Here is a 224,385-nt window from a genome sequence, read left to right as displayed (position 1 = left end):
GTGTTCGTAACGACAACGCCGTACACGGCAAAGCAGGCGACCGCGATGCTCCTCGACGCCGAGGAGCCTGCGCGCTTTGATTGGGTGATTAAAGGCAGCTCGTTCTGGTCTTTCCACGATCCACGCACTTCGTCGTGCGATCAGATAGTCGATCTGGATCAGGTCGAAGCAATCGAGGTCGAGCACTTGGCCTTCCATGAAGACCTCGACGAGCGGAACAACTTTGCCTTTCTTCTCAATCAGACGCTTCGTTATCAGGTACGAAGCGACCTGGGATGGGACAAGGAAGGACGGCTTCTCTATTTCAGGGCACGAGCCGAAAACGAGTCCCGCGCGTTCCACTATCAATCAGCGAAGAAGAAGGCTGAAGCAGACGTCGTCAACGTCGTTCGCAAAAAGACAGATCCGACCCGCGTTGAGTTCGTGCGGCACCACGCCTTCGTGCCGAGATTCGAACTCCTGTACGATCAGTGGTTTTTGATGATCAACCCGACTTACTACTTCACCACCAATGGGTTCATTCCTCACTCATATCCGAGCGCGTTGTTGGCCGGAAAGAAGCGGTTGGACAAAAGTGCATCACTTCGCGGTCAGGTAATCATGTGGCATCGCTTCCTCACAGAGGAAGAGCGCAAGGCGGATGATTTGTTCGCCGTTACCACCGCTGACCCGCGCCTCACATTCGGCGAGCCTCCATCCGTTGAACTCCCCAAAAAGGTGCCCGAGGACGTGTGGGGGACGCCGAAGAGGACGACCGAGGACGCCGATCCCAACCAAGAGCTGCTGAGGTTCGCATGAAGTTCGAGACCAAGATCTTCGATGAACCGCTTCTCGAGTTTGGCGACCAACATTACCATCCCGATCCGCGCCTCGGTTTATTCCAGGCTGGGCCGCTACAGACGCCTCTTGGTGATGTGATCAAGGTCGCCGTCGTAGGTAGTGCGAAGACCGTCGAGGACTCTCGCGACTACCTTCAAGCCGCTGCGGTAGGATTCGCAGGAAAATCGGACAAGCATCCAAACCTGCATCCGCCGTTTCCGGGCCTCGGGAATCAGAACCCTTTCCGCTGCCGGTTCGAGATTCCGGATGGAGCGGTTGCCCCGATCCCGCAGGCGCGCATTGAACGCATCAGGAAAGAACCCCATCACGGCAAGGCAGTCGAGATGGCAGTCAATGAAATCATTGAGCAGCTACAGGCGATCGATGAGGGCAGTTCACGACCGGATGTCGCCATCATTGCGCTGCCGGTTGCGTTGATCGAGCGCGTCTGGAACGCCAAGGTCGATTCTGACGCGACGGTGGAGGAGGAAGATAGCTCGGGCTCGGATGCCCCCAATTTTCGCGGCATGCTCAAAGCCAAGGCGATGCACTTTCGCTTTCCCATTCAGATCGTCTGGGAAGACGTGCTCGACGAGCGTGCTGTCATCCCTCTGAAGATCAAGGAGAGCAGCGCCCGACAAATTCAGGATCAAGCAGGCCGTACATGGAATCTCCTGGCCACCCTTTACTACAAGGGGTCCGGGCGCGTGCCGTGGCGGCGGGCGCCTCAAGAGGGAGAGTTTTCGGCCTGCTACATCGGAGTGAGCTTTTATCGCGAGGCCGGTGGACAACAACTCTTCACGAGTGCAGCTCAGATGTTTGATGAGCGCGGAAGAGGCTTCATCCTCAAAGGTAAAGGTGCGCAGACGGAAAGTCGTGGCAGGCATCCCTATCTGGCGCAGGACGATGCGAAGACTCTGATTGCCGATGCTCTCGCCGCCTACAAAAAGCATCACATGAATTATCCGGCGCGAGTCATAGTGCTGAAAACATCACGCTTCCGCGACGAAGAAGCCGACGGGATTTTTGAAGCGCTCGATGAGGTCGGCACCGAACTGCGCGATCTCGTGTGGGTGCAGGAATCGTCGTTCGTGAAGGTGTTCAGGGACGGCAATTATCCCGTCATGCGCGGCACGTTCGTGGAACTTGACGGGAAAGGCTTGCTCTACACCAACGGCAGCATTCCCTATTATGGGACATACCCCGGCATGTATGATCCGAAGCCTCTGTTGATCTGCCCCTACAAAACTAGCGATAGCACGGTCGCGCAGATCGCGAACGAGATATTCGGTCTCACGAAAATCAATTGGAACTCTACACAGATGAACCAGAAGCTGCCGATCCCCATTCGTGCAGCACGGAAAGTAGGCGAGGTCCTTAAGTACATCACCGATGAGAAGGTGAGTTCCGACTACCGCAGATACATTTGAGCGCGACCTGCCATTGCCCGCCGCTCTGGTGGGCGCAAGCTGGGTCTATCTCGACTGTAAGCCGCCGGTCGGTATTCAGGAAGCTGTTGCGCGAAACTCAACGACCGACTTGGGGCGCAAAGCAGTCGCGCCCGCTTAGCCCGCAGGACTCTGGGGCATTTCCTTCCCGTTCATCTAATCCACCGTGCTCTCCACAGTGCTCCGGTCCGTGCGGGCTCAAAGATTCGTGTCAATCACGAGCGCTGGATCGAACTCGCTGTTCTCATCCTCATAGCCCCTCGGATTGCACACAACGCGAGCATTACCGATCCGGTAGTCGCAGCTTTCGTGCGTATGCCCATGCACCCATAGGGCTGGACGTCCCGCATCGATCATCTCGGACAGGTCGGACGCGTAGGCCGCATTGAGGAGGTCGCCCTTGAACCTTGAAGGAATCGAGCGAGCGTGCGGCAGGTGGTGGGTGACCACTACGGTGGTGATCGGGTCGCCTTTCAATGCGGTCTCGATGAAACGCCGGGAGACCATATGCATGCGGTAGGCGGTCTCGGGCACGAAGCGCTGCCAGGGGTTCCGCTGCTTGGCGATCTTCCGGTGGTCGTTCATCCTTTCTCGAGCATGCAGCATGGCAAGCTCGTGGTGTCCGTCGATGCGGTAGTCGGTCCAAAGGGTCGCGCCAACGAACCGGATGCTGTCGATGACGACAAAATCGTTCTCCAGGAAGTGCACGTCCGCCAACCGCGCGGCTGCGGCGCGCCCGTCCTCCAGGCCCTCCTTGATCGAACCTCTGTAGAATTCGTGGTTGCCGGCGACGTAGACGCACGGCATGGCATGGGCGATGTTCTCGGCCAGCCAGTGCATACCCTTGGCAGGCGCACGGCAGAGGTCGCCGGCGACCACGCAGACGTCAGCATCGGGAATTGCCAGCGGCTGCCGCAGCGGGGCGATCTCAAGATGCAGGTCGGAAAACAACCAGATTTTCATAGTAGGCGAATCCTTGTTCTCCGTCCGGCCCAAGGATTCGCGTCCTGGAGCCCACCCTCGACCACCGGACCTGCGTCCGGTCTTTCGCCGAATCCTTCCCGGACCGGCTGGCGTCTCGGGGTTCAGCACGTCTTCCCATTGAGCCGCTCGGGCATGGCGTTGGGCAGGCTCAGCTTGGCCGTCTCTCGCCAAACCGATACCGGTGACCGATGGCGGAGACGATCAAGTAGGCTGCAGAACGCGTTTGGGACCTTCATGGCAAATCCTCCGTGTCGATCACGAAGCTCCCGCGGAAGCCGTTGCGCCATTCGCTCCGGACCCGCAGATAGCCGTGCGGATTGCAGACGATCCGCGTCCGGCCAATCCTGACATCGCTTGCGTGATGCGTATGCCCGCAGACCCACAGCGCCGGGGCCGCCTTTGAATGCAGGATGTCCTCGAAGGCCTCCCTGCCGCAGGCGAACAGATGATTGGTTTCCCAACCTCGGTAGGCGGCAGGCGTGCAGTCCGGATGCGGCAAGTGATGGGTGACGACCACCGTCTTGCCCGCGAACGGCACTGCCAGTTGCCGCTCGATGAAGCCACGGGTCAGGTAGTGAAACCCGAGCATGACCTGCGGCGTCAGCCGCGTGCCGTCGCCGAGCCGGATCACGGAAAAATCCGCCAGTTGCGAAGGTGCCGAAAGCATCCGTCGCGGAAGGTCGGCCTCGTCCTTCAGGTCCATCCTGAAGTCGGTCCACAGCGTGCCGCCGATGAAGCGGACGCCGCCGAGCTCGATGACATCGTCGTCGAGGAGGTAAAGCCGATGCCGCCACGACCGCGATGCTTCCGCCGCCTGCTTCATGAGAAGGTGGTCGGATGGCTTGGTGCGCGGGAACTTCCCTGGGCTGTAGAACTCGTGGTTGCCGGGCACGAAGATCAGCGGCAGCCCGTACCGCTCGATGAGCTCTTGCGCATGGTCGCCGAGTGCGTCGGCAAGGCAGAGATCGCCCGCGCAGACGATGGCATCGGCTTCCGGAGCACGCTCTGGGAAGTCGATATTCTGCAGCTCCAGATGGATGTCGGACCAGATCCAGAGCTTCATTGGCTGATCGCCTCCCTGACCTGCGCGACGAGCCCGTCGAGCCTCGGTCCTTCGAGCGTCCCATGGGCGAGCAGTTCGGCAGCGAGGAACTCGACGGCGTTCCGGTGGAGGCTCACCAGCTTCCTTGCCGCGGCGTGCGCCGTTTCCAGGCGTGCGTCGACGCTCTCCTTGAGGTCGGCATCGAGCGCCAGGAGAAGCGCCGGCTCGGAGGTCGCGCGGTAAAGCAGCGGCCGCGTCCGGCCGAATCCAAGCGTCGCCTCCATTTGGAAGGCGATGTCGGTCGCCTGCGCCAGGTCGCTGAACTCCGGGCCGCCGCCCGACGATGCGGCGACCGAGCCGATGAATTCTTCCTCGGCGGCGCGTCCGGCGAGCGTCGCGACAAGCACGGCCGTCAGCAATTCTTCGGTCTGGTCGTCCAGCCGGTCGAAGCGCCAGCTGATCGCGCCGCCCTCGGCCGCTTCGATGGTCATCATCTCCAACGTCCCGAGCCCCAGGCAAAGCCGCGCGACCGCGTGGCCCGCCTCGTGGACCGCCATCCGGCAGAGAAGCTGCGGCGAGCGCGACGGGGTTCGGGGGCCGCCTGGATTCGCCTTCGTCTGACTTGGTGACGCGATCTTGTTTCTCGTGCGCCCCCGCGGGCGGACAGTCGGTTTTCCAGCCGCTGTGGGCCCTTCCGGTCGTGCAGGATTCATCATTGCCGAGACCTTTCTCGTTCGCGCCCCTCGACCAGCACCTCAACCAGCCGCTCGAGCTTGCGGATCGACCCGCCGCGCCAGGCTGCGGAAAGCGCCGCGAGCTCGAATGCTTCGAGCGGCGTCGCCCAGCGGGGATCGTGCCCCGCGTCCACATAGAGCCGCTCGAGGATCCGCGGTGCGAGGACCGCAACCTGTTCCGGCCCGGGTTCGGGAACGCGCAGGACCCGGCAGCGGTCGAGCAGGACGCCCGGCACGGGATTAAGCGCGTTCGCGGTCATCAGCCAGGAGACGTGCGAAAGATCGCAGCTCGCCTCGACATAGGGATCGTGCCAGCGGCGCGACGTCTCCGCCTCGAGCAGCCCGACCAGCACGTCATGGGCACTGCCATTGTGCCGGCTCGTGGCGATCTTTTCGATCTCGTCGAGGATGATGATCGGCCCGGCGCATTCATGGCGGCGGATCGCCATCATTGCCAGGCTTGGTTCGCCGGTCGACCAGCGCCGGGCGGCCCCGCCGATGGCGCTGTCGCTCATCCCGCCGCAAGAGACCAGCTCGTAGGGCGTGCGCAGCTCTTCGGTCAGCCGCCGTGCAAAACGGGTCTTGCCGCAGCCCGGCGGCCCGAGCAGGATGGTCGGGCGCAGCCAGACATGGCGCCGTCCCACGAATCCTTTCAGCACCTCTTCCACGACGGACGCCGCATACGGGAATTCCCCCAACAGCCGGTCGCGGACCTTGACCAGGTCCGGGACCGCCCTGAGCGTCAGCTGCTGCTTGATCAGGGCCGCGAATTCCCTGGCCACCCGCTTGCCGTCCGCAGTGGCATCGTTGCCGATCGACTGCACCACGACGACGCCGGCGTGCGGTGCTACCTTCGCGCCAGTTTCTTCCCTGTCCGACTCCTGTAGATCGCCGGTGACCGTATCCTTCGGCTCCGGCTTCCGATTGGCCGCATTTTCTTCGCCAAGATCTCTGATCGCCCGCTTGAACTGCCATTCGAAGGCGTAGGGTTGGTTTTCCGCGCGGATGCCGGAGCCGCCCGCGGCAATGCCGGCGCGCTTCCAATCATCAAGATGGGTTGAATAGACCGCCCAGCTGAGCGACCGCCAGATCAGCGTTGGCGGCTTCTTCTGACCAATCTCTTGGAAGGCAAGCCGCGCCATCTCGCAAGCGACCAGCGCCGCAGCCCCTGGGTCGCCGTAGCTCGCGCGGTAGAAACGGCAGCGCAGCCGACAGCCATGTACCGGAAAGCGCTTCGAATCCTCGATGCCGTCCAGAAGCGCCTCGAGCATTGCGAGGCCGTCCTCGCTCGGATCGCCCGCCAGCTTGTCGAGGACCTCGACCAGTGGCAGCAGGACCGGCCGCTTGCGCTTGCTCAAGCGGCGCGACAGCCGGCTGGCATATTCGCGGATGTCTTCGCCGCGCGCCTCGCGAAAAAACGGCATGCCGCGCAGCAGCTCCTCTTCGCTCGGCAGATGGAGCCCCGCCTTCGCTGCCTTGAATCGGCGCAGGTAGCGCCGATCGCTGGGTGTCGCTTCGTCCACCACGGGCGGAGCCTCAGGAGTGAAGATCATCGTGGCCGGCCGGGCGCCCAAGCCGATACCAGCGCGACAGCGTGCGCGCCCAGCTGCGCTCCTCCGAGATCAGCCACAGGTCAGAGGTACCGATCATCCGGTTCTCGCCCGGCAGCCGCGGATGCCCGGTCGACAGGCCGACAAGACAGGGGATCGGGCGGCGGCCAAGGATCCACCGATCGAGAAGCGGCGCCTCTCCCTCGACGAGGTCTTCCGGAGCCAGGCCGCGGCCGATGGCCTCCATGTCTGCGACAAGCGCTGAAAGCCGCGCGAGCTCGAGCGCGAAGGTGGGACCTTGTTCCTTGCGGATGCTGAATGCCACCATGCTCTGCCTCCGGGCTCCGGCCAAGGTGTCGGGGGAAACCGAGTCCTTGGCGATTCGTCGAAATGGAGCCCTTCCATGCGGCGTCGGAGGGGCCGGCGTCAACCGGCCTATTCAGGCGCCCAACCGGCTGTCGCGGCGTCGCGACGCCTGGACGCACAGGATTCGCCCACTGGCGAAGTCAGTTGCTGCCCGCTAGAAGCCGATTATGCAGGCTTCCTACGACCTCCTCCGCGCCGCACGAGTGGCGCTCGACATGAGCACTGACGATCTCACCAGGAAGGCGGGCATCAGCAAGCGCTCCCTCGTGCGCATCGAGGCCTGCGAGCCCGTCGGCCTCGAGATCAGCATGCGCGTCCAAAAGGCTCTGGAACAGGCTGGGGTGGAGTTCCTGCCCGAGACGGAGACGGAAGGACCGGGGATCAGGGTCCGGAAAGGTATCGTGAGAAAGGTCGGGTTTCAGATCGACGGGCAGTAGGGGCTTAGGAATTGCTCATGCGGCTTCCCAGACCTGGTTTAGGATTCGGGCGGCGAGCGCTGCTTTGTCCTGCGGCAGGAACCGTCCATAATGCTTGGCGACCATTTCCGGCGTGTTCTGGATCGCGTAGCTCGCCTGCAAGCACGTCACGGATGTTGTGCGGCCCGTGAGGCAAACGTCCCTTGATGACCCCACGCCCGGTGTAGGAAATGCTGGTGACCTTTACGGTTTTGACGAAGAAGGTTCCCGGATCAGGAACTCCCTTGAGAAGCCAGCCGTCTCTACCTAGGCGTCGATATATCGGTAGAGGTAGCCGATATCCGGCAGCACCAGCCGAAACAGTTCGCGTTCTTGAAGGCGACGACGGTATGAATACCTCCCATCCATGATCTCTCGTTCGCTCCAGCGCAGTTCCCCGACCTTCATGCCAGCCAATTGTCGTTGGGAGTTTGGCAGCTTTCCCTTCGTAACGAGCAAAGATCAAACGCGCCCATCCCGACCAGAAAAGCGCAACCACGTAAGCACGGCGCCCTTAACCGAATGAAGCGTTTCTCGGACTGTTCTCAAAGCGCCTGCGGCGGGCTCGGGAGATCTGCATGAACTATCGCGACACACTACCCGCGACCTGCCACCAAGGTGCGCGGATGGGGGCGGCTACGGCACAATTTGGGTAGTGCGCCGCCCCCACCCGCTTGTGTCGCAGTTAAAGCTAGCCACTTCCGCTCAAACGGATTTCGGTAGCTATCGGTAGCTATCCAGTCACCCTTAAAAGAGCGGCAGATTCCTAATCTGCAGGTCACAGGTTCGATTCCTGTCGGGATCACCAATTTTTTCAACCACTTAGGGGGACTGTCGCCGTACTTTTCCGAGGATTGTTAGACAATATTGGTACGGCAAATTCCGCATACGCTGTGGTTTGGGCGCCCAGAAAGCAACGGCTTGCTGCTGTGTGAGGCACAGGTGCCAAATTGAGTCGGGAATGCCGACATACCCATACAGTCCACTCCTGGGTCCACGGAGACCCGGAAAGTCAACCTCGCAGGTGCAGGTTGGCGGGTCAGTAGCGGTCGACTTCGATGACAGCATCGGCAAACTCCCGCGGAGCTTCCTGCGGCAGATTGTGTCCTATGCCGCCGCTGATGAGCCTGTGCGAATATCTGCCGGAGAACTTTTTGGCGTAGGAACTGGCGTCCGGATGTGGCGCGCCATTGGCATCGCCTTCAAGGGTGATGGCGGGCACGGTAATGACCGGGCCTTGGGCGAGCCGCTTTTCCAGATCGTCGTATTTCGGCTCGCCTTCGGCAAGCCCGAGCCGCCAGCGGTAGTTGTGGATGACGATGCTGACATGATCCGGATTGTCGAAGGCCACGGCACTGCGCTCGAAGGTGGCATCGTCGAAATTCCACTGCGGCGAAGCGAGCTGCCAGATGAGCTTGGCGAAGTCGCGCGTGTATTTCTCGTAGCCGGCACGGCCGCGGTCCGTAGCGAAATAATATTGATACCACCATTGCAGCTCCGCCTTCGGCGGCAGCGGCAGTGTGCCGACTTGCTGGTTGCCAATGAGATAGCCGCTCACCGAGACTATCGCCTTGCAGCGTTCAGGCCAGAGCGCGGCGACCACGTTCGCCGTCCGGGCGCCCCAGTCGCAGCCGGCGATCGTGGCCCTTTCGATTCCTAGCGCGTCCATCAGAGCGATCGCATCCCCTGCGAGCGCCGACTGCTGGCCGTTGCGCATCGCCTCGTCCGATAGGAAGCGCGTGGCGCCGTAGCCGCGCAGGTACGGCACAATCACGCGGTGCCCCTTTGCGGCAAGCAGGGGCGCCACGTCGACGTAGGTGTGAATGTCGTAAGGCCAGCCATGGAGCAGGATGACGGGTGCGCCGTCGGCGGGCCCTAGCTCCGCATATCCGACGCTCAATGCTCCGGCATTGACCTGCCTGAGCGAGCCGAATGATCTCTGCGCCGCTTGTATCGCAGACGCCGTCGCCTGGTTCGTCCAACTGGCTGCCGCCTTTGCCGGCGCGTTCAAGCCCAACTCGGTGGCGGCTGCGAACGTCATTGCCGCAGCACCAACAATGCGTCGGCGACTATGGTCGATCATCTCGGGAGCCTTGCTCTTATGCATGATGAAGCCTCTGTGATTGCGATGACCGACAGGCGACTACCCGCTGCATCGGCCGACAAGAAAGCGTTGCCTATTTCGACGGCGGCTTCGTCGACGCAAGTATTGAAATCGCGCGATTACGTGGCAGTGCTTCGACTTCAGATTGAATATGCGGGAAGGTCAGGGTGAGCGCTTCCTCGGCGTCCATCCTCAGAAATTCGGGACGTAACCCATCGCCGCGTTTGACAGCGATTGGATGCAGTGCCTGCAGAAGCGGCCGCATGGAACAGACTCCTTCGTTGTGTTCTGGCTCGGGCGTGTTGTGGCTGGCATGATGCGGCGCCAACCTCGCGATTAGACGAGGCCCTCGCGTTCCATCGCGACGCGCACAGCCGGACGGGCAGCCATTCGGGCGCGCAGGGATTCCAACGGTGCAGGGATCGGGATGTGGAACCGCACGACCCAGAGCAGCATCACGAAAAGATAGAAATCCGCGACGCTCGGTTTGTCGCCGAACATATAGTCGGTCTTCATGCCGTCGACGAACAAGTCGAATTGCATTGCAATCGCTGCGCTCGCCTTGGCCTTTTCCGCATCGCTGCCCTGGTGCCACATGGGCTTGAAGCTTCGGTGTATTTCGGTTGAAACGTAGGTCAGCGCCTCCAGAACGCGGGTACGACCCAGCGGCCCTTCCACGCCCAGCTCTGGATATTGCGACGCGATCCAGTCGAGTACCGCGACATTTTCTGTCAGCGTCTCCCCGTTATCCAGCACGAGGGCGGGAACATATCCCTTGCGCGTGATGACGGTGAAATCATCCCCGGATGCCGTTCGTTTCGTCTTGAGGTTCACCGTTTCGCGTTCGAAGGAAGCGCCAGCCTCTTGTAGTGCGATGTGGTCGGCCAGGCTGCAGGCGAGAGGGCTATAGTAGAGCTCCACCGTCTTTCCTTTTCTGAACCCGATTGCGTTCCGTTGTTTGGCCGCTGGGCGGGAACCTCCCAACGCCGTGCGCTGGACGTCATCCTGACCGGCGGCCTCGAGAAGAAAGCCGCTCCAGAAAGTTCGCACTTCGCGGAAGGCACGGCCACGACACCGACAGGTAGGTGCGCCTATGCCGAGGTATGAACAGGCTGAAACAATTGTTCTGAGGCCGCCGTGCGCACCGAGCCGCATGTTCGATCCCAGATCCGGGTTAGGGACCGCAAAATGGGTCGTCGCACCCGTTGGAACGAAAAGCGGGCGTTGGTCGACAGCTGTTCTAGGGGGCTGGAAATTGAAACGAGGATCCTGCCACCGTGCATGGCGTCCCTCGATAGTCCGGCCAATCCTTCGCTCAGGAAGCCATAAACAAAAGTATTGGAAGCACGTGCCTTTGGCACGATGGCTCACATCCCGCCGCGGCCGGCATATTTCAACCCGACATGAGGAAACTCAAATGGCAAGCCGACACGCTGACCTTGCTTGCTCGCTCTCCGCCGACGCGATGAAGCGGCTTTTTTCCAATCACAGGAGCAGCCGTTATGGCCGACCTTTCCAAATCCGAAACCCGCACCACCGAGGCGGTCGAGGTCGATGTCTCTTCGCTGACGCCGGGCATGTCGCTCTTCGTCAGCTGGCACGGCCAGCCGGTGGTCGTGCGCAACCGCACCGAAAAGGAAATGATGGATAGCCAGGCGGTCAACCTGGCCGATCTCAATGACCCGATCGCCCGCAACGCCAACCTTCCCGCCGCCGCGCCGGCGACGGACGCCAACCGCGCCACCCCCGGCAAGGAAGCCTGGATGGTGATGGTCCAGGTCTGCACCCATTCCGGCTGCATCCCGCTCGGTCAGCAAGGCGATTTCGGCGGCTGGCTCTGCCCGTGCCACGGCTCGCAATACGACACCGCCGGCCGAATCCGCAAAGGCCCGGCGCCCGAGAACATGGCGATCCCGGTCTACCAGTTCGTTTCCGACACCAAGATCCGTATCGGCTGAGGCAGGGGGATATTTCGATGAGCGAGGGACACTCCACCTACACGCCGAAGTCCGGCATCGAGCGCTGGTTCGACGCCCGCCTGCCGCTGCCGCGGCTGGTGCACGATTCCTTCATCGTCTATCCCGTCCCGCGCAACCTGAACTACGCCTATACCTTTGGCGGCATTCTCACGATCATGCTGGCTTCGCAGATCATCACCGGCATCGTGCTGGCCATGCACTACGCGGCCGACACTGGTCTCGCCTTCGATTCGGTCGAGAAGATCATGCGCGACGTGAATTCGGGATGGCTCTTGCGCTATCTGCATTCGAACGGCGCGTCGTTCTTCTTCATCGCCGTCTATATCCACATCTGCCGAGGGCTCTATTACGGCTCCTACAAGGCGCCGCGTGAGCTTCTGTGGGTGCTTGGCTGCACCAACTTTCTGCTGATGATGGCGACAGCCTTCATGGGCTACGTGCTGCCTTGGGGGCAGATGTCGTTTTGGGGCGCTACAGTCATCACCAACTTCTTCACCGCCATCCCGTTGGTCGGCGACTGGATCCAGCAGTTGCTGCTTGGCGGCTTCGCGGTCGACAATCCGACCCTCAATCGCTTCTTTGCACTCCACTACTTGCTGCCATTCATGCTTGCCGGGGTGGTGACATTGCATATCTGGGCGCTTCACGTAGTCGGCCAGAACAATCCGACCGGCATTGATGTAAAATCGACGGCCGATGTCGTGGACTTCACGCCCCACGCCACCGTCAAGGACGCGTTCGGCATGACCGTGTTTCTTTTTGTCTTCGCCTACTTCGTCTTCTACCTGCCGAACTATCTTGGTCATCCGGACAACCAGACAGTCGCTAACCCACTGAAGACGCCCGCCCATATCGTGCCCGAATGGTACTTCCTGCCGTTCTACGCGATCCTGCGCGCGATAACCTTCAATGTCGGGCCGATCGATTCAAAACTCGGCGGCGTGCTAGCGATGTTCGGCTCAATCGCGGTGCTGTTCCTGGTGCCGTGGCTCGACACCTCGAAGGTCCGCTCGGCGGTCTACCGGCCCTGGTACCGGGCATTCTTCTGGCTGTTCGTGGCCAACGCCCTCTTTCTTGGCTGGCTCGGCTCACGGCCGGCGGAAGGAGCCTACGTGGTCATGTCCCAGTTGGCGACGCTTTACTATTTTGCGTTCTTCGTCGTCGTCATGCCGCTGCTCGGCCTGATCGAGACGCCGCGGCGGCTGCCGAATTCGATCACCGAAGCGGTTCTCGAAAAGAACAAGGCCAGTGGCACAGGCGAGATCGCCGGGCCGGAGACCAAACGCTGATTGGTGGGGCATCAACGCGCATTCTCCCCACCCACATGATCAGGCGCCAATAGAAAAACACCTGGACGCGTCCCAGCCACTCCATGTCGTACCGAACGGCAAGCGGCCCTTGAGTGCGCGACAGGCATTTGCCGCTGTCCGAGGCAGAAAAATAGAGACCACTGTTATGATCGACCTGGGCTCGGTGGTGAACTGGTGGAACTCTCCCCTGCTCTACATCGTGTTGGTCGGCCTCGCCGGTATCGCCGTTTGGGCAATCATTCCGAGACGCTCCGCCAATGCGAGGCTGATCGCACAGATCGCCTTTTTCCTCGCGATGTCGGTTATGATTCTCGACCTCGGCGTCGTTCCGTACGAAACCGCAAGGGGTGATCAGACAACCGGCGGAGCGATCCTCGTCGGATTGGTCAAGCTGCTCTGGTGGGTTCACCTTGCCTGGGCGCTGATCGGCTTTGTCCGCATCTATCTCGTCGTCGAGCGAAAGCCGCGCGAGGCGCGTCTCCTGCAAGACCTCGTCGTCGGCATCGTTTACGTTGGAATGCTCCTGTCGATCCTGGCATTCGTCTTTGCCGTGCCGGTCGGAACGCTCATCACGACGTCGGGCGTTTTTGCCATCATCCTGGGATTGGCGCTCCAGAACACGCTCGGTGACTTGTTTTCGGGGATCGCGCTTAACGTCGGGCGCCCCTATGTGCTTGGAAACTGGATCATTCTGAGCGACGGAACCGAAGGCCGCGTTGTCGAGACCAATTGGCAGTCGACGCATCTGCTTACCCCGGCCCATGACGTTGTAGCGGTGCCGAACAGCCTTCTCGCTAAAATCAGTGTTACGAATGTCAGCAACCCAGACGAGAGCCACGGACTTGCCGTGACCGTCAGGATGGCGCCAACCAAGACGCCGGCGATCGTCGTAGACCTCATGCGTACCGTCCTTCTGAGCTGCAACTCAATTCTCAAGGAGCCTCCGCCTACGGTTGCGATCGCAAGCCTGGATGCGGCGGCAATCGAGGTCCAGCTCTTTTTTCGCGTCAAAAATCTCGACCAACAAGGTGCGGCCAGGAACGAGATCTTCGATCTGATCTATCGCCATTCGAAGTCGGCCGGCATGCTGCTGGCGATGCCGATTTCCGCTTCGGTTGCCGTGACCAACCTGCCGAGCGACGAGGCGGCACCCCCGGGCTTCACCCCGATCGAACTTATCAAGGCCGTACCGATATTCTCGGTGTTGACGGATGCCGAACAGGAGTCGCTCGCCGCAACGGTCTCTGTTCGCATTTACCGCAGGGGCGACATCATCGTCCGGCAAGGGGAGATCCTGCCGTCCCTGATGATCGTTCGGACAGGCGTTATCGTCCGGCAACGTGTCGAAGGCGATTCCAGCCCGCAGGAAATCGGGCGCCTCTCGCCCGGCGAGTTCTTCGGCGAGACCGGTCTGCTCGCCGGCTTTGGCGAGATGTCGACGTTGCGGGCAATGACCCACGTCGTCGTTTACGAAATAGACCAGAAAAGCTTCGCACCCTTGCTGCTCGAGAGGTCTGAGATGGCCGAAGATCTTGCGGCGATCCTGTCGACGGGAACGTCGACTTCCGGCGAAAGGGGCATCCACGCACAGCAGCACGCGAGTTCGAAACTGGCGCTGCTCCAAGCCATTCAGACGGTCTTTCGCGCCGTTCCATTCAAGCGCGTTCGAGCACCTCGCCGACAGAGCATGCAAAAGGATAGAGACCCATGACCGGCCACTAAGCGGCATCGTTGGCATCGACAAGGTCATCCTGCCAGGGATCCATGACCTTGCAGATGGATTGAAGCGCAGTGTGCAAGGATATGCCGAATATGGTCTGGAGACGCGCGACGGCAGGCGCAGGGCAACAGCTAAGATATCAGGTTGAGTTCATTCATCGTATCTTCGTCGAGCAGACCGTCGAACCAGACATCAAAGATCGTCTCGAGCAGGAATTCGTTGCTTGCTTCGGAAAACAGCGTCAGAGACGCGTGCAATTTCTTGGCATCGTCATCACCGAAGACGGCATGAGCGCTCAAGTCGGAGAGCCTTTGCAAGGTGCCAACGCATTCCCGATAACGACCTCCCAGTATTGGAGATGAGAGATAGGCGCCCGCTTCGTCGAGTGACGTGATTGCATACGGCTCAGGCGCAGCGTCGCCTCGTCTTGTAGCCAACCTCGGGAAGATGAACTCCATATACGGCGTGCACATCATCCCTCGACGTAGGATGCCCAGCGCATCCTCATAAACGCTATCCTGTGCGCTGACGAACCGCTGCAGATTGTATTCGTCATTCATTTCGGATGAGACCTTTCTTCGCGAACAGCCTCTGCTTATCCGTCGACGACATCGGCATATTCTGGGTGCTTGGCGAAGAACCGGCTCATGAAGGGGCATTTCAAGATCGCTTTGCGGCCGGTCTTGCGGAGCAGCTCAAACGTGCCCTGCGCCAGGCGCGACGCGATTCCTTGTCCGGAGAACTCCGACGGGACTTCGGTGTGGATCAGCGCAACCTTTCCGCTCTCGATCCGATAGTAGGCCGAAGCAAGAATTTCGCCGTCGATCGGCAGCTCGAAGCGATGCTGTTGAGCGTTTTCAACGACTTTTGCATCCATCTTCCGATTCTCGATTGTGCGTCCGTTCATCCGTGCGTAGAGGTCGCCTAAGGCAGGTTGACTGATCGTGTCGCGTCGATATCCGATCGCATGGCAGGCAACCGCAATATCACGGTTGTGCCTGACCCCAGCGTGCTCTCGATCTCGACACTTCCGCCTGACTGCTCGGCGAAACGCTTCACCATCGGCAAGCCGACACCGCCCAGGCCCTCGCCTTTTGTCGTGAAGAAGGGATCGAAGGCGCAGGCGATCGTCTCGCGGCTCATTCCAATGCCGTTGTCCGTGACTCGAAGATCGATCCGTGTGGCTTTGGAGCCCGCAACGATTGCGGCCGCGTCAATCGAGATCAAACCGCCGTTCGGCATTGCATCGCGCGCGTTGAACACGAGGTTTAGAACCGCGTTTTGCAGATCCATGCGATCGCATTTTGCCAAGGGCAGATCGGACCTGGCTCGAACCTCAAGACCGATGTTGGGGTCCCATGTGGTTCGGATGAAGGTTTCGATCTCAGCCAGACACACTGCTACGTTCGTATGTTCAATTTCAGCGTGTCCGTCTCGCGCCAGGCTGATGGTATGCCGGACAAGCCCGCCAGCTCGTTCCAGGGCCGTCCTGGCGCTGGCGATTGCGAGCACAAGCGCCGGGGTCGCTGAGACGCCCGGGTCGCGAGCCAGCCGGTTCAATGCAGATGAAGCGACCTGAATCAGATTGCCCAGGTCATGAACGATGCCAGCTGTCGATAGCTGCATGGGCGCACCGTCCGGAACAACATTGGCGGGGCGGTCGAAGACATCTATTTTTACTTCTGCGCGTGACATTCCATTCCCCGTTTGCTCGGTCGACATTTAGTCGTGTGATGGGTATCTGCGGTCGGTGGTATCCTGTCGCCTAGTATGGAGGTCGCGAGGCGGTGTCCTGCTGATGCGCTATTGGTAGCCGATACCGCCAATGTAGTTGGCGAGCAGCCGCTCCTGGAGCTCCTCTTGTTCGAAGAGCGCCTTCATCGCATCGCGGATGTCGAGAATGCCAAGCGGTTTCGAACCAGCGCCGAGAACCGGAATGTTCTGAAGTCGTTGCGCGACCATGGTCTGCCAGACTGAATGGACGTCGTCTTCGGGACCGCAGGAGACGATGGACCGGCTCATCAATGTCGATACGGTGGCTTCCGCCGATCCTGAATTCGCCAGATGACGCACGAGGTCGGACTTGCTCAACACACCTGCCGCCTCCCCGCTGCCGTGGCACACGACGACCAGGCCTATGGCTGGGTTGGAAAATGAGAGCGCAGCATTCCTCAGCGTGGCGTCGACGTCGACGACCATGAGGCGGGCCGATATCACTGGATGCAGACTGTCAATGCGCATGACGTCCTCCATGGAGCGCCTCGCGGCCGCAGCCGGAGGATAGGTGTTTTATTGGATAGCTCACTCGCCACGTTCGAAACTCCGCCGGTCGCGGGAGATTGCGCCAGTCTCAAAACCTGCCGCGACTTGGCTGCCGAATTTGTCAGAATGGCGCGCCAACAGAGCGCCACTCTGACCCGTTCCAATAAGGTTAGCTGAGCGCAGCCTTGCTCAGGCCGAACTTCACATCCACCGAGCCGGGTACGGGTTTGAAGGCGATGTTCAGACGGTTCCAGGAATTGACCGCTATGACGACGAAGGTCAGATCGGAAATTTCCTTCTCGGAAAGCTGTGTCCTGACCCGCTCATAGATCTCGTCCGCAACACCCTGCTCGGGCAGCTTGGTCAGGATTTCCGTCCATGCCAGGGCTGCGCGCTCACGCGGCACGAACAATGTCGAATCCCGCCACGCCGCGAGGTGGTAAAGGCGCAGCTCGCGCTCGCCATGAATCTTCGCCTGCTTGACATGCATATCAAGGCAGAAGGTGCACCCATTGATCTGAGCAGCTCGGATGGCGACAAGGTCGCGGATTGGTTCTTCGATCGACCCCTCGCGTGTCGCACCGAGTAACTCGATGAACTTCTTGAGAAGTTCAGGCGACTGCTCCGCATAGTCCGCGCGCGGGGCCACGGCCTTCCCTTTCGGAGCATTTCGGGCTGCTGGTACTGCAATGTTCATTACTTGTCTCCTTGCCGGATCTTGCATCAATGTGCATCCGAATGATGCCCGACCACGGGAAATGTTGCTACGATTCCGACGATAAGTGTTGCCGTTCGATTGGTTGAGGTGAATAAACCGAAGTATAGGTGTCGACGGAAATTGGCGCTCCAGGCGCCAGGAGTGACTTCGCCGGCCTTGCGCGGCCGTACGCGCGACGCATGGCGTTGGTCGAGAAACCTATCCGAACGAGCAAAGTGCCGCGAAACTGCGTCTACTCTTCGAAGGCCGTCTTCATCACAAAATCAACTGCCGAAGGGGCCTTGTAGCCGGAAACAAAGCGCTCGCCGAAATCCCGGGCAAAGTTATCGTACGTCGTTTCCGGCCTGGTCTTGGCTATATGGCAAAAGCACCGCGACATCCGTTGCTTCATTCCGAGACGCGGGAATTCGCCGACGATCTTTGCAATCTCGGCGGAGGAAATGAGGCTGTATTGCAAGCCGACGACGTCGAGGCAGGTGCCAGCGGTGCACAGAGCCACCTCAGCCTCCTTGTAGAGGCCGATTGATGGCGTCGAATTGAGGGCGACGCTGTCCCAGATCAATTGAGCGCGCCGCTCGTCGAAGCCGCCTTCCCGAACGAAAGTCCGGGCTAGATCGGCGCCTTCCACCTCGAAACGACGCGGCCCGGCGAAGTTCTCATTGAGCGTGATGTCGTGCAACAGGGTTCCGACGGCAACGACTTCCGCATCATGCTCGACGTTCTGAATCTGTCCGATCCGTGTCGCGAAAAGCCAGGATCGGACCACGTGGTTGAACAAATAGGGTTCACATTTCTGGCGGGCGTATTCGATCGCCTGATCGATGAGTGGTGTATCGGCGACCGCGACCCCCGCGAGTATCCGACCAGTGAACGCGTTCATGTCAGTGACCCTTTTCTTCCCGCACGTGGTGCGCCCCGATTTTCCGGGGCGCTCCGATTTCACTTCCCGTATATCGTCAGGTCCTTCTCGCTGGTATCGACGACGAAGATCGCAAGCAGGCGAGCGCGTTCCGTCTTGCTCGCGTTTTCGCTGACGGAATGATGGTCGCCCGGAAATTCAGAGAAACTTTCGCCGGCGCGATATGTCGTTACGGGTCCATCGTTGACCTGACTTCGGATCGCCCCCTCCAGGACTGTCGCGTAAATGAACGCGGAATTCGGATGGGTGTGGGCCGGCGATGTACCGCCCGGCTCGTACTCGACAAGCACGGCTTTCATGCTCTTGCCAGGCACGTTCGGAAGAGCCTGGTCGTAGACCAGCTTCACGCTTGCATCATCACCGGCCGTCGCTGCGGTGACAGAAGCGGTGGCGAGCGCCGCCACGCAGAGGAGTGTCTTGATCATGTCGGTGTCCTGTTTGTAAAAAGTGAATGGGAGAGACAGCCAATCTAGTGGAGATGAGCTCGGCGTTCCCTCTTCTGGCTGCTTATTTCTGGGATGCTGACCGGCTGAGCCAATCATCGAAGTGTATGGCGCCTATGCGAGCGTTCTCGCCTGGGAGAAGCGTTCCTTCGTCGATTTCCACTGCGCCGTAGTAGAGCGCGTGAGGATCCACGACCAGTTTGCGAGGGTCCTTGGTAGCCTTCAGGAATCGCGCAACAAGTTCGCTGAGACGCACGCGCTCAGGACCGGCAATCTCGATCATGCCATTGAGTGGCTCGGCAAGCGCGGCGTCCGCCATCGCCTCAGCGACATCGTCGGCTGCCATCGGTTGGAAATACGCCGGGGACATATGGATGGTATCCCCAACCGCGCCTGTGTTTGCGATTGCGGACGTGAATTCGAAAAACTGCGTCGCGTGAACGATCGTGTAGGGAATTCCGGACTCCTTGATCAGTTTTTCCTGGAGCATCTTGCCGCGGAAATAGCCCATGCCCTGCAGTCGGTCTGTGCCGACGACGGACAGCGCAACGTGATGGCGAACGCCGGCGCTCGTTTCGGCTGCAAAAAGATTGCGCCCGGACGCCTCGAAGAACTCCATGGCGGCCTTTTCCTCGAACGACGGCGAATTTGCGAGGTCGACGACGACCTGCGCACCTGCAAGCGCGGCGGCGAGACCCTCTCCCGTGACGGTGTTCACTCCCGAGTTCGGCGACGCCGGAAGCACGTCGTGTCCTTTGTTTCGCAGTCTCTCCACAGTCTTTGAGCCGATCAGCCCTGTTCCGCCGATGACGACGATTTTCATGTCTAATCTCCTGGTCTTGCGGGTTGGAATTGGATTGCTTGATCGAACAGCGACGTGTCCGGCCATCTGCTCACTGTGCCGATGCTGCGTCCTCGATCAGCGAGGCGACCTCGCCGGGATGCGAGACCATCACAGCGTGGGATGCACCCTCGATGACGACGGTTTTCACGGCGTGCGCGCGCTTCGCCATGAAGCTCATGACGGCTGGCGGGATGTTGCGGTCATCCGAGCCGTAGATCATGTAGGACGGCACTGACTTCCATGCGGCGACGCCCGCGGCCTCAGCCAAAGCTGCCTGCGCAACAGGGCGTTGCGTGGCTGCCATGAGCAAAGCCTGCTCTTCCGGGACGTCGGCGGCGAACTGGGCGCGGAACTTGTCCGGCTGGATGAACAGATCCTGCCCGCCATCCGGCAGCGCGACTGGGACAATTGCGCTCCCCAAAGTACTGCCGGGAAACATGCCGGAAAGCGTGAAGGCCGATTCGCCGGTATCCGGAGCGAATCCTGCCACGTAGACAAGGGCCTTGACATTGGCGTTGCCATTGGCGGCCTCGGTGATGACAGGTCCGCCGTAGGAATGGCCAACCAGCACGACCGGCCCGGAAACCGACCGAACGATGGCTGACACCGCTGCGGCATCGCCGGCGACGCTGCGAAGCGGATTGGCTGCAGCTATCGCGACGTAACCGTCCGCACTGAGTTTGGTGATGACTGCGTCCCAGCTCGACGACTCGGCGAAGGCGCCGTGCACCAGCACGATCGTCGCCTTGGGCTGAGGACCCGCGGCCTGCGCCATCGCGCTGCCCGACACAGCAAGCGCAGCGGTGAGCGCCAGGACTCCAGTGATATTTGGCATTGCTTTCTCCTTCGTGGCTGTCGTGACCGGTGGGAGGAGAATGCGCCGACGCCGCGTGCGAGCCTATTCTACGGAAGGGTCTGTCATCCGATGCCAAGGTACAGGGTAGGTCATCACGGGATCGGGGAAGTGTGGGAGGAGGCCCCGATTTCCATGCTTCGGTGTGAGGTATCTATCGTTGGTGTGGAAAGCCAGCAGACGCCGGCACAGGAACCGCGGCCGCCGGCCAGCGGATGGCTGCGCTAACTCTTCACAGTCCGGCGCGAAGGTCTCTGGCGAAGAGAATTCACACTTACGGCGGGCCGGCACCCTAGTCTTGGACGGTATCCGATCGACGGATTCCTAGCCATCGTCGCAGAATTTCTACGGACCGACGATCGAAATCACGCACGCCCGCATTTACCGAATTCACGCTATTGCCCGGCGATCTTGGGCTTCCTGCCTAGACTACTCTGGGCCGTGTGCTCATGAAATCCCCGCCCCGCTTCGCTCCGAAAAGCAAAACGGCGTGGGGACACTCTACATACCGCCCGCCGCACCTGCATGCTGCCGGAGCACAAGCCGGTGCGGCGGGGGCGCGAGATGATCGACCTGCTCGCGATAGAGGAGCCGCCGGCGAAAGTTCGGGCGGTGTCGTATGAGGCAGAGATCGATCAGTTGTTCAAACGCATGCGGTCGTCTGGTTCGGCCCTAACCGAACAAGCGGTCAGTAGTCCCAGACGGCCGGTATGCAACGAAAGGCGTCGCCGTCGACCGCCACATGGCAGACGGACGGGAACGACAGGTGTGTGGCCACCAGCGGCTCGCGGGTCGCCGCCAGCTCCCGCAAAAGACTGACTCGGACGCGGGCCGCCTCTTCGGGGTCGTGTTCGAAGCCGTTGTGCCAGTCGGGGCGGTCGAACCCGACCTGGAATACGGCGTCGCCGGCGAACGTCAGCCGGTCGCCGCCGGACGCGAGGCGGACCACGCTGTGTCCCGGGGTGTGGCCGCCGGTGCGACGGACGACTACCCCCGGCGCCACCTCGTACTCATCCTCGAACGGCCGCAACTGGTTGTGGTACTCGTTCACGAACCGCTTGGCCGTCCGCCGAAGCGCGTCCGGGAACCCCTGCGGCATTGAGGCCCGAGAGAAATCGGGCGACTCCCAGAATTTGAGCTCGGCGGCCGCCACGTGGATCCGCAGATCCGGACGCAGTTGGTCTTTCACCCCCTCGACGAGCAGCCCACCAATGTGGTCCATATGCATGTGGGTAAGCACCACGTCGGTCACGGATGCGAGATCGATGCCGGCGGCCTCCAGTCGCTGGCCCAACCGGCCGGCCTGCGGCAAGTGCAAGTCCGGGTCCATCCCCAGCCCAGCGTCGACGAGTATGGTCCGGCCGCCGCTACGCACCACGATCACGTTCAGCGGCCACTCGAGTATTTCCGGCGGCAGGAACATGTCCTCCAGCCAGGCCGCCCGGATGGCCGGGTCGACGTTGTGTGCCATAACCGGGGCTGGTATCGGTAGCACTCCATCACTGACCACCATTACGTCAATGTCGCCGACCCGCAGCGCGTAACGCGACGGAACCAGCTCTTCGGACCCCGGTCTACCGGGCTGTGAGGTGTTGTCCAAGCTCATGTTTGTCTCCTGCTGATCGCCTTATCCACGGCCGTATCGGCCACCTCCGCCGCTGGCTCCCATGGGTTGGCACGCGCCTCCATGGCCAGCCACTGGCGTCGGTGGAGGAAGTTGCACCGCATCGGCCCGCGCGGCCATCGAACAGAAGCGTCGGTCTCGCCATGCGAAGGTCTATAGCGGACCCGTTGCGAGCATGGGTGACCTCCCGCAAACGGCTATGATGCAGTCGACGCGCGCCCTCAACATAGCGTTTTACGCATCTCTTTGGTCGGTACGCTGGTCGAAACGAGCAAGGCCTGCGCAGCCGAAAATCCTGCACTCGCAACGACATTGTTCCCTGAACTTTGGCCTACACTCCCCGATTCCTTTGTGCTGCCTAGACAGTCAGATCGTCTGATCGTCTGGCATCGGAGCGGCGATTATTTTGTTGTAGCACTGATAGTCAAAAATCAACAAAGGAATTGTCAAATGAAAACGAGCGCCCTTACTGCCGCTGCTCTTCTTATTTCAGCAGGAGTCGCTTTCGCCGGAAGCGACCACTATGGATCGAACGGGGATCAGCAGCCTGCAGCTGCCACTGACTACATGCATACTTTATCGACCAAGAAGGCTGCCAATGATGCTGGCGTTCCGAAAACCGTACGCAAGCCGATGGTTCCCAACGACGAATACGGCCAGGGCATTTGGGGCCGCTGACCCTGACAGTCAGAAATGGAAGGACCGGGACGCGACCTCGGTCCTTCCGCCTGTTTCAACGATACTTGTTGGACTTGTGAATCCGAATTCCCTGGCTGATCCAGCGCCGAGATGGCACGTGCAAACGGCTACCTACGATCGAGAAACTCCTGGCGCTTGGCCGGCCCGACAGCGCTTTGGCCTCACAGGCGCCCAGTGACGACGACCGGCAACTCGACGTAGTGTCGAGCGCCCGCGGCCGCCTCCGCAGCGAGCGGAGCGCGGCCAGAGATCTCCACAACCTCCAACGTTGCCCCTCCCTCAAATGATGACCAGTTCGCTAGGTCGCGGACGAGCTGCGTGTAAGCACAGCCCGTCTGCTCGGCAAAAGTTTCGTGCCTTGGCGGCCGTGGCTCTGGTGGCCGTCCGTACGCCATTTCCGCCTCAGCGTGCTTCCCGTGGCTGCGCCAGCGATCGAGTTCGATGGCGCAGTGGTTCGTTTCTACCGTCCGGGACATGAGCCGACAAAACCAGCAATCGGGCCATCGTTCGGCAACGCGCGCGCACAACGTTTGGCCTCGCGGGCCGCCCGACATGCGATTCAATGTGCGCGAAACGTTGCCAAAAATGGTCATTGTCGCCTCCAGGGAGTCACCGACGACCCGAGTTCGTGATTGAAAGAACGCTATCCCTTGATGAAAGCGAGCAGGTCAGCGTTGACTTGGTCCTGATGGGTGGCTGTGATGCCGTGCGGCGCCCCGGGGTAGTAGATGTCCTTGGCACCTTTGATCAGCCGCGCCGACTTGACTGCAGAGTCCTTGACGGGAACGATCTGGTCGTCCTCGCCGTGCAGGACCAGGGTCGGCACGTCGAACTTCTTGAGATCCTCGGTGAAGTCGGTCTCGGAGAATGCCTTGACGCTTTCATAGGCGTTCAGGAGACCGGCCTGCATGCTCCACAGCCAGAACTGATCGAGCGTCCCCTGCGAAACCTTGGCACCCGGCCTGTTTGCGCCATAAAACAGCGGTGCCAGGTCCCGGTAGTACTGCGAGCGGTCCTTGACGAGGCCAGCCCGTATGCCGTCGAACGCCTCGATCGGCAAACCTTCTGGGTTCGCCGGCGTCTTCACCATGATCGGCGGAACAGCGGCGATAAGAACGGCCTTGGCGACCCGCTTGGTCCCGTGCCGTCCAATATAGCGAGCGACCTCGCCTCCCCCAGTGGAGTGTCCAACCAGCGTGGCGTCCCGAATATCCAGCGCCTCGATCACCGCTGCCAGATCGTCGGCATAGCCATTCATGTCATTGCCAGACGAGGCTTGGCTGGACCGGCCATGGCCGCGGCGGTCGTGCGCAATCACACGGAAACCGTTCTGCGCCAGGAAGAGCATCTGGCCGTCCCAGGCGTCGGAGTTCAGCGGCCAGCCGTGCGAGAACGTTACAACCGGGCCCTTGCCCCAGTCCTTGTAGTAGATTTCGGTGCCGTCCTTGGTCGTGATGGTGCTCATCGTCTTGGTTCCTTTGCTTGGTTGAGAGGTGGAAAGATTTTGCTTTCGGGCAGTTCGGGCCAAAGCAGGGGCAGGCAATCCAGCCGCGACCGTGGCAATCAAGCCGGCCAGCAAGACATCGCGGCGGGATCCGCCAACGGAGAAAAGTCCATCCTTATTCATCGAATCCATCCATGATGTGTGGCTTTGAACATCCGGCACACCATCACGACCATCGAATCGACCTGCACGATCGCGTTCGGGGAGGGGCGGGCGAAGAGCGGTCGAAGCTCGACGGTCGTGATGGTTGTGGAGAGGATGCGCCGATCCGGGCCGCGAACCTATTCTACGGAAGGGTCTGTGATACGATGCCAAGGTGCAGGATGGGCACGCCAAGGCATGAGGATCTTGCTGAGGCAGGCCCAGTTCCTACAGACATACGTCAAGTCGGCTCGGATTGGGACAGGACCGAACGCGGCATGGAGGCGCCGGCTGCTGGTGCATACCAGTATCGTGATTTCGAAGCTTGCTCGATTTGGGCGGAATCAAAAAAAGAGAATAGAAATCGACGCGTCCTGCGGATTCTGAAATTCGCACTGCTCTCGATATGGAACTCATGCGAATTTCAACGTCGGAACATTAGCGGACCTCTACCTGAATCCGCTCTTGCAGAACGATTTAGTCAAGCTGAAGACCCTAGGCCGCGCCGGCCTCGCGCATCGGCGCGGGCAGCGTTTCCCATGCCCGGATCAGCTCGCCGATGGAAGCAGCCTCCATCTTACGCATGACGTTGCCGCGGTGCAGCTTGACCGTCACTTCACTGATGCCGAGGTCGAAGGCGATCTGCTTGTTGAGGCGTCCGCGCGCCACTTCACGCAGAACCTCGCGCTCACGTGGCGTCAGCGTCTCGACGCGCTCGATGTTGCGCTTGACGACCACGGCTAGCGCCCGCCGCTCGGCATCCATCGCAATGCCCGCGATCACGGCGTCAAGCAGCGTTTGGTCCCGCACCGGCTTGGTGAGAAAGTCCACGGCGCCCGCCTTCATCGCCTGGACGGTCATCGGAATGTCGCCATGCCCGGTCAGGAAGATGATGGGCTTGGGGTTTCCGTTTTTCGCCAGATGATGCTGCAGGTCGAGACCGCTTGTCCCCGGCATGCGCACGTCGAGGATCAGGCAGCCGGGGCTGTCCAATATGTCGGCATCAAGCAATTCGCGGGTCGAGGTAAAGCAGACCGGCAGGAAACCCGCCGACAGGATCAATTCGGACAGCGCCTCTCGAACAGACGCATCGTCATCGACAATGATGACAAGCGGCTGCTCCGTTTCACGCCTCTGCTGCTGCGATAACGGCGCCGATTTCCGTAAGAGCGGCTGGTCAACTCTCATGTCTATCCTCGGTTTCTTGGTTGCGTAAAGCGTCGCCGACGGCAGCAAGCAGGGCCTGGCCATCAAAAGGCTTGCGGAAAAACCCGCTGATGCCCTTGGCGCGGTATTGATCGGCTATCTCGTGGCGGCCGGTGATCAGGAACACCGGCAGTTCCGGACACACCTTCTTCACCAGGTCACGAAGTTCAAAGCCGTCCGTGCCGGGCATCCCGATGTCGGTGATGAGCACGTCCACGCCCGACAGCCCGTCGATGAGCAGCGATCCCGCCGACGGGAAGCTGCGGGCCACATAGCCCGCGGACTCCAGAAGGTCCTCGAGCGACTCAAGCAGCCTTGGATCGTCATCTACAACCGCCACGACAGGTCTTCGCTTGGTCACGTTCAGCTCCCTCCCGCTCGGCGCGAGTGAGTGACCGGTATCTCCAGTCTCTCCGCGATACGCACGAGATCGGCGAGCGATGCCGCCGCCATTTTCTGCATCACATTTCTTCTATGGATTTGTAGCGTGACCTCGCTGATCCCCAGTTCGGCAGCTGCCTGCTTGTTGAGAAGACCGCTCACCACCAGCGGCAGCACCTCACGTTCGCGCGGCGTCAGGTCAAGATAGCGTTGCCGCAAGACACCAAGTTCGGCGCGCCCTGATCGCTTTTCCAGATCCTGCGTGATCGCCGCTTGGATTGCGGCCATAAGGTCCGCATCACTAAAGGGCTTGGTCAGGAAATCCACGGCGCCGTGCTTGATCGCACGCACCGAGGATGGGATGTCGCCATGTCCTGTTATGAAAACGATCGGCGGATGATCGCCCTCCGCGATCTGCCTCTGCAGATCAAGGCCGTTAATATCCGGCAACTCTACATCGAGGATGAGGCATGCCGGGGCGTCCGGCTTGTCAGCGCTGACATAGTCGCCGGCCGATCCAAATGCGATGGCGCGCATGCCGTGCGACGCCAGAAGTTCGGTGAGAGCTTCCCGAATGCGTTCATCGTCATCCACAATGAACACAATATGATCATCCATCGTCATGGCGCAGCTTTCGCTTCGACGGGCAATGTGAAGATGAACGTCGCTCCATGCGGCTCGTTCTTCTCCATCCATAATCGCCCGCCGTGAGACTCGATGATCGAACGGCAGATCGCCAACCCCATCCCCATGCCCTGCTCTTTCGTCGTGAAGAACGGCTCGAATATCTTGTCCGGAAACTCGACGCCCGAGCCGTGGTCGCTGATCTCCGTCTGGACCACATCCCCCATTCGGCGCACTCGTATCCTGAGAACCCTGTCGCCCGCTGCAGAGTCCATCGCCTCCATGCCGTTGCGGATGAGGTTGACCAGAACCTGCTGGACCTGGACACGATCGAGCGCGACAAGCGGAAGATTGCTATCGACATCAATGTCCACACGAACGCGACGCCGCGTGGCTTCCTCGGCCATAAGGTTACGCGCCTCCGCCATGACGCTGCCGAGCGTCGTAGAAATCCTGGTGTCCATGGATTGCTTGAACAGTGCGCGGATGCGGCTCACGACGTCGGCGGCGGCGTTGGCGTCGCGGATGATGCGCTCGGCCGTGATCTTGGCACGCTCGAGATTCGGAGGTTCCGCGGACAGCCAACGGTGGCAGGCGTGCGAGTTCGCCACCACGGCGGCCAGCGGCTGGTTCACCTCGTGCGCGATAGAGGCCGAAAGCTCGGCAAGGCTCGCCGCCTGGCTCGCACGTGCAAGTCTTTCTCGCGCCAGACGCAGTTCTTCCTGCATCCGAACCTCACCATCGATGTCCAGGCAGATGACATTCCACTGCACAATGGCGCCTTCGGCGTTGCGCATAGCCGCGGCCCGCGTCTCGACCCAGCGATACTCGCCATCGAAGCGCCGCAGACGGTGCTTCCGCGCATAGGGCTCGCCGGTGGACAACGAATGGGCGTACTGCTCTTTGACACCCGCGACGTCGTCAGGATGAACGCCGGCGTCGAGCGTACCGTTCAGCCGGGACTTTCCCGCACCGTCCAATTCTTCAAGCTCGTATCCGAGGAATTCGCGGAGCTGCTGGCTGCGATATATCGGCTCGCCATCCGGAGCGGCGCAATCGATCAATGCCGGCAGCGTTTCAACCAGCTGCCAGACAAAACGTTCTCTCTCGCGCAGCGCGTCTTGCGTGGCCACGAGATCGTGGATGTCTACGCACACACCATACCACTGGAGAATGGCGCCGTCCTCGCCGCGCAACGGCTCCGCGCGTGTCTCGGTCCAGCGATAGCTCCCGTCCGCCCGCAACTGGCGATACCTTTGAACGTAGGGATCGCCCGTCGCGAATGAATGGCCAATTGCCCGTCTTGCCGCCCCGACGTCCTCCGGATGGATAACGCTCAGGGACGGCGAGCCGTCCGCGTCGGTGATGTCCTTAAGGGTGGCGCCGGTTACGTCGATGAAGCGTTTGTTGACATAAGTCGGCGTTCCTTGGGGTGTCGTGGTCCAGATCAGGGCGGGGACGGTATCAATCAACTGCTGAAGCTGCCGCTCCCGACCGCGCAGCGCCGCCACGGTTTTCTTATAAACGTCGATGTCAAGCGCGATGCCGAACCATCCTGTGATATGACCTTGGCTGTCGCGCGTTGGTCGTGCGGCGGTTCGAGCCCAGACATAGATGCCGGTCGCGCGCCGAAAGCGAAACTCGACATTGAAATGATCGCCGGTCGCCAGGCAGTGACGCCATGCGGCTGCGATCTGGTCATAGTCGTCCGGATGAAGCAGCCGTTTCCAGGCGGTATGACCCTCCTTCAAGGAAGCGTTCAAATCCTCCGGCGTCACCCCGAGGGAATTCTGGGCAAACGGATGCAGGTAGATCCATCTACCGGCCGCATCGAATGCCCATCCGTTGCCGAATATGCTCTCGATGACCTTCGCCGACCGGATTGGTTCGGCTTCGTGTTCACCCAGCGGGTCTAATCCTGTCGTAGTTAGCGGCTCCCTGTCTGTCACCAGATCGTCGATGTCGACACTTACACTGTACCCCGGCTCTGATCGGGTCTCGGTCCAACGATAGTTGCCGTCGGCCTGGAGTTGCCGATGTCTCGTGACTTGGGGGACGCCCGTCCAGAAGGCGCGGGCGGCCGCATGAGCCGTCGCAGTCCGGTCATTCGGATGAACAAGGCTCAGCGAATGCGGTGCGTCGGGCGCGGCTTTTTCCTCGAGCGCCGCACTGGCGACGTCCGCGAATCGCTCACTGACGACGAGCGGAACATCGCCGTCAATAATTGTGCCGTACCATGCAAGGACATGACCTTGGCTGTCACGCAATGGCTGTCCCGAGCTTCTACTCCAACCGTAAGCACCACTCGCGCGTAACATGCGATGTTCGACATTGTAGAGCTCACCTGTTTGCAGGCAGCGACGCCATGTGGCGACAGCGCCCTCATAGTCGTCTGGATGGATTATCCGCCTCCAACCGGAAGGACCCCCTTCCGAAGGCGAATTGAATTCCTCCAGCGTCATGCCGAGAACCGACAACGTCGACGGTGTCACATAGGTGAACCTGCCAGCAGCATCGGTCGCCCATGCGTTGCCGACTACGCTCTCGATGACCTGCGCCGCCCACACTTCATCGGCACTGCGTGACGCCGAGAGACTTTTGGCAATGACTGCCGCAATACAAAGCGCCACGGCAAAGAAGGCCGCCCATAACAATGCGAGATCGCGCATGCCGCCAACGTCGGACCAGGCTGCCAATGCCGAGCCGGCAAGCGCGATCCCGAATATTGCATAGAGGAGTTGAACCGTGCGACCACGCGCATATAGGTTGAGGGCAGCAATCGGGGACAGCAGGCCAAACGGCGTCGCGGTCAGCCAGGAAGCAGCGATCCCGACGACGGATACTCCGATCACAAGGGCCAGGCGTTGTTGGGGAAGCACTGCTGTCATGATCGACGGCTCCTCCAGACAAAAAAGGTCTGGGGATCATCAGGGCTTCGTGTAGCACTTGTTCTCAATATCTGAACCTAACTGGCGAAGTCGCACCCCACACCCTAGTGCCATCACGCCAGCGCCGCATCTTATGGAAATCCATGTATCGGATGGGAGAGTGAGCACGGGGATCGGCCATCTGTCGGCGCCGGGGCCAGAGGCGCCACCGAGCGCGTTCGGCGACACGGTTGTTCGCTGCGCCGACTTTGCCGACAGGCATTTCCCGCGCGTGGCCGCCTGAACCTCGGCTTGGGTCGCCCGGGGCAAGTATCAAGTGGTCGACGCCGTCTCGCTCGCCGCCAACGGAAGCGTAAAGGCGACTGTCGCCCCGTGCCTCTCGTTGTTAGTCGTCCAGAGGCGGCCCCCATGCGACTCGACGATCGAACGGCAGATGGCGAGCCCCATGCCCATCCCGTGCTCTTTCGTCGTGAAGAAGGGCTCGAAGGCACGCTCGGCGTCCATGAAACCGGTTCCGGCGTCGCGTACCTCGATGCGGATCGCGTCGCGGCCGTCACGGCATGAGCGTATGTGGAGCGCACGCGCACCGTCGACCACGGCATCCATCGCCTCGATCCCATTCCGGATCAGGTTCACGAACACTTGCTGCACCTGGACATGATCGAGCGCGACCTGCGGCAGGTCCGGCTCGAGATCCGTGTTGAAGCGTATGTCCTTCGCCGCGATCTCGTTCGCCATTAGTCGGCAGACTTCATTGATCAGGCGGTTTACGTCTTCAGACGATCTCGCGTGCGGCGCACGCTGGAAGAGGGCTCGGATGCGGCTGACGACATCCGCTGCCGAGTTGGCGTCGCGGATGATGCGTTCGGCCGTGGTCTTCGCGCGCTCGATGTTCGGAGGCTGGGCGGACAGCCAACGGTGGCATGTGTGGGAATTAGCGACGATCGCCGCCAGAGGCTGGTTCACCTCATGCGCGATCGAAGCTGAGAGTTCCGCCAGACTTGCAGCCTGAGTTGCCTGGGCGAGCTTGTCGGAAGCGCGCCGCAGCGCGTCCTCGGCCTGCACCTGATCGTCTATGTCATGAGCGAGGCCGTACCACTGGACGATGCGCCCGTCCCGATCCCGCATCGGGTCCGCAAGGCCCGAAAACCAGCGATACACGCCGTCCGCACGACGCAGGCGATATCTCATAGAGAAGCGCTCACCGGTGACCAGGCTGTGGTTAAGCACTTCCCCTACGCCGGCCTTATCATCGGGATGGACAAGGGTCGCCATAGCAGCCGCCAGTCGGCTCATGCCCGGAATCTCGTAGTCCGCTACGCCCATGCCGTAAAAATCTGTCAAGCGCTTGCTGAAAAAAACCGGCTCGCCGTCCGGAGCCAGTCGCCAAAGAAGGCTCGGAACCATGTCCACGAGCTGCGAAAGCTCCTGCTCCCGGTCGCGCAACGCCTCCTGCGTGCGCACCTCATCGTCGATGTCGACATTCGCGCCGTACCACTGGAGGATGACGCCGGAGTCATCACGCAACGGCTCGGCGCGGGACTGAAGCCAGCGATACACGCCATCCGCACGAAGCAGGCGATATCTCGCGGAGAAATCCTCGCCGGTCGCGATGGAGCGGCTAAGCGTTTCCGTCACGTTGGCTCTATCATCGGGATGGACGAGGCCTGTTATGAAGGCCGCCAGGCGGGTCATGCCCGGCTTGCCCACGTCCACGACATCCAGCCCGAGAAAGTCTATCAGACGCTTGTTGTAGAAGGTCGGCTCGCCGTCGGGCGCGAGACGCCAAACGTGGCTCGGAACCATGTCGACGAGCAGCGACTGCTCCCGCTCCCGGGCGCGTAACGCCTCCTCGGCCTGCATCTGATCATCTATGTCATGAGCGAGGCCGTACCACTGGAGAATGCGTCCGTCCTCAGCGCGCATCGGTTCCGCGCGGCCATCCATCCAGCGATACACGCCGTCCCCACGACGCAGGCGATACCTCATGGAAAAGCGATCGCCAGTGACCAAGCTGCGGTTGAGCGCTGCCCCTAAGCTTGCCGCATCATCGGGGTGGACAAGGGCCGCTATGGCGGCCGCCAGTCGACTCATGCCCGGCTTTTCGTAATCCGCTATGTCCAGGCCGAAAAACTCTATCAAGCGCTTGTTGAAGAAGGTCGGCTCGCCGTCCGGAGTCAGCCGCCAGAGGAGAATCGGAACCATGTCCACGAACTGCGAGAACTCCCGCTCCCGGTAACGTAGCGCTTCCTGTGCGCGCATCTCGTCGTCGATGTCGAGAGAAACTCCGTACCATTGCGCAATCGCTCCGTCCGGATCCCGCCGGGGCTCCACCCTGCACTCTGCCCAGCGATAAGCGCCATCTTTCTCAAGCCAACGAAACCGCATCGCCGAGCCGCCGCCGGTTTCGAAAGAATTCCGTAAGGTTCGCTGCACCTCGGGTGCATCTTCGGCATGAATCAGCTCTTGCAGCAGTGTTTCGATGCGCGGCTCCTCGAGAGATTCGAAATTCGGGATGACGGAACGGAAATGGTCCTGGTATCGCTTGTTGAAGTAGACCGGCCCGCCCGCAGGGGTTGCGCTCCAGACGCGGACCGGCACGGCGTCGATCATTTCCTGAAGTTGCCGCTCGCTGCGCCGCAGCGCCTCTTCGGCGTGCATCTGATCGTCTATGTCGTGGCAGAGGCCGTACCACTGGACGATGCGTCCGCCCTCATCCCGCATCGGCTCCGCGCGGCTCGACATCCAGCGATAGACGCCGTCGGCGCGTCGCAGGCGGTATCGCATCGCGAAACTCTCGCCGGTAGCGAGACAGCGATGGAGCGCGCCGCCGAACCCTGCTGCATCGTCCGGATGGACGGTGTCTATGACCGCCTCCAGCCGGCTCGTGCCCGGCCTGCCCGTATCCCCCACATCGAAACCGAGATAATCCACCATGCGCTTGTTGAAGAAGGTCGGCTCGCCGTCCGGCGTGAGACGCCAAACGTGGCTCGGAACCGTGTCGACAAGGTGCGAGAGCTCCCCTTCCCGGTCGCGCAATGCCTCTACGCTTTGGCGCAATGTGAGCAACGCTAGCTGATGCTGCCGGGATATGGCGGCCACGATGAGCGCCGAAAATGCCGAGATGGCCAGAAAAAGCTGCAGCATCACCTGGTTATGCCTCTGGGACTCGGGATCGCCGGCAAATTGGCTGGCGCCGGATATTGTGAACACCGCCGTAACCAGAGCGAGGAGGGTCAAGGCAACGGCGGCGCCTTTGAACTCAAAGCGCACCGCGGCCCAAAGAAGAGGCGGCATGATGATGTAGGCGAACGGCAGGTAACCGCTCAAGGAAAGGGCGGCGACACCAAGAAAGATCAGCCCCAGGACGCAGGCCTCCACCCACAGTGCGGCCGAGAGCTGGGCCTTACCGCGCCAGTTCTGGAACACGGCCAGTGCCAATGGCGCTACGATCAAGACCCCGGTGGCGTCTCCGATCCACCATAGAGGCCAAGCCGCCGCGAAGGTTTGCGATTGCATGCCAAACCACGCAAGTGTCGCACTCCCGACCGTCGCGCTTATGACTGGCGCAATTCCAGCGCCCAGCACGACGAATGCGAGAACTTCCTGCAAGGTTTCCAGCCGAACCGGCCGCTTCAAGGTCCGGTTCACGAGCCATGCGCCGGCCACCGCTTCAAGAGCGTTGCCGATATAGATCAGGAAGGCCGCAGGCAACGGACTGTGGAACCACAAGAAATTGCTGAACATTTCAGCCAGACAGCCCCCCAGCACCCACCACGGCCAGCTCTGCCTGGAGGCGAGGACAAGCGTAGCGATGAAAAGCCCGCTCGGAGGCCAAATGGAAATACCTGTTCCAGGTACGATTGCGAGCGACTGAGCGAATCCGCAGCCCAAGACATAGGCCGCAATAAAAAACCCCAGGTGCAAGAATCGGGGGCGGTACGACCAGACGCGCATCATGGGCTGCTCCTGACGGACGAAAAAACCTTGGGACCGTCGGCGCCTGATATAGCAGTATTCCTGTGCATCTGGGCCGGCAAAAATCCGGCTTAAGGTCTGTGCTGGCGAACTCAAGTCCTTCAATCTAACTCCGCCATGCTCAGCCCACGTCATGGAATTCCATGCATGCCGCGCAGAAGTGGCCGCCGCGCCCCTTCGCGGAAAGCTGGAACAAGGCCGGGACGCTCCTGCGCGCGAGACGATCGCCTCGTAGGAGCGCATGGAGCGATGTGCGCATCAACGAGGCGGCGCGACTTACCGCCGAAAAATGATTGCCAGACAGGTAGGACTCGCCTGAGGCAGGACTACGGATGGATTTTGCAGACGTTCGACATACTCCAGTGGAGGAAGCTAACGCTACAGGAGCGTCATTCCCCCATCGACGCGCAGGTTGACGCCCGTAATGAAGCTGCTCGCGTCCGACGCCAGAAACAGCGCAGCCTGTGCCAGCTCCTCCGGAAGGCCCATTCGGCCGAGGGGTATCGCGTCCGCCATTGCTTTTTCGAAGACGCCACGCTGCTCACCGGGTATCCCCAGCTTGGCGAGGATTTCCGTATCTACAGGCCCAGGGCTAAGCACGTTGACGCGGACGCGGCGAGATTTCAGCTCAATTGCCCAGCTTCGCGCGAAGGCAGTAAGGGCCGCCTTGGAACCGGCATAGACGGCATGCCCGTCGAGTACCTTTTCACTGGCAATCGACCCCGTGAGAATGATCGTGCCGCCATCCCGGATGATCGGGGCGAGCTTCTGGACGCCGAAGAACGTACCGCGCGTGTTGACGGCGAATTGTGCATCATACTCCGCTTCGGAAACTTCGGCCGAATGCGTGATGGTGTTGATCCCAGCGTTCGCCATGTAGATGTCGAGCCCCCCGAACCTGCGAAGGACTTCCTTTACGACGAGATCATGATGGGCGAGATCGGCGATGTCTCCCTGTATACCCAGAGCCCCTGACCCGATCTGCTCCACTGCCCGATCGATCGCCTGCTGACGACGGCCGGTGATGACGACCTGTGCGCCTTCAGTGGCGAATGTCTTCGCGGCGGACAGTCCGATTCCGCTGTTTCCGCCGGTGACCAAGGCGATCTTGCCCGTGAGAGTACCCATGTTGTTTTCATGCTCCTGTTTCGGAAAGGGGATGTCGGCTGAGGCCGTCACTTGCCGGCAGCCTTCACTATGGAGACGGCGGACGTGGTGGATTTACCTGGCGAAGTCCGGCGGTCATGGCTACGTCCCCCGCGAGCGGTTTGGTTGCCCGGAGCGGCTCGGCGGCCGAGCAACTGCTTTGCGAGAATGAGGCAGGGCGCTGCGATCGCGAACAGCAGGACAAGGGCGAAGAAAGCTTCGTCGTATGAGATCGTGGCGACCTGCTTATCGAGGGCGCGCTGCAGCACCGAGAGCGCGGCCTTCGTCGCCGCGGCGCTGTCGATGCCGTTCGAAGCGAGAACGTTCGCAGTGGCCCGCAAGCGCTGATCCACGGCCGGATCGCCACCGACGAGATGGCCAGACAGCATCGTCCGGTTATGGACATTCTGATGATCAATGTAGGTTTGCAGGAGAGCCGTGCCGACCAGACCGCCCGTCTGCTTGCCGAAGTTGAAAAGCCCGATGCCGAACGGCAGCGCGTCGGCGGCAAGTCCCTGCAGCGTGACCAGCGTCAAGGCAACGAACAGAAGACCCAGGCCGCCCCCGCGCAGAAGCAGAGGAAGCGTCAGGTCCGGTGATCCGCTGCCGCTCGTCGAACCGGACAGGAGCCACATCGCTCCGGCGAAGAGCAGAATGCCAAACGGAACGAGCGTGATCGGGCGAATCCCGGTCTTTTCGAGGACGAAGCCGGACAGCAGAAGCGCCAGCGCCAGCACGACTCCGCTGGGCAGCAGAAGCACTCCTGCGCCCGTCGCGGTAAAATCGAGGACATTGAGGGCGAAGGCCGGAATGAGATAGGCGCTGCCCGAAAGGGCAAAGCCCGCGACGAGGCTGACGAGAAGGCCAAAACAGAAGTCCGGGTTGCCAAGTGGCGAGATCGCCAGCAGTGAGCTTTCTGAACGGAACCAGCTTTCCCAGATAACCAGAAGACCGGCTGCCGCCATTCCGATCGTTGCAAGGACGGTGATGTCCGGGTCGTCGAGCCAGTTGAACCTGCTGCCCTGCAGCAGGACGTAGGTCAAAAGCGCGGCACCGATGCCGAGCAACGTCATCTCGAGGACAGGAAGCCTGATTCCCCGCCAGTAGGTCCGATCGCCGTCCGCCGCCACAAGGGCAAGGGAGGTGATGCCGAGCGGAATGTTGCTCAGAAATATCCAGTCCCAAGAGAGATGGTCGACCAGCCAGCCCTGCAGGGCCGGCGTGATGGCAGCCGGAGCCATGACAGCGCCTAGCGCAAAAACGGCTTGAACGACAGGCTGGTGGCGATGCGGGAAGCGGAAGAACAACAGCGTCTGACCGGCGACGAGGATTGTGCCGCCGGCCAGCCCCTGGATAACGCGGCAGATGCAAATCCAGGTGAGGTCCACCGAGAAAGTCATTGCCGCGGATGCCAGCAGAAGGGTGACAGCCCCTGCGCGCAGGCAGGCGGTCGGCCTGGCTGCCCTGACAAAAAGCGGAGCGACAAGGAAGGCAGTCAGCTTCGCCGCGATGAAGACAATGTCGACCATCGCCAGTTCGTCCGGCGTTGCATAGGTATCGCCGAGCATGTCGATCCGGCCGATGGACAGGGCAGTGCTTGCGACCGCGTCCATGAGGGCAGCCATTACGACGCCGGTAGCCATCAGCCAAGCGCGCAGCGGCGCGTCGAGATGGTGCTGCACGGCCCCCTTTTCAGCGAGGTATGTCACCGTACCGAGCGTCCATTCGCGGTTCCGCCAGTCTGCGCTTCCAGCGCCACGACCTCGGCGCCGACGGCAATGGCAACGCGGGCCGAAAGCCCTGGAACCAGGCGGCCGGGCAACGGATTGCGCGTCATCCTGATCTTGACCGGCACGCGCTGGACAACGCGGATGAAGTTTCCGGTGGCATTGTCCGGCGGCAGCAGGCTGAACGCCGCGCCGCTGCCGGGGGCGAAGCTGTCGACAATACCGTCGATTTTGAGGTCTGGATATTGATCGACCGTGACGCGGACCCGTTGGCCGACCGTCACCTGCCTCAGTTGCGTTTCCTTGAAGTTGGCGACGATCCAGACGCCGTTGACGGGAACAATGTCCAACGCTGCCGTCCCCGGAGTCATATAGCGCCCGACACGGACCTGGCGATTGCCGACGATCCCGTCGACCGGGGCCTTCACCACCGTATTGGCCAGGTCGAGCACAGCAAGGTCGAGCGCAGCCTGCGCCTGTGACAGCGCTGCTTGTGCGCCGGACAACTGTGCATCCAGGACGTCGAGCTTCAGTCTTTGAGCCAACAGATTGGCCTCTGCCCCGTCCAGGGATGCCCGCGCCTTGTCATGGGCGTTCTGCGTATCCTGCAGCTTCTGGTCGCTTGCGGTCCCGTTCTTCTGCAGCGCGACGTAGCGGTCCAGGTTGGCGCGCGCGAATTGCAAGTCGGCTGCGGCGGACTGCTTCTGCGCCTCGGCCTGCGCGATCAAAGCGTCCTGCAGTTTCCGGGTTGCCTCGATGTTGGCGATTTCCGCCTGCCGGGCGGCGACGTTGGCTTTCGCCTGCTCCACCTTGGCCTTGTAGTCGCTGTCGTCGATGCGAAACAGGACAGCGCCTTTCGAAACGCCGGCGTTGTCGTCTACGCCGACCTCGACGACATAGCCCGCGAGCTTGGGAGCGATGCTGGTAATGTCCCCGCGGAGATAGGCGTTGTCCGTCGTTTCCTCGAAACGCCCCCTCACGAACCATTGCCAGCCCCATGTAGCCGCCAACCCCATAACCACAAGGGCAACGATGCCAATCGCGATCTTGCGAGCTCGGCTCATGGTTGCCTCGACTTTAAGTCGACGCGCTCGCTATTGACGAGAATTCCCGCGATATGACCGCCGGGGCTGTGAGCGTTCGGAGGTTGATGCGGCGTCACCATGGTGTCTCCGTCGAACTGGGATCCGCCAGAAGCAGAACTGCCGAATGATGACGGTTGTTTGGATCTCGCCGCCATCACGCGGACTGGTATCCCAGCGCGCACTGATCGGTAGGTCGTGCCAAACCTTGGCATAGGTTGGTTAGTCAGAGGGAAAATGCCCATAGGGACTTCGATATGGTCACCGCCCAAATCTTAAAGAAAACCGTTTGGTTCAGCCCCGGCCAACAGATTCGATCGAAACCTGATGCACCTGAATGAGGCGGACGTCTTTAAGGACGAGCCGCGCTTCGGTCATCACCGAAATATCCGGAAAACTCGGCCACCGGGTGCACGTGGAATCGTTGTATGCCAAGACAGATGGCACCCCATGTTCTCAATCAACCGCGGGGCGCAATCCTTCGAAACAGAAGTCCCGCATCTGCGAACCTGAAGGCCATCTGCCGCGCCGAGCTTAATCCGAGTAAGAACGCCTCACCCTGAAATCGCCAAGTCTGCCACGCCCGGCACGTCGGTGGCGCCACATTTCACGCATGACTGCCACGATATTCAGGAGACAAAGTCTGAGAGCTTGGCCCGAGTACCCAGCGTCGAAATAATCTGTGTTAGCGATATCAACGCCGATCTTCGTGGACACAGCCTCAACTTCGTGACCCTCTCGTCGCAGCTTCTTGACCGTCCTCGACCTGATATGACGGGTGCCACCAATGACCACAATTTTCATATTGAGCTCCTCGTGACTTTTCGAGTTTGAGTCTTGTCGTACGTCTCGTGCGGCCCCTCGGATATTCATTTTAAGTGGGTCCGCTGCTGGAGAAGTCCGTAATGAAACCGTCCCAGCTCAACAATTCCGCTATGGCTTCCTCCACGGCCCGAACTTCAGTGTCGTCCGACGGCGTGCGTTGACAAGATTCCGGCGAGAGTAAGAGACGCGCCGAGCATCATGGTCCCGCGAGAATTTCGCATTGTCTTTTCCATGTGGGTGCCGTTGACGGCCACCGAAAATACGACGGCATGGCGGCCGAAAACTATTGAACCGAAGTATCTCCAAGGTGATGCGAAGGTGTAAGGCCCAAAACCGGTCATCTTGCGGAAAGATCGGCATCGGGCGCCTTCTCTGCCACAGGTTCATCATGTCGTCAGCTATTGGTGATATGCGGAAACCCGGCTAGCTCCAGCGTGTCGGCGCATTCGCGAGAGGCTCGTCACCGGCCGCAGAAGGTGCATCTTGTGCATCCATACGGCCAATACGGCGATCACAACGCAGCTGCTTCAATGCGGACCGGGACCATGGAGTGCGGTCACCTGGCCAACATTCCGGCCTGAGCAGCAATGGCGGAAGTCACGCCGAGCGCTGGATCAGCAGGAGGAACGCTGCGTTGACCAGACGATAACCCACTCAAAAGGATGGATTTATTGAAACCGCACGAGCATACTATGGGTCGGGCGCGCAGTGGTTGAAAATGAATGCGCCGCGCTATGTTATTTGCGGCTGCGCCCGTTCCTTTCGCTCTTGTTTGTGGCGTTGGCAATTCGGCCAGAAACGATTGCGAAAAAGGAGGCAGCTCTGATCCTAGGAGAAAGGGACATCTCTTGTGTCATTGATTTTGCGATTTTGAGACCGGCGGCGGGCCTATCATTTGTCCGCTCGCCGAACAGGGAGGAAGACAATGGACGGAGAATCGCGTTCCCAATCAAGACGAAGATTTCTGAAGACGAGTGGACTTGTCGCTGGGCTAACGGCGACGGCTGTTACCGTTCCCTGGGTTCGAAGGGCCGGGGCCGCTGACACAATCACCTGGAAAATCCAAACCTCGTGGCCGGCGGGTGTCGGACTTGAAACTTTCCAGAAATGGTGTGGGACCATCAAGGAAAAGACCGGCGGCCAACTCGAATTTCAGCCGTTCAAGGCAAAGGACATCGTTGGTGACTTCGAGCTCCTCGACGGGGTGAAGAACGGCGTCCTGGAAGCGATGAACTCGTTTTCACTTTACTGGGCCGGCAAGCTTCCCGCTGCAGCGTTCCTGTCCTCGTACACGATGGGGCTACGCTATCCGCACGAATGGGACATCTTCTTCTATTCGAAAGGTGGCCTGCAGGCTGCGCGCGACCTTTATGCCAAACAAGGTCTTTACTACGTCAACCGCATTCATCACGGCCCGAACATCATCCACTCCAAGACACCGATCCGCTCGATCGAGGATTTCAGGGATCTGAAGCTGCGCGTACCGGGCGGGATGATCGCCGAGACATTCGCGAAAGCCGGCGCCAAGACCACGCTGCTGCCGGGCGGCGAGGTGTTCTCCGCGCTGGAAAAAGGCACGATCGATGCGGCCGACTACACGGGCCCGGCGGTAAACTGGGCGCTCGGCTTCCAGCAAGTGACCAAATACATTTCCATGGGGCCGCCTGGGCTGATGTCGGTGTATCAGCCCGTCGACCTGATGGATTTCGCCGTCAACATGACTGTCTGGAACCAACTCCCGGACAATCTCAAGAAGTTCGTGGAAGACGAGATCCAGGTCTATTCGAACACCCATTTCGGCGCCATCCAGAAGGCCGACATGGAGGCTTGGCACAAATTCACCGACGCGGGCATCGAAATCAACCGGCTTGGCGCGGAAGATCTCCAAAAGTTCCAGGAAATCGCGGTGCCGATCTGGTTCGAGTGGGCCAACAAGGACAAGGACGCGGCGCGCATCTTCAAGCTGCAGCTTGAGGTGATGGAGAACCCGACCGTCGGCTACGTCACGCCCGACATGTATCAGGGATTGTCGATCAACCTCTGAGGCTCTCCGCGCCCGTCCTGTCCGGGCGGGCGCCCTCTCCTTCAAGAGGCAGTCGCCGATGCCCTCACTTACATTTGTGCTGCCGCACTGGCTCTACTGGTCGAGCCTTGTGCTTTTTCCGCTTGCCGCGGTCTTTTTTGTCTATCGCGAGCGGGCTCGACGCGATGCCGGCCGAGCCAACCTGTTCCTCGCCTATTTCTTCCTGGTCACTGCCGGTTTTCTCGGCATGCACCGTTTCTACCTGAAGAGCCGCTGGGGTTTCTTGTTCATCCCGTTCTTCGTCGCTGTGCTCTGGACCAGTGCCCAGGTGCGGGATGGACGCGAAGCGTTGTCTCTGGCTCGTTCCCAAGCCGAGCATGCCGAAAGGGTCCTGACGCGAACCAGGGCGGATGTCACATCCGGCAAGAGCGGTGCCGCCAATCGCCTTGCGAAGGCCGAGGCGGATGCGGTGACGGCTCACGGCAATGACACTGCTGCCATTGCTGGACTCGCCCGCTCGAACACCCTTGCCCGAATTGCCGGAATTCTCCTCGGCCTCGTTCTCGCGGGCGACGTCTTTCTGATGCCGCGCCTGGTTCGCCGCGCTCGCGAACGTGAGGTCCAACCGGCCCCAACCGACACCCATCCGCTGGTGACCGACGTACCCGCCACGCCGGTCAAAGCCCCGCTCGCTGTCTTCCGGCCCGTTGATCGGCTGGTAAGAGTGACGGGCGAGTTGGTCGCCTACTGGTCAGTCCTCGCGGTCATCGCCTATTATTACGAGGTCGTGGCCCGTTACGTCTTCAACTCGCCGACGAACTGGGTGCATGAGAGCATGTTTCTCATGTTCGGCATGCAGTACATGCTGGCAGGAGCCTATGCCTATCGCGACGAGACCCATGTCAGGGTAGACATCGTCTACAGCCACCTCTCCGAACGCGGTCGGGCTATCTGCGACATCATCACATCGGCCTTCTTCTTCCTGTTCACCGGTACCATGCTGGTCACAGGATGGCGATTTGCGAGCGATGCCATGGCGGTTGGCGAACGCTCGTTCACCGAATGGGGCATTCAATACTGGCCGGTAAAGCTCGCGATCCCCGTCGGGGCAGCGCTGCTGCTGCTTCAGGGCTTGTCCCGGCTGATGCGGGACATAGCTACTGCAACCGGAAGGATCGGCTGAGCGATGGGTCTCGAGCTTCCGATCCTGTGGCTCAGCATATTGATGTTCGGGGGGCTGGGCGTCCTTTTGCTGCTCGGATTGCCGATGGCGTTCTGCACCGGCAGCCTTGCAGTGCTTTTCCTCTTCCTGTTCGGCAATTCGGCCATGCTGAACATGCTGCCGTCTCGGGTCTTCCCGTTCATGACGGATTACCAGCTCTCGGCGGTGCCGCTTTTCATCTTCATGGCCGCAATTCTGGAGAAGGCGGGCATCATCGAGGAATTGTTCGATGTCGTTTACAAATGGCTGGGCGGACTGAAAGGCGGGCTCGCTTCGGCCACGGTGATCTCCTGCACGCTGCTGGCCGCGATGGTCGGCGTGGTCGGGGCGACGGAAGTCACGATGGGGATGATCGCGCTGCCCGCCATGCTGCGCCGCAATTATGACGCCAAGCTCGCCTGCGGCTCGCTTCTTGCAGGCGGGACCCTTGGCATTCTCATACCCCCTTCCGTCATGGCGATCGTCTATGCCGTCGTGGCGCAGCAGTCGCTGGGCGAGCTTTTGATCGGGTCGGTGTTTCCCGGGCTGCTGCTGTCCGGGATGTACGTCGCTTACGTGACGGCGCGCTGTTACATCAACCCCAAGCTCGGCCCGGCGTTGCCGCCGAACGAGCGCATCGCTTTCGCCCAAAAACTCAAGCTTTTGCGTCGCACGTTCATGCCGATACTGCTGATCCTGCTTGTGCTCGGGGTCATCTTCATGGGTATCGCCACGCCGGTCGAAGCCGCTGGCATCGGTACGTTCGGTGCTTTCATCGTCTGCGCCGCACATCGGCGCCTGACCTGGGACACGATCCGGGAAGCCAGCGTCGCGACGCTCAAGGCCACGGCGATGGTCATGTGGATATTCTTCGGCGCCACCATGTTCGTCGGCTTCTTCATCCTTAAGGGCGGGCAGAACTTCGTCGCCGAAACCATACTTGGAACTGGCTTGGCGCCTTACGGCGTTCTTGTCCTGATGATGATTATCCTGTTCGTCCTGGGCATGTTTCTGGACTGGGTGGGCATTCTCCTTCTCACCGTACCGATATTCCTGCCCATCCTTAAGTCACTCGAATTCGGCGGCACGTTCGGGTTGGCCGGTGTGGCTCCTGAAGACGTGCCGCTGTGGTATGGCGTCATTTTCATGGTCAACATGCAGATGGCGTTCCTGAGCCCACCGTTCGGCTATTCGCTGTTCTATCTGAAGAGTGTTGCGCCGCCGGAGATATCAATGGCGACGATCTTCCGATCCGCGGTCCCCTTCTTGTGCCTGCAGGCGATAGGAGTGGGACTGTGCATCGTCTTCCCCTCGATCGTCCTGTGGCTGCCAAAGGTCATGTACGGAGGCAACTGACCGCATTTGCGGCTTTCGTCATCCGACGCCGCGGATCAATCGAATTTGACAGCTTTTCTGTTGAACGGCGTCACCTTGTTTGCCTTCCTTTGCGCGCGTGATGAGATCGCTTCTTGAAACAATCCTGGCTGCGAATGCGGGTGTATTGCTCTCGACCCGTCTCGGTTATCTCGCCTACGCCGTGCCGGGCGACGCGGTGCTTATCCGGACTGGCTTGCCAGTCCACTCCATTTCGAGGCGGTTGACCACGGGGGTCCGTGACCTAGCTTAAAGCTCACGATGGACCGTCCAGACTCCGAAATGGCGGAATGGCACGCACCGTGGGGAACTCTCGGGACGTTGAGAACGGAGAGATGCGAATGAGGCTTTTCGGAGCCCTGCGCGCCGTTCGCGGAGGACAGCCGGCGACTGGCGCTCCGCCATGCAACAACAAATTCGCGCGGCACTGGAGGGACCCCGAAGCAGTGACCGCTTCGAGAGCAGTCGGAGGCTTTAGACCGCACCAAGGCGAGAGGCCGAACACCGCGTCACGAGCTTAAAAAACACACCCAAGACGGAACAGGCACGGCGATGCCAGATCATCTTGCCGGAATTTACGCAAACGACGCAGATTTCGTCGTCCTAGGCGGGGTAGTGATACTTTTGGGCGTCTATCTTGTGCTCCGGCGTATCCTTGCCGCGCTGCAACGGCGCCGCCCGAAACCACCTGCCTATCTGGGCGAATACGGGTCTTCTCCCCTCGATTTGCCTTCTTGGGTATGGGAGCGCCCGGCCGACCTTGCAACCGAGCCTTCTCGGTCTGCCGTGCCTTCAGACCCCGATGTTCGGCCCCAGGATGTCGGCCGTCAGCTTGGGGTGCGAATTGAGTATTTCGACGCGAACCCTGAAGCCTGCGAGAGTTCGCCAGGGGCCCCGCCCAATGCTTTCGCTGCCGAGACGACCCCCGCGACGGACCCACCTCCTGCCGCTAGCAGGCCGATCGGTCTCGTGTCCCGCCTGGGCGTCGCCACAATCTGCCTGGCCGTGCCGCTTGGTTATGCGATGACGAGACAGAGCTGGATCGAAAGCGCCCCCGCCATTTCGCAGGCCCAAGGCCACTCCGAGCTTTCGGGCCCGCCAGAGCTTCCGGCGAGTGCCGCATTGGATATCCGTGGACCGGCCCGGACAGACGAGCGCACGAATGCCGGATTGCTCAGCCCGGATGTCACCGCCGCCAAGGCGCAAGCCGAGGCGGCCCGCGCTCAGGCAGCCGCGGCGAGGGAATTGGCGGGCCAGGAACACCGAGCTGTGGAAGCCGAGCGCGCCAGGAGCGCGGCCCTGCAGAGTGCGCTCTTCGAGTCGCGCAAGCAGATCGACTCGCTAAGGGCAAGCATGACGGAAGCCGACAAGACGAGCGAGGAGCGATTGCGCAACGAACTCGCGGCAGCCCGCGCGCTCGACGCATTGCGGCGCTTTGCGGGAGACGCACGCACACTGCTGGTCAGGGCCATCGACAATGTCGTTACGGCGATGCCCGCTGCTCATCTGCAGCGACAGCGAACCGAACGAATGGCGCGCGATCTGTCGCAAGCGCGGGCGCAAATTGAACAGCTTGAGGCCAAGACCGCCGAGGATCGCGCCAAGGCCGAGGCTTCGCTGGCGCAAGCGAGCGGAGTGCTTAACGACGAGCGCCGGAAGTCGGCGGGCCTTCGCGGCGACGTTGCCGAAATGGCACGGTCCAATACCGCGCTCGTGAAGCGCGCGGATGCAGGCGAGCGCGAACGGACCGGTGCAGCCGCGGCGACAGAACGGGTGGAGCGGACCGCAGCCGAGACGGCGCAAGCTCTGGCAAAAGAACGCGCCGCAGCAGCGTCGGTTCGTGAGGAACTGACAAAAGCTCGCCTCGGGCGCGATATGGCCGAACAGGAACGAACCACGGCAGTCTCAGCCAGAGAGCGTGCCGAGCAGACTGCAACCGAGGCGACGCAGGCTTTGGCACGAGAACGCGCTTCAGCAGTCTCGACCAATGAGGATCTCAATAGAGTCCGTCTCGAGCGCGACGCCGCCCGAGCACTTCTGGTACCAGTCGCCAGGTTGAACGACGCTCTGGACGAGCAACGTGAGGCCACTGTTTCGCTGGCCCGCGACCTGGCCGCCGCGCGCGCGGACAATGACAGGCTCAGGGCTGAGCGTCGCAGCGCGCAGACCGAGGCGCCGCTGAAGCCGCGTTCTGGCCGCACATCAGCCGGCACAGGCCAGGTTAACGCTGTCAGCCAGAAGGCTGCGCGCAGCAAGGTCCGCACCACGTCGCGGGTGACCCGCATACGCTCTGTCACGCTTCCCTATTCGCTCTGGCCAAGACACTTGGTGTTGGAGTGAGCCCCAAGTTGGAGTGAGCCCCAAGACGACTGGGCGGTCCATGTTTGAAGGCTTGAGACTATAGCCCGGCAGGACGCAACGACGTAGCCACTAGGGGGAGAAGCTGGAGACCGGTAAGAATTACCCGTTCGAATTCATCCTGTTGTCGTCGGCGAGGCGTTCCGCGCCATGCGCTATGACAGCCCGATCACGCTGCCTTTCGCGTTCAACTCGCACTCGACCGGCGCCTGACGCGTCTCCACGCTGCCTTGATGTACATAGTCGATGCTGACTTGAACGGGGGCCGAGATCGTGTTTGAGCTCAATCGATGTACGGAACCTGCGCTACCGACGCGCACACTAACCGCGCCGAAGGGGGCAGCGGCCGATTTGATTGCATCATAACAGGCGCGAACGACATTATCCGGGACGCCCGGCACTTCGATTGGATTGATCGTTGATGGAATGGTGCTATCGCCGGGAGGCTGCAGGGTGAGTGGAAGGTCGAGCGACCGTCCGCCGTCTGCGGAGGGGACGACACTGGCGGCTGTGGCGGCCCTCGTCGACTCCGTTGTAAAGGTGCTGGTCCCGTCGTCCGGCGGTGGATCACCGCTGGAGCCGTCAGGATCGTCTCCAGGTCCTTTGTGCGCGCCGCTGTTGTGGCCTTGGTCGTGCTGGCTGCCAGCGCCATGGCTTCCATCATTGCCATGATGGCCGCCGGCGCCACGCCCGCCGCCGCGCTCGCCGCCGGCTGCGGCTCCGACGCAAGCTACCGCGATCGCGCAAGCGAATGCGAAACATGCCAAGCTGGATCCAGGGGATTGACGCACGGCGACCTCCAAAGGTGCGTCGGCCAGCCGTCTTTCCGCGGCATATAGACAAACCGGCACCAACCGCTGCCGCCCCCAGGCAAAATTCGCGACTACGGCCCTTCCTAAATAGCTAGCGGATGAATCGGGTGTATCAAGGACGCGGGTAGCTGCTGCAGCGCCATGAGCCGGGGCGTGCTCCTGAACGGGGCCTTGATCCGGCGCACAGGCGTCAGCATTGGCAGCATGATATCGAGACGCCCCATTGCGAGTTCCGCAGCCGTCGCCCGCCTTTGAAAAAATGCGGGCCGGCGGTGCCGCGCCGGTCCCGCACCCGGCGCATCGGTCTGGAGGGGCCAATACGCGGCAATGGGCTGTTGTCCTCAGGCAACCTTGCGGTCGGGCTGACGCGCGAAGATCTCCTGGACCTTCGCGGCTATCGCCTTGCCGAGATCGCAGTTGTTCTCGGCGGTAAAGTGGATGCCGTCGCAGCCGTCGGTGGTGATGAAGTCCCCGGCGTTGAGGAAATCGACCTTCGCGAAGTCGGCCATGGCGCGATACTCGGCCGCGAGCGCGGCCGTCTTTTCATGGCCGCCGGCGAACATGCCCTGGAAGAAGGGATGCGGCATCGGGGTCAGCGGCGGCGGCGCGACCACCAGCGCTTGCGGGGCGGGATAGGGCGTGCCGACACCGCCGGCGCTGGTCAGGATCTGGCCGACGAGCTTGGCCATGCCATTGGCGATCTCATAAGGCGTGCGGCGGAAGAACGACTTGGTGTCGTTGGTGCCGAGCATGACGATGACGAGGTCGAGCGGCAGGTGGCTGGCGATGGCCGACGGCAGATAGGCGCTGCCGTTGAGGCGCGGATCGTTGGGATCGTCGAGGCTGGTGGTGCGCGCGCTCAAGCCCTCCTCGATCACGTGATAGCCGTCGCCCAGATGCGAGGCCATCGCGCCAGTCCAGCGGTCCTGATAGGGATAGCGGTGGGTCGGCGAACCCTCCATGACGGGAATCCAGCCCCAGGTCAGCGAGTCCCCAAAACACAAAATCGATCTCTTGGTCATGTCTCCAATCCATTTTCCCATATGCGATTGATCATTGGCCGTTCCGGCCTCGTCCCCTAAAAAATGCCGTCACGTCGACCTGCTCCTGATCCCGTAGAGGATCGCCGCGAGCAGGATGATGAGGCCCTGCGCGATCAGCTTGCCGGGCTCGTCGACGCCGAAGGTGGTCATCACGACGAACAGCAGCGCAAACGACAGCACGCCGAAGAAGGGACCCCAGACGCCGCCTTCCCCGCGGCCGAAGACGACGCCGCCAAGGATGGTGGCGGCGACCGCCAGGATCGGCAGGTCGAGACCGACCCTGACGCTGCCGACGGCGATCGAGGCCGTCTGGACCAGGGCGGCAATGCCGGCGAACAGGCCGGCGAGCGTATGCGCGAGCACCACCGTGCGGGCGACCGGAACGCCGGAGAAATGCGCCGCCTGAACGCTTTCGCCGACCGAGGTCACGTAGCGGCCGAAGACCGTGCGCGACAGGAAAAGCGACAGCGCGGCCGAAACCACCACCCAGAAGATCACAGGCGTCGGCAGCGAGCCGAGCTTTGTATTGTAGATGTCGCCGAACATGCCGGGCACGTCGCCCGGCGGCTTGCCGCTGGACAGGTACTGCACAATCCCGACGAGGACGATGCCGACCGCCAGCGTGACGATGACAGCGGAGGCGCGCCTGACCCCGACCATCAGGCCGTTGAAGAGGCCGACGGCAAGGCCGATGGCCAGCGCCAGGGCGACGAAGAACGTCATCGAGGCGCCGGGAAAGACGCCGGACGAGATCGTGTAGTTGATGAGCAGGATGACCCCGCCGCCCGACAGGTCGATGCTTCGCACCCGCATTACCAGAAGCTGGCCGAGCACCAATATGCCGAGCGGCACCATCTGGCGCACGAATATGCCCATGACGTTGAGATTGAGCATGTTCGGCCGCGCGATCCACAGAACCAGAAGCAGCACGGCAAAGACATAGTATGCCGGGGGGATGCGCAGCAGGCGGCGCATGACGGGATTGGCGAGCGCGGCAGCCACCTACAGCCCCATCTTCTTGCGCGATTGCAGGGCGACCACCAGAAGCAGGATCGCGCCTTTGATGGTGGTCTGGATGAAGGGCGACACGTTCGTCAGGTTCATGCCGTTGGCGAGCAGCGCCATGACGAGCGCGCCGATCACCGTGCCGTGCAGGCTGCCGATGCCGCCGGAAAGCTGGGTGCCGCCGATGGCGACGGCCGTGATCGCGTCGAGCTCGAAGAGCAGCCCGACATTAGGGTCGCCCGAGACGATGCGCCCGGCGAGGAAGACGCCGGCAAGGGCCGAAGCAGGCGCAGATCACATAGGCCAGCACGATGTTGCGTCTGTCGGCAATGCCGAAATTGTGCGCCGCATCCTCCACGCCGGACGACACGCCGCCGCCGATCGCGAAAAGGTGCAGTCCGAAACGCGAGCCGTAGAGCAGCTTCCAGGCGACCAGGAGGGTGAATATCCCCCAGAATATCGGCAAGGGCACCCCGAGGAAGGAGCCGGCCACGGCGCTGATGACGATATCCGGCACCGTGCCGCCCGAGACCGGCCGCAGCACCCGCGTGATGCCGAGCAAAATGTACTGCATCGACAGCGTCGCGATGATCGGATGCACGTTGAAGCGCGTGATGATGAAGCCGTTGGCGCAGCCGACCAGCGCGGCCAGCACGAACACGGCCGGGATCAGCACCCAACCGGGTCCGCCAAGCGCAAGCACTGCCGTCGTGAAGCTGATCATCGATCCGACCGAAAGGTCGAGCCCGCCTAGCAGGATGACGAACATCTGGCCGACCGCCGTGATGACGAGCGGCATCGCCTGCGGCACCAGATTGAGCAGATTCTCCCCGTTGAGGAACTGCGCGGTCTCGAGGCTCAGCCAGAGCGCGATCGCCAGCGCGATCAGCAAGGGCAGCACCCACATGCCCTGCCGCGATCCCCTCGCGCCCGTCAGGCGTCTGCTGATGGCTGTCATCGGCGCTCACCTCTCGCCCCACTGGCCTCCCCATTGGCGCTGAGCGCCGCGTCGAGGATGTTGTGCTCCGTGGCGTCGGCCGCCGGCATTTCCGTCACGATGGTGTCGTTGTGGACGACGCAGACGCGGTCGCAGAGCCCGATCAGCTCGACGGTCTCGCGCGACAGCACCAGCACCGCGCCGCCCTTCTGCGCAAAGTCGCGCAGCAGCCGGTAGATCTCGGACTTCGCGCCGATGTCGACGCCGCGCGTCGGCTCCTCGACGAGCAGGATGTCGATATCGGCGCAGAGGTAGCGGCCGAGCAGCACCTTCTGCTGGTTGCCGCCGGACAGCGTGCCGACGGCGGCGGCCGGACCGCTGGCCTTCACCGCAAGGCTCGACATCGTGTCGGCGATCAGTCGCTGATAGCCTGCGGCAAAAGCCAATTCCGGCCGTTTCGAATGGAGCGCGGCGGCAATGTTGTGCGCCACGAAGAGGCCGAGGAACAGCCCGTCCTCCTTGCGATCCTCGGGCACGAAGCCGACGCCCATCGCCTGCAGCCGGCGCACCCCGCGGCCAGGCGATACAGGCAGCGGCAGCAGCTTGTCCTTGATCCTCACACGGCCGGCGAAAGGATGGTATTGACCGACCAGCGAGCGCAGCAGGCGCTGCTGGCCCTGCCCTTCCAGGCCGGCCAGCGCGACGATCTCGCCGCGGCTGAGCGACAGCGAGAACGGTCTGGAGCGGTCGGTGATGCGGAAATCCTCGACCGCAAGCACGATGGATCCCGGGGAATCACCGCGTTGCGGAAAGAGGTCGGCGAGCTCGCGGCCGACCATCATCGCGATCAGCGACGCCGGCGTCATCTCGGCGAGCGGCCTCGTGCCGACGAGTTCGCCATCCTTGAGGACAGTGACGGTGTCACAGATGGCGAAGATCTCGTCCATGCGGTGCGAAATGTAGACGACCGCCTTGCCCTCATCCTTCAGCCTGCGGATGTGGCGGTTCAACACTTCGACATCGGCGGCATTCAGCGCCGCTGTCGGCTCGTCGAGGATGAACACGCTGGCCTCGGTCATGATGCCGTGCGCGATCTCGACGAATTGCCGCTCCGCAATGCTCAGCCTTGAGACGAGCGTGCCTGGATCGAGGGTGAGGCCAAGCTCGGCAAGCGCCTTGCCCGCCTCGCGCCGCATGCGCCGGTGGTCGACGCCGCCAAAGGCCGTGACCGGCTCGCGGCCGAGAAACATGTTCTCGGCGATCGTCAGGTTGGGCAGCAGCGACAATTCCTGGAAGACGGTCGAGATGCCGGCCTCCAGCGCATCCTTCGGTTTGTGGAAGACGACCTGGCGCCCCTCGCGAAGGATGGCTCCGCTGTCCGGCTGGTGGACGCCGGCAAGGATCTTCATCAGCGTCGATTTGCCGGCTCCGTTCTCGCCCATCAGCGCATGCACGGAGCCGGACTGTAGCGCGATCGAGACGCCCTTCAGCGCCGCCGTACCGGCGAACGCCTTCCGGATTTCGGACATTTCGACAAGGGTTTTCGCGACAGGGGTTTTCACGACCAAAGCACCGCTGCGTCCAGGAGAATTTTCCGTGGCGCGGGCAGCCTCAGCGCCGCCCGCGCCACGATGGCGCCACCCTTACTTCTTGGCGTAGAACTCCTTGAGCTTGTCTTCCGGCAGCTCCGACGGCCACCAGACATTGGCCGAGAGATCGTCGCGATAGTATTTCTTGACCTTGTCGAGATCCCAGCCCGGCGGGTTGTAGTCGTAGTGCTTCTTCAGCTCCTTGCCCTCGAGCAGGGCCACGGCGGCGCGGATGCCGGCGGCGCCCTGGGCGGGGCTGTATTCGGCCGAGATCGACTTGAAGCCGTCGGCGATCCACTGGCCGAAGAAGCCGTTGTTGCCCTCGCCGGTGATCGGCGGGATCTTGGCGCCGAATTGCTTGAAGACGTCCACGCAGGCGCGCGTCATATCGGCGCCGGAAGACCAGATGCCATCGACCTCGGGATTGTTCAGATAGAGCGTCTCGCAGAGCTTCTTGGCCTTGTCGTACTGCCAGTCGCCATGCTCCTCGGCGATGATCTTGACGTCGGTCTCCTTCAGCGCCTGCAGCAGGCCGTTGTAGCGGTTGGTGTCTTCCGGATGGCCGGCGAGCCCGCGCAGCACCCAGATGTTGCCCTTGCCGCCGAGGTCCTCGACCAGGAAGTCGCCCATCACCTTGCCGAAATGCTCGGCGCCGCCCTGGATCTCGGTGGTGAAGGCGTCGCTCTCGATGCGGCCGGTGTGCACGATGACCGGGATGCCCGCGGCGACCGCCTTGGCGATGCTGGCGTCCGCCGACGTGGATGTGACCGGCTGGACGATAATGGCGTCGACCTTCTGGGCGATCAGGTCCTCGATGTCGGCGACCTGCTTCTTCTGGTCGAAGCCGGCATCGAGCAGGATGAACTTGGCAATGCGCTTGTCCTTGGCGGCGGCCGCCTCGGCTTCATGCGCGACCTGCACGGTCCAAGTGTTGGCATTGACGCCGAAATGGCTCATGCCGATGACCCACGGCGCGTCTTTCTTGAATTTCCCTGCTTCGACCGACGGGTTGTCGCCCGCACGGGCGGTGACCCCATCGAGCAGCGATACGTCCTCGGCGAACGAGGGCGCGCACCACATCGTGGTCGCGATCACCGCCGCTGCGATTGATTGGATAATCCGTCTCACTGAGCCATCCTCCTTCTCAAGCTCCACGGACCCTGGCGACCAGGGTCACGACTTCCCCATCGGCGCCCGGCCATGGCCAAACGCCGCACCTGCCGAGGCGAGCCCGGCACTGCTTCTGCTCATTGCTCAACCCGCGCGCTAAGGCCGCCGGAGACATGGACCAGCGTTGCCGCCATGGGTCATGGCAGCCGGTCGGCGCAAAAGGTTCGAGGCATTCCTCCCAGGCTCACTTTCAACCATCGATCCGACGGGCTGTCAATAATTATTCAGAGTGATGGATTATTTTCGCCGCTTGCGCTACCTTTGCGCCAAATGGCAGGGTCGCGGTGTGGTGGACGATCGACTCTCGTCCGATAATCTCCGCAAATCAGAACTTTGGCGAGATCGGAGAGGAGCATGCGATCGGTCTTGTGCTATGGCGACTCCAACACGCACGGGCAGGTACCCGGCGGCACGCCGCTGGACCGCTACGGTCCAGCTGAACGCTGGCCGGGCATCATGGGAAGGGAACTGGGCGCGGGCTGGCATATCATCGAGGAAGGCCTGAGCGGCCGCACGACGGTGCGCGACGATCCGATCGAGGGAGCCCACAAGAACGGGCGCACATATCTGAGGCCCTGCCTGCAGAGCCACGCCGTTCTCGATCTCGTCATCATCATGCTGGGCACCAACGATCTCAAGGCACGCTTCAACCAGCCGGCTTCGGAAGTCGCGATGGCCATGGGCTGCCTAGTCTACGACATCAAGGAGCTGAAGCCCGGCCCGGGCGGCAGCGTGCCCGAGATCATGATCGTCTCGCCGCCGCCGATGCTGGACGACATCAAGGAATGGCGGTCGATCTTTGCCGGCGCGCCGGAGAAATCGCGAAAGCTGGCGCTCGAATTCGAGATCATTGCCGATTCGCTCGAAGTGCATTTCTTCGATGCGGGCTCGGTCGCCACCTGCGACCCTCTCGACGGGTTCCACATCAACAGGCAGGCGCATGCGCTGCTGGGCAGCGCGCTGGCCCGCGAAGTCGAAGCAATCGGGTGGCCGGATGAAAAGTGACGGCGGCATATTGGACACGACCGATTGCGAGAGGGCACACCATGCCTGACATGCGCTTTGCGCCGCCCAATCCGCTCCGCATCGCGGACCGCGCCAGCGGCCTCAACGCCGTCAGCGTGCGCGGCTACAACGAGCGCCTCGTGCTGTCGCTGCTGCTCCAGAGCAAGGACATTACCCGGCTGGAGATAAGCGAGCGGACCGGCCTGTCGGCGCAGACGGTGTCCGTCATCGTGCGTTCGCTCGAGCAGGAAGGGCTGATTGCCAAGGGAGAGGCCCAACGCGGCCGTGTCGGGCCGCCGACGGTGCCGATCTCGCTCAACCCCGAGGGTGCCTATTCCGTGGGCATCAGCGTCGGCCACCGGCAGGTCGAGGTCGTGCTTGTCGACTTCGTCGGCTCGATCCGCTCGCGCACGGTGCTGCCGTTCTCGGCGGCCAGGCAGGACACCAACCATCCGCAATTCATGAGCGCTATCGCCAAGGCCATTGCCGATCTGCCGCAGCACCTCCACTCGCGCATCGCCGGCATCGGCCTCGCCTTGCCCGGCGACCAGGCGGAACTCGAGCTGACCCCCATGGCGGCCCGTGAACGGTTCGACGCTTTGCAGGAGGAAGTCGAAAGGGAAATCGGCTACTCCGTCTACGTCCAGAACGACATCACCGCTGCCGCCGGCGGCGAGAGCATGTTCGGCGTGGCGAAGCACCTTTCGGACTATCTGTTCTTCTATCTCGGCGCGCGGCTGCACAGCCGACTGATCCTCAACCATCAGATCTACAACACCGCCGCCGCGGTCAGCTTCGACGTCGGCATCCTGCGCCTGGAGGAGGAGATCAGGAGGAAGGGCAGCTCGCCCTCCGAGCTATGGGAACGAGGCGCGGACTGGCCGTCATTTGGCGACGCCGAGACCGCGTGGCAGCGCGACCTGATGGAGCAGATGAAGTCGTCGATAGGGGCGCTGAAGCAGTTCGTTCCGCTGACTTCGGTCGTCCTGTCCTCTTACGCGCCGCAGTCGGTGTGCAAGGCGATCTGCCGGGAGTTGGAGCAGGCTATGCCCGGCATAACCGCCATGGCCGGCAACATCGAGCGTTCCCCCAAGGCAGTGGGAGCGGCGAGCCTGCCCTTCAGCTCGCTGTTCATGGTGGAATAGACGGGTTGGAATAGCGCTAACCCGGGCTACCCGCAGCCGGATTGGCGATGATCGCCTCCCGGAAGCGGGCGACGAAATCGTCGAGCGCCGGCCGCTCGGCATCCGAGATCGCCCAGTAGGAGAAGGCGCCGTCGGTCCAATGGACCAGCAGGAACCCGCCCGCCGAGAGATCGTCCGCCACCGGTACCGACTTGGCTTCGTTCTGCCGCGGCGCCGCCACCAGGGTGATCAGATGCTCGTGGTGGCGGTAGACCAGCGCCGGCATCGGCCTGTCGCCGATGACCTCGACGCGGCCGCCGAGCAGCGCGTAGCCGTCCTTGGCCATGTCGGGCGCCGGCGGCGACACGCCGATCCGGCCGTCGAGCCACGGCTTCACCGTATGCCGGTCGGAAGACACGATGTCGACCGGCGTTGCCGCAAGCAGGCTGCGGCGATGGCTGTTGGCGACGTCGACCGCGAAACTGTCGGGCGCATTCTCCACCATCAGCCACTGCGTCGCGCCGCTGGCGAGAAACGCCGTGAGCACGATCGAGGCCGCCATCTGGCGCCAATCGAAGGAGTTGAACCAGCGTGCCGTAGCGCGCGGCTGCATCGCGATGACTTTGCCCTGCTGCTGTTGCGGCCGCGACTCTGCCTTCACGGCTTCACCCCGCGCGGCCTCGGCTTCATCGGAAGCCTTCACCTCGGCGATGGCCGCGATACGCGCCAGGAAATCGTCGCTGACGGCAGGGCGCGGCACGTTCGCAACAGCTCCGCGCAGCGAGAGGATGCGCGCATGCTCGGCGGCAAGGTCCGGATCGGCGGCGATGCGTCGCTCGACGGCAAGGGCGGCCGCGGCATCGAGCTCGCCATCGACAAGAGCGTGGATCATCAGCTTCATATCCTGCGGGTCTTGCGGCAATCCATCCTCACGCGGGCGATTTTCATGCGGGCTCATGGTGGCGCCCTCCAATGTCCGTCATCAGCAGGCTGCGGGCCCGCGCCAGCCGCGACATCACCGTGCCTTGCGGCACCCCTAACATCGCCGCGATCTCGCGGTAGCTGAGCCCGTTTATGTCGCGCAGCACCAGTGTTTCGCGAAACACGTCCGGCAGCCTTGCGATCGCCGCTTCCACTGCCGCCGAGTTCGCCTTCGCGATCAGCGCCGCCTCCGGACTGTCGGAGTCGCTATCCGGCCTCGGCGACACGTCGTCGAGATCGGCGAGATCGCCGACGGCGACCACCGCGCGCGGCCGGTTGCGCGCCATCCAGGTGTAGGAGGCGTTGCGCACGATGGTGAGCAGCCAGGCGCGCGGGTTGCCGCCGGCAAAGCCGGCCATGCCGGCATGCGCCTTGAGGCAGGCTTCCTGCACGACATCCTCGGCGTCCGCTGCGTTGCCGGTCAGCCAGCGGGCGAGCGACAGCGCATCGCCGAGATGCGGCAGCACCACCTCGGCAAAACGCGCGGCCAGCATTCTTTCGCTCAACACCGTTCCACCGTCAGGCGCTCCCGCCAGGGCTCCGCGGCCACCTTCAGCGGGTGACGCCGATCTGTCCCTGCCCGAGCGGGTGAAGATCGCGATTGCAGGCGAAGGCGCCTGCTTTGGTGGAGGTGAAGGCATTGGGGTCACCTGAGTCAAGCGCCTCGGAAGAGAACGGCGCCTCGGAAAGGAAAGGCGCATCGCTGGCCGCGACGAGATGCGTCGTCGTCATTGTCGTGGATCTCTTTTGCTGCGGTTCGCACGGGATCAGCGCCGGCGGCGGGACGGTGGTGTCCGAAAGACGCTTGCCCAGCTCATTCGTTCCAGCCAATGGCAGCGGCTGACCTCATCCACGCCGGTCTCGTTGCGATGCCTATCCATGTCGATCTCCTGCGGCACACAGCCTGGTACATGCCCGGAAGACCGGCGGGGCCGGTGGTTTATTCCCGAAATGATCATATTTTTCGATCACGCCAACGTGATCGGTCGGGCTGCAAGGCATACATGCCGGCGCCGATCCCGTCAGCGTCGGCAGCATGCCGATTTCAGCTCGAGCATGGCGAGTCGCCGCCGCGAAGAGCTGCGCCCCGCGCCGGTCAGCCGAGGAGACGACCGGACGTCCTCTCTACAATTGAGCGCAGACGGCAGCGATCAGATGCGCCGGCCGGTCTTGGCGTCGAACAGATGCGCCGAGGCGCGGTCAACCTCGATCCGCACGCTCTCGCCTTGCTTCAACGCAAGCCGCTCGCGGAAGAGGCAGGAGATCGCCTCCCCGCCGCAGTCGACCGTGGCGAAGATCTCCGAGCCGGTCGCCTCCACAAGCGTGACCGTGCCGGAGAGACCTTGGCTAGTCGCCCGGATGTGTTCGGGGCGAATGCCGTAGACCAATTCCCTTCCCGCGGCCTCGGTCGGCTGGATACCTTCCGGCAGCGGCAGCGTCAGTCCGCCGGCGCTGCGGAAGATACCCTCCTCGATGTGGCCATGGATGAAGTTCATGGCGGGCGAGCCGATGAAGCCGGCAACGAACAGATTGGCCGGGCGGTCGTAGAGATCGAGCGGCGCGCCGATCTGCTCGACAAGGCCGTCATGCAGCACGACGATCTTGTCAGCCATGGTCATGGCCTCGATCTGGTCGTGGGTGACATAGATGGTTGTGGTGCCGAGCCGCTGATGCAGCGCCTTGATCTCGCCGCGCATCTGGACGCGCAATTTGGCGTCGAGATTGGAGAGCGGCTCGTCGAACAGGAAGACCTGCGGATCGCGCACGATGGCGCGGCCCATGGCGACGCGCTGGCGTTGGCCGCCGGAGAGCTGGCGCGGATAGCGGTCGAGCAGCTTTTCCAAACCAAGGATGCTCGCTGCCCGCTTGACCCGGCTCGCGGTGTCGGCCGGATCGGATTTCTTGATCCTGAGCGCGAAGCCCATATTGTCGGCCACCGTCATATGCGGGTAGAGCGCGTAGTTCTGGAACACCATGGCGATGTTACGATCGCGCGCCCTGAGATTGTTCACGGTGCGCTCGCCGATCGCGATCTTGCCGGCCGAGATCGTTTCCAGCCCCGCGATCATGCGCAGCAGCGTCGACTTCCCGCAGCCCGACGGGCCGACCAGGATGACGAACTCGCCATCGGCGATGTCGACGCTGACATCGTGGATGATCTTGGCGTTGCCGAAGGCCTTCTGCACATTGTTGATGGTTACCGATGCCATTGCGTGTCTCCAAAAAAGTGACGGCGGATCGGGCGCTCAACCGCCCTTGACCGCGCCCGCGGTCAGTCCGGCGACGATCTGCCGTTGCGCGAACATGGTCAGAACCAGCACCGGCAGCGTCACCACAAGTGCCGCGGCGGCGAGCGGTCCCCAACTCACCTGCTCGTAGGACAGCATGTTGTAGACCGCGACCGGCAAGGTCCGCGTCTCGCGGCTGGCGAGCACCACGCCGAAGACGAAATTGTTCCATGAGAAGATGACCGACAGGATGAAGGCGACGACAATGCCCGGCTTGGCGATCGGCAGCGCCACCAGCCGGAACACCTGCCAGGAGTTGGCGCCGTCGATATTGGCCGCCTCCTCCAGCTCCATCGGCGTCGTCTCGAAATAGCCGATCATCACCCAGACCACGATCGGCACCGTCACCACCAGATGGATGATGATCTGCGGCCAGAGCGTGCCGAGGATGCCCAGCCACTGGAACAAGAGGAAGAGCGGGATGAGGTAGGAAAGCCCCGGCGTCATTCGGGCGATCATGATGACGATCGCCGAGCGTTCCGCCTTGAGCCTGGCGATGCCGTAGCCGGCCGGCACGCCGATCAGCAACGCCAAGAGCGTCGCCGTGCCGGTCACCAGCACCGAGTTCCAGAGATAGAGCAGGAAGTTGTTCTCCTCGAACACCTTCGCATAGTTCGACCAGGCGAAGCGCTCGGGGATCAGGATCGGCGGATAGGCGCCATTGTCGATCTCGAACTTCAGCGACAGCGAGATCATCCAGAGGAAGAACAGGATCGCCGGCGAGACCAGGACCAGCGCCGCGAAGAAGAGGCCCAGCTTGTTGAGCAGCCGCGAGCTCATCTATTTGCCCTCCGCGTCGACCCACTGCGAGCGCTGGCGCAGCATCAAGAGGATGAAGGACAGGGCCACGATGACGATGAAGAAGACCACGGCCATGGCCGAGCCATAGCCCATGTCGTAGTAGGAGAAGGCGGTGTTGTAGAGGTAGATGTTGATCGTTTCCGACGCCGTGCCCGGCCCGCCCTGGGTCATGGCGTAGATGATGTCGAAGCTCTTCAGCGCATCGATGGTGCGGATGATGACCGCGATCATCAGGAACGGCGCGATCATCGGCAAGGTGAGATAACGGAACTGCTGCCAGGCGTTGGCGCCGTCGATCTCGGCGCTCTCGAAGGGCTCGCGCGGCACCGATGCCAGCCCGCCCAGCACGATCAGCATCACCAGCGGCGTCCATTGCCAGGTCTCGACCGCGACCAGCGACGGGATGACCGTGTTGGCGTTGAAGATCCATTCCTGCGCCGGAATGCCGACAAGCGACAACAGGTAGTTGAGCACGCCGAGCTGCGGATGAAACATCATCGTCCAGACCAATGCCACGGCGACGGGTGTGGCCATCATCGGCATCACGAAGAGGCCGCGCAGCAGGCCCCGCAATGGGAACCGGGCGTCAAAGATCAGGGCGGCGACGGTGCCGAAAAACATCGGCGCGACCACCGACAGGAACGTATAGGTCAAGGTGTGCCACAGCGATTCCCAGAAACGCGGATCGCTCGCCAGGCGCAGATAGTTTTCCATCCCGGCAAAGCTTCGCGACTGGCCGAGCGTCCAGCTGTTGACGCTCATCCACAGCGTGAAGGCCCAGGGAAAGACGATCACGGCGCCGACGACGACCAGCGCCGGGACGACGAAAGGCCAATAGTTGGGAGCCAGCCGGACCGGCTGGCTCTCTTCGATGGCTTGCGTCGTCACCCCTGCGCGTTCCGGGGCGATGGCGGACATCAGCCTTGCTCGCTCCTGTCGAGCACCGGCTGGAACTGCTCGGTGGCCTTCTTCAGCTCGTCGGCGGGATCGGCACCGGCGATCATGTTGGTCAGTGCCACGCCATAGATGTCGCGGAACTCGGTGACCGGGATGATGACCGGCAGCGCCAGCCGGCTGATATTGCCGGATCCGACCACTGCATCAAGCCAGCTCGGCGGCATGGTAACACCTTCGCGCACCTTGGGGTCTTCCAGCACGGATTTGCGGAACGGTACGCCGGCTCCGGCCTGCAGCAGGCGCGCGCCCATGGCCGGCGATACCGCCCACTGGCAGAAGAGGTAGGCCGCTTCCTTCTTCGTGCTGGCCGACGTCACGCCGATGCCGTCGCCGAACGTGCCCGCGGCATGCGCCTTGGGGCCTTTTGGTATGACGCCGTAGCCGACCTTGCCGACCACCCGCGACTTCTCCGGATTTTCCATCGGCGGCGCAAAGCCCACGCCGTCGAACCACATGCCGATCTTGCCCTGCAGGAAAGCGGATTGCGCCTCGGCCCAATTGAAGCCGGTGACGCCGGGAGGCGCCGCCTTGGTCATCAGCCGCTGATAGAGGCTAGCGGCTTCGATTGCGTCCGCAGACGTGGTGCGCAGCTTGCCGTCGCTGTCGAGCGGCGTCGTGTCGTAGCCGAGCATCAGCGACGTCCACACCGGCGTGTTGGCGTTCTTGAGGCCGCGGGCGACGAAGCCGAACGTGTTGCTCGAAGGGTCCGTCAGCGCTTCGGCGGCGGCCACCAGCTGCTCGAAACTCTCGGGATATTTCAGCCCCTTGGCGTCGAACAGCTCCTTGTTCCAGTAAAGGATCCAATAGTCGACCGAGAACGGCAGCGAGCGCAGCACGCCCTGGCCGTCCTTGGCGAACTGCATGCCGGCCTCGGCGAAATCGCTTTCGACCAGCCCGGGATCCGTGAGGCCCGGATCGGCAAGGTAGCCGGAAATGTCGGCCAGCCAGCCGCCCTTCTCGAACTGCCGCTTCTGCACATGGTAGCTCAGATGCACGACATCGAAGCTCGGTTTGCCGGAGCTGAGCTCGATCACCGTCTTCTGGCGCTGCTGCTGTTCGGGCGTCGCCTCCGCATTGACCTTGATGCCGGTCAGTTCCTCGAACTCGGCGAGATTCTTCAGGATGGTGTCACTGCGCGGGCTCTTTACCAGATTGACGTCGAGCGTTGTGCCGGCAAAGCGCTTCCAGTCGACACCCGCGGCAAAGCCCGGACGAAGACCGGCAAGGCCGGCGGCCGCGAGCGCGGCGGTTCCCTGGAGAAGCTGCCTCCTGGTTGGATTGAACGGATTGGACGACATTTCTTCCTCCCGGTTGCTGTCGTTGTCGATTGCGCAGCGTCGATTGCGGCGCGGTCCTGCTTCCTCAAATCTGGAGCGCCAGGCGGCGCGCATTGTCGATGTGCTGGCTGATCGCCTCGACCGCCTTTTGCGGATCGCGTTTCTCCAGCGCGTCGATCACCGCCAGATGCTCGCGCATGACCGGCACGACGCGGCCGTCGATGCGGAAACGCTCCTGGTGGATGAGCCTGATCTTCACCGAATTGACTAGGTAGGCTTTGGCGATGATCTCGTTGTCCAGCGCGCTGATGAAGGTGTCATGCATCGCCCAGTCGATATTCTGCGCCTTGGCTTCCATTTCCGGCGTCGCCGTCTGCGCCAGCGCCTGGGCGAGCATCTCCTCATGCTCGCGCCGCAGACGGGAAATCTCGGCGTCGGAAGCGTTGACGGCAAACAGCGCGACCGCCTCGCGCTCCATGAACAGGCGGAACTGGAAGGCCTCGCGGATCAGGCTGATGTCGATATGCGCGATCTGCATGCCGCGTTGCGGAATCGTGGACAGCAGTCCCTCCGCCTCGAGCCGCGGCACGATCTCGCGGATGGCGCCAAGCGGCAGGCCGGTGAAGGCAACCAGTTCGCGCTGCGACACGAACTGGCCCGGCCTGAGGTCGCGGGCCAGCAGGTGCCGCGTGAAGCTGGCATAGGCCTTTTCCCTCAGAGTTGCCGGTTCGCTCGTGTCGTCCATGCCAATCAGCGCCCTCCGTCGCTCACGCCGCTTGCGTCGAGAACAGCCGGTCGTAAGCGGCACCAAGCTGCTGCCGCTCCGGTGGCGCGACCGGCTCGAGCGGCGGCCGCACCGTCAGCCAGCGTTCGTCGCCGGTCTGGCGCGCCACCATCGCCTTCACCGCCGGGATGACGGGATGCCTGAGCAATTCGAGGACGAAGCCCTCCACACGGGAGTCGTCGCGTCCGCTTTCGATCATGGCGCGAAGCTCGCCGGCGGCGAAATTTGCCATGCCGGAAATCGCGCCCTGGCCGCCGATCCGCACCGCCGGCGCCAGATGCCGTTCGTCGCCGATCAGGATTATCAGGTCGCCATGCGCCTTGAGCAGCGCTTCGCTGTAGGCCCAGTCTCCGCCCGAATCCTTGACCCCGGCGACCGCGCCTGGATACGCCTTGCGCAGCCGACCGATCAGGTCGAGCGAGAGCTGGACCGTCGTGACCGAGGGGATGTTGTAGAGCAGCATGCCACGGGCGAGTGGGCCGAGCGCAGCAAACACGGCCGCAAACCAGCCGAACAGCCCATCGTCGCCGACATTCTTGAAGTAGCTCGGCGGCGCGAGCAGGATGTTGCGGGCGCCACGCTGCAGGGCCTGGCGGCACTGCTCCGCGGCATCCTCTGCCGCATCGACGAGCACACCGGCGACAAGCTGATCGGCCGAAATACCCGCCGCGAGCATGGCATCGATGACCGCCTGCCGTTCCGTAGTGCCAACGGACGCGCCTTCGCCGGTGGTGCCGAACAAAGTCACGCTGCTGCAGCCGGCATCGAGACAGGCCCGAGCATGCGCGGTCATCAGCGGGACGGCAATCCGCCCGGCTGCATCAAAGGGCGTTGTGAGCGCAACCGACAGACCAAAGCGCGAAGCCACCTGCAAAGTCTCCAATTCATCAATCGGCAGGCAGCCGTATCATGCTAACATGTTAGTTGTAAATAGAGCTCTCGATCACGCTCGACTGCGGCCGGAAACAATTCACAATGCCTGCAGGACCAGTCCCGCCAATGCCGATCCTGCGAGCGTCGGCAGCATGCCGGCTTTCAGCCGCAGCATCGCGACCATCGCAGCCGCCGACAGCAACGCCGCGCGCCAGTCGAGCGAGGAGAAGACCGGAACCTCCACGCCCCAGCCGACGCTGTCGATTTGGGTGAAGACGACATGCAGCGCGAACCAGAGCGCAAGGTTCATCACCACGCCGACGACGGCCGCAGTGATCGCACCGAGCGCCGCCGACAGCGCCTTGTTCTGCCGCAGCTGCTCGATGTAGGGCGCGCCGAGGAATATCCAGAAGAAGCAGGGCACGAAGGTGGCCCAGAGCGTCAGCGCCGACCCGAGCGATCCCGCAAGCAGCGGGCTGATCGCGCCGGCATGGCGATAGGCGGCAGCGAAGCCGACGAATTGCAGCACCAGGATCAGCGGCCCGGGCGTCGTTTCGGCAAGCCCCAGCCCGTCGACCATTTCGCCGGGGGAAAGCCAGCCAAACGAGGTCACCGCGGCTTGCGCGACATAGGCGAGAACCGCATAGGCGCCGCCGAAGGTGACCACGGCCATCAGGCTGAAGAAGCCGCCGATCTGCGCCCACACGCTCCCCGGTCCCGCCAGCGCGGCGATCAGCGCCACCGGTCCGAGCCAGAGCGGCAGCCAGATGGCGATGGTGCGGGCGGCATGCCATCTGGTCGGCACGGTGTGGCCGAGTTCCCCGCGCTCGAACATCAGGTCGACGACGCCGCTTCTGTCGGCAGCGGCGCCGCCTTTGCCATGCGCCGAAGCGGAAAACAGCCCCGGCGCGAAGCGATTGCCGATCCAGCCGATGAGGCCCGCCGCAAGCACGATCAGCGGGAACGGCAGCTTGCCGACATAGATGGCCAGGAAGGCCGCCACCGCGATCACGACCATGGCCCGGTTCTTCAACGCCCGCTTGCCGATGCGGATCACGGCTTCGACGACGACGGCAAGCACCGCCGCCTTGACGCCGAAGAACAGCGCCGCGATGAACGGCGCGTCGTTGTAGAGCATGTAGAAGCTGCTCAGACCCAGCATGACCAGCGCGCCCGGCAGCACGAACAATGTGCCGGCGACCAGGCCGCCGGCCGTCCGGTGCAGCAGCCAGCCGACATAGATGGCAAGCTGCTGTGCCTCCGGGCCCGGCAGGAGCATGCAGTAGTTGAGCGCATGCAGGAAGCGCTCCTCGCCGATCCAGCGGCGCTCCTCGACTAGCTCCTTGTGCATCAGCGCGATCTGCCCGGCCGGCCCGCCGAAGGAGAGCAGCCCGATCTTCGCCCACAGCCGCGTCGCCTCGCGAAAAGTCGGCACGGCCGGAACCTCGGCCGGCTGTGCGGCACCGTCCTTGGCGAGCATGGTCATTGTGCCTTGCCTCCGACCGGCCAGTTATGCGTCTCGTCGGTGGCGTCGCGGCACCAGCGGAAGAAGGCGTCGTAGAAGAGCATGCCGGCTTCGAGCTGCTCGAGGTCGTCGCGGAACATGCGCGACAGGCCGAGCGAGGCGGCGAGGAACCCGGCCGCCTGCGGAACGAGGTCGAGGCGCGCCGTGTCTGCCCCCCGCACGATGAGCGCGAGACGATCTAGCACCTCGGTGCGCAGGCCGAATTCCTCGATCATCGTGTCGAAGGTGCAGCGATCGCCACGATGGCTCCAGAACACGCCTTCGATGTCGAAGGGAACCGCTGCGAAGCGATCGGCCACCAGAGGCACCTCGGCCGGGTCGACGAACAGGAAAACCGCGTCGGGATCGACGAAGCGGCGGATCAGCCAGGGGCAGGCAATGCGATCGACCTTCGGTCGGGAACGGGTGACCCATACGGTGCGGCCCTTCTCGTCGCGGGGCGGGATCGCGCTGGCGGTGACTAGCGGCGCCTTGGCGTCGGCCCAGGTCTCGAACCCGCCTTCCAGCGATTCCGCCGGAATGCCTTCGTGGCGCAGCCACGCGGCGACGCCTTGCGAAAGCTTCTGCCCTCTCTGGCAGATGACGACGACTTTTGATCCGGAGAATTCGGCCGCCCAGGTCGAGACGGTTCTGAAGTCGCGCCGGCGGGAGGCCGGCAGCAGGCGCGGATCGGCTTGATAGTCGTCATCGATGCGTACGTCGATGAGAACAGGCGCATCCGGCAGTCCGATGAGACGGGAAAGCTGCGGAACGGTGATTGCGGTTGTTGATGGCATGGCGTCCACCTCCTGAACAAAGAGAGCTTGGACGCGATCGTTGGGCTGACGCCTCACGGGGTCGTCGCGGGGAACCCCTTACCGGAATGCTGGATCGATCCCCGCCGATTGTCAAGGAAGAGCTTCTACGCTCGTCCCGTCAGAGCGATGCCGTGATGCCGCCGTCGACATAAAGGACGTGGCCGTTGACAAAGGTTGATGCATCGGATGCCAGGAAGACCGCCGCCCCGATCAGTTCCTCGACCTCTGCCCAGCGGCCGGCAGGCGTGCGTTTCTCCAGCCAGGCGGTGAAGTTGGCGTCGGCGACCAGGGCGGCATTGAGTTCGGTGTTGAAATAGCCTGGACCGATCGCATTGACCTGCAGGCCATATCGCGCCCAGTCGGTCGCCATGCCCTTGGTCAGCATCTTCACGGCACCCTTGGTCGCCGTATAGGGCGCGATGCTCGTGCGTGCCAGCTCGCTCTGCACGGAGGCGATGTTGACGATTTTGCCGTGTCCGCGCGGGATCATGCGGCGTGCCACAGCCTGGCCGACATGGAACACGCTGTCGATATTGGTCGCCTTGAGCCTTTCCCAGGCATCCAGCGGAAATTCCTCGAGCGGCGCGCGAAACTGCGTGCCGGCATTGTTGAAGAGGATCTCGATCGGACCGATTTCGCTCTCGATGGCATCGACCGCTGCCGCCACGGCGGCCGCGTCGGTCACGTCGAAGGCGCGAGCGTGAACCTTATGGCCTTCGGCGGCGAGCCTTGCCCGGGCCTCCTCCAGCACGCTTTCGTTGCGCGCGTTGAGCACCAGCTCCGCGCCTGCTTCGGCCAGGCCGCGGGCCATCGCGAAGCCTATCCCCTTCGAGGATCCGGTTACCAGCGCGAGCCGGCCGGAAAGGTCGAAGCGCTTGATGGCAGTTTCCCTCATCGTCACGTGCATCACCCCGGAAAGATCGTGAAGCCGCCGTCCACGCGGATCACCTGGCCGTTGATGAAGCGGGCGCGCGATCCAGCGAGAAAGGCGACAGCCTCGGCAATCTCTTCAGGCTCGGCATAGCGGTTCAGGGAACGCTTCGACGAATCCATCCTTGCCGGATCGACGACGCGTGTCGCCTGGAACCGGGCGGTTTTCGTCGCCCCGGGGCTGACTGCATTGATCCGCACGCCCTCGTCGATCAGTTCCTTGGCGAGGCAACGGGTATAGTGGACGACAGCAGCCTTGAGCGTCGAATAGACGACCTCCGGCGAGCAGCCGAGGTGAGCGGCCGCCGAGGCGATATTGATCACCGACCCTGATCCGCGCTTCACCATCGGCGGCACGAAGGCCTGGCAAACCAGCATGGTGCCGATCAGGTTGTTTTCGGTGAGCACCTTTATGTCCTCGTAATCGATGTCGAGGGCATTGTTGGGGTTGGGCTTGGTTCCCTTGGCGCCGATGTCGCCGCCCGCGCAGTTGACGAGCACATGCACATCGCCGAGTTCCGCCTCGATCTTGCGCTTCATCTCGGCTACGGCGGCACGGTCGCCGATATTGCCGGTGACCGCGGTCACCCGGGTGCCGTGTCGTCCCAGGTGCCTTGCCGATTCACCGAGGTCTGCGAACTCGCCGTACTTCGCCGGTTGGGTCCAGTCCAGGTCGTGGATTGCAACGTCCGCCCCGAGTTCCGCCAGCCGGTCCGCCATGACGTGGCCGAGGCCGCGTCCGGAACCGGTGACGAAGGCGGTGATGCCGCTGAGTTCGCGAGTTGTCATGAGGGGTTCTCCAAGGTCATGAGGCCGAGCTCCTTCATGTTGGCGGCGCTGCGCCGGATCATGTCGAGCTCGTAGGAAACCAGGGCGCCGTCGTCCCCGCGCTCCCAGGGAGTGCGGAAATCGGCATCGTCGGGCAGGCGATTCTTTTGCGCGGCGGCAAGGCAGGCGGCGAATTCGCGCGCGGTTTGCGGCGGATAGCCGTTCCACCAGTCGTCGAGAAGAAAGCGCACATGGCGCGCCTCGAGCGCGCCCGGCTCGAGCACCGCGGTGAGTTCGTCGTGCAGGTCGCCGAGCAGGGCCGCGAGGTCGCGGAAGGGCACGGCGCCGTCGCCGATGGCGCAGCGCACGAGCCGGTATCCTTCGCCCGTGAACTGGACGCGGTAGTCCTTCAGGTGGACATGTCGCACATAGGGCGCGATGCGGCGGGTGAAGTCGAGCGGCGCCTCGGCGACGGGAAACGTATTGCCGGTGTCGAACGTGATGCCGACCCCTCGCCCGCCGGTCTCGCAGAACGCCACCAGCTCGGCGCTGCCGAAATCCTGATGGTTCTCGATCGCGAGCACGCGGCCTTCGGCTTCGGCCCGCGGCCCCCATTGCTGAAGCGCCGACCTGATCGAGGCGTTGAGCTCGCCCCATTTGTCGCCCCAGGCATTGCGGTCACCGCACAGAACCGGTGTCAGGCCGAGCCGGATGGTCTTCGCGCCGAGCGAGCGGGCGGAACGGAACGCGCTCTCCAGCGGCCCCATCATGTTGAGCCCGGCGCTGACGACGGGCGTCATCCCAAGCCCATCGAGCCGCTCCTTCAGTGCGGCCAGCCCGGAATCGGACATTTCCGCCAGCCACGGATCGTAGATCTCCAGCGTGCGTGCGCCGAGCTCCTCGGCCAGGGCGATGAAGCCTTCGAGCCCCGCGCCCTTGGGGTTGGCGCGCGGCGTGCCGCGGCCCTGCAGCCCAAGATGATAGGTAAGCCCATAGGGGTTCAAACCAACGCGCAGCATCAGGCCAGCCGATCGAACGAGGGGAGACGGAGAACCTGCATCAGCGCAGGCCCGCATCGACGATGATGGATTGCTTGGTGATCATGCGGCTGTCGTCGGCGGCGAGAAAAAGCGCCGTGCGGGCGATCTCGTCGGCCAGCAGAACCCGCCTGATCAACTGGCGCCCGACCATCTGATCGACGGACTCCTGCGTCGCGTACCAGAGACGGCGCTGCCGCTCGGTGATCACGGCGCCCGGCTCGATGGCGTTGACGCGGATATTGTCGGGACCGAAGGCGCGGGCCAACGACCGCGTCATGCCGATGATCGCGGCCTTGGCCGTGGCATAGGCGGTCATCTGGTCGGCGCCGAAGCGCCAGGAGGTCGAGGAAAGGTTGATGATGGAGCCAAAGCCCAGCGACTTCATCTGCGGATGGACGGCCTGGGCGGCGAAGAACTGATGCTTCAGATTGACGTTCTGGGCATGATCCCAGTAGTCCGGCGTCACTTCAGCGACTGCGTGGCGGTCATCATTGGCGGCGTTGTTCACCAGGACAGCAACCGGCCCGACCTTTTCCCGCACATTCTCGATCGCTGCGCGCAGGGCCGCGATGTCGGTCACATCGCATGGCAGGAACAGAGGCGCGTGGCGCGTGGCGCCCGCAAGCTCCGCCTTCAGTTCCCGGCCGACCGCTTCCTGAATGTCGAGAAAGGCCACTCGCGCCGCGTTGGCCGCGAAGGCGCGAACCATTTCGGCGCCGATCCCGGAGGCTCCTCCGGTGATCAGCACGACACGGTCTGCGAGGCTTGGATAGGTGGCGAATGTCAAAGGCTGAGCTTTCAAAGAAGGGATTGGGTCGTCGGATCGAAGAGGCAAGCCCGCGCCATGTCGATGCCGAGGGTCATTGTCTCGCCCATGCGTGGCGCACTGTCCGGGTCGAAACGGCCGGTGACTTCGAGATCGCCGAAGCGAAGCACCGCCAGGGTCTCGGCACCCGTGGGCTCGACCAGCTCGACCGGGGCCTTCACCGCCGCAATGGCGCGCTTGCGGTGCTTCAAGTCGTCCGAAAAGCGGTAGATATGTTCCGGCCGCACGCCAAGCACGACGTTCCTCGGCGCGCTGGCCGGCACCGGCTGGGCAAGTTCCAACGCTGCCGTGCCGCCATCCACGGTCCGAACCGTGACGCAGGGCCGGCCCGCCCCGTCGCCGAGCTCGGCGGGAATGAAATTCATCGCCGGAGAGCCCATGAAGCCCGCGACGAACATGTTGGCGGGGCGGCTGTAGATCATCTGCGCGGCGTCGAACTGCTGCACCGACCCCTGATGCATGACGGCAATGCGCGAAGCGAGCGTCATCGCCTCCACCTGGTCGTGGGTGACATAGACCGTGGTCTTGCCGACACGGTTGTGCAGCTTCTTGATCTCGGTGCGCATGTCGACGCGCAGCTTGGCATCGAGGTTGGAAAGCGGCTCGTCGAACAGGAAAAGCTTCGGGTCGCGCACCAGCGCCCGGCCCATGGCGACCCGCTGGCGTTGACCGCCGGAGAGTTGCCCGGGCTTGCGGCCAAGCAGCGCCTCGATCTGCAGCAGCGCCGCGACGTGCTTGACGGCTTCGGCCTGATCGGCCTTCGGTACGCCGCGGCTCTCCATGCCGAAGGTGATATTCTGGCGCACGGTCATGGTCGGGTAGAGCGCATAGGACTGGAACACCATGGCGATGTCGCGGTCCTTTGGCGGCACGGAATTGACCAGCCGGTTGCCGATGCGGATTTCACCCGATGTCACGCTTTCAAGTCCGGCGATCATGGCAAGCAGGGTGGACTTGCCGCAACCCGAAGGTCCGACGAGAGCGATGAACTCTCCCGGCTGCGCTTCGAGGTTGATGCCCTTCAAGACGTCCACGGCGCCGTAGCTCTTGTAGAGATTGCGAATGGTCAGGGCGGATAGGGATTGGCTCGTCATTTGATGGCGCCCTGTGTCAGACCGCGAACGAAGTATTTGCCGCCAAAGAGATAGATCAGGAGCGGCGGCAGCGCGCCGATCAGCACGGCGGCGCTCATCACGTCGTAGCTGCGGGCGGTCGTGCCGCTCGCCGTCAGCGCGACAAGCGCGGCGGTGATCGGCTGCGCCTGGCCGGACGTGAAGACCACGCCGAACAGATACTCGTTCCAGATGCCGGTGAACTGCCAGATGACGGTCACGATCAGGATGGGCGGCGACAGCGGTATTATGATCTTCCAGAAGATCCGCCAGAAGCCGGCGCCGTCGATGCGCGCCGCTTTGATCAGGTCGTCGGGGATGCCGACATAGTAGTTGCGGCAGAACAGGGTGGTGAAGGAAATGCCCTGGACGACATGCACCAGGATCAGGCCGTAGGTCGAGTTGGTCAGGCCGAGCTTTCCAAGCACGAATGCCCAGGGCATCAGCGCGATCTGCCCTGGCATGAACACACCGAGCAGCATTGAGGTGAACAGGATTTCCGAGCCCTTGAAGCGCCACTTGGACAGCACATAGCCATTTACGGCGCCGAGCAGCGTGGAGATGATCGTCGCCGGAATGGTCATCCACAGCGAGTTCAGGAAATTCCGTTGCATCCCCTGGCAGGTGCCGGCGATGCAATACGTGCTCCAGGCCTGCGCCCATGCCTCCAGCCGGAAGGTCTTTGGCAGCGAGATGAGCCCGTCGCGCGCGATCTCCGCCTGCTCGCGGAAGGAATTGAAGACGACCACGAGCAGCGGGATCAGATAGATTGCGGCGAAGACCGTGAGCAGGCCATAGATCGCGAACCGGCTCCAGAAGTGCCTGCGGCTCGCGGCAGCCGCTTCCAGGTCGATGGCGGCGGCCAGTTCAGCCATTTCCTGCCTCCGCCCGGCGGCGCCACACCACCCACAGCGAATAGGGCACCAGCACCACGGCAAGCGCGGCCAGCATCATGACCGCGGCGGCCGCGCCCTCGCCGATCTCGCCACGCTGGAACATCAGATCGTAGACGTAGATGGCGGGGAACGTGGTCGAGATGCCCGGCCCGCCGCGGGTCAGGGCGGCGACGAGGTCGAACGTCTTGATGGCGAACTGGATCTGGATGACGGCGACCGCGAGGAAGATCGGCGCGATGGTTGGCAGAATGACCTTCCTGTAGGTGCGCACGACCGATGCGCCGTCGATCTGCGCCGCCTTCACCAGATCCGGATCGACCGAGCGCAGGCCGGCCAGAAAGAGCGCCATGGCGAAACCGGAAGACTGCCAGACGCCGGTGATGATCACCGCGTAGATCGCGTGGTTGCGATCGCTGGTGAGCGCGAAGCTGAATTCGCTCCAGCCCAGCCCGCGCACCAGCGCCTGGATGCCGTCGACCGGATTGTAGAGCCAGCTCCAGACGGTGCCGGTGACGATGAAGGAAACCGCCAGCGGGTAGAGGAAGATCGTCCGCCACACCGCCTCGCCGCGCACGCGCTGGTCGATCAGGATGGCCAGCAGCAGCCCGACCGCCATGGAGCCCACGATGTAGAAGCCGCTGAAGAGGAAAAGGTTGGTGTAGGCGATGTTCCAGCGCCGGTTGGACCAGAGCGATACGTAGTTGTCGAGGCCCGCAAAGCCGTAGCTCGGCAAAAGTGTCGAGTCTGACAGCGACAGATAGAGCGTCCAGCCCGTGAACACGAAGACATAGACGAAGCTCGCCGCGAGCGAGGGGGCGAGCACGAGGATCGGCACGATCGATCCCAGACGATCCCGCCACGAGCGGGCCGGCACGGCTATCGGAACGGAAAGGTCGTGGATGGACATTGGGCTTCCTGCCGGCCGGGCGCCGGCGCGATGTCGCGCCGGCGCCCTCCGCACGTCATTCCTGCGCTTCGGCGGCGTCGGCCATGGCGTTGGCCGCATCCTTGGCGGACATGTCCGGCGTCGCGACGAATTCTGTGATCGTATCCATGATGGCGCCGCGGACCTTTTGCGGGATGGTCATGTTGTGGGCCATTGAGCGGACCAGCGTGCCCGCCTCGATCGAGGCCTGCAGGTCCTTCTGGGACTTCTGCTGGCAGGGATTGAAGCCCTTCGACAGATCGACGTCGAGGCGCGCCGGGATCGAGCCCTTGGCCTGGTTGAAGACGGTCTGGAACTCCGGCGACAGGATGGTGCTGGCGAGCAGCTTCTGGCCCTCCACATAGTCGGGATCCTTCTGCTGGAAGAACACGACGGAATCGGAGTTCAGGATGAAGCCGGGCTTGCCCCAGTCGGTCGGCGCCTGGGCGCAGACATAATCCGTGCCCTCCTTGAAGCCGGCGGCGGTAAGCAGGCCGATCGTCCAGTCGCCCATGATGTGGAACGCCGCCTCGCCACGGCCGACCAGAGCCGACATCGAATCCCAGTCGCGGCCGTTCATGCCGGGGTCCATGTACTTGGACGTCATGATGCGGAATTGCTCGAAGGCCTTGACCATGCCGTCGCTGCGCATGGCGTCTACGTTGCCTTCGACGAAGGCTTTGCGATAGAGGTCGAGGTCCTGGCCGTAGACGACGACTTCGAAGACGGTGGAATCGGTCCAGTCGGCGGTCGAGTGCGCGATGCAGATCTTGCCGGTGGCCACGATCTTGTCGCAGGCTGCATTGAATTCCGCCCAGGTCTTCGGAACCTCGGTCACGCCGGCGGCCTGCATGACTTTTGGCGATGCCCATATCCAGTTGATGCGGTGGATGTTCATGGGTGCCGCCACCCACTTGCCGCTCGGCTTCATCACCGGCAGCAATTCCGGCGCCACCACCTTCTCCCAGTTCTCCGTCTTCGCGAGATCATCCAGATCGGCGGTCATGCCGGTCTTGTTCCATTCAGCGATCTCGGGACCCTTGAGCTGAACCGCCGGCGGAGCATTGCCTGCGATCACGTCGGCGCGCAGCTTGGCAAGCGTGTTGGCGGTATGGCCGGCGATCGAGGTCTGCTGCCATTTTCCGCCCTTTGCCTCGAACATCTCGCCAAGCTTGGCGATAGCCTGCGCGTCCGATCCTGTGGCCCATTGGTGGAGCAGATTGGTCTTCGGCTCGGCGAGTGCTGTGTTTGCAAGAAAGGCAAATGCCGCCGTAGCGACAAGGCTCGCCCTCAGATATCTCATCGTCTCACTCCCATTTGATTTCAGCACGGTTCATCACGACCGTTTCGTCAAGACCGTCCGCGCATCGCAGAAGGTCTCTAGTTTTTTCTAGAATGATCAAATACGATCGGCAGTCAAGGAGTTTTAAGACGAAAATGACAAAAAGCCTCCTCAGATCGCTGCTGGACGGTCAACCTCCGGGCACGCCTGAAAGTCTGATTGTCCGCTGTCTCAGCCAGCGCGGCGCCATTTCCGCCGCGCAGATCGCCCGGCTCACCGGCTTGGCCCGCTCGACCGTCTCGACGGCTTTGACTGGTCTGAAGAAGTCAGGGGTCGTGGTGGAACTGGCGGCGGCTGACGAAACGGCCAAAGGCGTCGGCCGGCCGCCGGCGACGCTGATGCTCAATCCTGAAGCCGGCACCTGCGTTGGCGTTCATCTTAGTCTCGACGAGATTCGGGTCGCTGTGGCCGACGTCTCGCATTCATTCATTTCTGAAAAAACTATCCCCCTCGGCCTGGATTATCCTCCGGACCGGGCGGCAAAGCTCACCAAGGCGGCGATCGCACAATGCTACGAGGAGAACAGCTTGTCTGCGTCCGGCCTCCTGGGTGTCGGGGTTTCTGTGTCGGGACCGGTCAGCCCCGAAGGCTTCGTCCAGCGGGCCAGCATCGTTCCCACTTGGGCTGGCGTCAACATCCGACATGTCTTTGGGCCGGTGCTGGAGCAGCCGATCTTCGCAGCCAATGAAAGCAACTGCGCCGCCATTGCCGAGATGATGTGGGGCGCCGCCGTCGGTTACGAGGACTTTGTCCTGTTCAAGATCGACCTCGGGGTCGGCGGCGCGATCGTCCAGCACGGACGCGTCGTGACCGGAATTGCCGGCGGCGCGGGCGAATTCGGTCACATGAGCATCGATCCATCGGGCGATCTTTGCCGCTGCGGCAATCGAGGCTGCCTGGAACTCTACGCCAGCTTCAACCGGCCGTTGGAGCAGATCGCGCGCGTGACGGGCCGGCGCGTCACGATGGACGACGTGATCCGCATGGCCGAGCAGGGGGATGTCGGAGCATTGCGCATGATCGAGGATACGGCCGAAATGGCGGGCCGCGGCCTGGGCATGATCGGATCCGTTCTGAACCCGCCCCTCATCATCATCGGAGGACGCATGGCGCTCGCCGGCGACATCCTGCTTACGCCACTCATTGCAGCCTATGAACGGCACACCCTAATCAAGGCGCGGGACGTCGCCCCCGACAGGCGCACGCGAATAATCATCGGCAAGCACACCGAAAACGATGTGCTGCTTGGAGCCGTCGGCCTCGTCCTGAGCCATTACGGGCGACTTCAATAGCCATGGGGACCGGCAAGGACTGCGCCAGGGGAAGGATAGTACGAAGCACCGCGAGTTAAGCCTTACGCTGCGACAGCGCCCCCTTTAGAGCAATTCCAGGAAAAGTGTGTAACGGTTTTCCGTCCGGAATTGCGTAAAAAATAGATAGTTAGAGCAGTTCAGCGTTTCCGTGAAACGATGAACTGCTCAGGGAAGCGCGCCTACTGCGCCGTCCAGCCGCCATCCATCGGCAAAGTCGTGCCGGTCATCTGCTTGGCGGCATCCGAGCATAGGAACAAGGTTAGCGCCGCAAGCTCTTCGACAGTGACGAACTCCTTGGTCGGCTGCGCGGCAAGCAGCACGTCGTGCTTGACCTGCTCCTCGGTCATGGCGCGCGCCTTCATCGTATCGGGGATCTGCTTCTCGACCAGCGGCGTCCAGACATAGCCGGGGGCGATCGCGTTGACGGTGATGCCGTCTTGCGCGACTTCCAGCGCCACCGTCTTGGTCAGGCCGGCAATGCCGTGCTTGGCCGCGACATAGGCCGACTTGAACGGCGAGGCGACCAGCGCGTGCGCCGAGGCCGTGTTGATGATGCGGCCCCATTTGCGCCGCTTCATGCCCGGCAGCGCCGCCTTGATGGCATAGAAGGCGGCAAGCAGGTTGATGCGGATGATCGCTTCCCACTTGTCGTCGGGAAATTCGTCGATCGGCGCGACATGCTGGATGCCGGCATTGTTGACCAGTATGTCGAGGCTGCCGAACGCCTCTTCGGCCTCATGGATCATGGCGGCGACCGCGGGGCCGTCCATCATGTTGGCGCCCGAATAGCGGCATTTTACGCCGAAATCCTTCTCGATGCGGGCACGCTCCTGCTCGATCGCCGCGGCGTCGCCCAGGCCGTTGATGGTGACGTTGGCTCCCTCGGCGGCAAAGGCGCGGGCGATTGCAAGGCCGATGCCGCTGGTCGAGCCGGTGACGAGCGCATTCTTCGAAGACAGGGAACCCATGGGAGATCTCGCAAGAGGAGGGAGGAACTATGAGGCTGATAGTTTGTGCGACGCAACATGACAATGCCATGGCCATGTGTCGGCTCGATTACAGCACGACAGCGCTGTTTGCCGGCTCGATGACGCGCCGAGTGCGGCTGACACGGCACTGTCATGCTGCCGTGCAACATATTTGCCAGCGCATTCGCGCGGGGACATTCTTCAAAAGCACTGGGGCAGCAGCATGGAAATCGCCGATGTCGTGAAGCACGCCTATGCGATGCCGCTCACCAACCCGTCCTTCCCGCCCGGCCCCTATCGCTTCTTCGACCGCGAATACATCATCATCACCTATCGCACGACGCGCGAGGCGCTGGAGGCGATAGTGCCGAAGCCGCTGGAGATCGATGAGCCGCTGGTCAAGTATGAGTTCATCCGCATGCCGGATTCGACCGGCTTCGGCGACTATACCGAGACCGGCCAGGTCATCCCCGTGCGCTTCGGCGGCCAGCATGGTGGCTATGTCCATTCCATGTATCTCGACGACGACGCGCCGATCGCCGGCGGCCGCGAGCTCTGGGGTTTCCCCAAGAAGCTCGCCAGCCCCAAGATCGTGCATGAGGGCGAAGTTGTGGTGGGGACGCTGCACTATGGCAGCGTTCTGTGCGCCACCGGCACGATGGGCTACAAGCACCGCGAAGCCGACCACGATTCCGTGCTCGCCTCGCTCGCCGCGCCCAATTTCCTGATCAAGATCATCCCGCATGTCGACGGCAGCCCGCGCATTTGCGAGCTGGTGCGCCACTACCTGACCGATGTGACGCTGAAGGAAGCCTGGACGGCGCCGGCCGCGCTCGACCTTCGGCCCCATGTCATGGCCGATGTGGCGAAACTGCCGGTGCTCGAGGTCGTGTCGGCCGTCCACTTCACCGCCGATCTGACGCTTGGGCTTGGCGAGGTCGTGCACGACTATCTCGCCGGCCGGTCCGCAGCGAACGCAATACAGCCGGAGAAGGCCCGTGCTTGAACGCACCCGCAACAACGTGGCCGCCGCCACCATTCATGAAATCTCCGCGCAATACGACCGCATCGCCCTTGTGTTCCAGGGCGGCGGCGCGCTGGGCGCCTATCAGGCAGGTGTCTATCAGGCGCTTTCCGACGCCGGCTGCGAGCCGACCTGGCTCTCCGGCGTTTCGATCGGCGCGATCAACGCCTCGATCATCGCCGGCAACGAGCCGAGCCGGCGCCTGCAGCGGCTGGAGCAGTTCTGGCAGACGATTTCCGGCCGCAAGATCTGGGCCTATACGCCCGAAGGCGACATCTATCGCGACATCCGCAACCGCACCTCGTCGTGGATGACGATGACCATGGGCCAGCCCGGCTTCTTCAAGCCGCGCAACCCGAGCCCGTGGTTCCAGCCGCCCGGCGCGGAAGGCGCCAACAGCTTCTACGACACCGCCGAGCTGAAGGACACGCTGGAGAGCCTGATCGACTTCGACGTGCTCAACGACGGCAAGAAGCGGCTCAGCGTCGGCGCGGTCAATGTCAGGACCGGCAACTTCGTCTATTTCGACACCGACAAGGTGCGCATCGGGCCGGAGCACATCATGGCGAGCGGCGCGCTGCCGCCGGCCTTCCCCTCGATCCGCATCGAGGGCGAGTATTACTGGGACGGCGGCATCGTCTCCAACACACCGCTGCAATACCTGCTCGACCAGGAGGAAGACCGTTCGTCGCTGGTGTTCCAGGTCGATCTGTTCAGCGCCCGCGGCGTGCTGCCGCGTGGCATGGCCGACGTGCTGTCGCGCCACAAGGACATCATGTATTCGAGCCGCACGCGTCAGAACACCGACAATTTCCAGCGCATCCATGCGCTCAAGATGAAGCTGCTCGATGCGCTGAAACGCGTTCCGCCGGAGCAGCTCAAGGACGGCGAGAGGGAGCTGATCGCCGACTATTCCGACGCCGGCATGGTCAACATCGTCCACCTGATCTACCAGCACAAAGGCTATGAGGGCCACGCTAAGGACTATGAATTCTCGGGCACCTCGATGCGCGAGCACTGGGAGATGGGCCTCGAGGACACCGAGCGCACGCTGCGCCACAAAAAGTGGCTGATGCTGCCGACCAATGCCGAGGGCGTCGCCATCCACGACCTGCATCGGGAAGACCCGACCTGATACTTGCGTCCCCCACCAGCGGAGCAATCTCGGGACAAGGACGCTGCGCATCGTGCGCATCACGAACGCCGCATCGGCGCGTCCCTCGTGAAGTCACCCTGTTTTCCGCGGCAAACTCGGCGAAAACTGTGTTACAGGGCGCCTAGAAACACCCCCACGGCATCAAGCACACTCTGTGGACTGTGAAGCTCTTCTTCATAGCCCATAAACATTATCGCGGATAGCCGCTCGCGGAGAGCGGGCCTACTTCTGAGCCAGCAAAATGCGCTGGGCTCAATGGAGTGCCCCGATGACCGTCGAAGCTGCTTCCTCCGCTATCGTTCCGTCGCGCGACGCCTGGCGCGGCCTGCTCTGGTTTGCGCCGCTCACAGCGCTGTGGCTACTCTTGATCTATCGTTGGCCGACGATCCCGGCCAGCGGCGTTCCGACCACGGCCCACCAGCTCGCCGCCCACGGCCTCATCGCGCTCGGATTGTGGCTCGGCCTCGAACATACGAGCCTGACGCCAGGTCAACGCCGCGCGACCTGGTTGGCGATCATGATCCCGGACACGCTGTGGTTCACCGTCGCCTGGAGCGCCGCGATCAATGGCGTCTTCCACCCGGACACCACGTCTTTACCGGTGTTGCCATCGGCGATCTTCCTGCCGGTGATCATCGGCGCGCCGCTGTTGCTGTTCTCTAAGCGGATCGGGCAGGTGCTCGATGCGATGCCGGCGAGCTGGCTCGTCGCGGTTCAGCTCTACCGCGTATTCGGCAGCTGGGCTCTCGCGGCGTGGCTGCATGGTGCGCTGCCCGGCGTGTTCGCAGTGCCGGCAGGCATCGGCGACATGCTGACAGGACTGTTCGCGTTGCCGGCGGCGATCGCTGTGGCGACCGGCACAGACGAGGGCCGGAGGACGGCAACTCTCTGGAACATCCTCGGCCTTGCCGACTTCGCTGTCGCGATCACCATGGGCATGATTACCTCGCCCGGCCCGTGGCAGTTGATCGTTCCGGATGTGCAGAGCATCGGCGCTGGCGATTATCCGGGTGTGCTGACCCCTGCTTTCGTGGTGCCAAGCTCAATCCTGCTGCACGTGTTGTCGCTGCGCCAGCTGCGCCACCGACTGACGGCGACGACGATCCGGGCCGCGTCGCGGCACCTGGAGCCTTCGAGCTCAAAGACCCTAGTCTAGAATTTGAGATCGGCGCCGGCTCTCAACAGCAGCCAGTAGAACAGGCCGGTCGCCGCTACCACGAGCAGCAGCGCCAGCAGGAAGCCGCCATGCGTATGCGTCAGCGGCAGCTCGGCGGTGTTCATGCCAAAAATGCCGACGATCAGCGTTCCCGGCAGAAGCAGCGCGCTCATCACCGCCAGCGCTTTCAGGCTACGGTTCGATTCATCCGCGAGCTCGGCCGCGACCTCTTCCTGCAGCAGCCTCGCGCGGTCGTTGACCATGACGACTTCGCGGTCGAGCCTTTTGAGGCGCGCCGACAGGCTACCCAGTATCTCATGCGCGCCTGCCGACAGCTCCCAGCCGGCACGGTTCTCGTCCTGAAACAGCGCCGCCTGCGCCGAGATCGGCCGGTGCAGCGAGACCGTGAGCCGGCGTACGTCCTTGATCCGCCGCCGTTCGTCGGCAAGCCGCTCGGTGACGAGATGATCCTCGACATCGTCCAGTTGCTTGGTCGCCGCGGCCAGCCGCTCGCTTGCGCTCTTGCAAAAGGCGAGCACGATCGCGCTGAACAGCTCGAATGCCGTTGCCGGCGCAAAACCCTCCGACAGTGTGTTGTGCACTTCCTCGACGGCAGCCAGCGAATGGCGGCGGCCGGTCACCAGCAGCCGGTCGGTCACGGCGAAATGCAGCCTGCCGATGGTGGTTGATCGGCGTCCGATCTCGCCGTGCAGATCGGCGGCGATGCCGTGCACGACGCCCTTCTCATGCGCCAGCGCCATGCTGTCTTCATGGCCTTCGAGGATTGCATGCGCCGATTGCGGCAGCGCGCAGGCATGGCTGATCCAGGAATGCGCGCGCTGGTCGATGAGGTCGACATGCAGCCACACCCAACCATCCGGCTCGGCGAGCGCGGCCTCGATGTCTTTCGGAGCGATCGGCTGTGGCGCTGCGTCGGCGGTGCCGCGATAGGCCCAGACCAGCCCGGGCGCATGATGCCGGCTATCGTCCCAGGCAAGCAGTGTCAGATGCGATGCGTCATTCATGGCCGCCACTCATGGACATGCCCGAAACTGTGACGGCGCCGAAGCCGGCGCCGCCGCTATTGTTGTCAATGCACGACCTGCCGCTCAGAACACCTGGCGGAGGATCACGAAGAGCACGAAGGCCAGCGCGATCGAGCAGGGCAGCGTCAGCACCCAGGCCAGCAAAAGGTTGCGCACGGTCGCCCACTGCAGGCCGGAGCCGTTCGCAGCCATCGTGCCGGCAACGCCGGACGACAGAACGTGGGTGGTCGACACCGGCAGGCCGAGACGGTCGGCCATGCCGATCGTGATCATCGCGACCAGCTCCGCGGCGGCGCCCTGGCCGTAGGTCAGGTGGCTCTTGCCGATCTTCTCGCCAACCGTGACGACGATGCGTTTCCAGCCGACCATGGTGCCGAGGCCGAGCGCCAGCGCCACGGCGATCTTCACCCACAGCGGGATGAACTTGGTCGCGTTGTCGACCGCCTTATGATAGTCGGTGACCGCCTTCAGGTCGGCGTCCTGCATCGGCAGCAGCTTCTTCTTGTCGATCAGCTTCAGTGCTTCGCCGATCAGATAGATGTCGTTGCGGGCGTTGCTGACCAGGTCGGTCGGTACCTTTTCGACGGTAGCGTAGGGCTGCAGCCCGGCGGTCGTGTTGTGGATGTAGGTCTGCAGCGCCACAGTCGTCTGATCGTTCCACGACTTACTGCGCACAGCCTCTTGGACCGTGGCCTTGGGGTCGGCGACGGTGACGCCCGGCTTTGCGTATTTGCCCAGCGCCTGCTCGACGGAAACCGAGGCGGACTTATAGGCCTCGAGATAGTTGATGTCCGGCGTGCGGTTGAGCGCATAAGCGGTCGGCACCACGCCGATCAGGATCAGCATGATCAAGCCCATCCCCTTCTGTCCGTCGTTCGAGCCGTGCGCGAAGCTGACGCCAGTGCAGGTGAAGATCAGCAGCGCGCGGATCCACCACGGCGGCGGCGTGTTGCCCTTCGGCGCCTCATAGAGCGCCGGATTGCGCACCAGAAGCTTCATCGCATAGAGCAGGATGGCAGCGGCGAAGAAGCCGACGAGTGGCGAAACAAGCAGCGACATGCCGACATTCGTCGCCTGTCCCCACTCGACGCCGCTGGTGGCGCTTCCGGCCGGCGCCATGAACTGGTTGGCGAGGCCGACGCCGATGATCGAGCCGACCATCGTATGCGAGCTGGACGCCGGCAGGCCGAGGAACCAGGTGCCCAGGTTCCACAGGATCGCCGCGACCAGCAGGGCGAACACCATGGCAAAGCCGGAGGACGAGCCGACCTGCAGGATGAGCTCGACCGGCAGGAGCGACAGGATGCCGAACGCCACCGCGCCGCTCGAGGTCAACACGCCGAGGAAGTTGAAGACGCCCGACCACATGACGGCGAATTCGGCCGGCAGGGAGCGGGTGTAGATGACGGTGGCCACCGCGTTGGCGGTGTCGTGGAAACCGTTGACGAATTCGAAGCCGAGCGCGATCAGAAGTGCGATGCCGAGCAGGATCCACGGCACCGTCTTGGCGATCGCCAGGTCCTGGCTCAGCGCATAGCCGACATAGATGAGGCCGGCCAGAACCAACACGCCGAAGGCCGGCAGGAACCACTTGGCGCCGCCCGATTGCTCTAGGGGATGATCCGGTCTCGGGATCCCCGCCTCACTGGAAACTACGTCCACCATTGTCCCACTCCTTTTGCATTGCAGCAAAGAACCGAGCGGAACGCTACGTCCCCAGGATGAAGCTGGTGTGACGCCCTACAACCTATCCGGCTATCTTTAGAAGCGAGGAAACCAGGAGCTTGCGCTCCTCCTGCGAGAGCACGTCGGAATCGAAGAGATTCATGCTGCGCAGTCCTTCGATGGCGAGGAAACAGACCAGCAGCGAGCCGAGGTCGTCCGTCTCCCCTTTCAGCCGTTCGAAGAGCTGCCGCTTGAACGCTGTTATCGGCGTCAGGAAGTCCGGATCCTCGGCGATCGCCGAGAAGATCCACGATGCCGAAGGCTGCGGCTCCTCGCAATCGTCGGCCGAGAGCCGGATATAGGCCGAAAGCGCGTTCTCATGACCGGTTTCGGCAACGCGCGCTTCGAGGTCCTGCTCAAACTCGTTGAGGTAGTTTTCGACCAGCCCCTGCATCAGCTTGGCCTTGGTCGGGAAATTGTAGAGCAGGCCGCCCTTCGACACGCCTGCCCGGTTGGCGACGGCGTCGAGCGACAGGCTTCCCGGACCCGCCTCGCGCGCCACGTCGGCGGCCGCGGCTAGTATCCTGTCGCGCGAATTTGCCCTGCGAGCTTTCATCACGCCTCCCTTACATTAGCTTATGATGAGCTTATGCGGAATTGACAAGACCGTCCAGACGGTACAGTAAAGCGCCCGAAATTTGAAATCGGGATTCATCATCGATATGTGTCCCGAGATCGACGTTTTGCCGGTTGCCGGCTCGAGGGGACTGTCCGTGAAGCGCTTCTTTATCATCACCGGAATTCTGCTGCTGCTCGCCGTGGTGTGCGCCGGCGTTGTCGGTTTCAACCTGTTTCGCGATAGTGCGATCAAGCAGTTTTTCGCCACTATGAAACCCCCGGCCGCGACAGTCTCGACCGTCGTTGCGAAGCCCGCGAACTGGACGCCTGGCGTCGAGGCGATCGGCACCGTCAACGCCGTGCGCGGCGTCGATCTGACCGTCGAGACAGCCGGCATCGTCAAGGACATCCTCTTCCACGCCAACCAGAAGGTCGCGGCCGACGCCGTGCTCCTGCAGCTCGACGATGCCGTCGAGAAGGCCGATCTGGTGGCGCAGAAGGCGCAGGCCGCGTCGGATCAGGCGGCGCTGACCCGCGCGATCGAATTGCAGCGGCGTGGCGTCGGCACGGACGCGACGCTTGATGCTGCGCGTGCTGCGGCAGACGCCTCGGCCGCGCAGGTGAACAAGCTGCAGGCAGTGCTCGACCAGAAGCAATTGTCCGCGCCCTTCGGCGGCACGGTCGGCATTCCCAAGATCGACATCGGCCAATATCTGGCGCCCGGAAACTCGGTTGTGACGATCCAGGACCTGGACACGATGCGGGTCGACTTCACGGTGCCCGAGCAGCAGCTGCCGCTGTTGAAGATCGGCCAGACGGTGCGGATCGGCGGCAACGTTGCCGACATGCCCTTTGCCGGCTCCATTCGCGGCATCGACCCCAAGATCGACCCGGCGAGCCGGCTGGTGTCGATCCGCGGCGAGGTCGCCAACCCGGAGGGCAAGCTTACGCCTGGCCAGTTCGTGCAGATCCGCGTCGAGCTGCCGCAGGAAAACAACGTCATCTCAGTGCCGCAGACCGCGGTGACGTCAAGCCTTTACGGCGACTATGTCTTCGTGGTGGTGCCGGCCAAGCCCGCCGATGCCGGCGCCGCTGCGCCGGCGAAACCGGAAGACGGGAAAGCCGGCGCGGAGAAGCCCGCCGGCGACGCCGCCAAGCCGCAAGTCGATGCCTCGAAGCCGGCCTCCGATACGGCAAAGGCTGCCGATAACGCCGCGAAGCCTGCCGACAAGACCGTAGCCGACACCGCCAAGCCTGCCGAGGCCGGGCAGCAGCCGGCGCTCGTTCTGTCGCAGGTGTTCGTCAAGCTCGGTCGCCGCAACAACGGCATGGTCGAGATCACCGAGGGCTTGAAGGCTGGCGATCAGGTCGTCACCGCCGGCCAGAACCGGCTCTTCAACGGCATGTCCGTTGCCGTCGACAACACCATTGATCCCAGCAAATCGGCGAACGAGCAGGTTCAGCAATGAGCTTTTCCGATATCTTCATTCGCCGGCCCGTCCTGTCGACGGTGCTGGCCTGCATGATCCTGCTCCTGGGATTCCAGGCCATCTTCAACCTGTCGATCCGTCAATATCCGAAGGTGGACGAGACGGCGATCACCATCACCACCGCCTATCCCGGCGCCAGCGCCGACCTGATCCAGGGCTTCATCTCCGCGCCGATCGCGCGCGCCGTCGCCTCGACGGAAAACATCGATTACGTGACCTCGTCGAGCCGTCCGTCTTCGAGCACCGTGACCGTGCAGATGAAGCTCGGCTCCAATCCCGACGTGGCGCTGACCGAAGTGCTGTCCAAGGTTCAGGGCGTGCGCGGCACTTTGCCGGATGCGTCCAAGGACCCGGTGATCGTCAAGGGCACCGGCCAGCAGTTCGCGATGATGTACATCTCGATGCAGAATCCGAACATGACGAAGGAGCAGCTCACCGAGTACATCGAGCGTGTCGTGCGGCCCCGCATTTCGACGGTGGAAGGCGTCGCCGATGTGCAGATCTTCGGCGCCGAGGAATATTCGATGCGCGTCTGGATCGACCCGGTCAGGCTTGCCGCCCGCGGCGCGACCGCCGCCGACGTGCTGACCGCGATCAACAACTCCAACTTCCTGTCCGCGCCCGGCAACACCCAGAACGAGTATGTGGTCTCCTCGATCACCGTGCACTCGACCTTGCAGACGCCGGAGGCTTTCTCCCAACTGCCGATCCGCTCGACGGACGGCCAGGTGGTGCGCCTGCGTGACGTGGCGCGCGTCGAGCTCGGCGCGGCAAGCACCGACACCAGGGTGAGCTTCAACGGCAAGCCCGGCACCTTCCTTGCTATCTTCCCGACGCCGGCGGCCAACCCACTGACGACGGCAGCGGCGGTCACCAAGCTCGTGCCGGTGATTCAGGAGACGCTGCCGAAAGGCATGACGATCGAGGTCGTCTACGATTCCACCGAGCAGATCAGCGCCTCGATCGAAGAGGTGTTCAAGACCATCGGCGAGGCGGTTGCCATCGTCATCGTGGTCATCCTCTTGTTCCTCGGCTCGTTCCGCTCGGTGATGATGCCGATCGTCACCATCCCGCTGTCGCTGATCGGTGTCTGCTTCATCCTGTTTTCGATCGGCTACTCGATCAACCTCTTGTCGCTGCTCGCCATGGTGCTGGCGATCGGGCTCGTCGTCGACGACGCCATCGTGGTGGTGGAGAACATCCACCGCCACATGGAGGAAGACCACATGTCGCCGATGCAGGCTGCCTTCAACGGCATGCGCGAGATCTTCTCGGCCATCGTCGCCATGACCATCACGCTCGCCGCCGTGTTCGCGCCGCTAGCCTTCACCGGCGGTCTGACCGGCGCGTTGTTCCGTGAGTTCGCGGTCACGCTGGCCGGCTCCGTGGTGCTGTCAGGCCTGATCGCCGTCACCATTACGCCGATGATGTCGGCGCGCCTCCTGAAGGCCGGCGCGCATGGCCGCTTCCAGCGCATCGTCGACGGCACGTTCAGCCGCGTCGAGCGTGTTTACGAGCGTGCGGTCACCGCCTCGCTCAGAAACCGGCCGGTGACGCTGATCATCGTCGTCGCCTTGGTCGCCCTTACCGGCTTCATGTTCACGAAGACCTCGAGCGAGCTGGCGCCGGAAGAGGATCAAGGCTTCCTGCTCTCGATCGTGACCGCGCCACGCTACGCGACGTCGGACTATACCGAGACCTACGTCAACCAGATCCTCGGCCTGGTGAAGGATATCCCGGAGACTAGGGCGCAGTTCTCCGCCGTCGCCTTCGGTGGCTCGACCAACAGCGCCTTTGTCGGCTTTGCTTTCAAGGACTGGGCCGAGCGTCAACGCAGCTCGAAGCAGATCCAGGCCGATATCACCGGCCGCCTAGCCAAGGTGGCGGGCGTCGAGGCTTTCATCTTCGCGCCGCCCACATTGCCCGGTTCCGGCGGCGGCCTGCCCATCTCCATGGTGGTGCGTTCGACCGGTGACCCCTCCGAGGTCTTCGACGAAGCGGAGAAGATCAAGAACAAGGCGCAAGCTTCCGGCCGCTTCATCGTCGTGCAGAACTCGATGGCCTATGACGCGCCACAGGTGACGGTGACCATCGACCGCGAGCGCGCGGCGGCGCTGAACCTGCCGATCGCCGATATCGGCAATACGCTGACTTTGCTTGTCGGCGGCGCCGAGGTGGCGCAGTTCGACCGCGACTCCAACAGCTACGACATCATCCCGCAGGTGCCGAAGGAGTTCCGCGACAATCCGGAGAAGTTGGGCGAATATTTCGTGCGCAGCGTCGACGGCAAGATGGTGCCGCTGTCAGCGGTGGTGAAGATTTCGACCAACGCCTCGCCGGCTGCGATCGAGCAGTTCAACCAGTTGAATTCCTCGACGATCTCGGCCCTGCCGCTGCCGGGCGTCACCACCGGCGACGGGCTGAAAGTGCTGGAGGATCTTGCCAGGGAAACGCTGCCCGACACCTTCTTCATCGACTATTCTGGCCAGTCGCGGCAGGAAAAGGAGCAGGGCAACACCATCCTGATCGCCTTCACCGCCGCCGTGATCGTCATCTACCTGGTGCTGGCCGCGCAGTTCGAGAGCTTCCGCGATCCGCTGATCATCATGATGGCGGTGCCGCTCTCGATCTTCGGCGCCATCGTGCCGCTCAACATCGGCCTGGGCACACTCAACATCTATACGCAGGTCGGACTGATCACGCTGATCGGCCTCATCACCAAGCACGGCATCCTTTTGGTGGAATTCGCCAATCAGCAGCGAGAGATCCATGGCATGCGGCGGCACGACGCCATCATCGCCTCGGCCAAGGTGCGCCTGCGGCCGATCCTGATGACGACGGCGGCGATGGCGCTCGGCGTCGTGCCGCTGATCATCTCCAGCGGCGCCGGCGCCGCGGCCCGTTACTCGATGGGCCTCGTCATCTTCACCGGCATCCTGGTCGGCACGATGTTCACGCTGTTCGTCGTGCCCATGTTCTACACCTTCATCGCCAGCAAGGATCTGCCGCACCTTGCCGAGAAGCCGGATCCGAAGCTGATGCCGGCGCTGCCGACCTGAACTGAGGCAATAGCGAATAGGGAATAGCGAGTAGCGAATAGCGATGGAACGGCGTTCGCGCTACGGGGCTTCAATCCCCTACTCGCTATTCGCTACTCCCTATTCGCTCCAAAAAAGAGGCCGGGAAAATCCCGGCCTCTTTTTTTGGCGGTCGCCCCACAGCTTCGGCGCATTGAGCCGAAGGCGGCAACCTGCCTGCTACTTGACCCAGTCGTTACTTGACGATGACGATGCTGGTGTTGGTGGGACCGAAGGCCTCGACGAGCTGGTAGAAATCGGCCGCCGCATCGGGATGCAGCCGCACGCAGCCATGCGAGGCAGGCCGGCCAAGGCGATTGATGGCATAGGTCGCGTGCACGGCATAGCCGCCGCTGAAGAACACCGAATGCGGCATCGGCGCGTTGTCGTATTTCTTCGAATACCACATCTCGTGCATGCGCGTCGGCTTGAACGATCCCGTCGGTGTGATGTGCGCCCTGTCGCCCGTCGATACCTTCCAGGTGAAGGTCGGCCGGCCGTCGACCGTGACTTCCATGATCTGCTGCGACAGCGAAACCCGGGCGACGATCTGATTGGCGTGGGCGGCATTGCTAGCGAAAAGCAGTGCAGCACCGGTCAGCGCGGCGGCGGCAATGTTGATGAGCTTGGCTGAAATGGCGGTATGCATGACGATCCCTCTTTTTGTCCGGTCCCGGCCGGCTTCAATTTCGATGGGCCGTCTTATCGTGGGCACCTGTTTCAAGCTTATTTCGCTTGGTGCTCGTTTCTGTTTCGAATCCGTTTCTCGAAATTAACGGAGCCACCCAACGGAATCGGCTCGTGGACGGGCGTATAGTTAACGAGAAATCAAGCGGATGCCGAAAACGAAAGCGCGTATGCCTCTGATACGAAAGCTATTTCGCCGATCTCGAAACCAAGTTGCAACAAAACGCGGCGTGCGCGGCATGATGCGGATACAGGCCGGCGGCAATATCGATGCAACGGGAACAGACATCAGCAAACGAAAATGGGCAGGAAATCGAACCTACGCTCCTGGCTTCTCAGGATAAGCGTCGCGGCGGTCATCCTCGGTGGCGCCGGCTCAGTCGCCGGCAACCCTGTGACGACGCTTGGCGCGATGAATTCCGGCGAGGTTTCGACGCTGCACACTGCGCTGGTCATCGCCACGGTCTGGATTGTTTCCAGCCTGCGCGTCAACCGGCTGAAGGCCCTCTGGCGGGTCGGCCTTCGACTGATGAGGACGCGCGGCCCCTCCGGCTACTTGCTGCCGAGAGGACCGAAGGCCCGCGCCGCAGCGGGGGGCTCCGTCAGCGGCGCGGGCGCTTCGGGAGTTTCCTGAAGTACCGACGACTATCGAATTTGGGGATCAAAGACATGAAGACGAAGCTTGCAGCCTCGGTGCTGTCCGCACTGCTCTACGCTCAAGGCCTGCTTGGCTTTGCCGCGCTTGCAACGGTGCTCCTCAAGGAGCGCGCCCACGCCGAGATCACCGCCAACGCCGACATGCCATCGGGCCCCTCGGTCCTTGTGGTGCGTTAAGCACTGGCATCGGACCCAAAAATGACAATCGGTTTTGGAGAATCCGATGCCAAGCTCGAAATCGCATCGGGCGCAAGAGCGCAAGGCGGTTTTGGGGAATCCGGTGCCGGATCAGAGCGATACCTTGGCCGCCCTCGAGTCAGTCGGTGCGCGGCGTCGGCGGATCGAAGCGATAGCCGGAGCCCCTGATCGTAGTGATGGTCTCGGTATCGAGCTTGCGGCGCAGCCTTACAATGCGCGAATCGATCGAGCGGTCGAAAGCGTCGGCGTTCTCGGCAGGCGCGGCGGCGATGATGTCGTCGCGCGTCAGCACCTTTCGCGGGCTCGCCAGGAACAGCCTGAGCAGCGCCACCTGCCCCGGCGACAACTGATCCTCGGCGCCGGAGCGATGCATGACCATGGCCGACCTCAAGTCGACGGTGGCGTTCTCCAGCACGATCAGTTCCTGGGTGTTGCGGCCGCGCCGCATCAACAGGCCGCCGATGCGCGCCGCGAGCTCCCGGACGTTGAGCGGGCTTTCGATCACGTCGGCGGCGCCGAGCTCCAGCGCCAGCACCTTGTCGACGAGATCGCGTGGCCGGCAAATCAGGACGAAATCGGGACCGCCCTCGCCGCCATAGCGCTTGAGCAACTCCCGGCTTTCGGCTTGGGTCACGTCGTCGCCGACGACCGCCACATCGATGCCCCCGGCCGAAAGCAGCGACTCCGCCTCCCACGGCTGTCGCGCCTGGCGTACGTCGTGCCCGCGCCGATCGAGATGGTCGGCAAGGTCGCCGGCTACCACTTCGGCTACGGACACAAGCGCGACGACGGATCGTGCTGCCATTTTTTCCACTCCGCCACAGACAACTCGAGATGAGCGCTGGACATCATGTTTATACCCAATCTACTTTCCGCTGAAAGCGGGAGCGAGACCATTGTGAAGGCGCGCATCATCGTCGTCGAGGACGAGCCGGATCTGAGGGAGGCGGTTGCCGAATATCTCGGCGCCAACGGCTATGACGTCGCCACGGCCGAGAACGCCGCGGCGGCGCGCAGCCTGCTCGAGGCGCAATCCTTCCACCTCGCCATCCTCGACATCGCCATGCCCGGCGAGGACGGCCTGTCGCTCGGCCGCTGGCTGCGCTCCAAGACCCAGATCGGCATCATCTATGCCACCGCCGCCGGCACCGCGCTCGACCGCATCGTCGGGCTGGAGCTTGGCGCCGACGATTACATCGTCAAGCCCTATGAATTGCGCGAAGTGCTGGCGAGGGTCCGTAGCGTGTTGCGCCGCGTGCCGCAGCCGGCAGCGCCGCAGGCTGCCAAGATCGAGGCCGGCGCCCGCCGCTTCATGAATTTTGGCGGCTTCCAGGCCGATTTCGACGGCAGGCTCGTCACCGGCGCCAATGGCGCGGTCATCGAGATGGCAAAGAGCGAGTTCGACGTTCTGGAGGTTTTCCTCACCCGCGCCAACCGCCTTTTGACGCGGGCGGCGATCTCGGAAGCGATCGGCTTCGTGGAAGATCCCGAATCGTCGCGCGCGGTCGACATCCGCATCATGCGTCTCAGGAAGAAGATCGAAGCCGATCCGGCCAACCCGAAATTCCTGCGTACGGTGCGCGGCGAAGGCTATATCTTCTCGCTGCCGACCGGCGAAAGCAATTGAACGACACGCACTGGCTCGAATGACGGCCGACCATGACTGCTGAGGCAGCACGCACCGATATGCAGGGTTCCCGTCAGGGCGCCGCGATGGCGGCCGTCCATGTCGTCCGCCGCCTGCGCGAGGCGGGCGACTGGCAGCGAGAGATGGACGGCATACTGGAGACGCTGTCCCGCTCGATGGATTGCCAGCGCGGCATTCTTTTTCGTCTGCGCGAATTGCCGGGCGAGGGCTTCGCCCAGTCCGTGGCCGCCTACTGGATCGACCCAGCCTTCGGCGGCGAGCTCGCATCGCCGACGGTGATCATGCAGTCGATCATCAACTCCGATCGGCTGCTGGAGCGGCTGCAGGAGGATGAGCGCCAGGGCAAGGTCTTCGCCGGCCACACGCGCAACCTCGAGGGCTTCCTGCGGGCCGATTTCGAGAAGCAGAGCATCAAGTCCTTCCTTTCCGTGTCCGTCTTCGCCCACGGCCATCTCTGGGGCACGCTGGCCGTCAACGACTGCGTGGCCGAACGCGAATGGACCGACGAGGAAGAGGCGACGCTCCACATCATCGCTTTAGCCATCGGCGACGCCATCGAGCACTCGCCTTCCGAGGCGCATGCCAGCGAGGTCATCCGCCGCACCATGCTGCAGGCCTCGCTCGACGCCATCGTCGTTATCGACGAGTCCGGCTCGATCATCGAATTCAATCCGGCCGCCGAGAAGATGTTCGGCTTCCAGCGCAGCGACATTCTCGGCAAGGATCTGCTCGACACCATCGTGCCGCACTACTACCGCAAGGGCTATGCGTCCGGCGCCGAATACATGGCCGGCCGAGGCGCTCCGATGGTCGGCCAGCGGCTGGAGACGGTAACCCAGAACGCGGCCGGCGAGATCTTTCCGATCGAATTGACCGCGACCGAGATGCGGGTCGCCGACCGCCGGCTTTTCTTCGGCTCGATCCGCGACCTGCGCGAAAAGCTGCGCGCCGAGGAAGAGATCAACCGCCAGCGCGAGAAGCTGCACCAGAACGAGAAGATGGCGGCGATGGGCTCGTTGCTCGCCGGCGTCTCGCACGAGCTCAACAATCCGCTGGCGGTGGTGGTGGCTCAGTCGACGCTGCTGCATGAATTCGCGACCGATCCGCAGACCAAGGTGCGCGCCGAAAAGGTGCGCGCCGCCGCCGAGCGCTGCGGCCGCATCGTCAAGAGCTTCCTGTCGATGGTGCGCCTGCATCCGACCGAGCAGGCCGAGACTGACCTCAACCAGGTGATGCGCGCCGCGCTCGAGGTCACCGCCTATGGCGCGCGCTCCAGCGGCATCATCATCGACACCGATTTCGCCAACGGCCCGCTGCTTGCCATGGCGGATGCCGACCATGTCACGCAGGTCGCGGCCAACTTCCTCATCAACAGCCAGCACGCGCTGGCCGGCATCACCGCCGAGCGGCGCATCAAGGTGCGGACCTTCCGCAGCGACCGCGGCAATCCCGGCTTCTCCGTCGAGGACAATGGTCCAGGCATTCCCGAGGCGATCCGCTCGCGCATCTTCGAATCCTATTTCACCACCAAGCCGGTCGGTGTCGGCACCGGCATCGGCCTGTCGATCTCCAAGTCGATCGTCGAGCGCCACAACGGCAACATCTGGTTCGAGGAGGTTGAGCCGCACGGCGCGCGCTTCGTCGTCCAACTGCCGGCGATCGTCGCCGGCGCCGCCAAGGCCGGCGAAGGACCGGTCCGTTCGAGCGGGCTGCGCCACGCACTGATCATCGACGACGAGCCCGACGTCGCCGCCTCGCTCTCAGACATACTGGAGCTGATGGGCGTCAAGTCGCGCGTCGTCGCAAGCTGGACGTCGGCCGGCGACGTGCTGAGCGGGCATATGCCGCCGGACATCGTCTTTTCCGACCTGCGCATGCCTGGCACCAGCGGCATATCCATCTACCGCGAGCTGCTGGCCGAACGTCCGGGTCTGGCGCAGCGCTTCGTTCTGGTCACCGGCGACCTGATCGGCGCCAAGGCGGAGATCGAGGCGCTGCCGCCGCCGCAGCGCCCGCATATCCTGGAAAAGCCGTTCTCGACGCTCGACGTCCGCGGCGTGCTCGCAGCGATTGCCGAGCTTGCCGCGGTCGACAGCGGGGCGCACATCTGACGGGCTGGGTTCCAGCCGCCAAAAAAGAGGCTCCCGATCGACTTGCGACGGGAGCCTGACTGGAGCGCGGAGGGTGCGCTCAGGGGAACTCTAAAAGACGTTCGGCGTGTTGGTGAGCGGCGCGGCATTGGCGATCATGCGCACCGCGCGGGCCCGGTGCTGGCCGGCCTGTTCGGCAATGGCGCGCAGGCATTCGGCGTTTTCGGCGCCCCAGTTCTGACCCTTGCAGGCAAAGTCGATTGCCGGCTCCGGCAGCCGCGCCGTTTTGAGGGTCGTCGAGGCGCCCTGCACCACATTGGCCGGCGGATTGAGCGAAGCGAAAGCGGGGCCGGAGACAGGTGCCAGCACCATGCTGGCGAAAGCGCAGGCGCCGATCAGCATGAACATCGCCATCGGATGGTCGCTGGCGCGCTGGCGCAGCGCCAGCTTCGGCCGGCGATCATTGCGCTCCGGGCCATATGCGTGGCGACTCGCGTCAACGGTCTGGACTTTCGCAAACATCGGCTGCTCCCTTCGTTATCTTTCCTTTTCCCATGAAACGAACTTAATCGCGCCGCGTAACAGCCGAATGGTAGGGCGCGATTGCCCGTGTAACAGGATTGAAACAGGGATTTGGATCGCCAGCCTTCCATCCCTGCTTGCCCGCCAGCGAAGGTTCATGCGCCTATCCGACGCAGCGAACTGTAAGCGACCTCACACAGCCGCCGAATTGGCGTGGCTGTCGCGATCATCCGATGCGCAAGGCGCGCCGAAACGGACCTATCGCAACGCCCGAATCCGCAGCCGGAACCGCTGTTTTACATCCTTGGTTAAGGCTCGGATTTTCCGGGATTTTTCTGGCTTGGGCGACCTCAAAGCCGCCGCCGCAGAATTTCCATACTTCCACAACTCGTTGCATTTCAATGCAAAATATGATTTTATTGAATGAGTATTCAACAAAAAGAAGAGCGCTTTTATGAACCCGCACCTCCGTGACGTGGCGATCCCCAACGATTGGGACCGGCGGGGCTTGCCGGGGTGGAGTTATCACTCCAACGCGCTGCTCGAGCTCGAGAAGGAATATGTCTTCCGCAATCACTGGCAGATCGCCGGCCACGTCTCCGACGTTCCGAATGCGGGCGATTATCTGACTATGGACGTCATCGGCGAGCGCGCGCTGATCGTGCGCGGCAAGGACGGCGTCGTGCGCGCCTTCAACAATATGTGCCGCCACCGCGGCAGCCGCGTCGTCGCCGACAGCCAGGGCACCTGCAAGAACGCGCTGGTCTGCCCGTTCCACGGCTGGGTCTACAATCTCGACGGCACGCTGCGTGGCGCGGCACGTCCGCGCTCTTTCCCCGAGCTCGACAAGACCGAGTTCGGCCTGATGCCGCTCGACCTGGAAATCTGGATGGGCTTCATCTTCATCCGCTTCCGCAACGGCGGCCCGCAGCCTTCGGTGGCCGAGCTCTTGAAGCCGATCGAGGCCGAGATCGCCAACTACCGCGTTGCCGACATGGTGCCGTCCTGGGGCACCTGGACGCAGAAATCGCCGGTCAACTGGAAGTCGGTGCGCGACGTCGACAATGAAGGCTATCACGTCGCCATGGCGCATCCGGCGCTGCAGGACCTTTACGGCGCGACCTATTTCGACGAGCCCTTCATCAACGGCGTGTCGCGGTCCTTTGCCACCTACAACCCGCATGCCGGGCGGCGCTGGAGCGTCGGCCAGTACATCAAAATAGCGCCCGAGCCGACGCATCTGCCGGAGCATTTGCGCAAGGCCTGGATCTACTACGGCATCTTCCCCAACAACGCGCTGTCGATCATGCCGGAATCGGTGCAGTTCTATCAGGAGTTCCCGCTGTCGACCGGCGAGACGCTGCTGCGCGGCGCGATCTACCGCTACAAGGGCGAGACAAGAAAGCAGGCGGCGGCGCGCTACCTCGCCTACCGTATCGACCGCGACACCATGAACGAGGATGTGCAGCTTTCGGTGTGGTCGAACGAATCCATGCTGTCGGAAGCCTTCGGGGGCTTTTATCTTTCCGATCTCGAATACGGCGTGCGCACCCACCACGACCATCTGCGCAGTCAGGTCCCGGTGCTCAACCTCGAGACGGCGCCCGAGGAGAAGGACATGTGGGGGCTGAACGACGCGCTGAGGTCGAGGGGATAGAGCCTTCCTTCTCCCCGTTGCACGGGGAGAGGATGCCGGCAGGCAGGTGAGGGGCAGCGCCGAGCTGGCGAGATTATCACTTCAAAGACGATCGCTTTTCGAATTAGGTGGCACGGCCAGTCACCAAACGCCGGCGCCGCCCCTCATCCGCCCTTCGGGCACCTTCTCCCGGTAGAACGGGGAGAAGGAAGGCTAATCACCCCCGCCACACGCCTTCCTTCCTGAGATCATCCATCGTCCGCGAAATCCCCTCGCGCAGGATTGCCACCATGTCGTCGACCTGCTCGCGACTGATGATCAGCGGGGGCGACATCACGCACATGTTGATGAGCGGCCGCACCAAAAGGCCGAGCTCGTGGCAATGCGCGTCGATGCGCTTGCCCACATCCTTATCGAGCTGCAGCGGATCCTTGCTCTCGCGGTCGGCGACGCATTCGACGCAAGCCATCAGGCCAACGCCGCGCACCTCGCCGACGAGCGGCAATTCCTCGAGCGTCTTCAGCCGCGCCTGGAAATAGGGCGCGATCTCGCGTGCATGCTGAAGCACGCCATCTTCCAGTAGGTCGAGGTTTTTCAGCGCGACGGCGCAGCCGATCGGATGGCTCGTGTAGGTGAGGCCGTGCCCGAACAGCGCGTCGGGATGATTGGAGCGTCGCAACAGTTCCAGCAGCCGCTCCGAGATGATGACACCGCCGAGCGGGAAATAGCCCGAGGTGACGCCCTTGGCGAAGGTGATCATATCCGGGTCGATGCCGAACACGTCGCCTGAAGCAAAGACGTGGCCGAGCCGCCCGAAGCCGGTCACCACCTCGTCCGAGACGTAGAGGATGTCATTCTCGCGGCAGATCTCGCGGATGCGGTTGAGATAGCCATCCGGCGGCACGACAACGCCGCCCGAAGCCTGCACCGGCTCGCCGACAAAGGCGCCGATCCGGTCTGCGCCGACGCGCGCAACGGTGTCGCCGAACTGATCGACGAGGAAATCGGTGAAGGCGGGAACGCTCATGCCTTGCGGCCGCCGGAACGGGTTGGGCGATGACAGCTTCACCACCAGTTCGTCGGCGCCGTCCATCCAGTCGCGGTCGCGCGGGCGGCCGTTGAGCGAGGCCGACAGGTAGGTCGAACCGTGATAGGCGCCGCCGCGGCTGAGGATCAGCTTCTTCTCCGGGCGGCCGCGCACGTTGTTGTAGAACTGCATGAAGCGCAGCGCCGTCTCCACCGCCGACGAGCCGCCTGTGGTGAAGAAGGTATGGCTGAGGTCGCCCGGCGCGGCGTCCGCAATGCGCCGGGCAAGCTCGGCCGAAGGCGCGTTCATCGTGTACCACGGCGTGTTGTAGGAGAGCGCCATCGCCTGGTCGTACATCACCCTTGCCAGCGCCTCGCGGCGGTGGCCGACATTGATGCACCACATGCCGGCCGGGCCGTCGATCAGCCGCTTGCCGGAAGCGTCGGTGATGTAGATGCCGTCGCCCTCGCCGATCAGCGCGCGCGCCTCCGCGCCGACCGAGCCCGCGTAGGGCCAAGGCTGGACGAGATGGCGCTTGGCGAGCTCGACCGCGTCGTCGTCGCCGGGCTCGATGATTTCGCTTGCCTTAATCTTGCTTTGAGCCGCCATGTTAGCCTCGCATCGTCCAGTTGCGGAGTGTTTCCTAGACACGAAACGAAGCGGAATGCCGCGGAAATTCCGCCTTTCTTCACTTCATTTTGAATGTCCGTTCAATCAATATTACAGAAATAGCGCTTGATTTCAATCGGCGGATGCGCTCATGATGAAAGAAAGCCGGCAAGCTAGGGCGCGATCGCTCCAGGCATAAGAATTTGGGAACACGGCGCCGGTTAATGGGAAGGCCGAATGGCGGGACAGTCCGAGCCAGCAACCGCAATCACGCCCGGAGCGCTGCAATGACGGCGGCGGCGGAAGGGTCGCCCCCGCTCACCATGGCGGGAGCCAGACGAAGTCCCCTTCTGCAATCGGAAGCCGCCCAAGGCTTTGCGCTGATAAGCCCGACCTTCCTCTACGCGCTTATCCTTCTCGTCCTGCCGATCCTGGTCGTCATCGCCCATTCCTTCTGGACGCAGGACTACCTCACCATCGACCACACCTTCACGCTGGAGAACTACCGGATCGCGCTGACCGAGCCGATCTACCGCGACCTGCTCTGGCGCTCGCTCTACATCTCGCTGACGGTCAGCCTGCTCACTGTGGCTCTCGCCTACCCGATCGCCTATTTCATTTCCTTCCACGGCGGCCGCCACAAGAGCCTGTGGCTGTTCCTCATCACCATCCCGTTCTGGACCAGCTACCTTTTGCGCGTGATGTCGTGGAAGGTGATCCTCGGCTATAACGGCGTGCTGAATTCCGGCCTGATGGGGCTGGGCATCATCGACGAGCCGTCGACGGCGCTGCTCTACAATTCCAGCGCCGTCATCATCACGCTCACACATGCCTGGGCGACCTTCGCCATCCTGCCGATCTTCGTCTCGCTGGAGAAGGTCGACCGCACGCTGGTCGAAGCGGCGACCGATCTCGGCGACGGGCCGCTGCGCTCCTTCCTCCGCGTGACGTTGCCGCTGTCAGCGCCGGGTGTGATTTCGGCCGCGCTCATCGTGATGATCCCGACCGTCGGCGACTATGTCACGCCGAAGCTGGTCGGCGGCAAGGACGGCGTCATGATCGCCAACGCCATCCAGGCGCAGTTCGGCAAGGCGTCGAACTGGCCGCTGGGTGCTGCGCTCTCGGTCACCACCATGGTCATCGTCTCGCTGATGGCCGGCGCCACGGTGCTGGTCATCCGGGCGCTGCAGAGGCTGGCGCGATGACGGCGATCAGACGTTTCCTGCCGGGATGGCTGTCGAGTTACGCCGCGCTCTACATCCTTTTCCTCTATTTGCCGGTGATCTTCCTGCCGATCTTTTCGATCAATACGGCAGCAACGCCGAAATTCCCGCTCTCCGGCGTCACGCTCCATTGGTATGAGGACCTGCCGCGCACGCCGGCGCTGATCGACGCGACTTGGAACAGCTTGGCTGTCGGTGTCTCGGCCTCGATCCTGTCGACCGTGCTCGGCATCCTCGCTGCCCGCTCGATCACCCGCTACCGCTATCCCGGCCGACGCACCATCAATGGGCTGATCATGGCGCCGCTGGTGCTGCCCGAGGTGATCGTCGCCATCTCGATGCTGCTCGTCATGCTGCAGCTTGGCTTGAGCCTGTCGCTGTTCACCGTCGTGCTCGGTCATGTGCTGGTCTGCATCCCCTATTCGATGACGGTGCTGACCTCCGGTTTCGAAGGCTTTGATCGCAGCCTGGAGGAGGCTTCCGCCGATCTCGGCGAGAGCGCCTTCGGCACCTTCCGGCGCGTGACGCTGCCAATGGTCGCGCCGGCGATCATCTCCAGCCTGCTCGTCTGCTTCACCATCTCGCTCGACGAATTCATCATCGCTTTCTTCCTGACCGGCACCGAGGCGACGCTGCCGATCTACATCTGGGGGCAGTTGCGCTTCGCGGCAAAACTCCCCGGCGTGCTGGCGCTCGGCACCTTGCTGCTGGTGGCGTCCTTCGTGCTGATGGCCGTTGCCGAAATCCTGCGCCGCCGCGCGGCGAGACGCACCCAGAACGAGGGAGGCCTCTATGCTTGAGCGGGTCCAATCGGAGCGCACCCAATCAGATCGCACCATGATCGAGATCCGCGAGGTCACGCGCAGCTACGGCGCCTTCAAGGCGCTGGACGATGCATCGCTCAGCATCCGCGAGGGCGAGTTCTTCTCGCTGCTTGGTCCTTCCGGCTGCGGCAAGACCACGCTGCTGCGCATGATCGCCGGCTTCGACACGCCGACCAGCGGCTCGATCGCCGTGGACGGTCAGCCGATGGACGGCATTCCCGCCAACCGGCGGCCGACCAACATGGTGTTCCAGAGCTATGCAATCTTCCCGCACCTGAATGTGGAGCAGAATGTCGCTTACGGCCTGAAGCGTCTGAAGCTGCAGGGCGGCGAGGAAAAGCGCCGGGTCGAGGAGGCGCTGGCGCAGGTGTCGCTGACCGGCCTCGGCAAGCGCCGCGCCACCGAGCTCTCCGGCGGCCAGCGCCAGCGCGTGGCGCTCGCCCGCGCGCTGGTGATGCGACCCAAGGTGCTGCTCCTCGACGAGCCGCTCTCGGCGCTCGACAAGAAGCTGCGCGAGCAGATGCAGGTCGAGCTGCGCCGGCTGCAGCAGGCGGTCGGCATCACCTTCGTGCTGGTCACGCACGACCAGTATGAGGCTTTGGCCATGTCGGACCGCATCGCCGTGATGTTCGGCGGCCGCATCGCGCAGGTCGCCTCGCCGAAGGAGATCTACCAGCGCCCGGTCAACCGCCAGGTAGCCGATTTCCTCGGCGGCATGAACTTCGTCAAGGCCGAGATCGTCGAGGAGAACGGCGCGTCGCTGGTGCTCGACACGCTCGGCTTCGGCCGTGTCAAGACCGACAAGCCGAAGGCCTTCGCGCGCAATGGCGGCGTAGCCACGCTCGGCATCCGCCCGGAGCGGCTGCGCGTGCTGTGGGACAATGCGACGGCGAAGTTCGAGGTCGCCGGCAAGGTGGTCGAGCGCCACTATTTCGGCGAGATCACGCATCTGATCGTCGAGATCCCAGGACTGGAAAAGCCGCTCTCGGTGACCGAGACCAATGATTTCGGCGCCGACGACATTCCCGTCGGCGCGCCGATCCGCCTCGCCTACGATCCCGAGGCCCTTGTCGCGATGGCGGACTGAATCTTCCGGGCAGCGATGCGGCCGGCCACGATCGCACCCTCGACATAGCCCGGAAATGACGGCGACAGTTCCGAAGCGGCGAAATGGACGGGCAGCGCGCCGGCAAGGATGATGCGCTCGGCGTTCCTCGCCGTCACGTCGACGATGAGATCGCTGTAGGCACCGCCGCTCCAGCGGTCGTGCGTCCAGTCGCGCTGATTGAAATCGAGCATGTCGGCCGCGTCCGGGCCGAGCGCGTCGACAAGCCTCGCCGTCACCTCCGCACGCAATGCCGCCTCGCCCAACTCACGCCAGCGCAATGCACGCGGCCCGCCGACGAAGACGGTGAGCGCGGCGTGCCCCGCATCCTTGCTGGCGTCGCAGGCAAACAGCCCCGGCAGATCGCGCCACATAACCATGCCGCTCAAACCCCGCTCGCGCCAGAATGGCTTCTCGTAGCGCACCAGGATCTTGATCACCGCACCGCTCTCCCAGACGCCCAATGCCTTCGCCAGGGCGGGCGGCAGGGCAGGCGCGAAGTCAAGCTTGGCAGCTGTCGCCGGTGGCAGCGCAATCAGCACCGCGCGCGCTTCGATAGTGCCGCTTGCCGTGGCGACACGAACGCCCTCGCGCGCATGCTCGACGCGCGTCGCCGGCTGACTGAGCCGCAGCCGGTCGCCGAGATAGCCCGCCAGATCGTCGGCGAGCGACTGCATGGTTTCGCGCAATGAGTACTGCAGCTCCGGCACCTCGTTGGTGATGCGCCGGTCGTTGTCGATCAGGTGCCAGAGCGGCACCTTATCCAACGCCAGGCACCACAGGCCCTCGATCAACGAGCGAAAGCCCGCCTTGGCATCCGCCGGGTCTTCCTGGCGTTCGAGCCAGTCGGCGACGCTCAAGCCGGCGATCGCCGGATCGTCCGGCTCGATACTGTTCATGCGGTCGCGGATCGCCATCGAGGCGTGATACATGAGCTCGCCCCTCGAAGCCGACATACGCGGATGGGTGATGAACTCGCCCTCGACATAGGTCTCGACGAATGTCTTGCCGCGCGCCTTCGCCAGCGCCATCACCTCGGGCATGTCTTCGCACAGGAACTGGCCGCCGCTGTCGACCAGCTCGCCGAGTCCGTTTCGCACGGCCTCCACGCGCCCGCCGACACGATCGCGCGCTTCCAGGACAAGGAAATCGATCCCGGCGCGCTTCAGTTCGAGCGCGGCGGACAGGCCGGTGAAGCCGGCGCCGATGATGGCAACATCGGTCGTTTCGGTTCTGCTGCTCAATAGCCGGCCTTGATCTTCTCGAACTCGGCGACCATCCGCTGCTTGAGCTCGGGCGCCACCGGCTGCTGGAACAGCGTCTTGTCGAGGAACTTGTCGAGATTGTCGAAGCCGCGTTCGGTGAGCAGCTTCTGGTCCATCGCCGCCATGCCGGCGCTGTTGCCGTGGCCGTATCCGAAGGTCTTCACCATATACTCCGAAACATCGGGCGCGTTGACGGCGTTGAGGAAATAGTAGGCCTGGTCGAGCTTGCCCGGCGCGTCCTTCATCAGCACATAGCCGCACACCCAGGTCGACAGGCCTTCCCTCGTGTTGCGGTTCATCTCGATCGGCAGTCCTTGCCCTTTCAGCGTCACATAGGTCTCGTTCCAGCCCCAGACCAGATCGACCTCGTTGCCGGTGAAGGCCTGGTTGAGGTCGGTGTCGTCGGTCCAGTAGAAGCGGATGTTCTTGTGCACGTCGCGCAGGAAGGCGGAAGCTTGGCTGAACTGCTCGTCGGTCATCTTGGTCCAGTCCTTCAGCCCGATGACGAGGCTCGCCAGCGCATAGGCATCGTCGACATTGTCGCCGATGGTGACGCGGCCCTTGAACTTGGGATCGGCGAAGATTTTCAGCGACTGCGCCTCGTCCGCCGTCACCTTGTCGGTGCGATAAAGCAGCGAGGTGTTGCCCCAGTCGAAAGGCATGAACCAGGCCTTGCCGTCGGCGGTGGTGGCGAGGTCCTTCATCGCCATGATGCCCGGATTGAGATCCTTCCAGCCGGCAATCCTGGAAGTGTCGAGCGGCTGCAGCAGGCCGGCCTCGCGCCACTTCACAACACTCTGCGAGCAGGGATGGGCGATGTCGGCCTTGAAACCGGCGCGCATCTTCTCGAAGGCTTCGTCCTCGTCGCCGAAGAAGGAGAAGCTCGGCTCGGCCCCGTATTTGGCGGTATAGGCCGGATGCAGCAGCGGATCTTCGTAGCCCGACCAGTCGAAAACCACGAGGTCGCCGCCGCCCTCGGCAAGCGCAAAGGCGGCGCCGGCGCCGATGGTGACGACGGCAGCCAAGGCAAGGCGGCGAAGCATGGATGTCATGGCGCGAGAACTCCCCCGTCGCAAACGCATCGCTGGAAGTTAAGAGAATTCAGAAGCTTTGACGAGCCCACCCGCTCCGCTTCGCTGCGGAGCATGCGGGCATTGAAGCAAAGCTCAATAGCCGGCTTTGATCTTCTCGAACTCGGCGATCATCTTCAGCTTGAGCTCGGAAGGCAGCGGTTGCTGGAACAGCGTCTTGTCGACCCACTTTTCCACATTGTCGTAGCCCTTTTCCTTAAGCACCGCCTGGTCGACGCCGGCCATGCCCTTGGCGTTGGCCTGGCCGTAGCCCCAATCCTTGACCAGCACCTTGGCGACTTCCGGATCATTGACGGCGTTGAGGTAATCATAGGCCTTGTCGACGTTGCCTGGCGCGTCCTTGAACAGCACATAGCCGCACACCCAGGTCGACATGCCCTCGTCGGTGTCCTTCCTGGATTTGATCGGCACGCCGGCCGCGACCGACTGCACCGTGGCGTCGTTCCAGGCCCAGGCGAGATCAACCTCGCCGCCGCTCAACAGCTGCACGATGTCGGTGGTGTCGGTCCAGTAGGAGCGCACGTTCTTGTGCACCTGGCGCAGGAAGTCGGACGCCTGCTTGAACTGCTCGTCCGTCATCTTGGTCCAGTCCTTGAGTCCGATGGCGAGGCTGGCCAGGGCATAGGCGTCGTCGACATTGTCGCCGATCGAGACCCTGCCCTTGTACTTCGGATCGGCGAAGGCCTTCAGCGACTGCACGTCCTTCTCGGCGATCTTGTCGGAATTGTAGGTGAGCTGCGTGTCGCCCCAGTCCCACGGCATGAACCAGGCCTTGCCGTCGGATGTCGTGGCAAGATCCTTCATCGCCATGATGCCGGGATTGAGATCCTTCCAGCCGGCGATCTTCGAGGTGTCGAGCGGCTGCAGCAGCCCCGCCTCGCGCCACTTCACCACGCTCTGCGAGCAGGGATGGCCGAGGTCGGCCTTGAAGCCGGAGCGGATCTTTTCGAATGCCTCGTCCTCGTCGCCGAAGAAGGCGAAGGTCGGCGAGTCGCCGTCCTTCTCGACATATTTCGGATGGAAGCTCGGATCCTCATAGCCGGACCAGTCGAACACGATCAGCTCCTTGTCGGCGGCGACGGCGAACGCCGCCGCCAAGGCCGCCAGCGCGCCGGTGAGCGCCAATGTCAACGTGAGGCGTCGGCTGAGTTTCTTCATGCTGTTCCATCCTCTTTTGGTCTTGCCGGTCTTGTTTCATGCCGGTATTGGCGGCCGGCTGTTGCTAACCGTAATGTTTTGGGAAGGCGGCCGCCAAAAAGGCGTTGGCCGCCTGCAGCGCCGTTTCGCGCGTGGTGTCCTCCGTCCCCATCATCAGCCGCAGCCACAGGCCCTCGAGCATGGCGCTAAGCGCCAGGGCCATGACCTGAGGCTCATAGGCGTAGCCGCCGCTTTGCTTCAGCGTCGCACAGAGGTCGACGAAGACCTGCTGGTAGTAAGCGTCGCGCGAACTGCTCAGCGCCTGGTAGGTCGGCCGCGACTTGGCCTCGCCCCAGAAGGCGCACCAGGCGGCGAGCTTGCGCTTGTTGCAGATCGAGCGGTCGAAGTCGGCCCACACCAGCGCTTGCAGCTGCCGGGCCGGATCGTCACCGGCCTTCTGCAAGGCGGCGCGCCAATGCGCCGAATACTCGTCATACATGTACTGCAGCGTGGCGACGAGCAACTTTTCCTTGCTCTCGAAATGGAAGTTGACGATGCCGCGCGACAACCCGGCGCCGTCGGCGACATCGGCCATCGTCGTCTCCGCATAGCCGCGCTTGGCGAGCGAATCGATCGTCGCTTCGATCAGCTGGAGCTGCCTGACCTCTTTCGACGCCTTGCGCCCGCGCTTCTCCGCGTCTGCTTTTCGCGCCGGTTCGGAAGCGTTGTCCCTGGACTCTACAGTCTTCATGGGTGTGACGGTCTCCAGCATTGCCGGCTATCCAACCGGCTTCCAACCGCGCAGATGAGTGGGGCGGTGCTCCCCACTGTCAAGCACCTTCTGCATCGCCTCCCAGGTCCCGATGTTCTTGTCGAAATAGGCCGCGCCGACCGCGGCGGCGACCGGCTCATAGAGTGGCCCCTTGAGGCGTGCGAGTTCTTCCCGCGCGACCTCGCGGTACCATGGATTGCGGTCGCGAACGGCAATGTCCGAGAAGCCGGCGCGCCGCATCGCCTCGGCGTAGCGCGCCGGCGAGGCCATTGCGAACGACAAGCCTTCCGCCGCTGTATAAGCCTTCATCTCCGGAGACGGCTCGCCGTCATGCGCGATCATCCAGTTCGACGCGGCGAAGACGCCGCCCGGCCTCAGCACGCGGAAAATCTCGGCGAACAACGCGTCTTTGTCGGCCACATGAAGCAGCGCGTCCTTCGAGAAGACGACATCGAAGGCAGCATCCGTGAACGGCAGTGGTCCCGGCGGCGCCTGGACGAAGCGGACGCGGTCTTGGAGACCGCGCATGGCCGCCCTTCGCCTCGCCGCCTCGATCACCGGCTTTTCGACATCGAAGCCGGTGGCATGCGCCGCGCCGTGCCGCACCGCCAGATGCAGCGTGATGCCGCCGGCGCCGCAGCCGATATCGAGGATCGTCTTGCCCTTGAGCGACAGACCTTCGACCACGCGGTCGACTTCTGCCGGACCGCCCGGCGACAGATAGCCGTCGCCCCAGAGCGCCGCGAGGAAGCGGATGGCGGTATCGTCATATTCCGGCTCGGCGTCAGCCGTTTCGATCATCGGATCTTTAGCCCCAAAAGCCGAAGTGGCCCAATCCAGAATGCTAGCAAAGCGTAGCGCATCAACGGAAAAACGCAACACCATTTGTTGAACATTCATTCAAAATGGCTGGACAATAAACTGTTAGCCGTGCCAAATTCGGGCAACCAGGGCCAAGATCACGCAAAAAAGAAGGCCGGCGAACGGAGGGTGAGCGCGCATGAAGACGTGGGACGCGATCGTCATCGGCGGTGGCCACAACGGGCTGGTCAACGCCTGCTATCTGCAGCGCGCCGGGCTCGACGTGCTGGTGGTGGAGAAGAACGACTGGGTCGGCGGCGCCGCCACCAGCCGCGAGCTGACGCCGGGCTTCCTCTACTCCAACTGCTCCTATGTCTGCTCGCTGTTCCGGCCTGAGATCATGCGTGACCTGGAACTGCCGCGCTTCGGCCTGCAAGTGATCTCCTACGAAGGCGGCGCGGTGTTCACGCGCGACGGCGACTATCTCGCCAACTACCGCGATCATGACGCGCACCGCCGCGAGTTCGCCCGCTTCTCCAAGCGCGACGCCGAGGCCTATGACCGCTATTCGCGCGACGTCACCAGGCAGTGCCGGTTCATCCAGCCGCTTTTGATGCGCACCGCGCCCGACCCCACCAGCCTCAAGCCGCGCGACCTCGGCGAACTGCTTTATCTCGGCAAGAAATTCGCCGGTCTCTCCGCCCAGGAAATGGCGCTGACACTGCGCTTCTGGACGATGTCGATCTCCGATTTCCTCGACGAATATTTCGAGACCGACGTCATCAAGGCGAACTTCGCACTCTCCGGCATCATCGGCACCGCGCTCGGGCCGATGTCGCCCGGCACGGCCTATGTGCTCCTCCACCACTATATGGGCGAGGTCGACGGTTCGGTCGGCGCCTGGGGCTATGCGCGCGGCGGCATGGGCGCCGTCACCAAGGCGCTGGCCGCCTCCTTCAGCGCCTCGGGCGGCACCATCCGCACCGGCGCCGCGGTCGACCATGTGCTGATCAGGAACGGCAAGGCGAGAGGCGTCGTGCTCGCCGGCGGCGAAGAGGTCTACGCCAAGCTCGTCATCTCCAACGCCGACGTAAAGCGGACCTTCCTGAAGCTGGTCGAGGAAAAGGAGCTGCCCGATATCTTCCTGCGCCGCGTCAGGAACTTCAAGATCCGCGGCTCGTCCGGCAAGGTCAACATCGCACTCGATTCGCTTCCCGAATTCCCGGCCTTGCCCAAGGATTCGCCGGTCTATCGCGCCGACATGCATTTCACCGATTCCATCGAGCGCATGGAGCGCGCCTATGACGACTGGAAGGCCGGGCGCTGGTCGGCCGACCCCTTCCTCGACATGGTGATCCCGACCACGCTCGACCCGACCATGGCGCCGCCGGGAAAACATTTCATGAGCTGCTTCGTGCAATACGCGCCGCCCAAGATCGGGGGGGCGGACTGGACCGACGCCGATCGCGACGGCTTCGCCGAAAGCGTGATCGCGCAGATCACCGACTACTCACCCGGCTTCCGCGACCGCATCGTCCATATGGAAGTGCGCACGCCGCGCGAGATCGAGGCAGAGGTCGGCCTCACTGAAGGCAACATCTTTCAGGGCGAGCTCACCTTCGACCAGTTGCTCTTCAACCGCCCGGTGCCAGGCTACTCGCAATACCGCTCGCCCGTCGGCGGGCTCTATATGTGCGGCTCCTCCACCCATCCTGGCGGCGGCGTCATGGGCGCGCCCGGACGCAACGCCGCCGCCGAGATCCTGCGCGACCTTGCCAAGCCAATCCTGCATATGAGCCCGGCCCATGACGTCATCTGAAGTGAACTGGGACGCCATCGTCATCGGCGGCGGCCACAATGGCCTTGTCGCCGCCGCCACGCTGGCGAAATCGGGACGCAAGGTGCTGCTGCTCGAGGCCGGCAACGAGGTTGGCGGCGCAGCGCGCACCGAGGAATGCGCGCCTGGCTTCCGCGTCTCCGCGGTCGCCCATCTGCTCAACCGCCTGCATCCCGATGTGGTGAGGACGCTGGAGCTGGAGCGGCATGGGCTGACGGTCGAGCGCGGCGATTTCGTGCCGTCGGTCGCTTTGTCTAAGGACGGTCCGCTGGTGCTGCACGGCGCCTATGGCGAGGTGCTGACGGGCGCAAGCCCTTCCGAACAGTCCGCCTGGAAGGCGCTGCGCGCGCAGCTGCTGCGTTACGCCGGGGTGCTTAAACCTTTCCTGTCGCGCCGGCCGCCGGACCTTGCCGGCATATCGCTCGCCGAAATGACCGGGCTCGGCCAGACCGCGCTGGCGCTGAAGAGGCTCGGCAGGGAAGACATGCGCGACTTCCTGCGCGTGCTCCTGATGAATGTCTACGACCTGCTCGATGAGCAGCTTTCCGACGACAGGCTGAAGGGCCTGCTTGCCTTCGACGCGACGCTCGGCAGCCATCTCGGGCCGCGTTCACCGACCTCGCTGCTCGGCCTCTACTACCGGCTGGCCGGTGAGATCGGCGGCCTCGCCGGCGCGCAGATACAGCCGAAAGGCGGCATGGGCGCCGTCGTAGCCGCTATTCACTCGGCGGCGGAAAAGGCAGGGGTTACGATCCACGCGGCATCGCCGGCCGCCAAGGTCATCGTCGAGAAAGGCCGCGCCGTCGGCGTCGTCACGCGGGGCGGCGAAACATTGCGGGCAAGAACCGTCGTCTCCGCCATCAACCCGGCGACCACGATCCTCGATCTCGTCGGCCCGCGCGAAGTCGATACCGGTTTCGTGCGCAAGGTGAAGAACATCCGCATGAAGGGCGATGCGGCGAAGCTCCATCTGGCGCTCGACCGGCCGCCGCAATTTACGGGCGTCGATGCCGCCGGCCACAAGGGCCGGCTGGTCATCGCCCCTTCGCCCGACCATGTCGAGCGCGCCTTCAACCCGTCGAAATATGGCGAGTTCTCACCTGAGCCGGTGATGGAGATCACGCTGCCCAGCCTTGTCGATTCCTCGCTCGTGCCTTCCGGCGCCTGCGTGCTCTCGGCGGTGGTGCAATACGCGCCCTATGCGCTGAAACAGGGCTGGACCGCCGGCAAGCCGCAATTTCTGAACGCAATCATGACGCAGCTCGAAGCCTATGCGCCGGGCATCGGCTTGACGGTGCGCCACGCCGAGCTTTTGACGCCGGCCGACATCGAGGCGCGCTACCGCATACCCGGCGGCCATTGGCACCATGGCGAGCTGCAGGCCGACCAGATGCTGATGTCGCGGCCGGTCTCCGGCTGGTCGGGCTACGACACGCCGCTCGAAGGACTGTTCCTTGCCGGCGCCGGCTCGCATCCGGGCGGCGGCGTCTCCGGCGCGCCCGGCCTCAACGCCGCGCGCCGCATCATCGCGATGAGGGGGTGACGATGAGGTCGCAAACCGCCAAAGCCGAGCTCTACGGCGCTATGAACCATCATCCCACGATCAAGCCGTCAACAGCCCGCCTCGCCGCCCAATCCCACTTCCGCACGCTTCGGCTGGGCACACCCTTCCAGCCGCGCATCGACGCGCTGGCGCTGACAAACGACTGGTACAACTGGGCCGGCTACCGCGCCCCGCACTCGCTATGGGACGAGGAGCTCGAATATTTCGCTATCCGCAGCCAGGCGGCGTTGTTCGACATCTCGCCGATGACGAAATACCGGATCGAGGGTCCGGACGCCGAAGCCTATCTCGACCGTGTCACGCTGCGCGACGTGCCCAAGCTCAAACCCGGCCGCGTCCACTACACCGCCTGGTGCGACGACGAAGGTTTTGTCCTCGACGACGGCACGCTGTTCCGGCTGTCGCCGACGCGCTTTCGGCTCTGCTCGCAGGAGCGGCATCTGCCTTGGCTGCTCGACAGCGCGATCGGCTACGAGGTGAGCGTCGAGGAAGAGACCGAGGCCGTCGCCGGACTGGCGCTGCAGGGACCGACCGCCTTCGCCATCCTGCGCGATGCGGGCTTCGCTGGCGTCGAACGGCTGAAGGTCTTCGACCTCGCCGAGTTCGCGCATGACGGCGGAACCCTCACCATCTCGCGCACCGGCTTCACCGGCGATCTCGGCTACGAGCTTTTCGTACCGGCGGACAAGGCGCTGAGCCTGTGGGACCGGTTGATGGCGGCGGGCGAGCTGCGCGGCATCCGCGCCATCGGCTACAAGGCGCTGAACCGCGCCCGGCTCGAAGCCGGGCTGATCGTCGCCAATGCCGACTTCACCACGTCCGAGCACGCCATCCGCGCCGACCGCCTGCGCATGCCCGACGAGATCGGCCTCGGCTTCATGGTCGATCCGGACAAGGGTCACTTCAACGGCCGCCGCGCCATCCTCGAGGCGAGGGCCAAGCGCAAGCTGCGCCACGTGCTGGTCGGGCTGGAGATCGAAGGCAACATCCCGGCCGAGCACGCCATCGTCTATTACCGCAAAAGCCAGGAAGTCGGACTGGTGAGCGCGGCGATGTGGTCGCCCATGGCCAAGCGCAACATCGCCATCGCCTCTTTGCAGCGGCCCTATGGCGACACGATCGTCGACGACCTCTGGGTCGAGATCTACGCCATGCGCGAGCTGCAGTACCAGAAGCTGATGAAGCGGGCGAAGGTTGTGCCGCGGCCCTTCATCAAGCTCGACCGCCGCACCGCCAACCCGCCGGCGGATTTCTGACATGGCAAGCGAGCACCTGGACGCGGAGGCGGAAGCTGCCGAGCAGTGGCAGCTGGTCAACACGCCGCTCGGCGGGATGTGGTCCGGCCGCACCCGCTATGCGGCGGCGATGTTCTTCTTCAAGCGCGGCGAGATAAACGCCGAGACGCTCGAGGTCTACCGCATCTGCGCCCGGCTCGACCATGAGGATCCCCTGCCGATCATCCGCGACCGCGGCGTCGGCAAGGAATGGCTGACGCGTATGGGTGCCTAGGGCTTCGTCTGCAGTCGTCATGTATGGACGGCCCCTCTTGGGCAAGAGGGGCCGTCCATACATGACGACGTAAAAGGGCCTTCTAGCCCCCAATCCCGAACGTCCAGGATTGTCCCTTTCACATGAGTAGGCTAGCCGATGGTCCTTTCCAGAACACTCAGCCAATTGCGATAGGCGATCTTCTCGATCAGCGCGCGCCCGAAGCCGCGCGCGGCGAGCGCGTCGATCAGCTTGGGCAGGCCGGCGACGTCACCGATGACGGCCGGGATCATCGCGCCATCGAAGTCGGAGCCGAGCCCGACGCCGTCCTCGCCCAGCGCCTGCAAGAGCGAATCGATATGACGCACCATGATGTCGAGGCCGGTATCGGCATTCATGCGGCCGTCCTCGCGCAGGAAGCCGGTGGCGAAGTTCAGGCCGACCATGCCGCCCGTTTCGCGGATCGCGCCAAGCTGCCAGTCGGTCAGGTTGCGCGAATGGCCGCAGATCGCGTGGACGTTGGAGTGTGTCGCGACCAGCGGCGCATCGCTGAGCGCGGCGACATCGCGAAATCCCTTCTCGTTGAGATGCGAGAGGTCGATCATCATCCTGAGCTGATTGCATGCCTTGACCAGCGCCTTGCCGGCGTCGGTCAGCCCCGGCCCGGTATCGGGCGACGAGGGAAAGCGGAACGGCACGCCATTGCCGAAAGCATTTGGACGGCTCCAGACGATGCCCAGCGAACGCAAGCCGGCGGCATGAAGCACGTCGAGCATGGCAAGCTCGGGATCGATCGCCTCGACGCCCTCGATGTGGAAGACCGCCGCGATCGAACCCTTCGCCATCGCCTCGCGCACGTCGCCGGCGCTGCGGCACACAGTCAGCGCGCCGGCGCGCTCCAGCCGAAACAGGATCGAGGCCATGCCGATGGTCGACGTGATCGCCTCCGCGCGCGGCAGTTCTGGCGGCAAGGGCTCGTTGTCGCTCGGCGCCGGCGGCACGGCGCTGCGCTTGGTCTTTTCGATCGGCGGTGGGAAGATCGCGAACATACCGCCGGCAAAGCCGCCCTTTTTGGCGCGCGGCAGGTCGATATGGCCGCCCGGCGTGCCCTCGATGAACAGCCTTTCGACGTCCGCTTCCTTCGACTGGTAAAGCCTGAGCAGCGTGTCGTTGTGGCCGTCGAAAACGGGAATGAGGTCGGGTTCGGTCATCAGGCCATTCGCTTTTGAGGTGGCAGATCGGGGGCGGGAGAATCCGCGGCTGATCTGTCTACTTAGGCAAGATGGCCGAACTGCGCAAATGCCAGTGGCGTGTTCGCGTTTGTGGCTGGGTGGCTTTTTCCTTTCTCCCCTTGTGGGAGAAAGGAACGCCGCGCTTACCGCTTCAATACATCCGCCCATTCCGGATGGCGGCGGAATTGCGCGTTGGCGAAGGGACAGAGCGGGATGATCTTCTTGCCGGCGGCGCGTGCGTCCTCGACGGCACGGGTGACGAGCCAAAGCCCGGCGCCCTGGCCGCGGAAGACATCCGGCACCTCGGTGTGATCGATGATCAGCTGATGCTCGCCGACCTTGGTGAAGGTCATCTCGGCCTCGGCGCCGCCGGGACCGCGCAGCACGTAGCGCCCCTTGGAGCCGCGGTCTTCCAGTTCAATCTCGGGCAGTTGGTCAGCCATTGTTCTTGTCTCCTTCGCCGGCGGGCGCGGATGCGAATAGCCGCCGCGCCGCTTCGATTTCATTCGGCCGCACCTCGTGCCCGCCGTCGTGCCATTCCACTGTGACATCGGCCCCGTCGGCGCGCAAATAGGCTTCCAGCCGCGCCGTCAGGGTCGGCGGGCAGATCGGATCGCGCCTGCCGGCCGTGATCAGGATGTGGCGGCCGGCAAGGCTGCCCTGCACCTCCGGCTCGAACGGGATCAGCGGATGCATCAGCGTCGTGGCATTGAACAGGCCTGGCTCCGCGAACACCACTGAAGCCAGGATGTTGGCGCCGTTGGAATAGCCGAGGCCGAACACCGCCGAGGGTTTTTCCGCCTCGACATGCGCCTTGACGAAGCCCGCCATCTTGGCCGTCGCCCGCGCAAGGTCGTCCATGTCGTAGATGCCCTCGCCGGTGCGGCGGAAGAAGCGGGCAGCGCCCTGTTCGGACACGTCGCCGCGAGGAGACACGATCGTCGCTTGCGGCACGAGCTCGCGGCCGAAGGACAGGAGCTGGTTCTCGTCGGCCCCGGTTCCGTGGAAGACGAACAGCAGTGGGCCGCCCGGCGAACCGGGCAGCACTTTGTGGATATAGGCGTCCTTGCTCATGGCGTCAGTCTTCCAGCTTCTGCAGGTGCTGTTCGAGATAGGGCCTCAGATGCTGATGCTGCGTCGGCAGCTTCAGCGCTTCGCCCAGATGCGCGGTGTCCTCGTCGCGGTTGAAGCCCGGCTCGTTGGTGGATACCTCGAACAGCACGCCGCCCGGCGTGCGGAAATAGATCGCCCAGAAGTAATCGCGATCGATGACCGGCGTCACGCCGTAGCCCGTGTCGACCAGCGCCTTGCGCACCTCGAGCTGCTTGGCGCGGTCCTCGACCGCGAAGGCGACGTGGTGCACCGAGCCGGCGCCGAGATTGGCGAAGCCGGCACCGGGCAGCGACTCGATGTCGACGACGTCGGCACCGTTGCCGTTCTTGATCGCGAGCCGGCGGATGTTGCCGGACTTGTCGACTTCCTCATAGCCCATGAACTTCAGCAGCTCCTCGGTGGCGCCGCCGTCCTTCAGCCTGAGCGCGACCGAGTGGAAGCCGCGGATCGCCTCGTCGCCGGGCACCCCGCCCTTTACCCAGGGCGCTCTGCTGTCGGCCTTGTCCTCGACGAGCGCAAAACTGTCGCCGTCGGGGCCAGTGAAGGTGAGCCGCTTCTCGCCAAAGCTTGTCGAGCGGGCAACGTTGCCCACGCTCTCGTCGGCGAAGCGTTTTTCCCAATAGCCGAGCGTGCCCTCGGGCACGGAAAAGACCGTGGTGCCGACCTCGCCCACCCCGTGCCGGCCCTTGCCGATGTCGGGGAACGGGAAATAGGTCATCACCGAGCCCGGCGTGCCGAACTCATCGGCGTAGTAGAGGTGATAGACGTCAGGCGCGTCGAAATTGACGGTCTTCTTGACCCGGCGCAGGCCGAGCTTCCTTGTGAAGAATTCGTTGTTCCGGCGCGCATCGCTCGCCATCGAGGTGACGTGATGCAGGCCTTTGATCTGATTGAGCATGATCATGCTCCTTCCCTATCCTTGCTGCGGCCCTTGCCGCTGTCCACGCCAATATGAGGATAGCCCCGACGATGGCAAAGCGGGCAAACACAGAATAGACTGTGTCATAAAAGTGAACGATTGGATGACTCATGTTCACCGATCGATGAAATTGCCTGGCTTGCAACGCCGACGGATTTCGGTTCCATGTGCCGCACGCCTTCTGGAGTGGAACCATTTTGGACAACCGATTGAGCCGCCCGAATGTTCTCCTCATCACTTGCGACCAGTGGCGTGGCGATTGCCTGTCGGTGGCCGGCCATCCGGTGGTGAAAACGCCCAACGCCGACGCGCTGGCCGCCGAGGGTGTGCTATTCCGGCGCCACTTTGGCGGGGCCGCACCTTGCTCGCCGGCCCGCGCCTGCCTCTATACCGGCCTCTACCAGATGAACAACCGCGTCTGCCGCAACGGCTCACCGCTCGATGCCCGCCACGGAAACATCGCGCTTTCCGCGCGCGCGGCAGGCTACGACCCGACGCTGTTCGGCTACACCGATGTCGCGCCTGATCCGCGCCAGCTCTCGGCCGACGATCCGCGGCTGCGCAGTTATGAGGGCGTGCTGCCCGGCTTCACCGTTCGGCAGGCCCTGCCCGAGCATCAGAAACAGTGGCTGTCCTGGCTCCAAGCGCAAGGCATCGACGCCGGCGCGGGCAGCCCTGACATCCATCGTCCGGCAGTCGGGCCAGGCAAGGTCGGTGGCGACGTGACCAACGCGCCGCCCGTCTATTCGAAAGACCAGACGCCGACCGCCTTCCTGGCCGGCGAGTTCATCCGCTGGCTTGGCGAGCAGGAGCAGGTCGTGCCATGGTTCGCCCACATCTCCTTCATCAGCCCGCACCCGCCTTTCATCGTGCCGGAGCCCTACAACACCATGTACGACCCGGCTGACGGCCCCGCTTTCCAGCGCGCCGCAAACTGGCAGGCCGAGGCTGAAAGCCATCCCTATCTCGCCTACGATCTCGGCCGGCAGAAGCGGACAAAGTTCATTCCCGGCATCGAGGGCAAGGTGCCGGACTGGAGCGAGGAAAACTTCCGTCGCATCCGCGCGATCTATTACGGCATGATCTCCGAGCTCGACGCCCAGCTCGGCCGCGTCTGGCAAGCGCTGAAGGCGGCGGACGCCTGGGACAACACCGTGATCGTGCTCACCTCCGACCATGCCGAGATGATGGGCGACCATTTCATGCTGGGCAAAGGCGGCTTCTTCGACGCCAGCTACCACATTCCGCTGATCATCCGCGACCCCAGCCGCGGAACAACTGCCGGCGCATCGGTTGACCGCTTCACCGAAGCCGTCGACATCTTTCCGACCCTGGTCGACCTGATCGGCGCTGCGCCGCAGCGGCATCTCGACGGCAGGTCGCTGATGCCGTGGCTCGACGGTGACCGGCCAGGCGACTGGCGTGACGCCGCGCATTGGGAGTTCGATTTCCGCTCGGTCGCCGATAGCGAAGCCGAGCGTCACTTCGGCATCGGCTCGCGCGATTGCAACCTGGCCGTCCTCCGCACGGAGGACTTCAAATATGTCCATTTCGGCGGCGGCCTGCCGCCGCTACTGTTCGCTCTCGCGAAGGATCCCGATGAACTGAGCAACGTCGCGCACGACCCCGCCTATCTGCCGGTGCGGCTGGAGTTTGCCGAAAAGATGCTCGCCTGGCGCGCCAGGCATCTCGACCAGTCACTGGCGCTGGCGGAACTGACGGAGGATGGTGTCGTCGGACACGTGGCAAGGGCAGTAGGGCAGTAAGGCAATAGGGCAGTATGTCCGGAACGCGCCGCCCTACTGCCCTACTGCCCTACTGCCCTATTCCCTTACTTCAGAATCATCCGCTGCTGGTCGCGCTTCTCGGCATAGGTGCCTTTGTCATAGGCCGCCTGCGCCTGCAGCTGCTCCTTGGTGAAGTTGGTGTAGAGATATTTCTTGCCGTCCTTGTCGGTCATGAATTTGAGCTTGTCCATGCCGACCGCCACTTCCTTGGCGCCGATGCCGAGGAAGCCGCCAACGTCGACGATCACGGCGTCCGGCTTGTTGTCCTTCAGCACGACATCGCCGATTGTGCCGATCTTGGCGTCGTTGGCGCCATAGACGGTGGCGCCCTTCAGATCGTCGCCCCGGATATTGTCCATCGGCATTTCGGTCAGCGTCGATTTGTCGATCGAAGCTGTTTTGGTCGTGTCGGTGGCCGACGTGCCGGAGTCCGCAGGCTTGGTCTCGGTGGTTGCCTGCGCAGTTTGGGCTGGCTTGGCCTCCTTGCCGGCCGTGGTGTCAGACTCTGCTACGGCAGGCGTGGTGGTCGCCGGAGCATTGTTCGAAGCTGCGGTGGCCGGCGCCGGTGCCGGGTCGTAAGCCTTGCGGTTGAAATCCGGCTGCGCCTGCAGCTCTTCCTTCGTCGTCTCGGCCACCAGCCAGCGATCGCCGTTCTTTTCCGCCCACTTTGCCTTGGCGAAGTCATAGGTGACGTTCTTTTCACCGATGCCAAGGAACCCGCCAACGCCAATGACGAGCGACTCTGCCTTGCCGTCCTTGGCAAGCACGATGTCATTCACGTCGCCGATCTTCTGGGCATCGTCGGCGGTGCCATTATAGACCGACTCGCCCATGATATTGGTGGCGAGATTGCCTTCCGCCTTCTTCACCGGTTCAGCCGGCTGCGCGGGCGCCTGCGCCGTTCCAGTGGTTGCAGGCTGCGTAGCATCCGCCGGTTGCGCCGGGGCGGGATCGTATGGCTTGCGGTCGAACGCAGGCTGAGCATTCAGCTCGTCCTTAGTCGTCTTGGCCACCAGCCAGCGGTCACCGTTCTTCTCGGCCCATTCGAGTTTGCCGTAGTCGAAGGCCACGTCCTTGGTTCCGACGCCAAGGAAGCCGCCGACGCCGATGATTGCGGACTTGGCCTTGCCGCTTGCGTCGAAGACGACGTCGTCGACCTTGCCGATATCCTGGGCGTCATTGCCGGTGCCGTTATAGACGGATTCGCCGATGATGTTGGTCATCAGGGAGCCTTCCGCGCGGATCACGGGAGCGGGGTTTTCGGCGGCAGGCGGCTGTGCCGGCGTTGCCGTCTGGGCGAGGGCCCCGGTTGCAACCAGTGTTGCAAGCGCGGTCGTCGCAAAAAGAGTGCGGATCATGATCGTTTCTCCTCCTGCCTGATTTCGTGCACGCCGCATCCGGTCTCTTTCCCAGGTCGGACGCGGCACTATTCCACAGCTTCACAACGTCGTGAGTAGGGGGATGTTCCAACCACATGGATGGCGCTCAACCAGCGATTGCTGCCGCGCGCGGAACTTTTCGGCTGGCCTTCCGTTTCAGCTTGCGGCTGGGGCTCGTCTTCGGCCCAAGAATGGAAAAGATGGAGCGGGACATGCGGTTTGCTGCGGTGCTGAACCAGGACGGCGGCACGCTGCGCACGACCGATGTTTCAGCCTTTGCCGGCCGCCTGCGCCAGACGCTGGAAGCGGCAGGCCATTCGGTGCAGGTCGACATTGTTGCCGGCCACAAAATCGCCGCTGCTCTGGAAAGGGCCGTAACGAGGCGGAACGTCGATGTCGTGATCGCCGGAGGCGGCGACGGCACGATTTCCACGGCGGCATCCCTCCTCATGAACAAGAAGAAGGCCTTGGCCATACTGCCGGCCGGCACGATGAATCTCTTCGCGCGCGGTCTTGGCATTCCGCAGACGCTGGATGCGGCGTTGAAATCCTTGGCCGATGGCGAGGTGACGGCCGTCGACATGGCAAGCGCCAACGGCCAGCCCTTCGTGCATCAGTTTTCAATCGGCATGCATGCCAGGATGGTGCAGCTTCGGGAGAATATGGAGTTCGGCTCCCGGCTGGGAAAGATGCGAGCTTCGGTTCGCGCCGCATGGGCAACGATCAAGAACCCGCACACCCTCAAGGTGACCTTGACCATCGGCCAGGCGGAGATCGTCACCCGCGCCACCGGCATCAGCATCAGCAACAATCTGTTCGGCGAAGGCCATCTGCCTTATGCGGACGATCCGACGGGCGGCGTGCTCGGCATCTATGTCAGCGTCGCGCGCAGGCGCCGCGATCTGGTGAAACTGTTCCTCGCCATGCTGCGCGGCCGGTGGCGCGACAGCCAACATGTCGAAATCCACCAGGCCGACAAGGCTATCCTCAAAATCCATTCATCGACAAAGAAGTTCAGCGCGGTCATGGATGGCGAGTTGTTCGGGCTGGAGCGCGAGACGGTGATCGAGATTCATCCCAGCGCGTTGAATGTATTGGTTCCGGCAAGCTACGCGCAGGCAAAGGCGGCGTGATGGAGCAGTCAGCCGCCTTGCGTGGGTTTCTGCCCAGTTGCCGGCCCAGTCGCCGGCGCCTGAGGCACGGTCTGTTCACTGGTCGTCGGGCTCTTGATCATCTCGCCATAGATCTCGACCGCGGCCCAGGCAATGAAGGCCAGCAACAGCCCGGCGATGAGGATCCTGAGCGCGTGCCAACCCCAATGCCCCTGGCGGGCTTTGTCTTCAGGAACGATCTTGGTCATATTGGCCTCCGTGTTGCGTGGCGGCGGGCGCTTCGGTCACGGCATGGTCGGGTAACGGGCCCTTTGCGCGAAGGTTCCGTTACCGACGGCGAGGTTCGGCAACGATCGGGCTTGTCGCGGCGCGTTGCGCATGGGGGATAGGTGGGTAGCAAGACAGCCAAGTTGACGGCCGATGTCAGCCGCTTCGTCGAGGATGCGGATCGGCTCGCCGTGCTGCACGGCCTCGATGTCATGGACACGGCCAACGATCCCGACTTCGACCGCATCGGCGGCCTTGCGGCCGCAATCCTCGAAGCGCCGATCGCGATGGTCACGCTGGTCGATACCGATCGCCAGTGGTTCAAGTCGCGGCTGGGTTTCGACGGGAAGGAAACGCCGACCGACATCTCCTTCTGCGCCCATGCCATCGCCGCCGGCGACGATCCCATGGTGGTGACCGACGCCACGCTCGATCCGCGCTTCGCCGGCAATCCGCTGGTCGTCGGCGGAGAACATGTCCGCTTTTACGCCGGCGCGCCGATGACCGTGGCTGGCGCCAGGGTCGGCACGCTTTGCGTGCTCGACCGGGAGCCGAGGGCGTTTCCGGCCGCCGAGAAGGTCGAACAGTTGAAAACCCTGGCCAAGCTCGCCGCCAGCCTGTTCCTGCTCAAGGATGCCACGCGCAACGGTGCCATCGCCCAGGCGGAGTTGGCGCGCGAGGAGAAGCGCCGCGCGATCGCGCTCGACGCCGCCTCGCTGGCGAGTTGGGCCTGGGACATCCGCACCGACATGATCGACTGCGACGCGCTTTTGGCCGAGCTCTTCAACCTGCCGCCGTCAAACCGGTTGAAGGCAAGGGATATCCTGCGCGCCATCGATCCCCGCGATGTCTATCAGACCGAGACGCGCTTCCGCGACGCGCTGAGTGGCAGCGACGACTATTTTGGCGAATATCGGGTCAAAGGCCTTCATCCCATCCGCTGGATCGCAACACGCGGGCGCGTCATCGAGCGCGACGGCGACGGCAGGCCGACGCTTATCTTCGGTGTCAACTACGACATCACCGAACGCAAGCTTGGCGACGAGCGCCAGCGTCTGCTGCTTCGCGAGCTGAACCATCGCGTCAAGAACACGCTGGCGACGGTGCAAGCCCTGGCGACACAGACCGTTCGCCATGCCAACCAGCCAAGCGAGTTTCTCGAAGCCTTCAGCGCCAGACTGCAGGCGCTTGGCGCCGCCCACAGCCTGCTGTCGGACCGCGAATGGCGCGGCATTGGGATCGCCGAGCTGGCGAGGATCGAGGCGAGGGTCTTCGACGCCGGAGCCCAGTCCCGGATAACGATTTCCGGCCCCGACCTCCTGCTTTCACCGGATCAGGCCGTTGGGCTCGGGTTGATCCTGCATGAGCTGGCCAGCAACGCGCTGAGATACGGATCGCTCTCGGTTCCGTCCGGAAAAGTCGATCTGGGGTGGAAGACGAAGGGTCGAAAGGGCGCGAGACGGCTGGTGCTGACCTGGCGCGAGAGCGGCGGACCTGAAGTCGAGCCTCCCGATCGCCATGGTTTCGGTTCCATACTGATCCGGCGCAGCCTTGCCAAGGTTATCGACAGCGAGGTGACCCACGAATATCGCCCAGATGGCGTCTTTGCCCAGATATCGATGCCGAGCGAGCCGCTGTTGAAGTGACGAGGCCTGGAGCAATTGCGTAAAAACAAATAGTTAGAGTAATTCGGCGTTCTACCTAACGCTGAACTGCTCTAAGGCGCCTTGCCGGAATCCGGATCTTCGGGCCCGGGCTTCACATTCTCGCGGTAGATGGCGTAGGCGACGAGTGCAGCCGCGGGCGCAAGAACGGCACCCAGGCCGCCCTTGCTCTTCGCAAGCGCCGGAAGCAGCGCAAGCGCCGCGGTGACGCCGACCGCCGTCATGTCCGCCTTGCGCCGGCGCGCCTGCCGCCGCGCGCGCCTGCCGGTGGTCAACTTCTGGATCGCGAGGATGAGCCCGGCGATCACCAGGAAGCCGATGCCAAAGCCGAGGCTGGTCGCCAATGCCCCGTAGCGCGCCGCCAGCCAGATATAGGCCGCACCGACGAGGAAGCCGACGCCGGACAGGGCGAAAATACCGGCAAGCCCGTAGAGGATTGCCGTCGTCCGCGTTCTTTGCAACGCGGCCATCGCCTCGCCGGAAGCAAGGGCCGAAATCAGCGAAACCAGCGTCCCCATCTGCGGGCTAGCGGCGCGAAAGAAGCGCGAACAGAAAGCCGACGCCCGCCGCGATCGCCAGCGACGTCACCGGCCTCTCGCGAACGCTGGCTATGAGCTGTGCCTCGATATCCTGAGCGCCGCCGCGCACGCTTTCGAACGCAGCCTCGCCCTGGGCGCGCAACTGCTCGACGCCTTCGCCGGCCGCGCGGCGCGCCGCTCCGTAACCGTGCTCGCCGGTCTTTGCGAGGTGCTTGGTGAGTTTCTCGATATCGGCCTTCAACTGCTGGATGTCGGCCTCGAGATCGGCCGTGGTGGGTGCATCTGTCGCGGATTTGCCTGCGGCGGTCGCCATCGTCTAACTCCTTGCGTTTGCTTCGGTTTCAACGCCCGATCGGTACCAAGGTTCCGATCCTGTGGGCTCAACTTCCTTCAGATCAGCGGCCGGCGCTCCTCACCCAGGCCTTCCCAGCGGGCGAGGTCCTTCAGCCCGTCATGGTCGATGACCTCGCAACCGCCGTCGCGCCACGCAATCAGCTTTCGGTCGATCAGCTTGCGGATCGTCTTGTTGGTGTGCACCAGCGAAAGGCCGAGCGTATCGGCGATATGCTGTTGCGTGATCGGGATCTGCACCGACGTCTTGCCGTTGAGGCCGGCGCCGCGGGCCCGGCTGGAGATGAAGGCGACGAGATAGGCGGTGCGTTCCAGCGCCGTGCGCCGGCCGATGCTGAGCAGGTTCTCGTCCAGCATGCGCTCTTCGCGCGACGCCATCCAGGTGATGTCATAGGCAAGCCCCGGATGATTGCGGTAGAGCTCGTGCAATTGTTCGCGTTCGAAGACGCAAAGCAGCATCGGCGACAAAGCCTCGACGGAATGCTGCATTTCCCCCATCAGGCTGCCCTGCAGGCCGATGAGATCGCCAGGCATGGAATAGTTCAGGATTTGCCGGCGCCCGTCAGGCAATAGCTTATAGCGGAACGCCCAGCCCGAAAGGATCGTGTAGAGATGCGCACTGTGGCTGCCTTCGACCAACACGGTTGCGCCCCTGTCGACGGCGAGCTCTCCTTTCTTGAACGTGCTGACGAACAGAAGCTCTTGTTTTTCGAACGCGCGAAAGGTCGGCAAGGGTCGAAGCGGACACTTGTCGCAAGGGTATTGGCGGGTTGTAACAGAACGTGCGCTCTGGCCGGACATTTCGACCCCTCTTCGAAATCCCTGCCCCGATCGGGCGGATAGAAACGCTCCACGCGGATCGAGGTTCCGCCGATCACGGCAATGCATCGCCTGTCATGTCTTTTTTAAATGACACGGGGCCAAATACCGCGCATGAACGCGACGTTGTAGGAGAGTCGCCGACACGTGCCCCCATTGCTAGACGGATTGCGTATTCTGGTTCTCGAGGATGAATTCCTGATCGCAATGGATGTCGAGCAGCTATGCCGTGACCATGGCGCGGCCGACGTCACGATCGTCCGCGACCTGGCAGAAATCGACCGGCGGGATGAGTTGTCACGGTTTGACGCCGCCATCGTCGACCTGATGCTTGGCGGCGCCTCGACGCTCGACTTCGCCGCACGATTGCGCAACGCCGGCATTCCGTTCGTCTTTGCCTCCGGTCATTCCGACTCGGAAGAGATCGAGGGCTCCTTTCCGGAAGTCCAGCTGGTCGCAAAACCGTACTCGGGAGACGATCTGATCGAGGCCGTGGCGACGGCCTGCGGGCGCGCCAAAGCGGCTTGACGAGGTCGCGGCCCGAGAAGAAACCGGACGTCGGCGTCAGGCCGCGTTTGAGCCCGTCACCTGCGCGGAAATCGCATCAGGGCCGTATTCGTCCTCACCGGAGATCTTGAGGATATCCTGCAGCCTGGCGCGCGCCCGGCTGACCCGGCTCTTGATCGTGCCGACCGCGCAGCCGCAAATCTCGGCCGCCTCTTCGTAAGAGAAGCCGGACGCGCCGATCAGGATGATGGCTTCGCGCTGATCCTCGGGCAGCTGTTCCAGCGCGCCGCGAAAATCCTTGAGGTCGAGCTGGCCATGCTGGGCAGGGTGAACGGCGAGCCTGGCGGTCATGATGCCGTCGCTGTCCTGCACCTCGCGGCCGCGCTTGCGCATCTGCGAATAGAATTCGTTGCGCAGGATGGTGAACAGCCAGGCCTTGAGGTTGGTGCCCGGCTGAAAGCTCTCGTGCTTGTCCCACGCCTTGACCAGGGTTTCCTGGACGAGGTCATCGGCCTTGTCGGCATTCTGCGTCAGCGACACCGCAAAGGCACGCAGGCTCGGTATCGCACCGAGCAACTCGGTCTTGAAGCTCTGGGAGACCGCCGCCATGCCTCAGTCCTTTTTCTCGGCGGGCTCGGCCTTTTCCAGCTGGCTTAGCAACTGAGCGAATCGATCCGGCACCTGATCGGAGACCAGCTCGTCGTAATATTGTTTGAGTTTGCGGGCGATTTCGGAGTTTGGTCCGAGTGGATTGCCACCCCCATTCCGGTGCCTGCCCGAGGCGCCAGTCGTTGGATTCTTTGACATTTCTTTCATATTTGCCCTAATTCCCAGCACTCGAACCGCTCTAGAACCAAACACCATAACGCAAGCGGCACCCTTGTCTGGGTTGCCCATCCCGAAAGCCCGAAACGCCCGTTTCCTAATTTAGTTCCATGTCGGGGGGAACTTTTTCGGAAAGCCGGCGTTGGTTCGCCGGGGTTTGCGACCCGTCTGGCCTAGTGAAGTGCAACAACGTCATCTGAGGGAGACGTCAAATATGAGTCTATCCGCAACCATCGCTCCTCACCTGCCGTTCCTTCGCCGTTTCTCGCGCGCCGTTTCGGGATCGCAGGAAAGCGGTGACGCATTGGTCGCCGCCATGCTGGAGGCCATCATCGCCGACACCGAAGTCTTCCCCAAGGCGTCGAGCGACCGGATCGCATTGTACAAGGTTTTTGCCAGACTCTTCACCTCGATTGCCATCCGCGTGCCGCAAGAGAATGCGCAGACCGCTTGGGAACAGCGAGCAGCCGCCAATCTGAATGCGATCGCGCCGCGACCGCGGCAAGCGTTCCTGCTGGTCGCCGTGGAAGGCTTCAGCGAGGACGAGGCGGCGGAAATCCTCGATGCCGACGAACAGGAATTCTCCGAATTGCTCGCCCAGGCGAGCAGCGAGATTTCCCGCCAGGTCGCGACCGATGTGCTGATCATCGAGGATGAGCCGCTGATTGCCATGGACATCGAGGAGATGGTCGAAAGCCTCGGCCACCGCGTTGTCGGCACCGCGCGCACCCACGCCGAAGCGGTGGCCACGTTCGGCAAGACACGTCCGAAAATGGTCCTGGCCGACATCCAGCTCGCCGACGGCAGCTCGGGCATCGAGGCGGTGAACGAGATCCTGTCCTCGACGCCGGTGCCGGTGATCTTCATCACCGCCTTCCCCGAACGCCTGCTGACCGGCGAGCGCCCGGAACCGGCGTTTCTGGTGACCAAGCCGTTCAATCCCGATATGGTCAAGGCTCTGATCAGCCAGGCGCTCTTCTTCGACCGCCAGGCAAAGGCTGCGGCCTGACCGCACCAATGTCCGATCATCGAGGTTTCATGCGAGGCTTTCCGCCTCGCATGACGCATTGCGGAGTCTGACCCTGTGAAAGCGCTTCCGGGGGATCGTCTTTTTCCGCAAATGGTGGAACAAACGGCATCCAGCCACGTTTTTCAAGACGTTAGAAGGAGACGTATCATGCTGTACTGGGCGCTCGTTTTTCTTGTGGTCGCGATCATCGCCGGCGCGCTTGGGTTCGGCGGCATTGCCGGCACATCGGCTGGCATCGCGCAGATATTGTTCTTCATCTTCCTCGCCTTCCTGGTGATTTCGCTCATCGCCGGCCTCTTCAGACGAGCCTGAGGCGTGGAGCGTCGAACACTGGAAGCCGCACCCCTCAAACGGTTTCCAGCCACCGCCGGGCGGTGTCCCCAAAGGACGTCGTCCGGCGGACCGTTTTTGAGGCTGCGCGCAGCCTCGGCACGTCAAGGCCGAAGCAGCCGTCTGTCGTAAAGCCGGTCAGCCTGGATGCGGGAAGTATTGGATGCGTTCCAAGGCATCAGAGAAGGACGATACGGGCAAGCGCGGCGACGAGGTGATCGCGATGCATCCGGCGGAGAGCGGGATGCAGCTGGGACGCGCGCTGCTCCACGCGCTTCACAATGCCGGAATTTCAGTCCTCTATCAGGACCGCGACATGAAGACCGTCTGGGCCCGCAACATGCGCGCGCCCTGGGCGGCCGAGACTGCCGACGGCAAGGATTTGCTCGCCCCCGCACAAGCCGAGCGCATAAGCGCGGCCAAACGCAGGGCGGTTGAAACCGGCAACGCGGACCGTCTCGAGGTCGGCATTCCCGGGAATGACGGCGTGCGCTGGTTCCAGATTTGGGTCGATGCCGATCATAGCGATACCGGTGAGGTCCAGGGCGTCGTCACCACCATGGTCGAAACGACGGAGCAGAAACGCCGCGAACAGACGCTGAAGACGCTGCTGCGGGAGGTCAGCCATCGCTCGAAGAACCTTCTGGCCATCATCCAGAGCATCGCCACACAGACCGGGCGCTACTCGGAGACGCTTGGCGACTTTCTGACGCGTTTTCGCGGCCGCATTCAGTCGCTCGCCTCGTCTCAGGATCTGGTGACATCCTCCAATTGGCGGGGAGCAGCGCTTCAAGAGCTCGTATCTGGCCAGGTCGGCCGCTACAGCGCCGACCCGCGCCGCAGTTTGCGTTTCGATGGCGAAAACCCTTACCTCAACCCAAACGCCGCCCTGCATGTCGGGCTGGCCATGCATGAGCTCGCCGTGAATTCGGTAAGTTATGGCGCCCTGTCGCGGCCTGACGGTCAGGTCAAGGTAAGCGCCAGGATGGCGGCCGGCAGCGGGGCCCCGCCTGGCCTTTTGCTGGTATGGACGGAGAGGATCGGCGCCGGCCGGCGCAACGAAAAGCGCTTTGGCAGCGTCGCTCTGGAACGCGTCGTGCCGACGTCGCTGAACGGCTCCGCCAGCCTCGAGATCGACGAGGGTCGTCTCGAATATCGCCTCACGATCCCGCGCGGCAATTTCGAGATGGAATGACCGCCAAGCCTCGGGCCACGGACATTCGCCGGCAAGGCCCTTAACCGGCTGTTCACCATAAAGTCCGATTCTGTGTTTCCGGCGAAGGTGCGCCGGAACGCCCAGCCGTGCCCAGTCACAAACGATTTGGCACGCGATTCGGGAGGACTAAAATGATGGTTGCCGACATGAACAGGTTGGAGCAGGCCGCGCGCGTTTCGATGAGCGGCTTCCAGGATGCCGAGGCGCCGCCCTCGCCTCGCTCCGCCCATCCGTCGCTTCGCCTCGGCGCCGTCGCGCTCCTGGCTGCCCTGAAGCAATTCCAGGAAAAGTGCGAAGCGGTTTTCCACCCGGAATTGCGGAAAACAAATAGCTAGAGCAATTCCAGGAAAAGTGCGAAGCGGTTTTCCGTCCGAAATTGCGTTAAAACAAAGAAATAGAGCGGTTCGCCGTATCTGTGAAACGGAGAAACGCGCTAGGGCGGATCAGCGATTCTACGAAAAGCTGAACCGCTCCGATGCTGCCAAGGGCTCGCGGCATCGCGGAGGCACCAGCGGCAGGAACTTTTGAGCCGCGAGAATCGTTCTTTGCGGCGAGAGGGTTTGCCGTGGAACACATCGCCGCATTGCTCCTCGTCATCGGCTGCTCGGACACCATGACTGAATGCCGCGAACTGTCGGCGCCGGTCAGCGTCTTCGAGACCTTTGAGGCTTGCACCGCCGAAAGGCCCTTTGCCCTGGGCGACCTCCAGGGTCAGGCCCGGCACGTTGTCGGCGAGTGCCTTGTCGTCGATCCGGCACTGGAGGACGATTACGACCAGATCGTCTGGAACGTGCGTCCTGACGGCTCGCTCGACGCGTCGCTCAAGGTCTCCGGCATGCTTGTCGCGTCGAACGGCGCGCGCCCCGAAAAAGACTCTCTTCAGCAACAATAAGATCGGGCAGGCAAAGCCCGTTTTTTCGTGCTAAATGGCGGACGGCACTGCCGAAAGTGAGGACAAAAGTGAGGAGCAATTTAATGCGGAAGATGATCATTGCCATGGTTGCCGTGGTCGCTGTCAGCGGCTGCACCACGACCGAGCAGGATGTGGTCGGCGGCGGCCTGATCGGCGCCGGTGTGGGCGGCTTGGTCGGCGGCGGCAAGGGCGCGCTGGTCGGTGCGGCTGTCGGCGCCGGATCCGGCCTGCTGGTCCGCAACCTGCGCAATGGCTATTGCCAGTATCGCGATCATCGCGGCCGGATTTACACCGCCCGCTGCAACTAATCCCCCGACAGAGCAATTCCAGGAAAAGTGTGTAACGGTTTTTCCGTCCGGAATTGCGTAGTCTGGTGAGAATGTCGATCTGGAGGCCGGCCCGCCGGCCTCCATTTCTTGTGTTTGAACGGTCGCTCGCTCGCTGAACGGTTTCGATCCGTTCACCCTGTCAGCGGAATCCTTATTTCCACCTTCAGGCCGTCGGCCTGAAAATCGCGCCTGATCGTGCCGCGCAATTCCCGTGTGACATTGAGATCGATCAGCTTGGTGCCGAAGCCGGTCTTTGCCGGTGCTTCCAGTCTTTCCCGCCCTGTCTCGCGCCAATTGAGCACCAGCGTCCGCTCGCGGCCGCGCTCCACCGTCCAGCTGACTTTTAACGCACCAACAGAATTGCCGGCCTCGCCGTATTTCAGCGCATTGGTGGCAAGCTCGTGGAAGGTCAGGCCGAGCGCCTGCGTCGTCGTCTCGTCGAGCAGCACCTCCGGTCCCGACAATATGCCTTCGGGGAGCTCCTTGCCGAATACCTGCCCGAGTTCGGTGCGCAGGAGATCGCCAAGGTCCGCCTTCTGCCAGCGTGAGCGTGTCAGCATGTCCTGTGAAGCCGCCATCGCCTGCAGCCGCGCCGAGAACGATGCCGAAAACTCCTTCACGTCGGTGGCGTGGGAGGCAGTCTGCCGCGCGATCGCCAGCACCCTGGTGATCGAATTCTTGATGCGGTGCTTCATCTCCTGCAGGATCAGGTCCTTTTCCAGCAGGCTCTTCTCCGTCGCTTCATGCAGCAGCGACTTCGCCTCATAGGCACGCTCCTGATAACGGGCCACCAGGGCGATCGCCCCGGCCAGCAGCAGGCCGAACAGCCCAAGCATCACCGGAATGGCGCGCGAGGAAGGCAGCGAAAAAGCGCTCGTCGGCCGAAACAGAACAGTCCAAGGTCGGCCGGCCACAACGATATCCCGGCGCGCCACAAGTTTCGCACCCAGGGATTCTGCCGGCGGCGCCTCCGAACGGAACAGGAGATTGTCGGCACCAGGCTTGCCGTCATAGATCTCGACATTGACCGGCAGCAGCGGTGCCTTGCTGAGCGCCACCTGGAACAAATCGCGCGCGCGGAAGGCGGCATAGAGAAAGCCCGCGGTCGAGGAGCGGCTGGCATTGATGACGTCCGGGGCCGTTTCCACGTTCAGCCGCACGAAAACCAGGAATCCAGGGAATGTCTGCTTCGCACCGGCGCCCTGGCCGAGTTGGAGAAGGCCGCTGGCGTGCTGCCGGTCGTCGGCCATGGCCTTCTCGATCGCCGCTCGCCGCGCCGGATCTATGAACATGTCGTAGCCGATGGCCGACTGGCTGGAGGTATCGAGCGGTTCGAAAAGCACGATGGGCGTGCGCCATGGCTGCTGCGTCGTGGCCGGGTAGATCGGATGCGCCGAACCGTGGTCGTGCAGGATGTCGCGCTCGACCGCAGCCTCGTCGCCGGTCTTGGCCAGCCTCAGGAAGCCGATGCCGCGCAGACCGGCGAAATTGTCGTCGATATCGAGCGCGGTGAAGAAGGCGTTGAACTCGCCGCGCGTGATATCGCCGTTGCGGGCATCGAACAGCGCCTGCGTCGAGCGCAACAGCGACAGATGCAGGTCGATGCGGCTCTCGATGCGGTTGAGCGCATCGTCGGCCGTTCCCTCGAACTTGATGCGCGCCGCTTCCTGGGTCGCGAAATAGGCGAACCCCGCCATCGTCAGGCTGATAAGCGAGACGGCAATGAATGCGACGATCGGAAAGAGCTTTTTCAACGCTGGATGCGGCCCTCAATGATTGACCACCTTTATGGGCAAGTCTCCGTGCCAACACAATGGCGAGGCCAATCCATCACGACCACTGGCACATCACCTAATCGTAAATTAGCCAACTAACTTATTGGCTTACGCCGCGATCTTCAGCGCTCCCGGACCCGGAATCGCGCCCGGCGGGCACTTGCCCAAAATGATCATGCCGAGCACCTCGTCCTGGGTCACGTCGCTGGTGCGGGCGGTGCCCACCACTTGGCCGTTCTTCATCACGCAGACCCGGTCGGCCAGCTCGAACACGTCGTGGATGTCGTGGCTGATCAGGAAGATGCCGATGCCGTCGGCCTTGAGCTGCCGCACCAGCTCGCCGACCTGGGCCGTCTCCTGGGGACCGAGGGCCGCGGTCGGTTCGTCCATGATCAGGATGCGGGCGTTGAACAGGATCGCGCGGGCGATCGCCACCGACTGCCTTTGCCCGCCGGACAGCTTGATCACCGGCTCCTTGAAGCGCTGGAAGCGCGGATTGAGCCGGCCCATCACCTTGCGCGCCTCGGCCTCCATGGCGACGTCGTCGAGCGTGCCCCAGGCGGTCATCAGCTCGCGGCCGAGGAACAGATTGGCGGCGGCGTCGACATTGTCGGCAAGCGCCAGCGTCTGGTAGATCGTCTCGATGCCGTATTTCTTGGCGTCGCGCGGGTTGGAGATCGGTGCCTCCTCGCCGTTGACGAAGATCTGCCCGGCATCGCGCTTGTAGGCGCCGGACAGGATCTTGATCAGCGTCGACTTGCCGGCGCCGTTGTGGCCAAGCAGCGCCACCACTTCGCCGGGGAAGAGATCGATGGATGCGTCGTCGACGGCGCGAATGCCGCCGAAGGCGATCGAGATGTTGCGCATGTCGACCAGCGGGACGTCCGCGGGAGCGGTTTTCTCAGCCATGATCCTTCTCCTCCCTGCCTGATCAGACGCGCTTGCGGTAGATGGTGTCGAGCCAGACCGCGATGACCAGCACCGCGCCGACGACGATGCTCTGCAGCGGCGAGTCGACGCCGAGCAGCACCATGCCGGACTGCAGCGATTGCATCAAAAGCGCGCCAAGCATGGCGCCGAGCACGGTTCCGGAACCGCCGGCAAGCGAGGTGCCGCCGATCACCGCCGCGGCTATGACCAGCAGCTCGTCCAGCGTGCCGAGCGCATTGGTCGATGAATTCTGCCTGGCGGACGAGATGGCCGCGGCGATCGTCGCCAGCACACCCATGATCATGAACACCTTCATGGTGATCCAGCGCGTGTTGATGCCGGCAAGGTTCGCCGCCTCCGGATTGCCGCCGATGGCAAAGACATAGCGGCCGAAGCGGGTGCGCTTGGTGATGAAGGTCATGATCAGGCCGACCGCGACGGCCATCAGCACGGGAATAGCGATGCCATGGGCGATGAACAGGCCGCCTTCGGGAACGGTGATGTTGTTGGCGGCGGCGTAACGGTTCACGATGCCGACCGGCCAAGGATAGGAATTGGCCAGCCACACCGCGCCCATGATGATCGCGCAGGTGACCGCGCCGAGCAGCGTCTCGGCCCAGATTGGGCGCAGCGGGAAACGGAAGCGCTTGCGCTGCACCCGGCCGTTGAACAGCGCAAACACCACCGCCAGGCAGGCGACCACGCCGACGACCCAGCTCCATCTGGCGCCGATCGAGCCGGCCGGTCCGCCGCCCATGAGCTGGAAGGTGGCATCGAGCGGCGCCACCGTCTGGCCGCTGGTGACCCACCAGGCAGCGCCGCGCCAGACCAGGAGCCCGCCCAGCGTCACGATGAAGGCCGGCACTTCGAGATAGGCGATGACGAAGCCCTGGAAGGCGCCGATCAGCAACCCGAGCGCCAGGCCGATCAACAGCGCCAGCACCCAGATCCACGGATTGCCGAGCTCGAGCCCGACCATCCGCACCAGGAAATGCACCTGGGCAAAGCCCATCACCATGCCGATCAGCCCTTCGGCCGAGCCGACGGAGAGGTCGATGTTGCGCATGACGATGACCAGCACCATGCCGGAGGCCATGATCGCCACAGCCGAGGTCTGCACAGAGAGGTTCCAGAGATTGCGCGGCGTAAGGAACGTGCGGCTGTCGAAATCGAGCGGATTGACGCCGAGCCGCAGGCTCGAGATGACGTGCAGGCCGATCCAGATGATCAAAAGCGCGCCGACCATGCCGAGCATACGCGTGTCAAGTTCGGTCGCCTTGAGGAAGCGCCCGACGGCGCTGAGTTCGGAGGCCCGCGCGCGATCCGCGGCCGGGTTGGCCGGCGTATCAGACGTCGTATCGGTCATGATCTCCTCCCACCGGCTTGCCGTCTGGCGCGGATGCCGGACCACGATGCTAGAGCAATTCCAGGGAAAGTGTGTAGCCCGTCCGGAATTGCGTGGAAACAAACGGCTGCAGCAGTTCGACTATCCTGCTGAACAATGAGCTGCTCCAATGTCTTCCCCGGCTCATTCGAAGCGGGAAAGCCATTTTGAGGAACGCCGCGGCTTTGGGCCGCGGCGTCAGGATTTGGACAGACGTCGGTCGGCTTAATTGCAGACCGCGACACTGCCGGCGGCAACGCCGGCGCAGACCTCGTCCTTCTTGATCCAGCCTGCGTTGATGACGACGTTGAGATTGTCCTTGGTGATCGCGACCGGGGTCAGGAACAGCGACTTGACGGTGTTGCCGCCAGGCGTCGTGAAGTCCTTGGCGCCGGCGATGTCGCCCATCTTCTTGCCGTCGGCGAGCTGCGAGGCGATCTCGGCGGCGTTCTTGCCGAGCTCGCGCGCATCTTTCCACACCGACACCGTCTGCGTGCCGAGCGCGATGCGGTTGAGCGCCGCGTGATCGCCGTCCTGGCCGGAGACCGGAACGGTGCCGGCCAGGCCTTGAGCCGTCAGCGCCGCGACGACGCCGCCGGCGGTGCCGTCATTGGCCGCCACGACGGCATCGACCTTGTTGTCGTTGGCGGTCAGGAACTGCTCCATGTTCTTCTGCGCGTTGGCGGGCAGCCAGCCGTCGGTATAGGCCTCGCCGACATTCTTGACCTTGCCGCTGTCGATGGCCTCCTTCAGCACTTCCATCGAGCCGGAGAACAGAAAATCGGCATTCGGATCGGCGCCCGAGCCCTTGATGAAGACATAGTTGCCTTCGGGCTTGGCCTTGAACACCTCGCGGGCCTGCATGCGGCCGACTTCCTTGTTGTCGAAGGTCAGGTAGAACACGTCCTTGTTCTCGATCAGGCGGTCGTAGCCGACCACCGGAATGCCTTCGTCCAGCGCCTTCTGCACCGCCGGGCCGATCGCGGAAGCGTCCTGCGCCAGGATGATCAGCGCGTTGGCGCCCTGCGAGATCAGGCTCTCGACGTCGGTCAGCTGCTTGCCCGGATTGGACTGCGCGTCGGCCGAGATATATTTGTCGCCGGCGGCCTCGATGGCCTTCTTCATCGCCGCTTCGTCGGTCTTCCAGCGCTCTTCCTGGAAATTCGACCACGAAACCCCGACCACCTTGTCCTTCGCCTCTGCGACCGACGCCAGCGTCAGCGACATGGCGACACCCGCCAGCATGGCGGCTGCGAAACTCTTCATGATTTTCCTCCCTGCGCCGCCTTGCGGCGCGACCCAGACTGGCCCGAAGGCCGGACACAGAGGCTTTTTTTCGAGCCTCGAAAAAACACTGATCCAACGCCGAAGCGCTGTCAACTGCGATTATGATGGTTCTTGAGGTGCCGCAGACTTTTTTTCGAGACCCGCAATAAATAATGACAGCCCCGGCAGCTTCTGCCAGTATCCTGGCACGTCGGCGACGGCCCATGGCATGATGAGAAGGCCGCGACGCCCGGGAGGAAGGAAAGGATGTCGGTCGGAATCCGCCACGACGACCTGCGCCGGCGCAACCGCGCCATGGTGCTCTCGGCCGTGCGCCGGGCCGGCCAGCCGTCGCGCACGGAAATCGCCGCGACCACCGGGCTCAGCCACTCGACGATTTCGGCGATCTCAGCGGACCTCATCCATGAAGGCATCCTGGCCGAGAGCAAGCCGAGCGAGACCGCGTCGCTGAAGCGCGGCCGGCCGCAAGTCGGCCTCGCCCTCAACCCCGAGGCGGCCGCGGTGGTGACGGTGGTGCTGTCGCTGAATTTCCTCTCCGTCGCCGTCATCGACTATGCCGGCCAGGTCATCGCCGAGGAGCAACGGCGCCTCGACACCCTCACCATGCCGCGCGACGAGCTGATCGGCGAATGCACGGCGATCGTCCGGCGTCGGCTGGAAGACCCCGATCTCGATGTCGCCAGCGTCGCCCGCATCGCCATGGGCATCCAGGGCATCACCGATTCCCATGCCCGCGCCATGCTGTGGTCGCCGATCACGCCGCTGACCGACATTCCTTTCGCCGACATCCTGGAGCATGAATTCGGCATTCCCGCCACCATGGAGAACGACTGCAACATGATGGCGGTGGCGCTGCAATGGCGCGACCCCGACCGCTATCGCGACAATTTCATCGCCATCCTGCTCTCGCACGGCATCGGCATGGGGCTGGTGCTGAAAGGCGAGTTGTTCACCGGCACACATTCCTCAGGCGGCGAGTTCGGCCACATGATCCACCGTCCCGGCGGCGCGCTCTGCCGCTGCGGGCGCCGCGGCTGCGTCGAGGCCTATGCCGGCAACTACGCCATCTGGCGCAGCGCCATGAAGATGAGCGAGGACGCCGAGCCGGTCGACGTCGGCGATGCCGACATGCGGGCTCTTGCCACGAAGGCGCGTGAAAAAGACGGGCCGGAGCGCGAGGCCTATCGCCGGGCGGGCGAGGCGCTGGGCTTTGGGCTGGGCAGCCTGTTCGCGCTGATCGACCCGGCGCCGGTCGCCATGGTCGGCGTCAGCGCGGCGGCTTTCGACCTGATCGAGCCGGCGCTGCGGGAAGCCATCGCCCAGACCGCCGGCGGCCAGCACTCCAAATCGATCTCCTTCGACACCGAGCCGAACGAATTGCCGCTGATCCGCGAAGGCTGCGCCATGCGCGCGCTGAGCTTCGTCGACCAGGAGATTTTCGCGCCGGGCGTCCAGGCGCGAGCAGGCGCCGCCGGGAAGAACGTGGCCTGATCAATCCTCGCGGATCGCGTAGCCGGCTCCACGGATGGTACGGATCACGTCCGGCATACGGCCGTTGTTGACCGCCTTGCGCAGGCGTCCGACATGCACGTCCACGGTGCGCTCGTCGATATAGATCGTCTCGCCCCAGACATTGTCGAGCAGCTGGCTGCGCGAGAACACGCGGCCGGGATGCCGCATCATGAATTCGAGCAACCGGAACTCGGTCGGGCCGAGCCTGATCTCGCTCTTCTTGCGGTAGACGCGGTGCGATTCGCGGTCGAGCACGATGTCGCCGACCTTGAGCACGCTGGACAGCACCTCCGGCTTGGCGCGGCGCAACAGCGCCTTGACCCTGGCCATGAATTCCGGCGTCGAGAACGGCTTGACCAGGTAGTCATCGGCGCCCGTCGAGAGGCCGCGCACCCTGTCGCTTTCCTCGCCGCGCGCGGTCAGCATGATGATCGGCAGCCGCTCGGTCTCCGGGCGCATCCTCAAGCGCCGGCAAAGCTCGATGCCGGAAACCGCCGGCACCATCCAGTCGAGCACCAGAAGGTCGGGCACGTTCTCCTGCAGGCGGATCTCGGCCTCGTCGCCGCGGGTCACCACCTCGACCTGGTAGCCCTCGGATTCGAGGTTATAGCGGAGCAGCACCCCCAGCGGCTCCTCGTCCTCCACCACCATGATGCGTGGGGCGATCATTTGGCAGGTACCTTCGCTGTCACGCCGCCGGAGCCGACATCGCCGTCTCGTCCTGCTTCGGACGGTTCGCGGGCAATTGGGTGCCGGTCAGCACATAATAGGCGTTCTCGGCGATGTTGGTGACATGGTCGCCGATGCGCTCCAGATTCTTGGCGCAGAACAGGAGATGCGTGCAGGCCGTGATGTTGCGCGGATCCTCCATCATGTAGGTCAGGAGCTCGCGGAACACGGATGTGTATTTGACGTCGATGCGCTCGTCGTCGTTCCTGAGCTTGGCAAGCGCCGTGGCGTCGCCCGCCGTGTACTCCTCGATGACACCCTGGACCTGGATCAGCACCAACTGCGCCATCGAGTCGATGGAGTGCGACAGGTCGCGTGGCGCAGCGCTGACGCCGACCGAGCCGACCCGCTTGGCGATGTTCTTGGCGAGATCGCCGATGCGCTCGAGGTCGCCGGCCATGCGGATCGCGCCGACCACGCTGCGCAGGTCGTCGGCCATCGGCTGGCGCTTGGCGATCAGCGTGATGGCGCGGTCGTCGAGCTCGCGCTGGCGCGCGTCCATGATGGCGTCGTCGGAGACCACGCGCTGCGCCATCGCGTTGTCGGAATTGAGCAGCGCCTTGGTCGAGGCGCCGACCATGGAGCCGGCAAGATCGCCCATGTCACGGATGAGCTGGCTGATCTGCCTCAGGTCCTCGTCGAAGGAAGCGACCGTATGGGCCATGATGGTGTCCTCGTATGAACTCAGCCGAAGCGGCCGGTGATGTAGTCCTGCGTGCGCTTCTCGCGGGGCGAGGTGAAGATCTTCTCGGTCCGGTCGAACTCGACCAGCTCGCCGAGATACATGAACGCCGTCTGCCGCGACACGCGCGCCGCCTGCTGCATGTTGTGGGTGACGATCACGATCGTGTAGTCGGCCTGCAACTCGTCGATCAGTTCCTCGATCTTGGCGGTCGACAGCGGATCGAGCGCCGAGGCCGGCTCGTCGAGCAGGATGACCTCCGGCTTCACCGCCACGGTGCGGGCGATGCAGAGCCGCTGCTGCTGGCCGCCGGAGAGGCTGAGGCCGCTGGCGTTGAGCTTGTCCTTGACCTCGGTCCAGAGCGCGGCGCGCTTCAGCGCCTGCTCGACGCGGTTGTCCATCTCGGCCTTGCTGATCTTCTCATACAGCCTGACGCCGAAGGCGATGTTCTCGTAGATCGACATCGGGAACGGCGTCGGCTTCTGGAACACCATGCCGATCTTGGTCCTTAGCAGGTTGAGGTCCTGCGAACGGTCGAGGATGTTCTTGCCGTCGAGCAGCACCTGGCCTTCGGCGTTCTGCTTCGGATAAAGCTCGTAAATGCGGTTCAGCACGCGCAGCAGCGTCGACTTCCCGCAGCCCGACGGCCCGATGAAGGCGGTGACGCTGCGTTCGGGCAGCGACAGGTTGATGTCCTTCAGCGCCTTCGACTGGCCATAGTAGAAGTTGAGGTTCTTAACCTCGATCTTGGCCTTCTCGACGGCCGTCTCGGCTACGTTAAGGTCGGTGGACAACATCGGTTTCATCTGTCCTCTCTGCGTCCGGTAAGGCTGCGGGCGAAGATGCTCAGCCCGAGAACCGTCAGGGTGATTATAAGTGCGCCCGTCCAGGCCAGCTGCTGCCATTCCTCATAGGGGCTGAGCGCAAACTGGAAGATGGTCACCGGCAGGCTGGCCATCGGCGCGTTGAGATTGCTCGACCAGAACTGGTTGTTGAGCGCGGTGAAGAGTAGCGGCGCCGTCTCGCCGGAAATGCGGGCGATGGCCAGCAAAATGCCGGTGACGATGCCGGAAAGTGCTGCGCGATAGGCGACCGAACGGATCACCACCCAGCGCGGCGCGCCGATGGCGGTGCCGGCTTCGCGCAGCGCGTTCGGCACCAGGTTGAGCATGTCCTCGGTGGTGCGCACCACGACGGGGATCACCAGTATCGACAGCGCGACCGCGCCGGCGATCGCCGAGAAGTGGCCCATCGGCCGCACCATCAGCTCATAGACGAACAGGCCGACGATGATCGACGGCGCCGACAACAGGATGTCGTTGATGAAACGCACCACCGTGGTGAGACGCGAGAAGCGCCCGTATTCGGCCATGTAGGTTCCGGCGAGCACGCCGATCGGCGTGCCGACGATGATGCCGATGATGGTCATCACGATGCTGCCGTAGATGGCGTTGAGCAGGCCGCCGGCGTCGCCGGGCGGCGGCGTCATTTCCGTGAACACCGCAAGCGAGACGCCGGAGAGCCCCTTGTAGAGCAGCGCGCCGAGGATCAGCGCCAGCCAGGCGAGGCCGATGCCCGCCGCGATGACGCACAGCGCCATCATCACGGCGTTCTTGCGCTTGCGGCGTTGGTGGAGCGATGCGGCTGTCGACATCGGTCAGGCTCCCGTGCGGCTATCGATGCGCAATAGCATGTAGCGTGCGAGCGCGAGGATGATGAAGGTGATGATGAACAGGATCAGACCGAGCGACACCAGCGAGGATGTATAGAGATCGCCGTCGGCTTCGGTGAATTCGTTGGCGATGGTCGCCGAGATCGTCGTGCCCGGCGCGAACAGCGAGGCGCTGATGCGATGCGCGTTGCCGATGACGAAGGTGACGGCCATCGTCTCGCCGAGCGCGCGGCCGAGGCCGAGCATGACCCCGCCCATGATGCCGACGCGGGTATAGGGGATGGTCACGCGCCGGGTCACTTCCCAGGTCGTGCAGCCGATGCCGTAGGCCGATTCCTTCAGCACCGCCGGCACCGTGTCGAACACGTCCTTGGTGATCGAGGTGATGAAAGGCAGCACCATGATGGCGAGGATGAGCGACGACGTCAGCAGGCCGATGCCGTAGGGCGGACCGGCAAACAGGCTGGAGAGGCCCGGTATGCCATGGAAAACGTTGATGATGAAGGGCTGGATCGTCGTCTGCAGGAACGGCGCGAAGACAAACAGGCCCCAGATGCCGTAGATGATCGAGGGAATGCCGGCGAGCAGCTCGACCGCAATGCCGATCGGGCGCCTGAGCGGGCGCGGGCACAGCTCGGTGAGGAAAATGGCAATGCCGATGCCGATCGGAACCGCGATCAGGATGGCAATGGCCGAGGTGACGATGGTGCCGTAGATCGGCGCCAGGGCGCCGAAATTCTCGGTGACCGGGTTCCAGGATTCGGTGGTCAGGAAGGAGAAGCCGAACTTCGACAGCGCCTCCCACGAGCCGGCGATCAGCGAGATCGCGACGCCGCCCAGCAGGACCAGCACGAGGATGGCGGAAAGGCGCGTGGCCGTCCGGAAGATCGTGTCGGTGAGGGCGAAGCGCCGCACTGTCGCTTCTCTGGTCCGCATGGCGGACGGGGTCACGGCTTCGGAAACGGCAGTCATCTAGCCCCTCGCATTTCGAAAGAGACAGGGGGGGCGCCTGAGGCGCCCCCCTTATTCCGCAGGAATTACATGCCGGAGTAGAGCGGCTTGCCGTTGCTGTCGACGATGTCCTTGCCCCACATTTCCTCGACGCTCTTCACGACCGCGTCGGGCATCGCAACATAGTCGAGCTCGGCAGCCATGTCGTCGCCCTTGGCGTAGGACCAGGCGAAGAACTTCAGCGCTTCGCCGGTGGCCGCCGCATCGTCGGGTTTCTTGTAGACGAGGATCCAGGTGGCCGAGGTCATCGGCCAGGATTCGGCACCTGGCTGGTTGGCCAGGATGACGCCGTAGCCCGGCTGCGAGCTCCAGTCGGCATTGGCCGCGGCGGCCGAGAACGCCGCAGCGGTCGGCTCGACCTTCTTGCCGTCCTTGTTGATCAGGTCGGTATAGGTGAGCTTGTTCTGCTTGGCATAGGCGTATTCGACATAGCCGATGGCGCCGCCGGTCTGCGAGACGTTGTTGGCGACGCCTTCGTTGCCCTTGGCGCCGATGCCCACCGGCCACTCGAGCGCCTTGTCGACGCCGACCTTCGACTTCCAGTCGGCGCTGACATCGCCCAGATAGTAGCTGAAGTTGAACGTGGTGCCCGAGCCGTCCGAACGGTGGACGACCGCGATCGCCTGGTCGGGCAGCTTGGCGTCGGGATTGAGCTTCTTGATCGCCGCGTCGTTCCAGTTGGTGATCTTGCCCATGAAGATGTCGGCCAGCGTCGGACCGTCGAGCACGAGCTCGCCCGGCTTGACGCCTTCGAGATTGACGACCGGAACGATGCCGCCCATCACCATCGGGAACTGCGCCAGCCCGGTGGACTCGAGTTCATCGCCCTTCAGCGGCGCATCGGAAGCGCCGAAGGTCACGGTTTTGGCCTTGATCTGCTTGATGCCGCCGCCGGAGCCGATCGACTGGTAGTTCAGACCAGTGCCGGTCTCCTTCTTATAGGCGTCGGCCCACTTGGCATAGATCGGATAGGGGAAAGTGGCGCCGGCGCCCGAGATATCGGCCGCCATAGCGGCGGAGATGGAAAGCGTGGATGCCGCAGCCATTGCAATCGCAACGGCCGCCGAGCGGATGAAATGTCTCATGTGGCCTGCTCCTGTTCGGAATATGGTCTTTCGGCACCCGTTCTATCGGCGCCCGGGAGCGCAATAGCCCTCGATTATTACAGTCGCATGACAGTTTCGTGTCAGCCCGGTAACGTCTGAACAGGGATAGCTGGCGAGGCCTGCGGCCGCCTTTGCCGGCCAGCCGAAGTTTGCCGCGGGAATCAGCAACTTGTCTGACTTTTGAATCAAAAATTACCCCGGCGGCCGGATCTCGGCCGCCGGGAAATAAAATCCGGACGAGAGCGCGTTGCCCGAATGCCAGAGCGGATCATGGCAAAGCCATCGCCGAAAACAGGTCCGTTGGGGTAGAGTCGACGCTGTTCCTTGCCGGCGGTCGCTGCTCCCGCCCGTAACCGAAGGGCGGAATCGACAGCCGCTATTGTTCCGGCTCGGCTTTCGCTTTGATATGGTGCGATCACACCATACGTCTGCGCCGGGTCTGCGGACGATGCCCGTGAATGACGCCGCTAACAGCCGTCTGTTAGCCGGCGCTGCGCCGGGCTTCCGCGTCAGACCCGAGCCATCTTTCGAGCTTTTCGAGTAGCGCCTTCGGGCTGATCGGCTTCGGCAGGTAATCGTCCATACCGGCTTCCAGACAGCGTTCGCGGTCCCCTTTCAGCGCGTGCGCCGTGACGCCGACGATCGGCACACGCGTCCCCATCTCGGCTTCGAGTAGGCGGATGGCCGCGGTCGCCTCCAGCCCGCTCATCTCCGGCATCGATACGTCCATCAGGATCATGCGCGGATTGAGCTTGCCGAAGGCGTCGAGCGCCTTGCGGCCATTGCCGACGATCTCGAAATGATAGCCGGTCTCGCCGAGGATTTGCGTGAACACCAGCTGGTTCACCTCATTGTCCTCGGCGACGAGGATGTCGAGCCCGCGCTCCACGCCGGCCGGGCGCGGACGGGCACGCGCCGGCGGCGGCTGCAGCAGGACGCGGTCCGATGCCGTTGCCTGCGCCATCGGCGCTCGCGGCGCGCTGGACCCTATCCCGACGCTGCCGGGCAAAGGCGGATGGGTGGCCGCGGTGCTGTGGCGATGGCGCTGGATGGTGGCGACCAGCGTCTCCAAAAGGATGGAGGAGCGCGCCGGCTTGATCAGCTGCGCATCGATGCCGAGATCGCGATAGGCTGCGCTGGCGAGCGACTGGTCGACCGAGGTCAGCATGATGATCGGCGTGTGCGCGAGGCCGGCGGTGTTGCGCAGGATGCGTGCCATTTCGGCGCCGGTCATGCCCGGCATCTGGTAGTCGAGCACGACGCAGTCGACAGGCACGCCGTAGGCGGCGGCGGCGATCAGCACCTTCAGTCCCTCGGCGCCGCTTTCCGCCGCGCAGGAATCGAAGGTCCACGAGGCCATCTGCTCGCTGAGGATCGAGCGGTTGACGGCATTGTCGTCGACAATCAGCACGCGCGCGCCGGTGACGTCGACCGGCATGATCCGCTGCCCGCCCTGTTCAGCCCGCGGCAGCGTGACGGTGAACCAGAAGGTCGAGCCCTTGCCCTCGGCGCTGTCGACGCCGATCTCGCCGCCCATCATCTCGACCAGCCGCGAAGTGATGGCAAGTCCGAGCCCGGTACCTTCGTGCCGCCTTGTCGAGGAGGTGTCGACCTGGCTGAACTTCTCGAACACCAGCTTCAGCTTGCCCTCGGGAATGCCGATGCCCGTATCGGTGATCGAGATGGTGAGCCTGGTGCCCGCCGGAACCCGCTCGCCGGTGACGTCGACCAGAACGTGGCCCTCGTCGGTGAATTTCACCGCGTTGCCGAGCAGATTGGTGACGATCTGCCTGAGGCGGCCGACATCGCCGACGAATTGCCCGTCGAGCCCTGGCTGGACGCGGACGATGAGCTCGAGGTCCTTCTCCTTGGCGCGCGTCGAAACCAGCGTCGCCACATCCTCGATCGCCTCGGCGAGATTGAAGGGCGCCGGATCGAGGACCAGCTGGCCGGCGTCGATCTTGGAGAAGTCGAGGATGTCGTTGATGATGGTGAGCAGCGCGTTGCCCGATTTGACGATGATGTCGGTGAACGTCTTCTGCTTCGGGTCGAGGTCCGACTTGGCGAGCAGCTCGGCCATGCCGAGCACGCCGTTCATCGGCGTGCGGATTTCATGGCTCATATTGGCGAGGAACTCCGACTTGGCGCGGTCGGCGAGCACGGCGCGCTGGCGCGCCTCGCTAAGGTCGGCCTCGCGCTGTTTCAGTTCCGTTATGTCGGTGGTCGATCCGATCAGATAGAGCGAGCCGTCGGACGCGATCATCGCGCCCTTGCGCGCGAACTGGTGGCGCACGCTGCCGTCGGGCATCGTCACCGTTTCCTCGATCTCCTGCGTCTCGCCGGTGCGCAGCACCGCGAGGTCCCCCGCGATGAAGGCTTCGCCGTCCGCGCCGAAGATCTCGACATCGGTCTTGCCGATCGCCTCTTCCTTGCTGAAGCCGGTGAGGTCGCACCAGCCCTTGTTGACGTAGAATTGCCTCAGATCCGAGCGCTTGGCGTAGATAGACACCGGCACGTTGTCGATCAGGCTGCGGAACACCTCGTTCTCGCTCATGCTTTCCTTGAGCGCCCGCTCGCGCGCCTTGACGTCGGTGATGTCGGTGCTGGAGCCGACCAGATGCACCGATCCGTCGACAGCGACGAGGCGGCTCTTGCGTGTCATCAATTGCCGCACCGTGCCGTCGCGATGAGTGACGGGTTCCTCGACCTCGCGCCCATTGCCGGTGGCCACGACCTCGGTGTCGTCATGGCTGTAGCTCTCGGCGTCCGCGGAACCGAAAAGCTGGCGGTCCGTCTTGCCGATGACGTCTTCCTTGGCGATGCCCGTCAGCGCGCACCAGGCCTTGTTGACGAATTCGATGCTGAGATCCTCGGCCTTGATGAAGGCCGCCACCGGCAGTTCGTCCATGACATGGCGGTAAAGGTCGATCTGGCGCATCGAGTCGCGCAGCGCCTTCTCCCGTGTCTTGAGGTCGGTAATGTCGACACGAACGCCGATGAACGAGCCGTCATCGGTGCGCATGTCGTAGACCTGGTACCAGCGTCGGTCGGCATTGAGCCGCTCATAGGACGAATTTGGCAGGCGGTAACGCTTGAGCATGGCGTCGAGCCAGCGCTCGGTATCGACATTGTAGAGACTATCGATCTCGAGGTCGCCGCTCGACTGGAAATAGCCGACGGAATGCCCGAGAGCGAGCGCCTCGCGGAAGCTGCGGCCCGGCTGCCAGGCCGGTTTCAAGGCCGGCAGCGAGTCCTGCAGCTTGCGGTTGGCGAAGACGAAGCGGTCGTCGCGGTCGTAGATGATGACGCCGGCCGGCAGCGACTCCAGCACCGTGGCAAGATTCTTGCGCGCGTCCTCGGCCTCGGTCTCGCGATGCTTCATGTCGGTGATGTCGACATAGGAGATCAGCCTTTTGCCGCCGGCAAGCGATGCCAGCGACGCGATCAGCGTGCGGCCGTCATTGCGCGGCAACTGCCTGGAGCCGGCGACGCCTGCCCGGATTTCCGCCTCGCGTCCGGCAATGTGGCGCTGCCATTCCGCTTCGTCGTCGCCATAGGGGTCGGCGTCGCGGCTCGCCGCCATCAGATCGCGAAAATCGCAGCCGACCGCGGCGCGACGCGGATCGATCTTCCAGAAGTCGTAGAAGGCGCGGTTGATGATCTCCGCCCTGAGATCGGCATCGAGGACGATGACGCCGATCGGCATCGAATCGACCATCAAGCGAAGGTTGGCGAGCGCTTCCGAAGTCCCTGCCGCCTGGAGTGCTCCGGCGAATGTTTCGCCGCCCGCAACCGTCCTTTGGGAATCGCGCGCGTCGCCCGTCCCGAAAGTCCCGTCCGTATCCGCCATTCCTACCCCCAGGCCGAACCCTCGCCGGTTCGTCGGCGGAATGTGCCCGACAAGCATTAACGATCCGCTAACCTTAACGATTCGCAACCGAACACAGCCAATGCCGTTAATGCCTGTCGCCCAAAAGTGCGCAGCGGTTTTGGGGAACGACATGCATCAAAAACAAAAGACAAGCGTGTCGTATGGATCCGTTTCAGAGCCACGCGCGTCAAATCAGACGCTGGTCCGATGCCTGCTGCGGTAATCCGTCCGTTGGCGGACCCAGCGCTACCGGGCTATAAAGTCCGTGGGGGTATTGCTGATGCTCGGTCGAATGCTGACTTTCGTTCTGTGCCCGGCGCTGCTTGCCGCAAGCGGCTGCGCGCGCAGCGACGACGGCACGGTGATCATTCCTCGGCAGCTCGACGTCAGGCGTGTCTGGGACAAGCCTCCGCAGCAGGCGCAGTTAAGCCCGCCGCCTGTCGCCGTCGGCGTCTTTCCAGCGCCGCCCGAGGCGGCAAGATCGGCGCCGCGCAGATATCGGAAGCCGCCTCCGGCAAAGCCGCCGGCGGATGCGCAGCCGCAGGATGCGTCTGCCGGCCCGGAGAAGGCGCTGGCCTGCCGCAATATCAGCGAGCCCGGCAAGCGCTTTCGCGTCGTGTGCGACTAGACTAGTCCCCGGCGATTGCGATCGAAGCTGCGGCCGGGATCAATCCGCCGGGGAAAAAGGCGGGGCCGACCACCCGCACCCGCCGCGGTCCGACCAGCATGGTCGGCGTCTGGCCCTCCGCCGCGCCTGCATCGGCTGCGGCCGCATGGACCTCGGCGTCAGCGTCCGCGGGCGATGGAATATCCGAAACCGTGCCGAGATCGGGCTTTGCCGTCGGCAGCGGGATGATGGCGTTTTGCATGTTGCCCGGCGTCACCGTGCGCGCCCTGAACTCGGCCACGCGCTGATAGTAGCGCTTGAGATCGCAGCCCTTGAAGCGGGCGTCGTCGCGATACCGGAAAGCGGTTGGAAGCTCGGTATATGGCTTGCGCGTCTCGACCGCGACCATCTGATCGGTCTCCAGGTTCGGATCGCTCAGCGTATAGAGGTCGACGCCTGGATCGTCGCAAATATAGCGGCACTGATCGACCGTGTCCTTGACGTCGTTTTCTCGTGCGAATTGCGAATTCGGCGCCGGGAAGAAATAGCCGTCCGAAAGGCGCACGCAGAACAGCATCGCATTGCTGCCGAACGTCGTGCCGGAGGATTGCGGCTTGAGCGCCGGCCCCGCCGGTTGCCGATTGCGCGCGGATTGGCAGCCCAGCGCGACGTATCTCGCCTGCAGATCGCCGCGGCCCGGATTGCCGATGCCGGCGATCCGGCGCTGCACCTCGGCTCTGCTCCTGGCAAGGTCGGCGCAGGCATTGAAGAAGCCGCCCATCGCGCTGCCGGCGGTGCAGCGGCGCTGCCTCTCGATGCCCTGGATCGCAGCGAGCTGACGCCGCAGCTGGGCAAGCTCAGGGCTGGCCGCGCCGCGGCCGCCGGCAAGCATCTGGCTTCTGAGCGCGCCGCAAGGGTCTGCGTAAGAAACCGTTGCGATTGCCAGCAACACAGTAACAGCCAAGAAAGGGACCGTGAGAAATCGCAGGCTTGTCATTGACTGTCGTCCCGCCTCAAACTCGATCCAGGCCATAAACGAACATAAGCTTAGGCTAAATGAGTTATTTATCACACTCGCAAGATATACGCCTCGCACTGCTTTTGTATTCTGAGTGTTATGCTCGATCTTGTAAAACGAATATTACGCTTTCACTTCAAGATTGAGACAGTAGCCGAAAAACTTTTCGCACGGCCGATGCCCGTGGGCAGCTGCCTTGCCGACGGCAATCACGGACAGCTGATGAAACCTTTGACCGCGACCTGACGTTATCAGCGCAACGCTATGGAGACTGAAGATGTCTGTTCACTTCACCGTCTCTGGCCTGACCAGGAACCTGATCCATACGCTTGGACTGGATCACGAGCGGGCGCCGAGGCATCTGACACCTGAGCAAAATCTGCTGCTGGAATGCTATCTGGCCGGGCAAATTCCGGAATCGGCCTGGAACGACTATGTCTTCGAGATGCCGGAACTGGAAAAGCACGCAAATGCGCGGCGCCCGCGCAATGCGGCGTAGTGCGGTTCCCTATAAAAGCATAACTGTTTCCGGTTCGGAATTGCGCAAAGGTAAATTGAGCCGTTCGGCAATTCTATTGCTGAACTGCTTTGGCGTTATCTTTTGGCGAATTGAACTGAAGTGTGAAAACCTTTCCGGGAATCCCTTTGGCGAGGTCCGGCGAGAAGCTGAGCGGCAGGCAATTGCGCAAGGCGGCGGTCGCCGCGTCGACATAGGCCTGACGCGCCTTGTCATTGCCGCTGACCTTGATGGCCGTTGGCTTCGGCGGGCCGATCAGAGTGCCGTCGCGCTTGAAGCTGAAGCTCAAGGTGACCGAGGAATTTCCGGAATTGGCAGGCGGGGTCCAGCAGGCCTGCAGGGCGGCGCCGACCTCATTCATGGTGTTGAGCGACGCGGCATTCGCCGGAAGGGGCAGCGCCAGCAGCGCGCCGACAATCGCGGAATATCTTGCCATGCCTCTCATCGCTGATCCTCCTCGCTTTCGCCCATTCGCCCATTCGCTTGACGACATGGTACGATCAACGAGGAGGATGACAATAGGATTTCAACCCGGCTGACCCCGGCAAAATCATGTTGTCGTGATGCCGGCACGACCGTCGCCGGAAAAGCAAAAGGCCGGCAACGAGCCGACCTTTCCCTAGCCTCGGCATCGCGCCAGTACATCCGTGGTCGCAGCGAGGACCTGGACACTAGACAGGGCTTTGGTTAACGAATCCCTAATCCCGCGGGTTTCTCAAGCCGCGGCCTGCGATTTCACATGGGCGATGTAGCCGCGCACGTCGCCGGCCGGTTCCGCATAGGCCTTGCCGAGCTTCTTCTCGATCGCGGCCATGTAGTCCTTCGCCCATTTGGGCAGCGCGTAATCGATGACGGCCAGGAACTCGAGCGTCGCCGCCAGCCGGATATCGGCGATCGACGGGTTGGCACCGCCGATGAACGGCTTGCCGTCCCTGAAGAAGGAGTGAAACACCTCCAGCGGCTCGGCGATCGCCGCGGCAGCCGCCTTCTGTGCCTCCGATTTCCTGTCGGGATGGGCATCGCTGTGGCCGACCTCGCCGGCATATTGCGGAAAGCCGAGCGCCGGATAGGTGGCTCTAGCCACATAGGGATAGAGCGTGCCGACCAGGTAGAACATGGCGCTGTCGACCATTGCCCGCTTGGCCGGTGCCTTCGGATAGAATTTATCGAGCCCGTGTTTGTTGGCGAGATACTGCATGATGGCGCAGCTCTCCCAGAGCACGCCCCTGGGAAGACCTTTGTCCTCGATCATCGGCGTCAGATGCGCCGGGTTGCGCGCCAGGAATTCAGGCGTGCGCGTCAGGCCCCAGGCGTCGGTCTCGGAATGGTCGAGCCCGGCCGCGCGCGTGAACACCCTGACCGTCATGTTGTTGACGCTCGGCCTCAGCATGCTGAGTTTCACGCCACCTTTCTTGGCTGGCTTCGCTTTAGGCGCGGCCTTTGCCATAGCTTTGAGCGCGGCCTTTGCCATAGCCTTCGCCGGCTTGGCTACCTTGGCCGCCCCCTTGGCGGCGGTGGTTGCCTTTGCCGCGGCTTTCGCCGCCGGCCTCGCTGCTGGTTTGGCCGTTACCTTCTTGGCTTCTTTTGTGGCTGTCTTCGCCATGTTGGTCCTCCCTCTGACCTGTTCAGTATGGATTCTTCGCCGCCCGGTACTCGGACAATGTTTCGCGCGATCGTTCGACCAGCGCCTGGATGGCGTCGGCAAGGTGCACTTCGGCGATGTTGTAGTCGCCGCGCGCGATGCGGATCTTGTGCGCCGCCATCAGCACGTCCGCATGGGTGAAACCGGCCGGCGGCTCGAAGCGGTACGAGGCGAGCTCGATCAAAAGGCCGAGCGGATCCTCGAAATAGATCGAATCCATGAAGCCGCGATCCTTGACGCCGCTGTGCTTGATAGCGCGCTCGTCGAGCCGGGCGACCGCCTGCAGGAAGGTCACCCGCGACACCGAGAACGCGATGTGGTGGACGCAGCCCGTATCGGTCGGCGTGCGCCGCTTGACCGGGCTGCGGCTCTCGTCGGTGAAGACCGTGATCAGCCGGCCGTCGCCGGGGTCGAAATAGAGGTGGCTTTCGCTCGCCTTGTCGAGATTGGGCTGCTCGAAAATGAAGGGCATGCCAAGCACGCCTTCCCAAAAATCGATCGAGGTCTGGCGATTGGCACCAACCAGCGTGATGTGATGGACGCCTTGCGATTGTAGTTTCTGCATCTGGCTCCTCCCGGACACCCCGCACCTTGCCGCCGGACGTTTCAAATGCCCAGTCGCATTTTGATCAGCGCTCGGCACGTGATCGCCGCCCCGGCTTCGCTCCCCTGCGCTCCGCATTCCGCATCCTGCAGGAATGCGGCCGGAGCTTTGATGCACGGATGCTAATTCAATCCGAGGCGCTGCGCCAGAAGCGCTAATGCATGTCGCCCGGAAGTGTGCAGCGGTTCTGGGGCAACGACATGCATCAAAACAAAGACTTAAAGCGCGTCGCCTGAATCCGTTTCAATGCGACGCGCTTTAGTGCTTCAAGGGCTCCGCGCAGGCGTCTTCAAGATCCAGGCTACCGGCCTGCTGGTATCCCCCCGCATGTCTCGATTCGTGAGCGCAAAGAGCGGCGCGGGAATTGTCGACGCGTTCGCTGAGCTCGCCGAAACGATCCGTCGCTGGCAGCTTTAGTGTCGGTCCAGGCTTTGACGGACATCCGCGACCCTTCGATGAAAATCACATGTTCTCCATCGGCACGTCGGGATCGACATGTCCCCCATCGGCGGTGATCTTCAGCCTTGAGAGGTAGTGCTCCCATCCCTTTCGATGGCTGTCACGCTCCTTTGCGTTCGGCAGTCCGCTGTGCGTGAAGCGGATCAGTGTCCCCGCATCCCTCGCGATCAGGTCGATCTCGACATGGCTGGAGCCGGGCGGCACGGTCTCGTTGTCTTCCCAGCCAAAACTGTAGGCAAGACGGTGGACCGGGATCACCTCGGTGAACTCACCGCGCGCCATATGGCGACCACCGACATTGACGAGGAACAGACCGCCCGGGGTTGCATCCAAATTCGCTTCGGTCCCGATCCATCGCACGATCTGGTCCGGATCCGTCAAAAGCGCGAACACGGTCGCCTGTGGCGCCGCGACCTCAATCTCTGTGTAAACCGATTCCGCCATTGCTCACTCCAGGTCACATCCGCATCGAAATGCCGTGCATGATTGAAGCGAATGTGGGGAGTTGCAAGAAGATGTTCGAGGCGTAAGCATAAAGCCGGTGCCGAGTGACCTTCTACCGATGCTTCTCGCGAACTCGCTTTCATTCCTTCTGGACGACGCCGCGCATATTGGCGACGGTGGGCGACTTCTATTGCAGCTCTCAACGCATTTGATGGAAGACGGCTTGCCGATCATTGCCAGCGCGCTGGCGCAGGATGCTCCCAACCCGATTATTTCACGCCGCATCTGGCTCTGGCGAGCGCCTAGCGATGAAGTGGTCCAGGCTTTGGGGATAGGCGCCGACCGCCAGAATGCCGATCCCCGGCTCGTGCTGCGAGAGTGGCTTGGCACGACGCGGGCGATCGTGTTCGACGAGGGAGCGGGCGGTGTCGCACCGACTTTGGTGTGGGCGTTCGATCACACCCCGGATGAGGCGCAGTCAGAGCTGCTGCGGCAAGTCTCCCGGTTTGCCGCGGCTCCGATGACCGCGCTCGCAGAACGGTCTGCGAAACGCGAACTGCTCGAAGCATATTTGGGAAAGCGCAGTGCAGCACATGTGCTCAACGGTCATTCTCGTCGAGTAAAGGGAGAAACGATACGGGCTGCGCTTCTGTGCGCGGATCTTCGAGGTTTCACCGATCTATCCGAGGTTCATGATGCAGACGAGATCGTATCGGTACTTGATGCCTGGTTCGATTGCGTCGCCGGCGCGGTGCACGCATTTGGTGGCGAGGTTCTCAAGTTCATAGGTGATGGCGTCCTCGCGATTTTCCCGATTGGCGAGCGCGATGCAAGGGCCGCATGTGACGCGGCGGTACGCGCCGTGAAGGCCACGCGCGCCGGGATAGATCATCTCAACCAAACGCGCCGCCGCAATGGGGGCCCTGAGCTCGGATATGGCATTGGCCTGCATGTCGGCGAGATACTTTGGGGGAATATCGGCACTGCCGGCAGGTTGGACTTCACCGCGATCGGCAAGGCTGTAAATCTTGTTAGCCGCATCGAAGGGCTGTGCAAGCCGTTAGGACGGACGGTGCTCGCGTCGACAGTGTTCGAGGCAGAAACTACCGAGCCGATGATCGCCATGGGCAGTCATCCGCTCAGAGGAATAGCAGGCGCGCAAACGCTTTTCGGCTTGCCGGAATAGATCGAATGCCAATGGTCCAAGCTGTTGATTGCTTGGTACGCCCAAGGGGAATCGAACCCCTGTTCCCGCCGTGAGAGGGCGGTGTCCTGACCGCTAGACGATGGGCGCGCCCAAGAACCGGCTACATAGGCTGGCGGCTCGGAAAAAGCAACTGGGGTTTCGGACTGTTCCCGGACTTTGCAGACTGCCCCTGGTCAACCCTGCCGTTTCGGCTCGATCAGGTCCCAGAGATTGCCGTAGAGATCGGCAAACACCGCCACCGTCCCGTAGGCTTCAAAGCGCGGCGCCTCGCGGAACTTGATGCCATTTGCCAGCATCGCCTGATGGTCGCGCGCAAAGTCGTCCGTTTCGAGGAACAGAAACACCCGGCCGCCGGTCTGGTCGCCGATACGGCTCGCCTGCGTCTCGCCGGAAGCCTCCGCAAGCAACAGCCGCGCGCCTTGTCCATTTGCCGGCGTGACCGTCACCCAGCGCTTGCCGCCGCCGAGGTCGACATCGTCGGTCAGCACGAAGCCGAGCCGCTCGACATACCAGGCGATCGCCTCGTCATAGTTTTCGACGACGAGCGCCACCGTCGCAATGCAGCGTTTTTCGGCAAAGCCGCCCATTTGTTGCGGGCTCATTTGTTACGGATTGGGAACTGGCCGATCATGCGGCGCTCGGCAATGTCGTAGACGAAGATGGAACGGCTGCCGTCGGCAAGCTCGGCATCGATCGACAGCAGGTTGCCGGACAGCGACTGGCTGACCACCCTGGCGCGGACCGGCAACACGATGTCGCCGCTGAGCGGCGCGCCGGCCGGAGCCTTGACGTCGCCGGCGGGTGCCGATCCGGCAGCCGGCGCATTGCGGGCTTTGTAGACAAGCGCCCCGATCACCACCATAAGGGCGAGGAACAGCAGGCCGAGATTGACGATCATGAAGCGGATGAGCTTCCTGCGCACCTTTTCGGCAGCGGGGTCGAGCGGCTTCTCTTCATCTTCTTCGGCGATGGGCCGGGCCATGGCTAAACAATCCGCAACGGGTTTCGATGAGCGCTCATAACGAAGAGGCCCCGAATTTGATAGGGGATGAATTGACCGAGCGTGAAGCGGTCGTCCTGGAAGCAGGCGCCGATGCTGCCGGCCAGCGCCTCGACCAATGGCTGGCCGCCAGGCTCGGTCCCGATATCTCGCGTAGCCGCGTGCAGGCCCTGATCCGCCAAGGCGCGGTCTCGATCGGCGGCAAGCCGGTCGAGGAGGCCAAGCGCAAGATGGCGGTCGGCGAGCACGTCTCGGTCGTCATGCCGGAACCGGAACCGGCCGAGCCGCAGGGCGAGGCGATCCCGCTCGATATCCTCTACGAAGACGACGAGTTGATCGTCATCAACAAGCCGGCGGGTCTGGTCGTCCATCCCGGCGCCGGCAACTGGTCCGGCACGCTGGTCAACGCGCTGATCCATCACTGCGGCGACAGCCTCTCCGGCATCGGCGGCGTCAGGCGGCCGGGCATCGTTCATCGCCTCGACAAGGAGACGAGCGGTGTTATGGTGGTGGCCAAGACCGACCGCGCCCACAAGGCGCTGTCGGAGGCCTTTGCCGACCATGGCCGCACCGGCGATCTCGAGCGTGCCTATCTGGCGCTGGTCTGGGGCATTCCGCATAGGCCGAGCGGCACCGTCGACGCCGCGCTCGGCCGCGCCGCTGACCGCGTCCGCCGCGCGGTGGTTCCCGAAGAACGCGACGACGCCCGCCATGCGGTCACCCATTTCAGCGTGGTCGAACGCTTCGGCGAAGGGCAGAAGGCCTTCGCCACGGCAAGTCTGGTCGAATGCCGGCTGGAGACCGGCCGCACGCATCAGATCAGGGTTCATATGGCGCATATCGGCCATCCCGTGATCGGCGATCCGGATTACGGCCAGGCCTTCCGCACCAAGGCCAACCGGCTGCCGGAGCCGCTGAAAAGCGAGGTCACTGCATTTTCCCGGCAGGCGCTCCACGCCTGGCTCCTTGAATTCCGCCATCCGGCTACCCATCTAACGATGAGGTTCGAGGCGCCGATGCCGAGGGACATGGAGCAACTCGTCGGCGGTTTCCGCAAACTCTGAGCCGCCATCAAGACGCTTGAAACCAGCCATCAAAAAACCTGACTGGCGTTGTTCACTTCAGCGTGACACACTGTTTCGTGTTGAACAAATGCCTGTCCTTTCTGGTTTTGTTCCTATATACAGCAGTTGCCGCGGATGAGCCGATTGGCATTCGCGTCGCATGCCCGCCGCGTTACGGGGGCATCACTCCAATAGAGAGGGGGCGCAATCATGGCCCAGTCACTACCCAGTATCGTTTCCGGTGAAGGCGGTCTCGCCCGTTACCTGGAAGAAATCCGTCGCTTTCCGATGCTTCAACCGCAGGAAGAGTACATGCTCGCCAAGCGTTATGCCGAGCATCAGGACACCTCCGCCGCGCACAAGCTCGTCACCAGCCATTTGCGGCTCGTGGCCAAGATCGCCATGGGCTATCGCGGCTACGGCCTGCCGATCGGCGAGGTGATCTCGGAAGGCAATGTCGGCCTCATGCAGGCCGTGAAGAAATTCGAACCGGAGCGTGGTTTCCGGCTCGCCACCTACGCTATGTGGTGGATCAAGGCCTCGATCCAGGAATACATCCTGCGCTCGTGGAGCCTAGTCAAGATGGGCACCACCGCCAACCAGAAGCGCCTGTTCTTCAACCTGCGCAAGGTTAAGGGCAGAATTCAGGCGCTCGACGACGGCGATTTGAAGCCCGACCAGATCGCCGAGATCGCCACACGCCTCAACGTGTCCGAGGCCGAGGTGGTGTCGATGAACCGCCGCCTGTCGGGCGACGCTTCGCTCAATGCCCCGATCAGGGCGAGCGAAGGCGAGTCCGGCGAATGGCAGGACTGGCTGGTCGACGACCACGAAAGCCAGGAAGAGATGCTGATCGAGCAGGACGAACTGGAAAACCGGCGCTCAATGCTGTCGGGCGCTCTGTCGGTGCTCAACGATCGCGAGCGGCGCATCTTCGAGGCGCGTCGCCTGGCCGAAGAGCCGCTGACGCTGGAAGAGCTGTCTGCCGAGTTCGACATCAGCCGCGAGCGCGTGCGCCAGATCGAGGTGCGCGCGTTCGAGAAGGTGCAGGACGCGGTCAAGGCCGCGGCCAAGCGCCAGGCCCAGGCACTGCGCACCATCGAGGCGCAGCCGGCGGCTTAAAAGGCTTGAGATTGAAATAAAAAGGCGGCGCTTCGGCGCCGCCTTTTTTTGTTTTCACGTCGGCGATTGGCGAAAGCGGCGAACCAGCCCTTTCTCCCCGTCACTATACGGGGAGAAATGCCCGGTCCACCCTCCGCAGCTGCAGCGCAGCTGCTGCGGAGGACGGGCAGGGCAATGAGAGGCAGCACCGAGGCTGCGAGGTTGTCGTTTCGAGCAGCGGTTGAGTCCGAGGATTTGGCGCGATCGTTTCGAAGCGCCGCGCCGCCCCTCATCCGCCCTTCGGGCACCTTCTCCCCGTGAACGGGGAGAAGGAAAGCTCACGCCGTCGGCTGCTTGGTCTTGCGCAGATACGGCAGCACCGTCTCGTAGGCGCCGAAGCGCTTGATGGCGTCCTCGTTGGAGACGGCGGCGGTGATGATCACATCCTCGCCCTGCTTCCAGTTCGCCGGCGTCGCCACCTGGTGCTTGGCCGTCAGCTGGATGGAATCGATGACACGCAGGATCTCGTCGAAGTTGCGGCCCGTGGTCATCGGATAGGTCAGCACCAGCTTGATCTTCTTGTCCGGGCCGATGACGTAGACAGAGCGCACGGTGGCGTTGTCGGCCGGCGTGCGGCCTTCCGAGCTCTCGCCGGCGCCCGCCGGCAGCATCTCGTAAAGCTTGGCGACCTTGAGGTCCTTGTCGCCGATCAGCGGGTAATTCACCGTTTGGCCGGTAGCGGTCTTGATGTCGGCCTGCCACTTGTCGTGGCTCGATACCGGGTCGACGGAAATGCCTATGATCTTGACGTTGCGCTTCTTGAAGTCGCCTTCCAGCCCGGCCATCGTGCCGAGCTCGGTCGTGCAGACCGGCGTGAAGTTCTTTGGATGGCTGAAAAGCACCGCCCAGCCGTCACCGATCCACTGATGGAAATTGATCGTCCCTTGCGTGGTCTCGGCCGTGAAGTCCGGCGCGATGTCGTTGATACGAAGGCTCATGACGTGCTCCCTACCCTGTGACATGTCGCCGGCATGGGCCAACCCCAGCGGCGGCTCAGCCTTCTATACCGCCGGACGGCCCGGTTCAAAAGGCTTGTGTCTGCAAGCGTGATCGAAGCGGCGGAAAAATTTCGTCTTTTCCTGGAAAAGACAGCAGGAATTTCCGCGATGGACGCTAGCGCATGTCTCCCGAAAGTGGGAACCGGTTTCGGGAGAAAGACATGCGTAAAATCAAAAACCGAAGCGCATGGAGCGAATCTGAAAGATCGCGACGCGCTTTAGGGTCCGGACTGGGCGCGCTTTAAGCCTTCTTCACCGACAGCGTCGTCGCCAGATCTTCCATGCGCTGGGCAAGCGCCGCGAGCGCCGTGGTCAGCACACTGTCGCTTTTGTCGGCCTTGGTCAGCGCCTCGTCGCGCGTCTTGCGCAGCGTCAGCACTTCGCTCTCCATGCCCTTGACACGCTTGTTGAGCTCCGAGAGCTCGTCCATCACCATGATGCCGGCCATCACGGTCAGCCGCTGGTCGCCAATCTCGCCGAAGGAATCCTTCAGATGCGCGACATAGCGGTCGAAGCGCTCGGCGAGGTCGATCAGGTGCTCTTCCTGGCCCTCGTCGCAAGCCATCCGGTACTGCTTGCTGTCGATCGAAACCGTCACCTGTGCCATTGGCTTACCTGTCCAGTACCGCGCGGATGGTCTCCATGGCGGTCACCAGCCGGCGCGATACTTCCTTGTTGGCATCTTCCAGCCGTTCGGCGCGGGCCTCGGAATTATCGAGCTCCTGCGCCAACCGCGAGCGGTCGGCATTCATGCGCTGCACCTCGGCCTCGGCTTCCGAATAGTCGCGCTCATGCTCGAGCCGCGCCGCCACGGCGTTTTCCAGCCCTTCCATGGCCTTGCCGAGCCTGGCGATGACTTCTTTGAGGGTCGCTTCCCCGGTCATGGCCTTCGTCCTATGCCCTGCCCGTCACCGAATCGCTCGCGTTCAGAACGCGTTATGTCGGAAAGATTAGGCGCCGGGTGAAGCGCGCGTCAATAAAGCTCTCGCGACTGTCCCCTGCTAACGCTAATGTAGCGCACCCGACCCCTTCACAAGCCCGGCAAAAGCCGACCGGATTTGTTGACTAAAAGGCCGCGCCTGCTATGTGTCGCGGCATCCTTTCCAAGGGCTCCCCCCCAAGGGCTCACCTAAGGCTCCAACCCACTTCCGGAGGAAGCATGACCTCGCGTGAACAACATGACCGGATGGCCAATGCGATCCGTTTTCTCTCCATGGACGCCGTCGAAAAGGCGAATTCGGGTCATCCCGGCCTGCCCATGGGCTGCGCCGACATCGCCACGGTGCTGTTCACCCGCTTCCTGAAATTCGACGCCAAGGCCCCGCATTGGGCCGACCGCGACCGCTTCATCCTGTCGGCCGGCCACGGCTCGATGCTGCTCTACTCGCTCATGTACCTCACCGGCTATGAGGACATGACGATCGACCAGATCAAGAATTTCCGGCAGGTCGGATCGAAGACCGCCGGCCATCCCGAATACGGCCATGCCGCCGGCATCGAGACCACCACCGGCCCGCTCGGGCAGGGTCTCGCCAATTCGGTTGGCTTCGCGCTCGGCGAGCGCATCATGAACGCCGCCTTCGGCAACGCCCTCGTTGACCACTACACCTATGTGCTGGCCGGCGACGGCTGCCTGATGGAAGGCGTCTCCCAGGAAGCCATCGCGCTTGCCGGTCACCTCAAGCTCAACAAGCTGATCGTCTTCTGGGACAACAACAACATCTCGATCGACGGCCCGGTCTCGCTCGCCGACAACACCGACCAGGTCGCCCGCTTCCAGGCCAGCGGCTGGAACGCCAGCCACATCGACGGCACCGATCCGGAAGCGATCGCCTATGCCATCGAAGCTGCACGCCATTCCGACAAGCCGACGATGATCGCCTGCAAGACGACCATCGGCTTCGGCGCCCCGACCAAGGCCGGCACCAACAAGGCGCATGGCTCGCCGCTCGGCGCCGAGGAAATCGCCGGCGCGCGCAAATTCTTCAACTGGGAATCGCCGCCCTTCGAGATTCCGACCGACATCCTCGAGGCCTGGCGCGCGGTCGGCACCGGCGGCGCCAAGGCGCGCGCCGATTGGGAAGGCCGCCTTGCCAAGGCCGACGCCAGCCTGCAGGGCGAGTTCGAGCGCCGCATTGCCGGCAAGCTGCCGTCCAACTTCGATGCCGTCATCGCCGACTACAAGAAGAAGCTCTCGGCCGATAAGCCGAAGGTCGCGACCCGCAAGTCGTCGGAGATGGCGCTGGAAGTGATCAACGGCGCGGTTCCCGAAACCATCGGCGGCTCGGCCGACCTCACCGGCTCCAACAACACCAAGACCAGCCAGACCAAGAACATCACGCCGGACGACTACGGCCAGCGCTATATCCACTACGGCATCCGCGAGCACGGCATGGCGGCCGCGATAAACGGCTTGACGCTGCATGGCGGCCTCATCGCCTATGGCGGCACCTTCCTGTGCTTCTCCGACTATGCCCGCCCCTCGATGCGCCTGGCCTCGCTGATGGGCATCCGCTCGATCTTCGTCATGACGCATGACTCGATCGGCCTCGGCGAGGACGGCCCGACCCACCAGCCGGTCGAGCATCTGGCGGCGCTGCGCGCCATTCCGAACCACAATGTGTTCCGCCCGGCCGATGCGGTCGAAACCGCCGAATGCTGGCAGTTGGCGCTGGAGTCCGAAAGGACGCCGTCGACGCTGGCGCTGACCCGCCAGAACCTGCCGACCGTGCGCAACGAGTTCAGCGAGAAGAACCTCAGCGCCTCCGGCGCCTATGAGCTCGCCGCGGCAAATGGCGAGGCGGCGGTGACGATCTTTGCCACCGGATCCGAGGTCGAGATCGCGCTTGCCGCCCGCGAACTGCTCGAGAAGCACGGCCATCCAACCCGCGTCGTCTCGGTGCCCTGCTTCGAGCTGTTCGACCGGCAGAGCGAGGACTATCGCAACAGGACCATCGGCAACGCCAAGGTGAAGGTCGCCATCGAGGCGGGCATCCGGCAGGGCTGGGACCATCTCATCGGCACTGATGGCATCTTCGTCGGCATGCACGGCTTCGGCGCCTCCGGCTCGATCGAGCAGCTCTATCCGCATTTCGGCATCACGGCGGACGCCGCGGCGAAGGCGGTGGAAGAACGCCTGCACGGCAAGTGAGCCATTGCATGTCGCCCAAAGCCGCTGTGCGCCCTTGAGCGACATATAGAAGCAGGAAGCCCGGTCCGGGGAGGCCATTCAAGGGTTTCGCCGGACTGGACCAACCTAATCGATTTAAATCTGGGCTCCTGCGGCTGGATTCTTGTGCCATCCGCCGCTATGAAGCTGCGGACCCATCCGCTTTCCAGCCCCAGGGAGAGAAAAATGACCGTCAGAGTTGCCATCAACGGATTTGGCCGCATCGGCCGCAACATCCTGCGTGCGATCCATGAATCCGGCCGCAAGGACATCGACGTCGTCGCCGTCAACGACCTCGGCCCGGTCGAGACCAACGCGCACCTGCTCCGCTACGACAGCGTGCATGGCCGCTTCCCGCACGAGGTGACGGTCGACGGCGACCAGATCTCGGTCGGCAAGGAGAAGTTCAAGGTCACCGCCATCAAGGATCCGACCCAGCTGCCCTGGAAGGAGCTCGGCATCGACATCGCGCTCGAATGCACCGGCATCTTCACCGCCCGCGACAAGGCCGCCGCGCATCTGACCGCCGGCGCCAAGCGCGTCATCGTCTCGGCTCCGGCCGAAGGCGCCGACCTCACCGTCGTCTACGGCATCAACCACGACAAGCTGACCAAGGACCACGTTGTCATCTCCAACGCGTCCTGCACCACCAACTGCCTGGCGCCGCTTGCGGCCGTCCTGCACGAGACCGTCGGCATCGAGAAGGGCATGATGACGACGATCCACTCCTACACCGGCGACCAGCCGACGCTGGACACCATGCACAAGGACCTCTACCGCGCCCGCGCGGCGGCGCTCTCGCAGATCCCGACCTCGACGGGTGCTGCCAAGGCGATCGGCCTCGTGCTGCCCGACCTCAAGGGCAAGCTCGACGGCATCTCGATCCGTGTGCCGACCCCGAACGTCTCGGTCGTCGACTTCAAGTTCATCGCCAAGCGCTCGACCACAGCGCAGGAGATCAACGAAGCGCTGATCGCCGCCTCCAAGGGCAAGCTCAAGGGCATCCTGGCGGTCACCCATCACCCGAACGTCTCGATCGACTTCAACCACGATCCGCACTCCTCGATCGCGGCGCTCGACCAGACCAAGGTCATGGACGGCAACTTCGTTTCGGTGCTGTCGTGGTACGACAACGAGTGGGGCTTCTCGAACCGCATGGGCGACACGGCGGTTGCCTTCGGCAACACCATCGCCTGATCGCAGGCCTCTTCTGACGGTTTAGGACGCCCGGCTTCGGCCGGGCGTTTTTCGTTGAGCCGTTCGCATGGCAATTCGGGGCCAAAAAACCACGCTGCCGCCTTGCACTCGTCATGTCTTCGCCCCACTCTGCCGTAAAGCGGGAGGATTACAGCGCCGCGCGTCCATTCGGACGCGCAAAGGACGCTGTAACACTTTGATTTTTCGCATGATCCTTTCCGAAAATCGAACCCGATTTTCGGGGTCATGCGTGGGATGTGAGGGGCGATTCCGGATGGAGCATGCGATCTATCTTGTAACGCTGGTCGGCACCGCGCTTGTCGTGGCCGCCGCGTTTTCGAGCCTGATCGCCTTCCGCTTCGGCGCCCCCCTGCTGCTGCTCTTCCTCTGCATCGGGCTCGCCACCGGCGTCGACGGCCTCGGCATCGAGTTCGACAATGCGCGGCTGGCTTACTTTGCCGGCTCACTGGCTCTAGCCATCATCCTGTTCGATTCCGGCTTCGGCACGCCGCTCAACGCCTTGCGCCAGGCGGCCGGGCCGGCGCTTTCGCTGGCGACCGTCGGCGTCATCCTCACCACCGGCATTTTCGGCGCTGCCGCCTTTTATCTGCTCAACCTCAGCTGGCTGGAATCTTCGCTGCTCGGCGCCGCCGTCGCCTCGACCGACGCCGCCGCCGTGTTCTTCCTGCTGCGCGCCGGCGAAATCCACCTGCGCGAGCGCGTACGTTCGACGCTCGAGGTCGAATCCGGCACCAACGATCCGATCGCCATTTTCCTGACCATCACTTTGGTCGAGATCATTGCGGCCCACACAAATCCGCAAGCGGATGTTCTCGCCACCAACCTTGCCCTCGGCTTCGTCATCAATATGGGGCTTGGCGCCGTCATCGGCGTGCTCGGCGGCTTCGCCATCGTGCGCCTCGTCGAGCGGCTGAATCTCGACCACGGCCTGCTGCCGATCTTCGTGCTGACGCTCTCGCTGATGGTGTTCGCGGCGGCCGGCGCCGTCGGCGGCTCCGGCTTCCTGGCCGTCTATCTCGCCGGCCTCGTCGCTGGCAATTCCGACATTCGCGCCGTCACCATCCTGAAACGCTTCCAGGACGGCATGTCGTGGCTGGCGCAGATCATCATGTTCCTGATCCTTGGTCTTTTCGCCACGCCGTCGCAGTTCCCGGCGATCATGGTGCCGGCGATTCTGCTCGGCCTTTTCCTGATCTTCGTGGCGCGGCCTTTGGCCGTCTGGCTCTGCCTGACCCCGTTCCGCCTGCCGCGTCCCGAGGTCGCCTTCGTCTCATGGGTCGGCCTGCGCGGCGCCGTCTCGATCCTGCTTGCCATCACGCCGCTGCTCGGCGGGCTGGCGAACGGCCGCCTCATCTTCAACGTCGCCTTCATCATCGTGCTCGTGTCACTGGTGGTGCAGGGCTGGACCGTCGGACCGCTGGCCCGCCGCCTTGGCCTCATCGTGCCGGCCCGCCTCGGGCCGCTCGACAAGGTCGAGCTCGAGCTGCCGGGCTCGGCGCATCACGAGCTGCTCGCCTATCGCGTGGCACCCGGCAGCCCGGTGGCGCGCGGCGAGCGCATTCCGCGCTGGGCGCGGCCTTCGCTGGTGCTGCGCGACGGCCGCTCCATGCGTTTCCAGGACATGGGCCGGCTGACCGCGGGCGACCAGGTCTACATCTTCGTTCCGGACCGCTATCCGCGCCTGCTCGACAAGCTGTTCGCCAGCCGCGCCGTGGTCGATCCCGAGGATGCGGACTTCTTCGGCGCTTTCGCCGTCGATCCGGCCCGCTTGGCGGGAGAGCTGGAAGCCGCCTACGCGCCAGGCCTCACCGAGGCCGAGCAGAAGCTCACCGTCGCAGCACTTGTCACGGAGCGGCTCGGCGGCCACGCTGAATATGCCGACCGCGTAATGATCGGCCCGATCGAGCTGATCGTGCGCGATGTCGACGAGAAAGGCAGGATCACCGGACTTGGCCTGTCCTTCGAGCCGACCGCGCCGGTGGCGCGGGTGCCGGTTTTCCTGAGCGCTGGCGAGATCGCCGACCGCATCGCCGCCTTCATCCGCGACTGGCGCAAACCCGCAGAAGCGCCTGTCGTGGTGCCCTCCGCCGAGGACGCTCCGGCGCCCGACCCTGTGGCGCAAAAAGCGGCAAGCGAAAGCTGACGTCACACAACGACATCATTTTTGCGCGCGCGCTTCAATGCAGCCCTTGCATCGCCGCCGGTGCCGGGTAAGGTCCCCGCGTTTTCGCGGAAAGGAACGACCATGGCCGGCTTCAAGACACTCGACGATATCGGCGCCGTCAGCGGCAAGCGCGTTCTGGTGCGCGTCGACCTCAATGTGCCGGTAGCGGACGGCAAGGTGACCGACGCCACGCGCATCGAGCGCATCGCGCCGACCATTTCCGAGCTCTCCGGCAAGGGCGCCAAGGTGATCCTGCTCGCGCATTTCGGCCGTCCCAAGGACGGCCCCTCGGCCGAATTCTCGCTGGAGCCGATCGCCCGCGCGACGGCGCAAGTGCTCGGCCGCCCGGTCCGCTTCGCCGCCGACTGCATCGGAGACAAGGCGGCGGAAGCGGTGGCCGCCATGAAGGACGGCGACGTCCTGCTTTTGGAAAACACCCGCTTCCACAAGGCCGAGGAGAAGAATGAGCCGGCCTTCACCGAGAAGCTCGCCGCCAATGGCGACATCTACGTCAACGACGCTTTTTCCGCCGCGCACCGGGCGCACGCGTCGACCGAAGGCCTGGCGCACCGGCTGCCGGCCTATGCCGGCCGCACCATGCAGGCCGAGCTCGACGCGCTGGAAAAGGGTCTCGGCAATCCGGTGCGGCCCGTGGTCGCCATCGTCGGCGGCGCCAAGGTCTCGACCAAGATCGACCTGTTGATGAACCTGGTGAAGAAGGTCGACGCGCTGGTCATCGGCGGCGGCATGGCCAACACCTTCCTGGCCGCGCGCGGCACCGACGTCGGCAGATCGCTCTGCGAGCATGACCTGGCCGACACCGCCAAGCAGATCATGATCGAGGCGGCGGAAGCCGGCTGCGCCATCATCCTGCCTGCCGACGGCGTCGTGGCGAAGGAATTCAAGGCGGGTGCTGCGAGCGAAACCGTCGCCATCTCGGACGTGCCGGCCGACGGCATGATCCTCGATGTCGGTGCAAAGACCGTCAAAAGCGTCACCGACTGGATCGACCGTGCCGCGACCCTGGTGTGGAACGGCCCGCTCGGCGCCTTCGAGATCGAGCCCTTCGACCATGCCACGGTGGTCGCGGCGAAGCACGCTGCGGCCCGCACCAAGGAGGGCAAGCTGGTTTCGGTCGCCGGCGGCGGCGACACGGTGGCGGCGCTCAACCATGCCGGCGTCGCCGACGAGTTCACCTATGTCTCGACCGCCGGCGGCGCCTTCCTCGAGTGGATGGAAGGCAAGCCGCTGCCCGGCGTCGAGGTGCTGAAACGCTAGCATATCAACATTCGGCGAGAACGTTCGCAGCTCGAAAACTTTTCAATCGATTCGAGCTTTCCGGCGTCATTCCTTTGGCGGTAGTCTTCTGCTAGGCGCGGAATATTATCGTCAAGGAGAGCACCATGAGCGAACGTCTCGAAGACATTGCCGCCGCGATCGTGGCCGATGGCAAGGGCCTTTTGGCCGCCGATGAGAGCTCCGGCACCATCAAGAAGCGCTTCGACGTCATCGGCGTCGAATCGACCGCCGACAGCCGGCGCGACTATCGCGAGATGATGTTTCGCGCCAAGGAGGCGATGACCAAGTACATTTCCGGCGTCATCCTTTATGACGAGACGATTCGTCAGAAGGCTGCTGACGGCACGCCGCTGATCGACATCATCAAAGCCTCCGGCGCCATTCCGGGCATCAAAGTCGACCTCGGCGCCAAGCCTCTCGCCGGCTTTCCCGGCGACACTATCACCGAGGGTCTCGACGGCCTGCGCGAGCGGTTGGCAGAGTATTACAAGCTCGGCGCCCGCTTCGCCAAATGGCGCGCGGTGATCGACATCGACATCGCCAAGGAGGTGCCTTCGGCGACCTCGATCGGCTCCAACGCGCACGCGCTTGCCCGCTACGCGGCGCTCTGCCAGGAGGCCGGCATCGTGCCGATCGTCGAGCCGGAAGTGCTGATGGACGGCGCCCACTCGATCGATACCTGCTATGAGGTGAGCAGGGCGACGCTGCTGAAGCTCTATGGCGAGCTCTATGCGGCGCGCGTGGTGCTGGAAGGCACCATCCTCAAGCCCAACATGGTCATCTCCGGCAAGAAATCGGGCAAGAAGGACAATCCCGAGGAAGTCGCCGATAAGACGATCAAACTGTTCCGCGAAACCGTGCCCGTGGCGGTGCCAGGCATTGCCTTCCTCTCCGGCGGCCAGGACGACGAGGAGGCGACGGCCAACCTCAACGCCATCAACGCCATCGGCCCGCATCCGTGGAAGCTCTCCTTCTCCTATGGCCGCGCCTTGCAGGCGGCCGCGCAGAAGGCCTGGAGCGGCAAGGCGTCGAATGTCGCTGCCGGCCAGGCGGCCTTCATCCACCGCGCCCACATGAACCATCTGGCGGCGCTCGGCAAATGGCGGCCGGCGCTGGAAAAGGCCGCCTGACACCTCGCTTCCCAAGGTACCAAAACCCGGGCCATTGGCCCGGGTTTTGTTTTTTGCCGGCCGCGTTCCTACCTGATGCATCGAAACAGCGGCGGCAGATGCATGTCGCCCAAAAGTGTGCGCCGGTTTTGGGAAAACGACATGCATAAAAACAAGGACTTAAAGCGCGTCGCCTGAATCGGTTTCAGCGCGACGCGGTTTATGTCGGGTCGCGCCCGTGTCGAACGTCCTTGGCAGGAGAGGGACAGGAGATAGTAGTCATGCATCGAAACGCCGTGGTTTCGTGGGAGGACTGGTTCGAGGCGCATAGAAAACACCTCAAGCGCGAGAAGGAGCTGACGCGGTTGCGCGATTGCATCGCCGCCGAGCGGCGGCAACTGCCCTGGCTCAAGCTCCGCAAGGATTATGTCTTCGAAAGCGAACGGGGACCGAAGCGTCTCGCCGAGCTGTTCGCCGGCAAGAGCCAGCTGATCGTCTACCATTTCATGATGACGCCGGGCTCCGACCACCGCTGCGAGGGCTGCTCGTTCTTGGCCGACCATATCGATGCCGCCGACCAGCATCTCAAGCACCACGACGTCTCGCTGGCCGTCATCTCGCGGGCGCCGCTGGCCGAGCTCCTGCCGTACAAGCAGCGCATGGGCTGGAAATTCGATTGGGTGTCGTCCTACGCGTCCGACTTCAACTTCGACATGCAGGTCTCCTTCACCGAAAGGCAGATCGCGGCCGGCGACACCATCTACAATTTCGAGAAACGCCCGCTGCGATCGAAGGACCTGCCCGGCACAAGCGTCTTCTATCGCGACGAAAACGGCGACATCTTCCTCACCTTCATGTCGCGCGCCCGCGGCGGCGACGCGCTGATCGGCGCCTACCACTATCTCGACATGACGCCGAAAGGCCGCAACGAGACTGGCCCCTATCATGGCCTGATGGACTGGGTGCGCCTGCACGACGAATACCAGGACAGGACCAGGGATCCGCCGGACTGCTGCGAGTGACAAGCTCGTTCACCTCGGCCGAAACATGCGCCAGTTAGCTGGGCGACATCCCCATCACGCCCAGTGACCCAGCACAGCCGCCAGCGAGATCGCGGCCATGGCAAGCAGCGCCAGCTTCCAGAAATCGCTGCGGCGCTTGAGCCCCGGCCAGCCGAGCGGCTTGATGATCTGGATCAGCATGATGCCGATGATGACAAGGGCGAGGAGTTTCGTCATGCCGCCTTTGACCAGTATCGCCGGCGGCTGTCAAAGCCGTTCTTGGCGCTTCCGGCAGCCGCGTCGCTCCTGACAAACAGGCGGTTTCGCGGGGCTTCGCCAACCTTTCTGGCACCTGCTCCGTCGACCTGCCAACCTCCTGACAGACTGCTGTCAGGAGGGGTGTGAGATACTGCTCCCATCGAAAAAGAGGAGCCTGGTCATGAACGGTTTTACGCTACTGCGCAGTGTGCAGCACTATGTCGGCAAGATCCGCACCGTGCGGAATGAGATTCGCACGCAGCGCTTCCTGAACACTTTGCCGGCGGACATCCGCAAGGACATCGGTTGGCCGGACCTTTATGACGGCCGCGTGCGTAAGAACTGAAATTTTTCGGCGCACGACTTGGATAGTGACTGTGTCGCGCCCAGATGTAATGTCGGTTGAAACGCTGGATTTCAGAAAAAAATGGCTGTTGTCTGGTGGATAGGCCGCGGCCTCCTGACAGTATGTTGTCAGGAGGCATGCGGTAGTTGGAGCAGCCTAGAACCTGACAGCAACGATTTCGGTCCGTCCATCAGAGTGACCTTCGCATGGTGAAAAGCTGGAACGACAGGCTGAACACGCCAGGCATCAACGGCATCAAGCCGTCGCCACGCACTGTCGGCGACGTCGTCGAAGGCCAGTCGATGCTGGTGCCGACGGCGCGGCAAGTCGATGATTTCATCCGCTCGATCCACGAAGGCGTTGAGATGGATGTGCGCGCGCTGCGCACCGCTTTGGCCATCGAGCACGGCGCCGAAGTGACATGTCCTTTAACCATCGGCTATCATTTGCGCACTGTCGCCGAAGCCGCCAACGAAGATCTTGAGCGCGGCATGGCGTTGAGCGATGTCGCCCCCTTCTGGCGCGTGCTCGACGCGAAGACACCGACGACGGGCAGAATGTCCTTCGGTGCACAATTCGTCGCCGCGCAGCGCAAGCGCGAAGGGCTGAAGCCATAAACCCTCGGGGAGAAATCGATGCGCCGCGCCGACAGGCTTTTCCAGATAGTGCAGCATTTGCGCGGGGGCCGATTGGTCACTGCACAGAAGCTCGGCACTTGGCTCGAGGTTTCCGAGCGGACCATCTACCGCGACATAGCCGACCTGCAGTCGACCGGCGTGCCGATCGACGGCGAGGCGGGTGTCGGTTACATGATGAGGGAGGGCTTCGACCTTCCGCCGCTGATGTTCACGCGTGACGAGATCGTGGCGCTGGTTGCCGGCGCCCGCATGGTGCGCGCCTTCGGCGGCGCCGCTATGGCGAGGGCCGCCGACGAGGCGCTGGTCAAGATCGGCGCCGTGCTGCCCGATACTGAAAAGGACCGCATTGCCCGCACCGAGATCCACACGCCGATGTGGGTGGTGAGCGATGCCGCGCGCGAAGCGATCGACCTGATCGAACGCGCCATCGAGAAGCGCCAGGTGCTGACCATAGACTACTCGGACGAGGCCGGCCGCGGCACCGCGCGCGACATCCGGCCCCTGGGCCTCTGGTTCTGGGGCAAGGTCTGGACCCTGGTCGCCTGGTGCGAGATGCGCGACGATTTTCGCGCTTTCCGCATCGATCGCATCGCCTCGGTAGTCATCGCCGGCCGCATCTACAAGCCGGAGCGCGGCAAGCAGCTCGCCGACTTCTATCGCGCCGTGGAGCGCAGCGAGGACTATGGCATGGCGCCCGACCGCGCGGCGCGGACCTGATCCTCCCCAGTCGCCCGCCGACAAAAAAGCCCGCTCGAAGCGGGCTTTTTTGTCGGGTTTAGAGACCCTTATTCCTCTTCCTCGTCGTCTTTCTTGTCCTTCGACTTCAGCGCCGAAAGCTTGGCGAAGACGGCATTGGCGTCGAGCTCGGCATCTTCGTCCTTCGGCTTCTCCGGCGCCGGCGTCAGCCTTTCGGTCAGCGCAGCCGGCAGCAGCGTGTCGCCGGCAACCGGCTGTGCCTGCTCGCGGCCGCGCGAGGCGCGGTTGACTTCCAGGTCGAGGTCGATCTGGGAGGTGAGACCCAGCGTCACTGGGTCCATCGGCTGCAGATTGGCCGAGTTCCAGTGCTTGCGCTCGCGGATCTGCTCGATCGTCGACTTGGTCGTGCCGACGAGACGGGCGATCTGGGCGTCCTTCAACTCGGGATGGTTGCGCACCAGCCACAGGATGGCGTTCGGCCGGTCCTGGCGCTTCGACAGCGGCGTATAGCGGGGACCCTTGCGCTTCGATTCCGGCACCCGCACCTTGGGGTCGGACAGCTTCAGCCGGTGGTTCGGATCCTTCTCGCCGCGCGCGATCTCGTCGCGGGTGAGCTGGCCGGTCATGATCGGGTCCATGCCCTTGATGCCTTGTGCCGACTCGCCGTCGGCGATCGCCTTGACCTCCAGCGGATGCAGCCCGCAGAACTGCGCGATCTGCTCGAAGGAGAGCGCGGTGTTGTCGACCAGCCAGACGGCGGTCGCCTTGGGCATCAGCAGCGTATTGGCCATATCAAAAATCCTTCTCGTTCGCCCGCGTTCCCGCGCGGGCGGTGGTTTTAGAGCCACCAAAATGGGAAATTCGCGGCCTGTATAAACGCTCCGTCACGATTTCGCAATGTTTTTGGAAAGTCCGGCAAAGCGCGGCTCGCGCGAAGCGGCAAGCCTGAAAAGACAAAACCCGCTGGACGAGGTCCAGCGGGTTCGGAACCGGAGACGAGCAAGCGTCTGCGACGGCTCTGGCTTCGAGGCAGCGCCCCGGCCTTGCGGCCGGGTCGCGCTTGAAATCAAAGAGCCTGGCGGGCGATCTTCTCGATGTCGGCGCGGTTGATGCCGAGGTCGTTCAGCTGACGAGCGTTGAGCCGGTTCAGCTCACGCACGGTCTCGTTGTACAGGCGCCAGTTGCGGAAAGCGCGGATCGGGTTCATGTCAGTCCTCCATTCGTGGGGTCAATTGTTTCGATGCCGCGTAAATAGGCACCCTTGCCCACAAATTGAACGGACGCTTTTGCATGGCGGCAATGCATTTTGTGCAATGCAGCATTAAGCTTTATTGAACTTCTCGCTGGCGATGCGCGCAGATGGGTCGTGTCGAGATTCAGGTCCGCCCGGCATCACCTGAATTTCGATCCGCCTCACCCGACGTCGAGCACGATCTTGCCGATATGCTCGCCCTCCTCCATCCGCTCATGCGCCCGCCAGGCTTCCGTCAGCGGGAAGATCATGTCCATGACCGGGGCGACTTTGCGGGTGCCGAGCAGCGGCCAGACCTGGGCCTCGAGAGCGGTCGCGATGGCCGCCTTGAATTCGACGGTACGCGGACGAAGCGTCGAGCCGGTATGGACAAGGCGCTTGACCATAAGCTTTGCGAAGTCGGCGCTGGCGACAGCGCCGGCCTGCACCGCGATCTGGACGATGCGCCCTTCGATCGCCGCGGCATCGTAGTTGCGCGCCACATAGTCGCCGCCCACCATGTCGAGGATGACATCGGCGCCCTTGCCGCCGGTTGCGTCCTTGACCTCGGCCACGAAGTCCTGCTCGCGATAATTGATCGCCCGGTCGGCGCCGAGCTTCAGGCAGGCGTCGCACTTCTCCTTGCTGCCGGCGGTGGTGACGACATAAGCGCCGAAGGCCGACGCCAGCTGTATGGCGGTGGTGCCGATGCCGGATGAGCCGCCATGAACGAGCAGGGTTTCGCCTTTCTTCAGCCCGCCCCGCTCGAACACATTATGCCAGACGGTGAAATAGTTCTCCGGCACGGCGGCCGCTTCCGAATAGGTGAAGCCGGCCGGGATCGGCAGCACGCTGCCAGCATGGACCTTGACATATTCGGCATAGCCGCCGCCCGGCGTCAGCGCGCAAACCCGGTCGCCGATGCGCCAGCGCGATCTCTCGTCGCCGAGCGCAGCGACTTCGCCGGCCGCCTCGAGACCGGGCAGGTCCGAGGCGCCCGGCGGCGGCGGGTAGGCGCCCTTGCGCTGCTGCACGTCCGGCCGGTTGACGCCGGCGGCGTGCACGCGGATGAGGATCTCGCCGGGACCAGGCGCGGGCACGTCGCGCGTCTCCGGCTTCAGCACCCTGGGGCCGCCCGGCTGCGAGATCGCGACAGCCGTCATCTTTGCCGGAATCTTCTGCCCGCTTGCCATGGCTTCCCGTCTCCTTATGCCGGTTCGTAGCCGATTATTTGCATCGGCGCCCCTGCCCTATGTATGCTGATTGCCAGATCAGGCAAATGGCCAAATGAGGGAGGAGCGACGATGGCGATCTTCGACGACGAACCCAGGAAGAAGCCGCGCCCGCATGAGATCGGCCAGGATCTCTCGCTGCTGTCCGTCGACGAATTGTCCGAGCGCATTGCCCTGCTGCGCGAAGAGATTGCCAGGCTGGAAGCCGAACGGACAGCCAAAGGCTCCACCAAATCCGCTGCCGAGGCGCTGTTTCGCCGCGGATAATCTGGCCGGCGTTTCCGGCCGCCCCGGAAAAGCCTGAAAGCGACTGCCAGACCTGTACTCTCAAACAGACCTGCGCTCCGAAATTTCCAGCCGGATCAGCCCATGTTCGCAACCTACCGACCGATCCTCTCGCTGCTGCGCGGCACCGCATTCCTGCTGGCTGCGTCCGGCCTGCATGGCCTGCTGCTGCCGCTGCGCGGCCAGGTTGAAGGGTTCTCGACCGCCTCGCTCGGCCTGATGGGCACGGCCTGGGCCGGCGGCTTCGTCACCGGCTGCTTCTTCGCGCCGCGCCTCGTGCGCCGCGCCGGCCATGTCAGGGCCTTCGGCGCCTTCGCCGCCTCGGGGGCGATCATCGCGCTGCTCACCGGTCTCATCATCGACGAGTATTTCTGGATCCTGCTGCGCGCCTTCACCGGCTTCACCATGGCCGGCGCCTTCATGGTCATCGAAAGCTGGCTGAACGAGAAGGCCACCAACGAGAACCGCGGCACCGTCTTCGGCCTCTATATGATGGTCACCTACGCTTCCATCATGGGCGGACAGATGATCGTCGCCGGCGGCGACGTAAGATCGGCCTCGCTGTTCATGATCACCGGCATCCTGTTCTGCCTGTCGCTCATTCCGACCGCCGTCTCGACACAGTCGCATCCCAAGCCGCTGCAAGACGTCAAGCTCGACGTCAAAGGCCTCTATGCCAATTCGCCGGTGTCGGCGGTGGCCTGCCTTCTGATCGGCATCGCCAATGGCGCCTGGGGCACGCTCGGCGCCGTCTATGGCGCCCGTATCGGCATCTCCACCGCCGAGATCGCGCTGATGATGAGCCTTGTGGTCGTCGCCGGCGCGGCCATGCAGCTTCCCGCGGGGCGGCTTTCCGACACCACCGACCGCCGCTTTGTACTCGCCGGTGCCGCCTTCGGGGCGGCGCTGGTCGCGGTGCTGATCTTCCTGATCGAGCCGCATGCGGGCGTCTTCGTCATCGTGCTGACCGCCGCCTACGGCGCCTTCGCCTACACGCTTTATTCGATCGCCGTCGCGCATGCCAACGACCATGCGCGGGCGGAGGATTTCGTAAAAGTGTCGGGCGGCCTGCTTCTGCTTTACGGCTTCGGCACCATGATCGGGCCGCTGCTAGCCGCCGCCCTGATGGGCTGGCTGCGGCCGGAAGGGCTCTTCCTCGCAACCGCGCTCGCGCATCTTACCCTTGCCGGCTATACGCTGCTACGCATCCGCGCCCGCGCCCCGGTTCCGATCGAAAACCGCGACGCCTTCAAGACGCAGCCGGCCGACCGCGCGGTGACGCCGGAGGCCTTGCGGCTCGATCCGCGCACAAAGGTTGAAACCGATAGTTGAGATTTGGAAAACTTTGCCTCACAAATAAGGCATGATGTTTTCCGACGCCTTCGTGGCGATAGCCGATCCCAACCGGCGCTATCTGTTGGAGGAGCTCCGGCGTGGCCCCAAGACGGTGAACGAATTGGCCGCCGGGTTGCCCGTTTCACGCCCGGCCGTTTCCCAGCACCTGAAAGTCCTGCTCGACGCCGGCTTAGTCAACGCCAAGGCGGAGGGCACCAGGCGTGTCTATGCCGTCAGCGCCGCCGGCTTCCTCAGGCTCAATGTCTGGCTCGACCAGTTCTGGGAACTGTCGCCTGGAGAATGATGTCTGGCCGCCGGCTGGAGGCGTCAATTCGCTGCCTGCAGCGCCGCTCCAAGCGCATCGAGCAGTTCACCGGTGCCATGCTCGCGTGTCGACGGCGAGTCGATGCCGTCGAAGAAAGCCCCTTGCTCCGTTAGGACAAGTCGCGTGCCCTTGCCTTCCGCGATGAGTTCGATCGTCGCAAGCGACACCGAAACCCGGGTTTCGCCGAACAAAAGCTCATAGCTGTAGACGATGCGCTGGTTGGGCACGATGTCCTGATAAACCGCATTGAAGAAATGCATCTGCCCGTCGCTCGGGCAACCGGCGTTCACTTCCCTGCCGCCAACACGAAAGTCCATTTCATGCCGGCTTGGCATCGGGTTGTCGGGATCGAAAAACCAGCGCTTCTTGGCGGCCGAATCGCTCAGCGCGAAATAGACCTTTTCGGGCGCCGCCGGATAGACGCGCTCGATGACGAAGGTGGAATGGACGACGGATCGTTCGGTCATGATGGGCCCCTTCAGGTTTGGTCTTTGGTCTCAGCGAGAAAATCGCCGAGCCGATCCAGCCGGCGCTCCCAGGCGAGCCGCCGCTCGTTGATCCAGCGCTCGGCGGCCCTGAGCGCCTGCGGTTCGATTCGGCAGGTGCGTACCCGGCCAAGCTTTTCGGTGCTCACCAGGCCGCTCGCCTCGAGGACGTTGAGATGCTGGACGACGGCCGACAGCGACATTGCCAGCGGCTCGGCAAGCTGACTGACCGAGGCCGGCCCACGCGACAGACGTTCCACCATCTGGCGCCGCGCGGGATCCGCGAGCGCCTGGAACATCAGGTCGAGCTGGGCGGGATCGTGCAGCATGGCGCGCTAGCCGTTGTTGTAGGGGAAGAGCTTGAAATAGGGCTGCGCTTCCTCGATCACGCGGGCGAAAGTCGGGCGCGCGAGCAAACGATCGTGATAACGCTTCACCGCGGGGAATTTGTCGCCGAACGGCTCTACCTTGTTGGCGTAGAACAGCGCCGGCGAGGCCGAGCAGTCGGCCATGGTGAAGGTCTCGCCGACCGCCCAGGTCTTTGACTGCATCTCCTGTTCGACGATGGCATAGGAATTGCGCAGCTGCGCGCGCGCCTCCTCGACTCCGAACGGATCGGTCTTGTACTTTGGCCGCAGCCGGTCGCCGACGATCTTCTGCATCGGCACCTGCACGTAGAAGTCGTAGAAGCGGTCGGCTTGGCGGACCTTGATGGCGAGGTCGATGTCGGCGGGGACGAGCTCGACCGGCCCGGGGTAATAGGCGGCGAGATATTCGATGACGATGGTCGATTCCAGCACCGTGCGATCCCGCGCGTCGTCGCGCAGGGCCGGCATCTTGCCCGTCGGCGAAACCTTCAGGAAGGCCGCGCGCGATTGCTCGTCGCCAAGATCGACGATCACCGGCCTGAAGGGCGTGCCGTTCTCATAGAACGCGATCAGCGGCTTCCAGCAGAAGGAAGCCAAGGGGTGGAAATGCAGCGTCAGGGACATTTTTTCTCCTGTCGTCGGACGTCGAGGCGATACTGAAGTGATCACTTAACTATTTTCATGGACCACAGGAGTCAAGGCTGATCCTCGCCGGCTGGGGCAATTCCAGGAAAAGTGTGAAACGGTTAGGCTCGGCGCCCTCGCCGTAGCCTTCCGTCCGGAATTGCGTCAAAACAAAGAGATAGAGCGGTTTGCCGTTTCCGAGAAACGGTGAAACCCTCTAGCGATGCGTGGCGATGGCTTCGATGATTTGCGGCCAGTCGTTGCGGTGCAGTTCGTGGCCGCCGCCTTCGATCCGCACCAGCCTGGCGCCGGGAACGGCTTTGGCGAGCGCCTCGCCATGCTCGATCGGGAAGAGCGGATCGGCGGTGCCGTGGATGACGAGTAGCGGCACGGTCAAGTCCTTTATCCGCCGCTCCGGCCCGCCGCCTTTGAGCAGGAAATGGTTGGAGGCGCTGGCGAGGCCGCCGGAACGGTCGTAATCCTTCTCGATCGCCGCGCGAGTCTGTTCGCTGTCGAACGGGTGCAGGGTGCTGGCAATGGCGCGAGCGTCCTTGACCATGAAGTCGAGCACTTGTCCCCGGCTCGACCAGTCGACATTGGCGCCTTCGGCGGAATGCTCCTTGTAGGCTTGGCTCGTCCCCGGCAAGCCGGACGTATCGACGCCGAGCGGCGAACTGGAGATCACGGTGAGCGCATTGACCCGCTCGGGATATTTCAGCGCCACGATCTGCGCGATCATGCCGCCCATCGACATGCCGACGACATGCGCCTTGCGGATGTCGTGGTCGTCGAGCACGCGGATGGCATCGTCGACCATGTCCTCGAAGGTATAGAGTGGCGCGCCCGGCGTGTATTTGGTCGAGAGACCCGTATCGCGATTGTCGTAGCGGATGACGAAGCGGCCGCGTTCGGCGATCTGCCGGCAGAAGGCTTCCGGCCACCAGAGCATGGAGGCCATGGCGCCCATGATCAAAAGGATCGCCGGATCGGCCGGATCGCCGAAGCTCTCCGAGACGATTTCGGGGCGTGGCAAAGCGGTCATCGTGCTCCTCCTTCTCTCAATCCGATTGCATTTTGCAATCAGTTGCACGATAATCAGACCGATATCATAATGCAACTGGTTTTTGGAGACTGTCATGAGCATCGACCGCCGCTCCGGCTGCCCGATCAATCTGTCGCTCGAGGTTTTCGGTGACCGCTGGAGCCTGATCATCCTGCGCGACATGATCTTCGGCGGCCGGCGCCATTTCCGCGAACTGCTCAACGGATCGCTGGAAGGCATCGCCTCCAACATCCTGGCCGACCGGCTAAGGCGGCTGATGGAACTCGGCTTGCTGACCAAGGCCGACGATCCCAGCCACAAGCAGAAAGCGATCTACAGCCTGACCGAGATGGCGATCACGCTTGTGCCGATCATGGCGCATCTCGGCGCCTGGGGGCGGGTATGGCTTCCGGTCAGCGAGGAACTGTCGATCCGCGCCGAGCTTCTCGAAAAGGGCGGCCCGCCGCTATGGGAGCAGTTCATGGACGAGCTTCGCCACGAACATCTCGGCGCGCCGGTGAAGACACCGCCAGGCACGCCAAGTGTGCGGGCACAGCTTCAGGCCGCCTATAAAGAAGTGGCCGCGCGCAAGGCCGAGGCAGCTACGGCGTGAAGCCGCTTCGAGCCGGCCTGCCAGTCAATTGAGGTTGATGTCGCGGCTCGCCGACCGCATCGACACCGAGAAGCCGGCCAGCACGTCGAACAGCGCGATGATCATCAGCGTGAAGAACACCGAGTGCGCTGCGCCCTTCACCAGCAGGAACTCGACCAGGAAGGCGACGAAGACCAGCGTCGACAAAAGATGATCCAGGATCGATGCATTGGTGGTGCGCACCGATTTTGAGATTTCGATGAACAGGAAGACCAGGCCGATCAGCACCATCAGGTCGCCGAGCGTCATCGAGAACACGCCGCCCGACATCATGCGGAAGGAAAACATCTCGGTCATCCATGGATCGTCGCCGCCGCCGAACAATCCCAGCAGTCCGAGATTGTAGAGGACGAAGGGCACGATCAGCAGCGGGATGGCACCGAACATCTGGGCGTCTCCAATGAGGCACCCTTTTTGTAAAATCCGCCGCAGGCGCGCCGTCAAGGCTTTTCGCTGGCACTGGCGAACACGCTGTAAGACCTAATGAAATAACGATGTCAGCCGGTTGCTCTTGCTGTTCCGCTACCTCCGCGATCCACTCCGAAATCCATCAACCATGCGCCAAAAACAAAAAGACCGGCCAGAGGCCGGTCTTTCGAAGATCACGAACCGTGGAAGCTGCTCAGCTTTCCTTCGGCTCCAGCACCTGGCGGCCGCGATACATGCCGGTCTTCAGGTCGATGTGGTGCGGGCGGCGCATTTCGCCGGAATTCTTGTCCTCGACATAGGTCGGGGCCTTGAGGGCGTCGGCTGAGCGGCGCATGCCGCGCTTCGACGGAGAGGTTTTTCTTTTTGGAACGGCCATGGATATGCTCCACTACATGGTCAAAATGCCCCGGCAACCCTCGCGAAAGGGCCGCATCGTGGCCATAATCTGAGAAAGTCGGGTGCCTATACACGCCTTGCGCCGTTTTGGCCAGCGCCGCGCGCGAAATTTTTTGCCGGAGCCGCTTCGCCCTAACTCTTCCGCAGGACAGAGTCCGCTGGCTGCACGGTGGTTATCGGATCGGCGTGCCGATGGATGAGCTTCCAGCCGCCTTCTTCGTGGCGAAAGATGCTCGTAGCCCGAAGATACACCGGGGAGACATCCTTGCGGCCGCCCACCTTGGATTCGAGCCGCTCTACTTCGACGATGTAGGCGAGACCGGGGATTACATATTTCGAGATGGTGTCGAAGCCGATAGCATCGCCATCCCGGTAATTCGATGCTGCACGCTTCATCGTCTCAACAACTTGCGTCAATCCGCACGCAAAAGGCCCGAAGGGGTTGCCGAGGGTGACATCGTCTTGTTCGGAGAACAGTTGCTTGGCGGGCTCGTAATCTCCCTGCATGAACGCGCCGAGAGCCCGGTGGTATTGCTCGACGACCTGTTCGAGATCGTTGGCGGTATTCATCGATCCGCTCCTTCTGATCGCGGATAAGGCTGACGCGAGGTTCGTTGTGCCACCCCGTCAGCGCTGCACGAATCCCCCTTGAGCGAATGAATGTCAACCGGCCTTAGTCAAGACAACCCACATAGGCTCCGGACCTGCCCGCGCGCCGCTCGATCAGATTGGCGAGCCGCCTCAACCCCGGGCCGGGCCTGGCCGGATTGCGCGCGATCGGGTTGGGCAGGGTGACGGCGAGCAGCGCCGCCTGCCGGCGCGACAATTGCTTGGCCGAGACGCCGAAATGGTGCTGCGCGGCGGCCTCGATGCCGTAGATGCCCGGCCCCCATTCCGCGATGTTGAGATAGATCTCCATAATCCGCCGCTTCGACATCACCGCATCGAAATAGACGGCTAGAGGCAATTCGACCACCTTGCGCGCGCTGCCTAGCGGCCGCGACCACAGGAACAGGTTCTTCACCGTCTGCATGGTGATGGTGGAGGCGCCGCGCGTCGCCTCGCCGGCCAGCGCATCGTCGACGACGCCGCGCAATTCGCCGAGATCGACGCCGCGGTGGAAGCAGAACTGCCCATCCTCCGACATGATCACCGAATGCGCCAGCACCGGCGCCACGTCGTCGATCGACACCCAGCGCCGGTCGTAGCCGGAGAAGGTCGCGAGATCCTTCAGCATCAGCGTCGAGATAGGATGCACGAAGGACGGCAGATAGAGGAAGGTGAGCACGACCGGTATCGCCGCCAAAACGATCGCCGCGACCAGGCAACGCCGGCCAAGACGCTTGAGACCGGCGCGGTTCAGGCGCCGCGGTCGCGCCATGTCCAGCCCTTCGCTTTCATGTTCGACGATCGGTTCCGTCAAGCCGCCCCACCCGTGCCACGCGCTCAACGGCATAAAGGCGCCGGGCTTCTTGCGCAATGTCTGAGTGTCGGCTACCGGTCCCGGCCATGATGAAAGACGACCAGACGGCCTTCGAAACCGCGCTTTTTGCGCGCGCCGCCGCAGTCGAGGTCCTGCTGCGGCAGATCCTCGATGCGCCCCTGCTTTCCGGCGAAATAGCCCGGCCGGAGCGCCTGATGGCGGCCATGCGCCATGGCGTTCTCAACGGTGGCAAGCGGCTCCGCCCTTTTCTGGTCATGGAAAGTGCTGCGCTTTTTTCCGCCGATGGCGAGGCGGCGCTGCGCATTGCTGCGGCGCTCGAATGTGTGCACTGCTATTCGCTGATCCATGACGATCTGCCGTCCATGGACGATGACGATTTGCGTCGCGGCCAGCCGACGGTGCACAAGGCCTTCGACGAGGCGACCGCGATCCTCGCCGGCGACGCGCTGCTGACCTTGGCCTTCGATATCGTCGCCGACGAGGCGACCGTGCTGCCGGCCGAGCGCCGGGCGGCCCTCGTGCTGGCGCTGGCGCGCGCCGCCGGAGCCGGCGGCATGGTCGGCGGCCAGACGCTCGACCTCGAGGCCGAGCGCAAGCGGCCGGATGAGGCCGGCATCATCAGGCTGCAGGCGATGAAGACCGGCGCGCTGATCCGCTTCGCCTGCGAGGCGGGCGCCATCGTCGCCGGCGCGCCGGCTGCGGATCGTGAAAGACTGGCGGAATTCGGCTCGGCCATCGGCCTTGCCTTCCAGCTTGCCGACGACCTGCTCGATCTGACGGCCGACGAAAAGCGGATGGGCAAGGCGACGAAGAAGGACGCCGCCGCCGGCAAGGCGACGCTTGCCGCGCTGCACGGGCCGGACTGGGCGCGCGAGCAACTCCATGGCCTGATCGATCAGGCGCATGCGCTGCTCGAGCCCTATGGCGAACGGGCGGTCCTGCTCAGGGCGGCCGCAACTTTCGTGGCGACACGGAGCAGCTGAAGCACGCGGCCTTAAAGCATGTCTCCCGAACGTGGGAACCGGTTTCGGGACAAAGACATGATTGAAATCAAAAACCTAAAGCGCATGGAGCGAATCTGAAAGATCGCGACGCGCTTTAGGTGCGCGAGCCGCAATGCTGGCAAGGGCAGCATCTTTTGCTTTGTGTCTTCTCCGTGCCGGTGCCCAATGCTGAGGACAGAGGTTCTCGCGACTCGGCAGCCTCGCGGCCGGTCTGAACGTCGGATCAGTCCCGGTTCGGCAAGCTCCGGAGGAATTCGATCACCGCGGCGTTGACCTTGTCCGGGCGCTCCTGCTGGGTCCAATGCCCGCAACCGGGCAGCACCAGTGTGTCGCGGATTTGCGGGACGAAGTTCCTGAGATTGGCCAATAGTTGATCCATGCCGGGGAAGGCGATCACCAGGTCGCGGTCGCCTGCTATGTAGAACGCGGGAACCTTGATCCGCGCGCCCGCAAAGGGCGCCATCAGCTCCCAGTTCCGGTCAATGTTGCGGTACCAGTTGAGACCCCCGGCAAAGCCGGTGCGCCGAAACTCGCCTGTGTAGAAATCGAGGTCGCGTTCGCTGAGCCAGTGCGGCAGGTTCGGAGGCGCCTCGACGCCTTGCAGGAGACCTCTGCCGTGCGGGACCATGCTGATTCCAGCGCCCGCTGTCGTGCTACCGGCCGAAGCATCTCCCGATGCAGCGTAAAGCATGGCGCGCAGCGTGGCCCGGGGGTCCCGTTCCAGCTCTGCTTCGGCAACGCCGGGTTGTTGGAAATAAAGCTGGTAGAATTGGGAATCCGCCGTTCGCGGCATGAGGCTGGTCGGGCGCGCATTGCCGCGCGGCCGGAACGGCACGCTGAGGCCGATGACGGCGTGAAAGCGGTCCGGTCGCAGCAGCGCAGCATACCAGGCGACGACCGCGCCCCAGTCGTGGCCGACGATGACGGAGGTGGGGGCTTCAATGGCGTCGAGAAGGCCCACCATGTCGCCGACCAGATGAAAGAGCGTGTATTGGTCGATCGCTTCCGGCCGATCGCTCTTGCCATAGCCACGCATGTCGGGGGCGACGGCGCGAAAGCCCGCCGCCGCAAGCGCGCCCAACTGATGGCGCCAGGAATACCAGGATTCGGGAAAGCCGTGGCACAAAAGCACCAAGGGCCCATCTCCGTGCTCCGCGATGTTGAGGCGGATGCCGTTGGTCTCAATTATTCGTTGTATAGGTTCGCTCACGGTCGGTTCTCGCGCTCGCGTTCCACCTTCGATCAATGGCAGGCGGTCGGAGCCGCAACGGGTGGCTGGGCCGACGGAGTGCCAAGTTTCGGAAGGCGGTTCTTTTTGTTGACTGTCTCAGGGGGCGGTCGCGGCAGTCAATGTCCGACGGGTCGCGGAGCGCCAAGGCGCCCATGCACTCGAATAGTTCTGATGGTGCGCGTCCATTCGTGCAGGATCGCCGACTGAGGAGGCGGGGAACCAAATGCTTAAGCTGCAAGGCTGGCTAGCCGACTATTGGGTCGTTGGTGCAGGGTTCATGGCGGCATCGCTTATCGCGGCTGCGCCAGTGGTGCCGCTTTCGTGGCCGGTGTTCCTGATCTTCTTGCACAGCCCGCTTTACATGGTCCATCAGGTCGAAGAGCACACCGGCGACCGATTCCGCAAATTCGCGAACGAGAATATTTTCGGCGGCCGTGACGCTCTTACCGTCGCCTCGGTTCTCGTCATCAATCTACCGTTTGTCTGGGGCATCAACCTGCTGGCCCTCTACGCGGCATTCATTTGGGGACCCGCTTGGGGCCTGGTCGCCCCTTATGTCATGATCGTGAACGCGCTCGCTCACCTCGTCACATCGGCGCGGCTCGGCAAATACAATCCCGGCCTCGTCACCAGCGTCACTTTGTTCTTGCCGCTGAGCGTTGCCACCATCTGGATGATTGGCCGGACGGGAGGTCTTGTCCCGCAATTGATCGGTGCAGCTCTCGCGATCCTGCTGCACCTGGCGATCATTGCGGTGGTGGCTGCTCGATACCGCTCTCTCTCGTCGTCAACCCATAGCATCTCCGGCGAACCACCATTGCGACGTCGAGAAAGCCGATAAAACATCAGTTGGGCCGAAAGCTCAGTTGTTGTCGCTCAGAACGGGCACGGCACAAAAGCTGTCAATGACATCTGGCCGCCCATCGCCAACGAAATCTTAATGTAAATCAAGCGTAATCCCGACCGTTAAAATCGTGCGTATGGGTTTGGGGTTGCGCATGCCGGAATATTCCACCTTCATCCGGTCGATCCGGATTCGTTACTTTTCGGGATTGCTCGTTTTCGCGCTGGCCTCGGCCGCCGTCATGTTCGCGCTCAACCGCGTGAATTCATACCGCCACGAAGTCGACGCTCTCAGCGGCAATTTCGTCATCTTCTCCCGCGATCTGCGCAACGCCACCAATTTCGCCGAAACGACGGGAACGGCCTGGCGGGCCGAGACCCGCAATGCGCTGGCCGCCGCCGCGCGCGGCCATTCCGAACGGTTGATGGGCGAGATCGGGACACTGAACGCGCAGCTTGCCGCGATCAGGCCGCGCCTGTCGAACAACACCCTCAACGCGCTGGAATCGGCTTCGGTGAACGGCGATCTGTTCTGGTCGGCGCGCGACATGGTGCGCAATTTCAACCTGATGTCGGTGGCCCAGAAAGTCGACGAATGGAGCTATCGCGAGATCCGCAACCAGAACGACCTTTTCGCCCAACCGATGCTGGTGCGCGTGCGCACCGCGCTCGATGACGAGCGGCATCTCGCCGACGCTTCCAACGACCGGCTGTTGTTGTGGGCAAGCGGCCTGCTGGTCGCCGTGATCGGCGTCGCCGCGGTTCTGATCTTCCGGCCGATGGAGAACGCGATCCGCCGCGCCTTCGCCGAAACCGCCGCGTCGCTGTACAAGGCGGAGGCCGCCGACCGCGCCAAGTCGGAATTCCTCGCCAATATGAGCCATGAGATCCGCACGCCGATGAACGGCGTGCTCGGCATGGCCGAGCTTCTCGCCAAGACCGAGCTGACGCCACGCCAGAAGACCTTCACCGACGTCATAGTCAAGTCCGGCAACGCGCTGCTCACTATCATCAACGACATCCTCGATTTCTCGAAGATCAATGCCGGCCAGCTGACGCTCGACCCTGCCCCCTTCCGCCTGGCCGAAGCGGTCGAAGACGTGGCCACTTTGGTTTCGGCCCGCGTTGCCGAAAAGAACCTCGAACTCATCGTTCGCGTCGATCCGCGCCTGCCGGCCTTCGTCGTCGGCGACGCCGGACGCTTCCGCCAGATCGTCACCAACCTGCTCGGCAACGCGGTGAAGTTCACCGAGAAGGGGCATGTGCTGATCGATGTCGGCGGCGATCTCGTCGACGGCGTGGTCCAGCTCAAGGTCCGCGTCGAGGACACCGGCATCGGCATCCCCGCCGAAAAACTGCAAAGCGTGTTCGAGAAATTCGCCCAGGTCGACGGCTCGTCCACCCGCCGCCACGAGGGCACCGGCCTCGGCCTCGCCATCTCCGCCCGCCTCGTCGATCTGATGAGCGGCAAGATCGGCGTCGAAAGCGAGATCGGCCGCGGCTCGGTCTTCTGGTTCGCCGTACCGCTGCCGGCGCATCAACAGAATTCGCGCGACGAGATCGTGCCGGTCGACGTCACCGGCGCGCGGGTGCTCGTCATCGACGACAATCCCGTCAACCGCGAGATCCTGCTGGAGCAGCTGCGGAGCTGGAGCTTCGACTGCGCCGCGGCCGAAAGCGGCGCCGTCGGCCTCGCCTTCCTCGACCGTGCCTGCCAGCTCGGCGCCTCGGTCGACTGCATCATCCTCGACTATCAGATGCCCGGTATGAACGGCGCCGATGTCGCGAGAGCCATTGCCGCCGACAACCGCCTTTCTTCCATTCCGGTCGTGCTGCTGACCTCGGTCGACCAGGTCGATTTCGGCAGGATGGTGATCGATTTCGGCATCGTCGCGCATCTCACCAAGCCGGCGCGTTCGGCGGTGCTGCTCGGCACCGTGATCTCCGCCATCCAGAAGGCGCGCACGCAAGGCGCCAAGGCGCAGTTCGTTCGCGAGCCGGTCGCCGCCCAGCCGGCACCTCCCGCCTTCACCGTCATCCGCGGCCCGGCTGTTCCCGTGCCCGCGGCGCCGGAATCGACCGCCACGCCGAGCGGCCCGATCGATATCCTGATCGCCGAGGACAATGACGTGAACCAGCTGGTCTTCGGCCAGATCCTCAACGGCCTTGGCTTGAGCTACCGCATCGCCGGCAATGGCCGCACCGCGGTCGAGATGTACCGCTCGTTGCGGCCGCGGCTGGTGCTGATGGACGTGTCCATGCCGGAGCTGAACGGCTATGAGGCGACGCGCGCCATCCGCGCCATCGAAGAGCAGAACGGCAGCCATACGCCGATCATCGGCGTCACCGCGCACGCGCTGAAGGGCGATCGCGAAAAATGCATCGAAGCCGGCATGGACGACTACCTGCCGAAGCCGGTCTCGCCCGACCGCCTCGGCGCCAAGATCGGCACGTGGCTCAGCGAAACGGTGGCGGCGAAGACGGCGTGAGGCTGGGTAGCGAGTGACGCCATCGGCCACCGCCGAGTTCCTTCGCGCCCCCTCTGCCCTGCCGGGCATCTCCCCCACAAGGGGGGAGATCGGCAGTTTCGGCGCCTCGCTCAGTCCTGCACCATTGGAGATTGGCGAAAGCAGAGGTGACGGCCGATCTCCCCCCTTGTGGGGGAGATGTCCGGCAGGACAGAGGGGGCGCTGTCCCGCCGACATCTCCAATTTCGTTGCGATGCGTAAAGCTACCGGTTGCGCAGCACCACGCACGCCCCGCCGACGCTTTGCAACTTATTGCAAATGCCGTTGGCCTCGGCGCGCGAGTCGGCGCCGATCCTGACCGCATAGATGCCGCGCCGGCCGATCGGCGTGCGCACGCGGCTCACCACCGGATCATGGCTGGCCAGCAGGGCCGGGAACCGCCCACGCACCCTCAGCCATTGGCCGATTGCGGCGGACCGGCGGAAATTGCCGGCCACCTGCACGCCCCACGGCTTGACGTTGATCGAGGCCATGGCGACCGTCCGCGACATGATCACCGGCAGCCGGCGGCAGGCGACAGCGAAGCTCGTCTTCGGATCGATCGGCTGGATGGCGCCGGCGTAAGCGGCGTCGGAAAACTTGTCGACCGGCTCGCCCATGACGTCGAAGACATAGCTTTCCGTCTCCATCGGCAGGAAGCCGCCGGAGGAGAGCCAACGCGACACCCGGTTCTCGCCGGCATTGTAGGCGGCCGCGGCGAGGCCGAGATTGCCGTAGCCCGCCTTCATCTCGGCAAGATATTTCGCCGACGCCGGAATGGCCTGCTCGATGTCGAAGGGATCGGCAAGCCCGCGTAGCTTGGCCGTGCCCGGCATGAACTGCGCGATACCTTCGGCGCCCACCGGACTGACCGCATTGGGGTCGAAGCGGCTCTCCTTCCAGATCAGCCGGGCGAAAAAATCCTTGGGCAGGCGGTGTTGCTCGGCCTGGGTCTCGATCAAGTCGCAGACGCGGGAAATCAGCCGTTTGGCGGCCGATTGCGGCGGATCGGCCAGCGCATGGCCGGCCGAGTTCAGCCCTAAAAACAGGAAAAGCGTCGCCTTCAACAAACGACGCATGGGCTCATTCCGCGGCGGCTTTGCCGTGTCCGTACCGCTGCTCGATATAGTCGGCGACCATTTTCTCGAAATCCTGTGCGATCGAAGGACCGCGCAGCGTCGCCGCCTTCTTGCCGTCGATGAACACCGGCGCCGTCGGCGTCTCGCCGGTGCCAGGCAAAGAGATGCCGATATCGGCATGCTTGGATTCGCCCGGGCCATTGACGATGCAGCCCATCACAGCGACCTTGAGGTTCTCGACGCCGGGATATTTTTCGCGCCACACCGGCATGTTCTTGCGGATGTCGGCCTGAATGCTCTGGGCCAGCTCCTGGAACACGGTGGACGTCGTGCGGCCGCAGCCGGGGCAAGCCGCGACGATCGGCACGAACTGCCGGAAGCCCATCGTCTGCAAAAGTTCCTGCGAGACCTGCACCTCGCGCGTGCGGTCGCCGTTCGGCTCGGGCGTCAGCGAGATGCGGATGGTGTCGCCGATGCCTTGCTGCAAGAGGATGCCCATTGCAGCGGAAGAGGCGACGATGCCTTTCGTGCCCATCCCGGCTTCGGTCAGGCCAAGATGCAGCGCATGGTCGGAGCGCGTGGCCAGCGCGGTATAGACGGCGATCAGGTCCTGCACGCCGCTGACCTTGGCCGACAGGATGATCTTGTCGCGGCCAAGCCCGATCTCTTCCGCCATCTCGGCCGACAGGATCGCCGACTGCACGATCGCCTCGCGGGTGACTTCCTGCGCGGTGAGCGGCGAGCCCCGGGCCTGGTTCTCGTCCATCAGCCGGGTCAGAAGCTCCTGGTCGAGCGAGCCCCAGTTGACGCCGATGCGCACCGGCTTGTCGTACCTGATCGCCATCTCGACGATCGCGGCGAACTGGCGGTCCTTCTTCTCCTTGAAGCCGACATTGCCGGGATTGATGCGGTATTTCGCCAGCGCCTCGGCGCAGGCCGGGTGATCGGCGAGCAGCTTGTGGCCGATATAGTGAAAATCGCCGACCAGCGGCACGTTGACGCCGAGCCTGGCCAGCCTCTCATGAATGCGCGGCACGGCGGCAGCGCTCTCGTCGCGATCGACGGTGATACGCACGATCTCCGAGCCGGCGCGATTGAGCGCCGCGACCTGGGCGACGGTCTGGTCGACATCGGCGGTGTCGGTGTTGGTCATCGACTGCACGACGACCGGCGCGCCGCCGCCGACCGTCACGCCGCCGACGTCGACGCCGACCGATGCCCGGCGCGGGAAAGGAGAAGAAAAATATCCGGTCATGCCGGCCGCCTTCATCTGGAAGTTCCGGGCATGAGGTGGCGGAGCAAAGATGGCTTGTCAATGGCAAGTGACAGCCACGGTCCGCAAATCGGCCGCGCTTGATCGGCGGCCGTGCGGCTCAATCGACCACATCGGGCTGTGAGAGGCGCCCGGTAATTTCAGCGTAAGACACCGGGCCGGTGGCATTTCTTGCCACCGGTGGGTTGCACCACGACGGGTGCGGTGATGTTGCCTAGAGGAGCTTCAGTGTGCCGTCGGTTTCGCCTTCAGCTTTTCAATCTCGTCCTTGATTGCCAACTTGCGCCGCTTGAGATTGGCGATCTCGAGGTCGTCTACCGAAGGATGCGTCATCGCATCGGTAATTTCGCGCTCGATGTCGCCGTGCTTCCGCTGCAGCTCATCAAGATGGGATGCAAGAGACATGATTGGTTCTCCCTTTCATGGTTTCCTCGATTGCAGCCGTCGCACACACGTTCCACCGCAGGTCGCAACTGTGACGGCACAATGACAGTTTGCCACCAACCAATCTCGATGTCGAATGCCGCGTGGTAGCATTCCACGACAATGTGAAATGTGATATCAGCGGCGCGCCGGTGACAAGACCGACAAGTCACAAACCCCACCGGCCCCGCCCAAAGGCCCATCCCTGGGCGACGCATACGCAGACGGTAGATAATGTCCGAACAGGAACAGGCTGAGATACGCCTAGAATATTCCCGGCTCAAACAGGAACACGCCGATTTCGACGCCGCCATCAATGCGATGATCGCCATGGGTTGCGACCCGCTGCAGATCCAGCGCATGAAGAAGAAGAAGCTTCTGCTGAAGGACCGGCTGATGGCGCTCGAAGACCGCATCATCCCCGACATCATCGCCTGACCGGCAGCTTTCCTTCGCTACGAGATCGAGAGCTTTGCCGCGCGTTCGCGCAGCAGCGCGACCAGTTCGGCTGTCCGCTCCTCCGACGTGTCGATAGGGACCACCAGGCACATCGTCGCCTCGACCTTGCCAGGCGCTGAGAAGACCGGCGCCGCCAGGCATTTGGTGTAGGCGTCGACAAGGCCCGACGTCACGCAATAGCCGGTGACGCGGGCCTTTCCGATGTCTTCGATGAAGTCGTCGAGCTCGATCTTGCGGCCGTCCGGCAGTACGAGATCCTCCTCGGAGATCATGGCTTCGATCCGATTGCGTTCGAGGCCGGCGAGCAGCAGCCGGCCGGAAGCTGTCCAGGGCAGCGGTATCTGCAGGCCGGTGGCGGAGCTGATCCGGAACGGTCGGGTGCCCGGGCTTGAATGGACGATCGTGTAGCGGCCGCTCTGCAGCATGCACAGCTCCGAGGTCTCGCCCGTCTCGCGCGACAGCATGTCGACCTCCTGCCGTCCGCGCCGCAACAGGTCGTTGCCGCGCATATAGGCCATTCCATAGAGGTAGAGCTTCTTGCCGAAATAGACGCGATTGCCGTCGCCGGCCATCTCCAGCAGGCCGGCATCGACCAGCTCGCGCACCAGCGTGTAGGTCGTCGAGCGCGGGGCGTTGAGCCCCTTGGCCAACTCGCCGATGCCGATCGCGCGCTGCGTGGCATGCAGGAACTCCAGAATGTGCAGCACGCGGTTGAGGCCCTTTTCGCGCGAGTTCGCGGGCTTCTCTTCGTCCGTGCCAACAGCTGGCCACTCGCTCAGCGTTTCGCCGTCTTGCATTGTCGATTCCTAATGCTAGTATCTGTCTTGTACAGGATACATGCGTCTCTTATAAGAGACAACACCTATCGACCATCGGCGCATGCATCGCTGCTTCATTGGGGAATAACCATCAAAGGAGGTCGCCGTGAACGACACATCCGGCAGACGTGATTTTCTGAAATTGGGAATGGCAGGATTGGCCACCGCCGGCGCGCTCACCGCAGTCAGCGCCGAGAAGGCGGCCGCGCAGGCTGCATCCGACAGCGTGCTGCGCACCGCGCTCGACCGCGGCAAGCTGATCGTCGGCACCGGCAGCACCAATGCGCCCTGGCATTTCGAGAACGATGCCGGCGAGCTGGTCGGCATGGACATCACCATGGGCCGCATCCTCGCCAAGGGTCTTTTCGACGATCCGACCAAGGTTGAGTTCGTCATGCAGGATCCGGCACAGCGCATCCCGAACGTCACCACCAACAAGGTCGACATCACCATCCAGTTCATGACCATGACCGCGCAGCGCTCGCAGCTGATCCACTTCTCGCGGCCATACTATGTCGAAGGCGTTGCGCTGCTGACGCTGCCCGGCTCCGAGAACAAGACCTTCGACAAGCTGCTTGCGGCGGGTTCGGCCACACGTATCTCGATCCTGCAGAATGTCGATGCCGAAAACTCGGTGCATTTTGCCCTGCCGCAGGCGCAGGTGATGCAGATCGACACCCAGGCCAACGTCTTGCAGGCGCTGGAATCCAAGCGCGTCGACGCCGCCGCGGTCGACCTCTCTACCGTGCGCTGGCTCGCCTCGCGCAATCCCGACAAATATTTCGATGCCGGCAAGAGCTGGTATTCGATGCTTTACGGCGCGGCAGTCCGCCAGGGCGATCTCGACTGGCTGACCTATGTCAACCAGACCTTCACCATCGCCATGTTCGGCCATGAAACGGCGCTCTACGATGCGGCCTTCAAGGAGTATTTCGGTCAGGAGCCGCCGCCGCGTCACCCGGGCTTCCCGGTGATCTGACAAAGCCCATCTGACACAGCCGGCGGAAGGGTGCCGAAAGCATCCTTTCGCTGTTACTCCTCGACAAGGCTGCCGCGGCGGCGAATCCTTAGGCTCGTCACTGGGCCATTGAGACGGACGCATGGGCTACACGCTCAATTTCAACCTGATCTGGCGGCATTTCGACAAGCTTTCGGGCGGGCTGCTGCTCAGCCTCGAGCTTGCCTTGATCTCGATCACCATCGGCATCGTCATCGGCCTGGTGCTGGCGGTCTGGTACGTCTCGGCCGGGCGCGTCGTGCGCGCCATCATCGCGGCTTACGTCGAATTCATCCGCAACGTGCCGCTGATCCTGCTGGTCTATCTGGTCTTCTACGGCCTGCCGACCGTCGTCGATCTCGCCTACAGCGCGCAGACCTCATTCGTTGCGACCCTTGCGCTCTACAGCGGCGCCTATCTGGTCGAGGTGTTTCGCTCTGGTCTCGAGGCCGTGCCGCGCGGCCAGATCGACGCCGGCAAGGCGATCGGCCTGACGCCCTGGCAGCGGCTTATCCATGTGCGCCTGCCAACGATGATGCGCATCACGCTGCCGGCGCTCTCCAACACCTTCATCTCGCTGTTCAAGGACACGTCCGTCGCGTCCGTCATCTCGGTGCCCGAGCTGACCTATGGCGCGCAGTGGATCAACTTCAACACTTTCCGCATCGTCGAGGTCTATCTCGTGGTGACGGCGATGTATCTGGTGACGGGCTACGCCCTGCTCTTCGCGCTGCGGCTTGTCGAGCGCTGGTACAGGACGGCGCGCTGATGCTGAGCCAGATCGCCTATGCCCTGCCGTTCCTCGCCGAAGGCTTCGCGCTGACGCTCTGGGTGTCCTTGCTGGTTGTGGTGCTGTCGCTGATTGCCGGTGTCATCCTCGGCGTCGGCCTCGTCTACGGACCGGCGCCGCTGCGCTGGGCGGTGCGTATCTTCAGCGACACCATTCGCGGCATCCCGATCCTGGTGCTGATCTTCTTCGTTTATTACGGCCTGCCGGCGGTCGGCGTGCATCTCCAGTCCTTCTGGGCCGCGGTGCTGGCGCTCACTCTGTTCAAGACCGCGCAGGTCGTCGAATATCTGCGCGGGGCGGTCGCTTCCATTCCAAAGGGACAGTCGGAAGCGGCGATGGCGATCGGCCTGACCTTCCGCCAGCGGCTCGCCTACGTCATCTTCCCGCAGGCCTTCCGCCGCTTCCTGCCGCCCTGGATCAACGGCGTCACCGACGCGGTGAAAGGCAGCGCGCTGGTTTCGCTGCTCGGCATCACCGATCTGATGCAGGCCATCAACCAGGTCATCGGCCGCACTTATGAGGCGATGCCGCTCTATATCCTCGGCGCCCTCCTCTATTTCGCCGTCAACTACGCGCTTTCTTACGCCAGCCGCCGGCTGGAGCAGCGCTTTGCCTTCATCCGGGAATAGCACGATGGCCACCAGTTCGAACAACAGCCCAGCGCTTCTCGACATTTCCGAGGTCTCGAAATCCTTCGGCTCCGTCGAGGTGCTGCGTTCGGTCAGCCTCAAGGTGGCGAAGGGCGAGGTCGTCACCGTCATCGGCCCGTCCGGCAGCGGCAAGACTACGCTGCTGCGCTGCGTCAACTTCCTCGAAAGCTATGACAGCGGTTCCATCCGCATCGACGGCAAGGAGGTCGGTTTTCGCGACGGCGGCACGCGCCTGCAGCGCAGCGAGCGCGACTTGGCCAGCATGCGCGCCGAGACCGGCATGGTGTTCCAGAGCTTCAACCTGTTCCCACATCTGACGGCGGCCGGCAACATCATGCTTGGCCTCACCAAGGTGCGCGGCAAGAGCAATTCGGAAGCGCGTTCGATCGCCGAACACTGGCTGGGACGCGTCGGCCTCGCCCACAAGGCCGACAGCCTTCCCGCCGAATTGTCCGGCGGCCAGCAGCAGCGCGTCGGCATTGCCCGCGCCGTTGCCATGGAACCGAAGATCCTGCTGCTCGACGAGATCACCTCGGCGCTCGATCCCGAACTCGTCGGCGAAGTGCTGGCCGTGGTGAAGAGCCTGGCCGAAGACGGCATGACGATGGTGATGGTCACGCATGAAATGGCCTTCGCCCGCGATGCGTCCAGCCGCATCGTTTTCATGGCCGATGGCGGCGTCAGCGCCGTAGGGCCGCCGAAAGAGGTTCTCGCCGCGGAGACCACCAACGAACGCCTCCGCACCTTTCTGGCGCGCTTCCGCGCCTCGCATTTTTGAAATCGGATGGCATAAAGCCATCCAAGGAGCACTCTTCCATGACGCCTTATACCCGGCTCGCCGAACTCGGCCTGACGCTGCCCGAGCCGCCGACGCCCATCGCCAACTTCGTCACCCATGCCGAGAGCGGCCGGCTGATCTTCCTGTCCGGGCAAGGGCCGCTGCGCGCCGACGGCACGCTTTGCACGGGTAAGGTCGGCGAGGACGTAACCGTCGAGCAGGCCTATGAGCATGCCCGCCTCACCGGCCTCAACCTGCTTGCCGTCATGCATGCGGCGGCGGGCGACCTCGGCCGTATCGTGCGCGTCGTCAAGCTGCTCGGCTTCGTCAACGCGACGCCGACCTTCAGCGACCATCCCAAAGTGGTCAACGGCTGCTCCGACCTCTTCGCCGACGTCTTCGACAAGATCGGCGGCCATGCGCGCTCGGCGATCGGCGTCGGCTCGCTGCCTGGAAACATCACCGTCGAAATCGAAGCGGTCGTCGAGATCGCCGCCTGACTTTCATGGAGTCCACTCAAATGAAGACCTATTCCGACACCGGCTCCAACACCACGATCCGCGAGCGGCTGGGGCTGAGGCCGATCATCAACGTCTCCGGCACGATGACATCGCTTGGCGCTTCGATCATCGTTCCCGAGGCGATCAGCGCGATGACCGAGATCGCCTCGCAATGGGTGGAGATGGACGATTTGCAGCGCGCTGCGAGCGCGGTCGTGGCGCGCCTGACCGGCGGCGAGGCGGGCTTCATCACCGCCTGCTGCGCCTCAGGCATCACCATGGCGATTGCCGGCGCGATGACCGGAACGAACCTTTTGGCGATCGAACGCCTGCCGGACGACACCGAAGGGCTGAAGTCCGAGGTTGTCATCCAGCTCGGCCATATCGTCAATTACGGCGCGCCGATCGACCAGTCGATCCGCGTCGCCGGCGCCAAGGTGATCCCAGCCGGCACCGTCAGCGTCACGCAGGATTATCACGTACGCGAGGCGATCAACGAGCGCACGGCGGCAGCGCTCTACGTCGTCGCGCATCACACCGTGCAGTACGGCATGCTTTCGCTGGAGGAATTCTGCGAGATTTGTCACGCCAAAAACATTCCGGTGATCGTCGACGCCGCCTCTGAATACGATTTGCGGAGCTTTCTCGCGCGCGGCGCCGACATCGTCGTCTACAGCGGCCATAAATTCCTTAGCGGCCCGACCAGCGGCATCGTCACCGGCCGCAAGGACCTGGTGCGTGCCGCCTATCTGCAGAACCGCGGCGTCGCCCGCGCCATGAAGGTCGGCAAGGAAAGCATCGCCGGCACCATGGCGGCGCTGGACGCCTGGGAGAAGCGCGACCATGCCGGCATACGCAAGCGCGAGGAAGCGGCGCTCAATCTGTGGAAGGAAGCGCTGCAGGCCATTCCCGGCATCGGCGCCCAGATCATCCCCGATCCGACGACCAATCCGCTCGATCGGCTGCAGGTCTTCGTGCGCCCGGAAAGCCGTTTCACCGCCGCCGGCCTCGCCTCGGCTTTAGCCGCCGGCTCGCCGCCCGTCATCGTGCGCAACCACGAGGTCGAGCGCGGCCATTTCTTCCTCGACCCGTGCAACCTCCATCCCGGCGAGGCGGAGATCGTGGTCGAGCAACTGCGCGCCGTGCTGACCGCAAAGGAGCGGCCGGCCGACGCCATGAAAGCGGCGCGGAAGGATTCAGCCGGCGCGCTGCGCTGGCCGGACTAGCACCCGCCTGCAACTACTTCGACAGTGCAGCCATCCTGCCTGCGAGGAAATCAACGAACAGGCGGGCCCTGACCGGCAGTTGTCGCCCGAACGCATGCACGATATGGACTGGCATGGTCGGCATCGCCGCCCCGGGCAGGATGCGAACCAGGCGACCGGCATCGAGATCATCCTGCACCGCAAACTGCATCAGATGAGCGATGCCGGCTCCGGCAAGCGCCGCCTGCCGGATGGCGCCACCGTCGTCGGTGTCGAAGCGCCCGTTCGGCACGACTTGTGTGCCATTCGCGAAAGTGACGGGATAGGGCCGCCCTGCCATCTGGTGGCGGATGAAGTGGTGATCCTGCAGTCCATCGATCGAGGCTGGCTGACCCAGCCGCTCGATATAGACGGGCGCGGCGACCAGCACGATCGGCAGATTGGCGATCTTGCGGGCGACGAGACCGGTGTCGGACAGGTCGCCTATTCGCACCGCCATGTCGTAGCCCTCACGGATCAGGTCGGCATGGCGGTCGGTGACGCTGAGCTCCAGTTTCAGCTCGCTATGTTGCGATAGAAAGTGCTGCGCCCATGAGGCGATCAGGCCGCGCCCGAGCTCGACGGGTGCGGTGACTCGCAGCAGGCCCCGCGCCGTATCGGCCATCTGGACGATATCTTCGGCGTCGTCGAGCGCCCTCAGCAGCGGCGCGACCCGCTCGTAATAGGCAATGCCTTCGCTGGTCAGGCCGAGGCGGCGCGTCGAGCGTTGGACCAATCGCACGCCCAGCCGCCGTTCCAGCCGCGCCACGCTTTTCGATACCGCCGACGGGCTGGAGCCGAGCAGTCGGCTGGCAGCGTGAAACGAACCGGCATCGACTGTGCGCACGAAGGCGACAAGACCGGCAGTCTTTTCGAGGATTGTCGTCATTCCAGAATTCCAGGCATGAAAGAAATGATCAGGCTGATCCTAATACGCCTTCCGATCATCACCAGATACGGCTCATCATCAACACAAGGAGAGATTTGATGAGCAGACTGGCCGAAAAGGTCGCGATCGTCACCGGCGCATCGAAAGGCATCGGCGCCGCCATCGCCAGAGGATTGGCGGCAGCCGGCGCTGCCGTGGTCGTCAACTACGCCACTTCCAAGGAAGGTGCTGACCGCATCGTTGCCGAGATCAAGGAAGGCGGCGGCCGGGCGATGGCCATCCAGGGCGACGTCTCGCTGGGTGACGACATGCGCCGCCTCTTTGAGGCGGCGAAGTCGGCGTTCGGCACCATCGACATCCTAGTCAACAATGCAGGCGTGTTCGAGTTCCAGCCGCTGGAAGCCGTAACCGAGGCCGAGTTCCACCGCCAGTTTGACACCAATGTGCTGGGTACGATCCTGACCATCCAGGAAGCGGCGAAACATTTCGGCCCAGCGGGCGGCAGTGTCATCAACATCAGCTCGATAGCCAGCCTGAACCCGCAACCCAATTCGCTCATCTATGCCGCAACCAAGAGTGCGGTGGATTCGATCACGCTGTCGATGTCCCGGGAACTCGGAGCTCGCAACATCCGCGTCAACGCAATCGCTCCGGGTGGCGTCGACACCGAGGGGCTGAAACGGGTTGGCGTCGTGGGCAGCGAGTTCGAAAAGGAAATTATTGCGAAGACCCCGCTCGGCCGTTTCGGCCAGCCCGATGATGTCGCCCGAGTTGCGGTCTTTCTCGCTTCCGATGATGCGTCGTGGCTGACCGGCGAGCGCATTGCCGCCTCTGGTGGCTGGCGATAGGCGTCAGCCGGAGCATCGATCGCGCCCAAACGCGTCCGAATCCTTGCGGCTGTCGGTGAATTCCGCTATGGCGCGCCTTTGCCGCCGGGAGCGAAACCTTGACCGATCAGCGTGCCGACGTCGCCATCATCATGGGCAGCCAGTCCGACTGGGCGACGATGCGCCAGGCGGCCGAAACGCTGGACGCGCTGGGCATTCCGCACAGGCGGCTGATCGTTTCCGCGCACCGCACGCCAGACCGTCTCTATGAATTCGCCAAGGGCGCCAAAGCTGCCGGCTACAAGGTGATCATCGCCGGCGCCGGCGGCGCGGCGCACCTGCCCGGCATGACGGCGGCGATGACGCCGCTGCCGGTCTTCGGCGTTCCAGTCGAATCCAAGGCGCTGTCCGGCCAGGATTCGCTGCTCTCCATCGTGCAGATGCCGGCCGGCATTCCGGTCGGCACTTTGGCGATCGGCAAGGCGGGCGCGGCCAACGCGGCGCTTCTCGCCGCGGCGGTGCTCGCGCTCAACGACGAAAAACTCGCCGCCAGGCTCGACGCCTGGCGCGCCGCCCAGACCGCCAAGGTCGCCGCCGAGCCGGCGGACACGCCGTGAATCTCGCTCCGGGATCGGCTATCGGCATCATCGGCGGCGGCCAGCTCGGCCGCATGCTGGCGATGGCCGCCGCCCGCCTCGGCTACCGTACCATCGTGCTGGAGCCGCAGGCCAATTGCCCGGCGGCGCAGGTCGCCAACCGGCAGATTATCGCCGCCTATGATGATCCGACGGCGCTTGCCGAATTGGCCGCCGCCAGCGCCGTCGTCACCTATGAGTTCGAAAACGTCCCGGTTGCGGCGGCCGAGACGCTCGCCGCGCGCGTTCCCGTCTATCCGCCCGCCCGCGCGCTCGAGGTCGCGCAGGATCGCGTGACCGAAAAAAGCTTCCTGAACGGCATCGGTATTCCGACGGCGCAATTCTGCCCCATCGACAATGACGACCAGCTGACCGCGGCGCTGAAGAAGTTCAACGGCAGCGGCGTTTTGAAGACGCGCCGCCTGGGCTATGACGGCAAGGGCCAGCGCGTCTTCCGCAATATGGAAACCGGCGGCTTTGCCGGCACCTGCGAGGCGATGGGCAATGTGCCGTTGATTCTCGAATCGCTGGTCGCCTTCGAGCGCGAGATTTCGGTGATTGCCGCGCGAGGGCTTGACGGAAGCATCGCCGCCTACGATCCAGCGGAGAACGTCCACCGCGAAGGCATCCTGCGAACGTCGACATTGCCGGCCGGCATCGGTCCGGAAACCGCCTCGGCGGCGAAAGAAGCGGCAGCCAAAATCGTCTCGGCGCTCGACTATGTCGGCGTCATCGGCGTCGAGTTCTTTGTCCTCGCCGACGGTTCTGTGCTGGCCAATGAGCTGGCGCCGCGCGTCCACAATTCCGGTCACTGGACGGAAGCCGCCTGCGTCGTCTCGCAGTTCGAGCAGCACATCCGCGCCGTCGCCGGCCTGCCGCTGGGCTCACCGGCGCGGCATTCCGATTGCGTGATGGAAAACCTGATCGGCGACGATATGCAGAAGGTGCCGGCGCTGCTCGCCGAGCCCGACGTGATGCTGCATCTTTACGGCAAGGCCGAGTCGCGCCCCGGCCGCAAGATGGGCCATTTCACGCGGGTCAGCCCATTCCGCTGACTCTGGCGATCACTGCATATCCTGGTCTTCGCCTTCATCCGGGCTGGCGCAGCTGGGATCGCCGTCCTGGCAATTGGGGCCTGAGGTGAGCTGTTTTGTGCGCTGGTTGGTGATCTCCGTCAGGCACTCCGAGACCTCCATCGGATGGATGGAGCCGCCCTCGCTGTCGGCGGTCGAATAGGCGCATTCGGCATCGCGGAAGGCGATCCAGGCGCGTTGCGCCGTTTGCAGCAGCTTGTTGGCCTTCTCGTCATTGCCGCCGACGATCTCCTTGTAGGCGGCGTTGAGCTTGGCGTCGGCTGCCTCATAGTCGGTGTTGGCGCAGATGGTCATCATCGACTGGCTGTCGTCATTGCGGTCGCATTCTTGTCCCCAAGCGGCCGGAATGGTTGCCAGCAGGACGAGGCCGGCTGACAGAAAAAGACGGCGCATGCTGGATCTCCAATCGCTTTGCGTCGTGCCAGCATTCCAGCCTACCTTGAGTCGCGCAATGCGGCGCGATCCGGATGGCGAATATTTGATGAGCGCGCCGGTTGCGGTATCAGAGTTGCGCCCTTGCGGTTGACAGGGGCAAGGCTCCTCGTTTATGAGCCACGCAAGTTCAAAGGCGCGCTTTTTCCGGGCGCGCCTTTAAAATTCGGCCCGGGACCGGGCCCCGACCGAACAGGCAAGACCATGAAGATCAAGAATTCGCTCAAGGCGCTCAAGGCGCGTCACCGCGACAACCGGCTGGTTCGCCGCAAGGGACGCATCTACATCATCAACAAGACCGCTCCGCGCTATAAGGCGCGCCAGGGCTGACGCTTGCGCGCGGCTTGATGCATGTCGCCCAAAAGTGCCCAGCGGTTTTGGGGGGACGACATGCATCAGACAAAGACGGGCCGCGCCGTTTGATGTTGATTGCCGGTTCGCCGGCCTCTCACGCTAAAATCATTTTGACGATCCGCCGTCCGGCATTAGATTCCGGCGATGCGGATTCTTTTTGCTTCTTTCGCCGCCCTGCTCCTCTTCGGCAAGCCCGTATGGGCTGAGGAGCTTGCCAAGCCGCCCGCCGCGACGCCGCCGCCCGCCATCACACCGCCACCGGCCGCCTCGACCAGGCAGGGACGGCTAGACCAGCTCTTTGGCGATCTCAGACGCGAGCGCAACGAAAAGGCCGCCGAACGCATCGCCGGCCGTATCTGGAATGAGTGGAGCCAGTCCGGCAGCGCCTCGATCGACCTGATGATGCAATGGGCGCAAAAGGCGACGGAAGACCAGAAATTTGACGTCGCGCTCGATTTCCTCGACCAGGTCGTGACCCTGCAGCCCGATTATGCCGAGGGCTGGAACCGCCGCGCCACGGTGCATTTCCTGATGAAGAACTATGGGAAGTCGATGTCGGACATCGACCACACCCTGCAGCTCGAGCCCCGCCATTTCGGCGCCCTTTCCGGCCTGGCGCAGATCATGGCCGAGACCGGCCATAAGCAGTCGGCGCTGGAAGCCTGGCAGAAAGTGCTTACCATCTATCCGATGATGCGCAGCGCCCAGGATCAGGTCTCGACACTGTCGGAAGAGCTGGCAGGTGAGGGCATTTGACTATTTAAGGGAGTAAGGGAGTGGGGCAGAGATTGGCCTGGGAACACCTCATTCCCCTATTCCCCTATTCCCCTATTCCCCTATTCCCCTATTCCCCTATTCCCCTATTCCCCTATTCCCCTATTCGGCATGAACCTGATCTGCGCCGCGCTTCTCTTCATCGTCGCGTTCTTCTTCGCCCTTGCCGGCATCACCCGTGCCGGTGCCTGGCTGATCGAGCGCCGCAACCCGCCGGTAGGCGAATTCGCCGACATCAACGGCGCCCGTATCCATTACGTCCACGTCCCCGCACCTACCGGCGCCGAACTCCCGCCGATCGTCTTCATCCATGGCGCCAGCGCCAACCTCAAGGATCAGATGCTGCCACTGAGACCGTTGCTCGAAGGCCGTGCCGAACTTTTGTTCATTGACCGGCCGGGCTTCGGCTGGTCGGAACGCGGACCGGGCAACAACGAAACGCTGGCGGCGCAGGCGGACACCATCGCCGCGCTGATGGATCGCCTCGGCATCGCCGGGGCGATTATCGTCGCCCATTCCTTCGGCGGCGCGGTCACCACCGCCTTTGCCCAAAAACATCCGGAACGGACGCTTGGCCTCGTCTTCCTGGCCCCCGTCAGCCATCCCTGGCCGGGCGGCGCGACCGCATGGTATTACAAGCTGACGGCCACTCCGATCATCGGCTGGCTGTTTTCGGAGACGGCGGCCTATCCCGCCGGCATGCTGCAGCTTGGCGGCGCCACAGCCTGCGTCTTCTCACCGAACAAGGTGCCGGTCGGCTATGTCGAGAACACCTCGATCCCGCTGGTGCTGAGGCCGCGCTCCTTCCGCGCCAATGCCCGGGATGTGGCCCAGCTCTACGACTATGTCCGCGCGGCCTCGCCCGGCTACCGTGAAATCAACGTGCCGACGGTCGTCATCTCCGGCGATCGCGACAAGGTTGTCTACGCCACGATCCATTCCATCGGCCTCGAACGCGACATTCCCGGCGCCGAATTGGTCTGGGTCCGCAACCTCGGCCACAAGCCTGACTGGATCGCACCCGACCTTGTCATCGGCGCGATCGAGAAGGCCGCCGGTGCGGCAGCTGATTTGCAGGCTATGGCGAGAGCCGTGGAAAGCCGCATCGCCTCGGATGCCTACAACGACGGAAAATGCCCTGACATCAAAGTGCCCGACGCCGAACTCGCGCCGACCTGATACGTTTGCATTGCCGTCGCCAAACGACCTCTGGTCAGCGCTGCACCGACCTTGAAAGATCTTCATGCGGTGATCGCGGCGGGGGTTCTTTGGGGATCCTAGTAATTGCCCCCAGCCATCAGCCGGCTAATGAGTTTCCGACCCGACATAGGCAATCCGCAGCATATTGGTCGATCCGGGCGTCCTGAGCGGCACGCCGGCGGTGATGATCACGCGGTCGCCGGGCTTGCCGAAGCCTTCGTCGAGAGCGATGCGGCAGGCGCGGTCCACCATGTCGTCGAGGTCGATGGCATCCTCCGAGACGACGCAATGCGTGCCCCATAAGAGCGACAGACGGCGCGCCGTGTTGACGATCGGCGACAGCGCCACGATCGGCACCTGCGGGCGCTCGCGCGCGGCGCGCAGGCCGGTTGTGCCGGAGGCAGTGTAGGTGATGATGGCCGACAGTTTCAGCGTCTCGGCGATCTCGCGCGCGGCGAGCGAGATCGCGTCCGCTCCGGTCGCTTCCGGCTCCGAGCGCTGAGCGTTGATGATGCCGGCATAGGTCGGGTCGGTTTCGACTTTGGTGGCGATGCGGTCCATCATGGCGACCGCCTCGACCGGGTAGGCGCCGGCCGCGGATTCGGCCGAAAGCATGATCGCATCCGCGCCTTCGAACACGGCGATCGACACATCGGAGACCTCGGCGCGCGTCGGCACAGGTGCTGTGATCATCGATTCCAGCATCTGGGTGGCGATCACTACCGGCTTGCCGGCGCGGCGCGCGGCGCGGGTGATCTGCTTCTGGATACCGGGCACGGCTTCCAGCGGCATCTCGACGCCGAGATCGCCGCGGGCGACCATCAGCGCGTCGGAGAGTTCGATGATCTCGGGCAGGCGGGCCACCGCCTGCGGCTTCTCGATCTTGGCCATGATCAGCGCCCGGCCGCGCGCGATCTTGCGGGCTTCGGCCAAATCCTCCGGCCGCTGCACGAAGGATAGCGCCACCCAGTCGACGCTCGCCGCCAGCACCGCGTCGAGATCGGCGCGGTCCTTCCCGGTCAGCGCACCGACCGGCAGATCCGTGTCGGGCAGGCTGACCCCCTTCTTGTCGGAAATGCCGGTGCCGGCCACGACCGTGCAGGTGATCGACTTGCCGTCGCTCTTCAGAGCCTTGAGCTCCAGCTTGCCGTCGTCGATCAAAAGACGGTGACCGGCCTCGACCGAGCTCAGGATTTCCGGATGCGGCAGGTAGACGCGGCTGGACGTGCCGGGTTCCGGATTGTCGTCGAGCGTGAAGGTCTGGCCGACGGTCAGCGCTTCCTTGACGTTGGCGAACTTGCCGACCCTCAGCTTCGGCCCCTGCAGGTCGGCGAGAATGCCGATCGGCCGGCCTACGGCCGCCTCGACGGCGCGGATGCGGCCGACGAGCGTGCGCATCAGCTCGTGGTCGGTGTGGCTCATATTGATGCGGAAGACATCGGCCCCAGCCTCGAAAAGCTTCTTCAGCATCTCCTCGGACGAGGAAGCCGGACCGATGGTGGCGAGGATCTTGACCTTGCGGTTACGTCTCATTGACTATTTGTTCCCGGGGCGGGCGTCGCTGGCGCGCCTCCCGTTGCGGGCTCGTCGGTCAGCTGGACCATCCAGCTGGCCTGCTCGCCCGTGTCATATTCCTGAAATCCGGCGCGCTGGAAGCCCCGGGCGACGCAATCATTCACGCCGGCGATCTTGAACTCTTTTTCGGCGACGCACATGTTGATCGGGCCGTCCCAACGCCCGCCGCGCTCGGCGTCTTCTGCATAAAGATAGTAAAACCTTGATGACAGCGGACCCTCGATCAGCGTCTTGCAGGTCGATCCCTCGATGTGCCACCAGCCCTCGGTGATCCAGCCGGCTTTCGCCCGATAGCCGATGCCGACGCCGACCAGGTTTTGTGTCGCGTTGCAGACGCGGAAGTCGGCACGCGCCGGCGAGGTCGCAGCAATCGCGCACAGGCCTGCGCCAAAGATCAGGAGCGGCAGGGTCAGGCGGTTGCGCGGCCTGCCGGCAGAACCCATTCCAAATCCCTTCGCGAACCACATCTGCATCTCTCGAAGCCCTTTTCAGCAAACTCCGGGCGCATGTCAACGCGCCGTTTTGTTCAATTCCAATCGATTTAGTGAGGCTAGGCGCGCGGTTTGCCGTCCCATCCGGGATTTTTCGCAGAAACCGTGGCCAAACAACGGCATTGCGCCTGCGTCCTCTTCGTGGAATGACGATACCACTCCTGCCCGGATGCCAGCGACCAGACCGTTTTCAGCCGATGACCCGATCCACAGTTTTCGCGCCCTTCGACATCGTCGAGGGCGACCGCAAGAAAGGCATCGTGCTTCTGGCCGACCACGCCCGCCGCGACGTGCCCGACGAGTATGGCAGCCTCGGCCTGCCGGCGGCGGAGTTCGAGCGTCACATCGCCTATGACATCGGCGTCGAGACGGTGACGCGCGAGCTGGCGGCGGCGCTCGACGCGCCGGCCGTGCTTGCCGGCTTCTCACGGCTTCTGATCGACCCCAACCGCGGCGAGGACGACCCGACGCTGATCCGCCAGCTCTATGACGGCACCATCGTGCCGGGAAACTATCCGATGGCAGCCGAGGAACGGGAGAAACGGCTCGACCGCTTCTACCGGCCCTATCACGACGCAGTCGGCGCGATGATTTCCTCGGTGGCGCACGCCTCCGGCAAGGCGCCGTTCATCTTCTCGGTGCATTCCTTCACCCCCAGCATGCAGGGCATCATTCGCCCTTGGCATGTCGGCATCCTGTGGGACCGCGACGACCGTGTGGCGCGGCCGCTGATCGACATGCTTGCCGAGGACAAGGCGCTCGTCGTCGGCGACAACGAACCCTATGACGGCGCTTTGCGCGGCGACACCATGTTCCGCCACGCCATCGTCAACGGCTACGCCCATGCGCTGATCGAGATCCGCCAGGACCTGATCGCCGACCGCGCCGGCGCTCTTGCATGGGCGGAGCGGCTGGCCCCAATCGTTGACGCCATCGACCGCCGTGCCGATATACACGAGGTGAAGATTTTCGGCTCGCGCACCGGGCCGGTGTGACGGGCCTCAAGCCCACGGAGTTCCATGCAATGGCCGAACTCAGCAACGAGCAGAAACGCGATTTCGAGGCCGCCGCCTTCCGCCGGCTGGTCGATCACCTGCGCGAGCGCGGCGACGTCCAGAACATCGACCTGATGAACCTCGCCGGCTTCTGCCGCAACTGTCTGTCCAACTGGTATCGCGAGGCCGCCGAGGCCGACGGCGTCGCGCTCTCCAAGGACGAGTCGCGCGAGATCATCTACGGCATGTCTTATGCCGAGTGGCAGGCGCTCAACCAGACCGAAGCCTCCGAGGCCAAGAAGGCCGAGTTCGAGGCGAGGCGGCCGAAGGATCACTAGCGATGCCGAACACCTTCGCGACTTCGTCATTCTAGGGCGAAGCAGTCGCGAAGCGACGTCGCGGAGGCCCTAGAATCCATTCCGTGACGGCTGCCGAAGAGCACGGCGGTTCAGAATATGATCGTAACGGCGCAATCCTCGGGTCTACGCGCGTCGCTTCGCTCCTTGCTCCGCCATAGGATGACGAACAGAGTGACGTTTCTGCCAACCTCCAAAGCCGCGGCATGCCTCGAACGAAACCGATCCTCGGTCGGTCCCTTGGTCCAACCACTTCCTGAATGCGGTTCTTGACCGCCGATTGAATCGATCTAATTTGCCGCCCAAACCATTCGCGTTGCGGACAACCATGAGCGCGCAAACCACAATGCAAGCCGCGACGCGCGGCCGCTGGGCCGTTGCCGGCATTTTCCTTGCCAATGGCTTTCTCACCGGGAGCTGGGCGCCGCAGATTCCGGTGTTCCTCACCCGGCTGGACATTTCGAAATTCACGCTCGGCCTGCTGATCCTTTTGTTCGGCGTCGGCGCGGTGATGGCGATGACCTGGTGCGGCCATCTGATTTCCAGGCATGGCTCGCGCGCCGTGCTGCGTTGGTTCGGTCTCTGCGGCAGTTTCGGCCTGCTGGTCGTGGCGCTTGCGCCCAACGTGGCGCTGGCGGCAATCGCCATGCTCCTCTTCGGCGGCTCGATCGGCGGCATGGACGTCGCCATGAACTCCAACGCCGTGGTTGTCGAGCGGCGGCTCTCCCGCGCCATCATGTCGTCCTCGCATGGCTTCTGGAGCCTCGGCGGCTTCGCCGGCGGCGCGCTTGGCGGCTACGCCATCCAGAACTACGGCTACCTCGCGCATGCAACCGTCGTGACGGCAATTGCCTTCGCGGTCGTCGCCGTTGCCATCGGCTACCTCATCGCCGAGGACAGGCCTCAGGTCGCCGAGCACCAAAAATTAGCGCTGCCGCGCCACCCAATCGTCTATCTCGTCGGGCTGATGGCGCTGCTCACCATGGTCTCCGAGGGCGCGGTCCTCGACTGGGCGGCGCTCTACCTGCATCAGGAGCTCGGCGCCGACCTTGCCATTGCCGGCCTCGCCTATGCAGCCTTCTCCGGCGTCATGGCGCTGATGCGCTTCCTGGGTGACGGCGTACGCAACCGCTTCGGCGCGGTGGCGACGCTGCGCGGCTCGGCGCTCGCCGCCGCCGCCGGCATGTTCGTGGCCGGCCTTTCGCCCTCGCCCTGGCTTGCCATTGCCGCTTTTGCCTTCTGCGGCTTCGGCATCGCCAATATGGTGCCGATCCTGTTTTCGGCCGGCGGCAACCAGGAAGGCATGTCCTCCGGCACCGGCATGAGCGTGGTCACCACGATGGGCTATTCAGGCATTCTGGTGGCGCCGTCGGCGATCGGCTTCGTCGCGGAACATTCCAGCTTCGGCCCGATCTTCATCGCGCTCTCCGGCCTGCTGGTGATCGTGCTGTTGATGGCGAGCTTTGCTCACCGCGCCGAATTCGCCGCCGATCCGGCGCCGGCCGAGTAGCGCTTCAGCTCCTCGTACAGGAAATCCGCCACCCGACGGATGCGCATGCTGGTGCGCACATCGCGATGCATCGCAAGCCACACAGGCAGGTTCGGTAAAGGCACGTCGGGCAGCAGCTTCTCCAGGTCCGGATCGCGGTCCGCGAGCGGCTCCTGGCCGACGCCGATGCCGTTGCCGGCCCGCACCGCCTGCCAAAGCACGATCTGGTTGTCGGTCCTGAAGCGGAAATGGGTGCGGCCGACCGGAATGCCGTAGGCGGTGAAGCCGCGAATGATCTCGTCGCTGCGGTCGAAGCCGACCAGGGCATGGTCTGCGAGGTCGGCGGGCTTCTCCGGGCGGCCGCTCCGGTCGAGATAGGACTTAGCCGCGCACAGGCAGAGCGGAATGTCGGTGACCTTGCGCGCCACCAATTCGTTCTGCGCCGGCCTGACCATGCGGATGGCGATGTCGGCATCGCGCCGCAGCAGGTTCTCGACCTGGTTCGAAGCGACGATCTCGACCTCGATGCCCGGTTCCTCCTCGCCAAGACGCGCCGTCATCTGCGGCAGCACGCAGGCCGCGACCACCTCGCTGGCCGCGATGCGCACCGTGCCCTCGATCGCCTCGACCGATCCGAGCGCCAGCAACGAGAAGGCATTGGCCTGCTCGCTGACTGCCTGCCCGCGCTCATAGAGCGTGCTGCCCGCCTCGGTGAGCTCATAGCCGCGCCGTCCGCGCCGGAACAGCGTGACTCCCAACGTCTGCTCCAGCTCGGCGACGTGGCGGCCGAGCGTCGGCTGGCTGGCCTCCAGCCTGCGGGCGGCGGCCGAAAGGCTGCCGGTCTCGGCAACCGCGACGAAGCTCTTGATCAGGTTCCAGTCGAATTCTTTCATTCATTTTTGAATATCAGATCGCCGATCTCAGTCAATTTTCATTCAGTTATGGAGGCATCAAATTAGCGAGGCAAACGCAAGCAACGGAGACGTCAAATGACCAAGATCGCAATTCTGGGCGCCAATGGCCGGCTCGGTCGCGTGGTCGCCAAGGCCTTCATCGACGCCGGTTTCGACGTCCGCGCCGTCACCCGCACCGGCAAGGTGCCGGCCGAGCTCAAGGGCGCCACGGCGATTGCCGGCGACGCGCTGGACCGCCAGTCGCTGATTCGCGCCACGCAAGGCGTCGACATCGTCTTCAACGGGCTGAACCCGATCTACACCGACTGGGGCAAGTGCCTGCCGATGGCCGAGAACGTCATGGCCGCCTGTCATGCGAATAATGCGCTGCATCTCTTCCCCGGCACCGTCTACAATTACGGCTCGCCGATGCCGCAGGTGATCAGCGAGGAAACGCCTTTCCATCCAACCACCGAGAAGGGCCGCATCCGCTGCGCCATGGAAGAGCTGTTTCGCCGCGAGGCCGACGTCGGCCGCGTGCGCACCATTCTGCTCAGGGCCGGCGATTTCTTCGGCGGTACCGGCAGCGGCTCCTGGTTCGATCTCGTCGTCGCCGCCAAGATGAGCAAAGGCACCTACACCGCCCCCGGCCCGGCCGACCTCGTGCATGAATGGGCTTATCTGCCGGACTTCGCAGCGGCCTTCGTCGGCCTGGCGCGCAACCTCGACAAGCTCGGCTTCTACGAGGCGATCAATTTCCCGGGCCACGCCGTCACCGATCTCGACATCAAGGCCGCGGCGGAGAAGGCGCTCGGTCATAAGCTGAAGCTCTCCTTCATGCCTTGGTGGGTTCTGCGCGCCGGCAGCCCGTTCGTGGCCATGTGGCGCGAGATCGTGTCGATGTCCTATCTGCGCTTCGAAGCGCACCGCCTGGTCTCGGCGCGGCTGGAAGAGGTCATCGGCGAAATCCAGCACACCCCGCTCGATCGGGCGGTTGCGGAAGCCATGCAGGATATCGGCATCGCCGTTGCGCCCTCGCGTCAGGCCGCCTGATCGCGACAAGAGAGCATCCAGAAATGAAGCGGCCGGTCCGGAAAGTCCGGCCGCAATGTTGAGGTCAAATCCTGCCCATCAACAAAAGGATCAGCAGCACTATCAGAATGACGCCGACGATCCCCGATGGGCCATAGCCCCAGGAGCGCGAGTGCGGCCATGCCGGAACGGCACCGATCAGGATCAAGATCAGGATGATGATGAGAAGTGTGCTGATCGTCATGAAAAGCCCTCGCCGTATGGTTGAATACGAGGGAACAATGCAAAAAGCCGCCCGGTTGTTCCCCGGGCGGCTTTTTTGCCATTGGGTTCGAAACCGGCCTATTCCGCGGCTTTCGGGAAGGCCGCCCCCGGTTCGAGGTCGGTTTCCACGGTCGGTTGATCGGTCGTCGCTTTGGCCTTGCCACGTCGGAACAGGCGGCTGAACCAGCCGCGCCGCGCGCCGGGCTTCACCTTGGCGCGGGTGAACACCATCAGCATCGAGGGCGTCACCACCAGCGTCAGCAAGGTGGCGAAGGAGAGGCCGAAGACGATCGCCGAGGACAGCGAAATCCACCACTGCGTCGACGGCGCGTTGATCGTCGTCTCGTGATGGAAGATTTCGAGGCCGAGGCCGAAGGCGATCGGCAGCACGCCGAGGATCGCCGACACCGCCGTCAGCACCACCGGCCGCGCGCGTTCGCGGCAGGTCTGCAGCACCGCGTCCATCTTGTCCCAGCCCTCCTCGCGCAGCCGGTCATAGGTGTCGATGAGCACGATGTTGTTGTTCACCACCACGCCGGCGAGCGCGATGACGCCGATACCCGACATGACGATGCCGAAGGCCTCGCCGGTCAGAAGCAGCCCGAGGAACACGCCGATCGTCGCCATGACCACGCAGGACAAGACAAGCCACACGCTGGTGAACTTGTTGAACTGCGCAAGCAGCACCAGGAAGATCAGGAAGATCGCGGCGCCGAAGGCCTTGCTCAAGAAAGCGCTGGCTTCCGCGCTGTCCTCGTTGGAGCCGGCGAGCTTCCAGCGGATGCCGCTGCCGAGGCCCAGGTCGGCGACGGCCTGAGTGACCTCCTGCTGCACAGCCGCCACCTGCGCGCCCGCGCTGACATTGGCCTGGACGACCACGGTGCGCGCGCCATCGATGCGGTTAAGGATGCCGACCGTCGGCTCGGGCTTGCGCACCACGAAGTTCGAGATCGGCACCGACCCTTGCGAGGTCTGCACCCGAAGCTCGTCAAGCGTCGACAACGTGCGCCGGTCTTCCGGCAGACGCAGCCGGATGTCGACCGCGTCGTCGGCGCCGGCCGGCCGGTACTCCGACAGCTTGAGACCGTTGGTCACGAGCTGCACCACCGTGCCCACGGAAGTCGGGCTGATGCCATACTGCGCGGCCTTGGCGCGGTCGACCTCGAGCGCCCAGTCGACGCCGGGCGGCGGCAGGCCGTCCGAAACATCGATGACGTTGGGTACCTTGGCGATCCGCGCCGCCACCGCGCGCGCCTTGTCGTCGAGGCCGGCAGGATCGGCGGCCGACAGCCTGATCTGGATCGGCTTGCCGGTCGGCGGGCCGGCTTCCGGCACGCGCACCTCGACATCGACGCCGGGAATCCCGGCCATCACCGCGCGCAGATCGTCGAGGATCTGGTTGGCGGACTTGCGTTCGCGCCAGTCGACGAATTCGTACTGGATCACGCCGACGACGTCTTCCGGGATGTCCTGGCCGCCGCCTTGCGTCTTGCCGACGCGGGTATAGACCGACTTCACCCCTGGCCAGCCGAGCAGGCGGCTTTCGGCCGTCTTGGTGGCGGCGTCCATTTCGGCCAGCGAAAGGTTGCCGCGGGCATGCACGTAGAGCAGGCCGTAATCCGGCTCGACATTGGGGAAGAACTCGACGCCGGCGCCGTACTTGGAGCAGGCGAAGCCGACGCCGACCAACAGGCCGACGGTGAGCAGGATGACGGTGATCGGGAAGCGCACCGCCTGCTTGACCAGCGCCATGTACCAGCCGTCGCGGTTGCTCTCCTCGTGATGCGCCGGCGCCTTGGCGAAGATGGCGCCGAGCGTCGGCGCGAAGACCAGCGCGTAGAGCATCGAGGCCGACAGCGTCACGATCAGCGTGATCGGCATGTATTTCATGAAGTCGCCGATGATGCCGGGCCAGAACAAGAGCGGCGAGAACGCGGCGATGCGCGTCATCGTCGCCGCGATGACCGGGCCGGCCATGCGCTTGGCGGCGAGTGCGAAGGCGTCGGCCTTCGGCATGCCTTCGCTCATGCGCCGTTCCGCGAATTCGGTGACGATGATGGCATCGTCGACCAGCATGCCGACCGCCAGGATGAGGCTGAACAGCACGATCATGTTGATCGTGTAGCCCATCATGGCGAGCAGAAGGATGCCGATCAGGAACGACGACGGGATGGCGAGCCCGATAAGCAGCGAGGCGCGTCCCGACAGCGCATAGAGGATAACGATGAACACCAGGATCACCGCAATCATCACATGGTTCTGCAGGTCGCCGAGCAGCTGGTTGACGAAGACCGACTTGTCCTGCGTGTAGGTGACATGCATGCCTTCCGGCATCGACTTGATGAAGTTGTCGGACACTTCCCTGACATGGGTCAGCGTATCGATCAGATTGGCGCCGATGCGCTTCTTCACCTCGATGGCGATCGCCGGCTTGCCGTCGAGCCGGGTCACCGTCTCGGCGTCCTTGAAGGTCGAGCGTACGGTGGCGACGTCCTTCGCCTGCACCACGGCATTCGGTGTGGCGACGACCGGCAGGTTGGCGACGTCCTCGGGCGTTTCGATCAGCGACGGCACCTTGACCGCGTATTTGCCTTCCGAGCCTTCGAGATTGCCGGCCGCGACAAGGCTGTTGGAAGCAGCGACGCCTTGGATCACCTGGTCGAGCTGCAGCCCGTAGGAGGAGAGCTTCACCGGATCGATGACGACTTCGACCAGATCGTCGCGCGCGCCCTGCAGCGAGCCTTCCAGCACGCCCGGCACCTCCTCGATGCGGTCGCGCAGTTCGCGCGCCGCGGCGGTCAGCACGCGCTCCGGCACATCGCCCGACAGCGTCACGACCAGAACCGGGAATTCGGAAACGTTGACTTCGGTGACGGTCGGCTCCTCGGCCGCCTGCGGCAGATCGGCCTTGGCGTCCTGCACCTTGCTGCGCGTATCCTGCAGCGCGGTGGCCAGATTGGTCTGCGGCTGGAATTCGACCAGCACGTAGCCGCCGCCCTGGAAGGCGGCCGAGCGCATCTCCTTGAGCCCCTTGAGGCTCTTCAGCTTGCTTTCCATCGGCCTGAGCAGCAGGCGCTCGGAGTCCTCCGGCGAGATGCCCTGGTAGACCAGGCTGACATACATCATCGGAATCGGAACGTCGGGCTCCGCTTCCTTCGGCGTCGCTTGATAGGCGACCCAGCCCGCGACGAGCAGGAACATCAGCGCCGATATCGTGAGGCGGGCGTTGTGAATGGCGAGTCTGACGATGTCCATGACTTGTGCCTGCTGTTTCTATGGAAGCGGCGACACTGGCCGGCGGCGCCGGTCGAGCCGGCGCCGGGCGGTCGCGCTACTGCGTGCCGGCGGTGGCTTCGCTGATCAGCTTGTTGATGGTCGCCTGGTCGGCCTCGACGGGCTTCACCGGATCGCCTTCCTTCACCAGCTCCTGGCCAGCGACGATGATGCGCGCATCCTGCGGGATGCCGCCGAGCACCAGTCCATGCGGCGTATCGTCGACGAGGTCGATCGGGAAGAACGCCACCTTGTCGTCCTTGCCGACGGTGCGGATGCCGAGGTCGCCCTTGTCGCCCAGCGTCACCACCGAGCGCGGCAACAGCACCGCATCGGTCGGCTCGGCGCTGAGCGTGATTTCGGCCGTCATGCCGGCGGGGATTGAGCCATCCCCATTGGGGATCGCCACCTCGACGCGGAAGGTGCGGGTTTGCGATGAGGCATCGCGGCTGATATAGCGCACCGTGCCGGTGACCTTCTGGTCGTTGACCAGGCGCACATTGGCTTCGTCGCCGATCTTGATGTAGCGCAGGTCGCGCTCGCTGATCTCGCCGCGCGCGATCACCGGGTCGAGCTTCAGGATCGTCGCCACCTCGCCGCCTTGCATGACCGAGCTGCCGAGTTCGACCGGCACGCGGTCGATGACGCCGTCGAACGGCGCCTTCACCTCATTGCGGTCGAGTTCGGCCTGCGCCGTCTCGACCATCGACTGCGCCGCCGTCAGGTTCGAGCGCGCGGTGTCGAGCTGCAGCTTGGGCAGGTTGCCGGTCTTCATCAGCCGCAGCGCCGCTTCGAGTTCGGCCTGTCGCTGCACCAGGAGCTGCTTGGCGTTGTCGACGTTCGAGATTTTCTCCTCGGCCGCGAGCATCAGCACCAGGTCGCCCGTCTTGACGTGATCGCCCTGCTTGACCGGCAGCTTGTCGATGACGCCGGCGACGCGCGTGGCGAGCACCGCCCGCTTGTCGGCCTCGGTCAGCCCGGAAATGCGGATGGCGCGCGCGTAGGTCTTGCGCGGCGGCGTCACCACCGCGACGGTGCGTGGCGCAGCCTTCGGCCCGGCCTCCGCCGTCTTCGGCTTTTCGGCCCCGGATTGCGTGGCTTTGTCTGCTTCTCCTGCCTTCTGGTGGTCGGCGGCGCTGCCCACCGACGAGAACTCGCCCGTTGCCATCCAGGCAGCGAATCCGATGAGCACAGCAATGGCTGCAAGCTTGTGAAACCTGATTTTCGGCATCGTAGTTTTTTTCCGTTGCAGGCTTGGCGAGGTCGGCGCTTCGACTCCCTGGCGCGCGGCCGATATGGGTGCGCGCAAAGCCATGTTCAATTTGCCGTGATCGGCGAAGCGCGCTTCTACCTCAAAGTTGCGGCGCAATATAGTCAGAAAAATTGCAGCATCATTGCGCTTTCAATCGGTGGATGCTGGCTTTTTCCACTTTTCGGACCTTCGGCCGCCGGCTTTTCCCGGTCCGGACAGATATTTTTGTTCGCAGGACCCTCAATGGCAGCAGGAGTCAGCATGCTGCGGAATTTTTTCGCGCAATGACTTGCTGCATTGGCATGAGACAACGCTGAGGACGCGCCCACTTCGAAAATAAATGCTGTCAGCCGATCAAGTTCAGCAAGCGGAACAGCCGCTCGAATGTCCTGCCATAGGGCGGTCTGAGCAGGCCGCCGGCGCTTAGCCTGGACTGGACGAAGATCGGCTTTTCCTTGCTGAAGGTCCGGAACCCCCATTCGCCGTGATAGGCGCCCATGCCGCTTTCGCCGACGCCGCCGAATGGCTGCCGCTCCTGCACCAGATGCATCATGCAGTCATTGACCGTGACGCCGCCGGCCACGGTTTCCCGCATCACCCTTTGGCGATTGGCGCTATCCTTGCCGAACCAATAAAGAGCGAGCGGACGCTCGCCCCGGTTCACATGCTCGATGGCGTCGTCGACCGTGCCGTATTCGAGGATCGGCAGCACCGGGCCAAAGATTTCCTCGCGCATCAACCGCAAGGTCTCGCCGGGATTCCTGACCAGGACGGGCGCCATCTTGCGGTCGGTGACGCCAAGCTTTTCATTTGCCGGGTTGACCTCGGTGACATCGGCGCCGCCTTCGCGCGCCTCGGCGATCATGTCGCTCAGCCGCTGGTGGTGCCGTTCGCTGACGATCGCCGTGTAGTCGGGATTGTCGCGCAGGCGCGGATAGAGTCGCGCCATCGCAGCAGCGAGTTTCGTAGCGATCGCGGCACTTTGCCCTTGCGGGACCATCAGATAGTCGGGCGCGATGCAGGTCTGGCCCGCATTCAAAAGCTTGCCGTAGGCGACGCTTGCGACGGCAGCATCGAGATCGCAGGACGCATCGAAGATCGCCGGCGACTTGCCGCCGAGCTCGAGCGTGACCGGCGTCAGATTGGCGGCCGCGGCCAGCGCCACCTGTCGGCCGACGGCGGTGGAGCCGGTGAACAGCAGGTGATCGAAAGGCATCGACACGAATGTCTTGCCGACCTCGGCATCGCCGATCACCACGCACATCTCGTCAGGAGAAAAATGCTCTTCGACCAGCCGGGCAAGCAGGTCCGAGAACTTCGGCGTCAGCTCGGAAGGCTTGAGCAGCACCCGGTTGCCGGCGGCTAAAGCGGCGGTCGCCGGCGCGACGGCGAGCTGGAACGGATAATTCCAGGGCGAGACAATGCCGACGACGCCGAGCGGCTGCGGCAAAAGCCGATTGCGCCCCGGCAGGAAGGGCAGGCTGGTGGCGACGCGGCGCTCGCGCATCCATCCCCGCAGATGCCGAATGGCGTGCCTGATGCCGGCGCGAACGACGAACAGTTCCGCAAGCCGCGTTTCCTGCTGAGCCCTGCCGGAAAAATCGCTGTCGATCGCCGCGCAGATCTCGGCCTCATGCTTTTCGGTGAGAGCGAGCAGGCGCTTCAGCCGGTCCTTGCGCACCTCGAGACTGGGAAAAGGCTCCTTCTCGAATGCTCTGCACTGCGCTTCAAACCTGACCCCGAGGGAGTTCTGTCTGGTCTGCAGCATCGCTACCTCCCCTTTACGTTCAGGTAAAAGTACATCGCTCAGGAGGTCGAATCCAGCATCTCGCCGGTGCCGTTGGGGAAGCTTCAGCGCGAACTAATGGATGCCGGAGCAATTCGACGCCAGAGCAATTCCAGGAAAAGTGCGTAGCGGTTAGGCTCGCCGGCGCGCCGACTCCGGTTTGATGCGCGCTGCGAGGAATTCCTTGACCCGCCGCCCCGGCGCCGGACCGCGCACCGGCTTGAAGCCGTCGTCGAGCTCGCCCGACAGGTCGAGCGTCGCTTGGCTGCCGACGGCGTCGTAATTTTCCTCCAGCCAGTCGCTGGCGGCATTTCGGCCGAGGTCGCGCAGATAGGCGAGGAAGGCCCATTCGGCATTGACCTTGGACGAAGCCGAAAGGTCCTTGAACGCCTCGTCGGCGTCGATCCTGTGCATGCGGATGTCGCGGTATTCGCCATGCGGCAGGCGGCCGGCCGCGATCAGCTCCTTGACGAAGGCAATCGAGCGGAATTCGCGCAGGAGCCCTGCGTTGAAGGTGATCTCGTCGATCCGGTTCTGGATCTCGTTGGCGCTCTTCGGCGTGCCTTCGCGCACCACCGGATTGATCTGCACCAGCAGCACATCCTCGGTCGCCGCCGTCTTGAAGAACGGATAAAGCGCCGGATTGCCGCCATAGCCGCCGTCCCAGTAAGGCACCCCCTTGATCTCGACCGCGCGGAACAATTGCGGCAGGCAGGCAGAGGCCATCACCGTGTCGAGGTCGATCTCGCCGTCGGAAAAAACGCGCAGCTGTCCGGTCTCGACATTGGTCGCCGAGATGAAGAGCTCGATCGACTTGCAGGCGCGCACATTGCGGAAGTCGATTTCCTTCTCGACCACGTCGCGCAGCGGATTGAGGCCGAGCGGATTGGCGATGTAAGGCGAGAAGACCCGCGACATGGTATCGAAGAAGAAATAGCCGGGCGTATTCTCGATCGACCAGTTGCCCCACACGACATCCCACGGCATGCGCTGCACCGGGCTGAAGCGGCCCTTCGAGGCCACCGCACGCCAGAACTCGTCGAGCTTCTTGCGCGCGCCCTCGACGCCGCCGCGCACGAAGCCGTCGGCCAGCGCGACCGCGTTCATGGCGCCGGCGCTGGTGCCGGACACGGCCGCGATTTCCAGCCGCCCGTCCTCGAGCAAGCGGTCGAGCACACCCCAGGAGAAGGCGCCGTGCGAACCGCCGCCCTGGAGCGCGACGTTGATCTTCTTCTTTTCCCCCGCCTTGCCGTTCTTCGCCATTGCGTTCCTTGTCTCGATGCTTCGGCCTGCCCCTGCGTCATAAGGAGCAGCCCAGCGCAATCAGCCTATGTTGCAGTGCAGCATATAAGGGCGAACCAAGGCAAGAACACGAACACACAAGCGTGATCGGTTGAAATTTCGGTCATGGGAGTGTTCTTTTCCTCGCCCCACGAAGTGGGGAGAGGTGGCCCGGCGAAGCCGGGACGGAGAGGGGTCTTCGCGGCCGCCGGGAGTTTGCCTCCGCGAACTACTGCTGCCTATTGAGGGGTCAGCCGGCATCTTGCCCGAAAGGGACGCTGCTTCACGACCGGCGTCCCCCTCTCCGTCCCGGCTTCGCCGGGCCACCTCTCCCCCGCGTTGCGGGGGCGAGGAACTGCCTCTCAGGCGACGAGATCGGGCACCGGCCCGACATAACGCGACTGCGGCCGGATGAGCCGCCCGGTCGCCTGCTGCTCGCGCGCGTGGGCGATCCAGCCGGCGACGCGGCCGGCGGCAAAGACGTTGGAGAACGCTTCCTCAGGGAAGCCCGCGCCTTCCAGCAGCAGCGCAGTGTAGAACTCGACATTGGTCTGGATCGAACGCTGCGGCTTGGCGACCCTGAGCACGTCGAGCGCCGCCTGCTCCACCTTTTCGGCGAAGGCCAGCCGGCTGCCCGTCTTCCCGCTACTCGTCTGGCTCCTGGCGCCAAGTCGCCGCACCACCGCCTTCAGCACGTCGGCGCGCGGATCGCGCACGCGGTAGATGCGATGGCCGAAGCCCATGATGCGCTCGCCGCGCGCGATCTCGTCGCGCAGCCAGGCGGCGGCGTCGCCGCTGGCCTCGATCGCGTCGAGCATCTCGATCACCGGCCCCGGCGCGCCGCCATGCAGCGGACCCTTGAGCGCGCCGAGCCCGGCCAGGATCGCCGAGGTCAAGCCGGCCTGCGTCGATGCCACAACCCGCGTCGCGAAGGTCGATGCGTTGAGCCCGTGGTCGCAGACCGTCACCAGATAGGTGTCGAGCGCCTTGCCAAGCGCCGGCGATGCGGTGCCGCCAAGCATTCTCAGCATATCGGCGGCATGATCGGCGCGGCCGTTCGGAGGAAGGGGCTTCTCGCCGCGGCCGAGCCGGAGCAGGGCCGGCGTGAGCACCGCCGGCGCCGCGATCAGCCGCAGCGCATCGGCAAGCCCATCGCCGTCGGGCAGCAGGGCGATGCCGGCGCGCATGGCGCTGTAGATGTCGAGCGGCGCGAGCTCCGTCAGCATCGGCTGCATCCGTTCGAAAACCTCGACGCGCGCATCGCCGATGGCTTTTTCCAGCTCGGCATCACCGGGAAGCTCGTCGAAGAAGCCGTCGAACAAGAGACGCACCACCTGGCCGTAACGCCAATGGCCGGCGAGTTCCGTCAGCGAATGGCCTCGGATGGTGAGATGGCCGCCTACGCCGTCGACATCGGAAAGCACCGTATCCGCCGCCACAACATCATCGAGCCCATTTGCCATGACTTGTCTCCTTGACCTTTTGTGCACTGCAATTAATGCTGCGCAATCAATGCATCAATCTTGATCAATAGAATCAATGTAGGGCGTGTGGACATGTCCGAATGGTTGACACGAGAGGAAGCGCTCACGCGGCTCAACGTGCGGCCGCAGACGCTTTATGCCTATGTCAGCCGCGGCCGCATCGGCATGCGGCCCGACGAAGTGGACCCGCGCCGCAGCCAGTATCGTGCCGACGACATTGCCGCGCTCGCCACCCGCCGAGCGCGCGGGCGCAGCCCGCAGGCGATTGCCGAGAGCGCCATCGCCTGGGGCGAGCCGGCCATCACCACCGCCATCTCGACGGTTCTGCATGGCCGCCTCGTCTATCGCGGCCAGGATGCCGCAGCACTTGCGGCGACGGCAACGCTTGAGCAAACCGCCGGCCTGTTATGGGCCTCCAGCGCTGCCGTATCCTTCGCTTCGCTGACCCCTTCGACCGCGCGGCAGAGCGGCGCTTCCACGGCATTTGCGAGACTCTCGGCGCTTGCGGCCGAAGGCCGGCCTTCGCTCGGACGCAGGCCGGCCATGCTGCAGCAGGACGGCGCCGCCGCCACCAGCGCGCTGGCCACGGCGCTCGGCGCGACGCCGGGCTCGGAGCCTGTGCATGCAAGGTTGGCGCAGGGTTGGTCAGTTGACGCCGCGGGCGCAAAACTCATCCGCAAGGCACTGGTGCTGCTTGCCGATCACGAGCTTAACGCCTCGACCTTTGCCACCCGCGTCGCCGCCTCCACAGGCGCGCCGGTCGCGGCTTGCCTGCTCGCCGGCCTGGCGACGCTTACCGGCCCGCGCCACGGCGGCGCCGGCGCCGCGGCGATCGCGCTTGTCGAGGACGCGGAACGGTTAGGGCCGGACGAGGCGATCGCGCGCTGGCTCGCCCACGACCGGCCGCTGCCCGGCTTCGGTCATCAGCTTTACCCCGAAGGCGATCCGCGCGCGGAAGCCTTGCTGCCCGATGTCGAGATCGATGACGCGCTCCTGCATCTGCGCGACGCCGTCGTTGCCGCGACCGGCATGCATCCGAATGTCGATTTCGCCCTGGCCGCGCTGACGCGCAGCCTGCGCCTCCCCGCCGACGCGCCCTTCCGCCTGTTCGCGCTCGGCCGCAGCGTCGGCTGGACGGCGCATGCCATCGAACAGGTGACGAGCAACAGGCCGATCAGGCCCCGCGCCCGTTATGACGGACCTGCCGAGAGAGGCTGACGAGCGCCTCTAGCGCAGACGACTGCGATTGGCGGAAACGTCTATCAAGTCGTCATCCCAGGGCGGAGCAAGGAGCGAAGCGACGCGCGCAGACCCTAGAATCCATGCCGTGACGCTAAGGCGTTGCAACGTTTACAGAATTCTACACCGCTGCGCTCTACGGCAACGGTCACGGAATGGATCCTCGGGTCAAGCCCGAGGATGACGAAGGGACGGGCGTTTGCGGCCAATCTCAAACGGTAGCGACTGCCACCAAACGAAGCCCGTCAGGACATCGTATCCAGCTTGCGCTGCATCGCCGCGATCTGCGCCTTCAATTCCTGCAGATCGTCGGATTTCTCTTCCTTCTTCGGCGGCTCGGCCGAGGCAGAGGAACTGTTTCCCGCCGACGGGAACGGCGTGAACATGCGCATCGCGTTCTGGAACATTTCCACGTTCCGGCGCGTCTGTTCCTCCAGCGCCTTCATCGGCGTCTTCATCATGTCGATCGGCGTCTTGCCGAAAGCGCCCTTGAGCTGCTCGCGGAAGCGCTCCTGCTCCTTGGAGAAGGCGATCATCGACTGTTCGAGGAAGCTCGGCACGATCATCTGCATCTGATCGCCGTAGAAGGAGATCAGCTGGCGAAGGAACGGGATCGGCAGCATGTTCTGCCCATCCTTGTTCTCCAGCTCGAAGATGATCTGTGTGAGCACCGGATGCGTGATGTCGTCGCCGGTCTTGGCGTCCTGCACGGTGAACTCCTCGCCCTTCTTGACCATCTCGGCCAGATCCTCGAGCGTGACATAGGTGCTGGTGCCGGTGTTGTAGAGCCGGCGGTTGGCATATTTCTTGATGACGATCGGGTCGTCTTTTGCGGCCATCCGTATCCTCCCCAGGATACCGGCGCGTTCAGAGTAAGCGGCCGGTAACGATTGCGCCATTTGTCGAGGATATGCGCAAAAGCGTCACAATTCCAAGTGGTTTGTGCAGTGCGGCATCATTTAATGCGGAATGAGCGGAGCAAATTGTGCCGCACGCTGATGGCTGCGCTGTCACGATAGGCGCCCGACCTGCTTGTCGCGCATGGCGGCCATGCCCATTTCCGGTTTGACTCGGGTTCCCTAACGGGCAAGAAAAGTCTTCAATGATCGCATAAAACACGACACCTCGAAGTCTGGAGAAGAAAATGTCCGCTTCCAATTCAATCGTCGTTGCCAGCGCCGCCCGCACAGCGGTCGGGTCCTTCAACGGCAGTTTCGCCGCGACGCCGGCACATGAGCTCGGCGCCGTGGTCATCAAGGAACTGCTAGCGCGGGCCGGCGTCGAGGCGGGCGAAGTCGACGAGGTCATCCTCGGCCAGGTGCTGACCGCCGCCCAGGGACAGAACCCAGCCCGCCAGGCCTCGATCAATGCCGGCCTGCCCAAGGAGACCACCGCCTGGGGCCTCAACCAGGTTTGCGGCTCGGGGCTGCGGGCAATCGCCCTCGGCATGCAGCAGATCGCCGCTGGCGATGCCAAGCTGATCGTCGCCGGCGGCCAGGAATCGATGTCGCTCTCGCCGCACGCCCAGCATCTGCGCGCCGGCGTCAAGATGGGCGACTACAAGATGATCGACACCATGATCAAGGACGGCCTCTGGGATGCCTTCAACGGCTACCACATGGGTAACACCGCCGAGAACGTCGCCCGTCAGTTCCAGATCACTCGCGACGACCAGGACGAGTTCGCGCTCGCCTCGCAAAACAAGGCCGAAGCGGCACAGAAGGCCGGCAAGTTCAAGGACGAGATCGTCGCCTTCACCATCAAGGGCAAGAAGGGCGACACCATCGTCGACCAGGACGAATATATCCGCCACGGCGCGACGCTGGACGCCATGACCAAGCTGAAGCCCGCCTTCGACAAGGACGGCACGGTCACCGCCGCCAATGCTTCAGGCATCAATGACGGCGCCGCCGGGGCGTTGCTGATGACCGAGGCCGAGGCCGCGCGTCGCGGCATCACCCCGCTGGTGCGCATCGCCTCCTGGGCGACCGCCGGCGTCGACCCGGCGATCATGGGCACTGGCCCGATCCCGGCCTCGAAGCGGGCGCTGGAGAAAGCCGGCTGGACGGTCAAGGACCTCGATCTCGTCGAGGCCAATGAGGCGTTCGCCGCGCAGGCCTGCGCCGTCAATAAGGGCATGGGCTGGGATCCCTCGATCGTCAACGTCAATGGCGGCGCTATCGCCATCGGCCATCCGATCGGCGCTTCCGGCGCCCGCGTCTTCAACACGCTGGTCCATGAAATGCGCCGCCGCGGCGCCAAGAAGGGCCTGGCGACGCTGTGCATTGGCGGTGGCATGGGCGTCGCCATGTGCGTCGAGGCGCTCTGAGATCAGCGAATAGCGAATAGGGAGTAGCGAATAGGGAAGAAAAGGCGCGTCGCGCGACGGGACGGCAGAACCCTACTCGCTATTCGCTACTCTCTATTCGCTTCAGTGACAAAAAGGGAGGAACCTCATGTCCAAGGTAGCAATCGTCACGGGCGGATCGCGCGGCATCGGCGCGGCGATATCGGTGGCGCTGAAGAGCGCCGGTTATTCGGTGGCCGCGAACTATGCCGGCAACGACGAAGCGGCGCAGAAATTCAAGGCCGAGACCGGCATCCCGGTCTACAAATGGTCGGTCGCCGACTACGACGCCTGCGCCGCCGGCATCAAACAGGTGGAGGCCGATCTCGGCCCGGTCTCGGTGCTGGTCAACAATGCCGGCATTACCCGCGACGCCATGTTTCACAAGATGACCCGCGAGCAGTGGAAGGAGGTTGTCGACACCAACCTCTCCGGCGTCTTCAACATGACGCATCCGCTGTGGAGCGGCATGCGCGACCGCAAGTTCGGCCGCGTCATCACCATCTCCTCGATCAACGGCCAGAAGGGCCAGGCCGGCCAGGTCAATTACTCCGCAGCCAAGGCCGGCGACATCGGCTTCTCGAAGGCGCTGGCCCAGGAGGGCGCACGCGCCGGCGTCACCGTCAACGTCATCTGCCCGGGCTATATCGCCACAGAGATGGTCAAGGCGATCGACGAGAAGGTGCTCAACGAGCGCATCATCCCGCAGATCCCGATCGGCCGTCTCGGCGAGCCGGAAGAGGTCGCGCGCTGCGTCGTCTTTCTGGCATCGGACGAGGCCGGTTTCATCACCGGCTCGACCATCAGCGCCAATGGCGGCCAATATTTCACCTGAGATCTTATTTCACCTGATGTTCTTCGACGGCAGGTGGCCCGGAGAAATCGGGCCACCTGTTTTTGTCTGCGCTCCCGGCGGGACGCGTGACGCATGCCTCAATTCGGCACGGAAAGGTTAATGGCCTCCCCGCGTCCTGTGCAGAACCCCACTTACAAGCTGTGAATTTTCGGTGCGCAAGCTGTGGACAACACCATATCTAGAGGTGAACAAAACGGGAAAGTTCGTAGATCGCTGATTCGTCGCCGATTCGTTCCGGCTTTGGCCGAAAAGTTAACGCGCGGAGCGGAAACGGCGTGGTAATGATTAAGGGGCGATTAGGAAAGATCAACCATTTCATAACTTTGGCGACCGCGCTCACGTAAGCCGCCACCGTTCGCCGGCAAAAGTTAACGGCCGTTCGAAGCGCGCCCGAGCAAGCATGAAACGGGCCAGTTCCGGGATTCAGCATGTGGTGAGACTCGGTGTCAAAAAATCCACATATAGCCGTGAACAAAACATGAATCATGCCGAGTCAGTGATTCGTCGCCGATTCGTTCCAGACTCGTTCCAACGGTTAATCGGCAGCAGATTTTGACCTTGCCCGTCGGCGCGCCATTTTTTCAGGGAACATTCCGCTTTCGCTTCGCGTCTGAAATCCCTATGTGTCGCCTGTCACACGCGGCGGCACCGCCGCGTTCCCGACAACAAGCGGCAGAAAGCGTCATTTCCCAGCCGATGAACATCCAGCCGAAACACACCCACCCGCTGATCCTTTCGGGCCGCGACGTGACGGCCGTGCTCGGCCCCACCAACACCGGCAAGACCCACCTCGCCATCGAGCGCATGGTGGCGCATGAGAGTGGCATCATCGGCCTGCCGCTCAGACTGCTTGCCCGCGAGGTTTACACGCGCGTCTGCGAGAAAGTCGGTGCCCACAAGGTGGCGCTCATCACCGGCGAAGAGAAGATCGTTCCGGCAGCTGCGAAATATTCTGTCTGCACCGTCGAGGCGATGCCGCGCGAGACCGATGCGGCCTTCGTCGCCATCGACGAGGTGCAGTTGGCCGGCGACCTGGAACGCGGCCACATCTTCACCGACCGCATCCTGCATTTGCGCGGCCGCCAGGAGACGCTGCTGCTCGGTGCCGCCACCATGCACGGCATCCTGCAGAAACTGCTGAAGGGCATCTCGGTGGTGACGCGGCCGCGGCTGTCGCATCTCGCCTATGCCGGCTCGAAGAAGCTCACCCGCCTGCCGCGGCGCACGGCGATCGTCGCCTTCTCCGCCGACGAGGTCTATGCCATCGCCGAGCTGATCCGCCGCCAGCAGGGTGGCGCGGCAGTCGTGCTCGGCGCGCTCTCGCCCCGCACCCGCAACGCCCAGGTGGAGATCTTCCAGTCGGGCGATGTCGATTATCTCGTCGCCACCGACGCCATCGGCATGGGGCTGAACCTCGATCTCGAGCACGTCGCCTTCGCCCAGAACCGCAAGTTCGACGGCTACCAGTACCGCAACCTGACCGCTGCTGAGCTCGGCCAGATCGCCGGCCGCGCCGGACGGCATCTGCGTGACGGTACCTTCGGGGTCACCGGTCAGGTCGATCCGCTCGACGAGGATCTGGTCAAGAAGATCGAGGGACACGACTTCGACCCGGTGAAGGTGCTGCAGTGGCGCACCGCCGATTTCGATTTCACCAGCCTCGATGCCCTGAAGCGCTCGATCGAGACCAACGCGCCGGTCGAAGGGCTGACCCGGGCATTGCCGGTGGTCGACGCCCAGGCGCTGGAACATCTGTCGCGCGACGAGGATATCCGCGCGCTTGCCAGCGGCAAGGAGCGCGTGGCGCTGCTTTGGGAAGCCTGCGCGCTGCCGGACTACCGCAAGATCGCGCCCGCGCAGCATGCCGACCTGATCGCCTCGATCTACATGGACCTTGCGCGCCATGGCCATGTCGATGAGAATTACATGGCCGAGCAGGTGCGGCGAGCCGACACGACGGATGGCGATATCGACACGCTGTCGCACCGGATCGCACAGATCCGCACCTGGACCTTCGTCTCCAACCGACCTGGTTGGCTGGCCGATCAGCTACACTGGCAGGAAAAGACGCGCGAAATCGAAGACAGATTGTCGGATGCGCTGCATGAGCGGTTGACGAAACGCTTCGTAGACCGCAGGACTTCCGTCCTCATGCGGCGCCTTAGAGAAAATACCATGCCTGAAGCCGAAATCAGCCCAACCGGAACCGTCCTCGTCGAAGGCCATCATGTCGGCGAGCTGCAGGGATTCCGCTTCACCGCCGACCAGAGCGCCGGCGGCGAGGATGCCAAGGCGGTGCGCACCGCCGCCCAGAAGGCGCTCAGCACGGAATTCGAGGCGCGCTCAGAGCGCTTTGCCGCCTGCGCCAACGGCGATCTGGCATTGGGCTCGGACGGCATATTGCGCTGGATTGGCGCACCGATCGGCACGCTGGTCGCCGGTGACGAGGCGCTGAAGCCGCGGCTTGTGCTGCTTGCCGACGAACAGCTCACTGGGCCGGCGCGAGACAAGGTCGCGGCGCGCGCCGAGCGTTTCGTCAATTTCCAGATTGAGTCGCTGCTCAAGCCGCTCATCGACTTGAAGAATGCCGAGCAGCTCACCGGCATCGCGCGTGGCATCGCCTTCCAGCTCGTCGAGCATTTCGGCCTCATCAACCGCCGTGACATCGCCGAGGAAATGAAGTCGCTCGACCAGGAAGGCCGCGCAGCCTTGCGGCGCCTTGGCGTGCGCTTCGGCGCCTACCACGTCTTCGTGCCGGCGCTGATCAAGCCGGCGCCGGCCGGGCTGGTGACGCTGCTCTGGGCGCTGAAGAACGAGGGCAAGGACAAGCCGGGCTTCGGCGACGTCGTCCATGCACTGGCGTCGGGCCGCACCTCGGTGGTCATCGACCCGGCCTTCGACAAGACCTTCTACAAACTCGCCGGCTACCGCAACCTCGGCCGCCGCGCCGTGCGTGTCGACATTTTGGAAAGGCTCGCCGATCTTATCCGCCCGGCGACCAACTGGAAGCCCGGCCTCGGTCAGCGCCCTGACGGCGCTTATGACGGCCACGCCTTCATGGTGACGCCGCCGATGATGTCGATCCTCGGCGCCACCGCCGACGACATGGAGGAGATCCTGAAAGGTCTCGGCTATCGCTCCGAGGCCAAGCCGGCCGCCGAGGTGAAGGCGAAGCTCGACGCGCTGGACGATGCCGCCCGCGAAGCGGCCGCGGCGAAGCTCGCCGCGGAAGAGGCGGCGCACGCCGCGCAGGCGACAGAGGCGCAAGCCGCGGCAACTGACACGGTTGCAGAGGCAACGGCCGAGGGTTCGGAGCCCGCTGCCGTCGAAGCTGAAGCCGTCGCGGAAGTGGCAGCGGAACCTGTCGCGGGAGAGCCGGCAGAAGTTCCGGCAGAGGTTACGGAAGAGGCTCCCGCTGTGGAAGACACCGCAGCGGTGGACATTACGGTAGCGCCCGAGTCGGCCGAAAGCGCCGACGCCCCTACCTCCCCCTCGATGGGGGAGGTCGCGGCGCGAAGCGACGCGGGTGGGGGTGACGGCGCCGACGATGTAGACGGCACCAACACCGCTGGCGCCGGCGCTCCCCCCACCCCGGCGCTACGCGCCGACCCTCCCCACGAGGGGGAGGGTAAGGCTGGCGAAACCCCGGCCGAAGCTGAAGAACCGAAGCCTGTCCTTCTGTGGCGCCAGGCGCGTTTCGACCATCAGCGTCCGCGCCATCGCCACGACAATCGCCCGCGCGGTGGCCAGCCCGCACGCGAGGCAGGCGCCGGAGGCGGCCAGCAGCCCGGCGACAAGCCGACGCATGAGGGCCGCCGCGACGGCGCCGGCAAACCGCGCTTCGACCGCTCGAAATTCAAGCCGAGGCCGGAAACCGGCGACCGGCGCGAAGGCGGCGAACGTCGCGAAGGCCGGCCGCAGGGCGAGCGCCCTGATCGCCGCGAGGGGCGGCCGGACTGGAAGGGCAACAGGCAGGGCGGCAAAGGGAATGCCGCAGGCGACAACAAGCCGGCCTTCCAGGGCAAGCCACGCGAGGAGCGTCCGCAGCGCTTCGACCCGGATTCGCCCTTCGCCAAGCTCGCCGCCTTGCGCGACCAGCTGAAGAAATAACCTCGGCCGGTGCAATGGTTGGAGAAGGACGCCAGCGCATCGACAAATGGCTGTTCTTCTCGCGCGCGGTGAAATCGCGCTCCCTGGCGGCGAAGCTCGTCATTGCAGGACGCGTCCGCATCAATCGCGACAAAGCAGCGCAGGCCTCGGATCTGGTCAAGGCCGGCGATGTCCTGACCATCACGCTCGACCGCCGTATCATGGTCTGGAAAGTGCTTGGACCAGGAACCCGGCGCGGCCCGGCGGAGGAGGCGCGGCTGCTTTACGAGGATATGTCGCCCCCACCCACGCCCAAGGGTGAGGCCGTTCCCGACGCCATTCCGGCGCTGCGCGAGGCCGGCAGCGGCCGTCCGACCAAGCGGGAGCGCCGGCAAACCGACCGCCTGCTCGGCGAGGACTAAGCATGTCTCCCGAAAGTGGAAACCGGTTTCGGGACAAAGACATGCGTAAATTCAAAACTAAAGCGCAGGGAGCGAATCTGAAAGATCGCGACGCGCTTTAGAAGATACGACCGAACCACGCCGCGGCAACCGGTTGGAATTCTGTTCCGCAACGCCGGCTCCGGCGGCAAGCCCTGCCCTTGCCAGCGACGGGCAAAGGCGTTACCTCACCCTGAAAAGCCCAGCAAATACGGGACGTCCCGGAGCCTGCGATGACCTATGTCGTGACCGACAATTGCATAAAATGCAAATACATGGACTGCATCGAGGTCTGTCCGGTCGACTGTTTCTACGAAGGCGAGAACATGCTCGTCATTCATCCTGACGAGTGCATCGACTGCGGCGTCTGCGAGCCGGAATGCCCGGCCGACGCGATCAAGCCGGACACCGAGTCCGGCCTCGACAAATGGTTGCAGGTCAATTCCGAATACGCCGAGAAATGGCCTAACATCACCGCCAAGAAAGAGCCGCCGGCGGACGCCAAGACCTTCGACGGCGAGACCGGGAAGTTCGAGAAATATTTCTCGCCCGAGCCCGGCGAAGGCGACTGACAGCCGGGCCGGCCGGAGCGGCATGACGCAAGGTAACGGGCCCGATACAATTGCTGTCTTGACAGGCAGCGATGCCTCTTGTCGTTAGCGAATGCAGCAAAACCTTGATTCTTCCGACTTTTTGTGCTACATGAGCGAAACATGCCGGTGACACAACGTCGATTTATGGCGCTAACGCCCCAAATCACTGAAAGGTGAGCTTCTCAATCCGGACCAGAGCGATCTGGGGCAGGCGGGCGGGCGCATTCGTGCGGTTTGCCAGTCTCGGCCTAGCCGGTGGGTTCATCATGTTGCGCGGCTGACGGTCGGCGTTCGCCGATCGCGTGGGTTTCAGCCGGCGCCGCCATGCCGGCGCTACAACTAAGGAGTTCAGGGCGTAATGGCAACGATCACCCCGCAGAAGAAGTCCACCGCAGCCCGTCACGGGTTCAAGACCGGCGAATTCATCGTCTATCCGGCGCATGGCGTCGGCCAGATCGTGGCGATCGACGAGCAGGAAGTCGCAGGTCACAAGCTGGAACTGTTCGTCATCGACTTCCAGAAGGACAAGATGCGGCTCAAGGTGCCGGTCGCCAAGGCGACCTCGATCGGCATGCGCAAGCTGTCGGAAGAGGACTATGTCGATCGCGCGCTGAAGGTTGTGCAGGGCCGCGCCCGGATCAAGCGCACCATGTGGTCGCGCCGCGCGCAGGAATATGATGCCAAGATCAATTCCGGCGACCTGATCTCTATCTCGGAAGTGGTGCGCGACCTCTATCGCGCCGATAACCAGCCGGAGCAGTCCTATTCCGAGCGCCAGCTTTACGAAGCCGCGCTCGATCGCATGGCCCGCGAGATTGCCGCCGTCAACCGCATGTCGGAGACCGAGGCGGTACGCCTCATCGAGGTCAATCTCAACAAGGGCCCGAAGCGCGGCGCCAAGGCCGACAACGAGGAAGCCGAGCAGGAAGAAGCTGCCTGAGCTTTTTCGCTTTCCGAATACGGAAAAACCCGGCCTCGCGCCGGGTTTTTTGTTTCTAGGACATTCCTACCCCCCTCTTGGCGGGCAGGCCAATCGCATGTGGCACCGCCAGCCCCCCACTCCGGCCGCTGCGCGGCCACCTCTCCCCCATGTTCATGGCCGGTTGGCGTTTCCTCTCCCTCCACGAATGTGGGGGAGAGGTGGCTCGGCGAAGCCGAGACGGAGTGGGGGAGCGCCATATGCGATTACCATGCCGTTCACGGGGAGGCTCGCTGCGAAGCAGCGGGCGGGGTGCCGCGCCGACCCCCACCCGGACCTTCGGTCCGACGTCCCCCACAAAGTGCAAGTAGGAGCTTCAGCCGCGCGTTTCCTTCTGCGCCTCCTCCTGCCGCAGCGAGGCAATGAAACGTTTGGTCCGCTCGCGCTCCGGATTGTCGAACACGACGGAGGCCGGGCCCTTTTCGACAATCGAGCCCGCATCGAGGAACACCACTTCCTGCGCGATCTTGGAAGCAAGCCGCAGATCATGCGTGGCCATCACCATGGTGGTGCCTTCGCGGGCCAGCTGCCCCAGCACGTCGACCACTTCCTGCGCCAGTTCCGGATCGAGCGCCGAGGTCGGCTCGTCGCAAAGCAGCACGCGCGGCGACGGCGCCAGCGCCCGCGCGATCGCCACCCGCTGCTGCTGGCCGCCCGACAATGTCGCCGGCCAGGCATCGACCTTGTGCGCCATGCCGACCTTTTCGAGCAGCGCCATCGCCCGCTCGCGCGCCCTTGTCTCGGACCACTTCAGCACCGTGATCAGTCCTTCCATGACATTCTCGATCGCGGTCCGGTGCGGAAAAAGCTGGAAATTCTGGAACACCATGCCGGTCTGCAGGCGCACGCGCTGCACATCCGCCGCCGGCACCTTGCCGCCCGGTCGGAACGCGAGCGTCTCGTCGCCGATGCGCAAGATGCCGGAGGTCGGGATCTCCAACAGGTTGATGCAGCGCAAAAGCGTGCTTTTCCCCCCGCCCGAGGGGCCGACCAGCGCTGTGACGCTGCCCTCGTCGATGCTGACGGTGACGCCCTTCAGGACAAGGTTGTCGCCAAAACGCTTCTCGATGTCGGTGAGGCCGATCATGCGTTGGCCTCCAGGAAGCCGCCATAGCGGTTGAGCCGCACCTCCAGCCGCGCCTGCAGCGCCGACAGCACCGAGCTCATTGCCAGATAGAGCGCCGCCGCCTCGACATAGAGGATCAGCGGCTCATACGTGGTGGCGACGATGCGCTGCGCTGCCTGGAACATCTCCGGCACCGTTATTGCCGCCGCGAGCGAGGTGTCCTTGACCAGCGAGATGAAGGTGTTGGAAAGCGGCGGCACCGCGACGCGGCCTGCTTGCGGCAGAATGGTGCGCCGCATCGCCTGGCTCCAGGTCATGCCGATCGAGTAGGACGCCTCCCACTGCCCCTTCGGCACCGAGCCGATGACGGCGCGGATGATCTCCGAGGAGTAGGCGCCGATGTTGAGCGTGAAGCCGATCAGCGCCGCGGGAAAGGCATCGAGCAGGATGCCGACCGACGGCAGGCCGTAGAAGATCAGGAAGAGCTGCACCAAGAGCGGCGTGCCGCGGAAAATCCAGATATAGAAACGAGCCAGCGCGACCAGCGGCTTGGGGCCGAACAGCCGGATCAGCGCCGTGACCAGCCCGGCAATGAGCCCAAGCGCGAAGGACAGCAGCGTCAGCGGCACTGTGAAGATCAGCGCCGCCCACAGCAGTGTCGGCAGCGATTCCAGCATCAGTTGCAACCAGTGCGGCACGGAGCCTTCTCCTTTCCGGATGCTGCGACCACCTCCGGCCGGCATATCATGCAAAAACCGGCGGGCCGTCAAAGACGGCCCGCCGGAATTCAAAACGAAGAAGACTGGCTTACTGCGAAACGTCCTGGCCGAAATAAGTGTCGGCGATCTTCTCGTAGGTGCCGTCGGCCTTGATGTCGGCCAGCGCCTTGTTGATCGCGGCGACCAGTTCCGGATCGCCCTTGCGCACGATGACGCCGGAATAGTCGGCGTTCTCTTCCTGCGCGGCGATCTTCACATTGGCGTCCGGCTTGTGCTTCTTGAAGTCGAGGAAGGACAGGCTGTCGTTGATGGTGGCGTCGGCGCGGCCGGTGAGCAGCAGCTGGATCGACTGGTCAAAGCCGTCGGTGCCGACCAGCTCGGCGCCGTTGGTTTCGGCGAGCTTGCCGAAATTGGACGTCAGCGACTGCGCCGCCTTCTTGCCCTTGAGGTCGGCGAAGGTCTTGATGTCGCTGTCGTCGCCGCGCACGATCAACACCGCCTTGGAAGCGATGTAGGGATCGGAGAAATCATACTTGGTCTTGCGGGCGTCGGTGATGCCGACCTCGTTGATGACGGCGTCGTAGCGATTGGCATCAAGACCGGCGATCAGGCCGTCCCACTTGCCTTCGAGGAACTGGACCTTGACGCCGAGCTTCTCGGCGATCGCCTTGGCGATCTCGACGTCGAAGCCGACCAGCGCGCCGGATTCGTCATGATAGGTGAAGGGCGCGTAGGTGCCTTCCGTACCGACCTTGATGACGCCTGCCTGCTTGATCTGGTCGAGATTGGCGCCGGCATGGCCGGCGGTAATCGCCAGAACCTGCAGGATTCCGGCGACGAAAAGCGATTTGAGCCATTTCATTTTTCTGTGATCCCGTTTTGACCGGTGCCCCGGCGCATTGTGAGAGCCGCAAACTGGCAGATAGATGTCCACGAAATAAGGAACCAGATTTCAAAAATTGGCTCGGCCAGAAATCTGATCCTCAAAATCAATGCAAATCGCGGCCGGAAAACGTGCCGGGCCGATAGCAAAATCGCGCCCCGCACACCGGACGTGCGCCTCCGCCGCAACGGAACCATCCATGCGCCTGATACGTTGCAGGCTGTTGTAGGGCGCGGCAGCGTCTTTTCAACCGTCATCAGCGCAACGACCGCCAAGAGGAGCCGGCATGATCGAGGACGTGGCAGGACGGACACTGGTCCGGGCGGCGATGAAGGCTCCTTATCTTGAGCGCGAGGAGGAGCATCTCCTGGCAATACGCTGGAAGGAAAAGAACGACCAGGACGCGCTGCACCTGATCACCGTCGCCCATATGCGCCTGGTGATTTCCATGGCGTCGAAATTCCGCCATTACGGCCTGCCTCTCGGCGATCTGATCCAGGAAGGCCATGTCGGCCTGCTGGAAGCGGCAGCCCGCTTCGAGCCTGCGCGCGAGGTGCGCTTCTCGACCTACGCTACCTGGTGGATCCGCGCCTCGATGCAGGACTACATCCTGCGCAACTGGTCGATCGTGCGCGGCGGCACGAGTTCGGCGCAGAAGGCGCTGTTCTTCAATCTGAGGCGGTTGCGCGCGCGGCTCGCCAATGGCGCCGAACCGATCTCCAATGCCTCGCTCTACCGCGAGGTCTCGGCCGCGCTCGGCGTGCCGGAAGCCGACGTGGCGATGATGGATTCGCGCCTTTCCGCCCCCGACAGCTCGCTCAACACCCCTTTAGCCGACGAGAATGGCGCCGCCGAGCGGATGGATTTCCTGGTCTCGGAGGATCCGCTTCCCGACGAGGTGGTCGGCGAAACGATCGACATCGAGCGTCGCGCGGTCTGGCTGAAAAGCGCGCTCGGCGCGCTCAATGCCCGCGAGCTCCGCATTATCGAGGAGCGCCGGCTGAGCGACGACGGCGCCACCCTGGAATCGCTCGGCGAGGCGCTCGGCATCTCCAAGGAACGCGTCCGCCAGATCGAAGCGCGGGCCATGGAAAAACTGCGGGCGGCGCTGGTCAAGCAGAACCCGGAATTCCTGGCCGAGGCCGCCTGAATAGCAATTCAGGGTTGCAAATATAAAACATTACTAAATAAGAATGTATTGCCATCGCGGCAGCTTTATTCTTTCCTCGTCTGCGGATTGTGAACTCATTAACAGACCTGCACACCGTTGCCGTCTTTTGTGAGTCAACCGACACCAGCGGATGGGGATTTACGATGCTGCGATGCTGCGCGCTCCTTGCAGCCTTGATCCTCGTGAGCTTCACAGCCTTCGAAGCTCACGCCGATCGAAGGGTTGCCCTTGTCATCGGCAATTCCGAATATCGCGACATCCCGGCCCTCAACAACCCGGACAAGGATGCCGAGGATGTCTCTAAGACATTCCGGCTGGCCGGCTTCGACGTGTTCGTTGCCAAGGACGTGACGAAGCTCCAATTCGAGGAGCAATTCCGCAACTATCTTGCGGCGGCGGACGGCGCCGATCTCGCGGTCGTCTACTATTCGGGCCACGGCT

The 224,385-nt window shown here is 63.4% G+C and carries 220 protein-coding genes, 2 tRNA genes and 1 pseudogene (1 of these 223 only partly in view); 92 read left to right on the top strand and 131 right to left on the bottom strand.

All coding sequences use genetic code 11. The features are described 5' to 3' along the window. Positions 1–798, top strand: partial view of a DUF4365 domain-containing protein gene (locus RFM40_RS05115; RefSeq protein ID WP_320277238.1) — the 3' portion only. It extends 528 nt beyond the left edge of the window; 798 of the gene's 1,326 nt are visible here — the last part of the coding sequence; its start codon lies off the left edge, out of view; the stop codon is at positions 796–798. Next, entirely contained in the window at positions 795–2,249 is a 1,455-nt protein-coding gene (locus RFM40_RS05110) for an argonaute/piwi family protein (RefSeq protein WP_320277237.1), read from the top strand. The genes RFM40_RS05115 and RFM40_RS05110 overlap by 4 nt, the downstream gene beginning before the upstream one ends. Positions 2,250–2,465: 216 nt before the next feature. Here the strand turns inward: RFM40_RS05110 and RFM40_RS05105 are convergent, their stop codons facing one another. The 5 genes from RFM40_RS05105 to RFM40_RS05085 form a co-directional block, all read right to left on the bottom strand. Further along, a complete protein-coding gene (locus RFM40_RS05105) occupies positions 2,466–3,230 on the bottom strand; it encodes a metallophosphoesterase (RefSeq protein WP_320277236.1) in 765 nt (254 codons plus the stop codon). Between the two features lie 253 nt (positions 3,231–3,483). After that, positions 3,484–4,314 (bottom strand): metallophosphoesterase, encoded by an 831-nt coding sequence (locus RFM40_RS05100; protein ID WP_320277235.1) that lies wholly within the window; start codon positions 4,312–4,314, stop codon positions 3,484–3,486. Beyond that, positions 4,311–4,850, bottom strand: coding sequence for an FtsH/Yme1/Tma family ATP-dependent metallopeptidase (locus tag RFM40_RS05095; protein WP_320277234.1), 540 nt, complete (start codon positions 4,848–4,850; stop codon positions 4,311–4,313). Before RFM40_RS05095 ends, RFM40_RS05100 begins: the two co-directional genes overlap by 4 nt. 155 nt (positions 4,851–5,005) lie before the next feature. Next, positions 5,006–6,580, bottom strand: a complete 1,575-nt coding sequence (locus RFM40_RS05090) for an AAA family ATPase (RefSeq protein ID WP_320277233.1) — start codon at positions 6,578–6,580, stop codon at positions 5,006–5,008. Continuing rightward, a complete protein-coding gene (locus RFM40_RS05085; protein WP_320277232.1) occupies positions 6,564–6,905 on the bottom strand; it encodes a DUF6634 family protein in 342 nt (113 codons plus the stop codon). The genes RFM40_RS05090 and RFM40_RS05085 overlap by 17 nt, the downstream gene beginning before the upstream one ends. A gap of 205 nt (positions 6,906–7,110) precedes the next feature. On the opposite strand from RFM40_RS05085, the gene RFM40_RS05080 reads away from it, so the two are divergent. Continuing rightward, positions 7,111–7,380: a transcriptional regulator gene (locus RFM40_RS05080; protein WP_320277231.1), complete on the top strand. Its 270-nt coding sequence runs from the start codon at positions 7,111–7,113 to the stop codon at positions 7,378–7,380. 15 nt (positions 7,381–7,395) lie between these two features. Here RFM40_RS05080 and RFM40_RS05075 read toward each other — a convergent pair. Next, positions 7,396–7,857: pseudogene (locus tag RFM40_RS05075) on the bottom strand (hypothetical protein); the annotation flags it as partial. A 253-nt stretch (positions 7,858–8,110) separates the two neighbouring features. Here RFM40_RS05075 and RFM40_RS05070 point away from each other — a divergent pair. Beyond that, positions 8,111–8,206: transfer RNA gene (locus tag RFM40_RS05070), tRNA-Arg, on the top strand. 231 nt (positions 8,207–8,437) lie between these two features. Here RFM40_RS05070 and RFM40_RS05065 read toward each other — a convergent pair. From RFM40_RS05065 to RFM40_RS05055, 3 genes are all read right to left on the bottom strand, one after another. Continuing rightward, complete coding sequence (locus RFM40_RS05065; protein ID WP_320224571.1) at positions 8,438–9,505, bottom strand: alpha/beta fold hydrolase; 1,068 nt, start codon at positions 9,503–9,505, stop codon at positions 8,438–8,440. Positions 9,506–9,575: 70 nt separating this feature from the next. Beyond that, positions 9,576–9,767, bottom strand: a complete 192-nt coding sequence (locus RFM40_RS05060) for a hypothetical protein (protein ID WP_320224572.1) — start codon at positions 9,765–9,767, stop codon at positions 9,576–9,578. A gap of 71 nt (positions 9,768–9,838) precedes the next feature. Beyond that, positions 9,839–10,657: a glutathione binding-like protein gene (locus tag RFM40_RS05055; protein WP_320277230.1), complete on the bottom strand. Its 819-nt coding sequence runs from the start codon at positions 10,655–10,657 to the stop codon at positions 9,839–9,841. Positions 10,658–11,004: 347 nt separating this feature from the next. Here RFM40_RS05055 and petA point away from each other — a divergent pair, with 347 nt between their 5' ends. The 3 genes from petA to RFM40_RS05040 all read left to right on the top strand — a co-directional run bounded on the left by petA (position 11,005) and on the right by RFM40_RS05040 (position 14,502). Beyond that, entirely contained in the window at positions 11,005–11,460 is a 456-nt protein-coding gene (gene petA, locus RFM40_RS05050) for a ubiquinol-cytochrome c reductase iron-sulfur subunit (RefSeq protein ID WP_320224574.1), read from the top strand. A 17-nt stretch (positions 11,461–11,477) separates the two neighbouring features. Then, a complete protein-coding gene (locus RFM40_RS05045) occupies positions 11,478–12,770 on the top strand; it encodes a cytochrome b (RefSeq protein WP_320224575.1) in 1,293 nt (430 codons plus the stop codon). A 166-nt stretch (positions 12,771–12,936) separates the two neighbouring features. Next, positions 12,937–14,502 carry a mechanosensitive ion channel family protein gene (locus tag RFM40_RS05040; protein ID WP_320224717.1) on the top strand — a complete coding sequence of 522 codons (1,566 nt, stop codon included), beginning with the start codon at positions 12,937–12,939 and terminating at the stop codon, positions 14,500–14,502. A 140-nt stretch (positions 14,503–14,642) separates the two neighbouring features. Here RFM40_RS05040 and RFM40_RS05035 read toward each other — a convergent pair whose 3' ends face one another. The 10 genes from RFM40_RS05035 to RFM40_RS04990 form a co-directional block, all read right to left on the bottom strand. Continuing rightward, positions 14,643–15,071, bottom strand: coding sequence for a DUF1810 domain-containing protein (locus tag RFM40_RS05035; RefSeq protein ID WP_320224576.1), 429 nt, complete (start codon positions 15,069–15,071; stop codon positions 14,643–14,645). Positions 15,072–15,106: 35 nt separating this feature from the next. After that, on the bottom strand, positions 15,107–15,388 hold the full coding sequence (locus tag RFM40_RS05030) for a GNAT family N-acetyltransferase (RefSeq protein ID WP_320224577.1): 282 nt from the start codon (positions 15,386–15,388) through the stop codon (positions 15,107–15,109). Between the two features lie 47 nt (positions 15,389–15,435). Beyond that, entirely contained in the window at positions 15,436–16,206 is a 771-nt protein-coding gene (locus RFM40_RS05025; RefSeq protein WP_320224578.1) for a sensor histidine kinase, read from the bottom strand. A 108-nt stretch (positions 16,207–16,314) separates the two neighbouring features. Further along, a complete protein-coding gene (locus RFM40_RS05020; protein WP_320224579.1) occupies positions 16,315–16,764 on the bottom strand; it encodes a CBS domain-containing protein in 450 nt (149 codons plus the stop codon). Positions 16,765–16,942: 178 nt separating this feature from the next. Further along, the gene (locus tag RFM40_RS05015) at positions 16,943–17,470 is read right to left on the bottom strand and encodes a carboxymuconolactone decarboxylase family protein (protein ID WP_430691642.1); all 528 of its coding nucleotides are present in this window, start codon (positions 17,468–17,470) and stop codon (positions 16,943–16,945) included. A 253-nt stretch (positions 17,471–17,723) separates the two neighbouring features. Then, a complete protein-coding gene (locus tag RFM40_RS05010; protein ID WP_320277229.1) occupies positions 17,724–18,371 on the bottom strand; it encodes an HD domain-containing protein in 648 nt (215 codons plus the stop codon). A 59-nt stretch (positions 18,372–18,430) separates the two neighbouring features. Further along, positions 18,431–18,835 (bottom strand): cupin domain-containing protein, encoded by a 405-nt coding sequence (locus RFM40_RS05005; RefSeq protein ID WP_320224581.1) that lies wholly within the window; start codon positions 18,833–18,835, stop codon positions 18,431–18,433. Positions 18,836–18,917: 82 nt separating this feature from the next. Next, positions 18,918–19,676, bottom strand: coding sequence for an SDR family oxidoreductase (locus RFM40_RS05000; protein WP_320224582.1), 759 nt, complete (start codon positions 19,674–19,676; stop codon positions 18,918–18,920). A 70-nt stretch (positions 19,677–19,746) separates the two neighbouring features. Next, on the bottom strand, positions 19,747–20,532 hold the full coding sequence (locus tag RFM40_RS04995; RefSeq protein WP_320224583.1) for an alpha/beta fold hydrolase: 786 nt from the start codon (positions 20,530–20,532) through the stop codon (positions 19,747–19,749). A gap of 706 nt (positions 20,533–21,238) precedes the next feature. Further along, positions 21,239–22,156, bottom strand: coding sequence for an MBL fold metallo-hydrolase (locus tag RFM40_RS04990; RefSeq protein WP_320224584.1), 918 nt, complete (start codon positions 22,154–22,156; stop codon positions 21,239–21,241). Between the two features lie 468 nt (positions 22,157–22,624). Between RFM40_RS04990 and RFM40_RS04985 the strand changes: the two genes are divergently transcribed. Further along, the gene (locus RFM40_RS04985) at positions 22,625–22,852 is read left to right on the top strand and encodes a DUF680 domain-containing protein (RefSeq protein WP_320224585.1); all 228 of its coding nucleotides are present in this window, start codon (positions 22,625–22,627) and stop codon (positions 22,850–22,852) included. 664 nt (positions 22,853–23,516) lie between these two features. Here RFM40_RS04985 and RFM40_RS04980 read toward each other — a convergent pair. The 5 genes from RFM40_RS04980 to RFM40_RS04960 form a co-directional block, all read right to left on the bottom strand. Next, a complete protein-coding gene (locus RFM40_RS04980; RefSeq protein WP_430691641.1) occupies positions 23,517–24,500 on the bottom strand; it encodes an alpha/beta fold hydrolase in 984 nt (327 codons plus the stop codon). Between the two features lie 513 nt (positions 24,501–25,013). Continuing rightward, the gene (locus tag RFM40_RS04975; RefSeq protein WP_320224587.1) at positions 25,014–25,706 is read right to left on the bottom strand and encodes a response regulator transcription factor; all 693 of its coding nucleotides are present in this window, start codon (positions 25,704–25,706) and stop codon (positions 25,014–25,016) included. Then, positions 25,696–26,085 carry a response regulator gene (locus tag RFM40_RS04970; protein WP_320224588.1) on the bottom strand — a complete coding sequence of 130 codons (390 nt, stop codon included), beginning with the start codon at positions 26,083–26,085 and terminating at the stop codon, positions 25,696–25,698. Before RFM40_RS04970 ends, RFM40_RS04975 begins: the two co-directional genes overlap by 11 nt. Positions 26,086–26,087: 2 nt before the next feature. Then, positions 26,088–26,729 (bottom strand): response regulator transcription factor, encoded by a 642-nt coding sequence (locus tag RFM40_RS04965; RefSeq protein WP_320277228.1) that lies wholly within the window; start codon positions 26,727–26,729, stop codon positions 26,088–26,090. Beyond that, a complete protein-coding gene (locus tag RFM40_RS04960) occupies positions 26,726–29,617 on the bottom strand; it encodes a PAS domain-containing protein (RefSeq protein ID WP_320277227.1) in 2,892 nt (963 codons plus the stop codon). Before RFM40_RS04960 ends, RFM40_RS04965 begins: the two co-directional genes overlap by 4 nt. 160 nt (positions 29,618–29,777) lie before the next feature. Here RFM40_RS04960 and RFM40_RS04955 point away from each other — a divergent pair, with 160 nt between their 5' ends. After that, positions 29,778–29,900, top strand: a complete 123-nt coding sequence (locus RFM40_RS04955) for a hypothetical protein (RefSeq protein ID WP_320224591.1) — start codon at positions 29,778–29,780, stop codon at positions 29,898–29,900. Positions 29,901–29,929: 29 nt separating this feature from the next. Here the strand turns inward: RFM40_RS04955 and RFM40_RS04950 are convergent, their stop codons facing one another. The 4 genes from RFM40_RS04950 to RFM40_RS04935 all read right to left on the bottom strand — a co-directional run bounded on the left by RFM40_RS04950 (position 29,930) and on the right by RFM40_RS04935 (position 37,532). After that, complete coding sequence (locus RFM40_RS04950; RefSeq protein ID WP_320277226.1) at positions 29,930–33,577, bottom strand: PAS domain-containing protein; 3,648 nt, start codon at positions 33,575–33,577, stop codon at positions 29,930–29,932. A gap of 396 nt (positions 33,578–33,973) precedes the next feature. Further along, entirely contained in the window at positions 33,974–34,723 is a 750-nt protein-coding gene (locus RFM40_RS04945; RefSeq protein WP_320224719.1) for an SDR family NAD(P)-dependent oxidoreductase, read from the bottom strand. Between the two features lie 47 nt (positions 34,724–34,770). Next, a complete protein-coding gene (locus RFM40_RS04940; RefSeq protein ID WP_320277225.1) occupies positions 34,771–36,423 on the bottom strand; it encodes an MFS transporter in 1,653 nt (550 codons plus the stop codon). Between the two features lie 23 nt (positions 36,424–36,446). Further along, the gene (locus tag RFM40_RS04935; protein ID WP_320277224.1) at positions 36,447–37,532 is read right to left on the bottom strand and encodes an HlyD family secretion protein; all 1,086 of its coding nucleotides are present in this window, start codon (positions 37,530–37,532) and stop codon (positions 36,447–36,449) included. Positions 37,533–39,300: 1,768 nt separating this feature from the next. Here RFM40_RS04935 and dctP point away from each other — a divergent pair. The 4 genes from dctP (at position 39,301) to RFM40_RS04910 (ending at position 45,313) form a co-directional block, all read left to right on the top strand. After that, complete coding sequence (dctP, locus tag RFM40_RS04925) at positions 39,301–40,419, top strand: TRAP transporter substrate-binding protein DctP (RefSeq protein ID WP_320224595.1); 1,119 nt, start codon at positions 39,301–39,303, stop codon at positions 40,417–40,419. 109 nt (positions 40,420–40,528) lie between these two features. Then, positions 40,529–41,581 carry a TRAP transporter small permease subunit gene (locus RFM40_RS04920; protein WP_320277223.1) on the top strand — a complete coding sequence of 351 codons (1,053 nt, stop codon included), beginning with the start codon at positions 40,529–40,531 and terminating at the stop codon, positions 41,579–41,581. Between the two features lie 3 nt (positions 41,582–41,584). Continuing rightward, positions 41,585–42,955 (top strand): TRAP transporter large permease, encoded by a 1,371-nt coding sequence (locus RFM40_RS04915; protein WP_320272616.1) that lies wholly within the window; start codon positions 41,585–41,587, stop codon positions 42,953–42,955. A 987-nt stretch (positions 42,956–43,942) separates the two neighbouring features. Next, positions 43,943–45,313: a coiled-coil domain-containing protein gene (locus tag RFM40_RS04910; protein WP_320277222.1), complete on the top strand. Its 1,371-nt coding sequence runs from the start codon at positions 43,943–43,945 to the stop codon at positions 45,311–45,313. A 1,171-nt stretch (positions 45,314–46,484) separates the two neighbouring features. Here RFM40_RS04910 and RFM40_RS04905 read toward each other — a convergent pair. The 6 genes from RFM40_RS04905 to RFM40_RS04880 form a co-directional block, all read right to left on the bottom strand. Beyond that, complete coding sequence (locus RFM40_RS04905; RefSeq protein ID WP_320224598.1) at positions 46,485–47,165, bottom strand: SGNH/GDSL hydrolase family protein; 681 nt, start codon at positions 47,163–47,165, stop codon at positions 46,485–46,487. A gap of 69 nt (positions 47,166–47,234) precedes the next feature. Then, positions 47,235–48,161: an ABC transporter permease gene (locus RFM40_RS04900; RefSeq protein ID WP_320224721.1), complete on the bottom strand. Its 927-nt coding sequence runs from the start codon at positions 48,159–48,161 to the stop codon at positions 47,235–47,237. 27 nt (positions 48,162–48,188) lie between these two features. Then, positions 48,189–48,413: a hypothetical protein gene (locus tag RFM40_RS04895; protein WP_320277256.1), complete on the bottom strand. Its 225-nt coding sequence runs from the start codon at positions 48,411–48,413 to the stop codon at positions 48,189–48,191. Positions 48,414–48,420: 7 nt separating this feature from the next. Beyond that, complete coding sequence (locus RFM40_RS04890) at positions 48,421–49,149, bottom strand: ABC transporter permease (protein ID WP_320277221.1); 729 nt, start codon at positions 49,147–49,149, stop codon at positions 48,421–48,423. Then, positions 49,146–50,657 (bottom strand): sugar ABC transporter ATP-binding protein, encoded by a 1,512-nt coding sequence (locus RFM40_RS04885; protein WP_320277220.1) that lies wholly within the window; start codon positions 50,655–50,657, stop codon positions 49,146–49,148. Before RFM40_RS04885 ends, RFM40_RS04890 begins: the two co-directional genes overlap by 4 nt. 114 nt (positions 50,658–50,771) lie before the next feature. Further along, positions 50,772–51,797 (bottom strand): ABC transporter substrate-binding protein, encoded by a 1,026-nt coding sequence (locus RFM40_RS04880; RefSeq protein ID WP_430691644.1) that lies wholly within the window; start codon positions 51,795–51,797, stop codon positions 50,772–50,774. Positions 51,798–52,241: 444 nt separating this feature from the next. Here RFM40_RS04880 and RFM40_RS04875 point away from each other — a divergent pair, with 444 nt between their 5' ends. Both RFM40_RS04875 and RFM40_RS04870 read left to right on the top strand, forming a co-directional pair. Continuing rightward, positions 52,242–52,892 carry an SGNH/GDSL hydrolase family protein gene (locus RFM40_RS04875; RefSeq protein ID WP_320224602.1) on the top strand — a complete coding sequence of 217 codons (651 nt, stop codon included), beginning with the start codon at positions 52,242–52,244 and terminating at the stop codon, positions 52,890–52,892. A 41-nt stretch (positions 52,893–52,933) separates the two neighbouring features. Beyond that, positions 52,934–54,037, top strand: a complete 1,104-nt coding sequence (locus RFM40_RS04870; protein WP_320277219.1) for an ROK family transcriptional regulator — start codon at positions 52,934–52,936, stop codon at positions 54,035–54,037. A 16-nt stretch (positions 54,038–54,053) separates the two neighbouring features. Here the strand turns inward: RFM40_RS04870 and RFM40_RS04865 are convergent, their stop codons facing one another. The 19 genes from RFM40_RS04865 to RFM40_RS04775 form a co-directional block, all read right to left on the bottom strand. Next, entirely contained in the window at positions 54,054–54,974 is a 921-nt protein-coding gene (locus tag RFM40_RS04865) for an anti-sigma factor family protein (protein ID WP_320277218.1), read from the bottom strand. Continuing rightward, a complete protein-coding gene (locus tag RFM40_RS04860; protein ID WP_320224605.1) occupies positions 54,961–55,503 on the bottom strand; it encodes a sigma-70 family RNA polymerase sigma factor in 543 nt (180 codons plus the stop codon). The genes RFM40_RS04865 and RFM40_RS04860 overlap by 14 nt, the downstream gene beginning before the upstream one ends. Positions 55,504–55,549: 46 nt before the next feature. Next, the gene (locus RFM40_RS04855) at positions 55,550–55,729 is read right to left on the bottom strand and encodes a hypothetical protein (protein WP_320224606.1); all 180 of its coding nucleotides are present in this window, start codon (positions 55,727–55,729) and stop codon (positions 55,550–55,552) included. A 419-nt stretch (positions 55,730–56,148) separates the two neighbouring features. Then, a complete protein-coding gene (locus tag RFM40_RS04850) occupies positions 56,149–57,207 on the bottom strand; it encodes an ABC transporter ATP-binding protein (RefSeq protein WP_320224607.1) in 1,059 nt (352 codons plus the stop codon). Positions 57,208–57,243: 36 nt separating this feature from the next. Then, positions 57,244–58,065 carry a carbohydrate ABC transporter permease gene (locus RFM40_RS04845; protein ID WP_320224608.1) on the bottom strand — a complete coding sequence of 274 codons (822 nt, stop codon included), beginning with the start codon at positions 58,063–58,065 and terminating at the stop codon, positions 57,244–57,246. Then, a complete protein-coding gene (locus tag RFM40_RS04840; RefSeq protein WP_320224609.1) occupies positions 58,066–59,004 on the bottom strand; it encodes a carbohydrate ABC transporter permease in 939 nt (312 codons plus the stop codon). Continuing rightward, complete coding sequence (locus RFM40_RS04835; protein WP_320224610.1) at positions 59,004–60,341, bottom strand: ABC transporter substrate-binding protein; 1,338 nt, start codon at positions 60,339–60,341, stop codon at positions 59,004–59,006. Before RFM40_RS04835 ends, RFM40_RS04840 begins: the two co-directional genes overlap by 1 nt. A 64-nt stretch (positions 60,342–60,405) precedes the next feature. Then, positions 60,406–61,065 (bottom strand): GntR family transcriptional regulator, encoded by a 660-nt coding sequence (locus RFM40_RS04830; protein WP_320224611.1) that lies wholly within the window; start codon positions 61,063–61,065, stop codon positions 60,406–60,408. A 22-nt stretch (positions 61,066–61,087) separates the two neighbouring features. Next, positions 61,088–61,972 carry a dihydrodipicolinate synthase family protein gene (locus RFM40_RS04825; RefSeq protein WP_320224612.1) on the bottom strand — a complete coding sequence of 295 codons (885 nt, stop codon included), beginning with the start codon at positions 61,970–61,972 and terminating at the stop codon, positions 61,088–61,090. A gap of 102 nt (positions 61,973–62,074) precedes the next feature. Next, a complete protein-coding gene (chrA, locus tag RFM40_RS04820) occupies positions 62,075–63,463 on the bottom strand; it encodes a chromate efflux transporter (protein ID WP_430691640.1) in 1,389 nt (462 codons plus the stop codon). After that, positions 63,460–64,278 carry a chromate resistance protein ChrB domain-containing protein gene (locus RFM40_RS04815; protein ID WP_320224613.1) on the bottom strand — a complete coding sequence of 273 codons (819 nt, stop codon included), beginning with the start codon at positions 64,276–64,278 and terminating at the stop codon, positions 63,460–63,462. The genes chrA and RFM40_RS04815 overlap by 4 nt, the downstream gene beginning before the upstream one ends. A gap of 139 nt (positions 64,279–64,417) precedes the next feature. Then, the gene (locus tag RFM40_RS04810; protein WP_320277254.1) at positions 64,418–65,194 is read right to left on the bottom strand and encodes an SDR family oxidoreductase; all 777 of its coding nucleotides are present in this window, start codon (positions 65,192–65,194) and stop codon (positions 64,418–64,420) included. An 11-nt stretch (positions 65,195–65,205) separates the two neighbouring features. Continuing rightward, the gene (locus RFM40_RS04805; protein ID WP_320224615.1) at positions 65,206–66,018 is read right to left on the bottom strand and encodes an SDR family NAD(P)-dependent oxidoreductase; all 813 of its coding nucleotides are present in this window, start codon (positions 66,016–66,018) and stop codon (positions 65,206–65,208) included. Then, positions 66,015–67,016, bottom strand: coding sequence for a sugar phosphate isomerase/epimerase family protein (locus RFM40_RS04800; RefSeq protein ID WP_320221002.1), 1,002 nt, complete (start codon positions 67,014–67,016; stop codon positions 66,015–66,017). Before RFM40_RS04800 ends, RFM40_RS04805 begins: the two co-directional genes overlap by 4 nt. A gap of 40 nt (positions 67,017–67,056) precedes the next feature. Next, the gene (locus RFM40_RS04795; protein ID WP_320224616.1) at positions 67,057–67,824 is read right to left on the bottom strand and encodes an SDR family NAD(P)-dependent oxidoreductase; all 768 of its coding nucleotides are present in this window, start codon (positions 67,822–67,824) and stop codon (positions 67,057–67,059) included. A gap of 11 nt (positions 67,825–67,835) precedes the next feature. Continuing rightward, on the bottom strand, positions 67,836–68,957 hold the full coding sequence (locus RFM40_RS04790) for an ABC transporter ATP-binding protein (protein ID WP_320277217.1): 1,122 nt from the start codon (positions 68,955–68,957) through the stop codon (positions 67,836–67,838). Continuing rightward, a complete protein-coding gene (locus RFM40_RS04785) occupies positions 68,954–69,850 on the bottom strand; it encodes a carbohydrate ABC transporter permease (protein WP_320221005.1) in 897 nt (298 codons plus the stop codon). The genes RFM40_RS04790 and RFM40_RS04785 overlap by 4 nt, the downstream gene beginning before the upstream one ends. Continuing rightward, positions 69,843–70,778, bottom strand: a complete 936-nt coding sequence (locus RFM40_RS04780; protein ID WP_320277216.1) for a carbohydrate ABC transporter permease — start codon at positions 70,776–70,778, stop codon at positions 69,843–69,845. Before RFM40_RS04780 ends, RFM40_RS04785 begins: the two co-directional genes overlap by 8 nt. A gap of 55 nt (positions 70,779–70,833) precedes the next feature. Beyond that, positions 70,834–72,099 (bottom strand): ABC transporter substrate-binding protein, encoded by a 1,266-nt coding sequence (locus RFM40_RS04775; RefSeq protein WP_320277215.1) that lies wholly within the window; start codon positions 72,097–72,099, stop codon positions 70,834–70,836. Positions 72,100–72,233: 134 nt separating this feature from the next. Here RFM40_RS04775 and RFM40_RS04770 point away from each other — a divergent pair, with 134 nt between their 5' ends. After that, positions 72,234–73,430, top strand: coding sequence for an ROK family transcriptional regulator (locus tag RFM40_RS04770; RefSeq protein ID WP_320224619.1), 1,197 nt, complete (start codon positions 72,234–72,236; stop codon positions 73,428–73,430). A gap of 200 nt (positions 73,431–73,630) precedes the next feature. Here the strand turns inward: RFM40_RS04770 and RFM40_RS04765 are convergent, their stop codons facing one another. Continuing rightward, a complete protein-coding gene (locus RFM40_RS04765; RefSeq protein WP_320277214.1) occupies positions 73,631–74,419 on the bottom strand; it encodes a 3-hydroxybutyrate dehydrogenase in 789 nt (262 codons plus the stop codon). 223 nt (positions 74,420–74,642) lie between these two features. On the opposite strand from RFM40_RS04765, the gene RFM40_RS04760 reads away from it, so the two are divergent. The 3 genes from RFM40_RS04760 (at position 74,643) to RFM40_RS04750 (ending at position 77,755) form a co-directional block, all read left to right on the top strand. Further along, positions 74,643–75,425, top strand: a complete 783-nt coding sequence (locus RFM40_RS04760) for an acetoacetate decarboxylase (protein ID WP_320224621.1) — start codon at positions 74,643–74,645, stop codon at positions 75,423–75,425. Beyond that, a complete protein-coding gene (locus RFM40_RS04755) occupies positions 75,418–76,578 on the top strand; it encodes a patatin-like phospholipase family protein (protein ID WP_320224622.1) in 1,161 nt (386 codons plus the stop codon). Before RFM40_RS04760 ends, RFM40_RS04755 begins: the two co-directional genes overlap by 8 nt. A 289-nt stretch (positions 76,579–76,867) precedes the next feature. Then, positions 76,868–77,755 (top strand): MFS transporter, encoded by an 888-nt coding sequence (locus RFM40_RS04750; RefSeq protein WP_320277213.1) that lies wholly within the window; start codon positions 76,868–76,870, stop codon positions 77,753–77,755. Here the strand turns inward: RFM40_RS04750 and RFM40_RS04745 are convergent. From RFM40_RS04745 to RFM40_RS04735, 3 genes are all read right to left on the bottom strand, one after another. Next, positions 77,752–78,780: a CorA family divalent cation transporter gene (locus tag RFM40_RS04745; protein ID WP_320272592.1), complete on the bottom strand. Its 1,029-nt coding sequence runs from the start codon at positions 78,778–78,780 to the stop codon at positions 77,752–77,754. The two genes, RFM40_RS04750 and RFM40_RS04745, sit on opposite strands and share 4 nt — an antisense overlap. Positions 78,781–78,864: 84 nt before the next feature. Continuing rightward, on the bottom strand, positions 78,865–80,466 hold the full coding sequence (locus tag RFM40_RS04740) for an inorganic phosphate transporter (protein ID WP_320277212.1): 1,602 nt from the start codon (positions 80,464–80,466) through the stop codon (positions 78,865–78,867). 82 nt (positions 80,467–80,548) lie between these two features. Continuing rightward, positions 80,549–81,082 (bottom strand): TetR/AcrR family transcriptional regulator, encoded by a 534-nt coding sequence (locus RFM40_RS04735; RefSeq protein ID WP_320221013.1) that lies wholly within the window; start codon positions 81,080–81,082, stop codon positions 80,549–80,551. Positions 81,083–81,188: 106 nt separating this feature from the next. Here RFM40_RS04735 and RFM40_RS04730 point away from each other — a divergent pair, with 106 nt between their 5' ends. Together RFM40_RS04730 and RFM40_RS04725 are read left to right on the top strand one after the other, a co-directional pair. After that, positions 81,189–82,553 (top strand): efflux RND transporter periplasmic adaptor subunit, encoded by a 1,365-nt coding sequence (locus tag RFM40_RS04730; protein ID WP_430691643.1) that lies wholly within the window; start codon positions 81,189–81,191, stop codon positions 82,551–82,553. Beyond that, the gene (locus tag RFM40_RS04725) at positions 82,550–85,633 is read left to right on the top strand and encodes an efflux RND transporter permease subunit (protein WP_320224628.1); all 3,084 of its coding nucleotides are present in this window, start codon (positions 82,550–82,552) and stop codon (positions 85,631–85,633) included. The genes RFM40_RS04730 and RFM40_RS04725 overlap by 4 nt, the downstream gene beginning before the upstream one ends. A gap of 214 nt (positions 85,634–85,847) precedes the next feature. On the opposite strand, the gene RFM40_RS04720 is transcribed toward RFM40_RS04725, so the two are convergent. Beyond that, a complete protein-coding gene (locus tag RFM40_RS04720) occupies positions 85,848–86,300 on the bottom strand; it encodes a L,D-transpeptidase (protein WP_126097593.1) in 453 nt (150 codons plus the stop codon). 339 nt (positions 86,301–86,639) lie between these two features. On the opposite strand from RFM40_RS04720, the gene RFM40_RS04715 reads away from it, so the two are divergent. Both RFM40_RS04715 and RFM40_RS04710 read left to right on the top strand, forming a co-directional pair. Further along, positions 86,640–86,972, top strand: coding sequence for a hypothetical protein (locus RFM40_RS04715; protein WP_320277210.1), 333 nt, complete (start codon positions 86,640–86,642; stop codon positions 86,970–86,972). Positions 86,973–87,007: 35 nt separating this feature from the next. Further along, a complete protein-coding gene (locus tag RFM40_RS04710) occupies positions 87,008–87,172 on the top strand; it encodes a hypothetical protein (RefSeq protein WP_320224630.1) in 165 nt (54 codons plus the stop codon). 139 nt (positions 87,173–87,311) lie between these two features. On the opposite strand, the gene RFM40_RS04705 is transcribed toward RFM40_RS04710, so the two are convergent. Continuing rightward, entirely contained in the window at positions 87,312–87,998 is a 687-nt protein-coding gene (locus RFM40_RS04705) for a response regulator transcription factor (protein WP_320224631.1), read from the bottom strand. Between the two features lie 93 nt (positions 87,999–88,091). On the opposite strand from RFM40_RS04705, the gene RFM40_RS04700 reads away from it, so the two are divergent. Beyond that, positions 88,092–88,820, top strand: coding sequence for a response regulator transcription factor (locus RFM40_RS04700; RefSeq protein ID WP_320272584.1), 729 nt, complete (start codon positions 88,092–88,094; stop codon positions 88,818–88,820). A 32-nt stretch (positions 88,821–88,852) separates the two neighbouring features. Further along, positions 88,853–90,952 (top strand): ATP-binding protein, encoded by a 2,100-nt coding sequence (locus RFM40_RS04695; protein ID WP_320277209.1) that lies wholly within the window; start codon positions 88,853–88,855, stop codon positions 90,950–90,952. A 90-nt stretch (positions 90,953–91,042) separates the two neighbouring features. Here the strand turns inward: RFM40_RS04695 and RFM40_RS04690 are convergent, their stop codons facing one another. Then, entirely contained in the window at positions 91,043–91,453 is a 411-nt protein-coding gene (locus RFM40_RS04690; protein WP_320224634.1) for a hypothetical protein, read from the bottom strand. Between the two features lie 157 nt (positions 91,454–91,610). Here RFM40_RS04690 and RFM40_RS04685 point away from each other — a divergent pair, with 157 nt between their 5' ends. Together RFM40_RS04685 and RFM40_RS04680 are read left to right on the top strand one after the other, a co-directional pair. Continuing rightward, the gene (locus tag RFM40_RS04685; protein WP_320224635.1) at positions 91,611–91,880 is read left to right on the top strand and encodes a hypothetical protein; all 270 of its coding nucleotides are present in this window, start codon (positions 91,611–91,613) and stop codon (positions 91,878–91,880) included. A 27-nt stretch (positions 91,881–91,907) separates the two neighbouring features. Continuing rightward, positions 91,908–93,110 carry an aromatic ring-hydroxylating oxygenase subunit alpha gene (locus tag RFM40_RS04680; RefSeq protein ID WP_320277208.1) on the top strand — a complete coding sequence of 401 codons (1,203 nt, stop codon included), beginning with the start codon at positions 91,908–91,910 and terminating at the stop codon, positions 93,108–93,110. A 196-nt stretch (positions 93,111–93,306) separates the two neighbouring features. On the opposite strand, the gene RFM40_RS04675 is transcribed toward RFM40_RS04680, so the two are convergent. Continuing rightward, positions 93,307–94,725: an aminotransferase gene (locus tag RFM40_RS04675; protein ID WP_320224637.1), complete on the bottom strand. Its 1,419-nt coding sequence runs from the start codon at positions 94,723–94,725 to the stop codon at positions 93,307–93,309. 287 nt (positions 94,726–95,012) lie between these two features. Here RFM40_RS04675 and RFM40_RS04670 point away from each other — a divergent pair, with 287 nt between their 5' ends. The 3 genes from RFM40_RS04670 to RFM40_RS04660 are packed head-to-tail and all read left to right on the top strand — an operon-like array spanning position 95,013 to position 97,859. Then, positions 95,013–95,930, top strand: a complete 918-nt coding sequence (locus RFM40_RS04670) for an ABC transporter permease (RefSeq protein WP_320277207.1) — start codon at positions 95,013–95,015, stop codon at positions 95,928–95,930. Then, a complete protein-coding gene (locus tag RFM40_RS04665) occupies positions 95,927–96,748 on the top strand; it encodes an ABC transporter permease (RefSeq protein ID WP_320272577.1) in 822 nt (273 codons plus the stop codon). The genes RFM40_RS04670 and RFM40_RS04665 overlap by 4 nt, the downstream gene beginning before the upstream one ends. Before the next feature lie 37 nt (positions 96,749–96,785). After that, positions 96,786–97,859 (top strand): ABC transporter ATP-binding protein, encoded by a 1,074-nt coding sequence (locus RFM40_RS04660; RefSeq protein WP_320224723.1) that lies wholly within the window; start codon positions 96,786–96,788, stop codon positions 97,857–97,859. Here the strand turns inward: RFM40_RS04660 and RFM40_RS04655 are convergent. From RFM40_RS04655 to RFM40_RS04635, 5 genes are all read right to left on the bottom strand, one after another. After that, a complete protein-coding gene (locus RFM40_RS04655; RefSeq protein WP_320277206.1) occupies positions 97,823–99,121 on the bottom strand; it encodes a flavin monoamine oxidase family protein in 1,299 nt (432 codons plus the stop codon). The genes RFM40_RS04660 and RFM40_RS04655 overlap by 37 nt on opposite strands. Next, positions 99,118–100,194 carry an extracellular solute-binding protein gene (locus RFM40_RS04650; protein WP_320224641.1) on the bottom strand — a complete coding sequence of 359 codons (1,077 nt, stop codon included), beginning with the start codon at positions 100,192–100,194 and terminating at the stop codon, positions 99,118–99,120. Before RFM40_RS04650 ends, RFM40_RS04655 begins: the two co-directional genes overlap by 4 nt. 114 nt (positions 100,195–100,308) lie before the next feature. Further along, complete coding sequence (locus RFM40_RS04645) at positions 100,309–101,391, bottom strand: ABC transporter substrate-binding protein (protein ID WP_320277205.1); 1,083 nt, start codon at positions 101,389–101,391, stop codon at positions 100,309–100,311. A 64-nt stretch (positions 101,392–101,455) separates the two neighbouring features. Next, a complete protein-coding gene (betI, locus tag RFM40_RS04640; protein WP_430691639.1) occupies positions 101,456–102,142 on the bottom strand; it encodes a transcriptional regulator BetI in 687 nt (228 codons plus the stop codon). Positions 102,143–102,148: 6 nt separating this feature from the next. Beyond that, complete coding sequence (locus RFM40_RS04635) at positions 102,149–102,943, bottom strand: methyltransferase domain-containing protein (protein ID WP_320272572.1); 795 nt, start codon at positions 102,941–102,943, stop codon at positions 102,149–102,151. Positions 102,944–103,142: 199 nt separating this feature from the next. Between RFM40_RS04635 and RFM40_RS04630 the strand changes: the two genes are divergently transcribed. Genes RFM40_RS04630 through RFM40_RS04615 form a run of 4 tightly spaced genes read left to right on the top strand, consistent with a single transcriptional unit; the run spans position 103,143 to position 107,853 of the window. Further along, on the top strand, positions 103,143–104,762 hold the full coding sequence (locus RFM40_RS04630) for a phytoene desaturase family protein (protein WP_320277204.1): 1,620 nt from the start codon (positions 103,143–103,145) through the stop codon (positions 104,760–104,762). Continuing rightward, a complete protein-coding gene (locus tag RFM40_RS04625) occupies positions 104,749–106,323 on the top strand; it encodes a phytoene desaturase family protein (RefSeq protein WP_320277203.1) in 1,575 nt (524 codons plus the stop codon). The genes RFM40_RS04630 and RFM40_RS04625 overlap by 14 nt, the downstream gene beginning before the upstream one ends. Before the next feature lie 41 nt (positions 106,324–106,364). Beyond that, positions 106,365–107,600 carry an aminomethyl transferase family protein gene (locus RFM40_RS04620; RefSeq protein ID WP_320277253.1) on the top strand — a complete coding sequence of 412 codons (1,236 nt, stop codon included), beginning with the start codon at positions 106,365–106,367 and terminating at the stop codon, positions 107,598–107,600. Position 107,601: 1 nt separating this feature from the next. Continuing rightward, a complete protein-coding gene (locus tag RFM40_RS04615; protein WP_320224647.1) occupies positions 107,602–107,853 on the top strand; it encodes a hypothetical protein in 252 nt (83 codons plus the stop codon). A gap of 131 nt (positions 107,854–107,984) precedes the next feature. Here the strand turns inward: RFM40_RS04615 and RFM40_RS04610 are convergent, their stop codons facing one another. From RFM40_RS04610 to RFM40_RS04595, 4 genes are all read right to left on the bottom strand, one after another. After that, complete coding sequence (locus RFM40_RS04610) at positions 107,985–109,043, bottom strand: dipeptidase (RefSeq protein WP_320277202.1); 1,059 nt, start codon at positions 109,041–109,043, stop codon at positions 107,985–107,987. A gap of 164 nt (positions 109,044–109,207) precedes the next feature. Next, positions 109,208–109,507: a GNAT family N-acetyltransferase gene (locus RFM40_RS04605; protein ID WP_320224649.1), complete on the bottom strand. Its 300-nt coding sequence runs from the start codon at positions 109,505–109,507 to the stop codon at positions 109,208–109,210. After that, entirely contained in the window at positions 109,500–110,138 is a 639-nt protein-coding gene (locus RFM40_RS04600; protein ID WP_320224650.1) for an alpha/beta hydrolase, read from the bottom strand. Before RFM40_RS04600 ends, RFM40_RS04605 begins: the two co-directional genes overlap by 8 nt. 4 nt (positions 110,139–110,142) lie before the next feature. Then, positions 110,143–111,075, bottom strand: a complete 933-nt coding sequence (locus RFM40_RS04595) for a VOC family protein (RefSeq protein WP_320277201.1) — start codon at positions 111,073–111,075, stop codon at positions 110,143–110,145. Positions 111,076–111,305: 230 nt separating this feature from the next. Here RFM40_RS04595 and RFM40_RS04590 point away from each other — a divergent pair, with 230 nt between their 5' ends. Continuing rightward, complete coding sequence (locus tag RFM40_RS04590) at positions 111,306–112,862, top strand: alkaline phosphatase family protein (protein ID WP_320277200.1); 1,557 nt, start codon at positions 111,306–111,308, stop codon at positions 112,860–112,862. Positions 112,863–112,927: 65 nt separating this feature from the next. Here RFM40_RS04590 and RFM40_RS04585 read toward each other — a convergent pair whose 3' ends face one another. Beyond that, the gene (locus RFM40_RS04585; protein WP_320224653.1) at positions 112,928–114,241 is read right to left on the bottom strand and encodes a PRC-barrel domain-containing protein; all 1,314 of its coding nucleotides are present in this window, start codon (positions 114,239–114,241) and stop codon (positions 112,928–112,930) included. A gap of 233 nt (positions 114,242–114,474) precedes the next feature. Here RFM40_RS04585 and RFM40_RS04580 point away from each other — a divergent pair, with 233 nt between their 5' ends. Continuing rightward, on the top strand, positions 114,475–115,395 hold the full coding sequence (locus RFM40_RS04580; RefSeq protein WP_320224654.1) for a diacylglycerol/lipid kinase family protein: 921 nt from the start codon (positions 114,475–114,477) through the stop codon (positions 115,393–115,395). A gap of 8 nt (positions 115,396–115,403) precedes the next feature. Here the strand turns inward: RFM40_RS04580 and RFM40_RS04575 are convergent, their stop codons facing one another. Next, positions 115,404–115,622, bottom strand: coding sequence for a hypothetical protein (locus RFM40_RS04575; RefSeq protein ID WP_320224655.1), 219 nt, complete (start codon positions 115,620–115,622; stop codon positions 115,404–115,406). Between the two features lie 141 nt (positions 115,623–115,763). Between RFM40_RS04575 and RFM40_RS04570 the strand changes: the two genes are divergently transcribed. After that, the gene (locus RFM40_RS04570; protein ID WP_320277199.1) at positions 115,764–117,287 is read left to right on the top strand and encodes a sensor histidine kinase; all 1,524 of its coding nucleotides are present in this window, start codon (positions 115,764–115,766) and stop codon (positions 117,285–117,287) included. A gap of 71 nt (positions 117,288–117,358) precedes the next feature. Here RFM40_RS04570 and RFM40_RS04565 read toward each other — a convergent pair whose 3' ends face one another. The 3 genes from RFM40_RS04565 to RFM40_RS04555 all read right to left on the bottom strand — a co-directional run bounded on the left by RFM40_RS04565 (position 117,359) and on the right by RFM40_RS04555 (position 118,996). After that, entirely contained in the window at positions 117,359–117,823 is a 465-nt protein-coding gene (locus RFM40_RS04565) for a phage holin family protein (RefSeq protein ID WP_320272561.1), read from the bottom strand. A gap of 7 nt (positions 117,824–117,830) precedes the next feature. Continuing rightward, positions 117,831–118,157, bottom strand: a complete 327-nt coding sequence (locus RFM40_RS04560) for an ElaB/YgaM/YqjD family protein (RefSeq protein ID WP_320224658.1) — start codon at positions 118,155–118,157, stop codon at positions 117,831–117,833. Positions 118,158–118,234: 77 nt separating this feature from the next. Continuing rightward, positions 118,235–118,996: a Crp/Fnr family transcriptional regulator gene (locus RFM40_RS04555; RefSeq protein ID WP_320224659.1), complete on the bottom strand. Its 762-nt coding sequence runs from the start codon at positions 118,994–118,996 to the stop codon at positions 118,235–118,237. Positions 118,997–119,221: 225 nt separating this feature from the next. Between RFM40_RS04555 and RFM40_RS04550 the strand changes: the two genes are divergently transcribed. After that, on the top strand, positions 119,222–119,542 hold the full coding sequence (locus RFM40_RS04550) for a response regulator (RefSeq protein ID WP_320277198.1): 321 nt from the start codon (positions 119,222–119,224) through the stop codon (positions 119,540–119,542). A 36-nt stretch (positions 119,543–119,578) separates the two neighbouring features. Here the strand turns inward: RFM40_RS04550 and RFM40_RS04545 are convergent, their stop codons facing one another. After that, on the bottom strand, positions 119,579–120,130 hold the full coding sequence (locus RFM40_RS04545) for an RNA polymerase sigma factor (protein ID WP_040973662.1): 552 nt from the start codon (positions 120,128–120,130) through the stop codon (positions 119,579–119,581). A 3-nt stretch (positions 120,131–120,133) separates the two neighbouring features. After that, positions 120,134–120,337 carry a NepR family anti-sigma factor gene (locus RFM40_RS04540; RefSeq protein WP_126097563.1) on the bottom strand — a complete coding sequence of 68 codons (204 nt, stop codon included), beginning with the start codon at positions 120,335–120,337 and terminating at the stop codon, positions 120,134–120,136. A 223-nt stretch (positions 120,338–120,560) separates the two neighbouring features. Here RFM40_RS04540 and RFM40_RS04535 point away from each other — a divergent pair, with 223 nt between their 5' ends. The 6 genes from RFM40_RS04535 to RFM40_RS04510 all read left to right on the top strand — a co-directional run bounded on the left by RFM40_RS04535 (position 120,561) and on the right by RFM40_RS04510 (position 124,143). After that, on the top strand, positions 120,561–121,355 hold the full coding sequence (locus RFM40_RS04535) for a response regulator (RefSeq protein ID WP_320224661.1): 795 nt from the start codon (positions 120,561–120,563) through the stop codon (positions 121,353–121,355). Between the two features lie 168 nt (positions 121,356–121,523). Further along, positions 121,524–121,688, top strand: coding sequence for a DUF1328 domain-containing protein (locus RFM40_RS04530; RefSeq protein WP_018429836.1), 165 nt, complete (start codon positions 121,524–121,526; stop codon positions 121,686–121,688). 181 nt (positions 121,689–121,869) lie between these two features. Further along, positions 121,870–122,901, top strand: a complete 1,032-nt coding sequence (locus RFM40_RS04525; RefSeq protein ID WP_320277197.1) for a sensor histidine kinase — start codon at positions 121,870–121,872, stop codon at positions 122,899–122,901. A 152-nt stretch (positions 122,902–123,053) separates the two neighbouring features. Continuing rightward, complete coding sequence (locus tag RFM40_RS04520; RefSeq protein ID WP_320277196.1) at positions 123,054–123,257, top strand: hypothetical protein; 204 nt, start codon at positions 123,054–123,056, stop codon at positions 123,255–123,257. A 230-nt stretch (positions 123,258–123,487) separates the two neighbouring features. Next, positions 123,488–123,814, top strand: a complete 327-nt coding sequence (locus tag RFM40_RS04515) for a hypothetical protein (RefSeq protein ID WP_320277195.1) — start codon at positions 123,488–123,490, stop codon at positions 123,812–123,814. 83 nt (positions 123,815–123,897) lie between these two features. Beyond that, a complete protein-coding gene (locus tag RFM40_RS04510) occupies positions 123,898–124,143 on the top strand; it encodes a YMGG-like glycine zipper-containing protein (protein ID WP_320277194.1) in 246 nt (81 codons plus the stop codon). A 152-nt stretch (positions 124,144–124,295) separates the two neighbouring features. On the opposite strand, the gene RFM40_RS04505 is transcribed toward RFM40_RS04510, so the two are convergent. The 4 genes from RFM40_RS04505 to xylF form a co-directional block, all read right to left on the bottom strand. Next, complete coding sequence (locus RFM40_RS04505) at positions 124,296–125,918, bottom strand: CHASE domain-containing protein (protein ID WP_320277193.1); 1,623 nt, start codon at positions 125,916–125,918, stop codon at positions 124,296–124,298. Positions 125,919–126,047: 129 nt separating this feature from the next. Next, positions 126,048–126,848, bottom strand: a complete 801-nt coding sequence (locus tag RFM40_RS04500; RefSeq protein WP_292340770.1) for an ATP-binding cassette domain-containing protein — start codon at positions 126,846–126,848, stop codon at positions 126,048–126,050. 22 nt (positions 126,849–126,870) lie between these two features. After that, the gene (locus tag RFM40_RS04495; protein WP_320224666.1) at positions 126,871–128,235 is read right to left on the bottom strand and encodes a sugar ABC transporter permease; all 1,365 of its coding nucleotides are present in this window, start codon (positions 128,233–128,235) and stop codon (positions 126,871–126,873) included. Positions 128,236–128,478: 243 nt separating this feature from the next. Beyond that, positions 128,479–129,519 carry a D-xylose ABC transporter substrate-binding protein gene (gene xylF / locus RFM40_RS04490; RefSeq protein WP_320224667.1) on the bottom strand — a complete coding sequence of 347 codons (1,041 nt, stop codon included), beginning with the start codon at positions 129,517–129,519 and terminating at the stop codon, positions 128,479–128,481. A gap of 267 nt (positions 129,520–129,786) precedes the next feature. Between xylF and RFM40_RS04485 the strand changes: the two genes are divergently transcribed. After that, positions 129,787–131,031 (top strand): ROK family protein, encoded by a 1,245-nt coding sequence (locus tag RFM40_RS04485; protein WP_320224668.1) that lies wholly within the window; start codon positions 129,787–129,789, stop codon positions 131,029–131,031. On the opposite strand, the gene phoB is transcribed toward RFM40_RS04485, so the two are convergent. The 7 genes from phoB to RFM40_RS04450 all read right to left on the bottom strand — a co-directional run bounded on the left by phoB (position 131,032) and on the right by RFM40_RS04450 (position 140,102). Then, the gene (phoB, locus tag RFM40_RS04480; protein ID WP_010911896.1) at positions 131,032–131,721 is read right to left on the bottom strand and encodes a phosphate regulon transcriptional regulator PhoB; all 690 of its coding nucleotides are present in this window, start codon (positions 131,719–131,721) and stop codon (positions 131,032–131,034) included. Between the two features lie 19 nt (positions 131,722–131,740). Continuing rightward, positions 131,741–132,448 (bottom strand): phosphate signaling complex protein PhoU, encoded by a 708-nt coding sequence (phoU, locus tag RFM40_RS04475; protein WP_126089683.1) that lies wholly within the window; start codon positions 132,446–132,448, stop codon positions 131,741–131,743. Between the two features lie 17 nt (positions 132,449–132,465). Next, positions 132,466–133,269: a phosphate ABC transporter ATP-binding protein PstB gene (gene pstB / locus RFM40_RS04470; protein WP_320224669.1), complete on the bottom strand. Its 804-nt coding sequence runs from the start codon at positions 133,267–133,269 to the stop codon at positions 132,466–132,468. Further along, positions 133,266–134,117 (bottom strand): phosphate ABC transporter permease PstA, encoded by an 852-nt coding sequence (gene pstA, locus RFM40_RS04465; RefSeq protein WP_320224670.1) that lies wholly within the window; start codon positions 134,115–134,117, stop codon positions 133,266–133,268. Before pstA ends, pstB begins: the two co-directional genes overlap by 4 nt. Before the next feature lie 3 nt (positions 134,118–134,120). Next, the gene (gene pstC / locus RFM40_RS04460) at positions 134,121–135,107 is read right to left on the bottom strand and encodes a phosphate ABC transporter permease subunit PstC (RefSeq protein WP_320224671.1); all 987 of its coding nucleotides are present in this window, start codon (positions 135,105–135,107) and stop codon (positions 134,121–134,123) included. Between the two features lie 65 nt (positions 135,108–135,172). Beyond that, complete coding sequence (pstS, locus tag RFM40_RS04455) at positions 135,173–136,231, bottom strand: phosphate ABC transporter substrate-binding protein PstS (RefSeq protein WP_320277192.1); 1,059 nt, start codon at positions 136,229–136,231, stop codon at positions 135,173–135,175. Positions 136,232–136,733: 502 nt separating this feature from the next. Then, entirely contained in the window at positions 136,734–140,102 is a 3,369-nt protein-coding gene (locus tag RFM40_RS04450; protein ID WP_320277191.1) for a response regulator, read from the bottom strand. 313 nt (positions 140,103–140,415) lie between these two features. Here RFM40_RS04450 and RFM40_RS04445 point away from each other — a divergent pair, with 313 nt between their 5' ends. Continuing rightward, a complete protein-coding gene (locus tag RFM40_RS04445) occupies positions 140,416–140,751 on the top strand; it encodes a hypothetical protein (protein ID WP_320224674.1) in 336 nt (111 codons plus the stop codon). A gap of 1 nt (position 140,752) precedes the next feature. Here the strand turns inward: RFM40_RS04445 and RFM40_RS04440 are convergent, their stop codons facing one another. Then, the gene (locus tag RFM40_RS04440) at positions 140,753–141,682 is read right to left on the bottom strand and encodes a DUF2865 domain-containing protein (RefSeq protein ID WP_320277190.1); all 930 of its coding nucleotides are present in this window, start codon (positions 141,680–141,682) and stop codon (positions 140,753–140,755) included. Positions 141,683–142,025: 343 nt separating this feature from the next. Between RFM40_RS04440 and RFM40_RS04435 the strand changes: the two genes are divergently transcribed. Then, complete coding sequence (locus tag RFM40_RS04435; RefSeq protein WP_320221058.1) at positions 142,026–142,247, top strand: hypothetical protein; 222 nt, start codon at positions 142,026–142,028, stop codon at positions 142,245–142,247. Positions 142,248–142,320: 73 nt separating this feature from the next. On the opposite strand, the gene RFM40_RS04430 is transcribed toward RFM40_RS04435, so the two are convergent. The 4 genes from RFM40_RS04430 to RFM40_RS04415 all read right to left on the bottom strand — a co-directional run bounded on the left by RFM40_RS04430 (position 142,321) and on the right by RFM40_RS04415 (position 145,414). After that, on the bottom strand, positions 142,321–142,701 hold the full coding sequence (locus tag RFM40_RS04430; protein WP_430691638.1) for a hypothetical protein: 381 nt from the start codon (positions 142,699–142,701) through the stop codon (positions 142,321–142,323). A 279-nt stretch (positions 142,702–142,980) separates the two neighbouring features. Next, positions 142,981–143,868: a glutathione S-transferase family protein gene (locus RFM40_RS04425; RefSeq protein ID WP_320277189.1), complete on the bottom strand. Its 888-nt coding sequence runs from the start codon at positions 143,866–143,868 to the stop codon at positions 142,981–142,983. A gap of 22 nt (positions 143,869–143,890) precedes the next feature. Beyond that, positions 143,891–144,472, bottom strand: coding sequence for a VOC family protein (locus RFM40_RS04420; protein ID WP_320277188.1), 582 nt, complete (start codon positions 144,470–144,472; stop codon positions 143,891–143,893). A 501-nt stretch (positions 144,473–144,973) separates the two neighbouring features. Then, positions 144,974–145,414 carry an SRPBCC family protein gene (locus RFM40_RS04415; protein ID WP_320221072.1) on the bottom strand — a complete coding sequence of 147 codons (441 nt, stop codon included), beginning with the start codon at positions 145,412–145,414 and terminating at the stop codon, positions 144,974–144,976. 118 nt (positions 145,415–145,532) lie between these two features. Here RFM40_RS04415 and RFM40_RS04410 point away from each other — a divergent pair, with 118 nt between their 5' ends. Next, positions 145,533–146,600 (top strand): adenylate/guanylate cyclase domain-containing protein, encoded by a 1,068-nt coding sequence (locus tag RFM40_RS04410; protein ID WP_320277187.1) that lies wholly within the window; start codon positions 145,533–145,535, stop codon positions 146,598–146,600. A gap of 33 nt (positions 146,601–146,633) precedes the next feature. Here the strand turns inward: RFM40_RS04410 and RFM40_RS04405 are convergent. The 3 genes from RFM40_RS04405 to RFM40_RS04395 all read right to left on the bottom strand — a co-directional run bounded on the left by RFM40_RS04405 (position 146,634) and on the right by RFM40_RS04395 (position 147,603). Next, positions 146,634–146,708, bottom strand: a tRNA-Glu gene (locus RFM40_RS04405). Positions 146,709–146,794: 86 nt separating this feature from the next. Next, the gene (locus RFM40_RS04400; protein WP_320277252.1) at positions 146,795–147,208 is read right to left on the bottom strand and encodes a VOC family protein; all 414 of its coding nucleotides are present in this window, start codon (positions 147,206–147,208) and stop codon (positions 146,795–146,797) included. Positions 147,209–147,219: 11 nt separating this feature from the next. Continuing rightward, positions 147,220–147,603 (bottom strand): fimbrial protein, encoded by a 384-nt coding sequence (locus RFM40_RS04395; RefSeq protein ID WP_320277186.1) that lies wholly within the window; start codon positions 147,601–147,603, stop codon positions 147,220–147,222. A 26-nt stretch (positions 147,604–147,629) separates the two neighbouring features. On the opposite strand from RFM40_RS04395, the gene RFM40_RS04390 reads away from it, so the two are divergent. Next, positions 147,630–148,685 (top strand): RluA family pseudouridine synthase, encoded by a 1,056-nt coding sequence (locus RFM40_RS04390; protein ID WP_320277185.1) that lies wholly within the window; start codon positions 147,630–147,632, stop codon positions 148,683–148,685. 210 nt (positions 148,686–148,895) lie between these two features. Then, positions 148,896–149,807 carry an RNA polymerase sigma factor RpoH gene (gene rpoH, locus RFM40_RS04385; protein ID WP_126097540.1) on the top strand — a complete coding sequence of 304 codons (912 nt, stop codon included), beginning with the start codon at positions 148,896–148,898 and terminating at the stop codon, positions 149,805–149,807. Positions 149,808–150,124: 317 nt separating this feature from the next. On the opposite strand, the gene RFM40_RS04380 is transcribed toward rpoH, so the two are convergent. From RFM40_RS04380 to RFM40_RS04370, 3 genes are all read right to left on the bottom strand, one after another. Beyond that, complete coding sequence (locus RFM40_RS04380; RefSeq protein WP_126097539.1) at positions 150,125–150,784, bottom strand: peroxiredoxin; 660 nt, start codon at positions 150,782–150,784, stop codon at positions 150,125–150,127. A gap of 301 nt (positions 150,785–151,085) precedes the next feature. Beyond that, a complete protein-coding gene (locus tag RFM40_RS04375; RefSeq protein ID WP_320277184.1) occupies positions 151,086–151,451 on the bottom strand; it encodes a cell division protein ZapA in 366 nt (121 codons plus the stop codon). Positions 151,452–151,455: 4 nt separating this feature from the next. Beyond that, the gene (locus RFM40_RS04370; protein WP_320224037.1) at positions 151,456–151,728 is read right to left on the bottom strand and encodes a DUF4164 domain-containing protein; all 273 of its coding nucleotides are present in this window, start codon (positions 151,726–151,728) and stop codon (positions 151,456–151,458) included. 275 nt (positions 151,729–152,003) lie between these two features. On the opposite strand from RFM40_RS04370, the gene tkt reads away from it, so the two are divergent. From tkt to RFM40_RS04340, 6 genes are all read left to right on the top strand, one after another. Continuing rightward, on the top strand, positions 152,004–153,995 hold the full coding sequence (tkt, locus tag RFM40_RS04365; protein ID WP_320277183.1) for a transketolase: 1,992 nt from the start codon (positions 152,004–152,006) through the stop codon (positions 153,993–153,995). A gap of 204 nt (positions 153,996–154,199) precedes the next feature. Continuing rightward, positions 154,200–155,210, top strand: a complete 1,011-nt coding sequence (gene gap / locus RFM40_RS04360) for a type I glyceraldehyde-3-phosphate dehydrogenase (RefSeq protein ID WP_320224684.1) — start codon at positions 154,200–154,202, stop codon at positions 155,208–155,210. Between the two features lie 274 nt (positions 155,211–155,484). Next, entirely contained in the window at positions 155,485–157,374 is a 1,890-nt protein-coding gene (locus RFM40_RS04355; RefSeq protein ID WP_320224685.1) for a potassium/proton antiporter, read from the top strand. A gap of 102 nt (positions 157,375–157,476) precedes the next feature. Then, positions 157,477–158,673, top strand: coding sequence for a phosphoglycerate kinase (locus tag RFM40_RS04350; protein WP_320224686.1), 1,197 nt, complete (start codon positions 157,477–157,479; stop codon positions 158,671–158,673). 125 nt (positions 158,674–158,798) lie between these two features. After that, entirely contained in the window at positions 158,799–159,824 is a 1,026-nt protein-coding gene (locus RFM40_RS04345; protein ID WP_320224687.1) for a class I fructose-bisphosphate aldolase, read from the top strand. Positions 159,825–160,084: 260 nt separating this feature from the next. Beyond that, entirely contained in the window at positions 160,085–160,825 is a 741-nt protein-coding gene (locus RFM40_RS04340; protein ID WP_320224688.1) for a DUF899 domain-containing protein, read from the top strand. Positions 160,826–160,879: 54 nt separating this feature from the next. On the opposite strand, the gene RFM40_RS04335 is transcribed toward RFM40_RS04340, so the two are convergent. Next, the gene (locus RFM40_RS04335; protein WP_082953665.1) at positions 160,880–161,041 is read right to left on the bottom strand and encodes a hypothetical protein; all 162 of its coding nucleotides are present in this window, start codon (positions 161,039–161,041) and stop codon (positions 160,880–160,882) included. A gap of 202 nt (positions 161,042–161,243) precedes the next feature. On the opposite strand from RFM40_RS04335, the gene RFM40_RS04330 reads away from it, so the two are divergent. The 3 genes from RFM40_RS04330 (at position 161,244) to RFM40_RS04320 (ending at position 162,763) form a co-directional block, all read left to right on the top strand. Continuing rightward, positions 161,244–161,408, top strand: a complete 165-nt coding sequence (locus RFM40_RS04330) for a hypothetical protein (RefSeq protein ID WP_126097530.1) — start codon at positions 161,244–161,246, stop codon at positions 161,406–161,408. Positions 161,409–161,614: 206 nt separating this feature from the next. Next, positions 161,615–162,025 carry a hypothetical protein gene (locus RFM40_RS04325; RefSeq protein ID WP_320224689.1) on the top strand — a complete coding sequence of 137 codons (411 nt, stop codon included), beginning with the start codon at positions 161,615–161,617 and terminating at the stop codon, positions 162,023–162,025. Positions 162,026–162,043: 18 nt separating this feature from the next. Continuing rightward, the gene (locus RFM40_RS04320) at positions 162,044–162,763 is read left to right on the top strand and encodes a helix-turn-helix transcriptional regulator (protein ID WP_059189944.1); all 720 of its coding nucleotides are present in this window, start codon (positions 162,044–162,046) and stop codon (positions 162,761–162,763) included. A gap of 68 nt (positions 162,764–162,831) precedes the next feature. On the opposite strand, the gene RFM40_RS04315 is transcribed toward RFM40_RS04320, so the two are convergent. From RFM40_RS04315 to RFM40_RS04305, 3 genes are all read right to left on the bottom strand, one after another. Next, positions 162,832–163,533 carry a DUF1013 domain-containing protein gene (locus RFM40_RS04315; protein ID WP_320223534.1) on the bottom strand — a complete coding sequence of 234 codons (702 nt, stop codon included), beginning with the start codon at positions 163,531–163,533 and terminating at the stop codon, positions 162,832–162,834. A 275-nt stretch (positions 163,534–163,808) separates the two neighbouring features. Beyond that, complete coding sequence (locus tag RFM40_RS04310) at positions 163,809–163,949, bottom strand: DUF1127 domain-containing protein (protein WP_082044546.1); 141 nt, start codon at positions 163,947–163,949, stop codon at positions 163,809–163,811. Between the two features lie 206 nt (positions 163,950–164,155). Then, positions 164,156–165,166, bottom strand: coding sequence for an NAD(P)H-quinone oxidoreductase (locus RFM40_RS04305; protein WP_320224690.1), 1,011 nt, complete (start codon positions 165,164–165,166; stop codon positions 164,156–164,158). Between the two features lie 111 nt (positions 165,167–165,277). Between RFM40_RS04305 and RFM40_RS04300 the strand changes: the two genes are divergently transcribed. The 3 genes from RFM40_RS04300 to RFM40_RS04290 are packed head-to-tail and all read left to right on the top strand — an operon-like array spanning position 165,278 to position 167,129. Beyond that, positions 165,278–165,472, top strand: coding sequence for a DUF1192 domain-containing protein (locus RFM40_RS04300; RefSeq protein ID WP_126097525.1), 195 nt, complete (start codon positions 165,278–165,280; stop codon positions 165,470–165,472). A gap of 33 nt (positions 165,473–165,505) precedes the next feature. Next, entirely contained in the window at positions 165,506–166,822 is a 1,317-nt protein-coding gene (locus tag RFM40_RS04295) for an MFS transporter (protein ID WP_336624834.1), read from the top strand. A 31-nt stretch (positions 166,823–166,853) separates the two neighbouring features. Further along, entirely contained in the window at positions 166,854–167,129 is a 276-nt protein-coding gene (locus tag RFM40_RS04290; RefSeq protein WP_320224692.1) for an ArsR/SmtB family transcription factor, read from the top strand. Between the two features lie 23 nt (positions 167,130–167,152). Here RFM40_RS04290 and RFM40_RS04285 read toward each other — a convergent pair whose 3' ends face one another. The 4 genes from RFM40_RS04285 to RFM40_RS04270 all read right to left on the bottom strand — a co-directional run bounded on the left by RFM40_RS04285 (position 167,153) and on the right by RFM40_RS04270 (position 169,669). Continuing rightward, positions 167,153–167,617: an SRPBCC family protein gene (locus RFM40_RS04285; protein ID WP_320224693.1), complete on the bottom strand. Its 465-nt coding sequence runs from the start codon at positions 167,615–167,617 to the stop codon at positions 167,153–167,155. Positions 167,618–167,628: 11 nt separating this feature from the next. Further along, positions 167,629–167,964 carry an ArsR/SmtB family transcription factor gene (locus RFM40_RS04280; RefSeq protein WP_320224694.1) on the bottom strand — a complete coding sequence of 112 codons (336 nt, stop codon included), beginning with the start codon at positions 167,962–167,964 and terminating at the stop codon, positions 167,629–167,631. Positions 167,965–167,970: 6 nt separating this feature from the next. After that, on the bottom strand, positions 167,971–168,627 hold the full coding sequence (locus RFM40_RS04275; protein WP_320224695.1) for a glutathione S-transferase family protein: 657 nt from the start codon (positions 168,625–168,627) through the stop codon (positions 167,971–167,973). A gap of 217 nt (positions 168,628–168,844) precedes the next feature. Continuing rightward, the gene (locus RFM40_RS04270; protein ID WP_320277182.1) at positions 168,845–169,669 is read right to left on the bottom strand and encodes an alpha/beta fold hydrolase; all 825 of its coding nucleotides are present in this window, start codon (positions 169,667–169,669) and stop codon (positions 168,845–168,847) included. A 94-nt stretch (positions 169,670–169,763) separates the two neighbouring features. Between RFM40_RS04270 and RFM40_RS04265 the strand changes: the two genes are divergently transcribed. Continuing rightward, complete coding sequence (locus tag RFM40_RS04265) at positions 169,764–170,282, top strand: winged helix-turn-helix transcriptional regulator (protein WP_320224697.1); 519 nt, start codon at positions 169,764–169,766, stop codon at positions 170,280–170,282. Positions 170,283–170,306: 24 nt separating this feature from the next. Here RFM40_RS04265 and RFM40_RS04260 read toward each other — a convergent pair whose 3' ends face one another. The 4 genes from RFM40_RS04260 to RFM40_RS04245 form a co-directional block, all read right to left on the bottom strand. After that, positions 170,307–170,708 (bottom strand): hypothetical protein, encoded by a 402-nt coding sequence (locus tag RFM40_RS04260; RefSeq protein ID WP_126097518.1) that lies wholly within the window; start codon positions 170,706–170,708, stop codon positions 170,307–170,309. A gap of 235 nt (positions 170,709–170,943) precedes the next feature. Further along, complete coding sequence (gene rpmF / locus RFM40_RS04255) at positions 170,944–171,126, bottom strand: 50S ribosomal protein L32 (RefSeq protein ID WP_006203806.1); 183 nt, start codon at positions 171,124–171,126, stop codon at positions 170,944–170,946. A 152-nt stretch (positions 171,127–171,278) separates the two neighbouring features. Further along, positions 171,279–171,716 (bottom strand): YybH family protein, encoded by a 438-nt coding sequence (locus RFM40_RS04250; protein ID WP_320277181.1) that lies wholly within the window; start codon positions 171,714–171,716, stop codon positions 171,279–171,281. Positions 171,717–171,819: 103 nt separating this feature from the next. Beyond that, positions 171,820–172,527, bottom strand: coding sequence for a transglycosylase domain-containing protein (locus tag RFM40_RS04245; RefSeq protein ID WP_320277251.1), 708 nt, complete (start codon positions 172,525–172,527; stop codon positions 171,820–171,822). A 128-nt stretch (positions 172,528–172,655) separates the two neighbouring features. On the opposite strand from RFM40_RS04245, the gene RFM40_RS04240 reads away from it, so the two are divergent. Beyond that, positions 172,656–173,573: a polyprenyl synthetase family protein gene (locus tag RFM40_RS04240; protein WP_320277180.1), complete on the top strand. Its 918-nt coding sequence runs from the start codon at positions 172,656–172,658 to the stop codon at positions 173,571–173,573. A 244-nt stretch (positions 173,574–173,817) separates the two neighbouring features. Here the strand turns inward: RFM40_RS04240 and RFM40_RS04235 are convergent, their stop codons facing one another. Then, positions 173,818–174,804 (bottom strand): alpha/beta fold hydrolase, encoded by a 987-nt coding sequence (locus RFM40_RS04235; RefSeq protein WP_320277179.1) that lies wholly within the window; start codon positions 174,802–174,804, stop codon positions 173,818–173,820. Between the two features lie 244 nt (positions 174,805–175,048). On the opposite strand from RFM40_RS04235, the gene RFM40_RS04230 reads away from it, so the two are divergent. Both RFM40_RS04230 and RFM40_RS04225 read left to right on the top strand, forming a co-directional pair. Continuing rightward, positions 175,049–175,666, top strand: coding sequence for an HXXEE domain-containing protein (locus RFM40_RS04230; RefSeq protein WP_320223523.1), 618 nt, complete (start codon positions 175,049–175,051; stop codon positions 175,664–175,666). A gap of 157 nt (positions 175,667–175,823) precedes the next feature. After that, a complete protein-coding gene (locus tag RFM40_RS04225) occupies positions 175,824–178,157 on the top strand; it encodes a response regulator (protein WP_320277178.1) in 2,334 nt (777 codons plus the stop codon). Between the two features lie 242 nt (positions 178,158–178,399). On the opposite strand, the gene RFM40_RS04220 is transcribed toward RFM40_RS04225, so the two are convergent. The 3 genes from RFM40_RS04220 to RFM40_RS04210 all read right to left on the bottom strand — a co-directional run bounded on the left by RFM40_RS04220 (position 178,400) and on the right by RFM40_RS04210 (position 180,932). Next, on the bottom strand, positions 178,400–179,254 hold the full coding sequence (locus tag RFM40_RS04220; protein ID WP_320277177.1) for a lytic transglycosylase domain-containing protein: 855 nt from the start codon (positions 179,252–179,254) through the stop codon (positions 178,400–178,402). A gap of 4 nt (positions 179,255–179,258) precedes the next feature. Beyond that, entirely contained in the window at positions 179,259–180,509 is a 1,251-nt protein-coding gene (gene ispG / locus RFM40_RS04215) for a flavodoxin-dependent (E)-4-hydroxy-3-methylbut-2-enyl-diphosphate synthase (RefSeq protein ID WP_320277176.1), read from the bottom strand. A 243-nt stretch (positions 180,510–180,752) separates the two neighbouring features. Beyond that, positions 180,753–180,932: a YdcH family protein gene (locus RFM40_RS04210; protein ID WP_320223519.1), complete on the bottom strand. Its 180-nt coding sequence runs from the start codon at positions 180,930–180,932 to the stop codon at positions 180,753–180,755. 252 nt (positions 180,933–181,184) lie between these two features. Between RFM40_RS04210 and RFM40_RS04205 the strand changes: the two genes are divergently transcribed. After that, positions 181,185–181,388 carry a YdcH family protein gene (locus RFM40_RS04205; protein ID WP_027166663.1) on the top strand — a complete coding sequence of 68 codons (204 nt, stop codon included), beginning with the start codon at positions 181,185–181,187 and terminating at the stop codon, positions 181,386–181,388. A 17-nt stretch (positions 181,389–181,405) separates the two neighbouring features. Here the strand turns inward: RFM40_RS04205 and RFM40_RS04200 are convergent, their stop codons facing one another. After that, complete coding sequence (locus RFM40_RS04200; protein WP_320224705.1) at positions 181,406–182,206, bottom strand: IclR family transcriptional regulator; 801 nt, start codon at positions 182,204–182,206, stop codon at positions 181,406–181,408. Positions 182,207–182,333: 127 nt separating this feature from the next. On the opposite strand from RFM40_RS04200, the gene RFM40_RS04195 reads away from it, so the two are divergent. From RFM40_RS04195 to RFM40_RS04170, 6 genes are all read left to right on the top strand, one after another. Further along, entirely contained in the window at positions 182,334–183,206 is an 873-nt protein-coding gene (locus tag RFM40_RS04195) for a transporter substrate-binding protein (RefSeq protein ID WP_430691637.1), read from the top strand. Between the two features lie 121 nt (positions 183,207–183,327). Then, complete coding sequence (locus tag RFM40_RS04190; RefSeq protein WP_320224706.1) at positions 183,328–183,993, top strand: amino acid ABC transporter permease; 666 nt, start codon at positions 183,328–183,330, stop codon at positions 183,991–183,993. After that, the gene (locus RFM40_RS04185) at positions 183,993–184,643 is read left to right on the top strand and encodes an amino acid ABC transporter permease (RefSeq protein ID WP_126091503.1); all 651 of its coding nucleotides are present in this window, start codon (positions 183,993–183,995) and stop codon (positions 184,641–184,643) included. Before RFM40_RS04190 ends, RFM40_RS04185 begins: the two co-directional genes overlap by 1 nt. Before the next feature lie 4 nt (positions 184,644–184,647). After that, positions 184,648–185,442 carry an amino acid ABC transporter ATP-binding protein gene (locus RFM40_RS04180; protein WP_320277175.1) on the top strand — a complete coding sequence of 265 codons (795 nt, stop codon included), beginning with the start codon at positions 184,648–184,650 and terminating at the stop codon, positions 185,440–185,442. Between the two features lie 38 nt (positions 185,443–185,480). Continuing rightward, positions 185,481–185,942, top strand: a complete 462-nt coding sequence (locus RFM40_RS04175; protein WP_067001934.1) for a RidA family protein — start codon at positions 185,481–185,483, stop codon at positions 185,940–185,942. Positions 185,943–185,962: 20 nt separating this feature from the next. Then, a complete protein-coding gene (locus RFM40_RS04170) occupies positions 185,963–187,168 on the top strand; it encodes an aminotransferase class V-fold PLP-dependent enzyme (protein ID WP_320277174.1) in 1,206 nt (401 codons plus the stop codon). A gap of 13 nt (positions 187,169–187,181) precedes the next feature. Here RFM40_RS04170 and RFM40_RS04165 read toward each other — a convergent pair whose 3' ends face one another. Further along, on the bottom strand, positions 187,182–188,075 hold the full coding sequence (locus RFM40_RS04165) for a LysR family transcriptional regulator (protein WP_320224709.1): 894 nt from the start codon (positions 188,073–188,075) through the stop codon (positions 187,182–187,184). A 98-nt stretch (positions 188,076–188,173) separates the two neighbouring features. Between RFM40_RS04165 and RFM40_RS04160 the strand changes: the two genes are divergently transcribed. The 3 genes from RFM40_RS04160 to RFM40_RS04150 all read left to right on the top strand — a co-directional run bounded on the left by RFM40_RS04160 (position 188,174) and on the right by RFM40_RS04150 (position 190,592). Next, on the top strand, positions 188,174–188,923 hold the full coding sequence (locus RFM40_RS04160; protein ID WP_320277173.1) for an SDR family NAD(P)-dependent oxidoreductase: 750 nt from the start codon (positions 188,174–188,176) through the stop codon (positions 188,921–188,923). A 98-nt stretch (positions 188,924–189,021) separates the two neighbouring features. Further along, positions 189,022–189,519, top strand: coding sequence for a 5-(carboxyamino)imidazole ribonucleotide mutase (gene purE / locus RFM40_RS04155; protein ID WP_320223512.1), 498 nt, complete (start codon positions 189,022–189,024; stop codon positions 189,517–189,519). Further along, positions 189,516–190,592 (top strand): 5-(carboxyamino)imidazole ribonucleotide synthase, encoded by a 1,077-nt coding sequence (locus tag RFM40_RS04150; RefSeq protein ID WP_320224711.1) that lies wholly within the window; start codon positions 189,516–189,518, stop codon positions 190,590–190,592. Before purE ends, RFM40_RS04150 begins: the two co-directional genes overlap by 4 nt. A gap of 9 nt (positions 190,593–190,601) precedes the next feature. On the opposite strand, the gene RFM40_RS04145 is transcribed toward RFM40_RS04150, so the two are convergent. Beyond that, positions 190,602–191,024, bottom strand: coding sequence for a lysozyme inhibitor LprI family protein (locus tag RFM40_RS04145; protein WP_320277172.1), 423 nt, complete (start codon positions 191,022–191,024; stop codon positions 190,602–190,604). Positions 191,025–191,267: 243 nt separating this feature from the next. Here RFM40_RS04145 and ykgO point away from each other — a divergent pair, with 243 nt between their 5' ends. The 3 genes from ykgO to RFM40_RS04130 all read left to right on the top strand — a co-directional run bounded on the left by ykgO (position 191,268) and on the right by RFM40_RS04130 (position 193,370). After that, positions 191,268–191,393: a type B 50S ribosomal protein L36 gene (ykgO, locus tag RFM40_RS04140; protein ID WP_040974291.1), complete on the top strand. Its 126-nt coding sequence runs from the start codon at positions 191,268–191,270 to the stop codon at positions 191,391–191,393. 168 nt (positions 191,394–191,561) lie between these two features. Further along, positions 191,562–192,173: a hypothetical protein gene (locus RFM40_RS04135; protein ID WP_320224713.1), complete on the top strand. Its 612-nt coding sequence runs from the start codon at positions 191,562–191,564 to the stop codon at positions 192,171–192,173. A gap of 129 nt (positions 192,174–192,302) precedes the next feature. Beyond that, positions 192,303–193,370 (top strand): alpha/beta fold hydrolase, encoded by a 1,068-nt coding sequence (locus RFM40_RS04130; RefSeq protein ID WP_320230158.1) that lies wholly within the window; start codon positions 192,303–192,305, stop codon positions 193,368–193,370. Positions 193,371–193,496: 126 nt separating this feature from the next. Here RFM40_RS04130 and pyk read toward each other — a convergent pair whose 3' ends face one another. Both pyk and RFM40_RS04120 read right to left on the bottom strand, forming a co-directional pair. Further along, positions 193,497–194,924 carry a pyruvate kinase gene (gene pyk / locus RFM40_RS04125; protein ID WP_320277171.1) on the bottom strand — a complete coding sequence of 476 codons (1,428 nt, stop codon included), beginning with the start codon at positions 194,922–194,924 and terminating at the stop codon, positions 193,497–193,499. Continuing rightward, positions 194,921–195,409 carry a DUF1036 domain-containing protein gene (locus RFM40_RS04120; RefSeq protein WP_320230156.1) on the bottom strand — a complete coding sequence of 163 codons (489 nt, stop codon included), beginning with the start codon at positions 195,407–195,409 and terminating at the stop codon, positions 194,921–194,923. The genes pyk and RFM40_RS04120 overlap by 4 nt, the downstream gene beginning before the upstream one ends. Before the next feature lie 245 nt (positions 195,410–195,654). On the opposite strand from RFM40_RS04120, the gene RFM40_RS04115 reads away from it, so the two are divergent. From RFM40_RS04115 to RFM40_RS04105, 3 genes are all read left to right on the top strand, one after another. Next, positions 195,655–196,452, top strand: a complete 798-nt coding sequence (locus tag RFM40_RS04115) for an N-formylglutamate amidohydrolase (protein ID WP_320230155.1) — start codon at positions 195,655–195,657, stop codon at positions 196,450–196,452. A gap of 29 nt (positions 196,453–196,481) precedes the next feature. Next, positions 196,482–196,790, top strand: a complete 309-nt coding sequence (locus RFM40_RS04110) for a DUF1244 domain-containing protein (RefSeq protein ID WP_320230154.1) — start codon at positions 196,482–196,484, stop codon at positions 196,788–196,790. A 346-nt stretch (positions 196,791–197,136) separates the two neighbouring features. Further along, on the top strand, positions 197,137–198,318 hold the full coding sequence (locus tag RFM40_RS04105; RefSeq protein ID WP_320230153.1) for an MFS transporter: 1,182 nt from the start codon (positions 197,137–197,139) through the stop codon (positions 198,316–198,318). Here the strand turns inward: RFM40_RS04105 and RFM40_RS04100 are convergent. Then, a complete protein-coding gene (locus RFM40_RS04100) occupies positions 198,276–199,190 on the bottom strand; it encodes a LysR family transcriptional regulator (protein ID WP_320230152.1) in 915 nt (304 codons plus the stop codon). The genes RFM40_RS04105 and RFM40_RS04100 overlap by 43 nt on opposite strands. A 96-nt stretch (positions 199,191–199,286) precedes the next feature. On the opposite strand from RFM40_RS04100, the gene RFM40_RS04095 reads away from it, so the two are divergent. Further along, positions 199,287–200,243, top strand: a complete 957-nt coding sequence (locus tag RFM40_RS04095; protein ID WP_320277170.1) for an SDR family oxidoreductase — start codon at positions 199,287–199,289, stop codon at positions 200,241–200,243. Between the two features lie 64 nt (positions 200,244–200,307). Here RFM40_RS04095 and RFM40_RS04090 read toward each other — a convergent pair whose 3' ends face one another. The 6 genes from RFM40_RS04090 to RFM40_RS04065 form a co-directional block, all read right to left on the bottom strand. Beyond that, positions 200,308–200,466, bottom strand: coding sequence for a DUF3309 family protein (locus RFM40_RS04090; RefSeq protein WP_126097488.1), 159 nt, complete (start codon positions 200,464–200,466; stop codon positions 200,308–200,310). Between the two features lie 98 nt (positions 200,467–200,564). Then, entirely contained in the window at positions 200,565–203,741 is a 3,177-nt protein-coding gene (locus RFM40_RS04085) for an efflux RND transporter permease subunit (RefSeq protein ID WP_320277169.1), read from the bottom strand. Positions 203,742–203,817: 76 nt separating this feature from the next. Next, positions 203,818–204,990 (bottom strand): efflux RND transporter periplasmic adaptor subunit, encoded by a 1,173-nt coding sequence (locus RFM40_RS04080; protein ID WP_320230149.1) that lies wholly within the window; start codon positions 204,988–204,990, stop codon positions 203,818–203,820. A gap of 367 nt (positions 204,991–205,357) precedes the next feature. After that, entirely contained in the window at positions 205,358–206,779 is a 1,422-nt protein-coding gene (locus RFM40_RS04075) for a coniferyl aldehyde dehydrogenase (RefSeq protein ID WP_320277168.1), read from the bottom strand. Positions 206,780–206,929: 150 nt separating this feature from the next. Further along, the gene (locus tag RFM40_RS04070) at positions 206,930–208,060 is read right to left on the bottom strand and encodes a patatin-like phospholipase family protein (RefSeq protein ID WP_320230147.1); all 1,131 of its coding nucleotides are present in this window, start codon (positions 208,058–208,060) and stop codon (positions 206,930–206,932) included. Between the two features lie 380 nt (positions 208,061–208,440). Continuing rightward, positions 208,441–209,541 carry a citrate synthase/methylcitrate synthase gene (locus RFM40_RS04065; RefSeq protein WP_320230146.1) on the bottom strand — a complete coding sequence of 367 codons (1,101 nt, stop codon included), beginning with the start codon at positions 209,539–209,541 and terminating at the stop codon, positions 208,441–208,443. A gap of 93 nt (positions 209,542–209,634) precedes the next feature. On the opposite strand from RFM40_RS04065, the gene RFM40_RS04060 reads away from it, so the two are divergent. Next, positions 209,635–210,780: a citrate synthase gene (locus tag RFM40_RS04060; protein WP_320230145.1), complete on the top strand. Its 1,146-nt coding sequence runs from the start codon at positions 209,635–209,637 to the stop codon at positions 210,778–210,780. A 266-nt stretch (positions 210,781–211,046) separates the two neighbouring features. Here RFM40_RS04060 and phaR read toward each other — a convergent pair whose 3' ends face one another. Beyond that, positions 211,047–211,640, bottom strand: coding sequence for a polyhydroxyalkanoate synthesis repressor PhaR (gene phaR, locus RFM40_RS04055; RefSeq protein WP_320227656.1), 594 nt, complete (start codon positions 211,638–211,640; stop codon positions 211,047–211,049). Between the two features lie 305 nt (positions 211,641–211,945). Here phaR and RFM40_RS04050 point away from each other — a divergent pair, with 305 nt between their 5' ends. The 6 genes from RFM40_RS04050 to RFM40_RS04025 all read left to right on the top strand — a co-directional run bounded on the left by RFM40_RS04050 (position 211,946) and on the right by RFM40_RS04025 (position 220,066). Beyond that, a complete protein-coding gene (locus RFM40_RS04050; RefSeq protein WP_320227655.1) occupies positions 211,946–213,130 on the top strand; it encodes an acetyl-CoA C-acetyltransferase in 1,185 nt (394 codons plus the stop codon). 127 nt (positions 213,131–213,257) lie between these two features. Further along, positions 213,258–213,983, top strand: a complete 726-nt coding sequence (gene phbB, locus RFM40_RS04045; RefSeq protein ID WP_320227654.1) for an acetoacetyl-CoA reductase — start codon at positions 213,258–213,260, stop codon at positions 213,981–213,983. Positions 213,984–214,700: 717 nt separating this feature from the next. Beyond that, positions 214,701–218,114 (top strand): helicase-related protein, encoded by a 3,414-nt coding sequence (locus RFM40_RS04040; RefSeq protein ID WP_320277167.1) that lies wholly within the window; start codon positions 214,701–214,703, stop codon positions 218,112–218,114. A gap of 14 nt (positions 218,115–218,128) precedes the next feature. Next, on the top strand, positions 218,129–218,515 hold the full coding sequence (locus RFM40_RS04035) for an RNA-binding S4 domain-containing protein (protein WP_320272501.1): 387 nt from the start codon (positions 218,129–218,131) through the stop codon (positions 218,513–218,515). A 251-nt stretch (positions 218,516–218,766) separates the two neighbouring features. Beyond that, positions 218,767–219,105 (top strand): ferredoxin FdxA, encoded by a 339-nt coding sequence (gene fdxA / locus RFM40_RS04030; protein WP_059189985.1) that lies wholly within the window; start codon positions 218,767–218,769, stop codon positions 219,103–219,105. 379 nt (positions 219,106–219,484) lie between these two features. Continuing rightward, positions 219,485–220,066, top strand: a complete 582-nt coding sequence (locus tag RFM40_RS04025; RefSeq protein ID WP_040974338.1) for a CarD family transcriptional regulator — start codon at positions 219,485–219,487, stop codon at positions 220,064–220,066. A 355-nt stretch (positions 220,067–220,421) separates the two neighbouring features. On the opposite strand, the gene RFM40_RS04020 is transcribed toward RFM40_RS04025, so the two are convergent. From RFM40_RS04020 to RFM40_RS04010, 3 genes are all read right to left on the bottom strand, one after another. Continuing rightward, positions 220,422–221,192, bottom strand: a complete 771-nt coding sequence (locus tag RFM40_RS04020; protein ID WP_320227652.1) for an amino acid ABC transporter ATP-binding protein — start codon at positions 221,190–221,192, stop codon at positions 220,422–220,424. Beyond that, on the bottom strand, positions 221,189–221,869 hold the full coding sequence (locus RFM40_RS04015; RefSeq protein WP_320227651.1) for an amino acid ABC transporter permease: 681 nt from the start codon (positions 221,867–221,869) through the stop codon (positions 221,189–221,191). The genes RFM40_RS04020 and RFM40_RS04015 overlap by 4 nt, the downstream gene beginning before the upstream one ends. 109 nt (positions 221,870–221,978) lie before the next feature. After that, complete coding sequence (locus RFM40_RS04010; protein WP_320277166.1) at positions 221,979–222,752, bottom strand: amino acid ABC transporter substrate-binding protein; 774 nt, start codon at positions 222,750–222,752, stop codon at positions 221,979–221,981. Positions 222,753–223,059: 307 nt separating this feature from the next. Between RFM40_RS04010 and RFM40_RS04005 the strand changes: the two genes are divergently transcribed. Together RFM40_RS04005 and RFM40_RS04000 are read left to right on the top strand one after the other, a co-directional pair. After that, positions 223,060–223,923 (top strand): RNA polymerase factor sigma-32, encoded by an 864-nt coding sequence (locus RFM40_RS04005; RefSeq protein WP_126097473.1) that lies wholly within the window; start codon positions 223,060–223,062, stop codon positions 223,921–223,923. Positions 223,924–224,087: 164 nt separating this feature from the next. Next, a partial coding sequence (locus tag RFM40_RS04000; RefSeq protein ID WP_320277165.1) for a caspase family protein occupies positions 224,088–224,385 on the top strand: 298 nt, incomplete at its 3' end.

This window comes from Mesorhizobium captivum (assembly GCF_033977165.1).
GTDB lineage: Bacteria > Pseudomonadota > Alphaproteobacteria > Rhizobiales > Rhizobiaceae > Mesorhizobium > Mesorhizobium captivum.
Note: the sequence above shows the minus strand (reverse complement) of the source record. Positions and strands in the feature narration are given on the sequence as shown.

Coding starts and splice junctions, on each gene's coding strand:
- RFM40_RS05110 (WP_320277237.1), top strand. CDS start 795: ATGAAGTTCGAGACCAAGATCTTCGATGAACCGCTTCTCGAGTTTGGC.
- RFM40_RS05105 (WP_320277236.1), bottom strand. CDS start 3,230: ATGAAAATCTGGTTGTTTTCCGACCTGCATCTTGAGATCGCCCCGCTG.
- RFM40_RS05100 (WP_320277235.1), bottom strand. CDS start 4,314: ATGAAGCTCTGGATCTGGTCCGACATCCATCTGGAGCTGCAGAATATC.
- RFM40_RS05095 (WP_320277234.1), bottom strand. CDS start 4,850: ATGGCGGTCCACGAGGCGGGCCACGCGGTCGCGCGGCTTTGCCTGGGG.
- RFM40_RS05090 (WP_320277233.1), bottom strand. CDS start 6,580: ATGATCTTCACTCCTGAGGCTCCGCCCGTGGTGGACGAAGCGACACCC.
- RFM40_RS05085 (WP_320277232.1), bottom strand. CDS start 6,905: ATGGTGGCATTCAGCATCCGCAAGGAACAAGGTCCCACCTTCGCGCTC.
- RFM40_RS05080 (WP_320277231.1), top strand. CDS start 7,111: ATGCAGGCTTCCTACGACCTCCTCCGCGCCGCACGAGTGGCGCTCGAC.
- RFM40_RS05065 (WP_320224571.1), bottom strand. CDS start 9,505: ATGCATAAGAGCAAGGCTCCCGAGATGATCGACCATAGTCGCCGACGC.
- RFM40_RS05060 (WP_320224572.1), bottom strand. CDS start 9,767: ATGCGGCCGCTTCTGCAGGCACTGCATCCAATCGCTGTCAAACGCGGC.
- RFM40_RS05055 (WP_320277230.1), bottom strand. CDS start 10,657: ATGCGGCTCGGTGCGCACGGCGGCCTCAGAACAATTGTTTCAGCCTGT.
- petA (WP_320224574.1), top strand. CDS start 11,005: ATGGCCGACCTTTCCAAATCCGAAACCCGCACCACCGAGGCGGTCGAG.
- RFM40_RS05045 (WP_320224575.1), top strand. CDS start 11,478: ATGAGCGAGGGACACTCCACCTACACGCCGAAGTCCGGCATCGAGCGC.
- RFM40_RS05040 (WP_320224717.1), top strand. CDS start 12,937: ATGATCGACCTGGGCTCGGTGGTGAACTGGTGGAACTCTCCCCTGCTC.
- RFM40_RS05035 (WP_320224576.1), bottom strand. CDS start 15,071: ATGAATGACGAATACAATCTGCAGCGGTTCGTCAGCGCACAGGATAGC.
- RFM40_RS05030 (WP_320224577.1), bottom strand. CDS start 15,388: ATGGATGCAAAAGTCGTTGAAAACGCTCAACAGCATCGCTTCGAGCTG.
- RFM40_RS05025 (WP_320224578.1), bottom strand. CDS start 16,206: ATGTCACGCGCAGAAGTAAAAATAGATGTCTTCGACCGCCCCGCCAAT.
- RFM40_RS05020 (WP_320224579.1), bottom strand. CDS start 16,764: ATGGAGGACGTCATGCGCATTGACAGTCTGCATCCAGTGATATCGGCC.
- RFM40_RS05015 (WP_430691642.1), bottom strand. CDS start 17,470: ATGAACATTGCAGTACCAGCAGCCCGAAATGCTCCGAAAGGGAAGGCC.
- RFM40_RS05010 (WP_320277229.1), bottom strand. CDS start 18,371: ATGAACGCGTTCACTGGTCGGATACTCGCGGGGGTCGCGGTCGCCGAT.
- RFM40_RS05005 (WP_320224581.1), bottom strand. CDS start 18,835: ATGATCAAGACACTCCTCTGCGTGGCGGCGCTCGCCACCGCTTCTGTC.
- RFM40_RS05000 (WP_320224582.1), bottom strand. CDS start 19,676: ATGAAAATCGTCGTCATCGGCGGAACAGGGCTGATCGGCTCAAAGACT.
- RFM40_RS04995 (WP_320224583.1), bottom strand. CDS start 20,532: ATGCCAAATATCACTGGAGTCCTGGCGCTCACCGCTGCGCTTGCTGTG.
- RFM40_RS04990 (WP_320224584.1), bottom strand. CDS start 22,156: ATGAGCTTGGACAACACCTCACAGCCCGGTAGACCGGGGTCCGAAGAG.
- RFM40_RS04985 (WP_320224585.1), top strand. CDS start 22,625: ATGAAAACGAGCGCCCTTACTGCCGCTGCTCTTCTTATTTCAGCAGGA.
- RFM40_RS04980 (WP_430691641.1), bottom strand. CDS start 24,500: ATGAATAAGGATGGACTTTTCTCCGTTGGCGGATCCCGCCGCGATGTC.
- RFM40_RS04975 (WP_320224587.1), bottom strand. CDS start 25,706: ATGAGAGTTGACCAGCCGCTCTTACGGAAATCGGCGCCGTTATCGCAG.
- RFM40_RS04965 (WP_320277228.1), bottom strand. CDS start 26,729: ATGACGATGGATGATCATATTGTGTTCATTGTGGATGACGATGAACGC.
- RFM40_RS04960 (WP_320277227.1), bottom strand. CDS start 29,617: ATGACAGCAGTGCTTCCCCAACAACGCCTGGCCCTTGTGATCGGAGTA.
- RFM40_RS04950 (WP_320277226.1), bottom strand. CDS start 33,577: ATGATGCGCGTCTGGTCGTACCGCCCCCGATTCTTGCACCTGGGGTTT.
- RFM40_RS04945 (WP_320224719.1), bottom strand. CDS start 34,723: ATGGGTACTCTCACGGGCAAGATCGCCTTGGTCACCGGCGGAAACAGC.
- RFM40_RS04935 (WP_320277224.1), bottom strand. CDS start 37,532: ATGAGCCGAGCTCGCAAGATCGCGATTGGCATCGTTGCCCTTGTGGTT.
- dctP (WP_320224595.1), top strand. CDS start 39,301: ATGGACGGAGAATCGCGTTCCCAATCAAGACGAAGATTTCTGAAGACG.
- RFM40_RS04915 (WP_320272616.1), top strand. CDS start 41,585: ATGGGTCTCGAGCTTCCGATCCTGTGGCTCAGCATATTGATGTTCGGG.
- RFM40_RS04905 (WP_320224598.1), bottom strand. CDS start 47,165: ATGACCAAGAGATCGATTTTGTGTTTTGGGGACTCGCTGACCTGGGGC.
- RFM40_RS04900 (WP_320224721.1), bottom strand. CDS start 48,161: ATGCGCCGCCTGCTGCGCATCCCCCCGGCATACTATGTCTTTGCCGTG.
- RFM40_RS04890 (WP_320277221.1), bottom strand. CDS start 49,149: ATGACAGCCATCAGCAGACGCCTGACGGGCGCGAGGGGATCGCGGCAG.
- RFM40_RS04885 (WP_320277220.1), bottom strand. CDS start 50,657: ATGTCCGAAATCCGGAAGGCGTTCGCCGGTACGGCGGCGCTGAAGGGC.
- RFM40_RS04880 (WP_430691644.1), bottom strand. CDS start 51,797: ATGTGGTGCGCGCCCTCGTTCGCCGAGGACGTATCGCTGCTCGATGGG.
- RFM40_RS04875 (WP_320224602.1), top strand. CDS start 52,242: ATGCGATCGGTCTTGTGCTATGGCGACTCCAACACGCACGGGCAGGTA.
- RFM40_RS04870 (WP_320277219.1), top strand. CDS start 52,934: ATGCCTGACATGCGCTTTGCGCCGCCCAATCCGCTCCGCATCGCGGAC.
- RFM40_RS04865 (WP_320277218.1), bottom strand. CDS start 54,974: ATGAGCCCGCATGAAAATCGCCCGCGTGAGGATGGATTGCCGCAAGAC.
- RFM40_RS04855 (WP_320224606.1), bottom strand. CDS start 55,729: ATGACGACGACGCATCTCGTCGCGGCCAGCGATGCGCCTTTCCTTTCC.
- RFM40_RS04850 (WP_320224607.1), bottom strand. CDS start 57,207: ATGGCATCGGTAACCATCAACAATGTGCAGAAGGCCTTCGGCAACGCC.
- RFM40_RS04845 (WP_320224608.1), bottom strand. CDS start 58,065: ATGAGCTCGCGGCTGCTCAACAAGCTGGGCCTCTTCTTCGCGGCGCTG.
- RFM40_RS04840 (WP_320224609.1), bottom strand. CDS start 59,004: ATGTCCGCCATCGCCCCGGAACGCGCAGGGGTGACGACGCAAGCCATC.
- RFM40_RS04835 (WP_320224610.1), bottom strand. CDS start 60,341: ATGTCGTCCAATCCGTTCAATCCAACCAGGAGGCAGCTTCTCCAGGGA.
- RFM40_RS04830 (WP_320224611.1), bottom strand. CDS start 61,065: ATGGACGACACGAGCGAACCGGCAACTCTGAGGGAAAAGGCCTATGCC.
- chrA (WP_430691640.1), bottom strand. CDS start 63,463: ATGACCATGCTCGCCAAGGACGGTGCCGCACAGCCGGCCGAGGTTCCG.
- RFM40_RS04815 (WP_320224613.1), bottom strand. CDS start 64,278: ATGCCATCAACAACCGCAATCACCGTTCCGCAGCTTTCCCGTCTCATC.
- RFM40_RS04810 (WP_320277254.1), bottom strand. CDS start 65,194: ATGAGGGAAACTGCCATCAAGCGCTTCGACCTTTCCGGCCGGCTCGCG.
- RFM40_RS04805 (WP_320224615.1), bottom strand. CDS start 66,018: ATGACAACTCGCGAACTCAGCGGCATCACCGCCTTCGTCACCGGTTCC.
- RFM40_RS04800 (WP_320221002.1), bottom strand. CDS start 67,016: ATGCTGCGCGTTGGTTTGAACCCCTATGGGCTTACCTATCATCTTGGG.
- RFM40_RS04790 (WP_320277217.1), bottom strand. CDS start 68,957: ATGACGAGCCAATCCCTATCCGCCCTGACCATTCGCAATCTCTACAAG.
- RFM40_RS04785 (WP_320221005.1), bottom strand. CDS start 69,850: ATGGCTGAACTGGCCGCCGCCATCGACCTGGAAGCGGCTGCCGCGAGC.
- RFM40_RS04780 (WP_320277216.1), bottom strand. CDS start 70,778: ATGTCCATCCACGACCTTTCCGTTCCGATAGCCGTGCCGGCCCGCTCG.
- RFM40_RS04775 (WP_320277215.1), bottom strand. CDS start 72,099: ATGAGATATCTGAGGGCGAGCCTTGTCGCTACGGCGGCATTTGCCTTT.
- RFM40_RS04770 (WP_320224619.1), top strand. CDS start 72,234: ATGACAAAAAGCCTCCTCAGATCGCTGCTGGACGGTCAACCTCCGGGC.
- RFM40_RS04765 (WP_320277214.1), bottom strand. CDS start 74,419: ATGGGTTCCCTGTCTTCGAAGAATGCGCTCGTCACCGGCTCGACCAGC.
- RFM40_RS04760 (WP_320224621.1), top strand. CDS start 74,643: ATGGAAATCGCCGATGTCGTGAAGCACGCCTATGCGATGCCGCTCACC.
- RFM40_RS04750 (WP_320277213.1), top strand. CDS start 76,868: ATGACCGTCGAAGCTGCTTCCTCCGCTATCGTTCCGTCGCGCGACGCC.
- RFM40_RS04745 (WP_320272592.1), bottom strand. CDS start 78,780: ATGAATGACGCATCGCATCTGACACTGCTTGCCTGGGACGATAGCCGG.
- RFM40_RS04740 (WP_320277212.1), bottom strand. CDS start 80,466: ATGGTGGACGTAGTTTCCAGTGAGGCGGGGATCCCGAGACCGGATCAT.
- RFM40_RS04735 (WP_320221013.1), bottom strand. CDS start 81,082: ATGAAAGCTCGCAGGGCAAATTCGCGCGACAGGATACTAGCCGCGGCC.
- RFM40_RS04730 (WP_430691643.1), top strand. CDS start 81,189: ATGTGTCCCGAGATCGACGTTTTGCCGGTTGCCGGCTCGAGGGGACTG.
- RFM40_RS04725 (WP_320224628.1), top strand. CDS start 82,550: ATGAGCTTTTCCGATATCTTCATTCGCCGGCCCGTCCTGTCGACGGTG.
- RFM40_RS04720 (WP_126097593.1), bottom strand. CDS start 86,300: ATGCATACCGCCATTTCAGCCAAGCTCATCAACATTGCCGCCGCCGCG.
- RFM40_RS04715 (WP_320277210.1), top strand. CDS start 86,640: ATGGGCAGGAAATCGAACCTACGCTCCTGGCTTCTCAGGATAAGCGTC.
- RFM40_RS04710 (WP_320224630.1), top strand. CDS start 87,008: ATGAAGACGAAGCTTGCAGCCTCGGTGCTGTCCGCACTGCTCTACGCT.
- RFM40_RS04705 (WP_320224631.1), bottom strand. CDS start 87,998: ATGGCAGCACGATCCGTCGTCGCGCTTGTGTCCGTAGCCGAAGTGGTA.
- RFM40_RS04695 (WP_320277209.1), top strand. CDS start 88,853: ATGACTGCTGAGGCAGCACGCACCGATATGCAGGGTTCCCGTCAGGGC.
- RFM40_RS04690 (WP_320224634.1), bottom strand. CDS start 91,453: ATGTTTGCGAAAGTCCAGACCGTTGACGCGAGTCGCCACGCATATGGC.
- RFM40_RS04685 (WP_320224635.1), top strand. CDS start 91,611: ATGCGCCTATCCGACGCAGCGAACTGTAAGCGACCTCACACAGCCGCC.
- RFM40_RS04680 (WP_320277208.1), top strand. CDS start 91,908: ATGAACCCGCACCTCCGTGACGTGGCGATCCCCAACGATTGGGACCGG.
- RFM40_RS04675 (WP_320224637.1), bottom strand. CDS start 94,725: ATGGCGGCTCAAAGCAAGATTAAGGCAAGCGAAATCATCGAGCCCGGC.
- RFM40_RS04670 (WP_320277207.1), top strand. CDS start 95,013: ATGACGGCGGCGGCGGAAGGGTCGCCCCCGCTCACCATGGCGGGAGCC.
- RFM40_RS04665 (WP_320272577.1), top strand. CDS start 95,927: ATGACGGCGATCAGACGTTTCCTGCCGGGATGGCTGTCGAGTTACGCC.
- RFM40_RS04660 (WP_320224723.1), top strand. CDS start 96,786: ATGATCGAGATCCGCGAGGTCACGCGCAGCTACGGCGCCTTCAAGGCG.
- RFM40_RS04650 (WP_320224641.1), bottom strand. CDS start 100,194: ATGACATCCATGCTTCGCCGCCTTGCCTTGGCTGCCGTCGTCACCATC.
- RFM40_RS04645 (WP_320277205.1), bottom strand. CDS start 101,391: ATGAAGAAACTCAGCCGACGCCTCACGTTGACATTGGCGCTCACCGGC.
- betI (WP_430691639.1), bottom strand. CDS start 102,142: ATGCTGGAGACCGTCACACCCATGAAGACTGTAGAGTCCAGGGACAAC.
- RFM40_RS04635 (WP_320272572.1), bottom strand. CDS start 102,943: ATGATCGAAACGGCTGACGCCGAGCCGGAATATGACGATACCGCCATC.
- RFM40_RS04630 (WP_320277204.1), top strand. CDS start 103,143: ATGAAGACGTGGGACGCGATCGTCATCGGCGGTGGCCACAACGGGCTG.
- RFM40_RS04625 (WP_320277203.1), top strand. CDS start 104,749: ATGACGTCATCTGAAGTGAACTGGGACGCCATCGTCATCGGCGGCGGC.
- RFM40_RS04620 (WP_320277253.1), top strand. CDS start 106,365: ATGAACCATCATCCCACGATCAAGCCGTCAACAGCCCGCCTCGCCGCC.
- RFM40_RS04615 (WP_320224647.1), top strand. CDS start 107,602: ATGGCAAGCGAGCACCTGGACGCGGAGGCGGAAGCTGCCGAGCAGTGG.
- RFM40_RS04610 (WP_320277202.1), bottom strand. CDS start 109,043: ATGACCGAACCCGACCTCATTCCCGTTTTCGACGGCCACAACGACACG.
- RFM40_RS04605 (WP_320224649.1), bottom strand. CDS start 109,507: ATGGCTGACCAACTGCCCGAGATTGAACTGGAAGACCGCGGCTCCAAG.
- RFM40_RS04600 (WP_320224650.1), bottom strand. CDS start 110,138: ATGAGCAAGGACGCCTATATCCACAAAGTGCTGCCCGGTTCGCCGGGC.
- RFM40_RS04595 (WP_320277201.1), bottom strand. CDS start 111,075: ATGCTCAATCAGATCAAAGGCCTGCATCACGTCACCTCGATGGCGAGC.
- RFM40_RS04585 (WP_320224653.1), bottom strand. CDS start 114,241: ATGATCCGCACTCTTTTTGCGACGACCGCGCTTGCAACACTGGTTGCA.
- RFM40_RS04580 (WP_320224654.1), top strand. CDS start 114,475: ATGCGGTTTGCTGCGGTGCTGAACCAGGACGGCGGCACGCTGCGCACG.
- RFM40_RS04575 (WP_320224655.1), bottom strand. CDS start 115,622: ATGACCAAGATCGTTCCTGAAGACAAAGCCCGCCAGGGGCATTGGGGT.
- RFM40_RS04565 (WP_320272561.1), bottom strand. CDS start 117,823: ATGGGGACGCTGGTTTCGCTGATTTCGGCCCTTGCTTCCGGCGAGGCG.
- RFM40_RS04560 (WP_320224658.1), bottom strand. CDS start 118,157: ATGGCGACCGCCGCAGGCAAATCCGCGACAGATGCACCCACCACGGCC.
- RFM40_RS04555 (WP_320224659.1), bottom strand. CDS start 118,996: ATGTCCGGCCAGAGCGCACGTTCTGTTACAACCCGCCAATACCCTTGC.
- RFM40_RS04550 (WP_320277198.1), top strand. CDS start 119,222: ATGGATGTCGAGCAGCTATGCCGTGACCATGGCGCGGCCGACGTCACG.
- RFM40_RS04545 (WP_040973662.1), bottom strand. CDS start 120,130: ATGGCGGCGGTCTCCCAGAGCTTCAAGACCGAGTTGCTCGGTGCGATA.
- RFM40_RS04540 (WP_126097563.1), bottom strand. CDS start 120,337: ATGAAAGAAATGTCAAAGAATCCAACGACTGGCGCCTCGGGCAGGCAC.
- RFM40_RS04535 (WP_320224661.1), top strand. CDS start 120,561: ATGAGTCTATCCGCAACCATCGCTCCTCACCTGCCGTTCCTTCGCCGT.
- RFM40_RS04530 (WP_018429836.1), top strand. CDS start 121,524: ATGCTGTACTGGGCGCTCGTTTTTCTTGTGGTCGCGATCATCGCCGGC.
- RFM40_RS04525 (WP_320277197.1), top strand. CDS start 121,870: ATGCGTTCCAAGGCATCAGAGAAGGACGATACGGGCAAGCGCGGCGAC.
- RFM40_RS04520 (WP_320277196.1), top strand. CDS start 123,054: ATGATGGTTGCCGACATGAACAGGTTGGAGCAGGCCGCGCGCGTTTCG.
- RFM40_RS04510 (WP_320277194.1), top strand. CDS start 123,898: ATGCGGAAGATGATCATTGCCATGGTTGCCGTGGTCGCTGTCAGCGGC.
- RFM40_RS04500 (WP_292340770.1), bottom strand. CDS start 126,848: ATGGCTGAGAAAACCGCTCCCGCGGACGTCCCGCTGGTCGACATGCGC.
- RFM40_RS04495 (WP_320224666.1), bottom strand. CDS start 128,235: ATGACCGATACGACGTCTGATACGCCGGCCAACCCGGCCGCGGATCGC.
- xylF (WP_320224667.1), bottom strand. CDS start 129,519: ATGAAGAGTTTCGCAGCCGCCATGCTGGCGGGTGTCGCCATGTCGCTG.
- RFM40_RS04485 (WP_320224668.1), top strand. CDS start 129,787: ATGTCGGTCGGAATCCGCCACGACGACCTGCGCCGGCGCAACCGCGCC.
- phoB (WP_010911896.1), bottom strand. CDS start 131,721: ATGATCGCCCCACGCATCATGGTGGTGGAGGACGAGGAGCCGCTGGGG.
- pstB (WP_320224669.1), bottom strand. CDS start 133,269: ATGAAACCGATGTTGTCCACCGACCTTAACGTAGCCGAGACGGCCGTC.
- pstA (WP_320224670.1), bottom strand. CDS start 134,117: ATGTCGACAGCCGCATCGCTCCACCAACGCCGCAAGCGCAAGAACGCC.
- pstC (WP_320224671.1), bottom strand. CDS start 135,107: ATGACTGCCGTTTCCGAAGCCGTGACCCCGTCCGCCATGCGGACCAGA.
- pstS (WP_320277192.1), bottom strand. CDS start 136,231: ATGAGACATTTCATCCGCTCGGCGGCCGTTGCGATTGCAATGGCTGCG.
- RFM40_RS04450 (WP_320277191.1), bottom strand. CDS start 140,102: ATGGCGGATACGGACGGGACTTTCGGGACGGGCGACGCGCGCGATTCC.
- RFM40_RS04445 (WP_320224674.1), top strand. CDS start 140,416: ATGCTGACTTTCGTTCTGTGCCCGGCGCTGCTTGCCGCAAGCGGCTGC.
- RFM40_RS04435 (WP_320221058.1), top strand. CDS start 142,026: ATGTCTGTTCACTTCACCGTCTCTGGCCTGACCAGGAACCTGATCCAT.
- RFM40_RS04430 (WP_430691638.1), bottom strand. CDS start 142,701: ATGGCAAGATATTCCGCGATTGTCGGCGCGCTGCTGGCGCTGCCCCTT.
- RFM40_RS04425 (WP_320277189.1), bottom strand. CDS start 143,868: ATGGCGAAGACAGCCACAAAAGAAGCCAAGAAGGTAACGGCCAAACCA.
- RFM40_RS04420 (WP_320277188.1), bottom strand. CDS start 144,472: ATGCAGAAACTACAATCGCAAGGCGTCCATCACATCACGCTGGTTGGT.
- RFM40_RS04415 (WP_320221072.1), bottom strand. CDS start 145,414: ATGGCGGAATCGGTTTACACAGAGATTGAGGTCGCGGCGCCACAGGCG.
- RFM40_RS04410 (WP_320277187.1), top strand. CDS start 145,533: ATGCTTCTCGCGAACTCGCTTTCATTCCTTCTGGACGACGCCGCGCAT.
- RFM40_RS04400 (WP_320277252.1), bottom strand. CDS start 147,208: ATGGGCGGCTTTGCCGAAAAACGCTGCATTGCGACGGTGGCGCTCGTC.
- RFM40_RS04395 (WP_320277186.1), bottom strand. CDS start 147,603: ATGGCCCGGCCCATCGCCGAAGAAGATGAAGAGAAGCCGCTCGACCCC.
- RFM40_RS04390 (WP_320277185.1), top strand. CDS start 147,630: ATGAGCGCTCATAACGAAGAGGCCCCGAATTTGATAGGGGATGAATTG.
- rpoH (WP_126097540.1), top strand. CDS start 148,896: ATGGCCCAGTCACTACCCAGTATCGTTTCCGGTGAAGGCGGTCTCGCC.
- RFM40_RS04380 (WP_126097539.1), bottom strand. CDS start 150,784: ATGAGCCTTCGTATCAACGACATCGCGCCGGACTTCACGGCCGAGACC.
- RFM40_RS04375 (WP_320277184.1), bottom strand. CDS start 151,451: ATGGCACAGGTGACGGTTTCGATCGACAGCAAGCAGTACCGGATGGCT.
- RFM40_RS04370 (WP_320224037.1), bottom strand. CDS start 151,728: ATGACCGGGGAAGCGACCCTCAAAGAAGTCATCGCCAGGCTCGGCAAG.
- tkt (WP_320277183.1), top strand. CDS start 152,004: ATGACCTCGCGTGAACAACATGACCGGATGGCCAATGCGATCCGTTTT.
- gap (WP_320224684.1), top strand. CDS start 154,200: ATGACCGTCAGAGTTGCCATCAACGGATTTGGCCGCATCGGCCGCAAC.
- RFM40_RS04355 (WP_320224685.1), top strand. CDS start 155,485: ATGGAGCATGCGATCTATCTTGTAACGCTGGTCGGCACCGCGCTTGTC.
- RFM40_RS04350 (WP_320224686.1), top strand. CDS start 157,477: ATGGCCGGCTTCAAGACACTCGACGATATCGGCGCCGTCAGCGGCAAG.
- RFM40_RS04345 (WP_320224687.1), top strand. CDS start 158,799: ATGAGCGAACGTCTCGAAGACATTGCCGCCGCGATCGTGGCCGATGGC.
- RFM40_RS04340 (WP_320224688.1), top strand. CDS start 160,085: ATGCATCGAAACGCCGTGGTTTCGTGGGAGGACTGGTTCGAGGCGCAT.
- RFM40_RS04335 (WP_082953665.1), bottom strand. CDS start 161,041: ATGACGAAACTCCTCGCCCTTGTCATCATCGGCATCATGCTGATCCAG.
- RFM40_RS04330 (WP_126097530.1), top strand. CDS start 161,244: ATGAACGGTTTTACGCTACTGCGCAGTGTGCAGCACTATGTCGGCAAG.
- RFM40_RS04325 (WP_320224689.1), top strand. CDS start 161,615: ATGGTGAAAAGCTGGAACGACAGGCTGAACACGCCAGGCATCAACGGC.
- RFM40_RS04320 (WP_059189944.1), top strand. CDS start 162,044: ATGCGCCGCGCCGACAGGCTTTTCCAGATAGTGCAGCATTTGCGCGGG.
- RFM40_RS04315 (WP_320223534.1), bottom strand. CDS start 163,533: ATGGCCAATACGCTGCTGATGCCCAAGGCGACCGCCGTCTGGCTGGTC.
- RFM40_RS04310 (WP_082044546.1), bottom strand. CDS start 163,949: ATGAACCCGATCCGCGCTTTCCGCAACTGGCGCCTGTACAACGAGACC.
- RFM40_RS04305 (WP_320224690.1), bottom strand. CDS start 165,166: ATGGCAAGCGGGCAGAAGATTCCGGCAAAGATGACGGCTGTCGCGATC.
- RFM40_RS04300 (WP_126097525.1), top strand. CDS start 165,278: ATGGCGATCTTCGACGACGAACCCAGGAAGAAGCCGCGCCCGCATGAG.
- RFM40_RS04290 (WP_320224692.1), top strand. CDS start 166,854: ATGATGTTTTCCGACGCCTTCGTGGCGATAGCCGATCCCAACCGGCGC.
- RFM40_RS04285 (WP_320224693.1), bottom strand. CDS start 167,617: ATGACCGAACGATCCGTCGTCCATTCCACCTTCGTCATCGAGCGCGTC.
- RFM40_RS04280 (WP_320224694.1), bottom strand. CDS start 167,964: ATGCTGCACGATCCCGCCCAGCTCGACCTGATGTTCCAGGCGCTCGCG.
- RFM40_RS04275 (WP_320224695.1), bottom strand. CDS start 168,627: ATGTCCCTGACGCTGCATTTCCACCCCTTGGCTTCCTTCTGCTGGAAG.
- RFM40_RS04270 (WP_320277182.1), bottom strand. CDS start 169,669: ATGACCGCTTTGCCACGCCCCGAAATCGTCTCGGAGAGCTTCGGCGAT.
- RFM40_RS04265 (WP_320224697.1), top strand. CDS start 169,764: ATGAGCATCGACCGCCGCTCCGGCTGCCCGATCAATCTGTCGCTCGAG.
- RFM40_RS04260 (WP_126097518.1), bottom strand. CDS start 170,708: ATGTTCGGTGCCATCCCGCTGCTGATCGTGCCCTTCGTCCTCTACAAT.
- rpmF (WP_006203806.1), bottom strand. CDS start 171,126: ATGGCCGTTCCAAAAAGAAAAACCTCTCCGTCGAAGCGCGGCATGCGC.
- RFM40_RS04250 (WP_320277181.1), bottom strand. CDS start 171,716: ATGAATACCGCCAACGATCTCGAACAGGTCGTCGAGCAATACCACCGG.
- RFM40_RS04245 (WP_320277251.1), bottom strand. CDS start 172,527: ATGGCGCGACCGCGGCGCCTGAACCGCGCCGGTCTCAAGCGTCTTGGC.
- RFM40_RS04240 (WP_320277180.1), top strand. CDS start 172,656: ATGATGAAAGACGACCAGACGGCCTTCGAAACCGCGCTTTTTGCGCGC.
- RFM40_RS04230 (WP_320223523.1), top strand. CDS start 175,049: ATGCTTAAGCTGCAAGGCTGGCTAGCCGACTATTGGGTCGTTGGTGCA.
- RFM40_RS04225 (WP_320277178.1), top strand. CDS start 175,824: ATGCCGGAATATTCCACCTTCATCCGGTCGATCCGGATTCGTTACTTT.
- RFM40_RS04220 (WP_320277177.1), bottom strand. CDS start 179,254: ATGCGTCGTTTGTTGAAGGCGACGCTTTTCCTGTTTTTAGGGCTGAAC.
- ispG (WP_320277176.1), bottom strand. CDS start 180,509: ATGACCGGATATTTTTCTTCTCCTTTCCCGCGCCGGGCATCGGTCGGC.
- RFM40_RS04210 (WP_320223519.1), bottom strand. CDS start 180,932: ATGTCTCTTGCATCCCATCTTGATGAGCTGCAGCGGAAGCACGGCGAC.
- RFM40_RS04205 (WP_027166663.1), top strand. CDS start 181,185: ATGTCCGAACAGGAACAGGCTGAGATACGCCTAGAATATTCCCGGCTC.
- RFM40_RS04200 (WP_320224705.1), bottom strand. CDS start 182,206: ATGCAAGACGGCGAAACGCTGAGCGAGTGGCCAGCTGTTGGCACGGAC.
- RFM40_RS04190 (WP_320224706.1), top strand. CDS start 183,328: ATGGGCTACACGCTCAATTTCAACCTGATCTGGCGGCATTTCGACAAG.
- RFM40_RS04185 (WP_126091503.1), top strand. CDS start 183,993: ATGCTGAGCCAGATCGCCTATGCCCTGCCGTTCCTCGCCGAAGGCTTC.
- RFM40_RS04180 (WP_320277175.1), top strand. CDS start 184,648: ATGGCCACCAGTTCGAACAACAGCCCAGCGCTTCTCGACATTTCCGAG.
- RFM40_RS04175 (WP_067001934.1), top strand. CDS start 185,481: ATGACGCCTTATACCCGGCTCGCCGAACTCGGCCTGACGCTGCCCGAG.
- RFM40_RS04170 (WP_320277174.1), top strand. CDS start 185,963: ATGAAGACCTATTCCGACACCGGCTCCAACACCACGATCCGCGAGCGG.
- RFM40_RS04165 (WP_320224709.1), bottom strand. CDS start 188,075: ATGACGACAATCCTCGAAAAGACTGCCGGTCTTGTCGCCTTCGTGCGC.
- RFM40_RS04160 (WP_320277173.1), top strand. CDS start 188,174: ATGAGCAGACTGGCCGAAAAGGTCGCGATCGTCACCGGCGCATCGAAA.
- RFM40_RS04145 (WP_320277172.1), bottom strand. CDS start 191,024: ATGCGCCGTCTTTTTCTGTCAGCCGGCCTCGTCCTGCTGGCAACCATT.
- ykgO (WP_040974291.1), top strand. CDS start 191,268: ATGAAGATCAAGAATTCGCTCAAGGCGCTCAAGGCGCGTCACCGCGAC.
- RFM40_RS04135 (WP_320224713.1), top strand. CDS start 191,562: ATGCGGATTCTTTTTGCTTCTTTCGCCGCCCTGCTCCTCTTCGGCAAG.
- RFM40_RS04130 (WP_320230158.1), top strand. CDS start 192,303: ATGAACCTGATCTGCGCCGCGCTTCTCTTCATCGTCGCGTTCTTCTTC.
- pyk (WP_320277171.1), bottom strand. CDS start 194,924: ATGAGACGTAACCGCAAGGTCAAGATCCTCGCCACCATCGGTCCGGCT.
- RFM40_RS04120 (WP_320230156.1), bottom strand. CDS start 195,409: ATGGGTTCTGCCGGCAGGCCGCGCAACCGCCTGACCCTGCCGCTCCTG.
- RFM40_RS04115 (WP_320230155.1), top strand. CDS start 195,655: ATGACCCGATCCACAGTTTTCGCGCCCTTCGACATCGTCGAGGGCGAC.
- RFM40_RS04110 (WP_320230154.1), top strand. CDS start 196,482: ATGGCCGAACTCAGCAACGAGCAGAAACGCGATTTCGAGGCCGCCGCC.
- RFM40_RS04105 (WP_320230153.1), top strand. CDS start 197,137: ATGAGCGCGCAAACCACAATGCAAGCCGCGACGCGCGGCCGCTGGGCC.
- RFM40_RS04100 (WP_320230152.1), bottom strand. CDS start 199,190: ATGAAAGAATTCGACTGGAACCTGATCAAGAGCTTCGTCGCGGTTGCC.
- RFM40_RS04095 (WP_320277170.1), top strand. CDS start 199,287: ATGACCAAGATCGCAATTCTGGGCGCCAATGGCCGGCTCGGTCGCGTG.
- RFM40_RS04090 (WP_126097488.1), bottom strand. CDS start 200,466: ATGACGATCAGCACACTTCTCATCATCATCCTGATCTTGATCCTGATC.
- RFM40_RS04085 (WP_320277169.1), bottom strand. CDS start 203,741: ATGGACATCGTCAGACTCGCCATTCACAACGCCCGCCTCACGATATCG.
- RFM40_RS04080 (WP_320230149.1), bottom strand. CDS start 204,990: ATGCCGAAAATCAGGTTTCACAAGCTTGCAGCCATTGCTGTGCTCATC.
- RFM40_RS04075 (WP_320277168.1), bottom strand. CDS start 206,779: ATGCTGCAGACCAGACAGAACTCCCTCGGGGTCAGGTTTGAAGCGCAG.
- RFM40_RS04070 (WP_320230147.1), bottom strand. CDS start 208,060: ATGGCGAAGAACGGCAAGGCGGGGGAAAAGAAGAAGATCAACGTCGCG.
- RFM40_RS04065 (WP_320230146.1), bottom strand. CDS start 209,541: ATGGCAAATGGGCTCGATGATGTTGTGGCGGCGGATACGGTGCTTTCC.
- RFM40_RS04060 (WP_320230145.1), top strand. CDS start 209,635: ATGTCCGAATGGTTGACACGAGAGGAAGCGCTCACGCGGCTCAACGTG.
- phaR (WP_320227656.1), bottom strand. CDS start 211,640: ATGGCCGCAAAAGACGACCCGATCGTCATCAAGAAATATGCCAACCGC.
- RFM40_RS04050 (WP_320227655.1), top strand. CDS start 211,946: ATGTCCGCTTCCAATTCAATCGTCGTTGCCAGCGCCGCCCGCACAGCG.
- phbB (WP_320227654.1), top strand. CDS start 213,258: ATGTCCAAGGTAGCAATCGTCACGGGCGGATCGCGCGGCATCGGCGCG.
- RFM40_RS04040 (WP_320277167.1), top strand. CDS start 214,701: ATGAACATCCAGCCGAAACACACCCACCCGCTGATCCTTTCGGGCCGC.
- RFM40_RS04035 (WP_320272501.1), top strand. CDS start 218,129: ATGGTTGGAGAAGGACGCCAGCGCATCGACAAATGGCTGTTCTTCTCG.
- fdxA (WP_059189985.1), top strand. CDS start 218,767: ATGACCTATGTCGTGACCGACAATTGCATAAAATGCAAATACATGGAC.
- RFM40_RS04025 (WP_040974338.1), top strand. CDS start 219,485: ATGGCAACGATCACCCCGCAGAAGAAGTCCACCGCAGCCCGTCACGGG.
- RFM40_RS04020 (WP_320227652.1), bottom strand. CDS start 221,192: ATGATCGGCCTCACCGACATCGAGAAGCGTTTTGGCGACAACCTTGTC.
- RFM40_RS04010 (WP_320277166.1), bottom strand. CDS start 222,752: ATGAAATGGCTCAAATCGCTTTTCGTCGCCGGAATCCTGCAGGTTCTG.
- RFM40_RS04005 (WP_126097473.1), top strand. CDS start 223,060: ATGATCGAGGACGTGGCAGGACGGACACTGGTCCGGGCGGCGATGAAG.